General features: G+C 62.9%; 242 protein-coding genes, 5 tRNA genes and 5 pseudogenes (1 of these 252 running past the window's edge). 156 read left to right on the top strand and 96 right to left on the bottom strand.

Translation table 11 applies throughout. The features are described from left to right. Positions 1-436, bottom strand: partial view of a catalase family protein gene (locus tag F2P46_RS03140; protein ID WP_166885119.1) — the beginning only. It extends 662 nt beyond the left edge of the window; the window shows 436 of its 1,098 coding nt (coding positions 1-436); it begins with the start codon at positions 434-436; its stop codon lies beyond the left edge, outside the window. A 296-nt stretch (positions 437-732) separates the two neighbouring features. Here F2P46_RS03140 and F2P46_RS03135 point away from each other — a divergent pair, with 296 nt between their 5' ends. Continuing rightward, positions 733-1,305 carry a hypothetical protein gene (locus F2P46_RS03135; RefSeq protein WP_166885117.1) on the top strand — a complete coding sequence of 191 codons (573 nt, stop codon included), beginning with the start codon at positions 733-735 and terminating at the stop codon, positions 1,303-1,305. 50 nt (positions 1,306-1,355) lie between these two features. On the opposite strand, the gene lysS is transcribed toward F2P46_RS03135, so the two are convergent. The 3 genes from lysS to prfB all read right to left on the bottom strand — a co-directional run bounded on the left by lysS (position 1,356) and on the right by prfB (position 4,725). Next, positions 1,356-2,888 carry a lysine--tRNA ligase gene (lysS, locus tag F2P46_RS03130; protein WP_166885115.1) on the bottom strand — a complete coding sequence of 511 codons (1,533 nt, stop codon included), beginning with the start codon at positions 2,886-2,888 and terminating at the stop codon, positions 1,356-1,358. Positions 2,889-2,951: 63 nt separating this feature from the next. Then, positions 2,952-3,617 carry an HAD family phosphatase gene (locus tag F2P46_RS03125; RefSeq protein WP_166885113.1) on the bottom strand — a complete coding sequence of 222 codons (666 nt, stop codon included), beginning with the start codon at positions 3,615-3,617 and terminating at the stop codon, positions 2,952-2,954. A 3-nt stretch (positions 3,618-3,620) separates the two neighbouring features. After that, positions 3,621-4,725 (bottom strand): peptide chain release factor 2 gene (prfB, locus tag F2P46_RS03120; RefSeq protein WP_166885111.1). Its coding sequence is split into 2 segments (ribosomal slippage): positions 3,621-4,643 and positions 4,645-4,725, totalling 1,104 coding nucleotides; the frame shifts between segments, so codons are not numbered across the junction. Between the two features lie 216 nt (positions 4,726-4,941). On the opposite strand from prfB, the gene F2P46_RS03115 reads away from it, so the two are divergent. Further along, positions 4,942-6,906, top strand: coding sequence for a bifunctional 2',3'-cyclic-nucleotide 2'-phosphodiesterase/3'-nucleotidase (locus F2P46_RS03115; RefSeq protein ID WP_229509025.1), 1,965 nt, complete (start codon positions 4,942-4,944; stop codon positions 6,904-6,906). A 23-nt stretch (positions 6,907-6,929) separates the two neighbouring features. Beyond that, on the top strand, positions 6,930-7,367 hold the full coding sequence (locus F2P46_RS03110; RefSeq protein ID WP_368737871.1) for a tetratricopeptide repeat protein: 438 nt from the start codon (positions 6,930-6,932) through the stop codon (positions 7,365-7,367). Here the strand turns inward: F2P46_RS03110 and F2P46_RS03105 are convergent, their stop codons facing one another. Next, a complete protein-coding gene (locus F2P46_RS03105; RefSeq protein ID WP_166885106.1) occupies positions 7,368-8,009 on the bottom strand; it encodes a VOC family protein in 642 nt (213 codons plus the stop codon). 946 nt (positions 8,010-8,955) lie between these two features. Here F2P46_RS03105 and F2P46_RS03100 point away from each other — a divergent pair. The 5 genes from F2P46_RS03100 (at position 8,956) to prfH (ending at position 16,387) form a co-directional block, all read left to right on the top strand. Beyond that, positions 8,956-12,042: a glycoside hydrolase family 48 protein gene (locus F2P46_RS03100; RefSeq protein WP_166885104.1), complete on the top strand. Its 3,087-nt coding sequence runs from the start codon at positions 8,956-8,958 to the stop codon at positions 12,040-12,042. An 82-nt stretch (positions 12,043-12,124) separates the two neighbouring features. Continuing rightward, positions 12,125-12,682 carry a LemA family protein gene (locus tag F2P46_RS03095; protein WP_166885102.1) on the top strand — a complete coding sequence of 186 codons (558 nt, stop codon included), beginning with the start codon at positions 12,125-12,127 and terminating at the stop codon, positions 12,680-12,682. A gap of 40 nt (positions 12,683-12,722) precedes the next feature. Continuing rightward, positions 12,723-14,180 carry a glycoside hydrolase family 5 protein gene (locus tag F2P46_RS03090; RefSeq protein ID WP_166885100.1) on the top strand — a complete coding sequence of 486 codons (1,458 nt, stop codon included), beginning with the start codon at positions 12,723-12,725 and terminating at the stop codon, positions 14,178-14,180. A 384-nt stretch (positions 14,181-14,564) separates the two neighbouring features. Further along, a complete protein-coding gene (locus F2P46_RS03085) occupies positions 14,565-15,758 on the top strand; it encodes an RNA ligase RtcB family protein (RefSeq protein ID WP_166885098.1) in 1,194 nt (397 codons plus the stop codon). Then, entirely contained in the window at positions 15,758-16,387 is a 630-nt protein-coding gene (gene prfH / locus F2P46_RS03080) for a peptide chain release factor H (RefSeq protein ID WP_166885338.1), read from the top strand. Before F2P46_RS03085 ends, prfH begins: the two co-directional genes overlap by 1 nt. A 258-nt stretch (positions 16,388-16,645) precedes the next feature. Here prfH and F2P46_RS03075 read toward each other — a convergent pair whose 3' ends face one another. From F2P46_RS03075 to F2P46_RS03055, 5 genes are read right to left on the bottom strand one after another with little or no spacing between them, the layout of a single operon-like run. After that, entirely contained in the window at positions 16,646-17,923 is a 1,278-nt protein-coding gene (locus tag F2P46_RS03075) for an AMP-binding protein (RefSeq protein WP_166885096.1), read from the bottom strand. Beyond that, the gene (locus F2P46_RS03070) at positions 17,923-20,454 is read right to left on the bottom strand and encodes an acyl-CoA reductase (protein WP_166885094.1); all 2,532 of its coding nucleotides are present in this window, start codon (positions 20,452-20,454) and stop codon (positions 17,923-17,925) included. Before F2P46_RS03070 ends, F2P46_RS03075 begins: the two co-directional genes overlap by 1 nt. A 2-nt stretch (positions 20,455-20,456) precedes the next feature. Next, on the bottom strand, positions 20,457-21,617 hold the full coding sequence (locus F2P46_RS03065; RefSeq protein ID WP_166885092.1) for an acyl-protein synthase: 1,161 nt from the start codon (positions 21,615-21,617) through the stop codon (positions 20,457-20,459). Beyond that, positions 21,614-22,828, bottom strand: a complete 1,215-nt coding sequence (locus F2P46_RS03060; RefSeq protein ID WP_166885091.1) for an MFS transporter — start codon at positions 22,826-22,828, stop codon at positions 21,614-21,616. Before F2P46_RS03060 ends, F2P46_RS03065 begins: the two co-directional genes overlap by 4 nt. Positions 22,829-22,838: 10 nt before the next feature. Continuing rightward, positions 22,839-23,999 (bottom strand): GNAT family N-acetyltransferase, encoded by a 1,161-nt coding sequence (locus F2P46_RS03055; protein ID WP_166885089.1) that lies wholly within the window; start codon positions 23,997-23,999, stop codon positions 22,839-22,841. 780 nt (positions 24,000-24,779) lie between these two features. On the opposite strand from F2P46_RS03055, the pseudogene F2P46_RS03050 reads away from it, so the two are divergent. The 3 pseudogenes from F2P46_RS03050 to F2P46_RS03040 all read left to right on the top strand — a co-directional run. Next, positions 24,780-24,964, top strand: a pseudogene (locus F2P46_RS03050) (acetyl-CoA C-acyltransferase); the annotation flags it as partial. A 533-nt stretch (positions 24,965-25,497) separates the two neighbouring features. Further along, positions 25,498-25,641, top strand: a pseudogene (locus F2P46_RS03045) (transposase DNA-binding-containing protein); the annotation flags it as partial. 86 nt (positions 25,642-25,727) lie between these two features. Further along, positions 25,728-27,080, top strand: a pseudogene (locus tag F2P46_RS03040) (IS1182 family transposase). Between the two features lie 419 nt (positions 27,081-27,499). On the opposite strand, the gene F2P46_RS03035 reads toward F2P46_RS03040, so the two are convergent. Then, positions 27,500-28,084, bottom strand: a complete 585-nt coding sequence (locus F2P46_RS03035; protein ID WP_166885087.1) for a PEP-CTERM sorting domain-containing protein — start codon at positions 28,082-28,084, stop codon at positions 27,500-27,502. Positions 28,085-28,461: 377 nt separating this feature from the next. On the opposite strand from F2P46_RS03035, the gene F2P46_RS03030 reads away from it, so the two are divergent. Next, the gene (locus tag F2P46_RS03030; protein WP_166885085.1) at positions 28,462-29,997 is read left to right on the top strand and encodes a helicase HerA-like C-terminal domain-containing protein; all 1,536 of its coding nucleotides are present in this window, start codon (positions 28,462-28,464) and stop codon (positions 29,995-29,997) included. 12 nt (positions 29,998-30,009) lie between these two features. Here the strand turns inward: F2P46_RS03030 and F2P46_RS03025 are convergent, their stop codons facing one another. The 3 genes from F2P46_RS03025 to F2P46_RS03015 are packed head-to-tail and all read right to left on the bottom strand — an operon-like array spanning position 30,010 to position 31,500. After that, positions 30,010-30,330, bottom strand: a complete 321-nt coding sequence (locus tag F2P46_RS03025; RefSeq protein WP_166885083.1) for a DUF2288 domain-containing protein — start codon at positions 30,328-30,330, stop codon at positions 30,010-30,012. A gap of 47 nt (positions 30,331-30,377) precedes the next feature. Continuing rightward, positions 30,378-31,061: an RES family NAD+ phosphorylase gene (locus F2P46_RS03020; RefSeq protein WP_166885082.1), complete on the bottom strand. Its 684-nt coding sequence runs from the start codon at positions 31,059-31,061 to the stop codon at positions 30,378-30,380. Position 31,062: 1 nt separating this feature from the next. After that, positions 31,063-31,500 (bottom strand): antitoxin Xre-like helix-turn-helix domain-containing protein, encoded by a 438-nt coding sequence (locus F2P46_RS03015; RefSeq protein ID WP_166885080.1) that lies wholly within the window; start codon positions 31,498-31,500, stop codon positions 31,063-31,065. Between the two features lie 227 nt (positions 31,501-31,727). Between F2P46_RS03015 and F2P46_RS03010 the strand changes: the two genes are divergently transcribed. Both F2P46_RS03010 and F2P46_RS03005 read left to right on the top strand, forming a co-directional pair. Beyond that, positions 31,728-32,354, top strand: coding sequence for a hypothetical protein (locus F2P46_RS03010; protein WP_166885078.1), 627 nt, complete (start codon positions 31,728-31,730; stop codon positions 32,352-32,354). Positions 32,355-32,409: 55 nt separating this feature from the next. Further along, complete coding sequence (locus F2P46_RS03005) at positions 32,410-33,051, top strand: hypothetical protein (RefSeq protein WP_166885076.1); 642 nt, start codon at positions 32,410-32,412, stop codon at positions 33,049-33,051. A 40-nt stretch (positions 33,052-33,091) separates the two neighbouring features. Here the strand turns inward: F2P46_RS03005 and recJ are convergent, their stop codons facing one another. After that, the gene (recJ, locus tag F2P46_RS03000) at positions 33,092-34,786 is read right to left on the bottom strand and encodes a single-stranded-DNA-specific exonuclease RecJ (RefSeq protein WP_166885074.1); all 1,695 of its coding nucleotides are present in this window, start codon (positions 34,784-34,786) and stop codon (positions 33,092-33,094) included. Then, the gene (locus F2P46_RS02995) at positions 34,783-35,805 is read right to left on the bottom strand and encodes a hypothetical protein (RefSeq protein WP_166885072.1); all 1,023 of its coding nucleotides are present in this window, start codon (positions 35,803-35,805) and stop codon (positions 34,783-34,785) included. The genes recJ and F2P46_RS02995 overlap by 4 nt, the downstream gene beginning before the upstream one ends. A 347-nt stretch (positions 35,806-36,152) precedes the next feature. Between F2P46_RS02995 and F2P46_RS02990 the strand changes: the two genes are divergently transcribed. From F2P46_RS02990 to F2P46_RS02980, 3 genes are read left to right on the top strand one after another with little or no spacing between them, the layout of a single operon-like run. After that, the gene (locus tag F2P46_RS02990; RefSeq protein ID WP_166885070.1) at positions 36,153-36,548 is read left to right on the top strand and encodes a DUF3060 domain-containing protein; all 396 of its coding nucleotides are present in this window, start codon (positions 36,153-36,155) and stop codon (positions 36,546-36,548) included. 44 nt (positions 36,549-36,592) lie between these two features. Beyond that, entirely contained in the window at positions 36,593-36,991 is a 399-nt protein-coding gene (locus tag F2P46_RS02985) for a hypothetical protein (RefSeq protein WP_166885068.1), read from the top strand. Then, a complete protein-coding gene (locus F2P46_RS02980) occupies positions 36,984-38,165 on the top strand; it encodes a serine hydrolase domain-containing protein (protein ID WP_166885067.1) in 1,182 nt (393 codons plus the stop codon). The genes F2P46_RS02985 and F2P46_RS02980 overlap by 8 nt, the downstream gene beginning before the upstream one ends. Positions 38,166-38,312: 147 nt before the next feature. Here the strand turns inward: F2P46_RS02980 and F2P46_RS02975 are convergent, their stop codons facing one another. Together F2P46_RS02975 and F2P46_RS02970 are read right to left on the bottom strand one after the other, a co-directional pair. Further along, positions 38,313-39,089, bottom strand: coding sequence for a ferritin-like domain-containing protein (locus F2P46_RS02975; protein WP_229508999.1), 777 nt, complete (start codon positions 39,087-39,089; stop codon positions 38,313-38,315). A gap of 26 nt (positions 39,090-39,115) precedes the next feature. Next, positions 39,116-40,306 (bottom strand): hypothetical protein, encoded by a 1,191-nt coding sequence (locus F2P46_RS02970; protein ID WP_166885065.1) that lies wholly within the window; start codon positions 40,304-40,306, stop codon positions 39,116-39,118. A gap of 168 nt (positions 40,307-40,474) precedes the next feature. Between F2P46_RS02970 and F2P46_RS02965 the strand changes: the two genes are divergently transcribed. Genes F2P46_RS02965 through F2P46_RS02955 form a run of 3 tightly spaced genes read left to right on the top strand, consistent with a single transcriptional unit; the run spans position 40,475 to position 43,237 of the window. Next, positions 40,475-41,740 (top strand): lipoprotein-releasing ABC transporter permease subunit, encoded by a 1,266-nt coding sequence (locus F2P46_RS02965; RefSeq protein WP_166885063.1) that lies wholly within the window; start codon positions 40,475-40,477, stop codon positions 41,738-41,740. Then, positions 41,733-42,440, top strand: a complete 708-nt coding sequence (gene lolD, locus F2P46_RS02960; RefSeq protein ID WP_166885061.1) for a lipoprotein-releasing ABC transporter ATP-binding protein LolD — start codon at positions 41,733-41,735, stop codon at positions 42,438-42,440. Before F2P46_RS02965 ends, lolD begins: the two co-directional genes overlap by 8 nt. Before the next feature lie 2 nt (positions 42,441-42,442). Further along, positions 42,443-43,237, top strand: a complete 795-nt coding sequence (locus tag F2P46_RS02955) for a TatD family hydrolase (RefSeq protein WP_166885060.1) — start codon at positions 42,443-42,445, stop codon at positions 43,235-43,237. Positions 43,238-43,244: 7 nt separating this feature from the next. Here F2P46_RS02955 and F2P46_RS02950 read toward each other — a convergent pair whose 3' ends face one another. Beyond that, positions 43,245-44,000: an SDR family oxidoreductase gene (locus F2P46_RS02950; RefSeq protein ID WP_166885059.1), complete on the bottom strand. Its 756-nt coding sequence runs from the start codon at positions 43,998-44,000 to the stop codon at positions 43,245-43,247. A gap of 134 nt (positions 44,001-44,134) precedes the next feature. Here F2P46_RS02950 and F2P46_RS02945 point away from each other — a divergent pair, with 134 nt between their 5' ends. The 4 genes from F2P46_RS02945 to F2P46_RS02930 all read left to right on the top strand — a co-directional run bounded on the left by F2P46_RS02945 (position 44,135) and on the right by F2P46_RS02930 (position 49,023). Beyond that, positions 44,135-45,007 (top strand): AraC family transcriptional regulator, encoded by an 873-nt coding sequence (locus tag F2P46_RS02945; protein ID WP_166885058.1) that lies wholly within the window; start codon positions 44,135-44,137, stop codon positions 45,005-45,007. An 87-nt stretch (positions 45,008-45,094) separates the two neighbouring features. Beyond that, positions 45,095-46,057 (top strand): alpha/beta hydrolase, encoded by a 963-nt coding sequence (locus F2P46_RS02940; RefSeq protein ID WP_166885057.1) that lies wholly within the window; start codon positions 45,095-45,097, stop codon positions 46,055-46,057. Positions 46,058-46,124: 67 nt separating this feature from the next. Beyond that, the gene (locus F2P46_RS02935; RefSeq protein ID WP_166885056.1) at positions 46,125-48,482 is read left to right on the top strand and encodes a DNA internalization-related competence protein ComEC/Rec2; all 2,358 of its coding nucleotides are present in this window, start codon (positions 46,125-46,127) and stop codon (positions 48,480-48,482) included. 28 nt (positions 48,483-48,510) lie between these two features. Further along, positions 48,511-49,023, top strand: a complete 513-nt coding sequence (locus tag F2P46_RS02930) for a hypothetical protein (RefSeq protein ID WP_166885055.1) — start codon at positions 48,511-48,513, stop codon at positions 49,021-49,023. 19 nt (positions 49,024-49,042) lie between these two features. Here the strand turns inward: F2P46_RS02930 and F2P46_RS38770 are convergent, their stop codons facing one another. Beyond that, positions 49,043-49,867 (bottom strand): helix-turn-helix domain-containing protein, encoded by an 825-nt coding sequence (locus F2P46_RS38770; RefSeq protein ID WP_208296482.1) that lies wholly within the window; start codon positions 49,865-49,867, stop codon positions 49,043-49,045. A gap of 31 nt (positions 49,868-49,898) precedes the next feature. Here F2P46_RS38770 and F2P46_RS02920 point away from each other — a divergent pair, with 31 nt between their 5' ends. After that, entirely contained in the window at positions 49,899-50,285 is a 387-nt protein-coding gene (locus F2P46_RS02920) for a phosphopantetheine adenylyltransferase (RefSeq protein WP_166885051.1), read from the top strand. 1 nt (position 50,286) lies between these two features. Here F2P46_RS02920 and F2P46_RS02915 read toward each other — a convergent pair whose 3' ends face one another. Further along, positions 50,287-51,015, bottom strand: coding sequence for an ATP-binding protein (locus F2P46_RS02915; RefSeq protein WP_229508998.1), 729 nt, complete (start codon positions 51,013-51,015; stop codon positions 50,287-50,289). 31 nt (positions 51,016-51,046) lie between these two features. Further along, positions 51,047-51,262 (bottom strand): annotated as a pseudogene (locus F2P46_RS38765) (two-component sensor histidine kinase); the annotation flags it as partial. Between the two features lie 146 nt (positions 51,263-51,408). On the opposite strand from F2P46_RS38765, the gene F2P46_RS02910 reads away from it, so the two are divergent. Beyond that, entirely contained in the window at positions 51,409-52,218 is an 810-nt protein-coding gene (locus tag F2P46_RS02910) for an alpha/beta fold hydrolase (protein WP_166885050.1), read from the top strand. Between the two features lie 41 nt (positions 52,219-52,259). Here F2P46_RS02910 and F2P46_RS02905 read toward each other — a convergent pair whose 3' ends face one another. Continuing rightward, positions 52,260-52,916, bottom strand: coding sequence for a TetR/AcrR family transcriptional regulator (locus tag F2P46_RS02905; RefSeq protein ID WP_229508996.1), 657 nt, complete (start codon positions 52,914-52,916; stop codon positions 52,260-52,262). Between the two features lie 135 nt (positions 52,917-53,051). Between F2P46_RS02905 and F2P46_RS02900 the strand changes: the two genes are divergently transcribed. Together F2P46_RS02900 and dcd are read left to right on the top strand one after the other, a co-directional pair. Then, complete coding sequence (locus tag F2P46_RS02900) at positions 53,052-54,080, top strand: SDR family oxidoreductase (protein WP_166885048.1); 1,029 nt, start codon at positions 53,052-53,054, stop codon at positions 54,078-54,080. A 100-nt stretch (positions 54,081-54,180) separates the two neighbouring features. Continuing rightward, positions 54,181-54,750 carry a dCTP deaminase gene (gene dcd / locus F2P46_RS02895; protein ID WP_166885046.1) on the top strand — a complete coding sequence of 190 codons (570 nt, stop codon included), beginning with the start codon at positions 54,181-54,183 and terminating at the stop codon, positions 54,748-54,750. Positions 54,751-54,844: 94 nt separating this feature from the next. Here the strand turns inward: dcd and F2P46_RS02890 are convergent, their stop codons facing one another. The 3 genes from F2P46_RS02890 to F2P46_RS02880 all read right to left on the bottom strand — a co-directional run bounded on the left by F2P46_RS02890 (position 54,845) and on the right by F2P46_RS02880 (position 58,396). Then, complete coding sequence (locus F2P46_RS02890; protein ID WP_166885044.1) at positions 54,845-57,097, bottom strand: arginine/lysine/ornithine decarboxylase; 2,253 nt, start codon at positions 57,095-57,097, stop codon at positions 54,845-54,847. Between the two features lie 191 nt (positions 57,098-57,288). Beyond that, positions 57,289-57,903 carry a DUF4337 domain-containing protein gene (locus tag F2P46_RS02885; RefSeq protein ID WP_166885042.1) on the bottom strand — a complete coding sequence of 205 codons (615 nt, stop codon included), beginning with the start codon at positions 57,901-57,903 and terminating at the stop codon, positions 57,289-57,291. 4 nt (positions 57,904-57,907) lie between these two features. Next, the gene (locus tag F2P46_RS02880; protein WP_166885040.1) at positions 57,908-58,396 is read right to left on the bottom strand and encodes a dihydrofolate reductase; all 489 of its coding nucleotides are present in this window, start codon (positions 58,394-58,396) and stop codon (positions 57,908-57,910) included. 368 nt (positions 58,397-58,764) lie between these two features. Between F2P46_RS02880 and carA (F2P46_RS02875) the strand changes: the two genes are divergently transcribed. From carA (F2P46_RS02875) to F2P46_RS02850, 6 genes are all read left to right on the top strand, one after another. Next, entirely contained in the window at positions 58,765-59,922 is a 1,158-nt protein-coding gene (carA, locus tag F2P46_RS02875; protein ID WP_166885038.1) for a glutamine-hydrolyzing carbamoyl-phosphate synthase small subunit, read from the top strand. After that, positions 59,915-63,769: a carbamoyl-phosphate synthase large subunit gene (gene carB, locus F2P46_RS02870; RefSeq protein WP_166885036.1), complete on the top strand. Its 3,855-nt coding sequence runs from the start codon at positions 59,915-59,917 to the stop codon at positions 63,767-63,769. Before carA (F2P46_RS02875) ends, carB (F2P46_RS02870) begins: the two co-directional genes overlap by 8 nt. A gap of 3 nt (positions 63,770-63,772) precedes the next feature. Continuing rightward, complete coding sequence (locus F2P46_RS38185; protein ID WP_166885034.1) at positions 63,773-65,515, top strand: methyl-accepting chemotaxis protein; 1,743 nt, start codon at positions 63,773-63,775, stop codon at positions 65,513-65,515. Between the two features lie 262 nt (positions 65,516-65,777). After that, entirely contained in the window at positions 65,778-66,932 is a 1,155-nt protein-coding gene (gene carA, locus F2P46_RS02860) for a glutamine-hydrolyzing carbamoyl-phosphate synthase small subunit (RefSeq protein ID WP_166885032.1), read from the top strand. Then, entirely contained in the window at positions 66,925-70,749 is a 3,825-nt protein-coding gene (gene carB / locus F2P46_RS02855; protein ID WP_166885030.1) for a carbamoyl-phosphate synthase large subunit, read from the top strand. The genes carA (F2P46_RS02860) and carB (F2P46_RS02855) overlap by 8 nt, the downstream gene beginning before the upstream one ends. Positions 70,750-70,821: 72 nt before the next feature. Next, positions 70,822-72,597 (top strand): methyl-accepting chemotaxis protein, encoded by a 1,776-nt coding sequence (locus F2P46_RS02850; protein ID WP_166885028.1) that lies wholly within the window; start codon positions 70,822-70,824, stop codon positions 72,595-72,597. Positions 72,598-72,638: 41 nt separating this feature from the next. Here F2P46_RS02850 and F2P46_RS02845 read toward each other — a convergent pair whose 3' ends face one another. From F2P46_RS02845 to wrbA, 9 genes are all read right to left on the bottom strand, one after another. After that, positions 72,639-73,433: a thymidylate synthase gene (locus F2P46_RS02845; RefSeq protein ID WP_166885026.1), complete on the bottom strand. Its 795-nt coding sequence runs from the start codon at positions 73,431-73,433 to the stop codon at positions 72,639-72,641. A 21-nt stretch (positions 73,434-73,454) separates the two neighbouring features. Continuing rightward, on the bottom strand, positions 73,455-74,543 hold the full coding sequence (locus tag F2P46_RS02840) for a beta-eliminating lyase-related protein (protein WP_166885333.1): 1,089 nt from the start codon (positions 74,541-74,543) through the stop codon (positions 73,455-73,457). Positions 74,544-74,870: 327 nt separating this feature from the next. Next, a complete protein-coding gene (locus F2P46_RS02835; protein ID WP_166885024.1) occupies positions 74,871-76,721 on the bottom strand; it encodes an ABC transporter transmembrane domain-containing protein in 1,851 nt (616 codons plus the stop codon). A 26-nt stretch (positions 76,722-76,747) separates the two neighbouring features. Further along, positions 76,748-77,830 carry a carotenoid 1,2-hydratase gene (locus F2P46_RS02830; protein ID WP_166885023.1) on the bottom strand — a complete coding sequence of 361 codons (1,083 nt, stop codon included), beginning with the start codon at positions 77,828-77,830 and terminating at the stop codon, positions 76,748-76,750. After that, complete coding sequence (locus F2P46_RS02825) at positions 77,827-80,367, bottom strand: FtsX-like permease family protein (protein ID WP_166885021.1); 2,541 nt, start codon at positions 80,365-80,367, stop codon at positions 77,827-77,829. The genes F2P46_RS02830 and F2P46_RS02825 overlap by 4 nt, the downstream gene beginning before the upstream one ends. Next, positions 80,364-80,819 carry a DUF4124 domain-containing protein gene (locus F2P46_RS02820; RefSeq protein WP_166885020.1) on the bottom strand — a complete coding sequence of 152 codons (456 nt, stop codon included), beginning with the start codon at positions 80,817-80,819 and terminating at the stop codon, positions 80,364-80,366. The genes F2P46_RS02825 and F2P46_RS02820 overlap by 4 nt, the downstream gene beginning before the upstream one ends. A 14-nt stretch (positions 80,820-80,833) precedes the next feature. Next, positions 80,834-82,276, bottom strand: a complete 1,443-nt coding sequence (locus F2P46_RS02815; protein ID WP_368737868.1) for an FAD-binding oxidoreductase — start codon at positions 82,274-82,276, stop codon at positions 80,834-80,836. Further along, entirely contained in the window at positions 82,273-82,677 is a 405-nt protein-coding gene (locus tag F2P46_RS02810) for a DUF2069 domain-containing protein (RefSeq protein ID WP_166885019.1), read from the bottom strand. Before F2P46_RS02810 ends, F2P46_RS02815 begins: the two co-directional genes overlap by 4 nt. After that, positions 82,678-83,301 (bottom strand): NAD(P)H:quinone oxidoreductase, encoded by a 624-nt coding sequence (wrbA, locus tag F2P46_RS02805; protein WP_166885017.1) that lies wholly within the window; start codon positions 83,299-83,301, stop codon positions 82,678-82,680. It abuts the gene before it with no gap. Between the two features lie 74 nt (positions 83,302-83,375). On the opposite strand from wrbA, the gene F2P46_RS02800 reads away from it, so the two are divergent. The 3 genes from F2P46_RS02800 (at position 83,376) to F2P46_RS02790 (ending at position 85,602) form a co-directional block, all read left to right on the top strand. Then, positions 83,376-84,776 (top strand): YihY family inner membrane protein, encoded by a 1,401-nt coding sequence (locus tag F2P46_RS02800; protein WP_229508993.1) that lies wholly within the window; start codon positions 83,376-83,378, stop codon positions 84,774-84,776. 243 nt (positions 84,777-85,019) lie between these two features. Next, on the top strand, positions 85,020-85,304 hold the full coding sequence (locus F2P46_RS02795; RefSeq protein ID WP_166885015.1) for a CopG family ribbon-helix-helix protein: 285 nt from the start codon (positions 85,020-85,022) through the stop codon (positions 85,302-85,304). Between the two features lie 49 nt (positions 85,305-85,353). Further along, positions 85,354-85,602 carry a type II toxin-antitoxin system RelE/ParE family toxin gene (locus F2P46_RS02790; protein ID WP_229508984.1) on the top strand — a complete coding sequence of 83 codons (249 nt, stop codon included), beginning with the start codon at positions 85,354-85,356 and terminating at the stop codon, positions 85,600-85,602. A 59-nt stretch (positions 85,603-85,661) separates the two neighbouring features. On the opposite strand, the gene F2P46_RS02785 is transcribed toward F2P46_RS02790, so the two are convergent. The 3 genes from F2P46_RS02785 to F2P46_RS02775 are packed head-to-tail and all read right to left on the bottom strand — an operon-like array spanning position 85,662 to position 88,108. Further along, positions 85,662-85,967 carry a DUF962 domain-containing protein gene (locus tag F2P46_RS02785; RefSeq protein ID WP_166885013.1) on the bottom strand — a complete coding sequence of 102 codons (306 nt, stop codon included), beginning with the start codon at positions 85,965-85,967 and terminating at the stop codon, positions 85,662-85,664. Between the two features lie 19 nt (positions 85,968-85,986). After that, positions 85,987-86,796, bottom strand: coding sequence for an alpha/beta fold hydrolase (locus F2P46_RS02780; protein WP_166885011.1), 810 nt, complete (start codon positions 86,794-86,796; stop codon positions 85,987-85,989). A 1-nt stretch (position 86,797) separates the two neighbouring features. Continuing rightward, positions 86,798-88,108, bottom strand: a complete 1,311-nt coding sequence (locus F2P46_RS02775; protein WP_166885009.1) for an O-acetylhomoserine aminocarboxypropyltransferase — start codon at positions 88,106-88,108, stop codon at positions 86,798-86,800. A 345-nt stretch (positions 88,109-88,453) separates the two neighbouring features. On the opposite strand from F2P46_RS02775, the gene F2P46_RS02770 reads away from it, so the two are divergent. The 4 genes from F2P46_RS02770 to F2P46_RS02755 all read left to right on the top strand — a co-directional run bounded on the left by F2P46_RS02770 (position 88,454) and on the right by F2P46_RS02755 (position 91,717). After that, positions 88,454-88,906 carry a CBS domain-containing protein gene (locus F2P46_RS02770; RefSeq protein ID WP_166874557.1) on the top strand — a complete coding sequence of 151 codons (453 nt, stop codon included), beginning with the start codon at positions 88,454-88,456 and terminating at the stop codon, positions 88,904-88,906. Position 88,907: 1 nt separating this feature from the next. Continuing rightward, positions 88,908-89,798, top strand: coding sequence for a PhzF family phenazine biosynthesis protein (locus tag F2P46_RS02765; RefSeq protein WP_166885007.1), 891 nt, complete (start codon positions 88,908-88,910; stop codon positions 89,796-89,798). Position 89,799: 1 nt separating this feature from the next. Further along, positions 89,800-90,855, top strand: a complete 1,056-nt coding sequence (locus F2P46_RS02760) for a WD40 repeat domain-containing protein (protein WP_166885005.1) — start codon at positions 89,800-89,802, stop codon at positions 90,853-90,855. A gap of 73 nt (positions 90,856-90,928) precedes the next feature. Then, positions 90,929-91,717, top strand: coding sequence for a hypothetical protein (locus F2P46_RS02755; protein WP_166885003.1), 789 nt, complete (start codon positions 90,929-90,931; stop codon positions 91,715-91,717). A 33-nt stretch (positions 91,718-91,750) separates the two neighbouring features. On the opposite strand, the gene F2P46_RS02750 is transcribed toward F2P46_RS02755, so the two are convergent. Then, positions 91,751-92,326 (bottom strand): SMI1/KNR4 family protein, encoded by a 576-nt coding sequence (locus F2P46_RS02750; protein ID WP_166885001.1) that lies wholly within the window; start codon positions 92,324-92,326, stop codon positions 91,751-91,753. A gap of 115 nt (positions 92,327-92,441) precedes the next feature. Beyond that, on the bottom strand, positions 92,442-93,416 hold the full coding sequence (locus F2P46_RS02745) for a GlxA family transcriptional regulator (protein ID WP_166885000.1): 975 nt from the start codon (positions 93,414-93,416) through the stop codon (positions 92,442-92,444). A 120-nt stretch (positions 93,417-93,536) separates the two neighbouring features. Here F2P46_RS02745 and F2P46_RS02740 point away from each other — a divergent pair, with 120 nt between their 5' ends. Further along, positions 93,537-94,427: an MBL fold metallo-hydrolase gene (locus tag F2P46_RS02740; protein WP_166884998.1), complete on the top strand. Its 891-nt coding sequence runs from the start codon at positions 93,537-93,539 to the stop codon at positions 94,425-94,427. Between the two features lie 25 nt (positions 94,428-94,452). Here the strand turns inward: F2P46_RS02740 and F2P46_RS02735 are convergent, their stop codons facing one another. Continuing rightward, on the bottom strand, positions 94,453-97,599 hold the full coding sequence (locus F2P46_RS02735; protein ID WP_166884996.1) for a ligand-binding sensor domain-containing diguanylate cyclase: 3,147 nt from the start codon (positions 97,597-97,599) through the stop codon (positions 94,453-94,455). A gap of 182 nt (positions 97,600-97,781) precedes the next feature. Continuing rightward, positions 97,782-100,043, bottom strand: coding sequence for an EAL domain-containing protein (locus tag F2P46_RS02730; protein WP_166884995.1), 2,262 nt, complete (start codon positions 100,041-100,043; stop codon positions 97,782-97,784). 310 nt (positions 100,044-100,353) lie between these two features. Between F2P46_RS02730 and aroC the strand changes: the two genes are divergently transcribed. Together aroC and F2P46_RS02720 are read left to right on the top strand one after the other, a co-directional pair. Then, positions 100,354-101,448 carry a chorismate synthase gene (aroC, locus tag F2P46_RS02725; RefSeq protein WP_166884993.1) on the top strand — a complete coding sequence of 365 codons (1,095 nt, stop codon included), beginning with the start codon at positions 100,354-100,356 and terminating at the stop codon, positions 101,446-101,448. Continuing rightward, positions 101,441-102,628, top strand: a complete 1,188-nt coding sequence (locus tag F2P46_RS02720; protein WP_229508982.1) for an MFS transporter — start codon at positions 101,441-101,443, stop codon at positions 102,626-102,628. The genes aroC and F2P46_RS02720 overlap by 8 nt, the downstream gene beginning before the upstream one ends. Here the strand turns inward: F2P46_RS02720 and F2P46_RS02715 are convergent, their stop codons facing one another. Continuing rightward, a complete protein-coding gene (locus F2P46_RS02715) occupies positions 102,629-104,140 on the bottom strand; it encodes an HDOD domain-containing protein (protein ID WP_229508980.1) in 1,512 nt (503 codons plus the stop codon). It lies immediately after the preceding gene. Next, complete coding sequence (locus tag F2P46_RS02710; protein ID WP_229508979.1) at positions 104,137-105,852, bottom strand: GGDEF domain-containing phosphodiesterase; 1,716 nt, start codon at positions 105,850-105,852, stop codon at positions 104,137-104,139. Before F2P46_RS02710 ends, F2P46_RS02715 begins: the two co-directional genes overlap by 4 nt. Before the next feature lie 666 nt (positions 105,853-106,518). On the opposite strand from F2P46_RS02710, the gene F2P46_RS02705 reads away from it, so the two are divergent. The 4 genes from F2P46_RS02705 to F2P46_RS02690 all read left to right on the top strand — a co-directional run bounded on the left by F2P46_RS02705 (position 106,519) and on the right by F2P46_RS02690 (position 110,010). Next, positions 106,519-108,204 carry an isovaleryl-CoA dehydrogenase gene (locus tag F2P46_RS02705; RefSeq protein WP_166884989.1) on the top strand — a complete coding sequence of 562 codons (1,686 nt, stop codon included), beginning with the start codon at positions 106,519-106,521 and terminating at the stop codon, positions 108,202-108,204. Positions 108,205-108,432: 228 nt separating this feature from the next. Beyond that, a complete protein-coding gene (gene upp, locus F2P46_RS02700) occupies positions 108,433-109,083 on the top strand; it encodes a uracil phosphoribosyltransferase (RefSeq protein WP_166884987.1) in 651 nt (216 codons plus the stop codon). A gap of 8 nt (positions 109,084-109,091) precedes the next feature. Further along, positions 109,092-109,463: an Hpt domain-containing protein gene (locus tag F2P46_RS02695; RefSeq protein ID WP_166884985.1), complete on the top strand. Its 372-nt coding sequence runs from the start codon at positions 109,092-109,094 to the stop codon at positions 109,461-109,463. A gap of 343 nt (positions 109,464-109,806) precedes the next feature. Beyond that, the gene (locus F2P46_RS02690) at positions 109,807-110,010 is read left to right on the top strand and encodes a cold-shock protein (protein ID WP_010398811.1); all 204 of its coding nucleotides are present in this window, start codon (positions 109,807-109,809) and stop codon (positions 110,008-110,010) included. Between the two features lie 91 nt (positions 110,011-110,101). Here the strand turns inward: F2P46_RS02690 and F2P46_RS02685 are convergent, their stop codons facing one another. Further along, positions 110,102-111,016 carry a LysR family transcriptional regulator gene (locus tag F2P46_RS02685; protein ID WP_166884983.1) on the bottom strand — a complete coding sequence of 305 codons (915 nt, stop codon included), beginning with the start codon at positions 111,014-111,016 and terminating at the stop codon, positions 110,102-110,104. Between the two features lie 133 nt (positions 111,017-111,149). On the opposite strand from F2P46_RS02685, the gene aceB reads away from it, so the two are divergent. Beyond that, on the top strand, positions 111,150-112,739 hold the full coding sequence (gene aceB / locus F2P46_RS02680; protein ID WP_166884981.1) for a malate synthase A: 1,590 nt from the start codon (positions 111,150-111,152) through the stop codon (positions 112,737-112,739). 225 nt (positions 112,740-112,964) lie between these two features. On the opposite strand, the gene F2P46_RS02675 is transcribed toward aceB, so the two are convergent. From F2P46_RS02675 to gloB, 3 genes are all read right to left on the bottom strand, one after another. Continuing rightward, positions 112,965-117,425, bottom strand: coding sequence for an EAL domain-containing protein (locus tag F2P46_RS02675; RefSeq protein WP_166884979.1), 4,461 nt, complete (start codon positions 117,423-117,425; stop codon positions 112,965-112,967). A gap of 4 nt (positions 117,426-117,429) precedes the next feature. Continuing rightward, on the bottom strand, positions 117,430-118,578 hold the full coding sequence (locus tag F2P46_RS02670; RefSeq protein WP_229508977.1) for an ABC transporter substrate binding protein: 1,149 nt from the start codon (positions 118,576-118,578) through the stop codon (positions 117,430-117,432). A 212-nt stretch (positions 118,579-118,790) separates the two neighbouring features. Continuing rightward, positions 118,791-119,603 (bottom strand): hydroxyacylglutathione hydrolase, encoded by an 813-nt coding sequence (gloB, locus tag F2P46_RS02665; protein WP_166884977.1) that lies wholly within the window; start codon positions 119,601-119,603, stop codon positions 118,791-118,793. A gap of 27 nt (positions 119,604-119,630) precedes the next feature. On the opposite strand from gloB, the gene F2P46_RS02660 reads away from it, so the two are divergent. From F2P46_RS02660 to F2P46_RS02645, 4 genes are all read left to right on the top strand, one after another. Beyond that, positions 119,631-120,404, top strand: coding sequence for a class I SAM-dependent methyltransferase (locus tag F2P46_RS02660; protein WP_166884976.1), 774 nt, complete (start codon positions 119,631-119,633; stop codon positions 120,402-120,404). Positions 120,405-120,421: 17 nt separating this feature from the next. Beyond that, on the top strand, positions 120,422-120,859 hold the full coding sequence (gene rnhA / locus F2P46_RS02655; protein WP_099879445.1) for a ribonuclease HI: 438 nt from the start codon (positions 120,422-120,424) through the stop codon (positions 120,857-120,859). Positions 120,860-120,930: 71 nt separating this feature from the next. Further along, entirely contained in the window at positions 120,931-121,635 is a 705-nt protein-coding gene (dnaQ, locus tag F2P46_RS02650; protein WP_166884975.1) for a DNA polymerase III subunit epsilon, read from the top strand. A gap of 37 nt (positions 121,636-121,672) precedes the next feature. Then, positions 121,673-121,747, top strand: a tRNA-Val gene (locus tag F2P46_RS02645). Between the two features lie 87 nt (positions 121,748-121,834). Here the strand turns inward: F2P46_RS02645 and F2P46_RS02640 are convergent. The 24 genes from F2P46_RS02640 to F2P46_RS02530 all read right to left on the bottom strand — a co-directional run bounded on the left by F2P46_RS02640 (position 121,835) and on the right by F2P46_RS02530 (position 132,695). Further along, entirely contained in the window at positions 121,835-122,836 is a 1,002-nt protein-coding gene (locus tag F2P46_RS02640; RefSeq protein WP_166884974.1) for a site-specific integrase, read from the bottom strand. Positions 122,837-123,080: 244 nt separating this feature from the next. Continuing rightward, positions 123,081-123,305 carry a hypothetical protein gene (locus F2P46_RS02635; RefSeq protein WP_166884973.1) on the bottom strand — a complete coding sequence of 75 codons (225 nt, stop codon included), beginning with the start codon at positions 123,303-123,305 and terminating at the stop codon, positions 123,081-123,083. After that, a complete protein-coding gene (locus F2P46_RS02630; protein ID WP_166884972.1) occupies positions 123,302-123,649 on the bottom strand; it encodes a hypothetical protein in 348 nt (115 codons plus the stop codon). The genes F2P46_RS02635 and F2P46_RS02630 overlap by 4 nt, the downstream gene beginning before the upstream one ends. Then, positions 123,646-123,936: a hypothetical protein gene (locus F2P46_RS02625; protein WP_166884971.1), complete on the bottom strand. Its 291-nt coding sequence runs from the start codon at positions 123,934-123,936 to the stop codon at positions 123,646-123,648. Before F2P46_RS02625 ends, F2P46_RS02630 begins: the two co-directional genes overlap by 4 nt. Beyond that, a complete protein-coding gene (locus F2P46_RS02620) occupies positions 123,933-124,586 on the bottom strand; it encodes a hypothetical protein (protein WP_166884970.1) in 654 nt (217 codons plus the stop codon). Before F2P46_RS02620 ends, F2P46_RS02625 begins: the two co-directional genes overlap by 4 nt. After that, entirely contained in the window at positions 124,583-124,849 is a 267-nt protein-coding gene (locus tag F2P46_RS02615) for a hypothetical protein (protein WP_166884969.1), read from the bottom strand. Before F2P46_RS02615 ends, F2P46_RS02620 begins: the two co-directional genes overlap by 4 nt. After that, positions 124,846-125,238, bottom strand: coding sequence for a hypothetical protein (locus tag F2P46_RS02610; RefSeq protein WP_166884968.1), 393 nt, complete (start codon positions 125,236-125,238; stop codon positions 124,846-124,848). Before F2P46_RS02610 ends, F2P46_RS02615 begins: the two co-directional genes overlap by 4 nt. A 3-nt stretch (positions 125,239-125,241) precedes the next feature. Further along, the gene (locus F2P46_RS02605; protein WP_166884965.1) at positions 125,242-126,033 is read right to left on the bottom strand and encodes a hypothetical protein; all 792 of its coding nucleotides are present in this window, start codon (positions 126,031-126,033) and stop codon (positions 125,242-125,244) included. Between the two features lie 32 nt (positions 126,034-126,065). After that, positions 126,066-126,503: a hypothetical protein gene (locus F2P46_RS02600; protein ID WP_166884963.1), complete on the bottom strand. Its 438-nt coding sequence runs from the start codon at positions 126,501-126,503 to the stop codon at positions 126,066-126,068. A gap of 2 nt (positions 126,504-126,505) precedes the next feature. Then, on the bottom strand, positions 126,506-126,787 hold the full coding sequence (locus tag F2P46_RS02595; protein ID WP_166884961.1) for a hypothetical protein: 282 nt from the start codon (positions 126,785-126,787) through the stop codon (positions 126,506-126,508). Positions 126,788-126,789: 2 nt separating this feature from the next. Then, a complete protein-coding gene (locus F2P46_RS02590; protein ID WP_166884959.1) occupies positions 126,790-127,407 on the bottom strand; it encodes a lambda exonuclease family protein in 618 nt (205 codons plus the stop codon). Further along, the gene (gene bet, locus F2P46_RS38510; protein WP_166884956.1) at positions 127,404-128,147 is read right to left on the bottom strand and encodes a phage recombination protein Bet; all 744 of its coding nucleotides are present in this window, start codon (positions 128,145-128,147) and stop codon (positions 127,404-127,406) included. The genes F2P46_RS02590 and bet overlap by 4 nt, the downstream gene beginning before the upstream one ends. A gap of 20 nt (positions 128,148-128,167) precedes the next feature. Then, complete coding sequence (locus tag F2P46_RS38180; protein WP_267875818.1) at positions 128,168-128,290, bottom strand: hypothetical protein; 123 nt, start codon at positions 128,288-128,290, stop codon at positions 128,168-128,170. After that, a complete protein-coding gene (locus F2P46_RS02580; protein WP_166884955.1) occupies positions 128,290-128,649 on the bottom strand; it encodes a hypothetical protein in 360 nt (119 codons plus the stop codon). Before F2P46_RS02580 ends, F2P46_RS38180 begins: the two co-directional genes overlap by 1 nt. Next, positions 128,646-128,885, bottom strand: a complete 240-nt coding sequence (locus tag F2P46_RS02575; RefSeq protein ID WP_166884953.1) for a hypothetical protein — start codon at positions 128,883-128,885, stop codon at positions 128,646-128,648. Before F2P46_RS02575 ends, F2P46_RS02580 begins: the two co-directional genes overlap by 4 nt. Continuing rightward, positions 128,882-129,181 carry a hypothetical protein gene (locus F2P46_RS02570; protein WP_166884951.1) on the bottom strand — a complete coding sequence of 100 codons (300 nt, stop codon included), beginning with the start codon at positions 129,179-129,181 and terminating at the stop codon, positions 128,882-128,884. The genes F2P46_RS02575 and F2P46_RS02570 overlap by 4 nt, the downstream gene beginning before the upstream one ends. Then, complete coding sequence (locus tag F2P46_RS02565) at positions 129,178-129,360, bottom strand: hypothetical protein (RefSeq protein WP_166884949.1); 183 nt, start codon at positions 129,358-129,360, stop codon at positions 129,178-129,180. The genes F2P46_RS02570 and F2P46_RS02565 overlap by 4 nt, the downstream gene beginning before the upstream one ends. Further along, a complete protein-coding gene (locus F2P46_RS02560) occupies positions 129,357-129,596 on the bottom strand; it encodes a hypothetical protein (RefSeq protein WP_166884947.1) in 240 nt (79 codons plus the stop codon). The genes F2P46_RS02565 and F2P46_RS02560 overlap by 4 nt, the downstream gene beginning before the upstream one ends. Next, complete coding sequence (locus F2P46_RS02555) at positions 129,593-130,273, bottom strand: hypothetical protein (RefSeq protein ID WP_166884945.1); 681 nt, start codon at positions 130,271-130,273, stop codon at positions 129,593-129,595. Before F2P46_RS02555 ends, F2P46_RS02560 begins: the two co-directional genes overlap by 4 nt. A 17-nt stretch (positions 130,274-130,290) precedes the next feature. After that, positions 130,291-130,620 (bottom strand): hypothetical protein, encoded by a 330-nt coding sequence (locus tag F2P46_RS02550; protein ID WP_166884943.1) that lies wholly within the window; start codon positions 130,618-130,620, stop codon positions 130,291-130,293. A 380-nt stretch (positions 130,621-131,000) separates the two neighbouring features. Further along, positions 131,001-131,222: a hypothetical protein gene (locus F2P46_RS02545; protein ID WP_166884941.1), complete on the bottom strand. Its 222-nt coding sequence runs from the start codon at positions 131,220-131,222 to the stop codon at positions 131,001-131,003. Positions 131,223-131,719: 497 nt separating this feature from the next. Then, on the bottom strand, positions 131,720-131,947 hold the full coding sequence (locus tag F2P46_RS02540) for a hypothetical protein (RefSeq protein WP_166884939.1): 228 nt from the start codon (positions 131,945-131,947) through the stop codon (positions 131,720-131,722). An 83-nt stretch (positions 131,948-132,030) separates the two neighbouring features. Next, entirely contained in the window at positions 132,031-132,243 is a 213-nt protein-coding gene (locus tag F2P46_RS02535; RefSeq protein ID WP_166884938.1) for a hypothetical protein, read from the bottom strand. Next, a complete protein-coding gene (locus tag F2P46_RS02530; RefSeq protein ID WP_166884936.1) occupies positions 132,240-132,695 on the bottom strand; it encodes a hypothetical protein in 456 nt (151 codons plus the stop codon). Before F2P46_RS02530 ends, F2P46_RS02535 begins: the two co-directional genes overlap by 4 nt. 631 nt (positions 132,696-133,326) lie before the next feature. On the opposite strand from F2P46_RS02530, the gene F2P46_RS02525 reads away from it, so the two are divergent. The 3 genes from F2P46_RS02525 to F2P46_RS02515 all read left to right on the top strand — a co-directional run bounded on the left by F2P46_RS02525 (position 133,327) and on the right by F2P46_RS02515 (position 134,030). Next, on the top strand, positions 133,327-133,572 hold the full coding sequence (locus tag F2P46_RS02525) for a hypothetical protein (RefSeq protein WP_166884935.1): 246 nt from the start codon (positions 133,327-133,329) through the stop codon (positions 133,570-133,572). A gap of 82 nt (positions 133,573-133,654) precedes the next feature. Continuing rightward, a complete protein-coding gene (locus F2P46_RS02520) occupies positions 133,655-133,855 on the top strand; it encodes a hypothetical protein (RefSeq protein ID WP_166884933.1) in 201 nt (66 codons plus the stop codon). Further along, positions 133,845-134,030: a hypothetical protein gene (locus F2P46_RS02515; protein ID WP_166884931.1), complete on the top strand. Its 186-nt coding sequence runs from the start codon at positions 133,845-133,847 to the stop codon at positions 134,028-134,030. The genes F2P46_RS02520 and F2P46_RS02515 overlap by 11 nt, the downstream gene beginning before the upstream one ends. 76 nt (positions 134,031-134,106) lie before the next feature. Here F2P46_RS02515 and F2P46_RS02510 read toward each other — a convergent pair whose 3' ends face one another. The 4 genes from F2P46_RS02510 to F2P46_RS02495 form a co-directional block, all read right to left on the bottom strand. After that, positions 134,107-134,907 carry a hypothetical protein gene (locus tag F2P46_RS02510; RefSeq protein ID WP_166884929.1) on the bottom strand — a complete coding sequence of 267 codons (801 nt, stop codon included), beginning with the start codon at positions 134,905-134,907 and terminating at the stop codon, positions 134,107-134,109. Positions 134,908-135,108: 201 nt separating this feature from the next. Beyond that, positions 135,109-135,426, bottom strand: a complete 318-nt coding sequence (locus F2P46_RS02505; protein ID WP_166884927.1) for a hypothetical protein — start codon at positions 135,424-135,426, stop codon at positions 135,109-135,111. A gap of 87 nt (positions 135,427-135,513) precedes the next feature. Beyond that, a complete protein-coding gene (locus F2P46_RS02500) occupies positions 135,514-135,756 on the bottom strand; it encodes an Arc family DNA-binding protein (protein WP_208296481.1) in 243 nt (80 codons plus the stop codon). A 600-nt stretch (positions 135,757-136,356) separates the two neighbouring features. Next, positions 136,357-136,863 (bottom strand): helix-turn-helix transcriptional regulator, encoded by a 507-nt coding sequence (locus F2P46_RS02495; RefSeq protein WP_166884925.1) that lies wholly within the window; start codon positions 136,861-136,863, stop codon positions 136,357-136,359. A 104-nt stretch (positions 136,864-136,967) separates the two neighbouring features. On the opposite strand from F2P46_RS02495, the gene F2P46_RS02490 reads away from it, so the two are divergent. Further along, positions 136,968-137,291: a helix-turn-helix domain-containing protein gene (locus F2P46_RS02490; RefSeq protein ID WP_166884923.1), complete on the top strand. Its 324-nt coding sequence runs from the start codon at positions 136,968-136,970 to the stop codon at positions 137,289-137,291. Positions 137,292-137,378: 87 nt separating this feature from the next. Here the strand turns inward: F2P46_RS02490 and F2P46_RS02485 are convergent, their stop codons facing one another. Further along, complete coding sequence (locus F2P46_RS02485) at positions 137,379-137,654, bottom strand: hypothetical protein (RefSeq protein WP_166884921.1); 276 nt, start codon at positions 137,652-137,654, stop codon at positions 137,379-137,381. Between the two features lie 102 nt (positions 137,655-137,756). On the opposite strand from F2P46_RS02485, the gene F2P46_RS02480 reads away from it, so the two are divergent. From F2P46_RS02480 to F2P46_RS02390, 19 genes are all read left to right on the top strand, one after another. After that, positions 137,757-138,449 carry a hypothetical protein gene (locus F2P46_RS02480; RefSeq protein WP_166884919.1) on the top strand — a complete coding sequence of 231 codons (693 nt, stop codon included), beginning with the start codon at positions 137,757-137,759 and terminating at the stop codon, positions 138,447-138,449. Positions 138,450-138,618: 169 nt separating this feature from the next. Next, on the top strand, positions 138,619-138,915 hold the full coding sequence (locus F2P46_RS02475) for a hypothetical protein (RefSeq protein ID WP_166884917.1): 297 nt from the start codon (positions 138,619-138,621) through the stop codon (positions 138,913-138,915). A gap of 54 nt (positions 138,916-138,969) precedes the next feature. Next, positions 138,970-139,176 (top strand): hypothetical protein, encoded by a 207-nt coding sequence (locus tag F2P46_RS02470; protein ID WP_166884915.1) that lies wholly within the window; start codon positions 138,970-138,972, stop codon positions 139,174-139,176. A gap of 73 nt (positions 139,177-139,249) precedes the next feature. Further along, positions 139,250-139,504 carry a hypothetical protein gene (locus F2P46_RS02465; RefSeq protein ID WP_166884913.1) on the top strand — a complete coding sequence of 85 codons (255 nt, stop codon included), beginning with the start codon at positions 139,250-139,252 and terminating at the stop codon, positions 139,502-139,504. Next, positions 139,501-139,677, top strand: a complete 177-nt coding sequence (locus F2P46_RS02460; RefSeq protein WP_166884911.1) for a hypothetical protein — start codon at positions 139,501-139,503, stop codon at positions 139,675-139,677. The genes F2P46_RS02465 and F2P46_RS02460 overlap by 4 nt, the downstream gene beginning before the upstream one ends. Then, a complete protein-coding gene (locus tag F2P46_RS36965) occupies positions 139,674-140,234 on the top strand; it encodes a hypothetical protein (RefSeq protein WP_208296480.1) in 561 nt (186 codons plus the stop codon). The genes F2P46_RS02460 and F2P46_RS36965 overlap by 4 nt, the downstream gene beginning before the upstream one ends. Further along, entirely contained in the window at positions 140,231-141,010 is a 780-nt protein-coding gene (locus F2P46_RS02450; RefSeq protein ID WP_166884908.1) for a DUF551 domain-containing protein, read from the top strand. Before F2P46_RS36965 ends, F2P46_RS02450 begins: the two co-directional genes overlap by 4 nt. Then, positions 141,007-141,219, top strand: coding sequence for a hypothetical protein (locus F2P46_RS02445; protein ID WP_166884907.1), 213 nt, complete (start codon positions 141,007-141,009; stop codon positions 141,217-141,219). Before F2P46_RS02450 ends, F2P46_RS02445 begins: the two co-directional genes overlap by 4 nt. After that, positions 141,216-141,461: a hypothetical protein gene (locus F2P46_RS02440; RefSeq protein ID WP_166884905.1), complete on the top strand. Its 246-nt coding sequence runs from the start codon at positions 141,216-141,218 to the stop codon at positions 141,459-141,461. The genes F2P46_RS02445 and F2P46_RS02440 overlap by 4 nt, the downstream gene beginning before the upstream one ends. Further along, positions 141,458-141,787: a hypothetical protein gene (locus F2P46_RS02435; protein ID WP_166884903.1), complete on the top strand. Its 330-nt coding sequence runs from the start codon at positions 141,458-141,460 to the stop codon at positions 141,785-141,787. Before F2P46_RS02440 ends, F2P46_RS02435 begins: the two co-directional genes overlap by 4 nt. Continuing rightward, entirely contained in the window at positions 141,784-142,014 is a 231-nt protein-coding gene (locus F2P46_RS02430) for a hypothetical protein (protein WP_166884902.1), read from the top strand. Before F2P46_RS02435 ends, F2P46_RS02430 begins: the two co-directional genes overlap by 4 nt. After that, positions 142,011-142,514: an HNH endonuclease gene (locus tag F2P46_RS37410; protein WP_166884900.1), complete on the top strand. Its 504-nt coding sequence runs from the start codon at positions 142,011-142,013 to the stop codon at positions 142,512-142,514. Before F2P46_RS02430 ends, F2P46_RS37410 begins: the two co-directional genes overlap by 4 nt. A 57-nt stretch (positions 142,515-142,571) precedes the next feature. After that, positions 142,572-143,309 (top strand): phage antirepressor KilAC domain-containing protein, encoded by a 738-nt coding sequence (locus F2P46_RS02420; RefSeq protein ID WP_166884898.1) that lies wholly within the window; start codon positions 142,572-142,574, stop codon positions 143,307-143,309. Continuing rightward, entirely contained in the window at positions 143,306-144,031 is a 726-nt protein-coding gene (locus tag F2P46_RS02415) for a hypothetical protein (protein WP_166884896.1), read from the top strand. The genes F2P46_RS02420 and F2P46_RS02415 overlap by 4 nt, the downstream gene beginning before the upstream one ends. Then, a complete protein-coding gene (locus tag F2P46_RS02410) occupies positions 144,028-144,264 on the top strand; it encodes a hypothetical protein (RefSeq protein ID WP_166884893.1) in 237 nt (78 codons plus the stop codon). The genes F2P46_RS02415 and F2P46_RS02410 overlap by 4 nt, the downstream gene beginning before the upstream one ends. Further along, positions 144,261-144,788 (top strand): hypothetical protein, encoded by a 528-nt coding sequence (locus F2P46_RS02405; RefSeq protein WP_166884891.1) that lies wholly within the window; start codon positions 144,261-144,263, stop codon positions 144,786-144,788. The genes F2P46_RS02410 and F2P46_RS02405 overlap by 4 nt, the downstream gene beginning before the upstream one ends. Next, complete coding sequence (locus tag F2P46_RS02400) at positions 144,785-145,417, top strand: hypothetical protein (protein ID WP_166884889.1); 633 nt, start codon at positions 144,785-144,787, stop codon at positions 145,415-145,417. Before F2P46_RS02405 ends, F2P46_RS02400 begins: the two co-directional genes overlap by 4 nt. Then, entirely contained in the window at positions 145,414-145,593 is a 180-nt protein-coding gene (locus F2P46_RS02395) for a hypothetical protein (protein WP_166884887.1), read from the top strand. Before F2P46_RS02400 ends, F2P46_RS02395 begins: the two co-directional genes overlap by 4 nt. Then, on the top strand, positions 145,590-146,180 hold the full coding sequence (locus tag F2P46_RS02390) for a hypothetical protein (RefSeq protein WP_166884885.1): 591 nt from the start codon (positions 145,590-145,592) through the stop codon (positions 146,178-146,180). The genes F2P46_RS02395 and F2P46_RS02390 overlap by 4 nt, the downstream gene beginning before the upstream one ends. An 8-nt stretch (positions 146,181-146,188) precedes the next feature. On the opposite strand, the gene F2P46_RS02385 is transcribed toward F2P46_RS02390, so the two are convergent. Further along, positions 146,189-146,800, bottom strand: coding sequence for a hypothetical protein (locus F2P46_RS02385; RefSeq protein ID WP_166884883.1), 612 nt, complete (start codon positions 146,798-146,800; stop codon positions 146,189-146,191). A 14-nt stretch (positions 146,801-146,814) separates the two neighbouring features. On the opposite strand from F2P46_RS02385, the gene F2P46_RS02380 reads away from it, so the two are divergent. The 23 genes from F2P46_RS02380 to F2P46_RS02270 all read left to right on the top strand — a co-directional run bounded on the left by F2P46_RS02380 (position 146,815) and on the right by F2P46_RS02270 (position 157,367). After that, positions 146,815-147,006 carry a hypothetical protein gene (locus F2P46_RS02380; RefSeq protein ID WP_166884881.1) on the top strand — a complete coding sequence of 64 codons (192 nt, stop codon included), beginning with the start codon at positions 146,815-146,817 and terminating at the stop codon, positions 147,004-147,006. After that, positions 147,006-147,188 (top strand): hypothetical protein, encoded by a 183-nt coding sequence (locus F2P46_RS02375; RefSeq protein WP_166884879.1) that lies wholly within the window; start codon positions 147,006-147,008, stop codon positions 147,186-147,188. The genes F2P46_RS02380 and F2P46_RS02375 overlap by 1 nt, the downstream gene beginning before the upstream one ends. Next, positions 147,185-147,502, top strand: a complete 318-nt coding sequence (locus F2P46_RS02370; RefSeq protein WP_166884877.1) for a hypothetical protein — start codon at positions 147,185-147,187, stop codon at positions 147,500-147,502. The genes F2P46_RS02375 and F2P46_RS02370 overlap by 4 nt, the downstream gene beginning before the upstream one ends. Beyond that, positions 147,499-147,816: a KOW motif-containing protein gene (locus tag F2P46_RS02365; protein ID WP_166884875.1), complete on the top strand. Its 318-nt coding sequence runs from the start codon at positions 147,499-147,501 to the stop codon at positions 147,814-147,816. The genes F2P46_RS02370 and F2P46_RS02365 overlap by 4 nt, the downstream gene beginning before the upstream one ends. Continuing rightward, positions 147,813-148,778 carry a phosphoadenosine phosphosulfate reductase family protein gene (locus F2P46_RS02360; protein WP_166884874.1) on the top strand — a complete coding sequence of 322 codons (966 nt, stop codon included), beginning with the start codon at positions 147,813-147,815 and terminating at the stop codon, positions 148,776-148,778. Before F2P46_RS02365 ends, F2P46_RS02360 begins: the two co-directional genes overlap by 4 nt. After that, on the top strand, positions 148,775-149,275 hold the full coding sequence (locus F2P46_RS02355; protein WP_229508975.1) for a nuclease domain-containing protein: 501 nt from the start codon (positions 148,775-148,777) through the stop codon (positions 149,273-149,275). Before F2P46_RS02360 ends, F2P46_RS02355 begins: the two co-directional genes overlap by 4 nt. Before the next feature lie 51 nt (positions 149,276-149,326). Further along, positions 149,327-151,279: a site-specific DNA-methyltransferase gene (locus F2P46_RS38505; RefSeq protein ID WP_208296479.1), complete on the top strand. Its 1,953-nt coding sequence runs from the start codon at positions 149,327-149,329 to the stop codon at positions 151,277-151,279. After that, positions 151,279-151,722 carry a hypothetical protein gene (locus F2P46_RS02345; protein ID WP_166884872.1) on the top strand — a complete coding sequence of 148 codons (444 nt, stop codon included), beginning with the start codon at positions 151,279-151,281 and terminating at the stop codon, positions 151,720-151,722. The genes F2P46_RS38505 and F2P46_RS02345 overlap by 1 nt, the downstream gene beginning before the upstream one ends. After that, the gene (locus tag F2P46_RS02340; protein WP_166884870.1) at positions 151,719-152,162 is read left to right on the top strand and encodes a hypothetical protein; all 444 of its coding nucleotides are present in this window, start codon (positions 151,719-151,721) and stop codon (positions 152,160-152,162) included. Before F2P46_RS02345 ends, F2P46_RS02340 begins: the two co-directional genes overlap by 4 nt. Next, positions 152,149-152,913, top strand: coding sequence for a hypothetical protein (locus tag F2P46_RS02335; protein WP_166884869.1), 765 nt, complete (start codon positions 152,149-152,151; stop codon positions 152,911-152,913). Before F2P46_RS02340 ends, F2P46_RS02335 begins: the two co-directional genes overlap by 14 nt. Continuing rightward, positions 152,910-153,119, top strand: a complete 210-nt coding sequence (locus F2P46_RS02330) for a DUF3310 domain-containing protein (RefSeq protein WP_166884867.1) — start codon at positions 152,910-152,912, stop codon at positions 153,117-153,119. The genes F2P46_RS02335 and F2P46_RS02330 overlap by 4 nt, the downstream gene beginning before the upstream one ends. Further along, positions 153,116-153,463, top strand: coding sequence for a DUF1064 domain-containing protein (locus F2P46_RS02325; protein ID WP_208296478.1), 348 nt, complete (start codon positions 153,116-153,118; stop codon positions 153,461-153,463). Before F2P46_RS02330 ends, F2P46_RS02325 begins: the two co-directional genes overlap by 4 nt. Beyond that, positions 153,463-153,858 carry a hypothetical protein gene (locus F2P46_RS02320; RefSeq protein WP_166884866.1) on the top strand — a complete coding sequence of 132 codons (396 nt, stop codon included), beginning with the start codon at positions 153,463-153,465 and terminating at the stop codon, positions 153,856-153,858. Before F2P46_RS02325 ends, F2P46_RS02320 begins: the two co-directional genes overlap by 1 nt. After that, entirely contained in the window at positions 153,855-154,025 is a 171-nt protein-coding gene (locus F2P46_RS02315) for a hypothetical protein (protein ID WP_166884864.1), read from the top strand. The genes F2P46_RS02320 and F2P46_RS02315 overlap by 4 nt, the downstream gene beginning before the upstream one ends. Positions 154,026-154,066: 41 nt before the next feature. Then, positions 154,067-154,519, top strand: a complete 453-nt coding sequence (gene dut / locus F2P46_RS02310) for a dUTP diphosphatase (RefSeq protein ID WP_166884862.1) — start codon at positions 154,067-154,069, stop codon at positions 154,517-154,519. 117 nt (positions 154,520-154,636) lie between these two features. Then, positions 154,637-155,194, top strand: coding sequence for a hypothetical protein (locus F2P46_RS02305; protein ID WP_166884860.1), 558 nt, complete (start codon positions 154,637-154,639; stop codon positions 155,192-155,194). A gap of 834 nt (positions 155,195-156,028) precedes the next feature. Further along, a tRNA-Ser gene (locus tag F2P46_RS02300) sits at positions 156,029-156,116 on the top strand. Between the two features lie 27 nt (positions 156,117-156,143). Further along, positions 156,144-156,524, top strand: coding sequence for an HNH endonuclease (locus tag F2P46_RS02295; RefSeq protein ID WP_166884858.1), 381 nt, complete (start codon positions 156,144-156,146; stop codon positions 156,522-156,524). An 18-nt stretch (positions 156,525-156,542) separates the two neighbouring features. Then, positions 156,543-156,628: transfer RNA gene (locus tag F2P46_RS02290), tRNA-OTHER, on the top strand. Between the two features lie 6 nt (positions 156,629-156,634). Then, positions 156,635-156,709, top strand: a tRNA-Glu gene (locus tag F2P46_RS02285). 8 nt (positions 156,710-156,717) lie between these two features. Beyond that, positions 156,718-156,793, top strand: a tRNA-Gly gene (locus F2P46_RS02280). An 80-nt stretch (positions 156,794-156,873) separates the two neighbouring features. Next, positions 156,874-157,071, top strand: coding sequence for a hypothetical protein (locus F2P46_RS02275; RefSeq protein ID WP_166884856.1), 198 nt, complete (start codon positions 156,874-156,876; stop codon positions 157,069-157,071). Next, positions 157,068-157,367 (top strand): hypothetical protein, encoded by a 300-nt coding sequence (locus F2P46_RS02270; RefSeq protein WP_166884854.1) that lies wholly within the window; start codon positions 157,068-157,070, stop codon positions 157,365-157,367. Before F2P46_RS02275 ends, F2P46_RS02270 begins: the two co-directional genes overlap by 4 nt. Before the next feature lie 102 nt (positions 157,368-157,469). On the opposite strand, the gene F2P46_RS02265 is transcribed toward F2P46_RS02270, so the two are convergent. Both F2P46_RS02265 and F2P46_RS02260 read right to left on the bottom strand, forming a co-directional pair. Then, complete coding sequence (locus F2P46_RS02265) at positions 157,470-157,790, bottom strand: hypothetical protein (protein ID WP_166884852.1); 321 nt, start codon at positions 157,788-157,790, stop codon at positions 157,470-157,472. Positions 157,791-157,935: 145 nt separating this feature from the next. Further along, positions 157,936-158,211, bottom strand: a complete 276-nt coding sequence (locus tag F2P46_RS02260; protein WP_166884851.1) for a hypothetical protein — start codon at positions 158,209-158,211, stop codon at positions 157,936-157,938. A 62-nt stretch (positions 158,212-158,273) separates the two neighbouring features. Between F2P46_RS02260 and F2P46_RS02255 the strand changes: the two genes are divergently transcribed. From F2P46_RS02255 to F2P46_RS02090, 34 genes and pseudogenes are all read left to right on the top strand, one after another. Beyond that, positions 158,274-158,822: a Hin recombinase gene (locus F2P46_RS02255; RefSeq protein WP_166884849.1), complete on the top strand. Its 549-nt coding sequence runs from the start codon at positions 158,274-158,276 to the stop codon at positions 158,820-158,822. Further along, on the top strand, positions 158,803-160,089 hold the full coding sequence (locus F2P46_RS02250; protein WP_166884847.1) for a terminase family protein: 1,287 nt from the start codon (positions 158,803-158,805) through the stop codon (positions 160,087-160,089). Before F2P46_RS02255 ends, F2P46_RS02250 begins: the two co-directional genes overlap by 20 nt. Positions 160,090-160,103: 14 nt before the next feature. Then, positions 160,104-161,555, top strand: coding sequence for a DUF4055 domain-containing protein (locus F2P46_RS02245; protein WP_166884845.1), 1,452 nt, complete (start codon positions 160,104-160,106; stop codon positions 161,553-161,555). Further along, positions 161,552-163,741 (top strand): Hint domain-containing protein, encoded by a 2,190-nt coding sequence (locus F2P46_RS02240; protein ID WP_166884843.1) that lies wholly within the window; start codon positions 161,552-161,554, stop codon positions 163,739-163,741. The genes F2P46_RS02245 and F2P46_RS02240 overlap by 4 nt, the downstream gene beginning before the upstream one ends. Positions 163,742-163,755: 14 nt before the next feature. Further along, positions 163,756-163,986 (top strand): hypothetical protein, encoded by a 231-nt coding sequence (locus F2P46_RS02235; protein ID WP_166884841.1) that lies wholly within the window; start codon positions 163,756-163,758, stop codon positions 163,984-163,986. 2 nt (positions 163,987-163,988) lie between these two features. Then, positions 163,989-164,141: a hypothetical protein gene (locus F2P46_RS02230; RefSeq protein WP_166884840.1), complete on the top strand. Its 153-nt coding sequence runs from the start codon at positions 163,989-163,991 to the stop codon at positions 164,139-164,141. Between the two features lie 51 nt (positions 164,142-164,192). Next, positions 164,193-164,603 (top strand): M48 family metalloprotease, encoded by a 411-nt coding sequence (locus F2P46_RS02225; protein ID WP_166884838.1) that lies wholly within the window; start codon positions 164,193-164,195, stop codon positions 164,601-164,603. 138 nt (positions 164,604-164,741) lie between these two features. Then, positions 164,742-165,539 (top strand): DUF6651 domain-containing protein, encoded by a 798-nt coding sequence (locus F2P46_RS02220; RefSeq protein WP_166884836.1) that lies wholly within the window; start codon positions 164,742-164,744, stop codon positions 165,537-165,539. Between the two features lie 58 nt (positions 165,540-165,597). Then, positions 165,598-166,767, top strand: a complete 1,170-nt coding sequence (locus tag F2P46_RS02215; RefSeq protein WP_166884834.1) for a P22 phage major capsid protein family protein — start codon at positions 165,598-165,600, stop codon at positions 166,765-166,767. Between the two features lie 61 nt (positions 166,768-166,828). After that, positions 166,829-167,185, top strand: coding sequence for a hypothetical protein (locus F2P46_RS02210; RefSeq protein ID WP_166884833.1), 357 nt, complete (start codon positions 166,829-166,831; stop codon positions 167,183-167,185). 63 nt (positions 167,186-167,248) lie between these two features. Then, the gene (locus F2P46_RS02205) at positions 167,249-169,177 is read left to right on the top strand and encodes an SGNH/GDSL hydrolase family protein (RefSeq protein WP_166884831.1); all 1,929 of its coding nucleotides are present in this window, start codon (positions 167,249-167,251) and stop codon (positions 169,175-169,177) included. A gap of 61 nt (positions 169,178-169,238) precedes the next feature. Continuing rightward, positions 169,239-169,754 carry a DnaT-like ssDNA-binding protein gene (locus F2P46_RS02200; RefSeq protein ID WP_166884829.1) on the top strand — a complete coding sequence of 172 codons (516 nt, stop codon included), beginning with the start codon at positions 169,239-169,241 and terminating at the stop codon, positions 169,752-169,754. After that, positions 169,751-170,128: a hypothetical protein gene (locus tag F2P46_RS02195; protein ID WP_166884827.1), complete on the top strand. Its 378-nt coding sequence runs from the start codon at positions 169,751-169,753 to the stop codon at positions 170,126-170,128. The genes F2P46_RS02200 and F2P46_RS02195 overlap by 4 nt, the downstream gene beginning before the upstream one ends. After that, positions 170,128-170,622: a hypothetical protein gene (locus F2P46_RS02190; protein WP_166884825.1), complete on the top strand. Its 495-nt coding sequence runs from the start codon at positions 170,128-170,130 to the stop codon at positions 170,620-170,622. Before F2P46_RS02195 ends, F2P46_RS02190 begins: the two co-directional genes overlap by 1 nt. Continuing rightward, positions 170,619-171,026, top strand: coding sequence for a phage tail terminator-like protein (locus tag F2P46_RS02185; RefSeq protein WP_166884823.1), 408 nt, complete (start codon positions 170,619-170,621; stop codon positions 171,024-171,026). The genes F2P46_RS02190 and F2P46_RS02185 overlap by 4 nt, the downstream gene beginning before the upstream one ends. A 63-nt stretch (positions 171,027-171,089) precedes the next feature. Then, positions 171,090-172,295, top strand: coding sequence for a phage tail tube protein (locus F2P46_RS02180; protein WP_166884821.1), 1,206 nt, complete (start codon positions 171,090-171,092; stop codon positions 172,293-172,295). A 113-nt stretch (positions 172,296-172,408) separates the two neighbouring features. Continuing rightward, complete coding sequence (locus tag F2P46_RS02175) at positions 172,409-172,924, top strand: hypothetical protein (RefSeq protein ID WP_166884819.1); 516 nt, start codon at positions 172,409-172,411, stop codon at positions 172,922-172,924. 95 nt (positions 172,925-173,019) lie between these two features. Continuing rightward, positions 173,020-173,226, top strand: coding sequence for a hypothetical protein (locus tag F2P46_RS02170; RefSeq protein ID WP_166884818.1), 207 nt, complete (start codon positions 173,020-173,022; stop codon positions 173,224-173,226). Next, complete coding sequence (locus F2P46_RS02165; protein ID WP_166884816.1) at positions 173,227-179,127, top strand: hypothetical protein; 5,901 nt, start codon at positions 173,227-173,229, stop codon at positions 179,125-179,127. Next, the gene (locus tag F2P46_RS02160) at positions 179,124-180,170 is read left to right on the top strand and encodes a hypothetical protein (protein WP_166884814.1); all 1,047 of its coding nucleotides are present in this window, start codon (positions 179,124-179,126) and stop codon (positions 180,168-180,170) included. Before F2P46_RS02165 ends, F2P46_RS02160 begins: the two co-directional genes overlap by 4 nt. Next, positions 180,167-181,135 (top strand): hypothetical protein, encoded by a 969-nt coding sequence (locus tag F2P46_RS02155; protein WP_166884812.1) that lies wholly within the window; start codon positions 180,167-180,169, stop codon positions 181,133-181,135. The genes F2P46_RS02160 and F2P46_RS02155 overlap by 4 nt, the downstream gene beginning before the upstream one ends. Continuing rightward, positions 181,132-181,494, top strand: a complete 363-nt coding sequence (locus tag F2P46_RS02150) for a hypothetical protein (protein WP_166884810.1) — start codon at positions 181,132-181,134, stop codon at positions 181,492-181,494. The genes F2P46_RS02155 and F2P46_RS02150 overlap by 4 nt, the downstream gene beginning before the upstream one ends. Before the next feature lie 112 nt (positions 181,495-181,606). Then, complete coding sequence (locus F2P46_RS02145; protein ID WP_166884809.1) at positions 181,607-181,855, top strand: hypothetical protein; 249 nt, start codon at positions 181,607-181,609, stop codon at positions 181,853-181,855. Then, positions 181,852-182,166, top strand: coding sequence for a collagen-like protein (locus F2P46_RS02140; RefSeq protein ID WP_166884807.1), 315 nt, complete (start codon positions 181,852-181,854; stop codon positions 182,164-182,166). The genes F2P46_RS02145 and F2P46_RS02140 overlap by 4 nt, the downstream gene beginning before the upstream one ends. Beyond that, positions 182,163-182,384 carry a hypothetical protein gene (locus F2P46_RS02135; protein ID WP_166884805.1) on the top strand — a complete coding sequence of 74 codons (222 nt, stop codon included), beginning with the start codon at positions 182,163-182,165 and terminating at the stop codon, positions 182,382-182,384. The genes F2P46_RS02140 and F2P46_RS02135 overlap by 4 nt, the downstream gene beginning before the upstream one ends. Then, positions 182,368-182,910, top strand: coding sequence for a glycoside hydrolase family protein (locus F2P46_RS02130; protein ID WP_166884803.1), 543 nt, complete (start codon positions 182,368-182,370; stop codon positions 182,908-182,910). Before F2P46_RS02135 ends, F2P46_RS02130 begins: the two co-directional genes overlap by 17 nt. Next, positions 182,907-183,302, top strand: a complete 396-nt coding sequence (locus F2P46_RS02125) for a hypothetical protein (RefSeq protein WP_166884801.1) — start codon at positions 182,907-182,909, stop codon at positions 183,300-183,302. The genes F2P46_RS02130 and F2P46_RS02125 overlap by 4 nt, the downstream gene beginning before the upstream one ends. After that, positions 183,299-183,568, top strand: a complete 270-nt coding sequence (locus F2P46_RS02120; RefSeq protein WP_166884799.1) for a hypothetical protein — start codon at positions 183,299-183,301, stop codon at positions 183,566-183,568. Before F2P46_RS02125 ends, F2P46_RS02120 begins: the two co-directional genes overlap by 4 nt. A 75-nt stretch (positions 183,569-183,643) precedes the next feature. Next, positions 183,644-184,555, top strand: coding sequence for a DUF6731 family protein (locus tag F2P46_RS02115; protein ID WP_166884798.1), 912 nt, complete (start codon positions 183,644-183,646; stop codon positions 184,553-184,555). A 4-nt stretch (positions 184,556-184,559) separates the two neighbouring features. Continuing rightward, the gene (locus F2P46_RS02110; protein ID WP_166884796.1) at positions 184,560-184,988 is read left to right on the top strand and encodes a hypothetical protein; all 429 of its coding nucleotides are present in this window, start codon (positions 184,560-184,562) and stop codon (positions 184,986-184,988) included. 158 nt (positions 184,989-185,146) lie between these two features. Continuing rightward, on the top strand, positions 185,147-185,341 hold the full coding sequence (locus F2P46_RS02105; protein WP_166884794.1) for a hypothetical protein: 195 nt from the start codon (positions 185,147-185,149) through the stop codon (positions 185,339-185,341). A 2-nt stretch (positions 185,342-185,343) separates the two neighbouring features. Next, positions 185,344-185,745, top strand: coding sequence for a hypothetical protein (locus tag F2P46_RS02100; protein WP_166884792.1), 402 nt, complete (start codon positions 185,344-185,346; stop codon positions 185,743-185,745). 113 nt (positions 185,746-185,858) lie between these two features. Continuing rightward, positions 185,859-186,128: a hypothetical protein gene (locus tag F2P46_RS02095; RefSeq protein ID WP_166884790.1), complete on the top strand. Its 270-nt coding sequence runs from the start codon at positions 185,859-185,861 to the stop codon at positions 186,126-186,128. 754 nt (positions 186,129-186,882) lie between these two features. Continuing rightward, a pseudogene (locus tag F2P46_RS02090) lies at positions 186,883-187,950 on the top strand (IS66 family transposase); the annotation flags it as partial. Between the two features lie 20 nt (positions 187,951-187,970). Here the strand turns inward: F2P46_RS02090 and F2P46_RS02085 are convergent. From F2P46_RS02085 to F2P46_RS02065, 5 genes are all read right to left on the bottom strand, one after another. Beyond that, on the bottom strand, positions 187,971-188,609 hold the full coding sequence (locus tag F2P46_RS02085) for a PEP-CTERM sorting domain-containing protein (RefSeq protein ID WP_166884786.1): 639 nt from the start codon (positions 188,607-188,609) through the stop codon (positions 187,971-187,973). Positions 188,610-188,764: 155 nt separating this feature from the next. Then, positions 188,765-189,373 carry a PEP-CTERM sorting domain-containing protein gene (locus F2P46_RS02080; RefSeq protein ID WP_166884784.1) on the bottom strand — a complete coding sequence of 203 codons (609 nt, stop codon included), beginning with the start codon at positions 189,371-189,373 and terminating at the stop codon, positions 188,765-188,767. A gap of 71 nt (positions 189,374-189,444) precedes the next feature. Next, complete coding sequence (locus F2P46_RS02075; protein ID WP_166884782.1) at positions 189,445-190,656, bottom strand: hypothetical protein; 1,212 nt, start codon at positions 190,654-190,656, stop codon at positions 189,445-189,447. A gap of 673 nt (positions 190,657-191,329) precedes the next feature. Continuing rightward, positions 191,330-191,830: a CesT family type III secretion system chaperone gene (locus F2P46_RS02070; protein ID WP_166884780.1), complete on the bottom strand. Its 501-nt coding sequence runs from the start codon at positions 191,828-191,830 to the stop codon at positions 191,330-191,332. 26 nt (positions 191,831-191,856) lie between these two features. After that, a complete protein-coding gene (locus tag F2P46_RS02065) occupies positions 191,857-192,996 on the bottom strand; it encodes a hypothetical protein (protein ID WP_166884779.1) in 1,140 nt (379 codons plus the stop codon). A gap of 432 nt (positions 192,997-193,428) precedes the next feature. On the opposite strand from F2P46_RS02065, the gene F2P46_RS02060 reads away from it, so the two are divergent. Genes F2P46_RS02060 through sctV form a run of 7 tightly spaced genes read left to right on the top strand, consistent with a single transcriptional unit; the run spans position 193,429 to position 198,009 of the window. Continuing rightward, entirely contained in the window at positions 193,429-193,614 is a 186-nt protein-coding gene (locus F2P46_RS02060; protein WP_166884777.1) for a hypothetical protein, read from the top strand. Positions 193,615-193,621: 7 nt separating this feature from the next. Continuing rightward, positions 193,622-194,251, top strand: coding sequence for a hypothetical protein (locus F2P46_RS02055; protein WP_166884776.1), 630 nt, complete (start codon positions 193,622-193,624; stop codon positions 194,249-194,251). Positions 194,252-194,269: 18 nt separating this feature from the next. Next, positions 194,270-194,776: a hypothetical protein gene (locus tag F2P46_RS02050; RefSeq protein ID WP_166884775.1), complete on the top strand. Its 507-nt coding sequence runs from the start codon at positions 194,270-194,272 to the stop codon at positions 194,774-194,776. An 11-nt stretch (positions 194,777-194,787) separates the two neighbouring features. After that, entirely contained in the window at positions 194,788-195,147 is a 360-nt protein-coding gene (locus F2P46_RS02045; protein WP_166878761.1) for a hypothetical protein, read from the top strand. Beyond that, positions 195,144-195,593 carry a hypothetical protein gene (locus F2P46_RS02040; RefSeq protein ID WP_166884774.1) on the top strand — a complete coding sequence of 150 codons (450 nt, stop codon included), beginning with the start codon at positions 195,144-195,146 and terminating at the stop codon, positions 195,591-195,593. The genes F2P46_RS02045 and F2P46_RS02040 overlap by 4 nt, the downstream gene beginning before the upstream one ends. Further along, the gene (locus tag F2P46_RS02035; protein WP_166884773.1) at positions 195,590-195,871 is read left to right on the top strand and encodes a hypothetical protein; all 282 of its coding nucleotides are present in this window, start codon (positions 195,590-195,592) and stop codon (positions 195,869-195,871) included. Before F2P46_RS02040 ends, F2P46_RS02035 begins: the two co-directional genes overlap by 4 nt. Positions 195,872-195,915: 44 nt before the next feature. Next, a complete protein-coding gene (sctV, locus tag F2P46_RS02030) occupies positions 195,916-198,009 on the top strand; it encodes a type III secretion system export apparatus subunit SctV (RefSeq protein WP_166884772.1) in 2,094 nt (697 codons plus the stop codon). Positions 198,010-198,235: 226 nt separating this feature from the next. On the opposite strand, the gene F2P46_RS02025 is transcribed toward sctV, so the two are convergent. The 6 genes from F2P46_RS02025 to F2P46_RS37400 all read right to left on the bottom strand — a co-directional run bounded on the left by F2P46_RS02025 (position 198,236) and on the right by F2P46_RS37400 (position 202,601). After that, positions 198,236-198,883 (bottom strand): hypothetical protein, encoded by a 648-nt coding sequence (locus F2P46_RS02025; RefSeq protein ID WP_166884771.1) that lies wholly within the window; start codon positions 198,881-198,883, stop codon positions 198,236-198,238. Positions 198,884-198,930: 47 nt separating this feature from the next. After that, positions 198,931-199,530 (bottom strand): FliH/SctL family protein, encoded by a 600-nt coding sequence (locus F2P46_RS02020; protein ID WP_166884770.1) that lies wholly within the window; start codon positions 199,528-199,530, stop codon positions 198,931-198,933. 46 nt (positions 199,531-199,576) lie between these two features. Beyond that, positions 199,577-200,170 (bottom strand): hypothetical protein, encoded by a 594-nt coding sequence (locus tag F2P46_RS02015; protein ID WP_166884769.1) that lies wholly within the window; start codon positions 200,168-200,170, stop codon positions 199,577-199,579. A gap of 3 nt (positions 200,171-200,173) precedes the next feature. Continuing rightward, entirely contained in the window at positions 200,174-201,007 is an 834-nt protein-coding gene (sctJ, locus tag F2P46_RS02010; RefSeq protein ID WP_166884768.1) for a type III secretion system inner membrane ring lipoprotein SctJ, read from the bottom strand. Continuing rightward, complete coding sequence (locus F2P46_RS02005) at positions 201,004-201,426, bottom strand: EscI/YscI/HrpB family type III secretion system inner rod protein (RefSeq protein ID WP_229508974.1); 423 nt, start codon at positions 201,424-201,426, stop codon at positions 201,004-201,006. Before F2P46_RS02005 ends, sctJ begins: the two co-directional genes overlap by 4 nt. 65 nt (positions 201,427-201,491) lie before the next feature. Beyond that, complete coding sequence (locus F2P46_RS37400) at positions 201,492-202,601, bottom strand: hypothetical protein (RefSeq protein ID WP_229508972.1); 1,110 nt, start codon at positions 202,599-202,601, stop codon at positions 201,492-201,494. 201 nt (positions 202,602-202,802) lie between these two features. Between F2P46_RS37400 and F2P46_RS01990 the strand changes: the two genes are divergently transcribed. From F2P46_RS01990 to F2P46_RS01975, 4 genes are read left to right on the top strand one after another with little or no spacing between them, the layout of a single operon-like run. Beyond that, on the top strand, positions 202,803-203,036 hold the full coding sequence (locus F2P46_RS01990) for a hypothetical protein (protein ID WP_166878733.1): 234 nt from the start codon (positions 202,803-202,805) through the stop codon (positions 203,034-203,036). Positions 203,037-203,039: 3 nt separating this feature from the next. Next, the gene (locus F2P46_RS01985; protein WP_166884765.1) at positions 203,040-203,459 is read left to right on the top strand and encodes a hypothetical protein; all 420 of its coding nucleotides are present in this window, start codon (positions 203,040-203,042) and stop codon (positions 203,457-203,459) included. Continuing rightward, positions 203,456-205,339, top strand: a complete 1,884-nt coding sequence (gene sctC / locus F2P46_RS01980; protein ID WP_229508970.1) for a type III secretion system outer membrane ring subunit SctC — start codon at positions 203,456-203,458, stop codon at positions 205,337-205,339. The genes F2P46_RS01985 and sctC overlap by 4 nt, the downstream gene beginning before the upstream one ends. Then, entirely contained in the window at positions 205,330-205,782 is a 453-nt protein-coding gene (locus F2P46_RS01975; RefSeq protein ID WP_166884764.1) for a hypothetical protein, read from the top strand. The genes sctC and F2P46_RS01975 overlap by 10 nt, the downstream gene beginning before the upstream one ends. Positions 205,783-205,785: 3 nt before the next feature. On the opposite strand, the gene F2P46_RS01970 is transcribed toward F2P46_RS01975, so the two are convergent. Beyond that, entirely contained in the window at positions 205,786-206,487 is a 702-nt protein-coding gene (locus F2P46_RS01970) for a response regulator transcription factor (protein WP_166884763.1), read from the bottom strand. Positions 206,488-206,766: 279 nt separating this feature from the next. Between F2P46_RS01970 and F2P46_RS37395 the strand changes: the two genes are divergently transcribed. The 11 genes from F2P46_RS37395 to F2P46_RS01915 all read left to right on the top strand — a co-directional run bounded on the left by F2P46_RS37395 (position 206,767) and on the right by F2P46_RS01915 (position 217,285). After that, positions 206,767-207,321: a toxin co-regulated pilus biosynthesis Q family protein gene (locus tag F2P46_RS37395; protein WP_229508968.1), complete on the top strand. Its 555-nt coding sequence runs from the start codon at positions 206,767-206,769 to the stop codon at positions 207,319-207,321. Continuing rightward, positions 207,318-209,003: a PilN family type IVB pilus formation outer membrane protein gene (locus F2P46_RS01960; protein ID WP_166884762.1), complete on the top strand. Its 1,686-nt coding sequence runs from the start codon at positions 207,318-207,320 to the stop codon at positions 209,001-209,003. The genes F2P46_RS37395 and F2P46_RS01960 overlap by 4 nt, the downstream gene beginning before the upstream one ends. A 10-nt stretch (positions 209,004-209,013) precedes the next feature. Then, positions 209,014-210,303, top strand: coding sequence for a type 4b pilus protein PilO2 (gene pilO2 / locus F2P46_RS01955; protein ID WP_166884761.1), 1,290 nt, complete (start codon positions 209,014-209,016; stop codon positions 210,301-210,303). Further along, positions 210,293-210,868, top strand: a complete 576-nt coding sequence (gene pilP / locus F2P46_RS01950) for a type IV pilus biogenesis protein PilP (protein WP_166884760.1) — start codon at positions 210,293-210,295, stop codon at positions 210,866-210,868. The genes pilO2 and pilP overlap by 11 nt, the downstream gene beginning before the upstream one ends. Then, a complete protein-coding gene (locus F2P46_RS01945; protein ID WP_166884758.1) occupies positions 210,865-212,469 on the top strand; it encodes a GspE/PulE family protein in 1,605 nt (534 codons plus the stop codon). Before pilP ends, F2P46_RS01945 begins: the two co-directional genes overlap by 4 nt. Next, positions 212,459-213,535 carry a type II secretion system F family protein gene (locus F2P46_RS01940; protein WP_166884756.1) on the top strand — a complete coding sequence of 359 codons (1,077 nt, stop codon included), beginning with the start codon at positions 212,459-212,461 and terminating at the stop codon, positions 213,533-213,535. Before F2P46_RS01945 ends, F2P46_RS01940 begins: the two co-directional genes overlap by 11 nt. A 62-nt stretch (positions 213,536-213,597) precedes the next feature. Beyond that, positions 213,598-214,122 carry a type 4 pilus major pilin gene (locus tag F2P46_RS01935; RefSeq protein WP_166884754.1) on the top strand — a complete coding sequence of 175 codons (525 nt, stop codon included), beginning with the start codon at positions 213,598-213,600 and terminating at the stop codon, positions 214,120-214,122. A 22-nt stretch (positions 214,123-214,144) separates the two neighbouring features. After that, positions 214,145-215,116: an ATPase, T2SS/T4P/T4SS family gene (locus tag F2P46_RS01930; RefSeq protein ID WP_166884752.1), complete on the top strand. Its 972-nt coding sequence runs from the start codon at positions 214,145-214,147 to the stop codon at positions 215,114-215,116. Positions 215,117-215,118: 2 nt separating this feature from the next. After that, positions 215,119-215,544: a hypothetical protein gene (locus F2P46_RS01925; protein ID WP_166884751.1), complete on the top strand. Its 426-nt coding sequence runs from the start codon at positions 215,119-215,121 to the stop codon at positions 215,542-215,544. Between the two features lie 8 nt (positions 215,545-215,552). Next, a complete protein-coding gene (gene pilV / locus F2P46_RS01920) occupies positions 215,553-216,866 on the top strand; it encodes a shufflon system plasmid conjugative transfer pilus tip adhesin PilV (RefSeq protein ID WP_166884749.1) in 1,314 nt (437 codons plus the stop codon). Next, complete coding sequence (locus F2P46_RS01915; protein WP_166884747.1) at positions 216,863-217,285, top strand: lytic transglycosylase domain-containing protein; 423 nt, start codon at positions 216,863-216,865, stop codon at positions 217,283-217,285. The genes pilV and F2P46_RS01915 overlap by 4 nt, the downstream gene beginning before the upstream one ends. Positions 217,286-217,440: 155 nt before the next feature. On the opposite strand, the gene F2P46_RS01910 is transcribed toward F2P46_RS01915, so the two are convergent. The 4 genes from F2P46_RS01910 to F2P46_RS01895 form a co-directional block, all read right to left on the bottom strand. Then, complete coding sequence (locus F2P46_RS01910; protein WP_166884745.1) at positions 217,441-217,872, bottom strand: GNAT family N-acetyltransferase; 432 nt, start codon at positions 217,870-217,872, stop codon at positions 217,441-217,443. A gap of 486 nt (positions 217,873-218,358) precedes the next feature. Continuing rightward, positions 218,359-218,772 carry a hypothetical protein gene (locus F2P46_RS01905; RefSeq protein WP_166884743.1) on the bottom strand — a complete coding sequence of 138 codons (414 nt, stop codon included), beginning with the start codon at positions 218,770-218,772 and terminating at the stop codon, positions 218,359-218,361. 573 nt (positions 218,773-219,345) lie between these two features. Continuing rightward, the gene (locus F2P46_RS01900; RefSeq protein ID WP_166878676.1) at positions 219,346-219,528 is read right to left on the bottom strand and encodes a hypothetical protein; all 183 of its coding nucleotides are present in this window, start codon (positions 219,526-219,528) and stop codon (positions 219,346-219,348) included. Positions 219,529-219,616: 88 nt separating this feature from the next. Further along, complete coding sequence (locus F2P46_RS01895) at positions 219,617-219,766, bottom strand: hypothetical protein (protein ID WP_166878673.1); 150 nt, start codon at positions 219,764-219,766, stop codon at positions 219,617-219,619. 239 nt (positions 219,767-220,005) lie between these two features. On the opposite strand from F2P46_RS01895, the gene F2P46_RS01890 reads away from it, so the two are divergent. Then, positions 220,006-221,100, top strand: coding sequence for a type IV pilus twitching motility protein PilT (locus F2P46_RS01890; RefSeq protein WP_166884741.1), 1,095 nt, complete (start codon positions 220,006-220,008; stop codon positions 221,098-221,100). Positions 221,101-221,240 lie beyond the last annotated feature (140 nt).

Here is a 221,240-nt window from a genome sequence, read left to right as displayed (position 1 = left end):
AAGCGGCGGCGTGGCCGAAGGCGATCACGGGGTGGTTCACCAGCAGCAGGTCTTGCGTCTTGGCGTCCTGGCGGTTGGGCAGGAACTGCGGGCCGTCCACACCGAGCATCTTGATCGCCATGCCGCGCGGGGACGGCAGCTTGTCGCTGTGGATGTCACCGGGCGCGGTGGAGAGGCGAATGACGACCGGGTAGGTGGCCGGGCGGGCGAACACGCCCTGGGCCAGGTGCGCGGGCAGATTGTCATAGACGGTCACGTGGCCGACCAGCACGCCGTGGCACTTGGCGTGGGCGTCGCGCTTGGCGTGGCGATGCTTGTCGAAGACGCGGGTGTTCACGCGCATCATGGATTCAACCACGCTGTCGATGATCTGGTCTTCGTTTTCCTGCTTTTGTTCCAGGTTGTCGTTGTAAGGGACGTAGGTGGTGGCAGACATGGGGTTCCTCGCTTGTTTGTAATATTGCAATGGAATCGAGGAGTGTACCGATAGGGCGGGGGCGTTCGATAGAATGTTTGCTCAAACGGTGGGGTATGGTGGTACAACGCGGACTGACGCGGAAAGGTCGTCAGCGAGGGCGCAGCAAGACGCCAAGCGAGGCCAGAAGCTCTCGGAGTATCATTGCAATAAGACATGGATTAATCCAGGGTCGATGTTTTAAGTGCGCTGCATCGCCCAGCCTCTCACGGCTCGGCGGCGCAAGCCCATCAGACCGGAAACACGAGGAGAATGAATTGAATATAACCGCTATGTTAGCGAAAAAGGCGCTGGTACCTCTATTTGCCGGAGTTTTACTGTTACAAGGATGCGCGGCCACGAACAATAACAGCAACAACAACGTGCTGGCATACTCTACTCACGACCTGGGCCTGCTTTGTTTCGGCGGAGTCAGCAATGTGCGGCTGACCTACGGCGGCGCCCCACACAGATTGTTCGATGATAAAGGCCATGTCGCACCTGAGAAAACACTTGCGGATGCCACGCGCACGCCGCGCGCCCTGTTCGGTACGTACGACACCTTCGCAGGGCCGATGGACATGCAGTGGCGCTCACGCGACGGCACTGAGCTGAGCCACGTCATCGACCTCAATAAGGAAATTGTCGGTCGCCAGATTCCTTATGACCATCCGGAGCGTGTCTACGCCAAGAAACCGTTCGTCGGAAAACCCGTTATCATTGTCGAGTTTAATGATCGTACCGTGAATGTCTACCTTGCCGCGACATTGCAGGTGACTTCACTCGACGCGGCCAAGCCAACCCTCGACGATGTGAAGACCCGGACGCTGGTGTATTCCAGGACCTTGTGATGGCGACTTCGGCCCACTAAAAAAGCGGGCATTGCGCCCGCTTCTGTTGTTTACTCTTCGCGGCGCAAGTGCGGGAAGAGGATGACGTCACGGATGTTCGGCGAATCGGTGATCAGCATGATCAGGCGGTCGATGCCGATCCCGCAGCCACCGGCCGGCGGCATGCCGTATTCCAGCGCGCGGATGTAGTCGGCGTCGTAGAACATCGCCTCGTCGTCGCCCGCATCCTTGGCCTCCACCTGCGCCAGGAAGCGCGCCGCCTGGTCTTCGGAGTCGTTCAACTCCGAGAAGCCGTTGGCCAGCTCGCGCCCGACGATGAACAGCTCGAAACGCTCGGTGATGCCGGCTACCGTGTCCGACGCGCGCGCCAGTGGCGATACTTCGGCCGGGTAGTCGACGATGAAGGTCGGCTCCCACAGCTGCGCTTCGGCGGTTTCTTCGAACAGCGCCAGTTGCAGCGCACCCAGGCCAGCGGTCGAAAACGGCTTGACGCCGAATTTCAACAGTTCGGCCTTGATGAATTCCGCATCCTGCAACTGCTCCGCGGTGTAGTGCGGCGCGTAGGCGTTGATTGCGCCGACGATGGTCATGCGGCGGAATGGCTTGGACAGGTCGAGCGGCTTGCCGCCGTAGGTCAGTTCGGCGGTGCCGTGGGCGTCGATGGCGGCCTGGCGGATCACCGCTTCGGTAAAGTCCATGATCCACTGGTAATCGGTGTAGGCCGCGTAGAATTCCATCATGGTGAATTCAGGATTGTGACGCGGCGAGACGCCTTCGTTGCGGAAGTTGCGGTTCACTTCGAACACGCGATCGAATCCGCCGACCACCAGACGCTTCAAGTACAGCTCCGGCGCGATGCGCAGGAACATTTCCATGTCGAGCGCGTTGTGGTGGGTGACGAACGGCTTGGCGGCGGCGCCACCAGGAATGGCATGGAGCATCGGTGTTTCGACTTCCATGAAGTCGTTCTTTTCCATGAAGCGGCGGATCGACGACATGGCGGCGGTGCGCGCCTTGAAGGTGCGGCGCGTTTGGTCGTTGGTGATCAGGTCCACATAGCGCTGGCGGTATTTGGTTTCCTGGTCCGACAGGCCATGAAAATGGCTCGGCAAAGGACGCAGCGACTTGGTGATCAGGCGCAGGGTCGTTACCTTGACCGTCAGTTCATCGGTCTTGGTCTTGAACAGGGTGCCTTCGATGCCGAGAATGTCGCCCAGGTCGTAGTGGCTCAACGCTTCCATGGCCGCTTCGCCGGTTTTGTCGAGCGTGACGTAGATCTGGATGCGGCCGTCGGCGTGCGGGCCGGACGAATCCTGCAAGGTTGCGAACACGGCTTTTTTACCCGCTTCGCGCTTGAGCATCATGCGCCCGGCCAGGACCACGGGCACCTCGGTCGCTTCGAGTTCTTCGCGCGTCTTCGATGCGTACTCTTCGACCAGCTTCGCCGCCTTGTGCTGCGGACGGAAATCGTTAGGGAAGGCGATGCCGCCTTCGCGCAGCGTGGCCAGCTTGGCGCGGCGTTCGGCGATCAGCCTGTTTTCATCTGCCGGGGCGGGTGCTTGGTCTTGGGTGTCCGTAGTCATGGTAGGTATCGCTATAGAGGTTGTTGCAGGTGTGGGATTGGCTATTAATTAAGACGCAAACAATCAGGACGAAAACAGTTCGTCGATCGTCAGGTCCGAAAAGTCGCTGGCGACGTGGATCACGTTGTCGAATTCGGCAAAGGCGCCGGCGGGCAGGGTGGTGGTGAGCACCACGGCGCGCATGCCGGCGCGGCGCGCCGCTTCCACGCCCAGCGGCGCGTCTTCGAACACGATGCAGTGCTCGGGCGCGACGCCGCAGCGCTCGGCCGCCAGCAAAAACACGTCCGGATGCGGCTTGCCGCGCGCAACATCGGCCGCGCCGACCACGGTGTCGAAATGGCGGCGCAGGTCCAGGCCATCGAGCGTGAACGTGATGTTGGCGTTGGGCGCGGCGGTGGCCACGGCCAGCGCCACGTCATGCTCCTTGGCCAGCGCGATCAGCTGGTCGAAGCCGGTCACCGTTTTGCGGTGCGGCTCGTACAGTTCGCGGTAAACCACTTCCTTTTCGTCGTTCAGGACCCGCACCTCGTCGTCATCGAGGTGCTCGCCCATTTGGGCACGGATGATTTCCTTGCCCTGGCGGCCGGCCGTGGTGCGGAAAAACTCGTCGGCGTCGATGTCCTTGCCGCGCCGCTGGAAGAATGCGATCCAGGAGTCGGTGTGAAAGGACATGTTGTCGACGATCGTGCCGTCCATGTCGAAGATGAATGCGCGTCGGGTAGCGGTCATGAATTACACGCCTTGCTTGAGTGAGGCCGAAATGAAGTCGTCCAGGTCGCCGTCCAGCACGCCCTTGGTGTTGCCGGTTTCGAAGTTGGTCCGCAAATCCTTGATGCGCGACTGATCGAGCACGTAGGAACGAATCTGGTGTCCCCAGCCCACGTCGGTCTTCGAATCTTCAAGCTTTTGCTGTTCGCTCATGCGCTTGCGCAGTTCGTGCTCGTACAGCTTCGCCTTGAGCATTTCCATCGCTTCGGCGCGGTTGCGGTGCTGGCTGCGGTCGTTCTGGCACTGAACCACAATGCCGGTCGGGCCGTGCGTCATGCGGACCGCGGAGTCGGTTTTGTTAATGTGCTGACCACCGGCGCCGGATGCGCGATAGGTATCGACGCGAATGTCGGCCGGGTTGACGTCGATCTCGATCGAGTCATCGACTTCGGGATACACGAACAGGCTGGTGAACGACGTATGGCGCCCGTTGGCCGAGTCGAATGGCGACTTGCGCACCAGGCGGTGTACGCCGGTTTCGGTGCGCAGGTGGCCGTAGGCGTATTCGCCTTCGACTTTGAGGGTGGCGGTCTTGATGCCGGCCACCTCGCCGTCGGACTGCTCCAGGATGTCGACCTTGAAGCCTTTGCGTTCGCAATAGCGCAGGTACTGACGCAGCAGCATCGAGGCCCAGTCCTGGGCTTCGGTGCCGCCGGCGCCGGCCTGGATGTCGATGAAGCAGTTGTTGGCGTCCATCGGATTGCCGAACATGCGGCGGAACTCCATGGCTTCGACCACGGCCTTGATGGCGTCGGTGTCGACGATGACCGCTTCGAGCGTGTCGTCGTCGCTTTCTTCGCGCGCCATGGCAAACAGGTCGTTCGCGTCTTTCAGGTCGGCGTCCGCCTTGATCAGCGTATGGACGACGCCTTCAAGCTCCTTCTTCTCTTTACCGAGAGCCTGGGCGCGTTTCGGATCGTTCCAGACGGTCGGATCTTCTAGTTCTTCGTTGACTTGTTCGAGCTTCTCTGACTTTTTATCGAAGTCAAAGATACCTCCGAAGTTCGGCTTCACGATCCGTCAGGTCGTTGAGCAGGGCGGAGAGGGCGTTAATGCGTTCGGCTTCCATGGCGTTTCCGGTCTATGAATTGGTTAAATCGAACCTTCGATTATACCCCAGCGCGCCGCATTTCCGGTCCCCGCCGCGCACCCTGCTTGATCGGCGTGGCATGGCTGCGTATTATGCTGCGAATTATGTTGCCATCGTCGATGCCAACCTCCCCCGTCCACTCGCCCGAAAGCGCCCGCTATGCGTTATCAAATTTGCATTTCCATCCTGCCCCTGATGTTCTGCGCCAGCGCGGGCGCCGCCACGCCGACGAAGGGTTCCACCGCGGTGGTCGGCGTGATGGAGACGACCGACCTGCATTCGAACGTGCTCGGATACGATTACTTCAAGCTCGCGCCCGAGCCGTCGCTGGGCCTGGACCGTACCGCCGCCCTGATTGCGCAGGCGCGCCAACAGTTCCCGAACAATCTGCTGTTCGATAACGGCGACACCATCCAGGGCAGCGCGCTGGCCGACTACCAGGCGCTGGCCAATCCGCTCAAGTGCGACCAGACGCTGGCGATCTACAAGGTCATGAACAAGCTCGGTTACGACGGCGGCGGGATCGGCAACCACGAATTCAATTACGGCCTCGCTTACCTGAGCCAGGTGACCGGCAACCGCTTCGAGGTCGACGGCGTCGATGCGGCCAGGCCGCGCTGCGCCGGGCCGGCCTTTCCGCAGGTGCTGGCCAACGTCTACAGCCTCAAGACGGGCCAGCCGCTGTTTGCGCCTTACCGCATCATCGACAAGCAGATCACCGCGCAGGGCGCCGACGGCAAGCCGGTGACAGTAACGCTGAAGGTCGGCATCATCGGCTTTGCGCCGCCGACCATCCTGTCGTGGGACAAGCGGTCGCTGGAAGGGAAGGTCTACACCGAAGGCCTGCGCGAAACCGCGTCCAGGTTCATTCCCGAGATGCGCGCGCAAGGGGCGGACCTGGTGGTGGCCATTTCGCACGGCGGTCTGGACGACAGCACCTACCAGCCGTCGATGGAAAACGGGAACTGGCATTTGTCCAAAGTGCCGGGCATCGACGCCATGCTGATCGGGCACTCGCACCTGCCGTTCCCGAACGCGTCCAGCACCGTCCCGCAATTTAACCTGCCGGGCGTGGACAAGGTCAAGGGCCTGGTCAACGGCGTGCCGACCGTGATGGCCAACCTGTGGGGCAAGCACCTTGGCGTGATCGGCCTGCACCTGTCGTACGACGGCCAGCGCTGGGTGGTCGACCGTAGCAAGACCACGGTGGAGGCGCGCGCCGCGCAGCAGGCCGACAAATCGTTCATTGCGCCCGATCCGGCCATTGCGGCGCTGGTCGCGGGCGAGCATGAAGCCACCATCGGCTACGTCAAGACGCCGGTCGGCGGGACCGACTTCCGCATGTCGACCTATTTTGCCGATGTGGGCGATGTGACGGCCATTGCGGTGGTCAACCTGGCGCAGGCCGATTACGTGGCCAGATACGTCAAGGCCAACCTGCCGCAATACGCGGCCTTGCCGGTGCTGTCGATGGCGTCGCCGTTCAAGGGCGGCACCGCCGGCGTGACCGATTACACCGACGTCAAGGCCGGCAGCCTGGCGCTCAACAATGCGGCCGATTTATACCTGTATCCGAATTCGCTGTACGCGGTGAAGGTCAATGGCGGGGAGCTGAAAGCGTGGCTGGAACACGCGGCAGGGCGCTTTAACACCATCGACCCGGAGCTGACGACGCCGCAGGAGCTGGTCAATACCGCGTTCCCGACCTATAACTTCGACGCCATGACGACCAAGGAAGTCAGTTACGAGATCGATGTGACCAAAGTGCCGGGCCAGCGCATCAAGAACCTGCGCTTCCGCGACAAGGCGGTGACTGCCTCGAACGAGTTTTTGGTGGCGACGAATAACTACCGCGCCAGCGGCGGCGGCGGTTTTCCGGGCCTGGACGGCAGCAAGACCGCCGTGGCCGCGCCGGACGCCAACCGCGATGTACTGATCGCCTATATCAAGGAGGTCAAGCAACTGATGGGCGTGCAGCATGGCCGGCAGCGCAGCTGGCGCTTTGCCAAAGTGCGCACCGCCGGCCCGGTGGTGTTCCATTCCAGGCCGGGACTGCTGCCGCTGGCCAGGCAGGCCGGCCTTGCCAATGTGTCGCAACTGCGCGCCGACGATGGCCTGGGCAAGGGCTTTGCCCTGTACGCGGTCGATCTGTCGAAATGATATGGCGCCTGGTTTTGGCAGTCGTGTTTTGCGGCGGCGTGGCACACGCCCAGCCGCTCGACGCGGCCGACGCTGCCGTCATGGCGCGCTTGCGGCAAGCGGCCGCGCAGGACCCGCAGGCCGCGTATGACCTGGGGCGCATGGTCCGCAACGGTATCGGCGTCGCGCGCGAGCCGTTGCGCGCGTTTGCGCTGATCGCGTCGAGCGCGCGGCGCGGCCATGCGCCGGCCATGTTCACCGTGTCGGCCATGCTGGCGGCGGGGGAGGGCTGTGCGGCCGACCTGGCGGCCTCGCGGCGTTGGCTGGAAGCGGCTGCTGAACTGGAGCACCCGGAAGCGCTCCAGCAGATGGCCATGTATGTGCAGGAAGGCGCGCTGGGCTACCCGCGCGACCCAGAGCGCGCCGCCCAGCTGCTGCGCGAAGCGGCGCACGCGATGACGCACCGGGCGCAAGCGCACTAATCAGAGAATGCGTCGGCCGGCTGGCGTGTCGATGTGCGCGCGCAGCCAGGGCCGTGCGCCAGCGTCGATCGGCACCACCGTCACCGGTGCGTGCATGCCGATGGCGTCGAGCAGCGCGCGCACGCGTTGTGGCTCCGGATGAAACAGTTCCAGCTTGTGCAGTGCCAGGCCCACATCGGCCATGCCCGCCGCCGGGTGCGGCCCGGCATCCCATTCGATCAGCGCGGGACCGACGCCGTCCATCGGCACGCCGCCATCGGCGGGAATGGTGATCAGCCAGTTGTGCGCCCCGCGGCTCATGGGCGTGACAGGACCGAGCGGCGCGATGAGGGCCACCGCGCCGGCCATGGCGGCGATATCGCCGGTGCGCGCGACCCAGGCCGACAGCGCCGGTGTCGCATCACTTCCCCGCGTATCGAGCGCAAACCAGCGCGGACGGCCGGGCGCAGGCGCGTCGGGATCGACCGCGATGATCTCCAGGAACAGGGCGTCGCCGAGGCGCAGCAGCAGGTTATGCGTGCCCATGGCGGGATGTTTGCCGCCCGGCGCGGGGCTGACGCCGAGCTTGTCCTCGACCCAGGCGGCGCCTCGGTCGAGGGTGAGTGCGGTGATGGTGATGTGGTCGAGCTGGCAGGCGGGCATGCGGCGTCACTTTCCGGCGTGGTTGGCGATGAAAGACACAAAATGGTAGCACCGCGAGCAGCCCGGACGCCGCATCGAAGCGGGTCGCTCCGCAGAAAATGCATAAGTAAAGCGCTATTTAGCATGAAAGCGATTTCAAGGATATGAAACTTTTTCGGCGTCAGTTTTTCACCACGCGTGTTTAGCAGATAAAAACGCTGTTTGGTTGTCGGCGGCAGTTATGCACACCAAGGAATTTAACATTTCTTTTTCGCAGGTGATCTTGAACAGAAAGCATCATTATTTGATGCGTCTTTTCGACCGTTTTTCTATGAAAGCCGTGAAAGCCCTGTTGTTGAGGGCGATACTTGTTCTTTTTTCTGGAAACGGTTCCGCAAAGCTCCACAATCAACACAGCTGTTTTCACCCAGCAATTGCTATATGTACAATGCAAAAAACCTCATTTTTGCGTTCTTGACATTTAACCTTTGCAAGCGATACATTGCGTCCATACCTAGGCGACAAGCTGTTTTTGTCACCCCATGGTGTGCCTTGGTCCGGACACGTCCGTCGCCACGGTGATTCGACAAAATACGGTCATTTGATCGTTTTTTTTGAAAAAGAGTTGAAAACGTTTTCAAGCCTGCGTAGTGCGGGGACGGCATGGCCGGCCTCACCGAGCAGGCCCTGTGGGCGTCGCAGCCTTGCTCTGGGCAGTGGAAGGTGCGGCGCGTGCAGACAGCGAGGGCATCCACCTGTCTTCGGGCGCAAGTTGTTTCCTGCTCCGGCAGGCGGCGGCTGGCGCAACGTGAACCGCGCCGTGGCCGCCCGCCACGGACCGGAACGCGGGAAACACAATGAAACAAGCGTCATCCGCACCGGTGCATCCGGAACGATGGCGACAACCATGCCGGCGAACGTGATTCACGCACGCCATAAAGTACGACAATTGCGAGGAGACTCCTGAATGAATTCGATGTCCAAGATTAAACTGAACGCCGTCACCGACGCCCTGCGCAACAGCGGCAGCGGCCGGAGCCTGGCGCGCAGCGCGATGCGCGGCCTGCTGGCCCTGTCCATCACGGCGGCAAGCGCCGCGGCGATCAGCCTGCCGATGATGGCAACGGCCCACGCCGCCGCCGATGCGGAATACACGCAGCGCTTCCTGACCCAGTACAAGAAGATGAAGGATCCTGCGAACGGTTACTTCAGCAAAGAAGGCGTGCCGTACCACTCGATCGAAACGCTGATGGTCGAAGCACCGGACCACGGCCACGAAACCACCTCGGAAGCGTACAGCTACTGGCTGTGGATGGAAGCGCAGTACGGCCGCGCCACCGGCGACTGGGGTCCGCTGAACGCGGCCTGGGCCAACATGGAAAAGTACATCATTCCATCGCAGTCGGACCAGCCGACCAACAGCTTCTACAACCCAGGCAAACCGGCGACCTACGCCGCCGAGTACGACCTGCCGAAGCAGTACCCTGCGCCGCTGAACGGCGGCGTGCCGGTCGGCCAGGATCCGATCGCCAACGAACTCAAATCGACCTACGGCACCAGCAATATCTACGGCATGCACTGGCTGCTGGACGTGGATAACTGGTACGGCTACGGCAAATGCGGCGACGGCACCACGCGTCCGGCCTACATCAACACCTTCCAGCGCGGTTCGCAGGAGTCGGTATGGGAAACCGTGCCGCACCCATCGTGCGAAACCTTTAAATGGGGCAAAAACGGCGGCGGCGAAGGCTTCCTCGGCCTGTTCATCGGCGACAACAACCGCGCCAAGCAGTTCCGCTACACCAATGCACCTGACGCCGATGCGCGCGCCGTGCAAGCCGTGTACTGGGCCTCGGTCTGGGCCAAGCAGCAAGGCAAGAGCGCACAAGTGGCCGACCTGGTCACCAAAGCGGCCAAGATGGGCGACTTCTTGCGCTACGCCATGTTCGACAAGTACTTCAAGAAAATCGGCAATTGCACCAATGCGAACTCTTGCCCAGGCGGCAATGGCCAGCCGGATGCAAATGGCGAACGCGACAATCAACATTACCTGATGAGCTGGTACTACGCATGGGGCGGCGCAACCGACTCCAACGCCGGCTGGGCATGGCGCATCGGTTCGAGCCACAACCACTTCGGTTACCAGAATCCGCTGGCTGCATGGGCGCTGTCGACCCAGGCCGACTTCAAGCCGCAGTCGCCAACTGCGGCTGGCGACTGGGGCAAGAGCCTGACTCGCCAGATGGAATTCTACCGCTGGCTGCAATCGGCTGACGGCGCAATCGCCGGCGGCGCGACCAACAGCTGGGGCGGCGATTACCTGACCCCACCGGCAGGCACCCCGACCTTCCACGGCATGTTCTACGATGAAAAACCGGTTTACCACGATCCGGCCTCGAACACCTGGTTCGGCTTCCAGGCCTGGTCGATGCAGCGCGTGGCCGAGTACTACTACGCCAGCGGCGACGTGCGCGCCAAAGCGGTGCTGGACAAATGGGTTGCCTGGGCATCGGCCAACACGGTCCTGAAAGCGGACGGCACCTACACCATCCCGAACACCCTGGCATGGAGCGGCGCGCCTGACACCTGGAACGCGGCAACCCCTGGCGCGAATGCCGGCCTGCGCGTGAAAATCGTCGACAGCACCAACGACGTTGGTATCGCAGCGGCCTTGGCGCGCACCCTGATCTACTACGGCGCCAAAGCCAACAACGAGCCTGCCAAAGCGCTGGCCAAGCAGCTGCTGGACCGCATGTGGGCCAAGCACCAGGATTCGGTTGGCCTGGTGGTCGATGAAACGCGCGCCGACTACAAGCGCTTTACCCAGCCTTACGATCCGGCCACCGGTTCGGGCGTGTACATTCCACAGGGCTGGACCGGCACCAACGCCCAGGGCGCAACGATCGATTCGAGCGCGACGTTCCTGAGCATCCGTCCGAAATACAAGGACGATCCACAGTGGCCTAAACTGAAAGCCTACCTGGACGGCGGCCCGGCACCAACCTGGCGCTACCACCGCTTCTGGGCCCAGGCTGATATCGCCAATGCGCTGGCCGATTACGCCAACATCATCGGCGGCACCGATACGCCGTCGATCGTGGCCAGCACCAGCGCCATCAACGTGCCTGAAGGCGGTTCCGGCAGCGTGGGCATCACCCTGTCGAAAGCGCCTGCCGCCAACGTCACGGTGGCCGTCGCCAAGGCAGCCGGCGGCGACGTCGACCTGACCGCACCACAGACCAGCCTGCTGTTCACGCCGGCCAACTACAACGTGCAGCAAGCCGTGGCGATCAGCGCCGCGGTGGACGCCGATGCGGTCAACGGCAGCGCCAACTTCACCTTCACGGCGCCTGGTTACCTGAGCGCCACGACGGTGGCAACCGAGGCCGACCGCGATGTGGTCGTTCCTGTGTCGCTGGTGGTGACCGGTGCGCCGCTGTCCGTTCCGGAAGGCGCATCGCGCACCTTCCAGGTCCGCCTGGCAGCCGCGCCAAAAGCCAACGTAACGGTGAGCGTTGCCCGCCTGAGCGGTGACACCGACCTCTCGGTCGCCGGTGGTGCAACCCTGACCTTCACGCCAGCAAACTGGAACCTGACCCAGGCCGTGACGATCGCCGCCGCAGTCGATGCGGACACCGTCAACGGCAGCGCCACCTTCGCTGTCAGCGCTCCAACGGCCCCAACGGTCAACGCGGTAGCGACCGAAGCGGACAAGGATGTGCAGACCGGCGGTTGCGCTGTCGACTTTGACACCACCAACGACTGGGGTTCGGGCCAGGTTCCACGGGTCACGCTGCGTAACACCGGCACCACGCCGATTACCGGCTGGGCACTGAACTGGACCGCGTCGAACGATGTGACCCTGAGCAACTCGTGGGGCGCTACCGTGACCCAGAGCGGCCGTGCGTTCAACGCCGTGCCGGCAGCCTGGAACGCGACCATCGCCGCCGGCGGCAACGTCGAGATCGGCATGCAACTGGCTTACAGCGGCGCCAAAGTGCTGCCAACCGGCCTGAGCTGGGCTGGTCGTAGCTGCACTATCGTTGTGAAGTAATTGTCAGTCGTCCGCGCGGGCCTTGTTGGCCCGCGCGGATTTTTGCATTTGAATTTGTATTCCCAAATAGAGGAGGACGACCATGACGATTCGTTCAAGCCACGCTGCCATCGCCGTGCTCGCGGTGGCGGTCGCCGCAGCCGGCGTCGGCGGTACCATCAGTTACGGCAAGCTCAGCGAAGCGCGGGCCGGCGGCGCCGAGGCCTGGCACGACCTGACCCAGATCCACGCGGCGCGTGCGCGCCTGGGCAGCACGGCGCTGGAAGGCGCGGCGCGCGCCGGCGGACTCGATCCGGCCTTCATCGACCAGGCCCGTACCAGCCTGGTGCGTGCAACGGCCTTGCCCACCAACAGCGGCGTGCTGAACGACCCGGAAGCGGTCGACAACTACAAGCGCTACCAGGGAGAACTGACCGGCGTGCTGTACCGCCTGGCGGGCACCCGTGGCGCGCCCGAGCTGGAGACCGTGTCTTCGCTCAAGGAACTACGCGGCAAATTGCCGCAAGACGAGCTTGCGCTGGCCGATGCCCGCAGCCGTTACGGAAAATCGGCCGAGGGCTACAACGCCCTGGTCGGCACCTTCCCGGGTGCCGCGGTCGCAGCGGTGACCGGTTACCGGCCGCTACCAGCCGGGCTTTGACCGGTTCGCTTCAAGTCCTCTCACTTATTGGAGATGCTTCATGATTACCCCTAAATTCGCAAGCAAACTGGCGTTGTCGCTGGCCCTGGCCTTCGCGGCCAGCGCCGGTCACGCGTTTACCGTATCCGGCAACAAGATCCTCGACGATGCCAATCGCCCGGTCACGCTCAAGGGCGTGAACTGGTTCGGCTTCGAGACCTTCGACGGTTCGGTGCACGGCCTGTGGACGCGCAACTGGAAGAGCATGCTCGACCAGGTGCAGGCGGAGGGCTTCAACGCCCTGCGCATTCCTGTCTGCCCGGCCGCGTTCCGCGAAGGCGGCAAGCCGAACATCGACGCGCTGGCCAATCCGGACCTGGTCGGCCTGAACACGCGCCAGTGGCTCGACGTGTTCCTGAAAGAAGTCGACCGCCGCGGCATCTACATCCTGCTGGATCATCACCGTCCGGATTGCCAGGCGATTTCGGAACTGTGGACGACGCCGCAGTACACCGAAGAACAGTGGCTGACCGACCTGGAGTACCTGGCCCAGCATTATTCCGGCCTGCGCAACCTGATTGGCCTGGACATCAAGAACGAGCCGCACGGTCAGGCGACCTGGGGCACGGGCAATGTGCGCACCGACTGGAACCTGGCGGCCGAGCGCGCGTCGAAGCGCATTCTGGCGGTCAATCCGAACCTGCTGATCTTTGTCGAAGGCATCGGCAGCAATTCGGGCGGTTGCCAAGGCCAGTACGGTCACTTCTGGGGCGGCAACCTGGAACCGCTGAACTGCAAAACGCTCGACATCCCGCGCAACAAGCTGGTGCTGTCGCCGCACGTATACGGTCCTGACGTGTTCGAGATGGACTACTTCAAGGCTGCCAACTTCCCGGCCAACATGCCGGCGATCTGGGACCAGCAGTGGGGCAAGTTCGCCAAGGAGTATCCGGTGGTGCTGGGCGAGTGGGGCGGCAAGTACGGCCATGGCGGCGGCAATCCGAAAGACAAGGTCTGGCAGGATGCGCTGGTGAAATACCTGAAAGAACGCGGCATGATCAGCTCGTTCTACTGGACGCTCAATCCGAACAGCGGCGACACCGGCGGTATTTTGCAGGATGACTGGAAAACGGTGTGGCCGGACAAGATGGCTTTGATGAGGAATTTATGGGCGGGTGCGACGCCGACACCAACGCCAACGCCAACGCCGACGCCGACGCCGACGCCGACGCCGACGCCGACGCCGACACCGACGCCGACGCCAACCCCGGCGGTCACGGCGGTGGTCAAGATCAATTCCGACTGGACGGCCGGTTATTGTGCTGAAGTGAACGTGAACAACAGCGGCACCACGCCGGTGGTGTGGAAGATCAGCGTGCCGGTACAGGGCAAGATCAACAACCTGTGGAACGCGGTCTACACCCAGACTGGCGCCACCTTGACCGCATCGGGCCAGGCTTATAACGCGACCGTGCAGCCGAAATCGAGCCAATCGTTCGGCTTCTGCGCCGTTCGCTAAGCTGGCGAAACCACCGTCGCCCCCGCGCAGGCGGGGGCCCAAGTCCGGTCCCAGCCTTCGGCGGTGCAAATGACTTGGACCCCCGCCTTCGCGGGGGCGACGGATCAGCGTCAATCGCTACCAACATTCAACAAGCACTTGCATTAGCGAAAAAAATCGCCTACTATCCCAATCCCAAGCAGGCCAACCATTTTAGAAAAGGAGATCGATCATGCAAAAACTGAACACTACCGCTCCTTTTCTGGGTCTGGCTGGCTAATCTCCTGCACTGAACCGACGGCATTCGCCCGTCTGTCGCACCGTTTAGCCCTCTCTTGACGAGTTCATCGTCAGCGCTCCGCCAGCGCCCAATCCGTATTCGTATTCTTTTTGGATTGGCATCACATGGGCAATTTTGTTCAGCATATTTCTGATCGTATTTCGATCATCGCGTCCGACCGTCTGTGGCTCGAAGACGCTGCAATACAACAAACCAAAACCACGGCCGCACTGGCCGGCATGCAACGCGTGGTCGGCTTGCCCGACCTGCATCCCGGGCGCGGCTACCCTGTCGGGGCCGCTTTCTTTTCCACCGGACGCCTGTATCCGGCGCTGGTTGGCAACGACATCGGCTGCGGCATGGCGCTGTGGCAAACCGACATCTTGGCTGGCAAGGCCAAACTCGACAAGATCGACAAGCAGATCGGCAACCTCGACGATGTGATCGACGAGGAAGAATGGGCCGATCTCGAACGCCGCGATCCTTCCTGGCCGGGGCGCATTGAAACGCTGTCGGCCGCGCTGGCAGCGGTCGGGCTCGACCTGGCGCCGCTGCGCTCGCTCGGCACCATCGGCCGTGGCAACCACTTCGCGGAACTTCAGGTGATCGATGTGGTCGAAGATGAAGAGGTGATCGGACGCACGGCACTGGCGCGCAAATGCCTGCAGTTGCTGGTGCACAGCGGCTCGCGCGGCCTCGGGCAGGTAATTTTGCGCGCGCATGTCGATGCGCACAGTCACGCTGGCCTGCAGGACGGCAGCCCGGAAGCGCTCGCGTATCTGCGCGAGCATGACGCGGCGTTGCAGTACGCGGAAGTGAATCGCTCGCTGATCGCGGCGCGGATTTTTCATCGCCTGCGTTGCGAGGCGGTGCGCGTGCTCGATGTTCACCACAATACGGTGACGCCGGCGCACATTGACGGCCAGGCGGGCTGGCTGCACCGCAAGGGCGCCACGCCGAGCGACCAGGGCTTGGTCATGTTGCCCGGATCGCGCGACGACTATAGTTACCTGATCGAGCCGGTGCTGTCCGCCGGTGAACTGAGCCTGCATTCGCTGGCGCACGGGGCAGGGCGCAAGTGGCAGCGCACCGATTGCAAGGGCCGCCTCGACAAACTGGCGACGCCAGCGCAATTGAGCCGCACGTCGATGGGCGGGCGCGTCATCTGCAATGACCGCGCGCTGATTTACGAGGAAGCGCCGCAAGCGTACAAGAATGTCGATAGCGTGCTCGGCTCGCTGGTGGGCGCGGGACTGGTCAAGGTGGTATCCAGAAGCAAGCCTGTGCTGACCTACAAAACGCGTGGGGAGTGCTGCTGATGATCTGGTTACAAATTACAGCCAATACGGGCCCGGCCGAATGCTGCTTGGCGGTCACAAAAGCGCTCGTGCAACTGGGCCGCGAGGCGCAGAAAGCGGGCGTGACGGTGAGCGTGGTGGAGCAACTCGACGGCCCGGTGGGCGGCACCTTGCGCTCGGTGCTTGTGGAGCTTGATGGCGAGGCGGTGGCAGTCGGAAGCCTGGCCGGTCGCTGGAGTGGCAGCATTCAATGGATCTGCGAAAGTCCTTACCGCAAGCTGCATAAGCGCAAGAACTGGTTTCTCAACGGCGCCGCGTTCGCGCCGCCGGCGGTATCGACCGATTGCGGCGAGATCCGCTACGAGGCAACGCGCGCTTCCGGTCCGGGCGGGCAGCACGTCAACAAGACCGACAGCGCCATCCGGGCAACGCATGTGGCGTCCGGTTTGTCGGTGAAGGTGCAGACGGAACGTAGCCAGCACGCCAACAAGCGGCTGGCCGGGCAGCTGTTGCTCAGCAAATTGGGCGAACTGGCCAAGTCGGAGGAGGGCAAGAACAAGTCCGAGCGGCGCATGCATCATTTCCAGGCTGAGCGCGGCAACGCGGGACGGGTGTTCGTGGGGATGCGCTTCGTGGAAAAGACGAGCTGAGCTGTCACGGGCGTTACTGTGCCTCGATGCAGCATGGCGGCGCTTGGCCCTGGAAGGACTGAGGGCCAGCGTCGTTATGTGGCTAAGTAAGTGTGCAGAAATTATTGTGATTTATAGCGAACAGAAGCGGATGCCTTGCAAGGCGCACGCTGCTAGCACTCATGTAACATTATCCACCTCGTCGCCATTCGTCGCTGCTCCCATCCATGAATCGAGGACGACAGCATACGCTATTGCCGTGCCAAGCTCTACGTGAACTCAGGCAAAGCGACGATCGATCACGCGCTTGAGCTTTCCCGAGCGGGGATTGATTTCCAGCGCCGTCGCATCCACCCATTCTATGTCGATGGGCAGGATCTTGCCTTGCGCCAGCAATTGACCATACATGGGGCGATGCTCGTAGATCGCAGCGATGATCTGCGCGCTGAGCGCCGGATCGGCATTGCGATTGCCGATCCGCAGTATCAACCCATCCTTTCCGTCACGATGGATGGTCAGCAATTGAAAATCGCAGGCGCCCTGGCAAGCCGGAAACGACGCCAGTACCGACCTTACATCTTCCGGATACAGCGTGACCGGGCCGACCCTGGCCGATTCATCGGAACGCCCCCGTAACAGAAACTTGCGATGCGCCGTACCATGGGCATCGACCCACCTGGCCCTGTCACCGACCGGATAGCGCAGGATCGGCATCAAATGGCGCCGCAGGGCCGTGACCACGGCCAGCCCTTCGATGCCCGGCGCGACGATGGGCGAGCCCGTTTCTTCATCGATAATTTCGAACAGCGCATCATCATCGTAGCAGCGAAATTCATTGGGGCCGCATGAAAGATCGGCGAATCCCAGCAATCCGGCATCCGTGCTCGCATAACCGATGGAGCGGATCTCGACGCCTGGAAAGCATGCTTCCAACCTGGCGCGCTGATCGGGATACATGGCTTCGCCGGCAAACAGGATCAATCTGACCGTCGACGCGGCTGGATCGCCCCCCACCTTGTCAATGTGATCTACCAGACTCATCATTGTGGTCGGCACGCCGGCCAAGACCGTGGCCTTGAATTCCGTGATAAAGCGATAGACATCGTCGGGTGTCGTGGCGCCCGCAATCGGGAGTTGCATGACCCGCTTGGGGCACTCTTCGAGCGCCTTGTGGGTAAACAAGAACGATCCATACAACTCGCCGACATAAAACAGATTGGCGACCCGGTCGCCATCCTGCAGACCTCCCAGCGCCAGTCCGCGGGAAAAGGCTGTGACAAACACATTCCAGTCAGTCCGGCTGAACACCGAGAACTTGGGGTTGCCGGTGGTTCCGCCACTCTTCAAGACGATGCCATCGTGCATCGCCCCCGTCAGCAATTGCCCACCCTCCATACGGTTGGCTTCCCAAAACGCTTGCTGGCTCAACACGGGCAACTGTTCGATCGCGTGTATCGTTTCCGGCAATGCGCGGTAAAGATCGCCATAAAATGGCGAATTTTTCCGGGCAAACGCGATCAGTGAGGGAAGTATTTCCCGGCTAGTTTCCATGCTCATCAACGCGCTCTCCGGTCCAGCACCCGAATCAATTTTCCGCTTCCCGCAGTCCTGTGGAATTCATCGATTCCCACCGCTTGCACTTCAAACAGCAGCGTTTCATCGGTCAGCACGGCTTCCTGCAAATCCAGGTAGTTTTCCAGGAAAATCTCTCGGCAACGCAGCGCTGGCAAGCGCTCCGAATCGGAAATCACCAAGATGACCTTTTCCTTGATCTCGGCTTGCGCCAGGATCAGTTGCGCTTCGCCCGCATAGGCGAAGTGCGTCGCCAGGATACGGATGAATTCCTGATAATTGAGGAAAGTGGAACCAATCCGACAAATATCCCCCGTCCGTCCCAGCAGTCGAAAGCGCGGCGCGGCCCTGCCGCAGGCGCAAATGCCATCCGGATCGGCGATCCAGTGGCCGACATCGCCGATTTCGTAGCGCAATGGCTTATTGACCGACAACATGCGCGGCGTGAAAACCAATCGGCCGACTTCCTCGCCTTGCACCGCTCGATCTTCATCCATTTTCAATATTTCGAGGTATTGAAGCTGTTGCTGAAGATGGTGGACGCCCCCATCGCTATGTTCGCACTGGAACCCGATCGGACCGATATCGACGCTGCCATAGGCGGCCGAGCGTATCACATCGACCTGGAAGGACTCGTGCAGATAATTTCGCTGGGCGGGACTGAAATGTTCTCCGCCATAATAGATCTTCTTGACTCCCCGATAGGCGGAGAGAATGTCAGCTTCCTTTTCAAACAGTTGCAGAATATACGATGGCATGCCGAGCAAGACATTCACCTTGTTCTTGACGATTTCCTGGGCGACCATGCGGGTATCGCCATGGGCCGCCATGGGGAACTGGATGGCGCCCAGCTGTTCGAGTGCCGAAAAAAAGCTGATGAAGCCACCGTAGAGTCCCCCGCCAAAGAACAGATTCATCGCCCGGTCGCCGAGCGGATCAAAGCCCGCCGCGTACAAACCCTCGGCACCGAGCCGGATATGCTCATGGTATTGCTGGTAGCTGAACGTCGACAGTTTTGGTTCGCCCGTGCTACCGCCCGACTTGAAGAAAAGATGGGCTTGGGCAGGATCGGCCGGCACCGACTGGAACTGCTCCTTGGCGGTAATGGCCGGAACGGGGTCCCACTGCAGCGGAGGGAATTTTCTCAACTCATCGAAATTGGAAATCCCCTGCGCTTCATGGGCCAACTGCAAGCTCACTCTGCGGCAATAGCGTTGCAACGCATAGACACCGTCATGCGGCTCGCCGGGGTATCCTCCCGTCATTTCGCCAATACGCCGGATACGGATTGCACCCGCACGCAAAAAAGAGCGCGACAGCGGATCAATTTCCGAGAGTTTGCAACAAATCGCCACTGTTTGCAGATAGTTGCGCATGGGCCGCAAGACCCGGATGATGTCGGTGCGCGGCAAGGGCTTGACCCAGATGCTGCGGTACAGCGGCGATGCCGCCAGCGCCGCATGGTCGTCGATGTAAATGCGCCACCCGCCATCTGGTGCTTCGATGAGGCGAGCATTGCCGAGGCACGATTCGAGCCTGTGACACTCGCTGACCAAAGCAATTTCGCCGGCACTGGCGGTATCGGGCAACTGGCGTGGGAGTTCGTGCGCCACCAGCGTCAAGGCATCGGCAAGCCGCTCGCCAAACCGCTGCAATTCATTCCAGTCCGACGTGTCGAGATAGACACATTGCGGACTGGAACAGGCTTGCTGTTCCATCAGGCAGCATTCCATGGCGAGTTGTTTCAGCGTATGGGGATCGTGGGCAGCTTCCATGGAAAGAAATGCCAACGATATCTTGTGTCCCCACTCGACGATGCGCACGCTGGCAGGGGCCATGGCGCGTATCGATTGAATCGACTCCTCACCGCCCCAGGCGGCAATGCCATCGGCCCCGGCAAATACCGGCTCCAACAGATCTTTTCGCTTCGACGAAATGTTCGCCACGATGATGAATTTCTCAAGCTGGGCGCTCGGATCGCACTTGCCCAAGGCATGTAACAAGATCTGGGGGAAGGAACTCTCTTGCGGACTCGTCTTGAGAAAGTTAAAATTTCCAGAAAGCAATCCTTCGAGCACGCTCATCGGCCCGACCGTGAAGGCATTTTGCGGTGAAATGTGGACCAGGAAACCCAACGGCGCCCAAGCTTCGAAGATCGCATCGTCGAATTGGGTGCGGCAAGCGAGCAAGGGATTGCTGGAACCGAGTTCACGGATCAGCTTCTTTTCCAGATTCGCACGGCGCAAGACATCGGCTATTTCAAGCAAGGCCAGACCGATTTCGTCCGACGTAAATTGATCGGTGCCAGACAAGCAGTTCTTCAATTCGGTAAAAATAGCCGATTTTTCCCTGATATTTTTCCCGAGTAAATCCCCGGCCGCCAGCACCGTCTCGATATCGAGTTCGCACGCCATTTGCCGGGCCACCAACGATTGTATATCGCCGATCCTGCTGGCCAGTTCTTGATCGCCGATCCACTCGCCTTGCCAGAGGTGTTGCTTGTTCATATTTTCCATGATTACCGCCTCAACAGTTCAGCCGCCGCAATGGCGCAGCTTTTATTTTTACTTGTTCCAGCCCGTCCGTGAATGACGAAATACGGCCGCTCATTTCCGCAAGCACAGGATTCGCCGGGATACAGTGTCGCCATGTCGCCCATCAAGACACTCTGGGCAGGCACTGAGGTGATGTAGGGCGTGAGAAATTGCAGAAAGCCCGCTTCACCGAATTTCCTTGGTTTCAGGGTACGCACATCGCGGATGATCACCTGCGACCAGACGGGAACATGAAATTGGTGGTGTGCGCACTCCGCGTACGGGACGGCATGCTCGACCGAGCCGAAGCTGTCGCGGATACGCTGGTCGGGAATGCCAAGCTGCTCGTGAATGCGGGCGTACAGATCGTGTTTGGCGATCGCCTGGTCGGCATTGCCTTTCCATCCACCGCCGAGGAATACCAGCGAATCGGCGGAGAGTTTGAGCGGCGGCAAGCCCAGCTCGCGCATCCGCTTCAGTGTAAAAAACAGAAATGCCGGGAAACCGAAAATGCGTACCGGAAGACCTTCTGCGGCGTAGTGTTGCAGCTTTTCGATGCAACCAAAAACATCGAACTCGTGCGACGCGCCGCCCGTCGCCGTTGTTGGCGCGCCGGTCCTGCGCAAAGCATAAAATGCCGATGCAACGGGTGCATACTTGCACAGGAAATTGTCGGTGTGGGCCGTTCCCAGTTGCGAATCCGATGCGGTTTCATACGAATACAGCAGATAGTTGGTCTTGACATCCGGCGTGTTCCAGCCAAAGTGCTCGAAGACCGCGTCGATCATCTTTTGCCCGGCGCTCAATGACCAGGCATCAAACGAGACTTGCGACTTTTGACCGGTCGTTCCGGAAGAAGTCAGGTGCAGCTTGATGTCATCGCGCGCAACCGAAAGAAGTTCGTGCGACTTGAAAAACGTCGCCGGAACAAAGGGGATGCTCGCCAGGTCATCGATCGATGTCAGCGTGGCGGCATCAAATTGTTTCATTTCCAGCAATTTCCGATAAAATGGCGATTGCTCTTGGTGCCAGTTGATATTTTCCTTCATGGCATCGACAAACATCGATTCCTGCGCGGCGGAGGAAGCGAAGGGATGGCGTTGTTCGCAAACGCCCTGGACCGCGTGCATAGTCTTGATATTCATATTTCCCTAAATTCCCGATAAAATGCGGTGGCCAGTGATATCGTCAACAACCCGAGCGCGAGACATATCGTCATTTTTGTCAAATCGATTTTTTCAATCAAGCTTCCCACCATCAACATCGATATTGGCAAGGCGCCAATACTGATCGTATTGACCCAGCTCATGACCACGGGGACATCGGCTGGCGCGGGCCGCGATTGAAACAGCGTCAATAGCGACACATTGACGACGGCCAGTGCCAGCCCCAAGCCAGCCAGTGCCAGGCAAGCCAATACGGGATTGTGGTTCAAGCCAAAGAAAAGGTAGAGCAGGGACACGGCGCTCAAGCCGACGATCGCCCGCTTGCCCCTTTTGAGCGGAAATTCCGCGACCGAAAGCAACAAACTTCCCGCTACCATCCCCATGCCGATCGATACCTCGAAGGCGGCCAGCATGGCAAGATTGCCGGCGAATCGGGTCTGGACAAACAAGGGGAGCAAGGCCATCAAGGGTGTCAGCGCAAGATTCATCAGGAAAAATGCCGACAACATGAAGCGTATCAAGGGATCGGCAAACATCGACCGCCCGGGTATCGCTGGCGCCATGTCGGCATCCGCCGGCTCCGATTCGACCGTTTCCGGATCAGCAGGATCGAGCCGGATTCCCCCTTCCAGCCCTGCCGCCAGCAAATAGCTAAGCCCATTCAATACAAGCAGACCCGACAAACCAAGCCAAGGATAGAGCAGGGCGGAAATCGCTGGCCCAACTACCGTCCCCAGGGAAAAGCAGGAATCGACCATGGCGGTCAACTGTGGGACCAATTCCTTTTTTGGCATGAGCCCGGGCAGCGTAAAGACAGCGATATTGAACAGCGCGCCAAGCAAATTTGAAACAAACGTCAGGATAAATAGCGTGGTCAGCGAATGGTGCTTGAAATAGGCGAGCCACAACAGTCCGACCAGCAAGAAGATGATGCCCCTTAATACGTCGGTGTGTATCAGTGTCCTCAGGACGCCGATTCTTTGCACCAGCTTGCCCCCACTGCTGGCCAGCAACAGATGGGGAAGCGCGCCTATCGCCAGGAACCACGGTATCATTTGTATGGATTGCTCCTGCGAAATAACCCAGACCAGGCCGAGGGTCATCATCTTGTCGCAGATTTGTGAAATGAATTGCCCGACGAAAAGCCGGGATGAATTCTGGTCCTTGAATACTGCTATTGAAAATTTCATGATAATCCTGTCACGCTGCGCACGCCGGTTCCGGCTCCAGTGAATTTTTTTTCCAGAGTTGCAGATACTGGTTCAAATATTCGCGATTAATGCCTTCCAGGCGGATATTTCTGAAATTCAGTATTTCATAAGATCGGCTGAATATGACGAAATCATAGCGCTGCGCGCCAATCAAATGCATGGCGGGGAAATAGGCGCAGGGAATGAAACCGGCTTGCATTGCGATTTCTATTTTCTCCGACTCATCGGCGCGAATAATGAATTCGATATAGCGCACACCCAGGTCTTGCAAGATTACCGATGCCTTTTCCACGATATCGGCGAATCCTGCATTGCACAAATCGTGAATGCCGATCAACACGCAATGTTTGTCCGTCTCTGAAAAGTAACAGAAAACCTCCACGTCCTGATCGGCCGAGCTGATCAGCAGATTGGGTTCTTGAAACGGGAAAAAAGTATGGTGGTCTTGCGCCACCAGCGTGTTCTTGCCCTCGTCAAAACGGCGCTTGGTCAGGCGCGGTGCATGGATCAATTCGAGTTCCAGCGCGGAGCGTGCGCGCGAGAAATTTTCGGCGCTGGTATGGGGAATCCAATCGTCGGGAATCGCGGGCAAGCCGCATTCGCGCCGGACTATTTCAAAAAGGGGACGCAGGCGTGGATGCAGGGCAAAATCGGTAAAGCGCGAATCGAACGCGCTTTTCGTAAATAATGCAGTAAGGCAATGCGTTTCATACCCACTCGTCTTGTGAACATTTGGGAAAATTCCCAGTTTTCGGTAGCCCAGATTCGCCGTCAATTTTTGCGGTGCCGAAGAAACCGTTCTGGTTGTGGCGTAGACGACTTCAACATGTGCGATGGCGCGCAATTGCGCATAGCCGAATTCCATCATCCGTTCCGTCAAATTCTGTCCGCGACAGTCATTTTCAATGACTGCGCCAAAGACTTTGGCTAACCCAGTGAGCGTGTGCTGATAGACAACGGAACCAACAATTCGGTCATCGATGGACGCCACAATCCAGTAATAGTCATCCCGCCCGAGCGCAGCGCGCAGTCGCGCCGTCTCCGACATCATTGGATCACTGTAATCACCTTGGTAGACGCTCTGGTAGAGGTCGACGATCTGAGCGGCATCTCGTGGAATGGCTTTTCTTAAGGTAATATCTTTTATCATAATATTATTTTTTTTGACAGTGTATTATCTTATTGGAATGGCGCCGTTTTATCGGCGTGCAAGTTAATCATGGCGCCGAATTCTATATAAGGCAATATTGAAAGTCAAGCAGGGAAATATAAAAGCTTGGTGACGACGAAGAAAATATGAGGCCGGTGCCAAATGATTAGTCGAGGTGGACAACGAGATCAAGCGGAAAATTGTCGTCAATTTGTAACGCAAATGCAATGAGCATATAATTTTCCACGGATCTGGTCTTTCTTGAAACAGCGAGAGCGACGCGTCGCCTCGCTCTGGCAAACCATTTGATACCTTGCCAGTCGATAAACGCGGCGGTCTCGACATAATGTGACGCTTTCATGACCGACATGCGGCGCTTTGGGCGGCATGCTTTGGAGGCGAAGCGTTCACCTGACAAGGCTCCTGCTGGCGTCGTCGCCGTCGTGTCAATGTTTTACGTCGCGCAGGCGTCTTCGGCACGTCAAATAGATTTGCGAACGACCGTACTAAATTGTGCTATTCTCGTATCGATCCACCCGGCGGCGGGCCAACGCCGCCGGGCACAGACCATTCATCCCATACCAGGAGAGACACATGCTAGCAGCCTGTCGGACTTGGGGAGTCGAAGCGAAAAAATAGCTGGGCGAGGCCAGATTTTGACGATTTCGCAGTGCCAATAGCGAGCTATTGGCCGAGAAAGCGGCGAAATATGGACCGTCCCAGGTATTTTTGCAGCCGACGATCCCAAGTCCGACAGTCTGCTAGACCGCCCGCACGGGCTTGGCCAAATCGTGGAAGGGCACCCTCAACATGATCCCACGGTGCCACGCTGGGGCGGCCATGTGCTGCGGGCGGCCATCGCGCGCGCCAACATCGAGCCGGGTGAAGTTGAGGATGTGCTGATCGGCTGCGCCAACCCGGAGGGCGCGACCGGCGCCAACATCCCGCGTCAGATCGCGCTGCGGCCAGCGCGTCACCTTCATCCCCGAAGTGAAGGCGGAAGATAGGCGATTCAAGCGCATGGACCACCGTATCGCGGCTGCCATTTTGCCGTCGCGCCACGAAACCGGCTCATGGCACGTCGCTGCGACCTGAAAACTTTCCGATGGCACAGAGACATCATGCGGCCGTGCTTGGACAACGTGTCAACACGTCAACCATATGCTCGCAACCCGGCCCTTGGTGGCGCACGTGTCCCGCATGAGCGCCGCTGACGGGTCTTGGCCCACGTCTTGCTGGCCCCACAACGGCGGCCCGCGGGGGCCCAATGCCGTTTCGAGTGGAACTTGACTTCGGCTACAATGTGGCCTACTGCTGTGAATGCCTGATTCCCCCTGATTGTATGATGCAACGGGCCCGGAGCAGGGTCAAGGGCACCTCGTTATAAGTCCGGACGCCGCCGAGCCGGCGTGAAAACACGTTTACATTCAAGTACTTAACGCGCCCCCTTGTAAACTCACTGCGAATCAGGTTTACTCTCGTCTTTTGCGTGGATAAATTGGCGACAGCTCCAGCACCTTGGACCGAGACGGAATTTGGACAACTCGACTTGGGCGATGCGCGCCTGAACAAACGAGCGAGGATCTTGATGGAACGATTTGCGGCTGACCCGACGGCGAGCGTGCCGAAGGCGTGCCAAGGCTAGGAGCCTGTCGGACTTGACTCGATAAAAGCGCGGCACATCGGTAGAATGGCCGCTGATAACAAATTGATGCACGCGAGGCCCGGATGAGCAGATTTATTCCCGTAGACCGCCAGACAAGCTACCTGTTCCCACCTTCGGTTGAGGACTGGTTGCCGGAAGACCACTTGGCGCGTTTCATTGTCGAGGTAATCGAGCGCCTGGATTTGTCGGAGCTGACGCGCCAGTACGCCGGACGGGGCTCAGCGGCGCACCATCCGGCTGTTCTGTTGGGCTTGCTCATTTACGGTTATGCCACCGGTCTGCCGTCCAGCCGCAAGATCGAGCGTGCAAGCTATGACTCCGTGGCATTCCGCTATATCGCGGCCAACACCCACCCGGACCACGATACGCTGGCCGCGTTTCGCCGCCGTTGCGGCACCCAGTTCGAGCAGCTGTTTGTGCAAGTGCTGATGCTGGCGCGCGAGGTCGGCATGCTCAAGCTGGGCAAGATTGCCGTCGACGGCAGCAAGGTCAAGGCCAACGCCAGCCGCCACAGTGCGCTGTCATGGGGCCGCATTAAGAAGATCGAGTCGCAATTGCAGCAGGAGGTCAGGCAACTGATGGCGCTGGCGGAAAGCGAAGACCGCAAACAAGTTCCGGACGGCATGGACGTGCCGCAGGAAATCGCGCGGCGTCCAGAGCGCCTGGCCGCTCTGGACGAGGCCAAGCGCAAACTGGAGGAGCGTGCGCAGGAGCGCGACACACTTGCGCAAGCCGAGTACGAGTCCAAGATGGCCAAGCGTCGAGCAAAGCGCGAAGCCGGTCGCAAGCCCGGCGGAAAGGACCCTGAGCCGCCGACGAGCGGACCGCAGGACAAGGATCAGATCAATTTGACGGATGAAGAATCGCGCATCATGAAAGTGGGCGGTGGCTTCGATCAATGCTATAACGCGCAGGCTGCGGTCGATACGGAAAGCATGCTGATCGTAGGCGGCTTCGTCACGCAAGCGGGTAACGACAGCCAGCAGATTGAACCTATGCTCGACGTACTGGCCCAGCGCCAGGAATAATTGGGGAAAATCAGTCAAGTCCTGGCCGACACTGGCTATTTCAGCGCCGCCAATGTGGCCGCCTGTGAAGAAGCTGGGATCGTGCCGATGATCGCCATGAAACGTGAACAGCACCATCTTCCAGTGCTGGACCGTTTCACGGAACCTCCACCACTACCGCAAGATGCCAGCCTTGTCGAGGCCATGGCCCATCGGCTGAAAACCAAAACGGGCCGCGCCGACTACGCGCTGCGTAAGCAGACTGTCGAGCCGGTGTTCGGCATCATCAAGCATGTGATGAAATTCCGCCAGTTTCTGGTGCGCGGAAAGCAGCAGGTCGCCCATGAATGGAATCTGGTGGCCCTTGCGTGGAATCTCAAACGGATGAACGCGCTGAAAACGGCCTGACCGGGCCGACACGCCCGCAAATCAGGACCGGAAACGGCCGCATCGGAAGCCTGCTGGCACCTCACGACGTTTTTGCGGACAGAACTACGAGAACATGACAGGAAAACCGATTGCCTGGCGCTCAATCGTCGGCTTCAAGAGGCAAGTCCGACAGACTGCTAGTGCAAGCAGGCAGCCGGCGATTTTTCTTAACATTGCTTATTTCCTTAAATTGTTAAATTGACATTTAATGTGACGCAACGAAATTAGAGACATTCAATTATGCGTGCTCATGCATTTATTGCGTCTTTTTAGCGTTTGCGTGATGCCATGCGATCCCACTAAGACATGGCGAACGGCACTCGCTGTCGACGGTAGCGGCCGCCCGATCATCGACACCTGAACATTGGTGGCTGACCGTCCCGCTGCATCCGAATTACTTACACGGCATTTGGAATTGCCGGTGTTGCGCGCCTGGCGCGCCGACGCATCGCACCAATGGCCAGCAAGCCGGCGCCGAGCATCAGGTAGCTGTGCGGTTCGGGCACGGCACTGATCGCGAACTTGGTTTGAGGAGTCATCATATAAATTTCGTAATAACCCTCGCCAGCATCGAAGATATGGCTCCAGGAACTCCACGTGGAGGTGACTGAGATATTTTCGGACGTGCTACCGCCGCCCCCGAACGGAGGGATGCCGCTGCCGAACTGTTCGCTGTGGCGATACTCAAGCGTCAATTTGCTCGATTTGGGATCGAACTTAAACGCGGATAAATCACAGGTCACCCGTGCTTCTCCGCAGCGCTCGATCTCAGGGTATTTGTAGTTGAACGATTTTACTTCTGGCAAGGTGTAGATACCGTCGCCGTTCAGATCATCGACGATAAAGTTGCCGCCGGTGGTGGCGTTGGGTTGCCAGATCCAGTTCAATTCAGCTCCGGTGAAGCTGAATTCGTAAGCCTGTTGGGCCGCCTGGACGTTCAGTGCGCTTAGTGCCAGCAGGCCGGCAGCGATTTTGTTAAACATGATGTCTCCGGAATTTATACAATTAGCATTGTATTCAAAACATCGCAAATTGTCAGATACTGTTACACATTGATCAAGCTTGCGCTGCCTTTTTTCCGGGATGTCGTGCTGGCTGTGCAGTTCCAGCTGGTCCCTCCGTGAACGCGCCGCTTGCCTGGGCCGATGTCCAGCGCGCGGCTACTTCCAGACGCGGACGACCAGATCGCCCATCTTCAACACTCGGCCTGCCGCCCTGGCGGCCTTGGTCCAATCGGCGGGCGAGGGTGGGGATTGTGCTGGCGCGGATGCGCCACCGATGATGGCGACAGCAATGGCAATGGCATTGGCGATGGCATGAGGTACTATTGATTTTCCACCGCCCCGAGGAGATTGCCGCCATGTCCATGCCGCTGCCGATTTCCCGACACATTGCATCCCCAGCCCCGCAAGTACTCGATTTGCTGCCGGGGTTGGTCAACCGGCATGGCTGCATCACCGGCGCCACCGGGACTGGCAAGACGGTGACCTTGCAGGTGATTGCCGAGGCCTTGTCCGGGATCGGGGTGCCGGTGTTCATGGCGGAAGTCAAGGGCGACCTGTCCGGCATGGCCAAGGCCGGGGCCGCGTCGGAGAAGATGAGCAAGCGCCTGGGCACGCTGGGCGTCGAAGCGCCGGCCTGGGCCGCTTGTCCTGTGACGTTCTGGGATGTGTTCGGGGAGGCCGGCCATCCGGTGCGGGCCACGATTTCCGACCTGGGGCCCTTGCTGCTGGCGCGCATGCTGAACCTGAACGACACCCAGGAAGGCGTGCTGCAACTGGTGTTTAAAATCGCCGACGACAATGGCTTGCTGCTGCTCGATACCAAGGACTTGCGCAGCATGCTGCAGCATGTTGGCGACAACGCGGCCGATTTTCGCACCACTTACGGCAATATGTCGGCGGCGAGCATCGGCGCCATCCAGCGCGGCCTGGTGGCGGTCGAGCAGCAGGGCGGCGACCGCTTTTTCGGCGAGCCGATGCTCAATATCGACGACCTGCTGCAAACCGATGCGCACGGCAGGGGCGTGGTCAACATCCTGGCCGCCGACAAGCTGATGAATGCGCCACGCCTGTACGCGGTTTTCCTCCTGTGGCTGCTGTCGGAACTATTTGAAAACCTGCCGGAAGTAGGCGACCTGGACAAGCCGAAGCTGGTGTTTTTCTTCGACGAAGCGCACTTGCTGTTCAGCGAAGCGCCCAAGCCCTTGCTGCAAAAAATCGAGCAGGTGGTGCGGTTGATCAGGTCGAAAGGCGTGGGCGGGTTTTTTATCACCCAGAACCCGCTCGACATTCCCGACACCGTGCTCGGCCAGCTGGGCAATCGCGTGCAGCACGCTTTGCGCGCGTACACGCCACGCGACCAGAAAGCCGTCAAGGCGGCGGCGGAAACGTTCCGGCCCAATCCGGCGCTAGATACCGCCCAGGTGATTACCGAGCTGGAGCTGGGCGAAGCGCTGGTGTCCTTCCTCGATGAGAAAGGACGGCCCAACATGGTCGAACGCGCCTACATCCTGCCGCCGGCGTCGCAGATCGGCCCGATCGACGCGGCCGAGCGCCAGCGTTCCATGGCGCAGTCGGTGGTCGTCGGTGTGTACGAGCAAGCGATCGATCGCGCATCGGCGCACGAGCTGATTGCCGCCCGCGCTGCGACGCAGCAAGAACAGGACGCGCCGGCGCCACGCGGCAGGACGCCGGCTGGCGGCGGGCGCGGCAGTGCGCCCGAGCGCGCGCCCGACACCTCGCTGGGCGGCATGCTCGGGGGCTTGTTCGGCGGTGGCGGCAAGCGCCAGTCGCCGGTCGAGGCGATGATGAAGTCGGCTGCGCGCAGCATCGGCTCGCAAGTCGGGCGCGTAATTATCCGTGGTGTGCTGGGTTCGATCCTGAAACGGCGCTAGGCCGTCCGCGAGTCAGTGCAGCGCGCCTTTGTCCGGCTGCACCAGGATGAAGGGATGCACCACCGAGGTCCACAGCACGGCATCGGCCTCGGTCCAGGCTTGCGCCTGCGCATCCGAGACCTTGCCGAGCTTGCCATCGCCCATCCATGCGGCGATGCTGTCCTTGTCGTCGTGCGAGATGCGCACCGCCACGTCGACCAGGTCGAGCTCGGCGCTGACGAACACCACAGTGCCCTGGGCAAAGTGACGCTGCAATTCGGCCCATGGCAGGCGCGCGGTTTCGAGGTTGATTTTGGCGTGCAGTTCGGTATCGTTTTCAGGCTTGGTTTTCATGCAAATACTCAATAGTTCAGGTGATATGAAGCGTGCAGGACGATCGTTCAGACGATGTCGATGACGGGAGTGAGCGAGCCCGACCAAGTGAGGCGATACACTTGCCCCTTGCGCACATTGCCCACCAGCGCAGGCCGGAAGCAGGCCAGGCAGGTGCCGGCCGGGCGCCGCACGCTGGGGTAGATCACGCCCATCGATCCACTGTCGAGCAGTTGGCTGGCCAGGGTTTGCGACTCGATGTAACTGGTCGGATCGAGATATTTTACAAAAGCATCGACCCCGCGAATATCGTGGAAAGTGCTGGTAAAGTCGGCGATCAGGGCCTGATACGTCACGCTGTCGTCGAAGCGGCCGATTTCCTGGTATTCCACGGTTTTGTGGAAGGTGATTTCGGCCAGGGCCGTTTCGGCCTCGAAAGCGCAATACCACGCGCCGCGTTCGCCATCGTTGAAACGGCTGCCTTCCGGGCGCGGATAGGTGTAAGCGGCGTTGATGATGCGAAAATTCGGCACCCCGAACACCAGCTCGTCGACGCCGATGCCGGGCAGGCTGCCATACTCGCCGCGCAAGCGTTCGTTGGTGGCGTTGTCGATATCGAACAGGTCGCGCAAGACATCCGCATCCTCGGCCAGCGGGCCAAGCACGGAATCTTCCACGTCAGCAAAGCGCGACGGGATCAGGCGGCAGGTATCGAACTGCCGCAGGGTGGTGAGCTTGGGAATGACCGTCAAGTCACAGGCCTCCGCGGCGGGCGTCGAGCAGCTTGCGCACCGTTTGCATCGACAATAGGCCGCCCGCCAGCATTTGCGACAGTGGCGTGCGTCCGGCGAAGATGGGATTGCTGTTGGGGAGGGTGATCCATTCGTCGGCGAGCTTGTCGCCGTAAAGAATATGCAGGGCCTTGTAGATGCCGAGCAGGTAAGAAATGCGGGTGATGCGGTCGACTTCAAGAATGCGGTCGGGGTTCTTTTTCCACTCGTAATAGGTGGAGGATGACATGCCGCCGAGCAGTTCGCGGGCATCTTCGTCGCGCAGCTTCCAGGCGCTCATGAGGGCGAAAAACCCCTTGAGTGCGGACTTGGACAAGCGTTCCCGCTCCGCGCGTGCGTTCAGGTCGATGAGCACCGCCGGCTCGAAGCGACTTTTGGGATAGGCGAAGGCAAGGTTCATAGTGGGCTCCGGTTATGGAGTATTTATACTCTATTTTCATATCGCGTGCAAGCCAATCGCCATCAAAGCGTTGCTGAGCCTGCGCAAACAATCGACCTGGACAGCTTGCGATGCGGCTCCTTGCTCAGCCACGTCTGGCGGCCGATCTTGTGCTGTGCTACTAGTATATGATGCTGCCTTTATATCAACAATGCTCTGCGGGTCATTTTCGCATGCCGGTAAACACAATGAAATCCGTTAGCGCCCATCGGCAGGTCCTGAAGTCAAAAAGCTGGGATGCGCAGGACCGCTCAACCGACGTGTTTGCCAGTGTCGTCGTGTATTCCCTTCTGGCGCTGATTCTTGCGATGATTCCTGTGGGCGTGCTGGGCAAGGTGATCGATGACAAGAGTGTCCTCAAGGCGCTGTATGCGATCTTGGTGATCGGCGCCGCCATCTGGGCATATGTCGCAAGCCGGTTTTACGGGGAGCCACTGTGGGAATCGACGACCTGGCTCGATTTCGACGAACGCAGCTGGAACCATGAGATTCGCTATGCCGAGGCCGGCGCGCCGGCCAGCTTGACCCGTCTACGCTTCGATGACTTGGCGCTGATGTGCCATGACAGCCTGTATGGAGAGGGTATCGACGAAGTCAGGTACTACCACGTTTACCTTTGCAGGCGGTGGGATGCGGAACAACTCCGTGCCGTACATCGACCTGAAGAACTGACTGACCTGCAGTCGGTGACCACGGAAGAGGAAAGCCTGGCCTTCGCCCTCGACACGGCCAGGCGATGGGACTTGCCGTGCTGGCGCCATCAGTGGACAGATCCAGGCAGCGCCGACGGCCGCACCATGACCCGGCTGTGCTGAACCAAACGCCGTTCTCGGTATGCGATGCTGACTTTGCAACAATAATACGATGGGGATGTTTGTCGATATGCCGACACATGAAATTGCACCTGAACGCCTTGATACCGGGGAATGGCCCCTCCACGCTGCCGAGCGTACGCCGAAAGACCGGCGCCATCACGCGTATACAGGCTTGTTCCTGTACGGGCTCGCCGCCATCGCCGTCTCCAAAACCTTGACCGCGCTGCTGGAGTTTGCCATCGGCGAGAACGTGTTCACGCAGGCGATCGATTTCATCGTCATTCCCGCCGGCGGCCTGTGGGGCTTTCTGAAGCACAGGCTGGGGCCGGGCTTGATCTGGACATCGCGCGAGTGGATCGATTTTGGCGACCGGACCTGGAACAAGCGCAAACACTACACCGACGAGAGCAAGCCGGTGGAATTGAAAACGCTGCCCCTCGATGCGCTGGCTGTGGTGTGCCACGCCCACAAAAATGACGAGGATGGCTGCATCAGTTATTCATGCCATTTGAGCGAGCTGGAGTATATCGCCGTCCATCGTTGGGTGATTGACCTCAGGACCTTAAAGCGCTTCGATAGCGAAGACGCCTGTCTCGCGTTCACCCGCGTGGCGGCGGCGCACTGCGCTATTTCTGGCTGGCTGTATCACAACGATGCGCTCGAAGGTGGCACGGCGCGCCTGGAAAAGCTTGCATGACGGCGCGCCTGGATTGACCTGAGGCTTGCCCGGCCAGGCCTTACGCCGGCTCGGCGTGTTCGACCAGCAGCTGGACGCGGGTGACGCCGTTGTACTCGTTGGCGTCGAGCCGGAACGCCACGCGCGCGCGTTCGCCGACCGAGGCGGTGTGGCCGAACCAGATGGCGTCGTAACGCTGGCCGTTGCGTTCCAGTTGCAGCTTCAGATGGCGCTCCTTCAAAATGCGCTGGCTGACCACGCGGAACTCGTCGCAAAACACCGGCGGCGCAAAGCCCTGGCCCCACACCTGGCCATCCATCAGGCCGATGAATTCGGTGGTGTAGTAGGCGTCTTCCAGCGGGCCGTCGGTTTCGATGATGCGTTCGAGCTGCTGGGTGTTGAGCCAGGCGCGCCCGACTTCTTCGAACGCCTTTGAGAACGCTTCGAAGGCGTCGGCGCGGATGGTCAGGCCGGCCGCCATGGCGTGGCCGCCGAATTTGTCGATCAGGCTGGGCGCGCGTTTCGACACCAGGTCGAGCGCGTCGCGCAGGTGAAAGCCGGGGATCGAACGTCCGGACCCCTTGATCCAGCCTTCCGCACCAGGCGCGAAGGTGATCGTCGGGCGGAAGAATTTTTCTTTCAGGCGCGAGGCGACAATCCCGATCACGCCCTGGTGCCAGGATTCGTCGAACACGCTGATGGTGTTGCTGTCGGCCGGCTGGTAGGCGTCCAGGTGCAGCAGGGCCGTGTCCTGCATGTCGGCCTCGATCTCGCGCCGTTTCAGGTTGATTTCGTTGAGCTGCTGGGCGATGGCCCAGGCGCGCCCTTCGTCGTCGGTGACCAGGCACTCGATCCCGAGCGACATGTCTTCCAGGCGGCCGGCGGCGTTCAGGCGCGGACCGAGCGCGAAACCGAGGTCGAACGGCGAGGCGCTGCGCGCTTCGCGCCCGGCCACCCGGAACAGCGCGGCCACGCCGGCGTGCATGCGCCCGGCCCGCATGCGCTTCAAGCCCTGCGCCACCAGGATGCGGTTGTTCGAGTCGAGCCGCACCACGTCGGCCACGGTGCCCAGCGCGACCAGGTCGAGCAGGCTGTCGAGCTTGGGCTGGGTCTGGGCATCGAACACGCCGCGCTTGCGCAGTTCGGCGCGCAGCGCCAGCAGCACGTAGAACACCACGCCGACGCCGGCCAGGTGCTTGCTGGGAAAGCCGCATTCGGGCTGGTTCGGGTTGACGATCACGCGCGCCTCGGGCAGGGTGTCGCCGGGCAGGTGGTGGTCGGTGACGACGACGTCGATGCCGCGCCGCTTCGCTTCGAGCACGCCGTCGATGCTGGCGATGCCGTTGTCGACGGTGATGATGATGTCGGGCGCTTTTTCGCGCGCCGTCAGTTCGACGATTTCGGGCGTGAGGCCGTAGCCGTATTCGAAGCGGTTGGGGACGATGAAGTCGACCGCAGCGCCCATGGCGCGCAAGCCGCGCAGGGCGACCGCGCAGGCGGTGGCGCCGTCGCAATCGTAGTCGGCCACGATGGTCATTTTTTTCCCGGCCTTGATGGCGTCGGCCAAAAACACGGCGGCGGCGTCGATGTGCAGCAGGCCGGCGGGCGCCATCAGGCTGCCCAGTTCACTCGACAGTTCGCGCGCGTCGGTCAGGCCGCGCGCGGCGTACAGGCGCGCGAGCACGGGATGCACGCCGGTCTGGCGCAGCATTTCGGAAGTGCGGAAGGAGCAGGGGCGAGTCGTGATACGGGTCATGGCAGCAGTCTGTCTAGGGTCGGGCGGCGCCAGAAGGCGCGTTGCGAAAAGCGGGTGGTGGTAAAGGCGGCCAGGCGCGTGCGGTCGCCCAGCAGCAGTTGCAGTTGCTGGATGCGGCCGTCCTTGAGCGCGGCCAGCGCCGGCGCGAACAGCGTTTGCTCCAGGCGGTGCATATGCTGCAGCCAGCTCGCCCAATCGGTGGCGAGGGCCGCTTCGGTTAGGGCGTCGCACAGCAGGATCGCGTCGCCGGTCAGCGCGGCCAGCGGCGTGACTGGCTCCGCTTGCGAATGGCCGGCCAGTGCCGCCATCCATGGTAGCGCGTCGCTGGTGACGAGACGGGCGGTGTCCACGCTGGCACCGGCGGGCGCGGCGCCCCAGGGCCAGAACGAGTTGATCGCGGCCAGGTCGCGCGCTTCGCGTTCCGTGTTGGCCGGGTGTTCGAACCACAGCATCTGTACTTCGTTTTGCAGCATGCGAAAGGCGCGCGACGCCGCTCCCTTGGGCATCCAGTCGGTCAGGTTCAGGCCGACCGCCGAATCGGGCGTCGATGTTTCCAGGTCGGCCCAGTCGTCGGCGCGCATGAACCAGGTGCCGGCGTCGCCGTACAGCAGGGTCTTGCCCGATTCGTCGAAGTAGGGCTTGGCGAGATCGAACAGGGCGCGCCCGTGCGCCTCGGACAGGTGCAGGCCGCGCATGTCGGCCATTAACAGGTGGCTGCGCGCGATCTGGGTGTGCGCGGGGTGAACGATGAACCAGGTGCCTTCCTGCTGCGCCAGGCCGTGGCCGCGCATGACGGCGCCGGCCAGGGCCGGCGTGCCGTCGCCCGATGCGCCCAGCGCTTGCGCCAGCCAGGCTTCGTGGGGCAGGGCGCGGATGTGATCGTCGACCGGCAATGGCCGATGCGGGGCGCTGCGGCTGATGAGCGCGGCCAGGGCCGGGGCCTGCAATGCGCGGATCAGATCGGGGGCGAGCTCGGGAGGGGGCAGGGCGAACGGCAGGACAAGCGAAATTTGGGTCATCCAGCATTGTAGGACAAATTGGCAAACCCGAAAACATGCAGCACGCCGGCGAACGGCGCCGCACGACACGCTGTGGCGCCATGCGCCCGGGGCGCCCGGATGCGCCGCGCGGCCAGGCTGCGTGAACTGGATGCCGTGGCTTTAGTGCAGAGGCCGCCAACCGCGTGCGGCGGCATGTCATGCTGATGCCAACATTGGATCAACATGAATGGCCTCATCAGGAGGGTGCGCATGTCGATTCGACCACGTCGGTTGTTCGAGACCGCTATGGTCGATGCATAAAACTTGCCAATTTTCTATTAATGGAATAATATTTCGGCAACTATTCTTTTGATAAAGGGGCTGTTATGTCGTTTCGACCATTTTCCACACTGTGTTTTGCTGTGATCGCGGCTGTCGGCGCGTGCAATGTTGCGCTTGCCAGCGACGACGACACCTCGGGCACGACGTCGTCGGACAAGGACAAGATTGAAGTCAGCGGCAATGGACACCAGCGCTCGTTCCCGTGCGAGGGCCGCCGCGCGGTCATCGAGGGCACGGATAACGTCATCACGTTCACCGGCGTGTGCTCAGGGCTGGAACTCTCCGGCACCGGCAACTCCGTGACGATTCAACTGGCGCCCAAGGCACCGTTGAGCGTGGAAGGCGTGAACAACAGCGTGCGCTGGCAATCGAGCGCCGAGCCGAGAAAGAACATCTCGGGCGTGAACAACCGCGTCGTGAAGATTCCTGGCCGCAGCTGACTTGGCAGCCAGCGCGTGTCGTCCGGTCGTACAAGGACGGCGCGGTGCTGCGCCTCAGTCGCGGCAAGATGCTCTACTACTTCAGCGGACGCTTTTTCATCCGCGGGCGCGACGGCGGCGTGGAAGCGGCCAACCGGTGGCCCGCTGCCTGCTCGCAGTTGATCAGCACGCAGCGCGACGCCGGGGCGCGCTTGCGCCTGTTGCGCGAGAACCGCACGGCCATCAAGTTTGCGTACGACGCTTTCATGCAAGCGCCCGGTGTCATGTTTCGCGACATGGCCGGTGCCGCTCCACTCGCTATCCCCGTCACCGACGGACACGCATTCGAGGACCAGACTATGGGTATCGACAAGGTTGCTATCGACCGTTTTGCTGATTGGCCACGCGACGGCGTCGCGCTCACGCCCGTGATACTGGTCGCGATCGGGGCCATCCATGGATAGGCGCGCCCTGTTCATCGCGGCGCTGGCCACGAGCTTGTTGGCCGCTTGCGGCGGCGGCAGCGGCGGGGGCGGTGCTGCGCCAGCCGGCACTGTCGTGCTGGCGCCGGTGACCACGCTGGCAGCGAGCGTCACGCAAACGGCGCAGCCGGAGGTGGACCAGTACATGCAGGGGCAATTGGTCGAGCAGCGCATTCCCGGCATGACGCTGGTGGTGGTCCGGGACGGCACCGTTGTCTACGGCAAGGGCTACGGCTACGCCGACCGCGAGGCCGCGCGCCCGGTGAAACCGGAGGACCGCTTCGAAATCGGCTCGATCAGCAAGTCGTTCGCCGCCACCGCCATCATGCTGCTGGTAGAGGAGGGCAAGATATCGCTCGACGACAAGCTCGACAAATTCATCGGGGCGGTGCCGCCGCAATGGAGCGGCATCACCATTCGGCACCTGCTGAATCACACTTCCGGCCTGCCCGAATATCCGGACGATCCGACCTTTGCGGACCTGCATGCCAACAAGATCCTGGGAGAAGACGACATGCTGGCCAGGTTCAGGGCGTATTCCCTGAGCTGGGAGCCGGGCACCAGGTACCGGTATTGCAATGTGGGCTACGATATTCTCGGTATCGTCGTGCGCAGGGTCACCGGCAAGGGCTATTTCGATTTCCTGAAAGAGCGGGTGTTCACGCCGCTGGGCATGCACAGCGCGCGCCTCGTCGCGCCGAAGCCGGCGCGCGCGGACAGCGCCATCGGGTACGAGCTCAAAGACGGCAAACATCTCCCGTTTGTCACGACCGACGCGATGTCGGTCTACCTGGGCATGGCAGCGAGCGGGATCGAACTCAGTGCCATGGACATGGCGAAGTGGGATGCTGCGCTGTACACCGACAAGATCCTCAAGCAATCGACCCTGGCCCTGATGTGGACCGACAACGCCCTGGTGCAGGCGGCCAATGCCGACAATCCCGACATCTACTACGGCTTGGGCTGGCAGCTGCGGACCCAGAACGGGAAGCGCTGGGTGTACCACTCCGGCGGCATGCCCGGCTACGTCACCGACTTCATGCGCTACCCGGATCAGAAGCTGACGATCATCGTGTTTACCAACCTGAGTGACCAGCATGCGAATGCCCGCAAGATCGTGCGCGCGGTCGCGCCCATGTTCGGCCAAACGCTCTAGTAGCCGCATGTGACGCGGGGCATTCACGCCTGGAGATCGCCGGATCGTCGTACGGCGGCGCTTCTGTCGCCAAACTTGCTCCGCCCACGACGGTTTTTCGATATCTCCTCCAGGCCACCCAGTTGGGCCGTCCACGCAATCGACGTGTCAGTCCGGCAGCTCCTGCGTGGACGCCATGTCGTCGAGCTCCACATCGCCATACGTCAGGCCGATCGCTTCTTCATACCAGGTCTGCGTCAGCGCCAGGTGCTCGCGCTCTTCGTTCAGGGCCTGGGTGAAGCTGTCGACCATGTCCGCCAGGCCGTGTTCGTCCCCCAGCGCCACCAGTGTTTCCCAGCCCGCCTTGTCGCTCAGTTCGGCGGTGACGATGGCGTGCAGCGACTGTGCGATGCTGGTGCGCGGGTCGTTCAATACCTGCACCAGGCCCATCGACTCCACGCCCACCAGGTCGGCGCTCGGGGTTTGCGAGGTCGGGTCGCCGCCCAGCGATGCGATGGCGTCCGCCAGCATCAGGAAATGGCGCGCCTCGTCGGCCCGGATCTGTTCCAGGTCTTCGATCGTCATGCTGATATCGCCGGCCAGCATGACTTCGCACTTGGTAATGAGCGCGTCGTACAGGCGCGCGCCCGTGCGCTCGAACGCCAGCCGCTCGCCCAGTTTATCGAGCAGGATCTGCGGACTGTGGCCCTTGAGCATCGACATGCCCACATTGACCGCGCCGCTCAGCGTGCCGGGCAGCGGGACCGACCCCAGCGCATCGGCATTGGCGATGTAGTCGCTGCGCAGCTCGGCCAGCGCCGTGTCGCCCACGCCATCATCGGAGGTGACGGTCGGCTCGAGCTCCTGCATCGCCTTGCTGTCGATCGGCGACATCTGGATGCCGGTGCGGTTCATTCCCATGTGTTCTTGTTGAACGGTACTCATCTCGATTCTCCTGTTGCGAAATGCGCTCAGGGCGCGGTGACGCCGGCGGCGGCCAGCATGCCTTTGCGATTGAGCTCGGTTCCCGGCATCCAGACGTAGCCGGAGGCGACCATGTCGCTGGGCGAACCGTCGGCGTTGACCATGCTGCGGTAGCTGAGCGAGAGCGGGCTTTCGAGCGCCCTGGCCACGAAGCGGGCGCCGTCGGTGCGCACGTCGACTTCGTCCATGAGCACCTTGCGCACGAAGTCGCGCTGGCTGCGCAAGGCGAGCGGGCTGGCGAAGTCGCTGGTGACGATTTCCGCCGGGTCGCGCCGCTCGACCTGCTTGAATGCCTCGCACGCCATGTGGAAGTGGCCCAGTTCATAGTCGAGAAAGCGTTCCCAGATGGTGCGCAGGTGATGATTGGTTTCTTGCTCGACGCAGCTGTAATAGTTGTAGCACTCGGCCGCCTCGTGCAGCAGCCATTGCTCGATCCACGATTCGGCCGGGTCGAGCATGGATTCGTACTGGGTCACGTGCTGTTCTTCGACGGAAGCGATTTCGGCATACAGCTGGCGCGCCAGCGGGTCGGAGAACAGCGGGCCGATATTCTGGTAATAGTCGTGCGTCTGGTACTCGCTTGCCACGATCGTCAACGCGTTAACCTTGCTTAAAAACGCGGCAGTACGGGCGTCGTAGGGCTCGCGCAGCTCGTCTTCGGGTGCGCGGTGATGCTCCGACGTTGGCCGTCCGGGCAGGATGTCTGTGTAGCTTTGCAAAATATTGTTGGCGTCCTTGCCCTCCAGCCGGTCGAGCAGGGCCGCATAGCGGTACAGGTGGTCGAAGTCTTCCAGCAGGCCGAAGCGGTAGACCTGCGCCAGGTACGGGTCGGGTTCGCTCTGGGCGATGGCGGCCGTGACCTCGATGGCGACCTGCTCGTAGGCGACCGTGGTTTCAAGCGGGGAGTGGTCGGCCGCGATCAGCCAGTTGACCAGCGTGGCCTGATGCTGCTCGGTACGGCGCACCTTGGCCAGCGGCAGGCGCAGATCGCGGTTGAAGCGGGCTGCCAGGTGCCCGAAACGCAACGCTTCGGTCTCGAGCCCGTTGATAAGGATGACCCGGATGCGCGTAAATGCGTCGTCATCGAGCTTGCTGATCGGTTTTTGCACCATGTCGCGCCAGGTGAACCGCTGCTTGTCGATGTCCGTGCCTTTTGAATCGAAAAGACTGAATGCCATGATTTTCCTCCGTTCTGCGGTATGACGTTGGAGTGCGCGGCGGGCGCCAGGTTCAAAAAATTTTTGTAAAAACCACAGCGGCAACGCGTGATTCAATTGTGACAACCCTGCCCGGGAGCCGCTTTGTGTGGCAAACTGCGCACTTGCAATCAATCACTGCCGGGGCACATGAGCATCATCCACAATTTACCGTACGAATGGCTGGTCGGCCTGCGCTATACACGCGCCGGCAAGCGTAGTGGCCGCAACAGCTTTATCTCGTTCATTTCCCTCATCTCGGTCTCCGGCATCGCCCTCGGCGTGGCAGCGCTGATCGTGGTGCTGTCGGTGATGAACGGCTTTCAGAAAGAGGTCACCGACCGCATGCTCTCGGTGCTGGCCCACATCGAAGTATTCGACCCGCGCGGCACCATGCCCAACTGGCAGGCGGCGATGCAGGACGCGCTCAAGAACCCGGCCGTCAAGGGCGCCGCGCCCTTCGTCGAGACCCAGGGCATGCTGCTGCGCGACGGCGTGATGCGCCCGGCCGTCATCCGCGGCATCTTGCCGGCCGAAGAACACAAGGTGTCGGATGCGGCGCGCCAGGTGCGCCAGGGCAGCCTGGCGGCGCTGGTGCCCGGCCAGTTCAATATCGTGATGGGCTACGCGCTGGCGCGCTCGCTCGGCATCGGCATCGGCGACAAGGTCACCATGCTGCTGGCGCAGGCCCAGACCACGCCGGCCGGCATGCTGCCGCGCACGCGCACCTTCACCCTGGTCGGCATTTTCGAGGCCGGCCATTACGAATATGACGCCAGCTTCGCCTTCGTGCACCTGGAAGACGCGCAGAAGATGGAGCGGCTCGACGCGCCATCGGGCCTGCGCCTGCGCATCGCCGACATGCACGCCGCGCCCGCCGTGGCGCAAGAACTCAAGGCCAGCATGGCGGGCCCCTTGCGCATCCGCGACTGGTCGGAGCAGAATGCCACCTGGTTCGCCGCCGTGCAGACCGAGAAAAAGATGATGTTCGTCGTGCTGACCCTGATCATCGCGGTGGCCGCCTTCAACCTGATCGCCACCCTGGTGATGACGGTGACCGAGAAGCAGGCCGACATTGCGATTTTGCGCACGCTCGGTTCCTCGCCTCGCTCGATCATGAAGATCTTCATGATCCAGGGCGCGCTGGTGGGCATGCTGGGCACCCTGGCCGGCGTTGGCCTGGGCGTGCTGGTCGCGCTGAACATCGATGTCATCGTCCCGTTTATTGAACGTCTATTAGGAGTACAGTTTTTGCCCAAGGATATCTACCTGATCAGCGCCTTGCCATCCGACCTGCGCTGGCCCGACGTGGCCAGGATCGGCGGCGTGGCCGTGCTGCTGGCGTTCGTCGCCACGCTCTACCCGAGCTACACCGCCTCGCGCGTGAAACCTGCGGAGGCGCTGCGCTATGAGTAATGTGAACAACGCCGGCGCCATCCCGGTCCTGGCGTGCCGGGGATTGGGCAAGACCTTCACCCAGGGCGCCTATTCGGTGCCGGTGCTGGCCAATGTGGACTTCAGCATCTATCGCGGCGAACGCGTGGCGATCGTGGGCGCTTCCGGCTCCGGCAAGTCGACCCTGCTGCATTTGCTGGGCGGGCTCGATACGCCGACCACCGGTTCGGTGACCTTGCTGGGCAAGGACTTCGCCAGTTTGTCGGAAACCGCGCGCGGCGACCTGCGCAACGAGGCGCTCGGCTTCGTGTACCAGTTCCACCATTTGCTGCCGGAGTTTTCGGCGCTCGACAACGTCGCCATGCCGCTCTTGATCCGCCGCGAAAAGCGCGCGCTTGCCGTCGACAAGGCGCGCGCCGTGCTCGAACGCGTGGGCCTGGCCAAGCGCGTGGTGCACGTGCCGGGCGAGTTGTCCGGCGGCGAACGCCAGCGCGTGGCCCTGGCGCGCGCGCTGGTCACCCAGCCTGGCTGCGTGCTGGCCGACGAACCGACCGGTAACCTCGATCACGCCACCGCGCAGCAGATTTTCGACCTGATGCTCGAACTGTCCAAGACCCTGGGCACCGCGTTCGTCATCGTTACCCACGATATCGAACTGGCGCGCCGCTGCGACCGCGTGCTGCGCCTGACCGAACACGGACTGCAACCGGCCGAACTGTGACGATGTGGATCGACACCCACTGCCATCTGGATGCCCACGAATTCGGCGCCGAATCGCTGGAGGTGGCGCGCCGCGCCGGTGACGCGGGCGTGGCGATGATCGTCATTCCGGCGGTCGAACGCGGCAATTTCGACACCGTGCGCCAGATGGCCGCCAGCGCGCCGAACGCCAGCTACGCGCTCGGCATCCACCCGATCTATGTGCCCAAGGCCAGCGAGGACGACCTGGTGGCCTTGCGTGCGGCGGTGGAGTTGGCGGTGGGTGACCCGAATTTTGTCGCCATCGGCGAGATCGGGCTCGATTTTTTCATTCCGATGCTGTGCGAACCGGCCATGCGTGACAAACAGGAGCATTTTTTTCGCGAGCAGTTGCGCATCGCGCGCGACGTCGGCCTGCCGGTGCTGATGCACGTGCGCCGCTCGCAGGACCAGGTGCTCAAGCACGTGCGCCAGGTTCGCCCGGCGGGCGGCATCGCGCATGCGTTCAACGGCAGCTTCCAGCAGGCGCAGGTCTACATCGACCTGGGTTTCAAACTGGGCTTCGGCGGCGCCATGACTTTTACGCGCGCCTTGCAGATCCGGCGCCTGGCGGCGACCTTGCCGCTGGAGGCCATCGTGCTCGAAACCGATGCGCCGGATATTTCACCGGCCTGGATTCACCCGGGCCGCAACAGCCCCGAGCAACTGCCGGCCATCGGCGCGGTGCTGGCCGAACTGCGCGCCCTGTCGGTCGACGAGGTGCGCGCGGCTACCTGCGCCAACGCGCGGGCCGCGCTGCCACGCCTGCCGCTGGGGTAGCGGGCCGTCAGATACCCTGGCCGCCCGACACTTCAATGCGCTGGGCGTTCACCCAGCGGTTATTCTCCGACAGCAGGCTGGCGATCATCGGCCCGATATCGTCCGGCAGGCCAACCCGGCCCAGCGCGGTCATCGCGGCGAAGCTCTGGTTGATGTCAGGATTGTCGCGCACCACGCCGCCGCCGAAATCGGTCTCGATCGCGCCCGGCGCCACCGTGTTGACGGCGATGCCGCGGCTGCCCAATTCCTTCGCCATGTAGCGGCTCAATGTCTCGACTGCCGCCTTGACCGCCGCGTAGGCCGCGTAGCCCGGATAGGTCAGGCGCGTCAGGCCCGTCGACAGATTGACGATGCGCCCGCCGTCGGCGATCAGCGGCAGCAGCGCTTGCGTCAGGAAGTACACGCCCTTGAAATGCACGTCCACCAGGCGGTCGAACTGCGCTTCGGTGGTCTCTTCGATCAGCGCAAAGTCGCCATGGCCGGCGTTGTTGACCAGGTGGTCGAAGCTGTCGCGCTGCCAGGTCGCGCGCAGGGCCGTGCGCAGTTGCTCGGCGAAGGCTGCAAAGCCGTTGATGCTGCCCATGTCGAGCTGGAAGGCGACGGCCGTGCGGCCCATCGCCGCGATCTCGGCTACCACGGCGTGCGCTTCATCCGCGCGCGACTGATAAGTGATGATCACGTCACTGCCGCCCCGGGCAATGCTCAATGCGGTGTTGCGTCCGAGCCCGCGGCTCGCACCCGTGACGATGGCAATCTTGGTCATGCTGAACTCCTGTTATGTGGGGGAAGTTCATGATAGGGCGCAGGCTGTGCGCTGGCGTAGCCCGAACCTCGCGCTTGTTTGCCTGATCCTCCACATGCCGGCGGCGGCGCTCGTGAATCGGATACGATTGCGGCATGACCGACACCTTGCTCAATATAGTCCGCCGCCATGTGGAGGCGCATGCCGATGCCGACGGCCTGGCGCAAACGCCCATCGCCGGCCTGACCACGATCCGCTCGAAGCAAGCCACCGGCCTTCAGCACGGGATCGCCCGGCCGCTGGTCTGCCTGGTGCTCGAAGGGGCCAAGCAGGTTGCCATCGGCGCGACCTGCGTCACTTACCGGCCGGGTGACTCGCTCCTCATTACCGCCGATGTGCCGACCGTCAGCCAGATCACGGAGGCGCCGTATATGTCGCTGGTGCTCGACCTGGACCCGGCGGTGCTGGCCGAACTGAGCGCGCAGATCGGCACTTTGCCGGCCGGCGGCGGGCCGGCCGGATCGACCGATGCCGAGGTGGCCGATACGGCGCTGCGGCTGATGCGCCTTCTCGACCGGCCGGCCTCGGTGCCGGTGCTGCACGCGCAGCTGGTACGCGAACTCCATTACTGGCTGCTGACCGGACGCCACGGCGCGGCGATCCGCCGGCTCGGTGGCCCGGATGGACATGCCCGGCGGGTCGCGCGGGCGGTGGCGCTGCTGCGGGCCGAATACGACCGGCCATTGCCGGTCGAGCGGCTGGCGGCGGCGGCCGGGATGAGTGCTTCATCGTTCCACCATCACTTCCGCGTCGCGACCTCGCTCTCGCCGCTGCAATTCCAGAAGCATCTGCGGCTGATCGAGGCGCGCCGCTTGATGATGTCCGACGGCGTCTCGGCCAGCAGTGCGGCGTTCGCGGTCGGTTACGAGAGCGTGTCGCAGTTCACGCGCGAATATGGGCGCATGTTCGGTTTACCGCCGATGAAGGATGCAAGCAGCCAGGCGGACCGGATTGACGCGCCGGGATAGGCAAAGCCGTGCTATGCTAATAGATTATCAATGTTGCAATCGTGTTTCTTTCACAATGTCGCCTGACTTATCCAACAAGGAACCATCATGAGAAAACCCGCATTATGGAAGTGGGGTACCTGCCTGCTGTTGGCTGTGTGCGTGGGCGCAGGCGCGGCGGACAACGAGCAGGCGATCGAACTGCGCGCCGCGAGCGGCGCCATCGCCGGCACCTTGTCGCTGCCCAGAGCCGCCGGACCGGCGCCGGTCGCGCTGATCATCGCAGGCTCGGGCCCGACCGACCGTGATGGCAATCCCCCCGGCATGAAAAATGACAGCCTGCGCCTGCTGGCGCAAGGGTTGGCCGACGCCGGCGTGGCCAGCGTGCGCTTCGACAAGCGTGGCGTTGGCGCCAGCTTGGCGGCCGGCGCCAAAGAGGCGGATCTGCGCTTCGAGACGTATATCGACGACGCCACGGCGTGGATGGCGATGCTCAAGGCCGACAAGCGCTTTTCGCACGTGAGCGTGATCGGTCATAGCGAGGGCGCCCTGATTGGCATGCTGGCGGCCAAAGCCGGCAATGCGAAGGCGTATGTCTCGATTGCCGGCGTGGCGCGCGGCGCTTCCACCGCCCTGCGCGAGCAGCTGGCGACGGCGTTGCCAGCGCCGCTGGCCAAGGAAAGCGAGCGTATCCTGGCGGAGTTGGAGGCCGGACGCACGGTCGCCAATGTGCCGCCGGAACTGGCCGTGCTGTATCGTCCCAGCGTGCAGCCGTACCTGATATCGTGGTTCAGGTACGTCCCTTCGAGCGAGATCAAGAGCCTCAAGATGCCGGTTTTGCTGGTCCAGGGCAGCACCGATCTGCAGGTGCCGCCCGGCGAGGCCGAATTGCTGCGCAAGGCCAGACCGGATGCGCAACTGGTGATGGTGCAGGGCATGAATCACGTCCTGAAAGAAGCGCCGCCGGATAAGGCGCGCCAGACCGACACCTACATCAACCCCAAATATCCATTGGCGCCAACGTTGGTGCCCGCCGTTGCCGGCTTTCTGAACAAGGTCGCCAAAGACTGATACGCGCCAAGGTCCGACGCTGCATCCGCTGGCATGCTGGGGGTTTTGTCCAAGCCACCAGCGAGCCATGCGCGTTGCCATCCTCGGATTTGCCTGTGGTGCCGCCGTGCTGCAAGTGCAGGCGCAACTGCCATCGTCATCAACCATCGCGGCCTTCGCAGTTGTCGCGTTCCTGCTTTGCTTCCTGCGCGGTGTTCCCAGGGTGGCCATGGCCGGCGCGCTTGCCGGTTTCTGCTGGGCGGCCTTGCTCGCGCAGTTGGCGCTGGCGCCCGAACTGGCCAGGGCCGACGAGGGGCGCGACATCACCGTGGTCGGCACCATCGACAGTCTGCCGTACCGCTTCGGGCAGGGGGTGCGTTTCAACTTCAAGGTCGAACGCGTGCTTGGCGAAGCGGTGGCGGTGCCGCCGCGCGTGTCGCTGTCGTGGTATGCAGGCTATGGCGAGGCGCTGCGACCGGTGCCAGACGTGCAGCCCGGCGAGCGCTGGCAACTCGTCGTGCGCCTGCAACGCCCGCACGGCAACGCCAATCCGCACGGTTTCGATTACGAAGCGTGGCTGCTGGAGCAGGGCGTGCGCGCCACCGGTTACGTTCGCGCGGAAGGCGACAGGAACCGTCGTCTCGACAGCTTTGTATTCGGATTTTCCAACGTGGTCGAACATTGCCGCGCCACGCTGCGCGAACGCATTCTGCGCGCGCTGCCGGGCAAGCAATATGCGGGCGTGATCGTGGCGCTGGTGGTCGGCGACCAGCGATCGATCGGCCAGGCCGACTGGAATGTGTTCAATCGTACCGGCGTGGGACATTTGATTTCGATCTCCGGGCTGCACATTACAATGGTCTCCGGGCTGTTTGCCGCGCTCGCGTCGTTACTATGGCGTCGCTCATTCTTCACCGGCGCCCAGCTGTCGCTGTGGATGCCGGCCCCAAAAGTCGCCGCCCTGACCGGGGTCGTGGTGGCGCTGGGGTACGTGCTGCTGGCCGGCTTCGGCGTGCCGGCGCAGCGCACGCTGTACATGCTGGCGATGGTGGCCGCCGCGCTGTGGTTCGGGCGGCTCACGCAGGTCTCGCATGTGCTGTGCGTGGCGCTTGGCGTGGTCGTCCTGATTGACCCGTGGGCAATCGCCGCGCCCGGCTTCTGGCTCTCGTTCGGCGCGGTGGCGGCGATTTTGTTCGCCACCACCGGCCGCACCGCCGTCACCGGGCCGCGCTGGCGCGGCATGCTGCTGGTGGGTGCGCATACCCAGTACGTGGTCACGCTCGCGCTGGTGCCACTGACGATGCTGCTGTTCTCGCAGGTGTCGCTGGTCAGCCCCCTTGCCAATGCGCTGGCGATCCCGGTCGTCAGCTTTATCGTCACGCCGCTCGCGCTGGCCGGCAGCATGCTGCCGGCGCCACTATCGACCTTGCTGCTGAACGTGGCCCACTACGCCGTGCAGGCGCTGGCCTGGGTATTGAGCTGGTGCGCCGGGTCGCGCTTTGCGGTGTGGAGCGCGCCGACCCCGGAGCCTTGGCTGTTCGCGTTCGCCGCCATCGGCACCGTGTGGATGCTCGCTCCGCGCGGCTGGCCGCATCGCTGGACCGGGCTGGCCGCGTGGCTGCCGCTGCTGACCGCCCAGCCAGGCCATCCGCCGCCGGGCGAGGTCGCCGTGACCGCGTTCGATGTGGGGCAGGGCATGGCCCTGCTGATCGAAACCAGCGGGCACCGGCTGCTGTACGATACCGGTCCCGCATATACGCCCGAGTCGAACGGCGCGAACCGGGTGATCCTGCCATATTTGAAGGCGCGCGGCATCGGCTACCTCGATGGCGTCATCGTCAGCCACAGCGACATCGACCACGCCGGCGGCGCTCTGACACTGCTCGACGCGGTCGGCGTTGGCTGGGTGGCGTCATCGCTGTGGTACGACCATCCGATCGTCAAGGCCGCGCCGCATCACGTACGCTGCGCCGGCGGGCAGCAGTGGACATGGGATGGGGTGCGCTTCGAGATGCTGCATCCGACCATGGCAAGTTACGACGATCCCGGCCTGAAACCGAATGCGCGTGGCTGCGTGCTGAGGATCAGCGCCGGCGATCATGCGATCCTGCTGGCGGGCGATATCGAAGCGGCGCAGGAGGCGCAACTGGTGGCCGGCTCGGCGCCGCTGCTGCGCGCCGATGTTTTGCTGGCGCCGCATCACGGCAGCGGAACTTCATCGACCCCGCCTTTTCTTGCGGCCGTGCGGCCACGCCTGGTGCTGTTCCAGGTGGGCTACCGCAATCGCTATCGTCATCCCAAGAAAGAGGTGGTGGAGCGTTACGAAAAACTTGGTATCGAGCGCTTGCGCACCGATGAATCGGGGGCCATCATGCTCGATTCGGCCAATGCTTTCGCACCGGTCGCGTATCGCCGCGCTCATGCGCGTTATTGGTATGGTAATTAGTCAATCGCTTCGGCGAGAAAGGGCGTCAATGAATACGGTCGATCTGCAAGCCGACATCATTCCTGGCGAGGGCGCCGCGGGCTTTCAACTGGGAGTGCACATGACGCAGGCGCGCTCCATTTTTGCACGCGTTCTCCGGTGGGACAGTGCACGGGGGCCGTTGCGCGACGCGATTGCGCAATGCGATGGTTGGCTGATGGCGCCTGCGGCGTCAGCGCACGGCGAGCGCCAGGGGCCGACGTTCTATTATCGGCGCGGCGCGGTCGAACTGCATTTTACCGAGCAGGGGACGCTGGCGACAATTGCGGTCTTCAATGGCTATGCGGGCGCCCTGTTCGGAAAAATTCGCATCGGCGACGAACTGGCCAGCGTGACCCAGTTTTGCGACGTGTTCTTCGACGAAGACGAAGACATGCATTACCCGAAAGACAGCGCCATCGCGGGCCTGGCCTTCGGCGCTGAATTTGAACCTTTGGCACGGGCGTCATCGCAGCGGATTTTCGGCATGTATATCTTTGACGAGATGGCTCGCGGGGCATGACCCTTTTGCCGCACGCCGGTCATCCTGGATCGCGCACAAATTGCATGTCGTCGCTAAGCAGTGCTGTCAGGGGAAGTCCGAACATGGTCTTGAACGCGGCGCTAAGGTGAGCGGAGCTGGAAAAACCCGCTGCATGTGCCGCATGCGTGAGCGTCATACCGTCCATCACGCCCGACATTGTCGCTTGCAGCCGAGCCCATAACCGATAGCGACGCAACGAAACACCCGTCTGCGCCTTGAAAAGATGCTGAAGCCGGGAGGAAGACAGGCCCACCTGGCGCGCATGCTGCGCTGCGTTGGCCTCGTCGGATGGCGATGCCAGTAACGTGCCGGCTACCTTGCGGATGCGCGAATCGGTACATGGGGGCGACAGGGATAGCGCGTCAACGAGCCGCCCGCTTGTGGCACGCCAGCCTTCGGCGCTGCGATTCATCCCGGCCAAGAGGGCGATCAGCGCATCTTCGTCGTCAAGGTCGAAGCCAACCGTCCCGACCCGGCGACGGCAGCGTCCTTGCAGTGTTTTCAGGTCGTCGCTTAGCGCGTCGACATACAAGAAGGCGTACTGTCCCCCTGCCATTGCCAGCAAGTGCAACTGATTCGGTGCGATGAGCGCGGTCCTGCAGTGCGAGAAGCCGCGCCCGGGGTCCGCCGGATCGAGCGCAACGCCCAGCGGCCGATCGAGCCCGATTGCCAGTACTCCCACGGCGTTTCGGTGCGCAGCCAGGTGCATTGCCGGCCCAAGGTAAAGGGCGCGCGCGTTCCAACTCACCAGCAAAGAAGGCGCCAGCTGCCGGCAGCTCGTTTTTGAAAGCGCCGCGAGCGGGCCGTCGTTAGAATCGTTCACGTCGAGAACCCCACCAATCGAGGAAAATACAATGCAACGGTTTATCCCTGCCATGTTGACCGTCGCCGCACTCATTCACCTCATTCCTGTAACGGGCGTGCTGGGCGAATCTTCGCTCGCCCAGCTTTACGGCGTGCGGCTGCACGACCGCAACTTGCTCATCCTGATGCAGCATCGTGCAGTCATGTTCGGGCTAGTCGGATTGCTGCTTATCGCCGCGGCGCTCATTCCCGCATATCGGCCGCTTGCCTATTTCACGGGACTGGTCAGCGTAACATCGTTCCTGATACTTGCGTGGTCGGCGGGAGACTATAATTATTCGATAGGCCGGGTGGTCGGTGCCGACCTCCTCGCGGCGGCATGCCTGCTCATGGCGCTTGCAGTGGACTACTGGCCGACGCTTTTTCCGACCGCTTGACCTAAGCGCGTAGCGGCAGCATGATGTCGACCCGCAGCCCGCCACCTTCGCGGTTGCTGGCCCTGAGCGTGCCTTGATGGGCGTCGATGACCCGCTGCGCAATCGCCAGGCCGAGTCCACGTACGTCGACGTTGTTGCTGGTCGCGTTCGAGCGGAAGAACGGCTGGAAGATCGACGCCAGGTCCGCCTGCGCCACGCCCGGCCCGCGGTCGCACACCGACAAGCGCACCCCGTCGGCGTCGGCGCTGATGCCGATCTCGATCACGCCGCCCTCGCTACTATGCTTGATGGCGTTGCGGATCACGTTCTCGATGGCGCTCCACAGCAGGTCCGGCGCGCCGCGCACCGTCACAATCGCCTGCCCGGACAGGGCAATGCGGCGTGCGCACTGCTCGGCTTCGAAGCGCGCATCGGTCACGATGTCGTCGACCAGGTCCATGAACGCGATATCCTTGTAGCGCGGCAGCGCGCTCGCCACTTCCAGGCGCGACAAGGTCAGCAGCTCGCCGACCAGCTTATCCATGCGCACGCTCTCGCGCTCGATGCGCTCCAACGACGCCCCGATCTTGTCCGGCTGCTGGTGCGCCAGGCCGATGGCCGCCTGCAAGCGCGCCAGCGGCGAGTGCAATTCGTGCGAGACGTCGTGCAGCAGGCGGCGCTGACCGTCCATCAGGGTGCGCAACTGGCCGCTCATGCGGTCGAAATCGCGTCCCCAGGTCATTGACTTCATCGCCGCGCACCCCTTTGACTTCCGTAAAGCGGGGCGACAGGTCGCCGCCGGCGGCCGCTTCGAACGCGCCGCGCAAGGCCCGGATCGGGCGCGAAAAATACCATGCCAGCAGGGCCGCGAAGAGCAGGCTGGCCAGGGTCGCGCCGGCGATGGTGATATACGGTAGCAGTTGGCGGTGTGGCGGCGGCCGGCGCTGCTCGCCCGGCGCTCCGGGACGCGGGCCCGGGCCGACGCCGTCCAGCGGCACCTGGCGCGGCCCCAGACCGACGCCGCCCGGCCCGCGCTGGTCGAGCCAGCGCACAAACACCAGGAAGCCTTACGTGGCCGCGCTGACAGTAGGGGTTTCCCTCTAAACCTGTACGGCCGGCCGGGAAATCGCCTTACAATCGAAAAATGACGACACCGATCCTCCATTTTTCACACGGTAACAGCTTCCCGGCCGGTAGCTACACCAAGTTCTTCGACCAGTTGCGCACGGACTTCGATATCCGCGCGGTCGACATGTACGGCCACGATCCGGCCTATCCGGTCAGCGACGGCTGGCCCAAGCTGGTCGAGCACCTGATCGCCACGCTCGAGAGCTACGGCGAGCCGTCCATCCTGGTCGGTCACTCGCTGGGCGGGATGCTGAGCATGATGGCGGCGCGCAAGCGGCCCGACCTGGTGCGCTGCGTGGTGATGCTCGATTCGCCGGTGGTGGCGGGCTGGCGCGCCATGCTGTGGCGCGTGGTGAAGTCGAAGCAAAGCTGGAGCGATTACCTGTCGCCGGCGCGCCTGTCGCGGCGCCGCCGCACCGTGTGGCCGAGCGTGCAGGCGGCCTACGACCATTTCATTTCCAAGCCGGTGTTCGCCAGCTGGGCGCCCGGCGTGCTGCACGACTACCTGGAACACGGCCTGGAACCGCACCCGGACGGCGTGCAGCTGCGCTTTTCGCGCGAGGTGGAGACCGAGATTTACCGTGGCCTGCCGCACCACCTGGGCAGCGTGATGGACAAGGCCTACCCGGTGCCGATCGGCTTCATCGCCGGCACCGAATCGGTGGAGCTGCGCCAGGCCGGCCTGGACGCCACGCGCAAGCTGGTGGGCGACAATTTTGCCGAGATCCCCGGCGGCGGCCATCTGTTCCCGATGGAGTCGCCCGAGCTGGCGGGGCGCCTGACGCGCGAGATGATCGCCAGATTGCTCGCGCAGCGCCAGGTTTGACGATTCCCCGGCGCGACCAACGGCGCGCCGGGAGGACCGCATCAGCCGCGCGGATAGGGTGGAATCGGTACGGCCTGCTCCGCGTCGGCCCCGGGCGCTGTATCCGGCAAGCCGGCGCTGGCGATCAGTCCACGCAGAAACACCAGGATCAAGCGTCCCGACGGATCGGGCCGTCCCCCCACTCTTTGCAGCGCCAGGCCATGCGTCAGCGCCATGAAGGCCCCCGCGAGCTCCTCCGGTTCGGCTGGCGGCGTGCGTCCGAGCACGGCGAATAATCTGCCGACCACGCGGCCAAGCCCGGCCCGGTGCGCATCCCACACCGTCTGGTACTCAAGCGCGAACGTCGGGCTGCGATTGGCGTGCAGCTGCAGTTCGATCGACAGCATGCACCATTCGGCATCGTTGTTGAGCGTGGCAGCCCAAGACTCCAGCTCGCTCAAAATCTGTTCCGGCGCACGTCCGTCACTGTCGATGACTTTGGACAGTTGCGCGGCTTCGGCCTCCATATGCCCCCGCAGCAACTCCAAAAGAACCTCCTCCTTGCTGGCAAAGTTCGAGTAGAAGGCTCCCTGCGAATACCCCGCCCCGTCGGCGATATCGCGGATCGACGTGCCTCCATAGCCGGTCGTGACAAACAGCTGGCGCGCGGTGTCGATCATGCGCGCGCGCGTCTGGGCCTGGCTTTCCTCGCGGGACAAGCGCTTTCGTGGTGTGGTTGGACTCATACCCATAAAGATATCATATGAACTCTGGATACGGTCTGAAATATTGCTTGACATGCCTGGATGCCTCGCGCACACTAAATATCACTTGAACTTTGAAACTCATCTGATATGAACGCAAACATCCAACTGAGGTCCGCCTTCGTCACCGGTGCGACTGGCCTGCTCGGCAACAACCTGGTGCGCGAGCTGATCGGGCGCGGCGTTTCCGTCAAGGCGCTGGTTCGCTCTCTGGAGAAGGGCCGGCGACAATTCGGGGAACTGGAAGGCATCGAACTGGTGGTGGGCGACATGGCGGACGTGTCCGCCTTCGCCGACAAGCTACGAGGATGCGATGTCGTGTTTCACACGGCGGCCTTCTTCCGGGACAACTACAAGGGCGGCAGCCACTGGCAGGAACTCAAGCGCATCAATGTCGACGGGACCCGCTCGCTCATCGAACACGCTTACGACGGCGGCGCCCGGCGTTTTGTCCAAACCTCATCGATTGCCGTGCTCAATGGCGAACCGGGCGCGCCCATCGACGAATCCTGCTTGCGCGAGCTGGACGATGCGGACGACTACTACCGCAGCAAGATATTGGCCGATCAAGCCGTGCTGCACTTTCTGGAAAGCCACCCTGAGATGCATGCCAGCCTGGTTCTGCCCGGGTGGATGTGGGGACCGGCGGACATCGGTCCCACCTCGTCGGGACAATTTGTCAACGATGTGGTGCTCGGCAAATTGCCGGGGCTGGTGCCAGGCAGTTTTTCCGTGGTCGACGCGCGCGACGTGGCGCAGGCGCACATCGCGGCGGCGCTGCACGGGCAACGCGGCGGACGCTACCTGGCGGCGGGCCGCCACATGACAATGCGGCAACTGGTGCCTATGCTGGGCAAGATCGCCGGCGTCAAGACGCCGGCGCGCGATCTGCCTTTACCCCTCTTGTACGCCTTGGCGGCGGTGCAGGAACTCTACGCGCGCATCACCGGCAAGCCTGTTCTGCTCAGCCTGGCCACGGTGCGCCTGATGGTCAAGGAAGCCGGACGCAGCCACTTCAACCACGCCAAGAGCGAGCGCGAACTCGCACTGAAGTTCAGGCCGCTTGAACAAACCATGGCGGATACCGTCGGGTGGTATCGCAGCCATGGCTGGTTTTGACGCAACGTTTCCCGCGCGGCGGCCCGCCGACTGTCGCTGGCAGGGACTTTTCGCGTAAAATCGCGGGAAAATCCCTATTCTCTCTTCTGGAACGACACGTATGAGCATTAAATCCGATAAATGGATCCGCAAGATGGCGGCCAAAACGGGCATGATCGAGCCTTTCGAACCGGGCCAGGTCAAGGAGCGCGATGGTCAGAGAATCGTTTCATACGGTACCTCGAGCTACGGCTACGATATCCGCTGCGCCGACGAATTCAAGCTGTTCACCAATATTAATACCACCATCGTCGACCCGAAGAATTTTGACGAAAACAATTTCGTCGATGTGTCGGGCAAGGGCTTCTGCATCATTCCGCCCAATTCCTTCGCGCTGGCGCGCACCGTGGAATACTTCCGCATTCCGCGCAATGTGCTGACCATTTGCCTGGGCAAGTCGACCTACGCGCGCTGCGGCATCATCGTCAACGTGACCCCGTTCGAGCCGGAATGGGAAGGGTTCGTGACGCTGGAGTTTTCCAACACCACGCCGCTGCCGGCCAAGATCTACGCCAACGAAGGCGTGGCGCAGGTGCTGTTCTTCGAATCGGACGAAGTGTGCGACGTGTCGTACAAGGATCGCGGCGGCAAGTACCAGGGCCAGGTCGGGGTGACCTTGCCGAAGGCCTGAGCATCGCCCTCGCGTCCGCGCGCATGAAAAAAGGAACCCGAGGGTTCCTTTTTTGTTGTGCCCGGGAGGCGCTGGCGCCTCCCGGCGGTGCCGCTTACTGGCGCACGCAGTCCACGAAGTAGCCGCGCTTGCCGTCCACTTCGCGCTTGACCAGGCCGTGCACGTCGGTCTCGAAGCCGGGGAAGCGCTCGTTAAAGTCGCGTGCGAAGCGCAGGTAGTCGACGATGGTCTTGTTGAAGCGCTCGCCCGGGATCAAGAGCGGAATGCCCGGCGGGTAAGGCGTGAGCAGAATCGCCGTGATGCGGCCTTCCAGCTCCTCGATCGCCACGCGGTCGATTTCGCGGTGCGCCATCTTGGCAAAGGCGTCGGACGGCTTCATTGCCGGGATCATGTCCGACAAATACATCTCGGTGGTCAGGCGCGCCACGTCGTAGGTCTTGTAGAAGTCGTGGATCTGCTGGCACAGGTCGCGCAGGCCCATCGCTTCGTAGCGCGGGTTGGCCGCCGCAAACTCCGGCAGGATGCGCCACATCGGCTGGTTCTTGTCGTAGTCGTCCTTGAACTGCTGCAGCGCCGTGACCAGGGTGTTCCAGCGGCCCTTGGTGATCCCGATCGTAAACATGATGAAGAACGAGTACAGCCCGCACTTCTCGATGATCACGCCGTGTTCGGCCAGGTACTTGGTGACGATCGAGGCCGGAATGCCGGACTCGCCGAACACGCCGTCGAGCGACAGGCCGGGGGTGACCACGGTGGCCTTGATCGGGTCGAGCATGTTGAAGCCGGGGGCGAGGTTGCCGAAACCGTGCCAGTCGTCCTCGGCGCGGATCATCCAGTCGTCCTGGGTGCCGATGCCTTCTTCCGAGAAGGTGTCCGGACCCCACACCTGGAACCACCAGTCGTTGCCGAATTCGGCGTCGACTTTTTTCATGGCGCGGCGGAAGTCGAGCGCTTCGAAAATCGACTCTTCCACCAGCGCGGTGCCGCCCGGCGCTTCCATCATGGCTGCGGCCACGTCGCACGAGGCGATGATCGAATACTGCGGCGAGGTCGAGGTGTGCATCAGGTAGGCTTCGTTGAAGGCATCCTGGTCCAGCTTGACCGTCTCCGACTCGCGCACCAGCACTTGCGAGGCCTGCGACAGACCGGCGAGCAGCTTGTGGGTCGACTGGGTCGAGAAGATCATCGATTCCTTGGCGCGCGGACGGTCCTTGCCGATCGCGTGCATGTTCTTGTAGAAGTCGTGGAAGGTCGCATGCGGCAGCCACGCTTCATCGAAGTGCAGGGTGTCGATCTTACCGTCCAACATTTCGCGCAGCGTTTCGACGTTGTACACCACGCCGTCGTAGGTCGACTGGGTAATGGTCAGGATGCGCGGCTTCTTGTTGACGGCCTGGCGTGCGAACGGATTGGCTTCGATCTTGCGGGCGATCGATTCGGGCGTGAATTCTTCGAGCGGAATCGGGCCGATGATGCCGAGGTGGTTCCGGGTCGGCATCAGGAACACGGGAATCGCGCCGCACATGATGATCGAATGCAGGATCGACTTGTGGCAGTTGCGGTCCACCACGACGATGTCGCCCGGTGCGACGGTCGAGTGCCACACCATCTTGTTCGAGGTCGAGGTGCCGTTGGTGACAAAGTAGCAGTGGTCGGCGTTGAAGATGCGCGCCGCGTTGCGTTCGGACTTGGCGACCGGGCCGGTGTGGTCGAGCAGCTGGCCGAGTTCTTCGACGGCGTTGCAGACGTCGGCGCGCAGCATGTTCTCGCCAAAGAACTGGTGGAACATCTGGCCGATCGGCGACTTCAGGAAGGCCACGCCGCCCGAGTGGCCGGGGCAGTGCCAGGAGTACGAACCGTCGTTGGCGTAGTTGACCAGCGCGCGGAAGAACGGCGGCGCCAGGCCGTCGAGGTAGGACTTGGCTTCGCGGATGATGTGGCGCGCCACGAATTCGGGCGTGTCTTCGAACATGTGGATGAAGCCGTGCAGTTCGCGCAGGATGTCGTTCGGGATGTGGCGCGAGGTGCGCGTTTCGCCGTAGATGTAGATCGGGATGTCCGAGTTCTTGTGGCGGATTTCCTTCACAAACGCGCGCAGCGCGATCAGGGCCGAATCGGTGTCTTCGATCGAGCCGGTGCCGAATTCCTCGTCATCGATCGACAGCACAAAGGCCGAGGCGCGCGACTGCTGCTGGGCGAACTGCGACAGGTCGCCGTAGCTGGTCACGCCAAGCACCTCCATGCCCTCTTTTTCCATCGCCTCGGCGAGCGCGCGGATACCGAGCCCGGAGGTGTTCTCGGAACGAAAATCCTCGTCGATAATGACGATTGGGAAACGAAATTTCATGGACAGCTCCAAAGCGAAGCGCCGTGAGGATGTCCACGCCTGTGCGGGACGCCTCTCACGGCACCGGTCAAAAAAAGAAGAAGCGGATTTTCGCAGAAATGGCGGCAATCCGGTGAAAAACTTTTGCTAGATTAACTACAAGCGGGCCGTAGTGTCGCACACTATGCCCGCCACCGTGAAAGCGTACCGGATCAGTGGTGCGCGAGCGCGCCCGCGCCCATCAGCGCGCCGATCGGATCGACGTGCAGCCAGGCGAACACGCCGAGCAAAATGCCGACCGCGGCGACCGCGTAGGCGCCGATCATCAGCCATTTTTTACGCGTCAGCAGGGTGATCGCCGCCAGCGATATGGCGATCTGTTCGGCCGTGGTGGCCAGCGCCCACTGGTGATGCTGGTGCATCTTGGTGTCGGACTGGTGGTTCCAGTCGTCGGCCTTGGCGTCGAGCGCTTCGGCTTCCTTGCGGATGTCGTCTTTCTCCGCCTTGTAGCGCAGCACGTCGGCCTTGTATTTTTCCGGCTCGACCCCGGGCAGCACCATCGCCAGTTCGGCCAGGTTCTGCTTGTTCGACTTGGCCTGGTAGTAGTTCCAGCTGTTGGCGGCCTTGGTCTTTTCGATGGCGGCGTTGTTCTTGTACAGGGCCGCGTCGTTCTGGGTGGCGCCGCCCTGGTAGCCGAACATGGCGCCGACCGTGGCCAGCACCGCCGTCATGACGGCGATATTGTTCGAAAATGGATCGTTGTTGTGGGCCGCGTGTTCGACCGCATGGTCATGCGGTCCATGTACGTGAAAACCGTGTCCTGACATGTATTCAGCTCGCTTTTTTGGTGTAGGTGACGAAGGCGTAGTCGAAGCCGTTGGCATCGGAGTGGTGCGCCTCGCGCGCGCTCTCGGACCATGCGGGGGCATCGAGCGGCGGGAAAAACGCGTCGCAGGCGAAGGTGTGCGCGATCTCGGTGACGATCACGCACTGCGCCAGCGCCAGGGTTTGCGCGTAAATCTGCGCGCCGCCGATCACAAAGGCCGGCGCCCCGCCCGCCAGCGCAATCGCATGCGGCACCGACAGGGCGCGTTCGACGCCGTCGCGCTGCCAGTCCACATCGGTGGTGACGACGATGTTGCGGCGGTTCGGCAGCGGACGCCCGATCGAGTCGAACGTCTTGCGACCCATGATGATGGGGTGGCCCGTGGTCAGGCGCTTGAAGTGCGCCAGGTCTTCCGGCAGGCGCCAGGGCAGGGTGTTGTCAATGCCGATGCCGCGCATGGCATCCATGGCGACGATGAGAGTCAGTGTGCTCATAAAGCCTTAGTGTTTCGAAACAAATCGGAAGGTCGCCATTATGGTCCAAATCGGCGGCTTCGCAAGATGCCGATCCCCACTACAGTGTGTCAGGATTGTGAATTTTTTGTTTTGGATGGAACCAAATGTCACACATTCTCATCATTGTGTTGCCTGTATATCCTTAATTCCAAAGGGGAAATTGACTAAGTAAAAACTAAGTGTTGGGATAAAACGTCAAATCATAATTTCTGCGTGGCAACTTCGTCGTTTGCTGTATCGTCTTTCAACGCCCGCAGTAACGCACGTGGAATGAGCAGGTTTTCTTATCGATATGAAAAGAAACCTCACCAGAGCCGGCCGAGCTTGCCCTACGTCTTGGAGACCCGATGAAGCACCCACTCAGTAACAGCAGCAGCGCAGGTCCGCGCGCCACCCTGGCCTTGGCGGACGGCACGCTGTTCGAAGGCCGCGCCATCGGCGCCGCCGGCCAGGCCAGCGGCGAAGTTGTGTTCAACACCGCCATGACCGGCTATCAGGAAGTGCTGACCGATCCGAGCTACACGCGCCAGATCGTCACGCTGACCTATCCGCACATCGGCAACACCGGCATCAACAGCGAAGACGGCGAGTCCGCGCGGGTGCAGGCCGCGGGCCTGGTCATCCGCGACCTGCCTTTGCTGGCGTCGAACTTTCGCTCCACCCAAAGCCTGTCGGATTACCTGGTGCGGCAGGGCGTGGTGGCGATTGCCGATATCGACACCCGCAAGCTTACGCGCCTGCTGCGCGAAAAAGGGGCGCAGAACGGCGCCATCGTCGTCGACGCCGCACCGGGCCAGGCGCTGGCGCTGGCGCGCGCCTTTCCCGGCCTCGATGGCATGGACCTGGCGCGCGTGGTCTCGACAGCGGCGCCTTACGAATGGACTGAAGGCCCGTGGAGGCTCGGCGCCGGTTTCGCGCCGCAACCAGGCCCGCACCTGCACGTGGTGGCCTACGACTACGGCGTGAAAACCAATATCCTGCGCATGCTGGCCGGGCGCGGCTGCCGCGTCACCGTGCTGCCCGCGCAAGCGAGCGCGCAGGACGCGCTGGCGCTGGGGCCGGACGGGATCTTTTTGTCGAACGGCCCGGGTGACCCGCAGGCCTGCGACTACGCCATCGAAGCGGCGCGCACCCTGATCGACAGCGGCACGCCGGTGTTCGGCATCTGCCTCGGTCACCAGATCATGGCGCTGGCCTCGGGCGCGCGCACGGTCAAGATGAAATTCGGCCACCGCGGCGCCAATCATCCGGTTCAGGACCTCGATACTGGAAAGGTTTCTATCACCTCCCAGAACCACGGCTTCGCGGTCGATACCGCCACCTTGCCGGCCAATTGCCGGGTTACCCACGTGTCGCTGTTCGACGGCACCTTACAGGGCTTCGAGCGGCTCGACAAGCCCGCTTTCTGCTTCCAGGGCCACCCCGAAGCTTCCCCGGGTCCGCACGACCTGGCCGTGCTGTTCGACCGTTTTGTCACCCTGATGGAAAGTAGCAAACATGCCTAAGCGCGCAGATATCCGCAGCATCCTGATTATTGGCGCCGGCCCGATCGTGATCGGCCAGGCGTGCGAGTTCGATTATTCCGGCGCCCAGGCCTGCAAGGCGCTGCGCGAGGAGGGCTACAAGGTCATCCTCGTCAACAGCAACCCGGCCACCATCATGACCGACCCCGAGATGGCCGACGTCACCTACATCGAGCCGATCGACTGGGAAGTGCTGGCGCGTATTATCGCCAAAGAGCGTCCCGACGCGATTTTGCCGACCATGGGCGGGCAGACCGCCCTCAATTGCGCGCTCGACCTGCACCGCCACGGCGTGCTGGCCGACTTCGGCGTGGAGCTGATCGGCGCCACGCCCGACGCGATCGACAAGGCCGAGGACCGCGCCAGGTTCAAGGCCGCCATGACCAGCATTGGCCTGGCGTCGGCCCGGTCGGGCGTGGCGCACAGCATGGCCGAAGCCTGGGAAGCGCAAGCGGCGCTCGGTTTTCCGGTCGTGATCCGGCCGTCGTTCACCATGGGCGGCAGCGGCGGCGGCATCGCTTACGACGCCGCCCAGTTCCACACCATCTGCCAGCGCGGGCTGGAACTGTCGCCCACCAAGGAGCTGCTGATCGAAGAGTCCCTGCTCGGGTGGAAAGAGTTCGAGATGGAAGTCGTGCGCGACCGGCTTGACAACTGCATCATCGTCTGCTCGATCGAAAACCTGGACCCGATGGGCGTGCACACGGGCGATTCGATCACGGTGGCGCCGGCGCAGACCCTGACCGACAAGGAATACCAGATCATGCGCAACGCCTCGGTGGCGGTGCTGCGCGAAGTGGGCGTGGACACGGGCGGCTCGAACGTGCAGTTCGCGGTCAACCCGCACGACGGGCGCCTGATCGTCATCGAAATGAATCCGCGCGTCTCGCGTTCGTCGGCGCTGGCCAGCAAGGCCACCGGCTTCCCGATCGCGCGCGTGGCGGCCAAGCTGGCGGTCGGTTTTACGCTCGACGAACTGCGCAACGAAATCACCGGCGGCGCCATGCCATCCTCGTTCGAGCCGTCAATCGACTATGTGGTGACCAAGATCCCGCGCTTCGCCTTCGAAAAATTCCCCGGCGCCGACGAGCACCTGACCACCCAGATGAAGTCGGTCGGCGAAGTCATGGCGATCGGGCGCACCTTTCAGGAATCGTTCCAGAAGGCCCTGCGCGGGCTCGATATCGGCGTCGACGGCGTGCGCCGCGACGGCATGCAGACCGGGCGCGCCGTCATCGAAGAGCAATTGAGCAAACCGGGACCGGACCGCATCTGGTATGTGGGCGAAGCGTTCGCCCAGGGCTTCACCCAGGACGAGGTGCATGCCTGCAGCGCCATCGATCCGTGGTTCCTGGCGCAGATCGGCGACCTGGTCGAGATCGAACTGTGGATCGAACAGCAAACCCTGGCCGCGCTGGACAAGCCGGTCATGTATCGCCTCAAGCAGCAGGGCTTCGGCGACCGCCGCCTGGCCGCGCTGCTGGGCGCGAGCGAGCAGGCGGTGCGCGAGGCGCGCCACGCGCTCGGCGTGCGGCCCGTGTACAAACGGGTCGACACCTGCGCGGCCGAATTTGCGACCAGCACCGCCTACCTGTACTCGACCTACGACGAAGAATGCGAAGCGGCGCCTAGCGCGCGCAGCAAGATGATGGTGCTCGGCGGTGGCCCGAACCGCATCGGCCAGGGCATCGAATTCGACTACTGCTGCGTGCACGCGGCGATGGCCCTGCGCGAAGATGGCTACGAAACCATCATGGTCAACTGCAATCCCGAAACCGTCTCCACCGACTTCGACACCTCCGACCGCCTGTATTTCGAGCCGGTGACCTTGGAAGACGTACTGGAAATCGTCGCCCTCGAACAGCCGGCCGGCGTGATCGTGCAGTACGGCGGCCAGACGCCTTTGCGCCTGGCGCTGGCGCTGGAAGCGGCCGGCGTGCCGGTCATCGGCACCTCGCCCGACATGATCGACGCCGCCGAAGACCGCGAGCGCTTCCAGCAATTCCTGCAAAAGCTGGACCTGCGCCAGCCGCGCAACCGCAGCGCGCGCACCGAAGCTGAAGCGGTGCGCCTGGCCGGCGAGATCGGCTACCCGCTGGTGGTGCGCCCCTCGTATGTGCTGGGCGGACGCGCCATGGAAATCGTGCACGAGCAGGCCGACCTGGAACGCTACATGCGCGAAGCGGTCAAGGTATCGCACGATTCGCCGGTGCTGCTGGACCGTTTTTTGAACGACGCCATCGAGGTCGACGTCGATTGCATCTGCGACGGCGAGCGCACGCTCATCGGCGGCGTGATGGAGCATATCGAGCAGGCCGGCATTCACTCGGGCGACTCGGCCTGTTCGCTGCCGCCGCATTCGCTGAGCGAATCGACGGTGCGTGAAATCAAGCGCCAGACGGCGCTGATGGCCAGGGAGTTGAACGTGGTGGGCCTGATGAACGTGCAGTTCGCGGTCCAGCAGAGCCGGATCGATGGACGCGTGCACGATGTGGTGTACGTACTCGAAGTGAACCCGCGCGCCTCGCGCACCGTGCCGTTCGTGTCCAAGGCCACCGGCCTGCAGCTGGCAAAAATCGCCGCGCGCTGCATGGCCGGGCAGTCCCTGGAAAGCCAGGGCGTGCTCGATGAAGCGGTGGCGCCGTGCTTTTCCGTCAAGGAAGCGGTTTTCCCGTTTGCCAAATTCCCCGGCGTGGACACCATCCTCAGTCCCGAAATGAAATCGACCGGGGAAGTAATGGGCGTTGGCGCTACTTTTGGTGAAGCCTACCTCAAGGCCCAGCTGGGCGCCTCGGTCAAGGTGCCGCGCACCGGCCTGGTGTACCTGCGCGTCAAGCGCGGCGACCAGGCGCGCGCGGTCGCGCTGGCGCGCCAGCTGCTTGGCGCCGGCTTTACCCTGTGCGCCAGCCTGGTGACGGCAAGCGTGATCGAGGCCGCCGGCATGGCGGTCGAGGAGATCGACGAAACCGCCATCCTGGAGCGGCTGGCCGCGCGCCAGGTCGCCATGATGGTCCTGACGGTCGACGAAAAGCGCAGCGCCATCGTGGCATCGCGGCCGCTGCGGGTGGCCGCGCTGGCCGCCGGCACGGTGGTGTGCACCACCATCGCCGGCGCCGAATGCATGTTCGAAGCCACCCTGCACGCCGACAGCTACAGCCTGGCGTCTCTGCAGGAATTGCACGGCAAGCGGGGCGCAGCCATGGAGGCGCCAGCGCCGCATGCGCGCCCCTTGCCCGGCCCCGCCGACCTGGCGGCGGCGTCCATCGTCCTGCCCGAACGGCGCGCTCATTCGCGTGAAAGGACGGCCGGCGGCACGCCGCTCAAGCTGTTCATCCGCCAGCCGTTCACCGAATCGGACGCCGAGCAGCAGCGCCTGATCGGCGACATCATGGCGCTGATCGATGGCGCCAACGGCCTGCCGCATCCATTCGACTACCTCACCGGCACCCGCGCCGAAAGCGCGGACACCTTCAAGAAGTCGTTCGAGCGTGATTATCACCTGCCGTTCACGCCCAAGAACTTCCGCGACCACCGCCTGGGCCTGCTCGACCATGCCGATGCGGTGGTCAACATCCGGGTCGGCATGAGCGAGAGCAGCGCTTTCGAACTCGGTTACCACATCTTCAAAGGACGCTGCACGCCCGTGCTGTTCCTTGTGTGGAAGCACGCGCCGATCAAGACCACCCTGATCCGCGAGCTGCAGGACCTGTGCGACGTCACCTACCTCGAATTCGAGCATGTGGACGAACTGCGCAGGGGCATTCACGCATTTTTCGGCACCATCCGGCGCGGCACGAGCAACGCCACAATGAATAGTCAGAAGGAGTAAAACATGTTCGCCAACTTGAAAATCAGGACACTCGTCATTGGTGTCCTATGCTTCCTCATCGTGCTGATGGTCACCATCGGCGCCATGGGCATCTACAGCGGCCGCCATGCGGTCGGCCTGGTGCGCGACGTTACCGTCGAAGACCAGCGCAACACCACCGTGCAAACGTCCATCCGTCTTGAAATGGAACTCAATCGCAGCCAGATCCTGCAAGCGCTCCAGCATAATCCGGTGCTCTCGTGGGCGCAGCTGCACGACCATCCGCTGACGGTCCACTTCGACCAGATCGACGCGATCGCCGGCCGCACCACCAAGCGCTGGGAAGAATACATCGCCGCCATCAAGACGCCCGAAGAGAAACGCCTGGCCGAGGAGTGGTACGCCAAGAGCGACGGACTGGGCATCGAGAACGTGCGCGCCGCCGCCGCCTTCATCAAGGCCGAAAAGTGGGATGACGCCGAAACGGTCCTGATCAAGAAGATCAACCCGGGCTACCGCATCGGCGACGCCACCCTGGCCACCCTCAAGGAGCTGGCCGCCAAGCGCGTCAAGGCCGACGACGAGATGGTCAACGCCAGCCTGGAGCGCATCGCCTACGGCATGGTCGGCATCCTGCTGCTCGGCGTGGGACTGGGCGTCGCGGTCGGCTGGGCGCTGGTGCGCGCCATCTCGGCGCCGCTGCAGGAAGCCATGCGGATCGCCGTGCGCGTCGCCGACGGCGACCTGACCGGGCAAATTGCCTCGCACGGACGCAATGAAATCGGCGCCTTGCTCGGTGCGATGGACAAGATGAAATCGAACCTGGCGGAGATTGTCCTTGAGGTGCGCAACAGCACCGACACCATTTCGAGCGCCTCGAGCGAAATCGCGGCGGGGAACACCGACCTGTCGGACCGCACCAGCTCCCAGGCCAGTTCGCTCGAGCAGACCGCCGCGTCGATGGAAGAACTCACTTCCACCGTGCGCCAGAACGCCGACAATGCGCGCCAGGCCAATGTGCTTGCCATGTCGGCGTCGGAAGTAGCCACCAAGGGCGGCCTGGTGGTGGCGCAGGTGGTCGAGACCATGGGTTCGATCAACGCCTCGTCCAAAAAGATCGTCGACATCATCGCCGTCATCGACGGCATCGCCTTCCAGACCAACATCCTCGCGCTCAACGCGGCGGTGGAAGCGGCGCGCGCCGGCGAACAGGGACGCGGCTTCGCGGTCGTGGCATCCGAAGTGCGCAACCTGGCGCAGCGTTCGGCCGGCGCCGCCAAGGAAATCAAGCAGTTGATTGGCGACTCGGTCGATAAAGTCGACAGCGGCGCCAAGCTGGTCGACCAGGCCGGCCTGACGATGCAGGAAATCGTCACCAGCATCCACCGGGTCACCGACATCATGGGCGAAATCACCACCGCCAGCGCCGAGCAGACCGCCGGCATCGACCAGATCAACGAAGCGGTCGGGCAGATGGATTCGATCACCCAGCAAAACGTGGCCCTGGTCGAAGAAGCCGCGGCGGCGGCCGGCCTGCTGCAAGAGCAAGCCAGCACGCTCACGCAAGTGGTCAGCGTGTTCAAGCTCGATGGCGCGGCCGCGTCGATGGCCGCGGTGCGCCACGCGCCGCAGCGCAAGCTTGCCGCCGTGACGGCGCGCCCGGACGGCAAGCCGGCGCCTGCCGCGCGCAAGCTGGCGGCGCCCAAGCCCGCGCCGCACAAGCGCGCCGCCGCCACGGTCGCCGCATCGGACTGGGAAGAGTTCTGACGCGCGTGCGCGCACAACGATCGGGCAGGGCGCCGGTAGCGCGCCCGCCCGTTTTGTAACAAACTGTCATTGATCCATATCATTGCCGTTTTCCCGTTCGCTGCTGGCGAACAGGCGGCACATACCAAATGTTGGTTTAAGAAGACAAGCGACAAATCTTCGATGTAAGGCTTTATTTCTTTCAGGTATCGTGTTTTTCGACAGGCAGCGTGGGCTCCCAACCGCCACGCGCCGTGCCGAATGCATCTTACTGGGAGACTGTATGAAGCACCCGCTCAGCGGCTCGGGCACTCGCCCCGGCGCCATTCTCGCACTTGCCGATGGCACGCTATTTCACGGCAGCGCCGTCGGCGCGCCAGGCCGGACCAGCGGCGAAATCGTCTTCAACACCGCCATGACCGGGTACCAGGAAATCCTGACCGACCCCAGTTACGCGCGCCAGATCGTCACCCTGACCTATCCGCACATCGGCAACACCGGCGTCAACCCGCAGGACTGCGAATCGACGCGCGTGCATGCGGCGGGGCTGGTGATCCGCGACCTGGCGCTGCTGGCGTCGAACTTCAGGAGCGGCGCCAGCCTGTCCGATTACCTCGCTGCGCACGGCGTGATCGCGATCGCCGGCATCGACACCCGCAAACTGACACGCCTGCTGCGCGACGGAGGCGCCCAGAACGGCGCCATCGTCAGCGGCGACGACCCGCAGCCGGCGCTGGCACTGGCGCGCGCTTTCGGCGGCCTGGCCGGCGCCGACCTGGCGCGCCTGGTCACCACCCAAACAGTGTACGAGTGGGACCAGACGGTGTGGCGGATGGAAACCGGTTTCGGACGCCGGCAAGGGGCGCACCTGCACGTTGCCGCCTTCGACTTCGGGATCAAGTCGAACATCCTGCGCATGCTCGCCGAGCGCGGATGCAGGATCACCGTGCTGCCCGCGACGACGCCCGCGGCCGAGGTGCTGGCGCTCGCCCCGGACGGGATATTTTTGTCCAACGGCCCGGGCGACCCGGCCGCCTGCGGCTACGCGATCGAGGCGGCGCGCATCCTGATGCAGAGCCGCATTCCGATGTTCGGCATCTGTCTCGGGCACCAGATCATGGCGCTCGCGTGCGGCGCCACGACGGTCAAGATGAAGTTCGGCCATCGCGGCGCCAACCACCCGGTGCAGGATCTGGCCAGCGGCAAGGTGTCGATCACGTCGCAGAACCACGGCTTCACGGTCGACGCCGCGACCTTGCCGGCCAATTGCCGGGTCACCCACGTGTCGCTGTTCGACGGCACCTTGCAGGGTTTCGAGCGCGTCGATACACCAGCCTTTTGCTTCCAGGGCCATCCCGAAGCCTCACCTGGCCCGCACGATACGGCCGGCCTGTTCGACCGGTTCGTGACCAGGATGGAGGATTGCAAACATGCCTAAGCGCGCAGATATCCGTAGCATCTTATTGATCGGCGCCGGTCCGATCGTGATCGGCCAGGCGTGCGAGTTCGATTACGCCGGCGCGCAGGCCTGCAAGGCGCTGCGCGAGGAGGGCTACAAGGTCATCCTCGTCAACAGCAACCCGGCCACCATCATGACCGATCCCGAGATGGCCGACGTCACCTACATCGAGCCGATCGCCTGGGAAGTGGTGGCGCGCATCATTGCCAAGGAGCGTCCCGACGCCTTGTTGCCGACCATGGGCGGGCAGACCGCCCTCAATTGCGCGCTCGACCTGCACCGCCATGGCGTGCTGGCCGAATTCGGCGTGGAGCTGATCGGCGCCACGCTTGACGCGATCGACAAGGCCGAGGACCGCGCCAGGTTCAAGGCCGCCATGACCAGCATCGGCTTGGCGTCGGCCCGTTCGGGCGTGGCGCACAGCATGGCCGAAGCCTGGGAAGCGCAGGCGGCGCTCGGTTTCCCGGTCGTGATCCGGCCATCGTTCACCATGGGCGGCAGCGGCGGCGGCATCGCTTACGACGCCGCCCAGTTCCACACCATCTGCCAGCGCGGGCTGGAGCTGTCGCCCACCAAGGAGCTGCTGATCGAAGAGTCCCTGCTCGGGTGGAAAGAGTTCGAGATGGAAGTCGTGCGCGACCGCGTCGACAACTGCATCATCGTCTGCTCGATCGAAAACCTGGACCCGATGGGCGTGCACACGGGCGACTCGATCACGGTGGCGCCGGCGCAGACCCTGACCGACAAGGAATACCAGATCATGCGCAACGCCTCGGTGGCGGTGCTGCGCGAAGTGGGCGTGGACACGGGCGGCTCGAACGTGCAGTTCGCGGTCAACCCGCACGACGGGCGCCTGATCGTCATCGAAATGAATCCGCGCGTCTCGCGTTCGTCGGCGCTGGCCAGCAAGGCCACCGGGTTCCCGATCGCGCGCGTGGCGGCCAAGCTGGCGGTCGGTTTTACGCTCGACGAACTGCGCAACGAAATCACCGGCGGCGCCATGCCGTCCTCGTTCGAGCCGTCGATCGACTATGTGGTGACCAAGATCCCGCGCTTCGCCTTCGAAAAATTCCCCGGCGCCGACGAGCACCTGACTACCCAGATGAAGTCGGTCGGCGAAGTCATGGCGATCGGGCGCACCTTCCAGGAATCGTTCCAGAAGGCCCTGCGCGGGCTCGATATCGGCGTCGACGGCGTGCGCCGCGACGGTATGCAGACCGGGCGCGCGGTGATCGAGGAAGAGCTGCGCAAACCGGGGCCGGACCGCATCTGGTACGTGGGCGCCGCCTTTGCGCAGGGTCACACGCGCGATGAGGTGCACGCCTGCAGCGCCATCGATCCGTGGTTCCTGGCGCAGATCGGCGACCTGGTCGAGATCGAATTGTGGATCGAGCAGCAAACCCTGGCCGCGCTGGACAAACCGGTCATGGTCCGCCTCAAGCAGCAAGGCTTCGGCGACCGCCGCCTGGCCGCGCTGCTGGGCGAGACCGAGCAGGCGGTGCGCGAGGCGCGCCACGCGCTCGGCGTGCGGCCCGTGTACAAGCGGGTCGATACCTGCGCCGGCGAATTCGCCGCCACCACGGCCTACCTGTATTCGACCTACGACGAACAGTGCGAAGCGGCGCCGAGCGCGCGCCGCAAGATGATGGTGCTCGGCGGTGGCCCAAACCGCATCGGCCAGGGCATCGAATTCGACTACTGCTGCGTGCACGCGGCGATGGCCCTGCGCGAGGATGGCTTCGAAACCATCATGGTCAACTGCAATCCCGAAACCGTTTCCACCGACTTCGATACCTCCGACCGCCTGTATTTCGAACCGGTGACCCTGGAAGACGTGCTGGAGATCGTCGCCATCGAACGGCCCGAAGGCGTGATCGTGCAGTTCGGCGGCCAGACCCCACTCAAGCTCGCCCTGGCGCTGGAGGCGGCCGGGGTACCCATCATCGGCACCGCGCCCGACATGATCGACGCTGCCGAGGACCGCGAGCGCTTCCAGCAGATGCTGCAACAGATCGACCTGCGCCAGCCGCGCAACCGCACCGCCCGCTCGGAGCGGGAAGCGGTGCGCATGGCCGACGACATCGGCTACCCGCTGGTGGTGCGGCCCTCGTATGTATTGGGCGGGCGCGCCATGGAAATCGTGCACGAAGCGGCCGACCTGGAACGCTACATGCGCGAAGCGGTCAAGGTCTCGCACGATTCGCCGGTGCTGCTGGACCGTTTTCTGGATGACGCCATCGAGGTCGATGTCGACTGCGTGGCGGACGGCAGCCGGGTCCTGATCGGCGGCGTGATGGAGCATATCGAGCAGGCCGGCATTCATTCGGGCGACTCGGCCTGTTCGCTGCCGCCGCATTCGCTGAGCGAGGCCACGGTGCTCGAAATCAAGCGCCAGACCGCGCGCATGGCGATGCAACTGAACGTGGTCGGCCTGATGAACGTGCAGTTCGCGGTGCAGCAGTTGCGGGTCGACGCGCGTCTGCTTGACTTCATCTACGTACTTGAAGTCAATCCGCGCGCCTCGCGCACCGTGCCGTTCGTGTCCAAGGCCACCGGCCTGCCGCTGGCCAAGATCGCCGCGCGCTGCATGGCCGGGCAGTCGCTCGACCAGCAGGGCGTGCAAGAAGCACTGGCGCCACGTTTCTGCGTCAAGGAAGCGGTTTTCCCATTCGCCAAATTCCCCGGCGTGGACATCATCCTCAGTCCCGAAATGAAGTCGACCGGCGAAGTGATGGGGGTCGGATCGAGCTTCGGCGAAGGCTTCTTCAAGGCCCAGCTGGCGGCATCGGTGAAGGCGCCCACCGGCGGGCGCGTGTACCTGCGCGTGCGGCGAGGCGACCAGGCGCGCGCGGTGGCGCTGGCACGGCGCCTGGCCGGCGCCGGCTTCACCCTGTGCGCCAGCCTGGTGACGGCGACCGTCATCCGCGCCGCCGAAATCGAGGTCGTCGAGATCGACGACGCGGCGGTGCTGGCCGCGCTGGCGGCGCGCGAACTGGCCATGGTGGTGCTGACGGTGGATGAACGGCGCAGCGCGGTGGTCGCCTCGCAGGCGTTGCGGGTGGCCGCGATGGCCGCCGGCACGGTGGTTTGCACCACCATCGCCGGCGCCGAGAGCATGTTCGAGGCGAGCCTGCATGCGGCCAGCTTCGGCCTGGTGTCGCTGCAAGAGCTGCACCGCGCGCCCGCCCTGGCCGCGCCATCGCCCACAGCGCGGCCAAGCCCCACGCCGGCCGACCTGCTGGCGGCCGCCGCCACCTTGCCCGAGCGGCGTCGCCAGGCGCGCCAGCGCACGGTCGGCGCGCCCGCGCTCAAGTTGTTCATCCGCCAGCCCTTCACCGAATCGGACGCCGCCCAGCAGCATCTGATCGGCCAGGTGCTGCACCTGATCGACAGCGTCAACGGCCTGCCGCACCCGTTCGACTACCTGACTGGCGCCAAGGCCGAAAGCGCCGACACCTTCAAGAAGTCGTTCGAGCGCGATACCGGCCTGCCGTTCACGCCCAAGCACTTTCGCGACCACCGGCTTGGATTGCTCGACCAGGCCGACGCGCTGGTCAACATCCGAGTCGGCATGAGCGAGAGCAGCGCTTTCGAACTCGGTTACCACATTTTCAAAGGACGCCGCACGCCGGTGCTGTTTTTGGTGTGGAAGGAGGCGCCGATCAAGACCACCCTGATCCGCGAACTGCAGGACCTGTGCGACGTCACCTACCTCGAATTCGGGCATGTGGACGAACTGCGGGCCGGCATCCAGGCATTTTTCGCGCGCTTGCCGCCTCCCGCCGCAAGCTGGTAACGCACGCCGGCCGCATGGTGCGGCCGGTGCTTCAACGCTTCCCTTAAGAACAGTAATCCAAGGAGTATTCGAATGTTCGACAACATCAGCATCAAAAGCCTCGTCACCGGGGTTCTCGGCTTCCTGATCGCTCTGCTGGTGGCGGTTGGCGCCATGGGCATCTACAGCGCCGCCCATTCGGTCGCCCTGATTCGCGACGTCACGCTCGAAGACTACAAAAACAGCTCGGTGCAGGCGGCCAGCCGGCTCGAGATGGAACTCAATCGCAGCCAGATCCTGCAGGCGCTCCAGCACAATCCGATACTGCCCTCGTCGCAGCTGCACGACCATGCCCTCACCGTGCATTTCGACCAGATCGAGGCGATCGCCGAACGTGCCAGCAAGCGCTGGAAGGAATACATGGCCGCCATCAAATCGCCGGAAGAGAAGCGCCTGGCCGAGGAGTGGTTTGCCAAAAGCGATGGGCTGGGACTGGAACACATCCGCAACACGGCGGCCCTGATCAAGGCTGGCAAATGGGTCGACGCCGAACATGTACTGATCAAAAAGATCAACCCGACCTACCGCGTGGGCGACGCGGCGATGGAGCGCATGAAGGAAGCCATCGCCACGCGCGTCAACAGCGACGAAGTGCGCGTCAAGGAAGAACTCGAGCAAATCGGCTACGTCATGGTGGCGGTGCTGGCCGTCGGCGTGGTGCTCGGGATCGTCGTTGGCTGGGCGCTGCTGCGCGCGATTTCGCTGCCGCTCAAGGAAGCGATGCAGATCGCGGTGCGCGTGGCGGACGGCGACCTGACCGGCAAGATCGGCAAGCACGGACGCAATGAAATCGGCGCCTTGCTCGGGGCGATGGACAAGATGAAATCCAACCTGGCCGGCATCGTCCTTGAGGTGCGCGGCAGCACCGACACCATTTCGAGCGCGGCGGGCGAAATCGCGGCCGGTAACACCGACCTGTCGGACCGCACCAGCTCCCAGGCCAGTTCGCTCGAGCAGACCGCCGCGTCGATGGAAGAATTGACCAGCACCGTGCGCCAGAACGCCGACAATGCGCGCCAGGCCAATGTACTGGCGCTGTCGGCGTCGGAAGTGGCCACCAAGGGCGGCGTGGTGGTGGCGCAGGTGGTCGAGACCATGGGCTCGATCAACGCCTCGTCCAAAAAAATCGTCGACATTATCGCCGTCATCGACGGTATCGCCTTCCAGACCAACATCCTCGCGCTCAACGCGGCGGTGGAAGCGGCGCGCGCCGGCGAACAAGGACGCGGCTTTGCGGTAGTGGCATCCGAAGTGCGCAACCTGGCGCAGCGTTCGGCCGGCGCCGCCAAGGAAATCAAGCAGTTGATTGGCGACTCGGTCGATAAAGTCGACAGCGGCGCCAAGCTGGTCGACCAGGCTGGCGTGACGATGCAGGAAATCGTCACCAGCATCGCCCGCGTGACCGACATCATGGGCGAAATCACCACCGCCAGCGCCGAGCAGACCGCCGGCATCGACCAGATCAACGAAGCGGTCGGGCAGATGGATTCGATCACCCAGCAAAACGTGGGCCTGGTCGAGGAAGCGGCGGCGGCGGCCGGCCTGCTGCGCGAGCAGGCCGGTGCGTTGACGCAGGTGGTCAGCGTGTTCAAGGTCGATGGTGCGGCGGCGCGCACGCCGCAGGAGGTGCGCAAGGCGTCTGCGCGCAAACCCGCGTCGGATGCCCCGCGTCTGACGGGCAAACCGCCAGCGGCGGCGTCCAGGGCCGCCGCACAGAATGCGGGCGCACCCAAGGCGGCCCCACCCAAGGCGGCCGCCGCGAGGCGCGCCGCCAGCACCGCCGTCGAAGCCGATTGGGAAGAGTTCTAAGTCAGGGAGAGCGCCCGCGGCGCCGGGCCGCGGGCGTGTTTTTACACCGCGACCGGCGCCTTGATGTGCGGGTGCGACTGGTAGCCCTCGACCTCGAAGTCCTCGAACTTGTAGTCGAACAGCGAGTCGGGTTTGCGCTTGATGAGCAGGCGCGGGAGCGCGAACGGCTCGCGCGCAAGCTGCAGGTCGACCTGCTCCATGTGGTTCGAATACAGGTGGCAGTCGCCGCCGGTCCAGACGAAGTCGCCCACTTCCAGGCCGGCCTGCTGGGCCATCATGTGGGTCAGGATCGCATACGAGGCGATATTGAATGGCACGCCCAGGAAAATGTCGGCGCTGCGCTGGTACAGCTGGCAGGACAGCTTGCCGTCGGCCACATAGAACTGGAACAGCGCGTGGCACGGGGGCAGCTTCATGTTCGGGATATCGGCCACGTTCCAGGCCGAGACGATCATGCGGCGCGAGTCGGGATTGTTCCTGATCTGCTCCATCACCTGCGCGATCTGGTCGATATGGGCGCCGCCCGGCGTTGGCCAGCTGCGCCACTGGTAGCCGTAGACCGGACCTAGGTCGCCATTGGCGTCGGCCCAGTCATCCCAGATACTGACGCCGTTGTCCTTGAGGTAGCCGATATTGGTGGAGCCGGCCAGGAACCAGATCAATTCATGGATGATGGACTTGAGATGCACTTTCTTGGTGGTCACCAGCGGGAAACCATCCTGCAGGTTGAAGCGCATCTGATGGCCGAAGACGGAGCGCGTACCGGTGCCGGTGCGGTCGGTTTTTTCGGTGCCATGGTCTTTCACATGGCGCATGAAGTCGAGGTATTGGCGCATGGCTAAATAGCTGATTATACCTCACGGGCCGGCCATGGCCCGGGCCAGCAGTTCGACGCTGTCGCGCACGCGCTGGTCGGGCAGGGCGGCGAGGTTCTCGCCGACGTACAGTTCGACCGCGCTGGTGTCGCTCAGCGCGCCGTGGGCGGCGCGGCCGAACAGCCATATCTTGTGCTCGTGCGCGATGCGGTTGCGGATCGCCAAAGCGCGTTCGCGCGCGACCGGCAGGTGCAGGTGCAGCATGTTCGCGTGCGGGCGCGCCGGATTGACGCGGATCGCCGGGAAGTCGCGCAGCACCTCATAGAGCCACTCGGTGCGGCGGAAGTAATGCGGCATGGCGGCCAGGCGCGCGTCGAACTGCATCGCCGCCGCCACCACGTAGGGCGAGCGGTGAATCACATTGCCGCCTTCGCGGCGGAACCACTCGGCGGCGCGTTCGACGAACGCGCGGCGCCCGGCCAGCATGGCGCCACCGAGCCCGCCGATGCCCTTGTACAGCGACACATATACCGAATCGAAGCCGGCGGCGATCTCGCGCAACGGGCGCTTGTAGCCGGCGGCCGCTTCCCACAGGCGCGCGCCATCCATGTGCAGGTGCGCGTTGCGGGTGCGGCAGTGGGCCTTGATCGCTTCGAGTTCCTCCCACGGCGGGTTTTGTCCGCCGATTTCGCGCATGGGGATTTCGACGGCGACGGCGCCGAGTTTATCGGGAATGGCGCGCAAGTCGTCGCTCGACCAGGGGCGGTGCCGGTCGCCCGCCAGCAGCGCGTGGAAGTGGCCGAGCAGCTGGTAGTTCGATTTTTCGTGGACGATGATGTGCGACGTCGGATGGAGCGCCACCAGGCTGCTGGCGCGGTCCTCGCAGGCCAGGCGCAGCGCGGTCACCTGGGCCATGGTGCCGCTGATGCAGAACACGGCCGCCTCGAAGCCGAGCAAGTCGGCGATTTTCTGCTCGAACTCCTCGATCAGGGCGCCGTTGCCGTAGACGTCATGGGCGACGCGATTATCCTCGCACCACGCGGCCATGGCGGCGAACATCTGCGCCGGCGTGCGCGCCCGGTGGCCCGGCAGCACCGTATGACACTGTTGAAACAACTCCGCATCCGTCACCACGATCTCCTTGAGCAACTATCTCCCAACCGGGGTTAGAGCGTTAACTCGAAACTTTGTTGAATCTGAATTTCCAAACCGGGGTCAGAGCTTTAACTCGAAACATTGTTAAATCTGTGGCGTACACCCTTGCGTCAGACTGTTACTGCAATCACCCATCCGAAGGGGTTCGCACTCACTGCCGGGCATGGCGTCATATCGAAGATTCGCACTTGTTGCCCTAACCGGGCCTTAGCTTGGTCAGCGCAACAAAAGTGTAAAGAGTTTCTAGTTAATGCTCTGACCCCGGTTGTGGGAAATTTCTTACCGGGTCGGTATTGCATTTGTTCAGGCCGCTTCGTGGGCGATGTGGATGTTGTGGAACTGCAGGGCGGCGAGGTTGGCGTAGATGCCGCCCAGCGCGACCAGCGAGGCGTGCGTGCCGGTTTCGACGATCCGGCCGTCTTCCATCACGATGATGCGGTCGGCCCGCTGCACCGTCGCCAGCCGGTGCGCGATGATGACCGTGGTGCGCCCGACCATCGCCGCTTCCAGCGCACTTTGCACCAGCCGCTCCGATTCGGCGTCCAGCGCGCTGGTCGCTTCGTCGAGCAGCAGCAGCGGCGGGTTTTTCAGCAGCGCGCGCGCAATCGCAATCCGTTGCCGCTGCCCGCCAGAGAGCCGTACCCCGCGCTCGCCCAGGAACGATTTGTACCCTTGCGGCAGGCGTTCGATGAATTCGTGGGCGGCCGCCATGCGCGCGGCGGCGATCACTTCGGCGTCGCTGGCGCCGGCGCGCCCGTAGCGGATGTTTTCCATGGCGTCGGCCGAGAAAATCACGGTGTCTTGCGGGACGATGCCGATGGCGTCGCGCAGGGTGTGCAGGTCGAGCCGCTTAATGTCGACGCCATCCAAGGTGATGGTGCCGCTTTGCGGGTCGTAAAAGCGCAGGAACAGCTGGAACAGGGTGGTCTTGCCGGCACCCGAGGGGCCGACCACGGCCACCGTTTCGCCAGGCGCGATCGACAGTGTCAGGTGCCCCAGCGCCGCCGTCTCAAGCCGCGATGGGTACGAGAAGGTGACGTCGTTTAAGGCCAGCGCAGCCCCGGTGGCGGTGCGCGCGGGCAGGGCGACCGGCTTGGCCGGGTTCTGGATCGACGATTGCACCGACAGCAGTTCGAGCAGGCGTTCGGTGGCGCCGGCGGCGCGCTGGGCTTCGCCCATCACTTCCGACAGCGCGCCGATCGAGCCGGCCACGATCGAGGCGTACAAAATGAACTGGCCAAGGTCGCCGCCGGTCATGGTCCCTTCCAATACGGCGTGCGCGCCCAGCCACAGCACGAACACGATGGTGCCGAACACCAGCACGATGGCGAGCATCGTCAGCAGCGCGCGCGCGCGGATGCGCCGCATCGCGGTCGCAAAGGCGCCTTCGACCGACTTGCCGAAACGCGCCGATTCGATTTTTTCGTGCGTGAAGGCTTGCACGGTCGGCATGGCGTTGAGGATTTCGCCGGCCATGGCGGAGGCGTCGGCGATGCGGTCCTGCGAATCGCGCGAGAGCTTGCGCACGCGCCGCCCGAACAGCACGATCGGTACGATCACCGCCACCAGCAGCGCCAGGATGATGGAGGAGAGCTTGACGCTGGTGACGAACAGCATCACCAGGCCGCCCAAGAACAGCAGCACGTTACGCAGCGCCATCGAGATGCTGGTGCCGACCACTGCCTGGATCAGGGTGGTGTCGGTGGTGATGCGCGAGAGGACTTCGCCGGTTTGCGTGGTTTCGAAAAACTCGGGGCTCTGGTCCACCACGTGCTTGTAGACGGCGCTGCGGATGTCGGCGGTGACGCGCTCGCCCAGCCAGCTGACGGTGAAAAAGCGCGCGGCGGTGGCCACGGCCAGCAGCGAGGCGACGCCGAACAGGGCGAGAAAGGTGGCGTCGACATGGCGGATGCTCTTGGCCCCGGCCGAGGCGCCGAAACCGAGGTCGATCATTTGCTTGAAGGCGGCCGGAATCGCCAGCGTGGCGCCGGCGGCGACCACCAGCGCGATGCCGGCCATCAGGAACTGGCGGCGGTACGGCCGCAGGAACGGGAACAGGCCCTTGAATGCGGCGAGACTTCCTTTGCGGTTGGTGTCGGACGCGTTGGTGCTGGAACTGCTGCTTGGGGCGCTGCTGGTGGAGCTGTTGGTCATTGTGTCAGTGCTTCAGTGTTCGTTTTTTAAAATTTCATCGCACGGTCGTAACCGGTCATTTCAAGGTAGCCATGGCCGGCTTGCGCGCCGTCGCGCTTGATCGTCACCGCGCCTTCCCAGTACACGGCGCCGGTCGAGCGCCGCGAATCGAGCTCCTGGTCCGGCTGCAGGGGGGTGATCTGCCATTGCGTGGCGCCGGTGGTGATTGTCGTCGCCACCGGGTAGACGGCCTTCGTGCGCGGCGACGTCCAGTGGACCTGCGGCGTAAATACCACGTCGTCGGGGGCGTATTGGGTCACTTTGCCGGCCGCATCGCGCAGCGACGCGTGCGCCCATAGTTTACCACCTTGTTTGCTGCGGATCTGGAAAGCCATCAGCGACGAGCCGTCATCGAGGTTGGCGCCAACCCAGTTCCAGCCCTGGGTATCGGGCGGCAGCGCTTCGGTCGACCATTCGTGATCGAGCCAGGCGCGCCCTTCGACCGTGCGCGCGGCCCCGTTGCCGGCGGCGGCGCTGCCGCTTACCTTCAGTTGCGGCTCGCTGTAGTAGTAGCTCGCATGCCGGCCTTGCGCGCTTTTCCGCGAGTAGCCGTTCTCGCCTTGCAGCAGAACCGGCTGGGTCGGCGTCAAGGTCAGGTTCAGGCTCAGCTTCGGCGAGACGATGGTAACCTGGTAGGCGCCGTCGGCTCCGCGCACCATGCGCCAGTCGTCCAGTTTGAGGTCGGTGGTGCCGGTTTTGGCGTACGCCAGGCCGAAGCCTTCGCGCACGGTGCGCTGGTCGTGCGCCAGCTTGCCGAGCGCCGGGTCGGACAGCGCGGCGTGCCCGATCACCAGCTGCCTGGGCGCGAACGCGCTCGGATTGGCGCGGTCATGCCCGGTGGCGCGCCTGAAGAAGGTGACCTGGAAGCCGAGCGGCTTGCCGTCGGCGGTGGTGAGCCAGCCCGTGACGTACCACCATTCGGTGAGGTAGTCGGGATGGGCGCCGTAGTCCGCCGGGAACGACAATGCTTTGCCGGGCGCAACCGTGCCGAACACCGGCGGCGCGGCGTGGCCGGCTTGCGCCGCCGCCAGCAGCAGCGCAAGAATGAATTTGAATCCGAATCGTTTCACCAGTCCTCCCTGACTGCTCGAATAGGTCCGCCCGAGAGCGCATAGCGCCCCGACACCAGCGCCGTGGCCACCGACGCGATCAACAGCACGGCGGCCACGCCGGCCACCAGCGGCCAGGGCACGTGCAGCTGCATCGACCAGTGGAACGACTGCGGGTTGACCACGTAGACCAGGATGGTGCTGATGATGAGGCCGAGGACGAAGCCGCAGGCCACGCCGAGCGCGGTCAGGGCGCCGCCTTCGAGCGCGAGGATGCGCAGGATCTGGCCGCGCGTCACGCCCACGTGGCGCAGCATGCCGAATTCCTTGGCGCGCGCCAGGGTCTGGGCCGAGAAGGTCGCCGCCACCCCGGCCAGGCCGATGGCGATGGCGATTGCTTCGAGCACGTAGGTGACAGCGAAGCTGCGGTCGAAAATGGTCATGCTGAGCGCACGGATGTCGCCCGGTTTGGCGAAATAGAGCGTGCGGCCGAAGGGCAGGGCGCGTATCTGCTGTTCCATCTGGTCGGCCGTGACGCCCTGCCTGGCCCACATGGCGGAGTCGTTCACTTGCATGTCGCCGGTGAGGCGCCGGTAGTCCGGCAGGCGCATTTGCACCGAGCCGGCTTGGGTTGCGTAGTCGCGCCACACGCCGGCCACAAAAAAATCGCGCAGCCGGCCGCCGAGCGGCATGCGCAGCGTGCCCCCGGCGCGCACGCCATACAGGTCGACCATCGCTTCCGACACCCAGACCGGCACCGCGCCGGCCGGCGCCGGCACGGTTGCGCCGCGCAGCAGGAGCATGCGGCCAGGATCGGCCTCGTCGATGTTGCGCGCCATGAGCAGCACGTCGGGCCGCGCCGGGTCGAGCGAGATCTGGCGCGAACGCATAAAATCGACCCGCGCCGCGCCCGGCAGGGCGGTCAGCGCGGCCTGCTGCGGGGGGCCGAGGCCGCCGGCGCTGCCGCCGCTGGCGATGCGCACATACAGGTCGGCCGGCAGCAGTTGCACCAGCCAGTCGTCGAGCGAGACGCGAAAGCTCGATACCATGATCGCCATCGCCACCATCAGGCTGAAACTCGACAGCACGCCGCCCAGCGCAATGGCGGCCTGGCCGGAGGCGTTGGCCAGGCGCGCCATGGTCAGCGCGAGCACCGGATGGCGCGTGTTGCGGCGCATCGCCAAGCGGTTGACCAGTCCGAACAACGAGGCGGCCAGGCGCGGCATCAGGCCGATCCCGCCGATCAGCAGCAGGCCGATGGCGACGTAGCCGAACAGCGGCAGTTCGAATACCGGCGGCGCGAACGCCAGCGCGCATGCCGCAACGAGGCACAGCGCCGATGGCCAGACGCGTGCCAGGCGCGCCAACGCGACTTCGTCGGTGCCGGACTTGAGCGCCACGGCCAGTACGGCGCGCGAGGCTTCCCAGGCGGGCGCCAGGCAGCCAAGCAAGGCCACGCCCAGGCCCAGGGTGAAGAAGACCACGGCCGCCACCGGCGTGAAGTGGACCGCCGGGCGCGCGCCGGCAAAGTAGCCGGCCCCCAGGTCACCGCCGAAAAAATGCAGCGCGGCCGCCGCCAGCGCGTAGCCGGCGCCGATGCCGAGCAGGGCGCCGAGCACGCCCAGGCTGGCGCCTTCGAGCATTACCTGGCGCAGCAGCTGGCCGCGTTCGACGCCGAGCACGCGCAGCAGCGCGAACTGGCTGCGGCGCCGGATCACCGACAGCGCTTGGGTCGAAAACACCAGGAAGGCGCCAGTAAACAAGGCCACCAGCGCCAGCACCGTGAGATTGACGCGGTAGGCCCGACTCATGCCCTGGTTGCGGCTTTCGGCGTCTTCGTCATTCGGCTGGCCGACGTTGAAGCGCCCCGGAAAATCGCGTTCGAGTTCCTGCGCCAGCTCGCGCGCAAAGCCGGCGCGGTCGACGCCGTCGCGCAGGCGCAGGTCGATCCGGGTGAGCGTGCCGATTTTGTCGAAGCGCCATTGGGCCGCGCCGATGTCCATCACGCCGATGCGCTGGCCGGGGCGCGCTTGTTGCAGGCCGCCGGCCACGCGCAGGGAAAAGTCGCGCGTGCCCGAGCGCAGTTGCACGGCGCCGCCGCGCTGCGTCTTGAGCCAGCTCATGGCCGCCGGCGACAGGAACACGGCGTCGTCGGCCATCATGTCGAGCATATTGTCGCCGTCGGTGGCGGCCAACAGGCCGGGCGAGACAAAACCGGCGCGAAAGGCGTCCAGGCCGATGATTTTCAGGTGGCCCTGCTCGCCCGGCACGCCGGCGTTGAGGGACAGCACCGGGGAGGCCACCGCCACCGAGCGGTGCTGGGCCAGGCGCGGATAAATCGCTTCGTCGAAGCCGGTGTCGCGCGCCGCCACCTGGATGTCGGCCTGGCCCGACAGGCTCTTGACCGCCGCCGAAAATTCATTGAAGGCGGAGGCGTTGATCAGGTGGATGGCAAAGCCCATCGCCACGCCGACCGCGATTGCGGCCACCGCGAGCAGTGCGCGCACCGGGTGGGCGCGCCATTCGCCGAACAGGAGCCAGCGTGACAGTGTCTTCATCGGCTGCACGCCGCTTCCACCGCCCGCGCCATGACCTCGGCGTCGAGGTCGCGCTCGATCTTGCCTTGTCCGCCGACCTTGGCGGCTTCGGCGGCCAGGCGCTTGTGTTCTTTTTTCTGTCGTTGCTGCATGCGGGCGCAGTCCGCCTGGCGTCCGGCGGAGACGCGGTTGATGTGGGCGGCGTCGTGCGCGGCCTGGGCCTGCCTGGCCGTGCTGGCGCTGCGCTCTTTTTCCCGCGCCGCCAGCACGGCCTTCTGCCGCTCCAGGGTCCTGGCGGCATCGGCTTGGGCGCCCGTCGCTGGCGGCGTGGTTTCGAGCTCGGTGGCGCGGCCGGCGCTGCAGGGCGCGCTGCTGTAGGTGATCTTGCCGCCGACGCTGCATTTGTAGATGCTGTCGGCATGGGCAGCGCCGCACAAGGCCAGCAGGCCCAAGATGGTCAGGTGTCGTAACATGATGGGGCTCCGGGTCAAAGGACTTTTCCTGGATTCATAATGCCGAGCGGGTCCAGCGCCGCTTTGATGGCACGCATCATGTTCAGTTCAACCTCCGGTTTATATCGCTTGAGCTCGTCTCTTTTGAGGGCGCCGATGCCGTGCTCGGCCGAAATCGAGCCGGCATGCGCGGCCACGCTGTCGTGGACGATGCGGTTGATCGCTTCCTGGTTGACCAAAAAATCCTCGTGCGCGGCGCCCGGCGGCGGCGCCACGTTGTAGTGCAGGTTGCCGTCGCCGACATGGCCGAAACAGACCAGCTGGCAGCCGGGGTAGGCCGCCAGCACCAGGGCGTCGGTGCTGTCGATGAAGTCGGCGATGCGCGAGACCGGCAGGGCGATGTCGTGCTTGATGTTCTTGCCGGCCGCCGCCTGCGCCAGCGGAATGTGTTCGCGCAATTGCCACAGGGCCAGCGACTGGCCGACCGAGGTGGCCACGACGGCGTCGTCGGCAATATCCTGGGCAATCGCGTCGGCGATGGTTTGCTCGAGCAAGCCGACCGCGTGCTGTTCCGATTCACTGCTCGACAGTTCCAACAGCACGTACTGGGGATGGCGCGTCACGAAAGGCTGCGCCAGGCTGGGAAAATGCGTGCCCACCAGGCGCAGGCAAAAGTCGGACATCAGCTCGAAGCCGGTCAGGCTGGCGCCGCAGCGGTCCTGGGCCAGGCGCAGCAGTTCGAGCGCCCGGCGTGGCGCGGCGATGGCCACCAGGGCCGTGATCGATGCTTTGGGCTGTGGAAACAGGCGCAGGACCGCACCGGTGATCACGCCAAGCGTGCCTTCGGCGCCGATGAACAGGTCGCGCAGGTCGTAGCCGGTATTGTCCTTGCGCAGGGCGCGCAGGCCGTTCCAGAGTTCGCCCTGGGGCGTGACGACTTCCAGCCCCAGGCAGAGTTCGCGTGTGTTGCCGTAACGCAGCACGGCGGTGCCGCCGGCATTGGTCGACAGGTTGCCGCCGATGCTGCAACTGCCTTCGGCCGCGAGCGACAGGGGAAACAGGCAGCCCTCGGCGGCCGCCGCTTCCTGGATCGTTTGCAAGATGCAGCCGGCGTCGACCGTGATGGTGCGGTTGAGCGCGTCGAGCGCGCGCACCCGGTTCAGGCGCGCCAGCGACAGCACCACGGCGCTGCCGCTCGCGTCCGGCACGCTGCCGAGCACCAGGCCGGTCTTGCCGCCCTGCGGCACCAGCGGCACGTGGTGCGCGGCGCAGGCTCGCACCAGTTGCGCCACCTGCTCCGGGTCGGCCGGGCGCAGCACCGCCAGCGCGCGCCCGGTGAAGCGTCCGCGCCAGTCGGTGAGAAAGGGCGCCATGTCGGCCTCGCCGGTGAGCACGTGGGCCGCGCCGGCGATGGCGCGGCAGCGCTCGAGGAAGCCGGCGCCGGGGGCGGCTTCAGGCAATGCGTTCGGCTCGCTCACTTGGTCGACTTGGTGGAGTTGACTTTCTCCAGCAATTCCTTGGCCATTTTCTTCGCGGCCTTTTTATACGGGCGCAGGTAGAGCAGCGCGCAGGCGAAATAGATGAAGACGAGCGCGATTTCGCCCATTGCCATGAAGCGCGACACTTCCAGCTTGTCGCTCCAGGCGCGCACCACGCCTTCGGTGAAGTACAGCAAGATCACCATCGACGACCATTGCAGGGTATAAATGTCGCGCTTGATCACTCCGCCCAGGGGGATCAGCAGGGGCAAGACCTTGAGCGAGAGGATCCAGCTGCCGGGGCGCAATGGCGCGACCACGGTTTCCCAGGCCAGCAGCCAGGCGATCAGGATCACCAGGCTGGCGATGGCGCCGATGTGAAAGTACTTTGGTGGCTGCATTTAGTTAGCTCCCTGCCGCGGGCCGTGCAGGCGCGCGGCGGTTTCCGCCAGGCGCCGGCCCATGGCCACGGCCAGGCGTTTTTCATCGTCGCTGACCGGCTTGTCGCCGTCCACGCCGGCCCAGTGGGTCGGGCCGTAAGGCGTGCCGCCGCTGGTGGTGGTCATCAATTCAGGATTGCTGTAAGGCAGTCCCATGATCATCATGCCGTGGTGCAGCAGCGGGATCATCATTGACAGCAGGGTCGATTCCTGGCCGCCGTGCAGGCTGCCGGTGGACGTGAAGACCACCGCCGGCTTGCCCGACAGGGTGCCGGCCAGCCATTCGGCCGCCGTGCCGTCCAGAAAATATTTGAGGCTGGCAGCCATGTTGCCGAAGCGCGTGGGCGAGCCCAGCGCCAGGCCGGCGCACTCGGCCAGGTCCTGCGCTTCCACGTACGGCGCGCCGGCCGCCGGAATGGCCGGCGCGGTCGCTTCGGCCACGCTGGAGACGGCGGGCACGGTGCGCAGGCGCGCATCGACCCCCGGCACGCTCTCGATGCCCTGGGCAATCAGTTCGGCCAGCTTGCGCGTGGCGCCATGGCGCGAGTAGTACAAAACGAGAATAATCGGATTGGTTTGGTTCATCGTTGGTATTATAGGGCGCTTTACAGGGTTACATCGGCGCAGCCGGCGCGTTTTTCACGCGTTTATCGAGATACATGCTTTCAAAAACAGTCCATTCGATTTCCCGGTCCACCAGCGAAATGATCAATACCAGCGTCGACATGGTACGCGGCCTGACCTGGAGCGAAGCGCGCGACCTGCTGCGCTTCGCCCGGCGCCGCCTGAACGAAGAGAAATTGCCGCAGGTGGCAGGCAGCCTCACGTTCACCAGCACCCTCGCGCTGGTGCCGCTGCTGACCATCGTGCTGGCCATTTTCACGACCTTTCCGGTATTTAGCAATTTTCGGGTTGCATTGGAAGCGTATTTTGTCCAGACCCTGATGCCCAAGGCCATCGCCAACACCATCACCGGCAACCTGACCCAGTTCGCCAGCAAGGCCAAGAGCCTGTCGGCGGTCGGCGCGGTGGCGCTGGTGTTCACCTCGGCGGCGATGATGAACATGATCGAGCGCGCCTTCAATCAGATCTGGCGCGTGCGCGAAGTACGCCCCATCGCCCAGCGCGTGACCATTTACTGGGCGCTGGTCACGCTCGGCCCGCTGCTGTTCGGCCTGTCGCTGACGGCCACCTCGCAACTGTTCAGGGCCACCAGCGCGCTGACCAGCGCTTCGCCGTTCTTCAGTGCCCTGTTTTACACGGCCGCCTCGGTCGGGCTGACCACCGGCGCCTACACGCTGTTATATATGACGGTGCCGAATCGCTTCGTCGACTGGCGCGACGCCGTCTGGGGCGGCCTGGTGGCGGCGGTCGCCTTCGAGGTCGCCAAGCGCCTGTTCGCCATGTTCGTCAGCCAGTTTCCGGCCTACGCGATCATCTACGGGGCGCTGGCGGCGCTGCCGCTGTTTTTGCTGTGGATTTACCTGTCGTGGATGATAACCCTAGTCGGCGCGATCATCACGGCGGCGTTGCCGGTCGTCAAGTACGAACGCTGGTGGTACGAGCCGGCGCCGGGCGGGGAGTTCGTCGACGCCATGGCGATCTTGAAAGTGCTGTACGGACGGGCCCAGTTGAGCGACACGGCGCTGGTGTCGAGCGCGGCGATCCGCGCCCACACCCGCATCGGCTACGATGAAATGACCACCTTGCTCGAACAGATGCTGGCCGTGGGCTGGGTCGGCCGGGTGCAGGCCGACGTGACCACCCGTTCGCGCTGGGGCAAGCGCGCCATCGAAAGCGCCGAGAACTGGGTCTTGCTGGTCAATGTGGACAAGCTCAAACTGTCGGACGTGTACCGTCTGTTCGTGTTCGGGCGCACCGCGATCGACGCGGCCGTGGCCATCGATGTCGATAAAGAATACGAGCTCGACAAGAACTCACCGCTGACGCTCGACGGCAGCGCGCTGGCGCGCCAGGTCGAGTTGGCGGTCGAGGAAGGCTTGAACCAGACCCTGGCGCAGCATTTTGCGGCGCCGCGCTTGCCGGCGGCGCGGGCTTGAAACGGGCGCGCGCCTGGCTTACCTGGCAGCGGCCCTGGCGTCGGCCGCTTGCAGCCGTTCGGCCATGATCTTGCCGAAGCGATCGGCACCTTCGTCGATGCCGCAACTCTTACGCTGTGCGGGGAACTTGTCGCCTTTCGGTCGCTCTAATAGTAGCTTGTCGTTGAAAATGCACGCCAAAGTGATGCAAGCGCCATGCGATAATCCGTTTCATACCGTATTACGTGATTTTTGGAGTCTGCCATGTCCGACCTCACAGCAACGGCGCTTGAACTTGATCGGGAAACCCATCGTCGTCTGACTCGCTTGGCTGAATCACGCCGAGTTACGCCGCGCTTGATCATGAACGAAGCCATTGAACAGTATCTTGAACGCGAGGAAAAGCGCGAAGCATCCCGGCAGGAAACCCTTGATGCATGGAACGAGCATCAGGCAAGTGGGTTGCATGTGACTGGCGAAGAGGTAATAGCATGGCTTGAGACGTGGGGCGAAGAAAACGAGCTACCTGCTCCCGAGTGCCACAAGTGACAATATTTGCACATATCATCAGGCCCAAAAAACTGTTCCGAGCGCTCTTATGCCGCAGGTACGCTTTTCAAGAAGAGCGCTAATCGACCTGAAAAGGTTGCGTGAATTCCTTCGGCCCCAAAGCCAGGCGGCGGCCAAGCGCGCCACGGAAGCGATCGTCAACGCCATCGGGGTGCTGAAACAGCATCCGTGCATTGGGCGTCCGATAAGCGACATGCCGGACGGTTACCATGAGGTACTGATTTTTTCGGCAATACGGGCTACATCGCCCGCTATCGATACAGTAAAGGCGAGGTGACGATTTTGTCGGTGAGCCATCAGAAAGAAGCTGCGTCATAAGAACGGATCGTTGGGCGCCTACCAGCTCAGCTTCCCCGTCAGCATCTGCCAGTACATCACCCAATCGCCCATGAACGAATACAGCGGCTGCGCAAACGAGGCCGGCCGGTTCTTTTCATAGAAAAAGTGCCCGACCCACGCGCCACCGTAGCCCGACACCAGCGCCGCCACGATCCACCAGGCATTCATGCTCACCACAGACTGCGCCAGCGCTGCGAGCGCTGACGTGCTGCCGAAAAAATGCGCCCGCCGGCACAGCATGTTCGCATGCTGCGTCAGGTAGTAAGGATAAAACGCGGCGAAGCTGGCGTGGCGGGTCGACATGCGGCTCTCCTGACGCCCGCTATGCCGGTGCGGTGGCGAACCCGAACAGCGCGTCCAGCACGGCGTCCGGCTGTTCGGCCATCAGCTGGTGCCCGGCATCGACCTGGACGATCTTGCCATGCTTGATGGCCGACGTCAGCACCTTGGTCGAACGCGGCGGCGTCATCATGTCCTTGCCGCCGAAAATGAACAGGGTGGGGCAGCTCACCGCCTCCGCCGCGACCTGGCCGTTGGCGTACGCATTGCAGGCGTAAAAATCGGTGTAGAACAGCTGGTCCGGATTGATGGCCGACATGCGCTGCATCAGCCGGCGCGCGCCGCCCATCGTATAAAACCCCGGCCCAGGGCACGACGGTTTTTGCGCCATCGACGAATGCGAGAAGATGTTGACCATATCGATCGCGGCCTGCTCGTTGTTCTTGGCCGTATCGAGCAGCGCATCGGACACCTTCATCGGATAGGTGGTGCCCAGGAGCGCCAGGTGCGTGACCCGGCGCGGCGCCTGGAACGCCGCTTCGAGCGCGATCAGGGAGCCCATGCTGTGGCCGGCCAGGATGGCGCGCTCGACACCGGCGGCGCCCAGCACCGCCAGCAGCCAGGCGGCCATTTCTTCGACGCTGTGCAGGGCCGCGCCCTTGCTGCGCCCGTGGCCGGGCAGGTCGACCGCCAGCACATTAAAACCGTGGTGGGCAAAATAGCGCGACTGCAAAGCCCACACCGAATGGTCGTTCTGGGCGCCGTGGATGAAGACGATGGTCGGCTGGGCTGTGTCGAAGGCTTTGCCGCCGGTGTAGCAGTAGGCGTCGACGCCGGGCATGTTATACATCATGTCAGGCTCCCTTCTGCGACAGTTTCAGGCCGCGCGCCAGGTCTTCGATCAGGTCGTCCACGTTTTCCAGTCCGATCGACAGGCGCATGGTGCCTTCCTTGATGCCGGACGCGGCCAGCTGTTCGGTCGGCACGCGGAAGTGGGTGGTCGACGCCGGATGAATCACCAGCGACTTGGCGTCGCCCACGTTGGCCAGGTGCGAGAAGATCTTGAGCGCGTCGACAAAGCGCCGCCCGGCGGCGCGGTCGCCCTTGAGGCTGAACGAGAACACCGCGCCGCAACCCTTGGGCAGCAACCGCTTGGCCAGCGCGTAATCGGGATGCGACTCCAGTTCCGGATACGACACCGATTCCACCGCAGGGTTTGACAGCAGGAATTCGACCACCTTGCGCGTGTTGGCCACGTGGCGGTCCATGCGCAGGCTGAGCGTTTCGATGCCCTGCAGGACCGCGAACGCGTTGTGGGGGCTCATCACCGCGCCGAAATCGCGCAGGCCTTCGCGCCGCGCGCGCAGCGAAAACGGCGCCACGGTCGACTCCTCGGCGAACACCATGCCGTGGAAGCCCTCGTACGGCTCGCACAATTCGGCGAAGCGCCCGGTCTTGTCGTACGCGGCCTGCCAGTCGAAGGTGCCGCCGTCGACCAGCAAGCCGCCGATGGCGGTGCCGTGCCCGCACAGGAACTTGGTGGCCGAGTGGAAGACCAGGTCGGCGCCGTGATCGAACGGGCGCAGCAGATACGGCGTGGTGAAGGTCGAATCCATCATCAGCGGCAAGTGATGGTCGTGCGCGATGGCCGAGACGGTGGCGATATCGAGCACGTCGAGCCCCGGATTGCCCAGCGTTTCGGCGAACAGCACCTTGGTGTTGGGGCGGATCGCGGCGCGCCAGGCGTCAATGTCGCGCGGGTCGACGAAGGTCGTTTCAATGCCAAAGCGCTTGAGGGTGTAGGCCAGCAGGTTCTGCGAGCCGCCGTACAGCGCGCGCGAGGCGACGATGTGCGAGCCGGCCCCGGCGATGGTCACCAGGCCGAGGTGCATCGCGGCCTGGCCGCTGGCGGTGGCAATGCCGGCCACGCCGCCTTCGAGCGCGGCGATGCGCTCTTCCAGCACGGCGTTGGTGGGGTTCGAGATGCGCGAGTACACATGGCCGGCGCGCTCCATATTGAACAGCGAGGCCGCGTGGTCCGAGTCCTTGAACGCGAACGAGGAGGTGAAATAGACGGGGGTGGCGCGCGCGCCGGTGGCCGGGTCGGGCGCGGCGCCGGCATGCAGCGACAGGGTGTCGAAGCCGGGATATTGAGGTCCGCTCATGGTGGGCTCATCTCATGGAAAAAGGATGGGCCGAATCGTAGCACGCATGCGTTGCACAAAAGCGTGGTTTGCTCGTTAAAATGGTGCAAATGCCAATCGGGCCCTGTCACCAGTGCCATGATCCATCGCAATGCTGGATTTTTTGCCAAGCTTACGCTACAGTCGGAGCTAGGGCTTATAAAAGACATCCCTTGGGGAACTCGAAAAACCGTAGCGAGCGGTGCAAGTTTAGTCCAAGAAGCGCAGCCGTACGAAGGTACGGTGAGCATCGTAGGGCGAAAATTGCGACGCGCAGTAGGTTTGTCGAGGCGCCCCCTTATAACCTCACCAGATCAGGCGGTCACCATGAAAGTCTCAGAAATCCTTCAAGTGAAGGGCAACATCCTCTATACCGCAACGCCCGAGATGCTGCTCGTCGATGCCGTCAACACCATGGCCGAAAAGGACATCGGTTCGCTGGTGGTCATGGAGTTCGGCGACCTGGTCGGCATGCTGACCTTTCGCGAAGTCATCAAGGTGCTGCACAAGAATAACGGCGCGGTCGGCGCGGGCACGGTGCGCAAGCACATGGACGACCATCCGATCACCGTCACGCCGGACACCGAAGTGAACGAAGTGCGCCGCATGATGCTCGAAAAGCACGCGCGCTACCTGCCGGTGATGAACGCCAAGACCCTGCTCGGCGTCATTTCGTTCTACGACGTCGCGCGCGCGGTGCTGGAAGCGCAAAGCTTCGAGAACCGCATGCTCAAGGCCTACATCCGCGACTGGCCGGCCGAAACCGCACAGGAAGACTGATTTGAGCCCGGCCCCGGGCGCGACGCGCCGCTTCAAGCAGGTGGACGTGTTCACCGGCGTCGCGCTCAAGGGCAATCCCCTGGCCGTGGTGTTAGACGCCGACGGCTTGTCCGACGCCGACATGCAAGCGATGGCGCGCTGGACCAACCTTTCCGAAACCACCTTCGTGCTGACGCCGCGCGATGCGCAGGCCGACTACCGCGTTCGTATTTTTTCTCCCGATACCGAGTTTCCGTTTGCCGGCCATCCCACGCTGGGAACGGCGCATGCCTTGCTTGAAGCGGGCCTGGTCCCGCGCCGCGCCGGCACGCTGGTGCAGGAATGCGGCGTGGGGCTGGTGCCGATCGACGTCGGCGCCGGTGGCATGCTGGCGTTTCGCGCACCGGTGGCCAGCCTGGCGCCGCTGGCGCTCCAGCACCAGCCATTGCTGGCGCGCGTCTTGCCGGACACTGAGCTCGATGCCGGATGCACGCCGCTGATCGCCACCATGGGCATCGCCTGGCTGGTGGTGCGCCTGGCGAGCGCGCAAGCCTGTCTTGATGCGCGCGTCGACGGCGCCGCGCTGCAGGAACTGACGCGCCTCGGCGTGACCGGCGTGGCGATCTACGGCCCGCATGACGCCGACGGGCCGGCCGATTACGAGGTCAGGGCGCTGTTTACCAAGCACGGATCGCTGGTCGAGGACCCCGTTACCGGCAGCGCCAACGCCTGCATCGCGCGCGTGCTCCAGGCGCAGGGCTTTCCCGACGGCGGCGAGACCGGCCGCGCTTACAGCGCGCGCCAGGGCATCTGTTTGCAGTGCGACGGCCGCATCGCGGTCACCTATGTCGATGGGCAGCCGTGGATCGGCGGCCAGTCGGTCACGGTGATCGATGGCGTGGTGCGCATCTAAGATGTGGCATCGCTATGCATGCCTGATCGTCGCAGCCAATGTGGCCGGCGCCGCGACGGCGTCGGCGGCAAGCCCGGACACACCTTGTGGCAAGCATGATGCCGGGGCGGCCGGCAACGTGGCATTGCCGGCGATGAGCATCAAGACGGCGCTGTATGGGGTGGCTGTGTCGGGCCGCTTACTCAAAGTCGACCTCGATGGCGGCAAGACGACCATTCTGTCCGACCACGGTTTCGAATCGATGCCCTCCTTGCGCGCCTCAGCCGACGGCAGATGGCTCAGTTATAGCGGCGTGCTCAAAACGGGTAACAAGACGCAGTACTGGCTCTACGACCGGCGTCGTCATTCAGAACAGCTGGTGTATGAACACCCTGCATGGGGTGGTGGCATTCCCGCATTTTCGCCGGACAGCCGCTACCTCGCCATTGGCGCCGCTTACGACAGCCGCTGGGGCGGCGCCAGCGGCGATGGCCTGTTCCTGTTTGATACCCAAACGTCGCGCTTGTTACCCGTCAAACTGCCACCAGGAATATCCGGGCGGCAGGCATGGCCATCGACCAGCTGGTCGCGCGACGGCACGCTGCTATTGCTGGCGCGCGGGTTGTTGCCTGATGCCCGTTTCAGCTATGTTGGCTATCATCCCGCGAGTACGAGGAGCAGCATGCTGTCGGGCCAGTACGATGCGCAGGAACATCGTTATACGTTCAAGCGTGGTAACAAGACCATACCCGCCGCCGATGAAGGCGTGCCGCGATCTGACATCGCGCACGAATCGGGCTGGTCGCCGGGCAGGCAGTGGCACGCCTACTTCGACCAGCGACAGGATAGCCGTCCGTATCAGCTGCTTGTTGCAGACAAAGCCGGCGCGATCAGGCCGGTCGCTGTGGGCGGCTATTCCCAATGCGAAGGCTACACGCTCAACATCATTGGCTGGTTTGACGAGCGCCATCTGCTGTACCGAAGCGGCATGACGACGTACCGGGTCTTCGACGCGGAAACGGGGAACACGGCCGATCTTCCGGGCGAAGACGACATGCCGCTGTCATTCACGTGGTAGAGCAGTGCCGGCCTGTCCCGGTCCGTGACCGCTCCCCATGAACGCCTACGCGCGCGTCTACGATCTGCTCGCCGTGCCCGATGCACTGCGCGCCTGCGCCCTTGGCGCCATCGCACTGCCTGTCGCTGGCGCCGAGGCGCCGGCGTACTGGTATGGCTTCCCGCCCGCGCTCATCCCGCTCTGGAGCGAGCCGTCAGGCCCGTCGTACCATGGCTATTGGAAGCACTGGTTCATCGAGCGTGAACCGACGTATGTGAGGATGTATGTCGAGTGGCCCACCGCGCTGGAGCTTGCCCGCACGCCCGCCCAGCTGTTCGCGCTGGTGGCCATCAGGGCGATTGTGGAAAGTGACGCGGTGACGCCGCAAGTGGCGGCGTTCGCCACGGCGGTCGGCATCGGCAACCTTGACCAGATCGACGCGGTGTCGCTCGACACCGGCGACGATGCGCCAGGTCTGGTCCGGCTCGACCAGTTCGCGGTCGATGCGCCGTTGGCGTGCTGTTCCGACCCCGTTTCGTACGGCGGAAGCTTTCCATTGTCTACCCAGCCACCCGGCGCGCACGCGCTGGCGCGTACCAGCCAGTTCGAGCTCGATGCCGATGTCCTTGCTGGCTGGCTTGGGGACGCGGGGTGTCCGCCGTGGCTCTCCACGCGGGCGCAGTCCCGGCTGGCGCTGTGCCGCAGCTACCTTGCCCAGGGGGCGTTCGGACTGGCCTGGCTCACCATCAATGCGCGCGGATGGTCGATTGCCGACGCCCGTACCGCTGTCGCGGAACTGGCCGTAGCGGCGGGCGACCCACGGTTCGAGGTGCTCGCCTCGGCGTGGCTGGCGGTTGCCAACGACAGCGCCGGCGGGTATTGAGATTGCGCCAGGGCGGCCGGATGGTGCTTTTTGTTAGTGCCCTGAACCGTGCTGCTCGAAGTCGGGTGGCCAGTACTCCCGGTTCGGTGGCCTCACCGAAAAATAGATGCCACGGGGCGTGGTGAATTGCTCAAGGACTAATGCGCCGGCAGCGATACGCGCTACGAATTGCTCCAGGAACTCTACAAGCGTCTCGGCGACAGGCTCGGCCGTCGGAGAGTCGTGCGGGACATAATAAAGCTTGCCGGAATCTTCGTTGTGGCGAACGCAGAGATAGTCGCCGTTGGAGCAGAACAAGGGAACGAGCGTCATTGCTTCGGCTTCGCCGGGGCGGTCCGATTCGAGGGAAATCTGTAGTTCTGTCGAATGGTCGCCGACGAACGCGAGCGATATCCATTCCCAACCACCAAAAATTGCGTCGCCTTGGCTGCAACCATCCGCTTGGCGATACAGCTGGTGAACTGGATCGGGAAGCCGAATGCCAGTTTCCTGCTCAAATGAATCGATTTGCGCTGCGCTTGCCGGCTCGCTCAATCGCTTCGATAAGTCGGGATGAAGCGCTTCAACAGCACGCCGAGCTTCTCCGAATGCATGCTCCACACTTGCCACGATCTGTCTCCCGGTTGCGAACGTGATATCGGCGCCATGCCGATGCTGTTACAAATTTTAGCATGGCGTTTGAACGCGGATAAATACGTGCCGGTCCAGCCCGAATCTGACATCCTCAGTCCGCTGCGGTTGCCATGTTCTGTCCAAACGTCCTGCGCCAGTCCCTCGGGCTGACTTGAAACCGTTTTTTGAAGTGCTGCCGCAACGAAATCGGCGTCTGGAACCCCGCAAGATCGGCAATTTTCTCGACTGACAGCGATGTCGTTTCCAGCAGGTCGCGCGCGCGCTGCAAGCGCTCGTTCACCAGCCAGTCGACCAGCGTCATGCCGGTCGCCTTGATGAAGTGACGGGTGAACGTGCGCCGGCTCATCGACGTTCGCGCCGCCAGTTCATCGATATTGTGCGCGATGGCGAGATGTTCGCGCAAATAGTCGAGAAGACGATTGACCTGGGCGTCCTGCGTCGAAACGGCCATCGGTTGTTCGATGAACTGCGCTTGTCCACCTTCGCGGTGCGGCGGGATGACCATGGTGCGCGCGACCTTGTTGGCGATTTTGGACCCGTAATATTCGCGCACGATGTACAGGCAACAATCGAGCCCGGCGCCAGTACCCGCCGAGGTGATCAGCTTATCCTCCTCGACATACAGCGCATTCATGTCGAGCCGCACGCGCGGAAACCGGGCGCTGAAATCCTTTTCGGCCATCCAGTGCGTCGAGGCGCTTTTGCCGTCGAGCAGGCCTGCATAGGCGAGCGCATACGCGCCATAGCACAGCCCGACGACGTGGGCGCCCCTGGCATGGGCGCGCGCCATCGCCGCCACCAGATCCGCCTCGGGAGGCATGTTCAAGTCGTCCCAGCCCGGCACCACCACGATGTCGGCCGTTTCAACGAGTTCGAGTCCGCCATCGGGATGCATGGTCAAGGCACGTTCCGCCGTCAGGGGCCGGGCGCCCGAGGACACGATCTTCAAGTCGAACAGCCGTCCTTCGGGCAACTGTGCGTTGAAGATCAGGTACGGCACCGCGAAGTGGAACGGGCTGAAGTTGGGATAGACGATCAGGGCGACGACGGGCGTTTTTGTGGTCATGAGGAGCGGAAAAGTGGCATATGGCCCAATCGTGTCGTTAAATGGCTTGCGGGTCAATTTTATACGGAAGGCGATGCGCCCACAATACTGCTACCGAACACAAATCAATGGAGTAGCAAAATGCAACGAGTAAAAACCCTGGTTATCGCCCTCACCCTGGCCCTTGGCACGGTCGGCGTCGGCGCCCACGCAGCGGCCCCTGACGCTGCGGCGACGACCGCGCCAACGGTGCAGATCCAGCAAATCCGTAACGCGACGGCCCGGATCAGCTATGCGGGCAAGACCTTCCTGATCGATCCATTCCTGGCAAAGAAGGGCGCCTATCCGGGCTTTCCGGGAACGTTCAACAGCCAGTTGCGCAATCCCATGGTCGAACTGCCGATGTCGGCGAAAGACGTCATGAAGGGCGTTGACGCGGTGATGGTCACCCATACTCACCTTGACCATTGGGACGGCGGGGCTCACCAGTTCATTCCAAAAGCGATTCCGCTGTTCGTGCAGCATGAAGCCGATGCGACGCTGGTTCGCGGACAGGGCTTCACCAACGTCCGGATCCTCGGGGAAAACACCGTGTTCGAAGGCGTGCAGTTGACCAAGGCCGGCGGCCAGCACGGCACCGATGCCATGTTCGCCACGAAGCCGCTGGCCGAGGCGCTGGGCGAGTCGATGGGCATTGTCTTTCGCGCCCCAGGTGCGAAAACCGTCTACGTCGTCGGCGACACCGTATGGCGTTCCGAGGTTGACCAGACGCTGGAGAAATTCAAACCCGATGTCATCATCCTCAACGCCGGCGACGCGCGCGTGGTCGGCTACACCGGATCGATCATCATGGGCAAGGACGATGTGCTCCACGCCTACCAGGCAATGCCGAACGCGACGATCATCGCCACGCATATGGATGCAATCAACCATACGACCCTGAGCCGCAAGGAACTCAAGGACCACCTCAAGCAACATGGTATCGGCAATCGCGTGCGCGTTCCGGCCGATGGCGAAACGCTGGCATTCTGAGGCCCTGGCGCTCCTCGGGCGAGACTCAGGCCGGGTCGTTCGACAACGCCAGCGCCGCATGCGCTGGCGTCAACTGGTCGCTTGAACTGATCAGGGTCGCGCGCCCGGTATCGATCATCGCCTGCGCGCCCAGGTGCAGTTTTGCGATCAGTTCGGCGTTGTCGCCGCCTGCTTTGGGCCGCAGCGCGCTCCAGCCGTTGCGGCCATTGGCCTTGATCCAGTACAGCGCAGCATCGGCCAGTTCGACCAGGTGCTCCCAGCTCACGCGCTCGGAATCGTCGAGGTACAAGCCGCTTTCGGCCAGCCCCACCGAGCAGGTCAGCGCGACGGTGATGCCGTCGCCCAGGTCGAACACCTGGTTGGCCACCGCGCGCCGGATGCGTTCTCCCAGCACCGGCACGAACTGGCGCGTGCTGGGCCGGCACACCAGCAAGAATTCTTCTCCGCCCCAGCGCACGATGTAGTCGCCCACCCGCACCTGGGCGCGCAGCACGTCGGACACCTGCTGCAGCACGCGGTCGCCCGCGCGGTGGCCGTAGGTGTCGTTGATGCGCTTGAAGTGGTCGATGTCGACCAGCGCAAACAGCAGCGTGTTGTCGCTCGAGCCGGTGCGCTTGTTCTCGCGTTCGTAAAACGCCAGGTCGGCCGGAATCTGGTTGCTCAGGTAGCGCCGGTTGTGCAAACCGGTCAGCGGGTCGGTCTGGCTGGCCAGCTCCAGCGCGCGGTTGGCCACATGCAGCTGCTCGGTGCGCTCGGCCACTTGCAGTTCGAGTGCGGCGCGCTGCTTTTCGTGCGCGCGGCGCTGCAAGCGGTAGCCGCCGTACACGGTGCCGCACAACAGGGCCAGCAGCAGGCCGTAGAACCAGCTCGTTTCGTAAAAGTGCGGGGCGATGGTGAAGTCGAGCCGCGCCGGCAGTTTGTTCCAGACGTCGGCATTGTTGCTGGCCTTGACTTCGAAGGTGTACGAGCCGGCCGGCAGGTTGGTGTAGTTGACCGAGCGCGGCGCCCCGGCCGCCAGTTCGCGCCAGTCCTTGTCGTAGCCGTGCAGGCGGTAGCGCAGCACCACGCTGGCCGGGTCCTGGAAACTGAGGGCGGTAAATTCGAAGGCCATGTCGCGCGCGTCTTCGCGCACGCGCATGCTGCCGGCCTGGCCCTGGCCGATGTCGCGCCAGGTGTCGAGCACGCGCACCCGCTCGATCACGGCCGTCGGCGCGGTCATGTTCTTGGTCAGGCCCATGGTGTCGAGCGTGACCACGCCGTCGCGGCTGGGCAGCCACAGTGTGCCGGCCGGGTCCATGAAGCCCTTGGAGGTGCCGGCGCCGTTGCAGCAGTAACCCTGTTCGCCGCTGCGCCGGTCGCCGCGTTCGTTGAGGATCATCTCGGCATTGACGGTGCGCGACTGGCCGTTCTGCACCTGGCGCATGTCGGCCACCGGCACCCGCAGGATGCCGCGCAGCCCGGCCGACCAGAGGTAGCCGGCCGCGTCTTCGGTCAGGAAGAACGGCGCGTTCGGCGGCAAGCCTTCGGCGGCGGCGAATTTGTGCCAGCGGCGCCCGTTGAACAGGTACAGCTCCTCGGTCAGCGAGCCCAATACCAGCGAGCCGTCGCGCAGTTCGGTGATGGCGGTGATGTCCATGCCCGGTTGCAGGCCGCTGTCGAGGCCAATCTGTTCCATGCGCTCGCCGCGCAGTTCGTACAGCCCGTCCTGGGTGCTCACCAGCAGGCGCCCGTCTTTGAGTTCGCGCACCTGGCGCGCGCGCACGTCGTGCAAACCCTCGTTCTTGCCGAACCTGGTGAGCGCGCCGCCGACCAGGCGGAACACGCCCTCGCTGGTCGGGAACCAGATCACGCCGTTGCGGTCGCGTACGATGCCGTTGATCTGCGCGCTCGCCATCGGCGCGAACATGGCCGGCGCTTCCAGTTTGCCGCCCTGCCACAGCACCAGCCCGCGACGCGTGCCGATCCAGACCCGGTCGGCGTCGGCCAGCAGGTTGTAGGCGTGCGGATGGGGCAACTGGCTGCCGCTGAGCACCTGGCGGAAGCGCCCGTCGCTGTACACGCTCAGGCCATCGCTGGTGCCGACCCAGGTGCGCCCGTCCGGCGCGCGCGCCAGCGACCAGACGATCGGTTCGGTCAGCCCTTCGGCCGCCGCCAGGCGCCGGGTCGAGCCGTTCCACAGGCGCACCAGGCCCTGCCACTGGCTGCCCAGCCACAGGTTGCGCTCGCGGTCTTCGAACGCCGCCAGCACGCCCTTGACTGCGGCCGGGTTCTTTTCGGGGATGATTTCGGTGGCCTTGCCATTGCGGATGCGCCCCATGCCGGCGTTGCTGGCCACCCACAGGTTGCGGTCGCTATCGTGGTACAGCATGGTCGTGGGCGAGCTTTGCAGGAGCGGCTCGCCGGTGGCCGCGACCAGGTCCGCGCCTTCGCGCGTAAACAAGCCGACGCTGGTGCCGATCCAGATTTTTCCTTGCGCTTCCGCCAGCCGGGTGACCACGCCCTGGCGCATCCCGGCCGGCAGGGGAATCAGTTCGGTCTCCTTGCCGCGGCTGTGGAAAATCCCGCCGGCGCCGCCGATATACACGCCGTCGGCGCTTTTCAGCAGGGCGGTGGCCGGGGCCGGGCTGCCCGGACGATGCACCAGCTTGCCGCCGTCGTAGTCGAACACGCCGCTGCTGGTGGCCACCACCAGCCGGCCCTGGTCCTCGACCATGGCGTGGATGTCGAGCACGGGAAACTGCAGCGGGTCGGCCGGCGCAATGGCGCGGAACACGCCGTTCTCGACGACGGTCAATCCCTTGTAGGTGCCGACCCAGACGCGCCCGGCGCTGTCGGCCAGCAGGCTGCGGATCCACACGCCGGCCATGGCCGGCTGGTTTTCAGGCGAATAATTGGTGAAACGTACGCCGTCGAAGCGCGCCAGGCCGGCCTGGGTGGCGATCCAGATGTAGCCTTGCTGGTCCTGGGTGATCGCTTGCACGCTCACCTGCGGCAGGCCGCTCTGGATCGACCAGCTGGTGCGCACGAAATGGCGGAATGCCTTGTCGGGGTCGAGCGCCGCCGCCGGGCGCGCTACCACCAGCGCCGCCAGGCCCGCCAGCAGCAGCAGCGCGCGCACGCGCAATGCGCGCCGCGCCAGGGTGGGGAAGCGCCGCGAAATAATCGTACTCATGCATTCATTCAAGTTGGCGCCCGTCCATTGAAAAGCATGGATACGATATTACGTGAACGCGGGCGCGCACGGGGCGCGCATGCGGCGTTTACGGCGACGGCAGGGGCTGATGTTGCCGACGTGCAACGGTTGCGTGCTGATAGGCTATTTCAGGGCCGTATGGCCGGCGCCGGCCACGGGAATCAGGGCGCGCCGATGCTGCCTTCATCGTTGAGCCACTCGTACAGCGCCGCCGTGGCCATCGGGCGCGCGAACAGGAAGCCTTGCGCCAGCGGGCAGCCGAGCGACTGCAGGATGGCGGCCTGGCGTTCATCCTCGACCCCTTCGGCGATCACCGACAGGCCCAGGTTGCGCCCGAGCTGGATGACCATTTCGGCAATGCTGCTGCCGCGCGCCGAGTGCGTGATTTCGGTCACGAAGGCGCGGTCGATCTTGAGCCGGTCGACCTGCAGCCGCTGCAAATACGACAGCGACGAGAACCCCGTGCCGAAATCGTCGATCGCGATCGACACGCCGGTGTGCTTGATCTGGGCCAGCATCTTGATCAGCAAGTCCGGTTCTTCCATCGCCATCGACTCGGTGATTTCGAGTTCGATGAATTCGGGCGGGGCGCCGGTTTCTTCCAGCGCCGAGCGCAGCATGTCGAGAAAATACGGGTGGCGGAACTGCACCTGCGAGACATTGATCGACATGGTGAACTGGCGGTGCCCGGCATCGCGCAGGCGCACCAGCTCGTGGCAGGCGCTGCGCAGCACCCATTCGCCGATATCGATGATCAGGCCCGAATATTCGGCGATCGGGATGAAGCGGTCCGGCGAAATATAGGTGCCGTCGACGGTCTGCCAGCGCAGCAGGGCTTCGGCGCCGACCGGGCGGCGCGCCGTCAGGTCCATTTGCGGCTGGTACACCACGAACAGTTCGCCCTTGGCAAAGCCGGTGCGCAGCGCGTGCATCATGCGCACGCGCTCGCGGATTTCCACGCCCATGCTGCGCGAAAAATAGAAGTGGCCGGCGCGCTGCTGGCTCTTGGCGCGCTTGAGCGCGATGTCGGCGTCCTTGAGCGCGTCGGCGCCGCTGCCGTCGTGTTCCGACAGGCGCACCAGGCCCAGGGTGGCCGACAGCTGCACATCCTGGCCGTCGATCGAGAAGGGCGTTTCGAACAGCGCCAGGATGCGCACCGGATTGACGGCGGCGGCGTCGCCCAGCACCGAAAAAATATCGCCGCCGATGCGCGCCACCGTCAACTGCTGGCCGAGGCGCTGTTGCAGGCGGCTGGCCACGGCCACCAGCAGCAGGTCGCCGAACTGGTGGCCGAGGGCGTCGTTGGTTTCGGCGAAGTGGTCCAGGTCCACCAGCGACAGGGTGGCGTCGTCGCGCCCCGGCCCGGCCAGGGTGGTGTCGAGGATTTCGACCAGGCGCGTGCGGTTGGGCAGCTTGGAGAGCTGGTCGTAAAAGGCGGCGTTGTGCAGGTGGCTGACCAGCTCCACGTTGTCCAGTCCCACGGCCACATTGCTGCAAAAGACTTCCAGCAGGCGCTGGTCGAGTTCGCCCAAGGTGCGTCCCGGCGCCAGGAAGGCGACGAAATCGCGGCTCGATTTGCCGGCGAAGAACAGGGTCACCGCACCCGGCTCGTAGATGTTGCGGCGCTGCGCCAGGGTGCGCTCCATCGCCGCGGCGACGGCGGCGTCTTCCGAGGCGGTCAGGTTGCCGCTGCCGAGGCGGCGGTAAACGCCGGCCGTGGCCATGATGTGCAACTCGCGGCAGCGCGCGTCTGGGCACTCCTGCACGCACAGCACCCCGTTCGGCTCGACCCCGAGAATGTCGGCGATCTGCGCCAGCACGCCGGCGGCGAAGTTTTGCACGCCGTGCAGCGCCATCAGCTCGGTGCTGGCGCGCACCACCCGATCGAGGCCGTGCCGGTTGGCGCTGATCGCGCGGATTTGCTCGTACGAGCGGATCGCCGCCGTCACCGTCGTAAACAGCTTGATGCGGGTCAGTTCGGACTTGGTCTTGTAATCGTTGATGTCGAAATCGCGGATGGCGTCGATCTCGGGCGCGTAGCCGGGCTGCCCGGTGCGCAGGATGATGCGCACGTCGGCCAGCTTGAGCGTTTCGCGGATGTAGCGCACCAGGTGCAGGCCGGCGTCGTCCTGTTCCATCACCACGTCGAGCAGAATGACGGCGATGTCGTGTTCGTACTTGAGCATTTCGCGCGCCTGGCCGGCCGAATAGGCGTGCACGAATTCGAGCGGGCGCTGTTGCATGTCCAGGTTGCCGAGCGCGAAGGTGGTGGTCGAGTGCACGTCTTCGTCGTCGTCGATGATCATCACGCGCCAGACGCCGCCCGTTCCAACGCTGACAGGCGCACCGGGGTGTTCCTCCAAAAATACCAGGTCGTCGTGGTCGTCCTCAAGGTCGTCCAAGGGCGTGCTCGATGGGGGCATGTGTCGCTTCTCCAGGCGTTTTCCGGTAATGAGGCGTCGCCAATATACGTCCGATTGTAACAATCAACGCAGCTTGGTGCCGACCGGCCGACACCGATTGCAGCGCAATGCCACTGCTTTTCCATAGCATGCCACGAATTTGGCTTACTGTATCTATTGGCAGCGAGAAAAAGAAATTGCACAACAGATCAAGATAGTTGGCAAGATGTTCAGAAGTGCGGGGGGCGCCGTCGGAGCGGTCCTGGCCGTCGGCGCCAGCAAAAGCGCGCGGGCTGGTAGAATTGGCTTTTCCGCCACTCACTTCCCTATCATGTCCGGCAATTCTTTTGGCAAGCTGTTTACCGTTACAACGTTTGGCGAGTCGCATGGCCCGGCCATCGGCTGTGTGATCGACGGCTGCCCGCCGGGCCTGGTGTTGTCGGAAGCCGACATCCAGCCCGACCTCGACCGCCGCAAACCGGGCACCTCGCGCCACGTCACCCAGCGCCAGGAAGCCGACACTGTCGAGATCCTGTCCGGCGTCTACGAGGGCAAGACCACCGGCACGCCGATCATGCTGATCATCCGCAACCAGGACCAGCGCAGCAAGGATTACGGCAACATTGTCGAGAGCTTCCGTCCCGGCCACGCCGACTATACCTACTGGCACAAGTACGGCGTGCGCGATCCGCGCGGCGGCGGGCGTTCCTCGGCGCGCCTCACCGCCCCGGTGGTCGGCGCGGCGGCGGTGGCCAAGAAGTGGCTGCACGAGCAGTACGGCACCGTCTTCATGGGCTGCATGAGCCAGTTGGGTGACATTGCCGTGCCGTTCGAGGGGTGGGAGCACGTGCCGGACAACCCGTTTTTTGCCGCCAGCGGCGACGCCGCCCTGATCGCGCGGATGGAAGCGGCCATGGACGAACTGCGGCGCGACGGCGACTCGATCGGCGCGCGCATCGACGTGGTGGCCAAAAACGTGCCGGTGGGCCTGGGCCAGCCGATCTACGACAAGCTCGATGCCGACATCGCCTACGCCATGATGGGCATTAACGCCGTCAAGGGCGTGGAGATCGGCGCCGGTTTCCGTTCGGTGGCGCAGCGCGGCTCCGAACATGGCGACGAACTGACGCCGGATGGCTTTGTCGGCAACAACGCCGGCGGGGTGCTGGGCGGGATTTCGACCGGCCAGGACATCACGGTGTCGATCGCCATCAAGCCGACGTCCTCGATCCGCACGCCGCGCCGTTCGATCGACAAGGCCGGAGCGTCGGTGATGGTCGAAACGTTCGGGCGCCACGATCCGTGCGTGGGCATTCGCGCCACGCCGATCGCCGAGGCCATGCTGGCGCTGGTGCTGATCGACCACGCCCTGATGCACCGCGCCCAATGCGGCGATGTGCGGGTCGACACGCCGAAAATTGCATAAAACAGCTGCGGGGCCGGACGCTCCGCAGTCCGCTCCCGCTCCCGCTCTCGCGCCGTTCGCGCTGTTCCTGTTCGCGTACTACGCGCAGGTCGGCGCGTTTGCCATTTACGCAACCCTGTTCTTCGCCGCGCGCGGCATGAGCGCCCCGCAAATCGGGGTGCTGATGTCGCTGATCCAGGTGATGCGCATCATCGGCCCGAACCTGTGGGGGTGGCTGGCCGACCATACCGGCCAGCGCGTGCGCGTGCTGCGCCTGACCACGGGCGGCGCGCTGCTCGCCTTTTGCGGCATCTTTTTCGCCGAATCGTACTTCCAGTTCATCGCCGTGATGGTCGCCTTCAACCTGTTTTCGAGCGCCCAGGCGCCCCTTGGCGAAGCGCTGCTGCTGGCGGCCCTGCGCGGCGACGCCAGCAACTATGGGCGCGTGCGCATGTGGGGTTCGGTCGGCTTCATCGTGGCGGTGCTGGCCGCCGGCTGGCTGCTCGAGTCGCTGGGCGTGAACGCCTTGCCGTGGATCGCGCTGTTCCTGCTGGCGTGCGTGGTCGCGGCGGGTTTGTTCATTCGCCAGGCGCCTTTGGTGGCGCATGGCGCGGGCGCGCCGGGCTTGTGGAGCGTGCTGCGGCGGCGCGAGGTGATCGCGTTTTTCGTTTCGGCCGCGCTGATGGCGGGCGTGCACATGTCGCTCAACGCCTTTTACTCGCTGTACCTGGAGCAGGCCGGCTACAGCAAGCCGGTGATCGGCATGATGTGGGCGCTCGGCGTGGTGGCCGAGGTGGCGTTCTTCTATTTCCAGGCGCCGTTGCTGCGCCGCTTCGGCGCGCAGCGGGTGATGATGTGCGCCTTCGCGCTGGCCGCCGTGCGCTTTCCGGTCATCGGCGCCGCCGGCCAACTGCTGGCGGTGCTGGCGCTGGCCCAGTTGCTGCACGCGGCCACGTTCGCGGCGCATCTTTCGAGCTCGGTGATGGTCATGCAGCGCTGGTTCGCCGGCCCCTTGCAGGCGCGCGGGCAGGCGCTGTACATGAGCCTTGCCTACGGCATCGGCGGCACTTGCGGCGGACTGGCGATGTCGCTGTGCTGGGACCGGATCGGCCCGCAGGCGGTGTTTTACCTGGCCGGGGCGCTCGCGCTCGCGGCGGCGGGGAGCGCGGCGCTGTCGTTCCGCTGGCAGCGCCAGGAATGATTAGCGCGGCTTGGCGGCGGCCATCAGTTCCACTTGCTGGCGCCGCACCACGGTCTTGACGATCAGCGAGCGCAGGTCGTTGAGCAACGCGAATTCGGTCTGGCTCAGGTGAATCGCCGGGAAGCTGTCGTCCCAGTCGCCATAAATGAAACCGACCGGCTGGCCGTTGGACGAGAGCGGCAGGATCACGAAGCTGCGCGCGTTCGACAGCGAATCCTTCCACCACTGCGGCAGCTTGGCCGCGAACTTGGCGTCCTGCGCGTTTTCGACAAAAATCACGCGGTCGCTGCCCAGCGAGGCGTGGAACACGTTGGCGCTGTAGGCGTCGTCGAAGCTCAGGGCGCCGATCAGTTCCTTGGCGCCGTCGCCCAGGCCGATCTTGGCGATGTACTTGTTCTCGCGCCGGTTGCGCAGAAAGGCCACGGCGCGCGAGAAGGTCAGTCCCTGGAACACGGTTTCCAGCGCCATCGACATCATCTGGCCCGGAGTTGCCGTGGCGACGACGTCGCGCATGTCGGCTACGCCCGAGAGCAGCACCTTGTTGCCTTCGGCGCGCATGCGGCGCGTGGCGATGTCGGCGGCGCGCTTTTCGGCCGGCTTGGCCAGCGGCGCGATCGACAGGTCGGTGACGGCGGTTTCCTTGGCTTTTTCGATGGCCGTCAAAATATGGTCCGGCTCGACCCCGAGCATCGATGAAAAACTGCTGGCCAGCACGCGCACCTGGGCGGCCCCGGCTTCGTCGTCGTTCCACAGGGAGCTGGCGCACTGCGACGACATGGTCGATACCGCGGCCAGCCAGTCTTCGTGGGTGAACACCTCGCCGCGCGGGGCCGGTTCGACCCTGCGCATGCCGGCGATCAGGTTCTTCGGCAGGCCCCAGTGCTCGGCGGTGGCGCGCCCGATGGCTTCCATCGACAGGCCGAGCAGCGGCGGCGCGGCGGCGTCTTCGCCACCGCTGCCGCCGACCGCCTGCAGCGCGGTCCAGCGTTCGGGCATGTAGAAGGTAATCATCATGCGCCCCAGCGTGTGCAGCATCGAGCACACCACGGCTTCCTCGGCGTCGCGCCCTTTGGCGCTGGCGGCCACCTGTTGCGCCACCATTCCGGCCAGCACCGCTTTTTCCATCTCCACGTGGGCAACGGCCGAATCGGGCGAGGCGCGCGTCAGTTCCTCGATCAGCTTCAGGCCCAGCGCCAGGTGGCCGATGGCCTCCGTGCCGAGCACCAGCACCGCCTTGGTCACCGTGTTGATGCGCTGGCCGAACGCCGAATACATGCCGCTGTTGGCCAGGCGCAGGACCTTTTGCGTCAGGACCGGGTCCGACAGCACCGTTTGCGTCATGCTGAACTGGTGCTCGTCCTCGCCGCGCATGGCGCCGAGGATGGCGCTGATGGCCTTGGCGAAGCCGGGCATGTCACCGCGCCGGCGCACCCGTTCCCACAACTGGGCCAGGGTGGCGTCGGCGCTGGCCGGGGAGGGCGGGGCCGCCTGGAGCAGGGAATTGGCGATCATCGTAGCCCCGCGTGCGGTTCGATCGGCATCAGGGACGCGTACAAGTCTTCCTTGAGGGCGGCCATGGCCGCGTGGGCCGGCATCGGCTTACCGGTCAGGTAACCCTGGATGTACTGGCAGCCGCGCTGGTCGAGGTAATCGAGCTGCGCTTCGGTTTCCACCCCTTCGGCCACCACCGACAGGCCAAGGTGCTTGGCCAGGTCGAGCACCGCGTTGCAGATCGCGCCATCCTTGGGCGAATCGGGCAGGTCCTTGATGAAGGCGCGGTCGATTTTCAGCACCGAGATCGGGAAGCGCTTCAGGTACGCCAGCGAGGAGTAACCGGTGCCGAAATCGTCGATGGCGATGCGCGCCTGTCGCTCGGCCATCTTGAGGAGGATGGATTCTGCGTGCACGGGATCGATCATCAGGGTTCCTTCGGTGATTTCGAGTACCAGCTGGCTGCCGGGCAGGCCGGAAAAGGCCAGCGCGTGGTCCAGCACCTCGAGGAATTTATCGTTGCGAAACTGGCGCGGGCTGATATTGACCGAGATGTACAACGGTCGCTTGGCCACTTCTTCGAAGTGCCTGAGCTGGACGCAGGCCGCTTTCAGGGCCCAGGCCCCGAGCAGGTTGATCAGGCCATTGGTCTCGGCGATGGGAATGAAGCGCACCGGCGGCACCATGCCGAGGGTGGGATGCTTCCAGCGCATCAGGGTCTCGAAACCCTGGATGCGGCGCGTGGCGGCGTCCACGATCGGCTGGTAATAGAGTAGAAATTCGCCTTCGCGCACCGCCAGGAACATGGCCGCTTCGAGCGAGATATCGTGTTCCGGCGGGACGCTGGTGCGCGGGCTGTAGACCAGGCAGCGCGCCTTGCCGCTTTCCTTGGCGCGCGACATGGCGGCGTCGGCCAGCGCGACCAGCTGGACTTCATCCTCGGCGTGCTCGGGAAACAGGGCCAGGCCGATCGAGGCGCCGATGTAGATGGTGTGCTTGTCGACTTCGAACGGGGCCTGCAGGGCCGCCAGCAGGCGCCCGGTGACCAGCTTGATCTGGGCTTCGCTGCAGGTGCCCGGCAGGACCGCGACGAATTCGTCGCCGCCGATGCGCGCCAGGGTGTCGCTGTCGCGCAGGGTCTTGCGCAGGCGCGCTGCGGCGATGCGCAGTACGGCGTCGCCGACCGGGTGGCCGAGGCCGTCGTTGACCTTCTTGAAGCCATCGAGGCCGATGGTGGCCACCGAAAAATTCTGCCCCGAGCGGCGCGCGTGGGCGATCACCATGCGGATCCGGTCCGACAGCAGCAGGCGGTTGGGCAGTTCGGTCAGGCTGTCGTGGGTGGCCAGGTGGCGCAGCCGTTCTTCGGTTTCGCGCTGGGCCGAAATGTCGCGCCCGACCGCCAGCAGAACCGTGTCGCCGCTTTGCTGCAAACGGCACAGGCGCAGGTCGAACCAGAGTTCCTTGTGCGGGGCCTTGAGGCGTATTTCGATGCGCGCCGGGGCGCCGGCGGCGTCGAGCAATGCCGCGCCCAGGCTGGCCTGGTCGGCGTCGGCGACCAGCGTGGCGAGCGGGGCGCCGGCCTCGAAGGCGAACAGGGCGCCGGTGCGCTTGCTGGCGGCCTTGATCCGGCCGGCCGCATCGAGGCGGAACACGATATCGCCGGCCGCTTCCATGAACTGGTCGAGCTCGGTGAGGGTGTCGCCGTGGGGCACTGATGGGGCACTGGTGCGCATTGTAAAAGTCGTTACCTTCGTATTGTGGCTTGCCGCTGGCTGCCAGGCGTCCTAGCAGCCTGTCGGACTTGGGATCGTCGGCTGCAAAAATACCTGGGACGGCCCATATTTCGCCGCTTTCTCGGCCAATAGCTCGCTATTGGCACTGCGAAATCGTCAAAATCTGGCCTCGCCCAGCTATTTTTTCGCTTCGACTCTCCAAGTCCGACAGGCTGCTAGTGTCCCGCGTTAGAAATTCGTTGAATAACTATGGCGACAATCGCACCGATACTGCGTCACAAATGCTCGCCAGGCCTCGGCCTGTCTGCGCTTTGTTCCTTGTCTCGTTACGATTTCACCACATTTAATCATCAACGAATTTCTAACTCGGGACACTAGTTTAGCAAATCGGCATTCACCGTGGCATGGAAAGATTCCAGAATGCATCAAAAACAGCCGGTGCGGTGGGTCATTGGATGTTGCTTGACCGAACGCAAAAAACCGCGTGCCGGACGGGCGGGAAAGCAACTCTTGCTCCGTTTTCGGCTTTGGGCTAGGCTCTGGAAGCCTGTCGGGTCTTCCCCGCCGGTGCGCTATTGTCGCTCACCAGGGCCGTTTCGGGGGCCGGCCGGCCTTGGAAACGCTGCTTTTGTGCAATATTTTTCGGAGTTTGAGACGATTCACACCATGAACCCATTCGATACGCATACGATTTTCAATCAAGCCAGTCAATTCGGCAATACCAACCTGTTCGCTGTCGATCCGGCACTGCGCGAGGCGGTGGTGCGCGAGGGCGCGCCGTGGGCGGTCGATGGCTTGCTGGCGCTCGGCGCAACGCTCGGCCGGGCCGAGGTGCTCGACCTGGCGCGCCTGGCTAATGTAAACAAACCCGTTTTGCATAATTTCGACCGCAATGGACGGCGCGTCGACGAAGTCGAATTCCATCCATCCTGGCACCAGTTGATGGCCTTGATGATCGGCGCCGGCGTGCATGCCTCGCCGTGGGAATCGGGCAAGGGTGGCGCACAGGTGGCGCGCGCGGCCCAGTACCTGCTGTTCGGGCAGGTGGAAAACGGCGCGCAATGCCCGGTCACGATGACCTACGCCTCGGTGCCGGCGCTGCGCCAGGCCGGCGCGATCGGGGCCAAGTGGCTGCCCAAGATCTTGTCGCGCCACTACGATCCGCGCTCGCTGCCGATCGAACAGAAGACCGGTGCGCTGATCGGCATGGGCATGACCGAAAAGCAGGGCGGCACCGACGTGCGGGCCAATACCACGCGGGCGACGGCGATCGAGACCGGCCAGGCGCAGGCGCGCTTTGGCGAGGAGGGCGTGGACGCCTGGCGCATCGTCGGCCACAAATGGTTCTTCTCGGCGCCGCAGTCCGATGCGCACCTGATCCTGGCCCAGACCGACGATGAAGGCAGCGCCGGCCTGTCGTGCTTCTTCGTGCCGCGCTACCTGCCCGACGGCAGCCGCAATGCGATCCGCGTGCAGCGGCTCAAGGATAAACTGGGCAACCGTTCGAACGCCTCGTCCGAAGTGGAGTTTTGCGACGCCGTCGGCTGGCTGGTGGGCAAAGTCGGACGCGGCATTCCCACTATCCTGGAGATGGGCGGGCATACCCGGCTCGATTGCGTGCTCGGTAGCGCCGCCATCATGCGCGCGGCGCTCACGCACGCGCTGCACCACGCGCGCGAACGCGCCGCTTTCGGGCGCGCCCTGGCCGAACAGCCGCTGATGCAAAACGTGCTGGCCGACCTGGCGCTGGAATCGGAAGCGGCCACCGTGTTTGCGCTGCGCCTGGCGCGCTGCTTCGACCAGGGCGCCGACCCGGCCCAGGCGCTGCTTGGCCGCATCCTCACGCCGGCCGGCAAATACTGGCTGTGCAAGCGCGGCCCGGCGTTCGGGGCCGAGGCGATGGAAGTCATGGGTGGCAACGGCTACGTGGAAGACGGTCCGCTGGCGCGCCTGTACCGTGAGGCCCCGGTCAATTCGATCTGGGAAGGTTCCGGCAATGTGATGTGCCTGGACCTGCTGCGCGCCTTCGGCAAGACGCCGGCGGCGTGCGCGGCGCTGGCGGGCGAGCTGGCGCTGGCCGGCGCCGCCAATCCGGCGTTTAACGCGTTCAGCGAAGGGCTGCTGGCCGAGCTGGAAGGGCAGCAGGGCGACGAATACGGCGCGCGCCGGCTGGCCGAACGGATCGTGATCGCGGTGCAGGCGGCGCTGCTGCTGCGCCATGCGCCGGCGTTTGTCAGCGCCGCCTTCATCGCCTCGCGCGTGGCGGCGGGTGTGGGCGGGGCGTTCGGCCGCCTGCCGGCCGGTGTCGATTGCGCGGCGATCCTGGCGCGCGCGCTGCCGCCTGGCGCTTGAACTGGCGTCTGTACTGACTAAATTGGCGCAAAATGCGGACAAGCGCTCGGTTTGCGGGATAATACGGGCACAAGCCACAACCGGGGACCTCGACAAACCTACTGCGCGGCGTCATTTTCGCTTTGCGATGCTCACCGTACCTTCGTACGGCTGCGCTTCTCGAGCGAAAATGACGCCGCTCGCTACGGTTTTTCGAGGCCCCTGACAACAATGATTGAATCGAACTCCATGAAACAAGATCCGCGCTTCCCCAACCTGTTCATCCTCGATCACCCGCTGATCCAGCATAAGCTGAGCCACATGCGCGAACGCGACACGTCCACGCGCACGTTCCGCGAGCTGCTCAAGGAAATCACGCTGCTGATGGGTTACGAAATCACGCGCGACCTGCCGCTCACCACGCGCCAGATCGAAACCCCGCTGGTGACCATCGACGCCCCCGTCATCGCCGGCAAAAAACTGGCCATCGTGCCGATCCTGCGCGCCGGTATCGGCATGAGCGACGGCCTGCTGGAACTGGTGCCGTCGGCGCGCGTGGGCCACGTCGGCGTGTTCCGCGACCCGGAAACCCACAAGCCGGTCGAGTACCTGGTGCGCCTGCCCGATACCACCGACCGCATCTTCATCCTGTGCGATCCGATGGTCGCCACCGGTAACTCGGCGGTGCACGCCATCGACGTGCTCAAAAAGCGCGGCGTGACCGACGAACAGATCATTTTCCTGGCCCTGGTGGCCGCGCCCGAAGGCGTGCAGGTGGTGCAGGACGCGCATCCGAACGTCAAGCTGTACGTGGCCTCGCTCGATTCGCACCTGAACGAGCACGCCTACATCGTGCCGGGCCTGGGCGACGCGGGCGACCGCATCTTCGGCACCAAGTAAGCGGCGCGATGGCCACGCTGATCGACCCGGAGTTTTTCGCGCGCCTGCACGCCTTGAACGAGAAGTTCGCGGCCAGCGTGCCGGCCACCCTGGTGCGCCTGGAAGAGCTGCGCGCGCAGTTCGACCCGGCGGCCGCCGACGCGGCCCTGGTCAAGGAGCTCCATCAGAGCTTGCATACCATCGCCGGCTCGGCGGCGACCTTCGGCTTTCGCGTGTTCGGGGCGCAGGCGCGCCAGCTGGAACAGCGCCTGCGGGTGCTGATGGCGTTCGAGCTGATCGCGGCGAAGGACTGGAATGACTGGCTGCACGCCCTCGACGAGTACATCGCGTGGGCACGGCTGGACCCCAAGGCGGCCGCTTATCCCGGCTCGCCTGACTGAAAACCGCAAGAAAACCACATAGCTCGTTCTTTTTTGCCAATTGTGCGCGCATGCAAGGTCAAGTGGGCGTATCGTTTGATCTAGCGCAAACTTCGGCGGTCTCGATGTTCTATATTTATCGGACTGCCGCTGCAAACCGGGCGCTGTAAAAGTTGATATTCTGAATTTTTACAGCATGCGGGAAGTTTATTTTGCAGAGAACGTGTTTTTTGTGTTTTATTCGGTATAATGCGGGATCGTTGTGATTCGAGGTAGTTGTGCAGTCTGTCTGTCATTTCTTTCTTGCTTCGTCAAACGATCTAAAACGGGCGTAAGCCCAACTTAACTGAAATAGGAAATTGTAATGGCAACTGGCATCGTAAAATGGTTCAATGATTCGAAGGGTTTTGGCTTTATCACTCCTGATGAAGGCGGCGAAGATCTGTTCGCTCACTTCTCGGCGATTCAGTCGAACGGCTTCAAATCTTTGCAAGAGAACCAGCGCGTCTCTTTCGAAGTAACCGCTGGCCCTAAAGGCAAGCAAGCTTCGAACATTCAGCCAATCTAATCGCTGAGTCAACGACAAAAAATCCTCGGTTTCCGGGGATTTTTTTTGTCGTTCTTTTCGTCGGCCCGCCTCGCGCGGGCCGATGGCGTTTTTAGGTTCCGCTGCGCGCGCGCCAGTAATCGGCCTGTGCGTAGGTGCGGCGCAGGAAGTCGACGAAGGCGCGGATGCGCAGCGGCAGGTGGCGGCGCTGCGCGAACACCGCGTGGATGTCGTTGCCCGGCGCGGCAAATGCATCGAGCACGGTACACAGTTTGCCCGCTTCGATCTCGGTTCCCACTTCCCACATTGAGCGCCACGCCAGGCCTTTGCCGGCCAGCGCCCAATCGTGCAGCACTTCGCCGTCGTTGCACACCATGTTGCCCGCCACTTTCAAGGTCACCAGCTTGCCGTTGTCGCGGAAGGTCCAGCCACGCTGGCTGCCTTCGCTGCTGATCGCCAGGCAGTTGTGGCGCGCCAGGTCGGCCAGGGTGTCGGGCACGCCATGGCGTTTCAGGTAGGCGGGCGAGGCCACCAGCACGCGCTGGTTGTCGGCCAGCTTGACGCCGACCAGGCTCGAATCGGACAGGCTGGCGATGCGGATCGCCACATCCACGCCTTCGCCGATCACATCGACCACCCGGTCGTTCAGGTTCAGGTTGACCGTCACATCCTGGTGCTCGGCCAAAAAAGACGGGAGCAGGGGCGCGACATGCTGGCGCCCGAAACCGGCCGGCGCCGACACCAGCAGGTGGCCGCTGGCGCGCGCGCTGCGTTCGGCCACCGCCGATTCGGCTTCTTCGAGCTCGCCCAGGATGCGCTGGCAGTCTTCCAGGAAGGCCGCGCCTTCGTCGGTGAGGGCGAGCTTGCGCGTGGTGCGCTGCAGGAGCTTGACGCCGAGGCGCGCTTCGAGCGCGTCGAGGCGGCGCCCGATCATGGCCGGCGCGATGCCTTCGGCGCGCGCCGCCGCCGACAGGCTGCCGCGCGCGACAACCTCGACGAAAGTGGATATCTGACGGAACTGCCCCACGTGTTACTCCTTTCGTCTGTGACAAAAACGCACAGATGAATGTATTTTTTGTCTCGTTTAGCTACCAGTTAGTGAATATACTGGAAGGCAGACGAAACGCCAATTTGCATTCTTACCTTCTACAGGAGCACGCATGACTATGAATATCCCCGCCGGCATGGAAATCACCGCCGAGATCAAGCCTGGCTACGAGCAGATTCTCACTTCCGAGGCGCTGGCCCTGGTGGCGCGCCTGACGCGCGCGTTCGAACCGCGCCGCCAGGAGCTGCTGGCCACGCGCGTGGAACGCGCCAAACGCCTCGATTGCGGCGAGCGTCCCGACTTTTTGCCGGAAACCGCGCAGATTCGCGCCGGCGACTGGAAAATTGCGCCGATTCCGCAGGCGCTGGAGTGCCGCCGCGTCGAAATTACCGGCCCGGTCGAGCGCAAGATGGTCATCAACGCCTTCAATTCGGGCGCCGACAGCTACATGACCGACTTCGAAGACTCGAATACGCCGAACTGGGACAACCAGATCACGGGCCAGATCAATATGCGCGACGCCGTGCGCCGCACGATTTCGCTCGAACAGAACGGCAAGCTGTACAAGCTGAATGAAAAAATCGCGACCCTGGTCGTGCGTCCGCGCGGCTGGCACCTCGACGAAAAGCACGTGCTGGTCGATGGCAAGCGGGTCTCGGGCGGGATTTTCGACTTCGCGCTGTTCATGATCCACAACGCCAAAGAGCAACTGGCGCGCGGCGCGGGTCCGTATTTTTACCTGCCGAAGATGGAGTCGCACCTCGAGGCGCGCCTGTGGAACGATATTTTCGTCATGACGCAGCAGGAATTGGGCCTGCCGCAGGGGACCATCAAGGCCACGGTGCTGATCGAAACGATCCTGGCCGCGTTCGAGATGGACGAAATCCTGTACGAACTGCGCGAACACAGCGCCGGTTTGAATGCGGGCCGCTGGGACTACATCTTCTCGTGCATCAAAAAATTCAAGCTCGATAAAGACTTCTGCCTGGCCGACCGTCCGAAAGTGACGATGACGTCGCCGTTCATGCGCGCGTATGCCTTGCTGCTGCTGAAAACCTGCCACAAGCGCGGAGCGCCGGCCATCGGCGGCATGGCGGCGCTGATCCCGATCAAGAACGATCCGGAGAAAAACGAGATCGCCATGGGCGGCGTGCGCAATGATAAAGCGCGCGACGCGACCGATGGCTACGACGGCGGCTGGGTTGCGCATCCGGGCCTGGTGGAACTGGCGATGGGCGAATTCAAGAAGGTATTGGGCGACAAGCCGAACCAGATCGACAAGCAGCGTCCCGATATCGAGGTAACGGCGGCCGAACTGCTGGACTTCAAGCCGGAAGCGCCGATCACGGAAGCGGGCCTGCGCTACAACATCAACGTGGGGATTCATTACCTGGGCAGCTGGCTGGCGGGCAATGGCTGCGTGCCGATTCATAATCTGATGGAAGACGCGGCCACGGCGGAAATCAGCCGTTCGCAGGTATGGCAGTGGATTCGCTCGACCAAGGGTGTGCTCGACGATGGCCGCAAGGTCACCGCCGACATGGTGCGCGCGATGATTCCGGAGGAACTGGCCAAGGTGAAGGAAGTCGCACCGAATGGCGAGAACCCGACCTATGCGCGCGCGGCGGTCATTTTCGAAGAGATGTCGACGTCGGAGTCGTTTGCGGAGTTTTTGACCTTGCCGCTGTACGAAGAAATCTGATAGTTAGCCGGTACCGCTAACCCCTCGATCCGTCGTTCCCGGCCTGGGCGGCCCCCTTGGCGGGAATCCAAGTTCGCTGCTATGCCACGGAATGGGATTCCCGCCTGCGCGGGAATGACGGTGCTGGAGGCGGTAGTCATTGAACGCGTCCCTTTTGAGACCGCCTCCTGCGCGGAAATGACGGAATGACGGAGTGCCGGGCGGCGCGACCGGCGGTGGAAGCCATCACGCCCTCAGCACCATCGATTCGCGCTTGATGATCATCTCCGCAAACTGATCGGCCGGCATCGCCGGCGCCAGATACCACCCTTGCAGCAAATCGCAATGCTGCGCGCGAAGGTAGTCGAGCTGCGCTTGCGTCTCCACCCCTTCGGCCACCACTTCCAGCCGCAGGCTGTGCGCCAGCGCGATGATGCCCGCGATGATGGCCGCGTCGTCCGCATCGTGCGGCACATCGGCCACGAAGGAGCGGTCGATCTTGATGATATCGACCGGGAAGCGCTTCAGGTACGAGAGCGACGAGTACCCCGTCCCGAAATCGTCGATCGACAGGCGCACGCCCAATCCGCGCAGGCGGTGCAGGGCCTTGAGCGTATCCTGCGCGTGCTCCATCAGGGTGCTCTCGGTGATTTCGAGTTCCAGCAGGTCCGGTGGCAGGCTTGACTCGATCAGCACCGCTTCCACCGTATCGGCAAAATTCTTTTGCAGCAGCTGGCGCACCGACAGGTTCACCGCCACCCGCATCGGCGGCAGGCCCTGGTCGATCCACGCCTTGAGCTGCGCGCAGGCGGTGCGCAGGACGAATTGGCCGAGTGGATTGATCAAGCCCGTTTCTTCGGCCAGCGGAATGAATTCGACCGGAGGCACCATGCCGCGGGTCGGGTGCTTCCAGCGCACCAGCGCCTCCATGCCGATGATGCGCTGGTTGTCCAGGCGCGCCTGCGGCTGGTAAAACACTTCGAGCTCGTTGCGTTCCAGCGCGCGCCGCAAGTCGCTCTCCAACCGTACATGCTCCGAAATCGCCTGTTCCATCGACGCTTCGTAGAACTGGAAACCGGTGTTGGTCTTCTTGGCGCGGTACATGGCGCTGTCGGCGCGCTTGACCAGGGTCGGCACATCGAGCCCGTCGAACGGATACATGGCGATGCCGACGCTGCTGGTGACAAAAATATCGTGGCCGTCGATCTGGAACGGCGCGGCCAGCACGCGGCCGATGGCCTGGGCGGCGGCTGCTGCCGGCGCCGGGCCGTCGACATCGCCCAGCACCACCGTGAATTCGTCGCCGCCCAGGCGCGCTACCATGTCGATGCTACGCACCGCGCGCCGGATGCGCTGCGCCACCGCCACCAGCAGGCGGTCGCCGACGTCGTGCCCGAGGTTGTCGTTGACGTACTTGAAGCGGTCCAGGTCCAGGAACAGCACCGCCAGTTGGGTCTTGCCGACGCGGGCCTGGTCGACCGCCTGGCCGAGCAGGTCGAAGAACAGGGTGCGGTTCGGCAGCCCGGTCAGCAGGTCGTTAAAGGCCAGGTGGCGGATGCGCTTTTCGGCGCGGTTCGCTTCGATGACGCGGCGCACCCGCTGAGACAAGACGGCGTAATGAATCGGCTTGGGAATATAGTCGCTGGCGCCGGCCGCAAAGGCCCGTTCGACCGAGGAATTGTCTTCCAGGGCGGTGATCATCAGCACCGGAATGCTGCTGCCGCCGGGCAGTTCCTGCATCCGCGCGCAGGCGGTAAAACCATCCATCACCGGCATCACGGCGTCCATCAGCACCACGTCGGGCTGGAAGCGCTTGAGCATCGTCAAAGCCTGGGCGCCGTCGACCGCTTCTTCGACTTTGAAGCCATCGCGCTGCAAGGTGTAGCGCAAGGTGCTGCGGGTGCTGCGGTCGTCGTCGACGATGAGTACTTGCGGCACATCGTCGGCGCCGCCCTGGCCGGCCGGGCCGTCGCCCGTGACTTCCAGCGCGAGCGCACCGGCAACCGCATTGTAGGCCACGCGCAGGCGCGGGAGCAGCGGCACGATCAGTTCCGGCCGGCCGGCAATGGCGTGTTCTTCGGCTTCCTTGGCCAATTGCGCCAGGTGGGTCGCGCCCAGGTTGCCCGAGGAGCCTTTGATGGCATGCGCCTTGGCGCGCGCGGTATCAAAGTCGCCGCCATGGGCCGCCGTTTCCAGGTCGAGCAGGTAGTGCGGCGTGTCTTCGAGGAAGGGGCTGATCGCCTGGGCCAGCGACGGCCCCATGATCTCGCGCAGCTTGACGAACATGGCCTGGTCGATCGGGCTGTCGCCGGTCTCGGGCGCGTACTTTGCGCTGTCGCCATTGTCGCCACCGCGCATGGCGCTGCGCGACTCTTCACCGCGCGGCAGCCAGCGATCGAGCTTCTGGCGCAGTTCGAACAGGGTGATCGGCTTGGCCAGGTAGTCGTCCATGCCGGCGGCCAGGCATTTTTCGGCGTCGCCGCGCTGGGTGTTGGCGGTCATGGCGACCAGCGGCGTGCGCCGCCCGCTGCCGTGCTCGAAGGCGCGGATATGCGCGGTTGCTTCGTAGCCGTCCATCTCGGGCATGCTGCAATCCATCAGGATCAGGTCGAAATTGCCGCTGCGCGCCGCCTCCAGCGCTTCGCGCCCGTTGGCGGCAAATTCGCAGGCGCAGCCGTTCATGGCCAGCATGCCGGCGGCGACCATCTGGTTGGTGCGGTTGTCTTCGGCCACCAGGATGCGGAACGAGGTGCGCGGCGGCGCGGCCAGGGCGCTGGCGATCGCCATGGCCGGCGCTTTGGCCCCGGCCAGCAAGTCCTTCAGGGCCTGCAGCAGGCGCTCTTCGCGCAGCGGCTTGCCGAGCGACGGGTGGCCGTCGACCAGGGTGCCGCCCGAGGGCGTGCCGAAGCGGTCGAGGATCAGCACCAGGGTGCCGGGCGACTCGGCGGCGATTCTGCCGGCCAGGTCGTTGCCGTCGTCGTCGAGGGCGTCGATGTCCATCATGACGATGCTGTACGGGCGCGCCTCGCCGGCGCCGACCTTGAGCTGCAGCAGCGCTTCGCCGCCCCAGCGCGTGCCGTGGCAGTCGATGCCGTGGCGTTGCATGGTCTGGGCTACGAAGCTGCGCACGATCTGGCTGTCGTCGACGACGATCACGCGCAGGCCCGCCAGTTCAAGGTGGGCCGGCTCGGGCAGCTCGCGCAGCGCAGCCTTGCACACGATGTTGAAGGCGAAGGCGGTGCCGTCGCCAAGCGCGCTGTCGACCGTGATGGCGCCTCCCATCAGTTCGACCAACTGCTTGCAGATCGCCAGGCCCAGGCCGGTGCCGCCGTATTTGCGGGTGGTCGACGGGTCGGCCTGGGCAAAGGACTGGAACAGGTGCTCCTGCTGGTCGGCGCTCATGCCGATGCCGGTGTCGCGCACTTCGAAGCGCAGGCCACAGTGTGGAGCGTTGAGCGGGCCGTCGGCAAGCGCAATGCTGACCGCCACTTCGCCATGCTCGGTGAACTTGACCGCGTTGCCGAGCAGGTTGATGAGCACCTGGCGCAGGCGCAGCGAGTCGCCGTTGACGCATTGCGGCACGCCCGGCGCCAGCAGGTAAGCAAGTTCGACATCGCGCACCTGCGCCTGCTTGGCCACCAGTTCGATGACTTCTTCGAGCAGTTTGCGCAGGTCGAAGTCGACTTCTTCGAGCGAGAGCTTGCCCGCTTCCATCTTGGAAAAGTCGAGGATATTGTTAATCAGTTCGATCAGGGTGCGCGAGGAATTCCAGGCCACGTCGACGCATTCGGCCTGGCGCTTGTTCAGGCTCATTTCCTTGAGCATGTCGAGCATGCCGACCACGCCATTGAGCGGGGTGCGCACTTCGTGGCTGACGGTGGCGGCAAACTGCGCCTTCATCAGCGCCATGCTGACGGCGGCGTCGCGCGAGTCTTTCAGTTCCGCTTCGCGCTGTTCGAGTACGTTCATCATCTTGTTGAAGGCGAGCGCCATGTCGATCAGGTCGCGCGGGCCGGCCGGTTCGGCGCGCATGCCCGATTCGCCCGCTTCGGCGCGCCGCATCAGGCGCGACAGGGCGTTGAGCGGGTTGATCATGTGGCGCGTGAGCAGGCGCACCACCGCCAGCAGGATGGCGGCGAACGACAAGGTAACGACCAGGTTTCCGACCAGGAGCGACAGCGTCAGGCGGCTCAAGGTGTCCTTGGCGATGGCCACATGCACGTGCCCGAGCAGTTGCTTGGGTGGCTCCTGCAGGTCGAACGGCGAGGCGATGCCCTGGCCGCCGAACACCGGCGCGGTGAAGCGCCAGGCTTGCCCGGTTTCGCTGGCGAGCCGCGCTTGGGTGGTGGGCGGGACCGGCTTGAAGTCGGCTGCGGCCGCGGGCGCGGCGCCAGGCTGGCTTTTCGAGAGCAGCGCGACGCCGCGCGTATCGGTGATTTGCACGCTCAGCACGTCGGGGAAGGTGAGGGTGGTGGCAACGACGTCCTGGGCGTTTTCGGGCGAGTGGTACAGCAGCGCGAGGGTGCTCTGGCGCGCCAGGTTCTCGGCGATGCGTTCGCCCTGTTCCAGGAAATACTCGCGCATGCGGGTGCGCGCTTCCCAGGAATTCATCAGGGAGGAAAACAGCGCCAGGCCGACAATGGCGGCGGAAACGATGACGGTCAGTTGACGGCGGAACCCGGTGCGGCGAAGGAAGTCATGGAACATCTACTCAGGGCTCCGGATAGATAAGGTCGAAAGTGCGCTGCTGCTGCTGGCCGATGGTCAGGCCCATGTGGCTGGCGGTACGCAGGTTGATGGCGGTGTGCAGTTCGCGCAGTGGCTGCACGCCTTTTTTGAGTTCGCCCGCGATTGCGCCCTCGGCGGAACTGGCCAGCGAGCGGCCCAGCTCCACGTTGTTGGGGCTCATGGCGAACAGCGCGCCTTTTTTCACGTGCAGCACATTGCTGGAAAAGATAGGCACGCCGCTGTCCCAGGCTTGCTTGAGGATCAGCGGCAGCAGGGTGCGTTCTTCGACGGTGGTGGTGTCGTGGGGCAGCCAGACGGCGTCGCGCCGGCTGTCGGCGGCCGCAAACTGCGCCATGTAGACCTGGGCCGCCTGGGCCAGGTCGCGCGCTTCGTACGACACCAGTTCCAGCCCCTGTTCGCGCGCCGCCTCGCGCGCGATGCGCAGCAGCCATTCGGTTTTTTTGGGATCGTAGACCACGATCACGCGTTTGATCTCGGGCAGCAGCGCGCGCAGGCGGGCAAACAGCAGCGCCGGATCGGGCGTGAGGCTGATGCCGTTCAAATTGACGATTTCGGCGTCCGACAGCAGCAGGGCGCCGCCGACCAGGACGACGATGTCGCGATCGAGCGCCGCCGCCGCGTTCAGGCCCTGGCGCCCGAGCGCGATGACGACCCGGGCGCCGCTGCGTTTGAGCTGTGCGTTGAGTTCAAGCGCATCGAAGCGGGCGTCCACCGCATAGCTGCGCACGCGCAGGCGGGTGCGTTCTTCGATCCCCTGGATCATGCCGATGAAGGCGCTGCGAAACGGTTCGGACACGTTCGGATAGAGCACCGCGATGGTTCCCTTGCCGACCGAGGCCTGCAGGTCGGGGCGGCGCAGCTGGTCTTCCAGCTGGAAGAGCGTCATCGGCTTCATTTCGTATTGATCGCCGCTGTCGTAGCGCTCGAGCAGGCCGGCCGCCGCCGCCGATTCGGCCGCCATCCCGGGCGCGAGGTCGTCGGCGAGGGCGCGCGCCGCCGGCGCCATCGACAGCAGTAAAGACAGCAGTAAAGACAGCAGTAAAGACAGCAGAGCGGGCACGCAGCGCGCTGCGCACGGCCAGCGGCAGGCGTTGAAAAAGAGAGTAGTCATTGCGTACAGCGGGGACGCCTGGTCCGGTTAATTTGCAAGCAGCCACGCATGTGGGCAGACACCAGTGAGCAGTATACGTTACCGAAGTAGCTCGGAAGAAAGAATTTTGGCGATTCGATTAAAATTCCCGTTCAGGGTACGGGGAGCGCAATGGGCAGGTGCGTCCGGCAGCCGGAGAGGCAAGCGTCGCCTGCGTGCGACGCCAGGCGCCGCTAAAAGGTGTTTTTCCAGGTGCGCAGGGCGGCGAAGGCGGCGCCGGGCGGGGCGTGCGGGTCGAGTTTGCCGAGGGCCAGGAGGTTGGCGACGATGCCGGGCTGCTCGTCGCGCAGGAAAGGATTGGTGGCTTTTTCCAGCCCGATGGTCGAGGGCAGGGTGGGGACGCCACGCGCGCGTTTGGCGGTTTCGGCGGCGATGCGCTCGGCGATGAGTTCGTTGTCCGGCTCGGCGGCGGCGGCGAAACGCAGGTTGGCGAGCGTATATTCGTGCGCGCAATACACGGCGGTGTCGCTTGGCAAGACCAGAAAGCGGGCCAGCGAGGCGCGCATTTGCGCGGGCGTGCCTTCGAACAAGCGCCCGCAGCCGCCGGCGAACAGGGTGTCGCCGCAGAACAGCCAGTGCCCGGCGGCCTGTTCGCGCAGGAAGGCGATATGGCCCAGGGTGTGGCCGGGCACGGACAGCACGCGCAGGGCCAGCGCCAGGCCGGGCACGTCGACCAGGTCGCCATCGTCGAGCGGCACGGTGACCGTGGCGATGGCTTCGGCGCGCGGGCCGTACACGGCAATGGCGGCCGAACCGGAAGCGTGCGCGAGCAGGCTCGGTACGCCGCCAATGTGGTCAGCATGGTGATGGGTGAGTAAAATGGCGGTGAGCGTGAGATGATGCGCGGCCAGGGCCGCGATGACGGGCGCGGCGTCGCCGGGGTCGATCACGGCGGCGTGGACGCCATCATGGATCAGCCACAGGTAATTGTCCTTGAACGCGGGAACGGCGAGCACGCTCAAGGGGCGCGGCGTCGGATTGGTCATAGTGAAGGTGTCGGCAAAGGGGGTGGCATGGATAGCGCGGCATCCGAAAAGTCCATTATAGCGCTCGACGGCTGGCTGAAGACGCCGGCGGGCGCCTACGTGCGCGCGTGGGAGCAGGCTTGCCTGGACCAGTTGACGGCCGATATTTTCGGCTACAACGCCGTGCAGATCGGCTTGCCGCAGATCGATGCGCTGGCGGCCAACCGCATGCCCAACAAGTGGCAGGCGGCCACCCGCACCTCGTCGCGCGAGCAGGTGGCGCTGGGGTCGGGCAAGCGCCAGATCGCGGTGGCGCTCGATTTTGCCGAGTTGCCATTCGCTTCGCAAAGCCTGGACCTGGTGGTGATGCCGCATGTGCTCGAATTCGCGGCCGAGCCGCACCAGGTGCTGCGCGAGGTCGAACGGGTGCTCATTCCCGAAGGCCAGTTGATTATTTGCGGCTTCAATCCGGCCAGCTTGTGGGGGCTGCGCCAGGGTTTGCGGCGGGTGACGCGCTCGCCTTACCTGCCGGTGGCGGGGGAATTCATTTCTATGCCGCGTATGAAAGACTGGTTAAAATTGCTGAACCTGGGCGTGAGCCGCAGCCATTTTGGTTGCTATGCGCCGCCTTGCCGCACCGCGCAATGGCTGGAGCGCTATGCGTTCATGGAGCCGGCCGGGCAGCGCTGGTGGCCGTATCTGGGTGCGGTGTACATGGTGCATGCGATCAAGCGGGTCAAGGGCATGACCATGATCGGTCCGGTCTGGAACAAAAAATCGGCATCGGCCGCGCAAGCGGTGCCTGCCACCAATCGGAAGTAAAGACAGAGAAAGCCAGGATGAGTAAAGTAGAGATTTTTACGGACGGTGCATGCAAGGGCAATCCGGGTACCGGCGGCTGGGGCGCCTTGCTAGTGGCCGATGGCCACGAGAAGGAAATCTGCGGCGGCGAATTGAACACCACCAATAACCGCATGGAGTTGCGCGCCGTGATCGAGGCGCTGAGTATTCTCACGCGGCCGTGCGAGGTGGTGTTGCACACCGACAGCCAGTATGTCCAGAAGGGCATTTCGGAATGGATCCACGGCTGGAAGGCGCGCGGCTGGAAAACTGCGGCGAAGGAGCCGGTCAAGAACGAAGACTTGTGGAAGGCGCTCGACCTGGCCCAGGCGCAGCACGCGGTGGAGTGGAAGTGGGTGCGCGGACACAATGGGCATCCGGGCAACGAGCGCGCCGATGTGCTGGCCAACCGCGGCGTGGAGACGGTCCGCCGCTGAGCGGGCCACGGCGGGGGCGCGTGCGCTTTTGCTATACTGCGCGCCTTGTTTCATTTCATTTCCAGACTGCCATGCGCCAAATTGTCCTCGATACCGAAACCACCGGCCTGAATCCTCGCACGGGCGACCGCGTCGTCGAGGTGGGCTGCGTCGAACTGCATAATCGTATGCTCACGGGGAATAACTTCCACCGTTACATCAACCCGGAGCGCGATTCGGACGAGGGCGCGCTGGCGGTGCACGGCTTGACCACGGAATTCTTGCGCGACAAGCCCAAGTTCGCCGAGATCGCCCAGGAATTGCGCGAGTACATCCAGGGCGCCGAAGTCATCATCCATAACGCGCCCTTCGATCTGGGGTTCTTGAACAACGAGTTCAAGTTGCTCGGGCTGCCGACCTTCACCGAGCATTGCAGCGGGGTGATCGATACCCTGGTCAACGCCAAGGAAATGCATCCAGGCAAGCGCAACTCGCTCGATGCGCTGTGCGACCGCTATGGCGTGTCGAACGCGCACCGCAAGCTGCACGGGGCCTTGCTCGATGCCGAGTTGCTGGCCGATGTGTACCTGTCGATGACGCGCGGGCAGAACAGCCTGTCGATGGATGTCGAGGAAGAGGCGGGCGAGGGCGGCGGCTTGCTGGAGGCGGTGGCGCTGGCCGAGGTGATCGTGCTGGCCGCCAGCGCGGACGAGCTGGCCGAGCACGAAAGCGTGCTGGGCGGGCTGGACAAGGCGGTCAAGGGAAACTGTATTTGGAGAAATTACGCAGAAGCGTGACGTTTTGCGAAACGTATGTCATAATACGCCCCGCTTCGGGAGGTTAGCTCAGGGGTAGAGCACTGCATTCACACTGCAGGGGTCGCAAGTTCGAAACTTGCACTTCCCACCAAGAATACGCAGTAAAATCAGCAAGTTAGAAGAACGCCGACACTCTGGATTGTCGGCTTTTTTTTGCCTGTGTAATTTGCTGGTGTAATTATCCTTTGTTCTGTACCAGGCTCGACAGCTTATCAAGCGCCGCGCGCTGGGCGTCCACCTGCAGGTGGGCGTAGCGCTGCGTGGTCTGGACATTGCTGTGGCCAAGAATCTTGCTGATCGTGTACAGGTCGACACCGAGGCTCAGCATGATGCTCGCGCACGAGTGCCGCAGGTCGTGAAAGTTGACGTGCTCCATGTGCGCCTTTAGCCGGGCGCGCCGCCAGGATGATTTCATGCCGTCGACGCTAATCGTAAGCGGAAAATACTCCAGCCAAGGCCGCAGCGCCGGGATGATCGGGATCACGCGCATGCGCAGCGTTTTCGTATGGCTTGCGGGAAGGGTGATTGTGTCCACGCCAATATGCTCACGCCGGATTTGAAAAATCTCGCCGCGACGCGCCCCCGTCAATAATGCCGCCCAAATAGCCGCCTGCGCCTGCTCGGTGCAATGTTGTGCAATTTGGCGTACCTCCTCGACATTGAGAAATACCTCGCGTTTATTGTTCACCGAGACGGTCTGGATTCGCAAGCCATAGTTTTCAGGAATTAGGCGCTGGCGCCAAGCGATAGCCAAGCCCTTCTTCGCGCAAGCCAGGGATCGGTTGATGGTTGCCGGTGCGTAGGCCGGCTTCAGCTTTTTCGTCTTCGGGTGCTCTACTAGTTGCCGCATGTCCTTAATTACGTGGTCTGCGAACTCCTGCGCCTGGCTGGCCTTGTATTTGCCCACCCAGGGCCCAAGGCGCTTCGCGTGATATTCCGATGTCTCCGCGCTACGCAGTGTTTTCGAATGCTCGACGTAGAGCGCCATGACGACGCTCATTGGCGGGTCCCCGGGAATGTTGACCTCTTTCGGCGCGCGCGCCACCGCGCTCCGAATCTCCGCTTCTACGAGCTTGGCATCACGCGTAGTTGCACCTTCCGGCAAGACTCGGTGAACTCTTTTCCCGCCGACCATAACGCCGACGTGTTTCCTACCTTTTGCATCGTCCCAGATGGACATTGATAATTCTCCTTTAACCACATTTTGCATTCGTTCATGTCGTATCGTTTCGACCGTTTGCCTACCGGAGTGAACGGCAGCCCGGCATACTCGAGCCGGCGAATGGTCGACTCGCTGACCCCGAGTGCCGCGCATATCTGTTGTCTGTTCATTTCACTGGTCGTGCTCGCAGGCTTCTTGCTTGGGGCGGAGTCCATCGTGGACACCAGCTCGGCGATCCGCCGCATTTCCGCTTCGCTCATGTTCATTGGTCATCTCCTCTTTTTAACGGCACGATCGGTTCGTCCGCCTTGATCATTTCGACCCTCTTGTGCAGCGCTGCGGAGAGAGCAGGCCCGCAGTGCTTCGCCGGCTCGCCGGTCGGGATCGGCCGCGACGACTTTTCTGCTAGAGAAGAGGCGTAGCAGAGCGAACCCTCTCGGAGGTTTTCGCCAGCCAGGTCGGCGCCTGTCAGTTCAGATACTTTCATACCGCACCCTCCTGTTTGACCGCCTCAATTGCCGCCGCCCACACGCGATCCCCGTCCTGGTGCGTCATTTCGCGAGGTTTGATACCAGATGCTTCCAATTGATCATCGATTACGTCCTCGATGGCGCTGACAATAGCGGCTGTGGCCGCGACCGGCACGAGCGCCATCCCGGCCGGCGCGCCGCGTGCTGCCTCGGCGGTCAAGCGATCGATCACCTTCGCTAGTTCCTCGGCGTGTTTGGCGGCGTACAAATGCAGGTGCGTGCTATCGAACAGTGGCCCCAGGTTCGGGTGGTTGATCAGCGGGGCGGGTAAATCCGGCAGGGTCAGGTCGTGGGTGGTCATGCTGCACCGTCCTTTCCTGACAACGCTTGCGCAAGGTGGGCGGCCCCGGCACTAGTCAGCTCAAAGTCCCCACGGCACCCACAGGTACAGCCATCGATCAAGCCGCGTCGCAACAGCATGTTCATTTTGGAGAGCACCAGCTTTCTCGGCGTTCCGGGCGGCATAGCTTTGACAACGGTGTTGTCACAATCGAGGTTAAACCAAGTGCCGTTCCGCTCGCGTAGCGCCGCTAGGAATAGCAGCACGGGCACGCCCGGGATGTCCTTGCATTGCTTGTTGCCGATCATGACGCACCGTCCTTTCCTGCCATACCTAAAACGGTAACGGGCCATTCTCTTGGTTCTGGATCAAGAAAATTCCAAACCTTTAGCCCTTTATCGTCGTACCCAGCAAAGCGTGCTGGCATTGGTTTGCACTCCCAATCCGTAGTTGTATCGGGGTCATTTGTAATGACTACCATGTAAAATTTACCAACGATTAATTGTCTTTCAATCATGGAGTCGCCAAAAATCACTACGCGCTTACTTGGCTTTGCGAGGTCCGGCGCTTCGACTGCTGGCTCTGCTGCTACAGGGGCGGCGAACAGGGGCGTGATCTTCCGACCCTTGCGCTTCCAGTAATTAGCGAGCACTGGGTCGTTGGTAAGCTCTTGATCATGAGGCTCCAGCAGGCCCCACGCCACCGGCTCCGCATGCCCTGCTGGCCGGGGAGCGCGGCGGGCGGCTTGCGCGTACTCCCGCATGTGGTCGGCGGTGAACACGGGCTCGGTCGCCGACCCCTCGCTGTGTCCGCAGTCAAGAAACACTGTTGCCTTTATGTTGTAATTGCGGCCACGATACTGCGCCGTGCGCGAGCGGATATACTCAACATCGCCCGGCGACATGTAACCCAGCGGCGCCGGCAGCTCGCGCTCTTGCGCGTTAATGGTGGCGGTCATGCTGGCTCCTCTGTTATCAATAATTCCAAGCCTTTCCTGCTGATTGAGTAGCCTTTGTACGATTCAATCAGCCCACGCTCGCGGAGGCGATACAGGAATTTACCAGCGAACAGTGCCATGCCCTGCTGCGAAGGGCGCGCCTTCCGATTCTCGCTGGGGATTGCCTCTAACAAGAGGTGACCGACAGCAGACGGGTAGTTGATTTTCCCTTTGTCGCGCAGAATTTCAAGGGTCTTGCGTTCGTACGGACTCAAGGTGATCATCCCTCGCCCCCGTTCTCTGGCTGCGCTGGGGGTGGCGGAATTTCAAGCCCGCCAACGGTGTATCCGCGCTTCACGCACGCCGCCTGCGCAGCTTCCATCAGCGGCGAAAACTCAGACAGCGGCGATGGGTAGTGCTTGCGCTTCTCATCGCTCATACTTGCCATGTACTCGGACATGGAGCAAAGAGCGCGCACGACGTCGAGCAAGTCGTCGCTTTCATCGATTCCCGGTTGCGCGGGAATGTCCTCCGCAGCCGCCACCAGTGCCGCAGCAGCGTGGCGCGCATCGCGGTGGCCGAGCTTGTAGGCGTTCATGCATTCGCCCGTTTTGCGTGGGCACAGGTCCATGTCGCACGACAGGCTCATAATTTCATCGTGTAATTTGCTCACGGCTCACCCCTTGTTGTTGAGACTGCGGATAGCGGCGGCAACAGCAGTTTCCGGGCTTTCGCCTTTGATCAGATGGCCGTTTGGAAGGCGCGCCCACCACCCTGACGAGAGAAGCTGCGGGAAGCCATGCGTGATGCAGTATTGCCAGTACTCGCCGTCCACCGCAGCCTTGCGCACGTCCGCTGCGCCCGGGCCGTTGTGGTCTTGGTAATCCGTGAGGCGATCATTGGCGACGTCAAGTTGCCTGCGCAAACGAGCGATCAAATCCGCTTGCTCTGCCGCTTTAGCTGCGGTGCTGGCGGGCTGGGCGGCTTGATCCAGAAGGAAATCCCCCGAATCTTGTCCGGTTACTTCGGCCAGCGCGGCAATGACGCTCTCGATATGTGATTGGCGTCCATACCCACGTGGAAGGCGTCGATACAGCCAGCCGATTGCGCTCAGAGTATCCGTCAGCGCCGCGCCACTTGCTACGGGCTGGGCTGCTAGGACGGCACGATCTAACACGCAGTCGATGATTGCACGCACTGTCAGTCCGTGTACGTTGGAAGGGAACAGCCCCTCAACATACTGCCTGTCCTTATCCGTCAGCGCCGCGCCACTTGCCGCAGGCGCATCCGGCACCACGCGCTGCTGCTCGCACGCCGGGCAATACCGGGTGCTGCTGCCGGTGCGCGGGGCCGGTGTGCCGTCCAGCGCGTGGCCGATGATATCCAGCACCTGCACCTTCGTAGGCAGCGCCTCGCCCTTGATATACAGGCGGGCGGCTTTCAATGCGTCTATCAATTCGTTGTTCATGGTCATCCTCATTGTTGTTGTGCGTGGGGTGCTCATGCTGTAGCGCCCTTGTATTTCATATATGGCTCGCGGATCAGGCTGTGAAAGCGCATTGCAGCCGCCTTATCGGTGTCCAGCTTCTTGCGAGAGTCGATACCGCACGTGCTCAGCACAAACGCCTTGGCATCGTCCGCATTTCCTGTTACTCCAATCGCCCAGTCGATGAAGTCGGGTGCCGCGCAGAAGTTGCAGGCCATGATGCAGAGCATGCCGGGGCGCTGTTTTTCCTCGGGCGGCTGCTCAACATCATCCGTAACCTGCGCCATGATCGCGGCGATGCGCTGGCCGGCCATGCCCTTTTTCGCCAGTGTCAAGTCTTTGAACGCATCTAAGTCGGCCACATCCGCGAGTTGGAATGTCACGGTAGCGCCGCCTGTAGAGGTATCGGACCAGCGCAGCAACTGCAATTCACCTCGGAAGATCGTGCTCATGATCAGAAAGGCGGCAGATCGTCGTCAATCGAGCCAGCGGGCGGTTGGTAGCCCTTCGGCGCTGGCTTGTCGTGCCCTGTCGGCGCGGCCGATTCCTGCGTATCCATCCGCTTGAACGAAACCGACTGGTATCGGCCCTTTGAGCTTTCCTTAGTCCAGGCGTCGAAGAAGTACATCACGCCGTCGATCATGGCCTTGCCGGTCATATTCGGCTTGTTGTCGCCCTTAACCTTACGTTCGTTCTTGAAGAGGCTGCCGGAGTTGTCTCGCTGTTCGTATGCCATGATTAAGCTGCTTTCGTAGTAATGGTGATGATTTGTGCTTCGACATCTGCCAGGAATTTGATGACTTCTGCTTCAAGCGTGGCGATGTACTTCTCGTTTCGCGCGATGCGCTCGATATACAGCCGGAAGTCAGGCGTAGCGCGTGGGTCGTAAGAGACAAAATCCCACCATTCACGGCCAACCACCCACATACAGCCCTGCACCTGGGCGACATGCGCCTTTGGCATGCCGTCGCGCCATGTGGCCATGTGGACCGCGCTGTTGGCTGGGCACTTGCTTTCGTAACCGCCCTTGGTGCCAATAAGCCCATCTGGCGAACAGCCCACGAAAGGAATCGTCGGGTGCTTGACGAAATCTGACTCGATCACGATCACGCCGGTTTCTACTTCATATGCCGTGCGCGCCAGTGGCTCGGATTCTTTGCCCCACTGCATGGCCTGGCTCGATGCACTCTCGGTCGGGCGCTTGTAAAGCCGCTCTGTGACCAGCTGCATGAGGTAGTCTTCGCGCGACTTGAGCGGCACGCCCTTGGCACTTACCGCGAGAATATCTGCGAAGCGCGATGCCGAAGCATGGCCCAATCGTTCAAGTAGCCATTCGGCTGTCCCTTGGTTGCTCATTCTTCCACCTCGATAACTTTGTCAGTGCGGGCCTTGAACGACTGAATCTGTTCGCTCGTGAATGAGGTGCGCTCATCCTTCGTTAGTTTTGCCCATGCCTCGGAAAACGCGGTGTAGCCGCGATCAGCTTCTGCTTCAATTCTTGCCACCAGCTCGGCACTGGCTGGGGTCCGCGTCGCCTCAGATTCCACAACAATGTCGGCAGGCCGCGCCTTGGCCTGCTGCATTGGGCTTTCAACGATGCGCTCGGCTTCGTCTAGGTCATAAATGCCAACGTAGCCAAACGCCAGCCTGGCGCACTGGATCAGCGCCTTGTGCCGCAGCATCCGCTTCGGGTGGCTCTGCCATGGTTTTACAGGCCTTTTGCATTCCGATAGCCATTCGGTGACCTTGACCGGGTGCGAACGGTCCTTGCGATGAATGATGCAGGTGCACGATTCCTCATCCTGCATGAAGTCCATGCCGTCGAATTGAGGGTGGCTGTTGATGATGCGCGACCAGCCGTCAACGCCAACGACCGGGACGATGCCGTTGTTTTGGTCGGGGAAGGCGTAGATTTCCTTCGTCCAGGGGTTCAGGCCGTACTGACTGGCGACGATCAGCAGTGCGGACATCTGCGCATCGCTGACCTGGCCCTTGAACGCCGTTGCCTTGAGCACGGTGGTGAGGTCGTCCGAATCAGGAATCGAAAATTGTGCCGCGAGCTGTGAGACTTGCTTTACGACGAGTGCGTTTGACATCTGTTGCCTTTCTGCCGGGACTATGCCGGCGTGGGATTGACTGCTTGCTCCTGTTGTTGTTCAATCTGCCCGTGCTCGTCGGCTTCTGCCGCTACCAGCAGCAGGCCCAGCACGATCACGAGGGCGGTGAAGAAGTCGCGCATTACATTGCCTCCCCGATGGCGGCAGCGGCGCGGACGATGGCGCGGCGGGTAGCGGCGCAAGGGTCGGTGCCAAATGGCTCGCGCGAAAATTCCATGTCATCCTGTTCCGGCAAGGCGCTGGCGCGAGTGTTTGGACGGTCGATTTCGAGGTAGAGGCCCAGCTTCACAGCCAGTCTGAGCGCGTCGCCGTCGTCGGTGAGCGGGTTCCACGGGAAAGACCGCTGTCCATAGTTGCGCGGGCTGCTGCCATTCATCAGAAAGTCGCGATTTATCGGGTCTTCGAAACGGCTGCGCTGCACTTCCATGCCCGCCGCCTTCGCGGCCAGCTCCAACAGCTCGGGGTCGGTCAGCGCGCTCACAGCACCACTCCCAGCTCATCGCACACGTACGCCTTGACCAGCTCCGTGGCGCGCTCGGTCAGGCCGAACTTGAGCGCGTAGTAGATTTCGTGCAGCGGGTGGTGCTCTTCGCCGCCGAGCGGTGGCACCGGGCTTATGGCACCGCGAATGGCCAGCTCGTTGCGCAGCTCTTGCGTGGAGAAGTCGGAAATATCTGCATCCTCAATTTCGACTTCGACTTCGATCATTTTTCTCATGGTGCGACTCCGGTTGCCTTGGCAATGGCGGCTTCTGCTGTTCGCCACGCCGATGGGAGCATTCCCTTGCTATCAATAAGCGCCGCCAGTGCCTCAAGAAGCTCCGGTGCGGCGGCGATCAGTCGAGCGTTGGCCTCAAAGTTTTCCCAATTCAGTCCGGCACGCGCAACTGCGTCATCCCATTCGACAGCATCAATCCGCCCCTTTCCCAGTTGGCACTCTGCAAAAACCGTATGCGCCATGTCATCGCCATCCTGAACGCAAACAATCCACGGCCCCGGTGTATGCGCGCTCATGCAGCCCTCTCAATCGCGCGGCGACGCTCGGCCAGGCGCAACTGGCGCCGGAACGTCTGGCTCTCCAGTTCGTGCAGGTACACGCGCTCCATCTGGATATCGGTGATGGCGCTGTGCAGGCGTTCAATCTTGCGGGTCAGGTAGCGCACGCGTGCGGCGCGGATCAGGCGGGCGATCACAGGACACCTATTGCGGTCAGGGCGTTGCGGGCGGCGGTTTCAGCGTTTTCGTGAGCCTCCCAATTTTTCGCGAGGTCAAGAACTGGGTTGCTGTTCGACAGAGCGATGCGAGCCAGTTTCAGTGCCGCCGCCAGTTGCGCAATCTCGGCATTCGCCTGCGTCAGCGCTGCCGCCAGCATCTTGCGGTGGTTGCGCTCGGCTTCCAAGTCGGCCACCAGTTTGTCGCAGGCGATCATGGCGCTTCCTTGGCTGCGAGAATCTCGTCGTCGATCCTGCGGCGCACCCATGCCACGAAGTTCGCCACAGGGCCGTAATATTCGAATGACGTTGCGATGACCGGGTTTCCCTCGGAGCAATCGAAAAACTCGATGTTGAAGTTTACCGATTCCAGCCAGCGATACCTCGCCGCATCGAGCTTTTCCTGCTCGCTCAGGCCGGCCGGCGATGCCGCAAGAATGGTGCGGGCAAAACGCAGGCAGTAGTCGTCTGGGTCAAGCTCGTAGCGCGTCGTGCCCATGCCGATCTTGCTGGCGATCTGGCCGATACGCTCATCGCTCAGGCCGGCCGGTTGGGCGGTGGCGGCGGCGCGGGCGGCGTAGTTGCGGACGCGCGCATCAATCGTGTCGTAGATCGCACGGCGGATGACTCGCGCTTGCTTCTTGCTCAGGCCCGGCTCCGACAGGCGTTCAAGGTCTTCGCGGAAGTTTGCGTAATCGCGGACGCTGCCGATAGACTCGCTCGGCGCTGCCTGCTGCACCGGGGCGGGGGCGGCTTCGAGCATGCGCGACCAGATTTCCCGGTGAATGCGCGCAACCTGGCCGTCGGTGCGCAACGCGCCGGGCGCCATTACCATTTCTTCGGTCGGCTCGACCGGAACCATCTTCCAGTCACTCGGCAATTTCGTATCTTCCATCGCTGCTCTCCCTGTGGTTATTTCGTTGGTGCGGTGCCAGACAGCCATTCGCCGTGCGCCTTGAGAACTCTGGCTGGCTGCCACTTCGACCAGTCGGTCAAGATGTCCGCCAGGTCGCGCGGCGTGGTGCCGATACGCTCAGCTTTCGCCGCGATCAGATCGGTGTTGGCCAGGAGCTCGGCCAGCGCGACCTTTGCGGCGGCCTTTGCCGTGCGGTGGGCCTTGGCGACCGACTTGCGTTCAGCAGCCGCCGCTTTTGCCGCAGTGGCCTTGTAGGCATCGAGCTGGGCGTCGATGTCGCCGCGCTTGGCAAGCGGCACGTTCAAAATTCCGTGATCCAGTGACATGCTGCTCTCCCTGTTATTTGCGCCGGCATCCCGGCAAGTGGAAACTGCTTCTTCTACTGCCGCTGCCGGCTCGGAGCAGGCTTACATTAAAGCTGTTACGGGGTGGCCCCGCCGTATGGCGCATCGGGGAGGCGCACAGAATCTTTGAGAAGTTGCTGGAGGTAGACAGTCATGAACCGAGGCTTCCCTTCCTGCTGCATATCCGTGTGGCCGCCAGGACGGCGATCAACAACGACCCAAACTTTTTTTGAGGTAACGTGCTCCCAACGGCTGTGAATCGGCGCTTGTGCTGGCTTACCCATAATCTTCTCCAAATAGCCCCTTGCGGGACGATCCCGGCAAGTGGAAACTGTGTAGTGGCCGCTCGGTGGCCAGAAAATCTATTCTTCGACTAACAACAACGATGAACCGTCGACCTTGAACTCGACCGCAATTCCTGAGTTGCTTTCCCATTTGCTGATCGTCAACGAGCCTGTTTTCCTGACGTCCTCAATTGCGTTTTTGATGACTAATTCGCCGTATTCGACCCCACGCTCAAACAAGCGCTCTGGTTTGTAGTTACCTATGAGCGCTGAGCGCACTTGGAAAGCGAGGAAGTCCATCACTCAGCAGCGGCCAAGATGGCAGCATGTACTGCGATTGACGGAGCGCCTGGAAGCGCATCCTTCGCCAAGTTTGCATAGGTCCAACCATCAACGTAACCAGCCAAGAGGGCCGCAGTTTCAGTCTCGTTTTGACTACAGGCTGCGACGATGAAAGCGTTGTTCAAAGCAGGTGCGCACGCCCTGCCTGCGCTGAATGCTTTTACTCCTTCAATTCTTGCTGCGGCTACCTTCATGATCTGCTTTCAGTAAGTGCGCCAGGCGGCGCTGTTATTTGAAGTGGTGTCCGGTGCTGATCTCCGGCTCAGGTCGTTAAGGCGTCATAGACCACCCGCCAAGTGCGCATCAGCCTGCGCATTCACCACAGAGCAAGGGGCTGGTCACAATCTCCAGCTGCTTCAAGGCCAGTCTCCGCTTTGGCTGCGCGAAGATTGAGGCGAAGTTCACGCCCGTCCCTTGCTCTCTGGCAGCTGGTTACGCCAGCCAGGCGGTGGCGCTTAGGCCGACAGAGATGCGCGCATCCGCGCCGTACGCTGGAGTCGCTTCAATGCGGCCTTGGCGAAGTGATCGGAGAGCGCGCGAGCAAACATGCCCTTGCCAGGACGGCTGGCCCGGACGTTGGTCGTGTCGCCCTTCGATTCCCAATTCAGGCGCTTGACCGCCAGGTTCGCGGCAGCGCGACGGATTTTGTAGGCGGCGAAGGATTCGTTTTCTTTGCGTTGCATGGTTAGCTCCAGTTGTGTTTGTGGTTTCCTGCACCCTCAAAGCCACCTCAAGGGTGGCGATGGATCGGCGGGGTGGGATGGGCTCATTGGCCGTTGCGCACCTGGCGCTTGATCATCTCGTCGATCGCGCGGCGGGCCTTCTCAAGCAAGGCAGGGTCCGGGTCCATGTAGTCCGCAATGACATTGATTTCGCCACGGTGGTACGCACACTCCCAGCCGTCCGGGGCAGTCACTTTTTCAACGGCGCGGATCAGGTTGTCCAGGGCGATGTTGCCCATTTCGTTGATGGTGCTCATGCCATTGCCCGGTCGTGTGCAGCGCGGTCGGCGCGGGCTTCGGCGAAGGAGGTGCGGTGCGCGGCTTCCTGGCGCTCGATTTCTTTGGTGGCGGTTTTCTCGGCGTCGTCGGCGATGCATGCGCGCACCAGGTCGGCGTACATCCGGCCGGTCGTCGGGTCGCCGCACGACATCGCGGTGCGCAACAGGTTTTCGCCGACGCCGGCCTCGCTCAGCTTGTCGCCGATAACGTTGGCGAAGTCGCGGAGCGTCTTGACGTCACCAGCCCGGATCAGTTCGATGGTTTCTTTGGCGATCCGCGTGGCTTGCTTGGCGATCGCGGCGTTGCGCTGCTCTTCGGCGCTCATGCGGCTCACACGGCCGAAGGCCGCCTGCGCTGGGGCAAATGCGTGTACCGCGCCGTTGTGCAGATTGCCTACCGCGGCGATTGCGTCAAATTCTGCTTTACCCATTTCGCTCTCCTATCGTGCGCGCTCGGCGCTTTGGTTGTCCCGGACCAGCTCCCACCCAAGTTCCCGCCTGATCTCCTCCGGCGTCGGCGGCGGCTTTTGCTCCGCTTGCCTCTGCTTCATCCAATCCCTGACTTGCTGCGGCGAGGGGTGAGTGACCGGTGTCATGACGCGCTCCTGGTGGGTTGCTGCTGTCGATGTACAAAGTATAGAACACCTATACATTCAATGTAAAGTAAAACTATACAAATTTTTCAGAGATGGGTAGAATGCTTCTGTCGGCTGAGAATCGCTGACCGCTGACCTTGCACAAAGCAACAGGGGGTTGGGGAAAGGCAGAACTGCTACCTGGTAATTCGGGGGGGCGAAGTTTGAGATCTGCACGCGGTGGCGAAGAGAGAGCCGCGAACTGAATGTCTGTCGGATGGTGCCTCGCGTACGTATGTACGAGTCGAGCTAACGCCTGAAGGATGCAGTGGCTACACGCGTGTACTCGCGCTATAAGCTCCGCTTGGGGCTAAGGGGGCAAGAGGAAAAGAAAACGATAATGCTGAAAAAAACTCCTACGAACCGACGGGTTCGTAGCTTTGCGAAGCAAAGCGGAAATACTGGCTTATGATTGATTCGTTAACCTATGAACAGCCTTTTACTGCTGAGCATGATTTATCTAATACGCGAGGCGCGAAAAAAAGCCCCGGCATGCGGGGCGAATGGTTGGCTAAACGAGATCGCCGTCAACGTACACCACAGCCTCAAGGTGATCGTTGGGTATCACAACCCGAACTTCCTTCCCGGAAGCCGTCGTAATTTCGATGACGACGTGTCGAATTCGCGCGCCAGTATCGTCGCCAAAGAAGGATTCGACTATTTTTTCGCTTGAATCGTCCGCAGTGAAGAGCGTCGCTTGCGATGAGTTGACGAGCGGCGCGTAAATTAATACATTACCCATGAGGTTCTCCGAGATGAATACACAGAATGATCTAGCTAACGCGGCCCTGGTGAAAGTCCGTGACTACAAACTGCACTCGGCGCTTTACCAGGCGAACGGCTTTCTCTCCTACCCGCAATACCAGCAGTTTGTACGGGGCGTGCTTGATGAGTACTTCGCAAACACTCCATCTATTGAACAATTGACAACAGTGACGCCAAAAAATGAACAATGAAAAACACCCTGCGGAAGTCGCCCTAGAGCTTCTGCGAGACTTTCCTGAAATTGATGAGGCACGTATGGCTGCTGAAGGAATAGATCGACCCCAGCAGTTTCGCAAATATGCGCGCCCGATCATCGATGCCTACTTCGCGCCACTCGGTCAGAAGGTTTGCCGTGCGCTGTGCTAGAGCACAGATGAGCAGATAGCAACGGGAGCTTGGCACTGACCAGGGCATGGCGGGAGGCGGCGTGCCTTACGCCAGGTTACTTTTGCGGGTTGGTGCGCAACTCTTTGCTTACTTGTGGCTGTTGCGGCGCGATGGCAGCAGGCGCAGGTTGCGCGTAGATAATGATCGGCGCCGGCGGTGTGGATGAAGCTTTTGGGACGACGTTATTGAGCAAGAATGTCATCAGCGAAATCCCGATCACACCCAGACCCATAACAACCCCGGCCACCCACTTCACCGTATCGGCCGTGCTTTTTTGAAGCGTGGCGTCGAAGCGCGCAAAGTTAGCATCCATCTTCGACTCGATGGAGGCGATGCGGCCGTCCATCCTCGCGTCGATTGTAGCAAGCCTGCCATCTGAGGCGGCATTGGCCGCCTTGATGTCGCCGATCATCTGATTTGTGGCGGCCAGCAGTTTGGCGTCGATGTTGTCTTTGTCGGTTGTAGCGTTCATGGTCCCATCTTCTTCTTTTGCGGGTGGGGTGTCAACCGCATCAGGGGTTAGGATCGCGACTTCCTCAATCGGAGGTGTGAGCGACGCAAAATCTTTGGCCAGCGTCAATAGCTCAACGAATCGCTCCGCGCCATCCTTAGTGGTTAGATCGTTCCCCCTTACAGCATCCTTAAATTGCTCCCTTGTCGTTATTCCTTCGAGGCCAAGGTCGCGCAAACGAGCATGCAGTTCCATGGCGCGCTTGTTCTCCTGATGCGCGCCCTGGATGAACTTTTCGAAATTCTTGCCAGCACTCTCAAATTCGACCGGGCTCAACTTTGGTTGGCTATCCCGCTGTACTTCGGACCCTCGTGCGGCAGCTATCTTTTCTTTCAGCGATGCCATGATTTCCTATTAGCATTAATTAAAAATACGGGCGCCGCTGCCCATATTTGGTCCCATCTGCTCGTCTCTCACACCTAGCACAGCATCGAGTTCTTGAAACCATCGGGTTCTACAGCCACATCACCTACCGCGAATTGCCAGTCGCGCACCCGAATGCCTTCGGGGTTCCTGGCCTGCGCACTGGATGGTGCGCAGACATTTTTACTTGACGAGCCGTATGCCGCTTGTGGGCGATGCAACGCCAACCAACTTGGACTTGCGGTAGAAGTGGATCTCGCGCGCCTCACCTGACAAGCAGGCGTCCATGTCTGCATAGCCTTTTGTCATCGCCAGAAGTTTTTCCTCGGACTGTTTGTCCATCTTAGACGTCCAGGTTACGGTGACGGTATCGCGGCCGACTTGAGTCTTCGCAAACTCGCTAATCATGACCTGTACCTCTAGGGCGGCCATCTTGTTGCATGGGGCAGCAACAACGTGCCCCGCGAATAGCATGCATGCCAGGGTAGTGAGAAGTTTCATTTGAATCCTTTTGCTCGGCATGGAGGCGTGCCGATTGCGCAATCCGATCATACAGAGCGCGGTTGCCAGAATGCTCTCGAATTGTAACTATGCGATCTTATCAAGCACCCTTTGCAACATTTCTTTGATCTCAGTGAGTTCGGCCGGCAGTTGGCCAGGCGCACCAGCGCGCAGCCTAAGCAAAATTTCGGTGTTCATCGAGTGCCCGTTGCGCTCGGCTTCGGCTTGGATCTCGGCGTGAAGGTCTGGAGGTAGGCGCAAGGCTGTTTTATGTACTCGGCTTGTGTTGTTTTTTTGGTGGGCAGTGTGGTCATCGCCCAATTTTTTCACATGCAAACTCAAAGAAGTTGTGAGTGCCTTCACCCGTGAAGGCACTAAACGTTACGGTTTGTGATGATCCATGCTCACTTGCAGTACGATTTTTGTGAAATTTTATGCAGCGTGGATAAGTAGGGCGCTACCACAGTTTGATGATGTGAGAATGTGAAATAATATGCGGGAAGGATTTTTTGGAAAAAGCAAATATAACCGATGTACACGTTTTTGTTGTAACTTGCAAGAACAAAAAAAGCTGATACACTTTAATAATTGGGTAACAAAAATTGCCTTGTGTCATCTTCTTGGCGGGCTTAATCTGTATTTGCGCCCCAAACCATGTCGCTGACAGTCTCAGACCCTAGCACCCGCTCTGAGATGTCAAATTTCAACCGCCAGATGTGTTGCGGGTAGGATAACCAGAAGTCCCGGTCTACTCGCGCCCAACACATGCTCGGAAGAAATTTAATGCAAAGCTCAGAAAAGACTGTATCTCTCACAGCAAGCGAACAGATTTTGCTTGATAATTTCCGCCACATCCGGCCCGACAAGCGTGACATGTTCATCAACATGTCGCAAAGCTATCGTCGCAACTACCCTATAGAGCCACCTCGGTTACAACTTGTTCCTGCGAAATAGGAGATTCGCAACGTTTTTGGCTGCGGGGAGTTCGTTCGCTTGGTCGAGTAGGGTTTCTCGATCTGAGCGCTCTGATTCTCGGTATATGGCGATGATAGTTGCCTCAGTCTCATTAAGCCGGTCAAGCCAGGTCAAGGCGCTCTGTGCGGTGCTGCGCTCCTTGGGGGCCACTTCCAAATCGGGTTTCTTGATGTCCACCGAGGCGGCCTCAAGGGGTGGTGCCAATGTAGCTACTTGCCGCTGCCTGCCGGCGAGCGCTGCGATTACGTCATCCGGCAACCCGTGCCCTGTGATCTTCACTATGGCAACGATCTGCTGCAGACTCGGCTGATGCTTCGCAGTCTCCCAGTGGGAAATGTTGGCACGAGTATTCCCCCGCTCGCCCAACTCTAGCGAAAGCTGCGCGCCCAGGCCGGCACCAGAGAGATGCGCGGCTGTCCGGGCCTCTCTGATCCACTCCGCAATTCTGTCTTTTAGCTCCATAAACAAATCGTATAGCCATTCTAAACAAAAAAGGGATAGAAAAACTTGACATCTGCGTATAGGATTTCTATACTTGGTCAAGTTCAATAAGTTACGGCCAAAAAATGACCCCCGAAGAAGCCCTTGATAAAGCAGTTTCGTACGTTGGAACTGTGCAGAACATGGCAGACCACTTGGGTGTAACCAAGGGGGCCATCAGCCAGTGGAAGCAAGAAAAGCGTCGCATCCCCGCCGAGCACTGCCCTGCGATCGAACGCCTTACCAACCGCACTGTGCGCTGCGAGACTCTGCGTCCAGATGTCGACTGGGAATATCTGCGTCTCGTCGTTGCGGCCAAGCCCTCGCGCCGCCCAGTCCACCACCCTGACACATCGCCGCGCCGGCCCGTTGACCCATCTCAAAGCACGCTAACCCAGGACTTGCCATGAACACTGCACCACAAGACGCCGCACTGACACCTGAAGCCGTCCAGCTGGCGACGCCGGTCGAGCGACCTGGTCTTCGTCTCGTGGGGACTAACGGTCCCGAGCTTGAATTACTCGGTTCTCCACGTCAGCGAAAAAAGCGCCGAGTTGCTGAACTATTCGCGCTTGCAGTTCGATGCGTTGTTCGTCGTCCGTGACTTGCGCCGGATGTGATTTGAACTTCGCTGCGTCAATCAGCGATTCGGGCAGGGTTTTCATCGATTCCGGGTCAGCAATGAATATCTGCGCGTACAGCTGCCCGAGCAAAAATTTGTGCGTACTCAGTTTTGCCGACAGATCCATAAAGAATTCGTAGTCGTCGTCCATGGAAATACCTTCCGTAGTAATTGTTTTGTGGAAATATCAATTTAACACAATGGCGGCTTCCGCCCTAAATCGCGTTTCTTCAAGTAAAGAGCTGCCACGATCATGAGTAATATCGAAATTCACATCCCCGAGCTGGCTGCCCTCGCGGCTGCCATCGAACAGTTTCGCGCTGCCGCTGCACCGCTGGCTGCCGAGCTTCGCAAGCACACCGAGCTGCTGACCAACCTGTGCCGGCACCAGGACGACGAGGTGCAGCGTCAAGAAATGTGCGGCGCTGCGCTGCCCGGCTCCATGCGTACTGCTGAGCCGATGCCAGATGTGACAAACGTCGTGCGCGCCTCATTTGACCCCGCTTCCGGCTGTGCAGTTCCATCGATGTCCGAGGAATCGCTGAAGGCCGAGTTCTCCGAGAGCGGGCCGGCTGCAACCGACGACACCCTGGCGTTGCTCTTGGCCGAGGTGCGCAGCCTGCGTGCCGATTTCGCTAAATCGTCCAGCGCGCGTCCTATGCGGGCACTCTCATCAATCGCCGAGCGGACCAGCGAAGTCGGTCAGCGCGCAATGTCTCCTATCGACTTCAAGGTTTTCACGTACGTCACGAAGGCAGTTGGCGTTCGTCCGGCAACGTCATTTTCAGTAGTTCGATTGCTCGATTCACAGCCAGCACCTGGGCTTCCTGCATTGACAGTGTCCCTTGAAGCGGAATTAACACCTTCAGAGCAACGCGTTCTTGCTGATCTCCTGCTGTCCGTTGTACGGCGAACTCAACCTGATTCTGATCGCCCAGCGTCGTAATTGTGATGCTGTTGTATGTGAGGTCCTCATCCATGGGTGCTGCCTTTCGCGTTGATTGTTTTGTGGAATTAACAAAGTAACACGTTTGGCAATGCCCGCCCATTTGAAGTTGTAGTCGCATCACCCGCATCACCCTTTCCTTATTTTCACGATTTACAGGAGCCACACCATGACAAAAGTTCGCCGCAAGTGTTTAGAAGTGCCAACCAACGACGCGGAGTCCGCGACGTTCAAAGACTTTGCCAAGCACGTCGGAATGGCCACGGCCGTCTTCGCCCGCTTTGCGATGTTTCACTACATTGATTCGCATGATGCCAAGAACGCGCAGACGGAGGAATCCCGACCGTGTCGGGATGTTGTTGCAGCAAGCCACGCATCGTCGAAGTTTGCGCGTAAGGCCAAGCCGGCGGCGCACGCCAGGCCACGCGGAGGTTTCGGCAGCGCGCCCCGTCCTCTGCGGGTTTAAAGGCGATTTCAAGGCGCGACGCAAGGTCGCACATTTCGAACAAGAGGGAGGCACATGCATGGGCAGCTAAAGACAACCACCCAAGAAATTCTGGATCACTACCTGGCGGCGTTCGTGAAGGCGGTCGGAGATTTAAGGAACGCTACCGACGCGGACCAGAAGAAGAAAGCGCGCAACAAGAAAGCCGAGATCGAGGTCCAGCTGGTCAGGGCCTACAACAAGCACGCGGACAGCATTCTGAAACCGAAGCCGGAGCGCTGACGGTGCCCGACAGATACACGATAAACGCACGCCAATCCACGGGTTTGACGTGCAATAACGAAGGAGTTGCGAAATGTCAGCAAAAGAAGAAGTGAAGTACGACCCGAACGGGCTGCTCAACGCACTGATCAGCGGTCACGGTCTCAAGAACGACGCCGCACTCGCGCGCCTCATCCAGGTCGCGCCTCCGGTCATCAGCAAGATTCGCAGCTTCACCCTGCCGGTGCGCGACTCGTTCGTCGTGCGGCGCCTTGAGATTGGCAAGATGACGCTGGCGGAAGTTCGCGCGTTCGTGCCTTCGCCGTACGTGGCCGGAGGTCAGCCATGACCGCGCCACAAGTCATCATGGTCGCCTGGCTCGCGTTGAGCCTCGGCGTTTCGATGTCCCAGCATGGGAAGCCGCGCACCGGGAAGCATTCCTTCTGGATCTCCTTGACCGTAGTCGCTATCAACGTGGCGGTACTGTACTGGGGCGGCTTCTTCAGTGGCGGTGCAGCATGAACCGCATTGCCAGCCGCCCAGGCGCGGAAGAACGCAACGAGAAGGTCCGCGCCGTGCTGCGCGCCGCAACGGGCCCGATGTCGCCAACGGAGATTGCCCGGACTATCTCGGAAGAGTGGTGCTGCTACGGCGGCAAGCCATCCGGCGCCACCAGCGCGTCGATCTCGCCGGTGCTCAAGCGCATCGGCGCGGTGCGCATTGCTCTCGCCGGCAAGTGGGCATTGCCATGTCTCGCCCTGATCCAGCCTGTCGAGGTGGCTCGCGACGAGTTCGGATTCTGGACGCACCCGGACCTGCCATCGTTCGACGAAGGCGAAGGCGAGAAATACAACGCCTGGCTGGCTGAGCAGGGTATCCGTGTGTCGATGTCTGCGCTCGAGGACGAGCCGGACGACCATCCCGCATACGTGGCGTACTTCGACAATTCCGACGTCGATGTCTCCAACTGGAATCCGGCCCCGCCTTCAGGCGACGGCTGGTTCCCGCTGGCGATTCACGACACCGAAGACGGTCCTGTCTTCTGCTGGGCGACGCGTGCGCCAGGCGGTGCGGCATGAGCGCCCCGGTGCAGGACGTGCCAGTCGGCATCGTGGCGACGTACAACCGTGGCGGCACTGGCGAGCGTAACGGCATCGAACCAATCGGCAAAGCTCATTGCTCGCTGGCCGAAGAGTTGGAAGCCGGCACGCTGCTTTATATCGCCCCGGTGCAGCAGGCAGCGCCGAGCGCCTGGATCAGTGTCGACGATCGCCTGCCGGAACCGGGTACGTCAGTTCTGATCTTCTTTCCCGAAGACCCAGCAGAGCCCTACCGGATCGACATGTGGGACGAAGACGCGGACGGACCAAACGCCGCTAGTTGGGTTGTTTGGTACGACAGCAACATCACCCACTGGATGCCGCTCCCACCAGCACCCACCGCCGCGCCTGCCCAGCCCGCCGGCCGGGTCGAGCTGCCCGAAGCAAAGCTGTGGATGACGCACGAGTCTCGCTACCGCCTTCAAGATGGTGGCAACTGCAAGGGTGCCGTTCCAGTTCATGGCAAGAAAAGCTCGACGGCAAAACTGCCACTCTTTACCGAAGACCAGATGCGCGCGGCCTTGGCGCAGTCCGCCGACCAGGACAAGCTCGATGCGGCGCGGTATCGAGCGCTGCGTGGTGGGAAGACGATCATCCTGCATGAAGGCGTGTATCCGAAGGATGGAAGCATTTGGGCTTCGCGGTATATCCACAACCCTGGGTGCTTTCCTGAAGTCGTATCAGCCGGCTCCGGAAAGGCCTTTGACCACGCCGTCGACGCCGCCATCCTCGCAGCCAAGGCAGGTGCCGCATGAAGGCCGTCATCATCCTGGCCGCCGCGCTGTGCAGCGCCTGCGCTCCTGATGCCCCAGTCAAGGTCGAGTACGTATGCAGTTCTGCGCAGCGCGAGGCCGCCCAGGTTGAAGCTCAACGGGAGATCTCCATCACCAAGGCATGGGACTCGGTGATCCGCAAGGACCTGTATGACCAAGCGCTTGCGCGGAACTGCGTGGTGAAGCCATGAGCATCATCACCAAAGAGGGCATCACCGTCAAAGTCGGCCAGGTCTGGCGCGATCTGGATGTGCGTACGCAAGGTCCGCAGGGCGGGCCGCGCATGTGCACAGTAGTGGGTGTCTACCCGGTTAATGGCTACGCACATATGAGCGTCAACGGCGCCCAGCCTTATCGCACGACGCGCCTTCAGATCGCCCGCATGCACAAGACCACCACTGGCTGGGTGCTGGTATCGGAGCCGGCAGCATGAGCGCGCCCACCGAACGCGAGCTGATGGAGCGGGCCGCGAAGGCTGTGGGCCTTCGGTTTTGGCCGGGGGATGCCTGGCGCGATGAGCCTACGGGCGGCGGCCTGCTGCTGATTAGCGGGCTATGGTTGTGGAACCCGATCACCGATGCCGGCGACCGCTACCGCCTGGCGCAGACACTCGGCATGAACATCGACTTCGCTGACTGCTGTGTCTGGAAGCGCACAGCGACCGACGTGATCCAGGAGTTCTGGGGCGCGCACTACGAGGGCGACGACGATGCGCACGCCATTGTGCGGCTGGCGGCCGTAATCGGGAGCGCGCAATGATCGGCGCACCAGCATTCGCCCTGGGCCGCGAGCGGAAACTACCCCACTCGCTGAACCACGACGCACGCTGCGAGTACTGCGGCTTCGATGCTGCAGAGGGATACCACCAGTTGGTGCAGATAACGCCGGACCACCAGCCAGTTCGCATGCCGGACTACGCCAGGTTCTGCGAGGAGCGCAGGAAGGTGATGCGCGAAGTAATCGGAAAAGGACGGATCAGCAAGTGAACAAGCTACCGAGTCAATCAGAGTTGCATGCGCTTTTTCACTACGACCCAAACAACGGGCTGTTCATCTACCGTGTTTCTCCGAGTCGTCGAGTATCGGTCGGCTCGATCGCTGGATGTCAGCACAACGGGTACATCCGGATATTCATAAATCGGGTGGCATACAAGGCTCATCGACTCGCCTGGATGTACGTGCACGGAAAGGAGCCGAGCAACTTGCTTGACCACATCAATGGCGGGGGTGTCGACAACCGGATTGCAAATTTGCGAGAGGCATCTAACGCCGAGAACATGCAGAACACCAAATTGGCGATCACAAACAAATCTGGCGTCACAGGGGTGCACTGGGTCGATCGCGACAAAAGATGGCGGGTACGAATTGGGCTTGATGGACAGCAAAAAAGTATCGGGAGCTTTAGGAAAAAGGAGGACGCAATTCAAGCATGCGAAAAGGCTAAAAAAACGCTCCACCCGTTCCAAACAGTTTTCGCAAAAAAGTAAAGCCCGCGTTCGAGGCGGGCTTAGTAAAACGAAGTGCTTTTTACAACAGAGGACCAAATGTTACCACAAAAATTTACGGGCGCTGTACCGGCGATGTCCAGCATTGAGCTGGTCGACGTCATCAACTCGGCGCGGGAGCCCGGGAAGCCGAAAATTCGACACGACCGATTGATGGTCAAAGTCGCCAAGGTGCTGGGCGTCACCGCTCCATCGTTCTATGGAACGGTGAGTAGACCGCAGCCAGCCGGCGGAACGCGCGAATATCCATGTTACTACCTGCCGAAACGTGAGGCAGAGCTAGTGGTGATGTCGGAATCCTACGAGGTCCAAGCGAAAGTTTATGACCGCATGACGGCGCTCGAAGTTGGGCGCGCCACGCCGCCGGCCCCAATCCTCATCCCGACAAGCTTCGCCGCAGCGCTGCGCCTGGCAGCCGATCTGCAGGAGCAGAAGGATCATCTCGAGACCAAGATTGCCAGTGACGCCCCGAAGGTCGCCTTCGCCGAAACGATCCGCGCGATGGAGGGTGTCTGCCACGTCGAAAAGGTAGCCAAGACCCTCGGCTACGGGCGGAACAAGTTTTTCAGGATGATGCGTGCTGACGGCATCCTCATGAATAGCAACCTCCCTTATCAGAAGTACATCGACCGCGACTATTTCACGGTGATCGAGCAAGACCCATACACCGACAGCAAAGGTGTCTCTCATCCCACGTTCACGGCAATGGTGACCGGCGCCGGGCAAGTCTTCCTGGCCAAGAAATACGCAACCCCTGAAATGGAGACCGCATTATGAATCGCGACACAAGCAATAGCCAGGGCGCGCGCCCGGTAATTTCCAATCTGCGGCTGACGGCGAAGCTGATTCCGATCATCGCGCCATTCATCGCAAAGAACGATATCCGCTACTACCTTTCGGGCGTCAACGTTCGCCCGCATAAGAGCGGCGGCGCCATCATCTGTGCGACCAATGGCCATGCACTCGGCGCGATCCACGACCGGGAAGCCATTTGCGATGAAGAAGTAACGCTTCGCCTGGACGCCCGCATGCTCCAGTCCTGCGCCGGCAACATCCACGGCAACCGGATTATCAAGGTGCTGAACGACCGCCTGGTTGTTGTAGAGGGTGACAGCGAAGCGGAGGCGTACATTCAGGCTGGCGATCCAGTGATCGATCCAGTGGCGGCGTTTCCGCGCTATGAGCGAGTGATTCCCGAGCTTTCAACCATTCAGCCTGGCTTGCTTGGCAGTTATTCGGCCGACCTGGTCGCCTTGCTCGAGCGGGCAGCGACTGCTGCAGCGAAATCGAATGGGACGTCAAAAATCAAGTTCAACGGCATCCAGTTCTTCAACGTGAATGGCAACGCCTGCGGCAGCGCAGTTGCTCGAATTCCTGCGGCAGAGGACTTCATCGGCGTCATCATGCCGATGCGCGCCGATGCAGTAGTGGGCGTCCCTTCATGGTGCGGACAAATGGCTAAGGTCGACGATCTCGCCGGAATGGGGGTCGCGGCATGAATCACTCAAGCATTCATCACCAAGGCAAGGTACTCGTCCGCGAGATTTCTCACGCGTTTGCGCAAGAGCACTCCGGGCGGGACAGGAAGCTGATCGCATGGCGCTTGGCGGACCTGGCCAAGATTAAGAAAGCGCCGGGCACCAGATTCCAGGACCTGGTCAACGACGAGCTCGAGGCGCGCTATGCACTGCGCGAGGTTGCTGATTCCCTGATTGCTAAGGGGCATCCATGACCAAGGCCAAAAACGCCGTTGCCCGCCCATCGCGCAGCGAGAACCTGAAGCGCCTCATCGTGGCGTTGCGCAATGGGAATAGGAGCCGGGTTCAAGTATCCGAAATTCTGAACGTTTCGCCGGCAAATGCGGGTAAATACCTCGGCGAACTTAAGTGCGAAGGAGTTATAGCCTTTGCCCCAAATGACGTTTTGAATAGGGACGGCTACAAGCGCCCGTCGTATGCTCTGGTCGCCAACGAGCAAGCGATCCAGGACTACCTCTCCGGCCTGGACGCCCCTGTTCCGCCGACAGTTCGCCAAGCGCGTTTGATCGCCGCGCGGGTTCGCCGGGAAGCGAAAGCCACACCGCCGCGCATCGAAACGGTGAAAGTCGATCCGCTCGCGCTGCCGGGCAAGTTCTTCAACCCGCCAGCGGCGCCGGCAGAACCGGCGGATCGCATCGAGCGCGCGCCGGCCAAGCCGACCGGCTTCGCGGCCCTGGCTACCGTTCGCTTCCAGCTGGCCAGCGAGGTGTGCGCATGAAAGAGCGTCCAATCCTCATGAACGCGCCGATGGTGCGTGCGCTGCTCGACGGCAGCAAAACACAAACACGCCGAATTATGAAGCCGCAGCTGGTTTATGGCGACGTGTGCGGGCTGTTCCCGTCGTGGTATTTGCCGAACAAAGCGCGCACTGGCGGCACGCTATACCCGAATGGGAAAGACACAATTCTCGCAATGTGCCCATACGGCGATCCAGGCGACCAACTTTGGGTGCGTGAAACCTTCCAGCCGCTGTTCGCCGATGGACGCGAACATGGCGCCGATGCGCCCGACTGGGAAACAGGCGAAGGGTACACGGTTACATACCCGGCTACCGATGCCGTCGTCGAATGGATTGATGGCGACGACAACATCACGTCGGGCTGCAAGCCTTCCATTCACATGCCGCGCTGGGCCAGCCGCATCCAGCTCGAAATCGTCTCGGTGCGCGTCGAGCGGCTGAACGATTGCAGCGAAGCGGACGCCAAGGAAGAAGGCATTAACCCAGCGACCTGTGTCCACGAATACTACGACGGCTATGCCAAGTTGTGGAACGAAATCAACGGCGCTGGGAGCTGGGAATCCAATCCGTGGGTCTGGGTTATCGAGTTACAGAGGATCAAGCCATGATCGCCGCCACCAACCAAATTGGATTCGTCGTGCAGCGCTTCGACGGCCCGGACATCGGCTGGTTCGCCATCACCGAACCGGTCACGCGCGACGAGGCCAAGCAGCAGCTCGCCAACCTGGTGCGCACGCCGGGCGCCGAGTACCGCGTCTATGCAGCGCTGGAGACGAGATCATGAGCGGCAAACCAAGTCATGGGCTTTCCTACACGCCCGAATACAAAGCATGGCAGACGCTGCGCCTTCGCTGCACGGTGCCGACCAACCCGGCCTACAAAGACTATGGCGCGCGCGGCATCACTGTCTGCGATCGCTGGGTTGATTCAGTTGAGAACTTCCTAGCCGATATGGGCGCGAAGCCGTCGCCGGCGCACGAACTGGATCGCGAAAACAACGACAAAGGCTACTCACCGGAAAATTGCCGGTGGGTGACGCGCAAGGTCAATGATCGCAATCGTCGATCGAATCGCATGGTCGAGTACAAGGGCGAGACTCAAGCGCTGGTGCATTGGTGCGAGCGCTTCGGCATCCGCCAAGATACGGCCAAAAAGCGCCTCGACGCGGGATGGACTCCGGAAAAATGCTTCGGCACCGCTGCTAGAGAGAAGGCGGCGAACGGTCAAGCAAAGCCGCTGACGCATCCATGCGCTACGTGCGACGCGCCAACCAGGGGCGCGCTGTGCCGAGTCTGTGAAAACAAGGCCCGGCCAGCCCGCGTCAACTCCGCGCACGAGCGCGAGATCGTCGCGAGGGCGGCGTCAAGGTGACTATGGCTTTATATCCCAATCTGAGCCATGCCCGTGCGGAAGAAGGCAATTGCCTTGTTCGCCTTCGTGTGCAACTCAGGAGCAATCTGCTGGACGTTTGGCATGGTTGGCAGTGGACCCGCACACAAGGCCAGGATGATATCTGCGGTCGAATCAATGTGTATTACGCCCGTGGCCATGTCGGCCGATCCAAGATCATGAATGGGGATGTTGGTCAAACTACTCCGAATCACCTCGCAAACATGCTTACTCGAGGAAAGGGAGATTTGAAGGTCCGCGACATCATTATTCGCTGCAGCGACCTGCATATGGTTGATGCAGGCATGTATTTGCCAATACGCGCTCTCGACTACGACCGAGACGGTGTTTGCACGGCGTGTGAGCGCGACGCTATCCGCTTGGGCAATCAATCGTGCTGCGTGAGCATTTTGCCGACTCATCACATAAATAGCGACGACCAATGCCGCAATGGAACCCACTGCCTGTACCCACGATGCCCAATGCTCCCGGGTGAGGTTCATGTCGAGACCAATGTTCACCAGGTTCATAACGGCAACAAAGAGAAGCAGCCAAAAACGCGACTTTTTCCAAAGAACTCTTATGAGTGGATAAATTTTCATAGAGGAATCCTACCATGTCACTAGGCCACGCATCTAACGACCGCTACCGCGCGGCGACGCAGCAGATCATCCCGGTCAGCCCATCGAAGCGCATGACGTGCTCGTGCTGCAAGAACCACAAGAGCATCGGCCAGTTCCCTGTGGGGCAGGACGTGTGCGTGAAGTGCAACCCGCAGCCCGCAGGCTGGCGCCGAGGAGGTATCTGATGAACATCACTGCAATCTCGATCGCCGTCCAGATCGACGGCAAGGCCTACTTCGTCGCGCTGCCACACGAGCGCCTGGTGCTGCTGATGAAGCTGGCCGAGGGCCTTTCCGATTCCGGTCAGCTGCCAGTCGTCGCAGCACCGGCGAGCTACAAATTTATGCCAGTGAAGGAAATGCGATGAGCACCGAAAGCAAAGTCCAAAGGCTCTACGCCGTCAACATGGTAGTGACCGCGGTTGTCGTCGCCACTAGCGAGATCGATGCCGAGCGGGTGTTCCGCGCCCACAAAAGCGCGATCATTTCCGACGGCGACTACGATCCGGAATGCGACTACGAAGTCAAGCAAGGGAGCCCATTACCGCACGGCTGGAAAGAAGATTGCCTCCCCTACGGGAACCTGGTCGATCAGACCATCGGCCAATGGCTCGACCTGGCGCCGCCTGAAGTAGTGCGCGACACCAAGACCATCGACATGTTTGTCGAGGTGGCGCCATGAACTGCAAGCCAGGAGACATGGCGATTTGTGTAGAAGGCCGCCACAAAGGGCGTATTGGCACCGTCGTCGAATTGTTTGCCGGTGGGAAATGCGGCGGAGTGGATTTCTTCAACATCCCGGCTGGGCTTGGCCCTATATGGGTTTTTGAAGCCCCTGGCGGCTTCACGCTTGACGGAAAAACCATCACGGAGGGGCCATTTCCAGATGCGTGGTTGAGACCCATAGCTGGGCCGTTGCCATCCGATGCCGCGGCGCGCCAGGCCATGCTGGATTGCATTGAGCGGGCGAAGCAGCCGATGGAGGTCGAATCATGAGCATCATTCACGTCGTTTCGGTATCCGGTGGCAAGGACAGCGCCGCGACCCTGCTGCTGGCTATCGAGCGCTTCGGTGCGGAGAACGTGCGCGGCATCTTCTGCGACACGGGGAACGAGCACGAGGAGGTCTACAAATACCTCGAATACCTGGAACTTGCCACCGGTGTTGTCATTGCGACGTTGAGGGCGGACTTCACCGGCGAGATCGCCCGCAAGCGCATGTTCATCGCGCGCGACCAGCGCACGCGGCGCGGTGCCGATGGCCGCAAGGTCCGCTGGACGAACAAAGCCAAGCGCCGGGCCCTGGCTGTGCTGCACCCCAGCGGCAACCCGTTTCTTGACCTGTGCCTCTGGAAGGGGCGCTTCCCTTCGCGCAAAGCGCAGTTTTGCACCGAGGAGCTCAAGCGCAACATGGCCGTCGAGTACCAGCTTGGGCTAATGGAGCAAGGGTACACCGTAGTGAGTTGGCAAGGTGTGCGCCGCGACGAGTCGCAAAACCGGCGCAACGCGAAGAAGTTCGAGCGCGTCGGCGGCGGCCTGTATATCTTCCGGCCGCTAGTCGAATGGTCTGCAATGGACGTGTTCGCATACTGCGCATCGAAGGGCGTGCAACCAAACCCCCTTTATAAGCAGGGAATGGGGCGCGTCGGCTGCATGCCGTGCATCAATGCCAACAAGGCCGAGCTCAAGCAGATTGCGCTTCGCTTCCCGGAGCACCCCGAGCGGATTTCGCAGTGGGAGTGGAAGGTGCTCAACGCCAGCAAGCGCGGCGGCGCCACGTTCATCCCGGCCGAGAACGGCGGTAAGTTCGTCCAGAACAGCCTGGCTCACGCGAAGGAGAATGATATTTACGCGGTGATCGAGTGGGCGCAAACCTCGCGCGGCGGCAAACAATTCTCGCTGCTGACGGCCCTGGACGATGGCACGGCATGCGCTTCGGCGTACGGGTTGTGCGAATGATGCGCCGCTCGCAACTGAAACAAGGCGCCGGCCTGAAGCACACCGCGTTCAAGCAGAAGGTGCCGTCGACGAGCACCGGGATCCTGCGCGTGGCTGCGGCCGAGAGAAAGGCTCCGGCGCGCAAGGCGGCGATGAAGAAAAGTCGCCCGAAGATGATGCCCATCCGCAAGTCAGCCGAAGGCGAGGCATGCACCCTGCGGTTCCCCTGCTGCTGCGGCGACCCGGCCACAACTGTCTGGGCGCATTCGAACAGCCACAAGGACGGCAAGGGCATGGGCATCAAGGCCAGGGACGAGGAAGGATGCTACGCCTGCGTGACTTGCCACAGTTGGCTCGATGGCGGCTACGCCGGCAGCATGCCACGTTCGCTGGTCGACCGCTACTTCGACCTGGCGCGCCACGAAAGCCAGGGAGTATTACGGTCCAAGGGCCTTATGAAAAGCGAGTCCGCATCGGTTGCACCCGGCACGGACTCTGATCAAAAAACCACCTACTAGGGGATTTATCTTGACTAAGCGAATTGTAGCAGTCATGGAATGGGCGTACTCATGAAGCCCTACACCATTATTCACGGCGATTGCATCACCGAGATGAGCAAGCTGCCGGAGAGCAGCGTGGACGCGATCGTTTGCGATCCGCCGTATGAGTTATCGAACGACGGTAAGCAAAGCGCCAGTCGGGTCTTTTTTGAATTCGCTTTCCCAGAGAATGCGAAGATCAAATCCCATCTCGCGGGCGGCAACGCACTTCCGCTGTTCATAGACAAGGTTCTTGGCTTGGGAGTGGCCGGCGACCTCCCACGTCCATCTTCCCCCATGCCAATAATTCCCGTGGCACTCAATGATGAGGCGGCGCTCGGGAAGGATGATGTCAAACACACATCCGAAAGTGCCGTTTTGGTTTCGTCCGACAGCGCTGTCGCCAACATTGAAGCCGAGCCGGCGCAGCACCTCGGCTGCTTTGCGCTCAAACTTGCTGACCCCACCAAGTTGTTTCAAATTTTGAATGGCGTTGGTGCGGGCTTTGTTTCTAGCGGAATCGGGATAGGGCTTTCCGGATTTTCGTCGAGTCTCCCATGCTTTAATTCCGGCAGCGGTCCGATCGTACTGGCTGACGAGAACGTAGGGTGCGTTGACGGTGCGCTGACGGATCTTGTACGCGCATTCACTGGAGCAGGATGTAGCCCCGTACTTGGTTTTGATCTGGGACGGGGAGCGGTAGAAGTATTTTCCGCAAACGGTGCACGACTGTTCGCTGCCATTTTGCTTTTGAGTGGCGCGCAGCTGGTAAGAGCAAGCCCGACCGCAAGTCGTTTGCCGGCCATGCTTGAGGCGCGTCGCGTCAGCGTTATAGATGATCTTGCAAACCGGGCATTCACGTTTGATCTCATTGTCCATGAGCAAAGTATAGCGTCTTCGGGCTTTATGGGGAAACAGTGGGACGGATCGAAAATCGCCTACAACATCGAGGTGTGGGCCGAGGCCCTGCGCGTGCTCAAGCCGGGCGGCCACCTGCTAGCGTTCAGCGGCACGCGCACGCAGCACCGCATGGTGTGCGCAATCGAGGACGCGGGCTTCGAGGTGCGCGATCAGATTGGCTGGTTGTATGGATCGGGCTTCCCCAAGTCGCGCAATTTGGACGGCGACTGGCAGGGCTGGGGCACTGCGCTCAAACCGGCCTGGGAGCCGATCTGCGTGGCGCGCAAGCCGCTGGCCAAGGGCTGCACCGTGTCCGCCAACGTGCTGGCGTTCGGTACCGGCGCATTCAACATCGACGACTGCCGGGTCGGGTGGCCTGGCGGCGCAGCCCCCGAAATTGGCACTCCGGCCTGGGGCGGTCCTGCCAAAAAACTGACTGCAGTACCGGGGCAAGAGGGTGAAACGGTTGAGCGGGCCGCGCCTTCGCAGCTCGGCCGCTGGCCGGCCAACCTCATTCACGACGGCAGCGCCGAGGTGGTGGCGCTGTTCCCGACCGCGCCGGGGCAACAAGGCCGCGCCCGCACGGACGGCGGAGCGCAAGGGAATAGCGTTTTCGGCGCGCTGCGCCACGTCACGAACAACCCCGAGCCACGTAGCGACACCGGAAGCGCCGCCCGCTTCTTCTACTGCGCCAAGACCAGCCCGGCCGACCGGCACGAGGGCCTGGACGCACCAGGTCCGCAGTTCAAGAAGGGCAGCACGCTTCGCGACGCCGAGAACCTGGGCAGCGATCGCAAGGGCAACCATCACCCGACCGTCAAGCCGACCGAACTGATGCTGTACCTCGTGCGCCTGATCACGCCGCCCGGCGGCAAGGTGCTTGACATGTTCATGGGCAGCGGCAGCACGGGCAAGGGATGCATGCGCGGCGGCTTCGAGTTCGTCGGCATCGACATGACCGCCGAGTATATTCCGATCGCCACCGCGCGCATCGAGTTCGAGCACGCAAAGGTGACGGCTGCAGCAGAGCTGGCCGCCATCCCTGCGCCGCAGTTGGATATGTTCGCCAGGGAGGTCGCATAATGCCCGCCCCAACTAACGGTCGCCCGCGCGCGGCAAACAAGCGCCCGGATTCACGGCGCGCAGCGTCGATCGCTTTGATCCTTGGATCGCTGCCTGGAACAAAGACGCAGCTTGTTGAGCGCACCGGTATCTGCCGGGATGTCGTCTACTCGGCGGTGAATCAGCTGCACTCAGAGCCAGGTCGACAGATTCGCATTTGCAAGTGGTTGCCGCATCCGCTGGGCGGGCCGTCGATGGCGGTCTACGAAGTCGGTACAGAGCCGGATGCGAAGGACACGCTTCGCCGCCTTACCAAAGCGCAGATCAGCGCGCGCTACTACGCCAACTTGAAAAAGACAGATCGCTACGATCAGATGAAGGCGAAGTGGCGTAGCAAGCACTGGGAAAAGAAGGCCGCCAAAGTGCCGAACAACTGGCTGAACATCCTCGGGGGTGCCGCATGAATTCGACATACGAGGAACTTCAGATCGAAGCCGAAGCACTTCGCGCCGAGGTCATCGCCCTGCGTGCGCTGGTCAACGTTAAGCCGGCGAAACGGAATGACTATCCGGACGAGTTCGAAGAAGTATGGGCCGCCTATCCAGCGCGCTCTGGCGCCAACAAGGTTAGCTCGTTCAAGGCCTGGGGTACACGGGTCAAGGCGGGCACCAAGCCGGCTGACATCCTGGCCGGCGTCAAGCGCTATGCCGAATACGTGAAAAGCGAGCGCACCGAGGATCGCTACATCAAGCAGCCGGCAACGTTCTTCGGACCCGACGAGCACTTCTTGCTGCCTTGGGCATCCAAGCGCGGCGGGGCAGGGCGACAGTCGTTGAATGAGGAAGCCAAGCGCCGCCTGTTCGGGGGCTACGACGAGTTCGGAGGTCTGGATGCGCCAAGGTGACTACGACGCCTTTGCCAAGCTGTTGGACGACGCCTACGACATGATCAGCTGCGGCACCAAGGTGCTGAGCGCTGACGCCAGGGCGATGTTCTTCCGCGCCGTGGCCAAGTATCCGCTTGATGTTTTTCGCGGTGCGCTGCATGCCCACATTATGGGCAAAGACGGGAAGTTCGTCCCGCAGCCGGCGCACATCAATGAGCAGATTGCGCTGATGGCCGAGGGTGACGGCCGGCCCGGCGCCGAGGAAGCCTGGGCGATCGCGCTCACTGGGCGCGACGAAGAATCGACGGTCGTGTGGACGGCAGAGACGGCGGCCGCGCTGTTCATCTGCCGCCCGGTCCTGGACTCGAGCGGGGCGATCAGCGCGCGGAAGTCGTTCCTTGAAGCGTACACCCGACTGGTGGCGGAAGCGCGCGCCGCGCACCAGCCGGCGCAATGGGTGGCGTCGATTGGCTGGGACAAACGGCAGCACGCCACGGCTATCAGGGGTGCGGTCAACGCCGGTCGACTGCCGGCGCCGGCCGCCGCGGCGCTGCTTGAAGGCCCGGCTGGCGATCCAACGCCAGACTCCGAGGCGCGGGCGCAGCTGGCCAGGGTGAAGCAGATGATCAAGGACGGAGCCGAAGAACGGGAGCTCAAGCGCCTGGCCGAAGTGGAGCGCGTGCGCTTGGCCGACGAGGAATATAAGCGCACAACGAATGCCCAGGTGCAGCAGCGCCTGGCGGAAACCCAACTGGAAAGAATGCAATGACTGACAACATCAATAATCCTAAGCATTACACGAGCCATCCGTCGGGCGTGGAATGCATCCAGATCACCGAGCACATGAGCTTCAACCTTGGCAACGCGATCAAGTACCTGTGGCGCGCGGACGAGAAGGGCGCTCCACTGGACGACCTGAAGAAGGCTGCCTGGTATATCACGCGCGAAATTGCAAAGCGCGAGGCTGCGAAATGATCGGCCGCCAACTACAGGCGCTCGGCCGGCTCAAGGTCGGTGCCATGAATAAGACCGAGGTCGCCTATGCCGCCACGCTCGAGCAGCGAAAGCAGGCCGGGGAGGTGGCCTGGTACAAGTTCGAAGGACTCAAGTTCCGCCTGGCCGACAACACGTTCTACACGCCTGATTTTGTGGTGATGCTTGCCGACGGTGCGTTGGAAGCGCACGAGGTTAAAGGCTTCTGGCAGGACGACGCGCGCGCCAAGATCAAGATCGTCGCAGACCTGTACCCGATTCGATTCATCGCCATCCAGGCCCGCCCGAAGAAAGACGGCGGCGGCTGGAAAGTGGAGGACTTCTGATGACGACCATCTACAACCCGCTCGACATCTTCGCGCGCAAGCAGAAGGTCGGCGCGGACGATACGCGACTGATCGCCATGCCGGCGATGATCCACCTGGACGCTGCCAAGCGCGGGCAGTGCACTGCATCCGGCGCCAACTTCCTGACCCAGCACCTGATCATTGCCAGCTTCATCGCCGCGCGCACGAAGTCCAAGGCATTTCATGGCCAGGTCACGAAGGCGTACGCCGCGCTTCAGAAGGCAAGCGCCAGGCCGACGAAGCTGCTCGATCTGACCACCGGCGAGCACAAGGCCATCGCTGCAGCAATTAAGACGTACCTGTGCGCCATGCCGAACGTCGAGGTGGGCGTGATGAATGATGCGTGCAAAGTCGCCGAGCGGGCGATGCAATGAGCGATCGCCCACTTACTCGCGCCGAGCTGGCCGAAGTCTACCGGATGCGTGAGAACAAGCCGGCGACCAAGGTGGCCGGCGTGGACGGCTGGCGCGACCCGGCCTGCTGCGTCAAGTACCTGCGCGAGCGGATCGAGCGCGAGCAGCGGAAGCGCTGGAAGAAATGACGGGCAGCTGCCCACCGAGCCGGGCAGCACTTGAAAGGACGATGATGAAATTGAAAGTGAAGAAGCTGCACCCGGATGCAATCCTACCAACCTACGCAACCGATGGTGCGGGCTGCTTTGACCTACATGCCCTCGATGGTGATGACTTCAAGCCGCACCCGCGTGATCAGCACGCTGCTATATTCCGCACCGGCCTGGCGTTCGAGATCCCGCCCGGATGGGTCATGGAGATCCACAGCCGCAGCGGGCAGGGCTTCAAGGACGCCATTCGCTTGTCGAACTGCACGGGCCAGATCGACTCGGACTACCGCGGCGAGGTGATGGTTGCGCTGCGCTTCGACGGCGATGACGATGCCCGATGCCCCAAGGTCCGAACGGGCGATAGGATCGCACAGGCGAAGCTGGTAGCGTCGCCGCGCGTCGAATTCGATCTGGTCGACGAGCTGGGCGATACGGCGCGGGAAGGCGGGGGATTCGGCAGCACCGGCGCATAAAGCAGCTCTGCCGAGTCAAGCGATTTGGGTGTTTCGACGAAGAAAAATATTTCCCATTGGACTCTTGTAAACTTGCAGCAATATGGTAAGGTGGGAAGGTCTTCTTGTGGGGAAACTATGGGATTTGCTGAAAAACACCTTCAATCGCTCGGCTCATCCAATCTCATGGATGACTGCTTTCACCACCAGACCGACGCACTTCAGGCTGCCGCACGTGCTGATAAGTCCGCGCGCAACATCGGTTCGTTGCTGTCGCGCGTCAAATACGCGGATGGCACGTTGGGCAAGAAGTTCGAGGGCAATGCGCAGAACTTGGCCGGCTTGTTGCGCGAATGGCTCGCCATCGTGACCGAGAAGGGCACCGCGCGGCGTTGGGTGAAGCCCGAGGACATTGCCATTGCGCCGATCACGTTTCGACGGGTGGCCAACGCCTCGCTTGCCCACTTTTTGGACGGCAAGTGCGCCCAGTGCCACGGCACCGGTGTCGCCGAGAGCAAGCGCGCCTGCATTCCATGCAAGGGATCGGGCAAGATCGAATTGACGGGCCTGAGCGGCTACGAGGCCAAGCTGGTGCTCGACATGGTGTCGGAGTTGGGCGCCATCGAATCGACACACGCAGCCATCGCAAGCGCACTGTTGCGCAAGCATGACCTGGTGACCGAAGAAATTTCCTGAAACTGTGTATACAAACAGTGGTTTCGTGTAGAATTGCAATTCTCGATGTGATGTAAATTTCTCCCAGGCTTGTGCTAGACGCGAAAGCGACAACGACCCCTGGGATTTCATATAGTGCAAGCCTACCGATGGTTTCGCTCGCACTGAAATTTACGCAGCACAGTCGCACGTAGTACCCAGCAGATAGCTGGGACGAACCCGAAAGCCCGCCTTGAGCGGGTTTTTTGCTTTCCGCTCCCAGCGAGGCAGATATGGTGAACGTGACACACCCCGACAAAGAACTCGTTCGCGCGTACATGAGTGCGCCCGAACGCAAAGAAAGCCCGCCGCCGTCGCCTGACCAGATCAAGCGACAGCTCGGGTGGGGCCTGATCCCGGAAAGCGGGCAGGCTCCGGAGGTGTCCGAATAGAGTTCCCGCTCTGCGAAAGCATCGGGCTGAAACCCTGCTATTACGAGGGGTCGCCCGGGTTGATCGCCAGGCGTTGTTCTTTGAAGGTGAAGCGCTACACACGGCGCTATATAAGCTGACTGCAAGACAATATGTCCTCGTCCTCTGCATTCTGCACGGCAAGGATCTCTCTTGGTGCGCACCAGCTGCGCCGGCCGCATCACGAAACGATGTCACTCCATGGTAGTACGGGCAAAATAGGCCGCCAGATGCGCCCCGTCATCGATTAGGCCGACATTCACGTGACTATACCAAGACCTGCCAACAACTGGTGCAGCCAGTAGCCAGCGGTAACGCCGAGCAGGGTGCAAACAACAGTCGAGCCGCCGCGCGCGGTGCTGGCGCAAGCCGAACGACCCGGAACGCTGAACTCCGGACGATTATAGGTAGCATGGCTGAGAGGCCGAAAGCAACGGCTTGCTAAGCCGTAGAGTGGAAACGCTCCGCGCGTTCGAATCGCGCTGCTACCGCCAATTTTCTATCAACCTCATCGGAGAGTTATGGATAAGAAGACGCTGCAGCTGGGTATGAACCCCAGTACCGCAGCCAATCGACTCAAGGTCGATCTGCTGTTTTCGTTCGCGATCAAGTTAGGCCACAAGTGCCATCGCTGTAACGCCGAACTCGTGCGAGATAACTTTAGTGTTGAGCACATGACGCCTTGGTTGGATAGTGCCGATCCAAAGGGCGCGTTTTTTGATCTGGAAAACATTGCGTTCAGCCACCTATCCTGCAATTCGCGGGTGAAGCGAGACCCGCGTCAGGTCTACTTTACGGTGGAAGAGCGTCGCATAGGCAGGACGGCGCAGATTAAGCAGTGGAAACAGAGCAATTATTCGCCAAAGAAAAGGGCGGAGAAGTTTCAGCGGACCGGCACCTGAGGTGCTACCGCCAGTTTTGGAAGATGCCGCGCAGGGCGCAAAGCGGTCTTGAAAACCGTGGCAGTCAGGGATGGCTGATGGTTCGATTCCTTCATCTTCCGCCAATGTATGAACCGTTCGACTTCAGGTGAGGTCATCGCCCTTTCAAGGCGCTCAGATGGGTTCGATTCCCATACGGTTTGCCAGATTCAGAGCGGGATTAGCTCAGAAGGCAGAGCGCATTCCTTCCAAGTATGAGGTCGACGGTTCGAGCCCGTCATCCCGCTCCACAATCTCCCTCGGGCGCTTCCCAGCGCTCTTTCGCCGCCAGGTGCAACGCGCCCGCGGCTCTTCTTATTCAAGGCCCGCAATGATTCCCCGCCACTGGTACAGCCTGATCGTCCGCGCCGTAGAGGCCAAGGACGAGACCACGATCACTTCCCTGGCGCAGCACCTCGCCGAGTGCGAGACGGCCAAGCAGATCCTTCAGGCTAAGGGATACGGCGCGCAAGGGCAGGGCATTGCAGCTGTTGCAGCCCAGGTGCCGCACATGATGGGCCGGGAATGAACGGCACCGAAAACCGCGACGGGCTGCCCTGGGTCGACATGGCGTACGCAGCCGGCGACAAGCCCGTGGCGATCAGCCAGACCAAGCGGGCGGTTAGCGATATCGCCAGGCTGCGCCGAGACCTGGAGCGGCGCCTGCAAACGGCGATCAACGCCGAGCTCAACGCCTTCATTGACGCGACGGGCATGGCGGTCGACTCGCTCACAGTGAACATTCTGCGCCCGGGCTCGATCGAAGCGACGCGCCAGATCGGACGTATCCAGTCGATCGTGCTCGATATCTCGGTGCGCCGGTAAGCCGTGTCGCAATATGCCAGGGCGCAGGTGGCCATCAAATGGCTTCTGGCCTGTCCTGTACCGTTGATCCGCACGTAGTTTGTGCCAACGGACGGAAGCGACTTATCCGATGTACCGTGTAATCGTCCGGCCATTCTGAGTGGCCCACTCGCGTACGAGCGAATTGAACACGGAGTTCATATGGGCCTCATCGTCTGCAGCTTCTTGACCAACATACCCATTGCCTTGATGGTAAGTTTCGAAACGGAGCAATGTCGTCGGAAATTTTCTCTCGAAGCCGGATGGGGTTATGTCGTCGGGCAACGGTGTGACGCGAACCTCACCAGTATTATCCACCCAAAGAATATGATGAGTTTCTTCATCGTCACATGCGGCAACGATTACTTTTAGTTGGTCAACTGTGGGATTTTGGTTCAAGTTCATTGAAGGCCTCGGGTTGAAGTTATAGCTCTACTAAGCGATAGTGTATGTGGGGACAATTCAGTCGATTTTCAAGCAAGCAATCTCGGTATCTATTCGACGTTAGTACTGAGCCTACCGTGGTTTTGGTATGGGGCGGGCGGAGATTCTATTTGTCAGGACGGAGCGCATAAAGCACTACGCTGCCTGGATTTTTCAATTGCCAGCAGAGTTCTTCGTAGTCGACCTCGGAACTTTGGTTGCCGCCAGGCGAACGAAGCGAGAAGTTCATGTCGCCGTACTTGTCCAGCATTGCAGTGCCGTCGTCGAGCTGGATATCTTCGTCGAGTTTCGCGGAGAGCAACACGTCGCGCTCCGCACCAGAGAACGTGTAAGTGAATCCAAGGGGCATTCCTGTCTGCTGTAGCGATACCAAATATTTCATCCGTTCCTCCGCTGTTGTCGTTCCAATCGGCCCGTAGTCAACAATATTAACAGAGGGCAAGAATGGGCCGCAAATCATCGCTTACGGAGAAGCAGTGGGCGGAGATCGGTCAGCGGCTCCTAAAGGGGGAGGCGGGACGGGTGCTCGCCCGTGAACACGGGGTATCCGAAGCAGCGATCAGAAAACGCTTTGGTGCGCAGACGAAACAAATAAAAGACGTTGCAAATCAATTGGTTGCAGCAGAGACAGCTTTTGGTGCGCTGCCGATTGGTGCGCAGATTAGTGCGCGCACTTTGGCCGACGAGCTCAAGCAAATCTCGATGCACCTGGCTGGCGCCGCACGATACGGCGCTGCCACCGCGCACAGGTTGGCTGGCATCGCGCACGCCAAGGTTGAAGAGATCGACGACGCCGGGCCGTTGGATGATAAGAGTCGGATTGCACTGGGCGACATCGCCGTGCTGACCAAGATGGCGAATGGCGCCGCCGAGATCGGCATGGAGCTGATGAAGGCCACCAAGGACGTGAAGCCGGACGACGATAAGCCGACACCGGTTGCCATCACGTTCGGCGTGAAAGACGCCAAGCGCTATGACGACAATCCAGCTTGACCTGAACGTTCCGCAAGCCGCTTTCCTCCAGCTCCCCCACAAGTTCAAAGCGTACGTCGCCGGCTTCGGCTCGGGCAAGACATACGTGGGCTGTGCAGGCATCTGCGCTCACTTTTGGCAATGGCCTGGCATCAACCAAGGCTACTTCGCGCCGACCTACCCGCAGATTCGCGACATCTTCTATCCCACGATGGAGGAGGTGGCCTTTGCGATGGGTCTGCGCATCAAGGTAAAGATTGCCGACCACGAGGTCGAGGTGTACGAGGGCCGACGCTATCGCGGCACCGTAATCTGCCGCTCGATGGAGAAGCCGGAGACAATCGTCGGGTTCAAGATCGGCCACTCGCTGATCGACGAGCTGGACGTCATGCCGTTGAAAAAAGCCGAGATGGCCTGGCGCAAGATCATCGCCCGAATGCGATACAAGGTGCCGGGACTGCTGAACGGTATCGACGTTACGACGACGCCGGAGGGTTTCAAGTTCGTCTACCAGCAGTTCGTGAAGGCGATCCGGGATAAGCCGGCGCTGGCCGGCCTGTACGGGTTGATTCAGGCAAGCACGTTCGACAACGAGTTGAACCTGCCGGACGACTATATTCCATCGCTGTTCGCCTCGTATCCGCCGGCACTGATTGACGCATACCTGCGCGGCAAGTTCACCAACTTGACCAGCGGGAGCGTGTATGCCGACTTTGACCGACGGCTGAACCACACGGACGCGATCATCCTGCCTGGCGAGCCGCTACAGATCGGCCTGGACTTCAACGTCCAGAACATGACTGCCTGCATCAACGTGGTGCGCGACGGCCTGCCGATGACGCTTGCCGAGCGCGTCCAGGTGCGCGACACGCCGGCGATGGCCAAGATTTTGAAGGAAGACTTCAAGGACAAAGGCCACCAGATCAAGATTTTCCCAGATGCGTCCGGGCAGAACACCAGCAGCAAGAACGCCAGCGAGTCGGACCTTTCGATTCTGCGCACGGCGGGCTTTCAGATCGAGGTCAACGGCGCCAACCCAGCGGTGCGGGATCGGGTCAACGCTTACAACGCGATGATCCTGAACGCCCAGGGTGAGCGCCAGTGGAAGATCAACACCGACCTGTGCCCGACGACCACCGAGGCGTTGGAACAGCAGGTATGGGGAGCTGATGGCACGCCGGATAAGAAATCCGGGCACGACCACCCCAATGACGCGAACGGCTACTTCCTCGTGAAGCGGTACCCGATCGTGAAGCGAATCGCCACCGCAGGCCCTCTGCGCTGGTAGAAATAAAGGAAATCATGAGCGCTGTACGCAAACAATCAGACGAAGCTGCGGCGCTGAACGCGAATTCCCTGCTGATCGACGCGCTGCTGGGCGGCACCGTAGCAATGCGGGCCGCCGGCGCCACCTACATGCCAAAGCAGCCAAACGAAGACGAGGAAGACTGGAAATACCGCCTGGCCAATGCTGTGCTTTACCCAGCTTTCGAGCGGACGGTTGAAGTCTTGGCGGGCAAGCCATTCTCGAAGAAGCTGGATCTGGGTGCTGACGTGCCAGCGCGTATCGCTGCGTGGCAGGACAACATCGACCTGCAGGGCAACAGTCTGCACACCTTCGCGGCGAGCATTTGCGAGGAAACGATATCGCATGGGTTCTCTGGGATTCTGGTCGACTTCCCCAAGGCGGTCGGACTCAAGACCAAGGCCGACGAAAAGGCCGCTGGCGTGCGCCCCTACTTCGTCCACATCCATCCGCAAAACGTGCTGGGCTGGGAATCGGAGGTCATCAACGGCGTCGAGGAATTCACGCAGCTGCGCCTGCTGGAGTCCGCGAAGGAGAAGACCGACGAATTCACCCAGACGACCGTTCCTCAAGTGCGCGTTCTTTATCGCGGAAAATGGCAGACCTGGCGCAAGTCGAAGGTGATGGCGACGCGTGACGAATGGGCCCTGCACGAAGAGGGGGGCTCGCTCCCACGCATCCCTTTTGTCGCATCCTACGGGAAGCGCAAAGGATTCATGTGCTCGAAGCCGCCGCTGATGGCCCTGGCCGAGCAGAACAGCAAACACTGGCGCGAATCGAGTGACCAGGACGATAGCGTCCGGTTTGCCCGCAAGCGCATGCTCGTCCTCATCGGACTCGACAACAGCGATCCACTGACGATCAGCTCAAACGCAGCTGTGAAGCTTCCGACGGGTGCTGACGCCAAGGTGGTCCAAGGATCGGCCGAGGCGGTCAAGATCGGCCGCGACGAGCTGAACACGCTCGAAGAGCAGATGCGCCAGTCCGGCGCCGAGATGATGGTTATCCGGCCAGGCAAGATCACGGCGACGCAAACCGCTTCCGAGGGCGAGGGTAACATGTGCGCGCTCCAGCGCATCGCCAACGACCTCGACAAATGCATCGAGCAGGCCTTGCAGTTCATGGCCGACTGGATTGTCGAGCCGAAGGGCGGCACGGTCACGATCTTCAAGGATTTTGGCGCCGCGACCCTTGACGAGGTCAGCGCCGACCTGTTGTTCAAGGCGACCGTAGCCGGCAAGATGTCGAACGAGTCGCTGCACGAAGAATTCCAGCGCCGCGGCATCCGGTCGGCTGACGTCGACTGGGAGGCCGAGAAGAAGCGCATCGAGAGTGACCGCGCGAGCGACGAGCCGCCGACGTTCGACGTCCCGATGCCGAAGACGCCGCCGAAGCCTGGCCCACCGCCTGGCACCAAGCCTGAGCCTGAACCGGTACCGCCAGCATGAGCGCGCTCGAGCAGTGGCTGATGGACCTGCTCATCGAGCACAACGTCCTGATGCTGCGGGCCGAGGCCGAAGTCAAGGCCAAGGTGCTCGCGCTGCTGATCCTGCTGCAGAAGGATGTAGTGGGCGTGCTGGCCAATGCGCCGGCGCTGTCCGAGCTGGGCAAGGCAGGCAAGAATGCGCTTCTGCGCGAATCGAACGAGCTGATCGCCGATTACTACGGCCGCGCCCAGCTGGTGGTTGACCTGGGCGCAGTTGCAGAGGTCGAGGCCCTGGGCGTACGCTCTGCGCTGTCAACCGTCATCGAAGCCCGCCTGGGTGTGGGCATGCCGACCGAGAACTACCTGCGCACGCTGGTCAGCGACACCCTAGTGCAGGGCTCGCCGGCGCGGGCATGGTGGCTGCGCCAGGAGCAGGACACGGCGTTCAAGCTGGCGACCCAGATCCGCATCGGTGCCGCCCAAGGCGAGACGAACGCGCAGATCGTGGCGCGCGTGATCGGTACCGACGAAATCCCGGGCGTCATGCCGATGGCGCGCAAGAATGCCCTGTCGATCGTGCAGACCAGCATGGCCACCGTCGCCGCCGAGGCGCGCCGCGCAACGTTCGAGATGAACTCGGACTTGATGACCGGCATCGAGCAGGTTTCGACGCTGGACGGCCACACCAGCCTGATGTGCATTGCCTACAGCGGCGCGCAGTGGGATCTGGACTACGAGCCGATGGGCGAGAACGATTTACCCTACAACGGCGGCGTGCCACGGCACTTCAACTGCTTACCTGGAGATGCGCTTGTATTGCCCCGAAGTGGCATCACGGGCGTTAGTAAAAGGTGGTTTGATGGAGAAGTTATTGTCATCCGCACCGCCAGCGGTAGAGAACTCACCAGCACCCCAAATCACCCGATACTCACGAGCGGCGGATGGGTTGCGGCGCGCCTCATTAATGTAGGCAGCAACGTAGTCTGCGACGGCGGGAGTGAGTGGAAAGGAATCGGTAACGGCGACCATCAAAACATTCCAACCCGCATTGAGGATGAATTTGGTTCGTTTTTCGCAGCGCGCAAGGTGCATCCCGTACCAGTGCCACTTTCCACCGAAGACTTCCACGGCGACGGGGGCGGCAGCAAGATCGCTGTTATATGGACCGAAAGCTTTTTGCGGGACCGTGTCAACCCCGCGCTGCAACAACATTGCGGCCAGGGCGTCTTCGTAGACGGAACGACGGCGATTACCTCGCCTCTCGTAAGTGGCGGCGCCGGCGATCAACCGGGATTGCTTTGCGGGGACGCCCCTCAAGGAAGCGTTCGCTGCTGCGGCGAGCGCGATGCGATCGGCGGGCGAGGTTCGAGCCATCCGGGCCGATTGTTGGGCGCTGCGGTCTCGTGTATCAACACCGTTGCGTTGCAGGATTTCGGTGACAACACGGATCGAAATCCCAAGCTTGTCGTGGATGCCTTGCACGCCAATGCCGGACTGGAAAACTTGAACCACGTCGGCGTCAGTAGCGCCGGTGGCGACGAGATCGCGAACAACAGCGCTCTGAAGCTTGGATCGAGACTCGGTGATGCCGGCCTTGCGAAGAATAGTCGTGATGACCTTATTGTCAACGAGGTACTTGGTAGCAAGTTCTCCAGGGGTGGCGCCATCGGTGAAGGCTGTGACAATATCGCTGGCGGGCAATGTCGCCCCGACCTTGCCACGCAGGGGGATGTTGGCGCGCTTCAGAATATTGAAGACGGTGACATTGCTGACGCCGAACTCGGTCGTAATATCCTTGATGGCGGCGCCGGCGCTGTATTTCTCGATGATGTTATTTCTGTGAACGTCAGGCAATTTAGCGGGCATGTCTATAACCTCGAAACGGTGGGCGGGTGGTACTCTGCAAATGGCATTGTAACTCACAATTGCAGATCAACCGAGATCGCGGTGATGAAAACCTTCCGTGAGATGGGCATCGACCTGGACGAGCCGGAGCCGGGCACGCGCGCATCGTCGAGCGGGCCGATATCGGCCAAGACGACGTTCGCCGACTACCTGACCATGAAGGGCGCCGACTACCAGAACGAGGTGCTGGGGCCGGGCCGCGCTGCGCTGTTCCGCGAGGGGAAGCTAGCGCCGCGCGACCTGGTCAACATGTCAGGCCGGCCGCTGAAGCTGTCGGCCCTCAAGGAGATGTATTCGCAGTAGGGTAGAATCGCCGCATGACCTTCGATCCTAACTCCCTGCTGAAGTCGCCTGTGCCGACCGCGCCGCCGGCGCCACCCAAGCCCATGACCGTCGACGACCTGGCGGCCAAGCTGGCCAAGATTTCCGCGACTGGCATGGGCGGCGCGCTGGTCGCGCTGCCTGACGGGCAGCCGGTGACAGCCGTCGACCTGGCGGCGTATGGCGAGACGCCGGCGCACTTCGTGCTGACCAACAGGGAAGCGTAACAATGATCAAACTCAAGGTGCTGTGGGGCTCGTTTGGCATGGACGGCACATGGATTCCGAACAGGTTGCTGGAGATGACAGCGGCCGAGCAGCATCGCCAGAATGTGCTGACGGATCCCGAGCGCATGCGACGATATCGATGGGTACTTAAATGACAGAAAAGCAAGCTCGCTCCGGCGGGCTTTTTTTACGTCCGGAGTATTTGAATGATCCATGCATTGACAGTTCTCGTCGCCCTGTGGGCAGCCTGGGCGGGCGCCAATTTGGCCGCCTTGATCTTGGCTGCGCTACTCGTCCGCCCGAACCAGCCATGCTTCAACGGTTTTCGGATCGTGATTCCGGCCTGGCTGGGCCAAGTGCTCACGCCGGCGGAGGTCGCTGCGGTGCTTGAGCACGAGCGCGGGCACCGGCGCCACATGCACATCTGGAGCAACCTGGCGCTGACCTGCTGCTTCGTCTCGATCAGCGCCGCACGCCGCCGGCGGCTGGAGTTTGAGGCCGACGACTACGCCGCGCGCGGTGGCCACGCCCAGGCGCTCGCATCCGCGCTCGACAAGATGTCGGCGCATCCCTTCGACATCGAGCGCGCTGCACGGCTGCGCACGCTATACCCCTGACCCGGAACGCCGGGCAATAATTTCACGAGGCCGCCCGGGCAACTTGGCGGCCTTTTTCATTGCCGCGCGCAGAGCAGCAAGCCGAGCGCCGGCCATTTCGGGCAGCAAGCCCACAACCTCCTGAACAGAAAGTTCAACATGAAACTCCTCCTCGATGACAAGGGCGGCGCAGTGCTGCGCGATGGCAAACCAGTGTACGTGCACGACGACGGCCGCGAGATCGTCTTTGACGGCGCCCAGGCATTCGCCAAGATCGGTCAGCTGACCGGTGAGAACACGGACTACAAGCGCCGCTTCACCGAAGCTGAAGGCAAGATCAAGGCGTTCGAAGGATTGGACGATCCTGAAGCTGCACGCACCGCACTGGAAACCGTTCGCAACCTCGACGTGGGCCAGCTTAAGACTGCTGCCCAGGTCGCGGAAATCAAGGAAGCCGCCGCCCGCACCGCGCAGGAGCAGGTCGCTGCTGCTGCCAAGGCAAGCGCCACGCGCGAGCAGGAACTGGCCGCCCAACTGGAGAAGCGCACCGGTGAGCTGAATGCTCACATGATCGGTGGCGGCTTCGCCAGCTCGAAGCTGCTGACCGACGACAAGCATCCAAGCCGCCTGGTCATTCCGCCTGAAATGGCAAAAGCGTACTTCGGTTCGAACTTCAAGGTCGAGGACGGCAAGATGGTCCCGTACGACGCCAGCGGCAACAAGATCTATTCGCCTAACCGCCCTGGTGAAGTGGCCGACTTCGACGAAGGCCTGGAAGCCTTGGTACGCGCTTGCCCATTCAAGGACCAGATCATCAAGGCATCCGGCGCGTCCGGGGGCGGCGCCCAGCCGGGCGGCGGTAGCGCAGGCAAGAAGCAAATTCCACGCGCTCAGTTTGAGCAACTGGCCCCCCAAGAACGTGCGTCCTACATCAAGGACGGCGGCACAGTCGCCTGATCAACCGTTCTGGTCGGCAGGCAGTACACCAATTTTTCCACTCTGAAAGAAATAACACATGGGCACTCTTACCCTGACCGGTCTCCTGCCGACCATCTACAACGCGATGGAAGTGATCTCGCGCGAACAGATCGGCATGATCCCCGCAGTATCCCGCGATTCCAGCGCCGAACGCGCTGCGATCAACGAGACCGTGCGCTCGCCGTCGGTCGGCCCTATGGTGGCTGAAGACCTGACTCCGGGCGCCTACGCTGCCGATACCCCGAACCAGACCATCAACTTCGTCGACATGACGATCCAGAAGGCGCGCTCGGTGCCGTTCGGCATCACCGGCGAAGAAGCCAAGGGCCTGAACAACGCCGGCACGCTGGGCAACATCAACGCACAGCGCATCACCCAAGCGCTGCGCACCCTCGGTAACGAAGTCGAGGCCGATCTGACCGCGCTGCACATCGCTGCATCGCGTGCGTACGGCACTTTCAACGTGACGCCGTTCGGCACTGCTGCCGACTTCACCGACTTCTCGAACTCGCTCCGCATTCTGGATGACAACGGCGCGCCGCTCACCGACCGCCAGATGGTCCTGGGCTCTTCGGCGATCTCGAACATCCGCGGTAAGCAGTCGGGACTGTTCAAGGCGAACGAAGCGAACAGCGACGACCTGCTGCGTCGCGGCATCATCGGCCAGGTGGAAGGCTGGGACATCCACAACTCCGGACAGATCCGTTCGCTGGTCACAGCTGGCACTGGCGCGGGCGCGACCACCAACGCCGCCGGCTACGCGGCAGGGGCAACGGTCATCACCCTGGCAGCGGCCGGTACCGGCACTGTTCTCGCCGGCGATATCGTGACCTTCGCGGGCGATGCTGAGAACAAGTACATGGTGGCAGTCGGCGACAGCGACACTTCCAATGGCGGCGCCATCGTGCTCGCCGAGCCGGGCCTGCGCAAGGCAATCGTCGGCGCCACCGCGATCACCGTCATCGCAGCCACCACCCGCAATATGTTCTTCCACCGCTCGGCGATCCAGCTGGCCACCCGTGCGCCAGCTATGCCCGACGAAGGCGATTCGGCCGACGACGTGATGATGGTGACCGATCCGATTTCGGGCCTGACCTACGAGTTCTGCATCTACAAGCAGAAGCGCCAGGTTCGTTACGAGGTCAATCTGGCCTGGGGCGTCAAGGCCGTAGCACCGCGCCATATCGGCGTTTTGATCGGCGCGTAAGCACCGACGTTATCCACCGGCCCGGCCGCCTAGTCGGCGCCGGGTGTCACCTGGGATCACCATGACATTCAAAATCAAATCGACCGACCCGCGCAGCCAAGGCGCGTTCGTCATCATCAACCGCACTGACTTCAACCCGCAGATGCACGAGCTGTACGGCGCCGACAACGACCGCGCCGCGCTGGCCGAGCGCGTCCCGACCAAGGACGAGTTGCTGGCCGCGCACGAAGAGCTGGAACGTCGCGCCGCCGCCGATGCGCGCAATGTCGCAGACCAGTTGGCCCAGATCCAGAAAATGCGAGCTGACCTCGATGCCCAGGCCGCAGCCCAAGAAGCCGAAGCGCTGCGCCTGCGCGTCGAAGCTACCAAGCTGGCCGAAACAGCGCCTGCCAAGGGCAAGACCAGCAAGCCCGAGTAATACCGTCCCTCTCTGCATCAGCCCGCCGCGCGCGGGTTTTTTTACGTCCATACAAGGTTACCCATGCCCACTATCAGCGCCGGCCAGCAGCAGACAGTCTCTGTACAGCAGGACCAAATTGTCGCCTTTTCGGGTTCCGTCGGAACTGTCGGGGTGGCATATCGGCTCGATCCAGTCTTGGGCGGGACGAACGCGGTCCAGTCCTGGGCGATCGGCGCTGGGTCAGGCGTGCCGATCGGGCCATTGACAGGAACCCAAAGATATCTTGTAACTTGCGCTGCCGGCGAAGTGACGATCACGGTGGATCTGGCCGTCCTGAGCGGCCCGCAGTATGCATACGACTCAAAGGGCAAGCTCAAAGGCTTGAGTCTGCTCGACGGCAGTCAAGTGCCCTTACCACTGTCCGGTCCACGTCAGCGCATGGTCTTCATCGGTGATTCGCTGACTTACGGCGGCGCACCTGGGCGCGCACCCGGCATTTTCGACGGCCGCCCGTGGTACGGCAGCAGCACGATCACCACGCCAGCCAATATGGGCAACGGTGCGTGGCTGGTCTACTGCATGGTGGACGGCCGCGCCGGAACGCTGGGCGGGACGGTGGAAACGGACGCCGCCAACCGCGTGCGCTGGACCTACACCGGCGACCCTGTTCCCGGCCCGTGGGTCGATGTATCCGAAGGCGGCTGGAAGTATCTGCCAAGCGGCTCGTTTCCAAATTCAGGCGTGCTGGTTGCCATTCGTGGAGCCACGGCGGCGCCGATCAATAAAAGCAGCACGGTCACAACTGCTGGGCTGGCCACCATCTCCGACTATAACTTCATCGGGTACGTGCCTTGGGTAGCTGGCGCACTTGGCGAGACTTTTACCGATTACCAAGCGTTCGGGATCACAGGCGCGACCACCGCCGACATTCTGAAATACACCCCGCAAGCGCTGGCCACCGACGTGGAAGCCGTTTGCATCCTCGCAGGTGTCAACGACGCCCCAGGGGACGCCACCGCGGCAAAAGTAACAATAGCAAACCTGATAGCAATCATCGACCTCGCGCGGGCAAAAGCGCGCCGGGTCTACGTCAACGAAACGGCGCCGAACCCATCCGCCACGGTTGCTGTGAACCAATGGCTGGGCCGGGTGTCCGAATCGATCCGTGCATATTGCCGCACGCTGCGGAACGTGCGTTTTGTTAGCGCATTCGACAAGTTGGTGAGCGCAAATGCGATAGCGCTGGGCGGGCCGACACCACTTAGTAATCCGGGCGGTCGTGCTGGCATGTACAACCCTGCGGATAACTTGCACTGGATGCCGCTTGGTGCCTACACGGCTTCCATTCCGCTCGTAGCAGCGCTACTGCAGGACTACCCGAAAGAGCAGGTGCGCAACAATACTGTTGCTACTTGGGACTCGGAGTTGAAGGTCGGCACTCTCAACCTCAACCCCGCTTTGCGCGGCACCGCTGGGGGCTACGGTGCCGGAGGTGCGGCGGCGCATGGAATCACTGGGACCGTGCCCGACAGCTACACATTGTCGCGCTCTGGCGCAACGCAGACATGCACGCCGACCTTTGAACCTGCAACGGACGGCGGCCTCGACTGGTGGTGCGTGGACGTGACCGGCTCGACAGCCGGCGACTATCACGAGCTGTTCCAGCAATTTACATTGCCGCCCAATTTCGTAGTGGGCGACTATTTCCAGATTTCGCTGGACAAGCGGATTTTCGGCACAACCGGCACAGGCTTGGCAATTCTTCAAGCGCAAGCCACAAGCGGATCGAACATTCAATCGTCTTATCTCATCCAGGCGGGACGCGACTTGGCCGGGTTTGGTTCTGATATGCCGCCAATGCCGCTCCGCAGTGAGCCGCAAAAGGTGCTGCCCGGATACACACTTTTCACGATGCGTATCCGCGTCGGTGCGCGTACTGGTGGCGGCGGCGGGAAAGTTGGCTTTCGCAGGTTCAGCTTCGAGAAGTGCGCCGGGCCTATCTACCCATAACGTGGTGGCCGCTTGCTTGATCGCGGCGGCACTACGAACCCAGACATAGAGGGAAAGCGAAATGGCATTGATCGTTGAAGACGGTAGCGGCCTGGCCGGCGCCGAGTCGTACGCCAGTGTGGCGGCGGCGGATGCGCGGTGCTCGAGCCTGGGCGTCGCCTCATGGGCGGCGCTGGCCGAGGCCGCCAAAGAGATCGCGCTGCGGAAGGCGACGATTTTTATGGCCGCCTATCGCACGCGCTGGGCCGGCCGCCGCGTGTACCGGCACCAAGCGCTGGACTGGCCGCGCTACGACGTCATGGTCGACAAATTCCTGATCGCAAGCACGATTGTGCCCGCTGAAGTTGTCGCCGCTTGCATCGACCTGTCCGTCCGCTCTGGCAATGGCGAAGACCTGATGCCGGACCTCGACACCGGGTCGAACGTCCTCAAGCGTACCAAGGTCGGGCCGCTGGAAGACGAGTACTTCCAGAACACAGTGGACGCGCGCGAGCGCTTCACCGCCGTCGATACCCTGCTGACTCCGTATTTCGGCACGGCCGGCGGCTCGAACTCGATCAGGTTGGTACGGGGATGACGGACTACGCCAAGACCGCCGCACGCGCCGACCAGTCGCTGCGCCGGAAGGGCGGCACCGTGGTGCTGCGCCGGACAGTGCCTGGCACCTACGACACTGGCACCGGCACCGGGACTCCGGCCGGAACCGCAGATTTCCCCGGTACCGGTGTAAAGATCGCCTATAGCGCCGAGGACATCGACGGCACGCTGATCCTGAAAGGCGACCAGCAGTTGCTGCTTTCGCCGCTACGGCGCGACGGCGCGCCGATGCCAGCGCCGAACACCGCCGACCTGGTGCTGATCGGCGCCGCGTTGTTCACCATCGCTGCGGTCGACACGGTTGAGCCGACCAGTATCCCGGTGCTGTTCACGCTCCAGCTGCGAGGCGTGTGATGACGGGAAAATCCTTCTCGCTCCAGATCGCGGCGTTCATTGCGAAGACCAAGGCGAATCAGGACCTGGCCGTGCGCGCGATCCTGATGAAGATCGACGGCCGACTGGTCCAGCGTTCGCCGGTCGGTGACGGGTCGTACTGGCAGCACCCGCCGCCGAAGGGTTATAGCGGAGGCCGTTTTCGTGGAAATTGGCAACTTTCTATCGGTTCGCCTGCTTCCGGGCCTGTTGATTTGGTGGACAAGACCGGCAGCGCGACATTGGCCGCGCACGCCGGCACGATCGGCACTGCCAAAGCCGGCCAGACATTTTTCCTCGTGAACAACCTCCCGTACGCCAAGCGCATCGAGGAGGGCTGGTCCCGCCAGGCGCCCGTCGGGCTGGTCGCGCTGACCGTGGTCGAGTTCAGGACCATTGTTGACGATGCGGTCAACGGGATCCGCGCCGGTACCAGCGCCCAGGACTTCTCACAGGGATTCTCTACCTACTCATGAGCCAGATAAAAATTCGGGCCGCGCTGGAAACGGCGCTGGCCAGCATCGCGCCACCGATCGACACCGCATACCAAGGCTTTGGTTACACGCCGGTGACCGGGCAGCCGTACCAAGCGGTCTACCTGCTGCCCGCCGAGCCTAACAACTGGGCCATGGGCGACGCGTCGCGGCAAGAGAGCGGCATCATCCAGATTAACCTGCAATACCCAACAGGCCAGGGGCAGGGGTCGGCGCCAGCCGGCGCGCGCGCCGAACTGATCCGGGCGCTTTTCCACCGCGGCGCCAGCTTCACGAAGGACGGCATCACGGTGCAGATCGAGCGCACGCCAGAGATTGGCGGCGGCCGCGAAGACAACGGCAGGTGGTTTTTGCCCGTGAAAGTCCGCTGGTTCTGCAACCTGTAAAGCGCACCACCCACACAGATCGCCTCGGCGGTCTTTTTTTCGACCAAAGAAAGGCAATCCCCCATGAGCACCACAGCAAACGGCATTGACACCCTGCTCGTCATCGGCAAGCAGTCGGCAGAGGGTATCAAGGCCCTGGCCGCCAACGGGCGCTTCTACCCGCGCGTTACCGGCACCTTCGATACCGACGCCGACAAGTACAGTTCGAACGAAATCGATCCGAGCCAGCAAATGACCGACACCCGCCTGGGCAACTTCCGCGTCACGGGCGACATCAAGGGCGAAGCCTCTTGCGGCACCTATTCGCTGCTGATGGCCGCGCTACTGCGCCGCGACTTCACCGCCGGCGGCGTCACCACCGCGCAGATCACCGTATCCTCGGGCGCGGGCGGCCTGGCCCGCTCGGCTGGCTCTTGGCTGACGGACGGCCATCGCGCCGGCACCGTCGTGCGCATCACCGGCTTCGCCACCACCGGCGCGGCGAACAACGCGAAAAACTTCTTCGTCACCGGTGTCACTGCCTTGGTGCTGACCGGCCAGTTCATGGACGGATCGGCGATGACCGTCAAGGCAGCCGGCGACAGTGTCACTGTGACCGCACCAGGCAAGCGCACCTTCACCCCGCTGACCGGGCACACGAAGGACTGGTTCACCGTCGAAGTGCAAGACCCAACGATTTCGGTCAACCGCACGTTCATCGACCTTATGGTCAGCAAGATGGACATGGCGGTGCAGCCGAACGGCATGACCAGCTGCGATATTTCGTTCATGGGCAAGCTGGAAGGCCCGACGACGCCGGCGGCGTATTTCACCACCCCGGCGGCCGCGCCAACGAACGGCAAGTTTTCCGGCGCCACCGCGCTGCTGTCCGTCAACGGCATCCCAAGCCAGATCTGCACAGGCATGTCACTGTCGATCGACGGCCAGGTGAAGATCGATCCCGTCATCGGCAACAAGTACGCCACCGCCGCCTCGCGCGGCAAGGTGATGGGCACCGGCCAGTTCACGGTTCTCATGCAGGACTCGGTCTATATCGACTATTTCAAGGCCGAGACCGAAGTGTCCGTTGCCTACGGAATGGCCTCCGACAGTTCGCCGCTGGCCAACGTCCTGACCCTGGCGATGGGCCGCATCAAGATCACATCGGCGAAGGTCTCCGACGGCGAGACGAACAAGATTATTACGTGTGCTTTTGACATCCTCCGCTACGTCGGCGCCGACGCGCAGCACGAAGGCACCACGCTGGCGATCTCCGACTCCACGCTGTAACCAACTCGCCCGGCCTCGTGCCGGGCAATCGATCAGGGCTGCGTGCCCTGTGCTTCGGCTGGCGCCTAAGAAACGCCAGCCTTTTTTATTCCCAAAACAGAAGGCAAAAAATCATGACTACCGCACAAAACACCGCACTGAACACCGCTCAAACCATCGCATCGGTCGGCTTCGATATCTCGAACTTCACCGCCCCGGCCGAGCAAGTAACCTTCAAGGTGCCAGTCCTGTTCGACGACGACGGCGAACCTACCCACGGCTTCATCATCGTCGGCAAGAACAGCGACGAGCACCGCGAAGAGTGGGCCAAGATCCGCGCCGAAGGTCGGCAGCGGTCCGCAAACCGTCGTACCGCGATCGATGAAAGCAAGATCGAAGGTGCCGAAAAGGTCGTGGGCCTGATCGACGACAACAACAAGCGCCTGGCCATCGCCGTCACCGTCGGCTGGTATGGCTTCACCAGCGCCGGCGCGCCAGCACCGTTCAACAAGGCCTTGGCCAAAGCCGCATTCGACAAATACCCAACTTGGCAGGACCGCGTGTCCTACGCGATGGACGAGGACGCCAATTTTTTGAAACTCTCGTCGCAAGCCTCCTCGACTACGCCGGCCACCAGTTCGGCCGACTAAAGAAGGCGGCGGACGGTAGCGCAAAAGGCGATCACCTCGACGCCGCGCGCGCCCACCCGCTCTTCAAGGCGGCAGCCGCGCCACCGGTACCGCAGTTGCCGATCGAGCTCGAATACATCTGGACTTGGTTCACGCGCTTGAACAAGCGGCGCCAAAACGGCATGGACGTCAATCCGCTGTCGAGCCAGGAGATTCTGGCTTGGCAGGTTCGGCACCAGGTCCAGATGGACCCGTTTGAGCAAGACGTGATTGACCGCTTGGACGACCTGTTCCTGTATCACCACCACAAGAAAGAAGACTAAATGGCCGACCTCGTTGAACTGGGAATTGTCGTCAACACCGCCCCGATGGTCGAGGGTGCTAAGGCCATGGATGCAATGGGCGAGGCCAGCGTCCGGGTGGAAACCAAGGTCGCCGGCGCCACGAAGGCGGTTGACGGCATGACCACGTCCAGCGCGAACGTGTGGCGCCGCGGCACCGAAGCTGCCAAGAGCATGGATTCGCTTGGCGAGTCCACTCAGCGCACAGGCCAGCGCGCTGCGGTCAGCAATGGCCAGATGAACGACACGGCCAAGATCCTGGCGTACCAGGCCGAGCAGGCGCGCCAGACCGCCCAGGCGAATGCCGCTCTGGGCCAGTCGACAGACCGGATGACTTTGGGGCAGCAGTTGTTCATCGAAAAGCTGCGCGACCAGGTCGCCGTGCTGGGCATGAGCCGCACGCAGCTGCTTGCCTACCAGGCGGCCGAGCTCGGGGTGACCACGCAGACTCAGGACCTCATCGCCAAGATGAAGCAGTTCGAGGATGCTACGAAAGCAGCAACCGAGGCAAGCAAGGCCGCTGCGGCTGCAAAGGGGCAGCAGGCTCAGGCAGGGATCACACTGCATAACTCCTTGGAACTGCTTGCGAAGGGATATGCCGCCTTAAAAGTGGCGGAGTACGTCAAGGACTCGGCCATGCTCGCGGCCCGGTACGAGACACTGGGCGTAGTCATGGAAGTGGTTGGTCGGAACGCTGGCTACACGAAGACCCAGATGATGACAGCGACCCAGGCGATCGCGGCGCAGGGTATCACCATGGTCGAGTCACGCGAGTCTGCCGTGAAATTGGTGCAGGCGCACGTGGATCTGAAATATGCCACTCAGTTGGCGCGTGGCGCACAAGATGCCGCCGTAATTGGACACATCAATTCCTCGGAAGCGTTTGATCGCATGGTGAATGGTATCGCTCGGGGTAACGTGCTGATCCTCCGTAACATCGGTATCAATGTGAATTTTCAAAGTGCCTACCGGGAGATGGCGGAACAGTTAGGTAAGACGACTAAAGAACTGACGGAGAACGAACGTGTCCAGGCTCGTACCGGAGCTGTGATCGAACGGCTAACCGATATCCATGGCACCTATACGGCAGCCATGGACACGGCAAGTAAGCAGATTACGTCCATGCAACGTTATGTAATGGATCTGAAAACGACACTGGGAGAGGTTGGCCTTGACGTGTTGACCGTAACAGTCATGGCCGTGACGAAAGGATTCAAGGATGCGAACAGCGAGGTCACAGAGCTTTCGAAAAACGGCCAGCTTCACGAATGGGGTCGCAGCCTGTCCGGGATATTCGTTTCGCTGGCCAACACCGTGTCGAATGCATACACGGCCATGCAGAAAGTCAAAACTTGGGCGGACCACAAGACCGAGCGCGACCATATCAACACCGAATTCGATGGCAAGGCAAGCAAGGCTGATACTGGCCTGAGCTTCTGGGATCTACCTGGTCAGATCGCCGCTCGCCGGCGAATCGAATCACAGCGTCAGGCTGCACTTGCCCAAGAAAATGCCGACTACGAGGCGCAGCAACTTGACCTGAGCGGCAAGTTTGACCGGTTCGCGAAGGCGCAGGAAGTGCGCAATGCTGCAGTCACAGCAAAACGTAAGGCGGAAGCCGACGAGAATCTAAAGGTTGATGCCACCTATGCGAAAGCATCGGCCGCTATCTTGCTGAAAGCGTCGACTGAGGGCGCTGCTGCGCAGGCATTGGCACGTAAGAAAGTCGGGGAGTTGTACCGGGAAACCTACGAAGGCACGCCCACCTTTCGCGATACTGAAGGTCGGGAGCCGAAGCCCAAGGCCGAAAAGGTCGACAAGGTCGCGAGCACCGTGCTGGCCGACAAGAAGGCACAGTTCGAAGCGGAGGCGGCCTTCACGAAGGATCACCTCGCCCACATGCAGCGCATGGACGAGATGAACCACAAGGCCGGCGAAATGAGCGACGGCGAGTTCTTCGACCGCAAGCGAAAGAATGCGGACGACATGGCTGCCGCGCAGATCGCTGCCTTCGACAAGCAGATTGCGGCACTCGGCGGCTACCACAATGCGACGGCAGCGGAGGCGGCTAAAAACGCAAAAGAGTTAAACGCAATCGGGGCAAAGCGAGCAGCCCAACTGGCTTCGAACGCGGATGCCAAGGCTGAGCTTGACAATGCCGAGCGCCTGCGCGTGAAGAGCATTGCATCCGATTCCGACAATGCGACGAACGCGTTTCTTTCGAATCTGGATCGGGAGGCTGAAAAGCTGGAGGCATCAAACCTCGGGTATGAAACATCGCGAGCCGCTATCGAACGGAAGGAAATTGCGAGTTTGAATTTGGCGATCGCATCGCAGCAACAGCTGATGGCCGAGCAGGCCTTGGGCGGTGCCACTGCCGAGGAGTTGGCCCAAGCCCCGGCAATCCTGAAGTACTTGGAAGACCTGCGTGCGAAGCGTGAGCGAATCGCCCTGGGTCTTGAGCAAAAAGACGCGGACCAGTACCAGAAGAAAGCGGCCGACCGCGCGATTCAGGATTGGGAGCGCGCTGGCAACAGCATCGCCGACAGTCTGTCGAACGCATTTGGCAAGGGCGGTAAAGCCATTGGCGCGATGTTCAAGGCGTATTCGACCGGCATGGCTGGCCAGCTTCGCGCTGAGAAAGAACTCGCATTAGCGAAAGCAAAGCGCGACGACGATCCAGAGAAAATCCAAGCGATCGATCGCGCGCACTTGGCTGGCGCCCAGGCGCAGCTCAAAAGCTACGGCGACATGACCGAGGCGGCGCAGACTTTCTTCAGTGAAGGCTCGCGCGGCTACCAAGCTATGACGGCTGCGGCCGGCGTGATGCGTGCGGCCGAGGTCGCGCTGAGCGTGGTGAAGGGCGTCAATGCAGTTCTGACGCAAGGTAGTGGCGATCCGTACACGGCCTTTGCACGCATGGCCGCAATGGCGGCTGTTGTGGTCGGCTTGGGCGTCGCTCTTACCTCAGGAGGCAGCGCCGGCGGCAAGAGCGCAGCCGAGGTGCAGAAAAAGCAGGGTACCGGCAGCGTGTTTGGCGATGCCGATGCGAAGTCGGAATCTATCACCCGGTCGCTGGCAATGCTGGAGGAGAATTCTGGCGCGCTTGTCCCGATTAACCGCGGCATGCTCACCGCACTGCGCGCGATCCAGACCGCAATGTCAGGCCTTACGAATCAGATCATTCGCACGCCGGGCTTGACCGATGGCTCGAACATGGGGATCACTACGGGTCGCGATGGGCGCCAGTCCGGAACTGGCATCCTGAACATCCCTAGCTTGCTGACGGGCGGCCTGTTCGCGTCGTCGATCGATCCGCTTGGGAAAATGCTGTCGAATCTGTGGGGCAAGACCACCAAGACTATCGTTGATGCCGGCATTCAGTTTGGCGGCAGCGTTCGCGGGCTCCAGGACGGTAAGGGGTACAACCAGTACGCGAGCGTCGACACGAAGAAAACGAGCTTTTTCGGCGCGAGCAAGAAAGTTACCAACAGCGTTGAGACCGCAGCGCTTAATTCAGACCTGTCGGCACAGCTCGGTCTCGTGTTCAAGGGCGTCGAAAATGCTCTCTCGGAGGCCGCAACGGTGCTCGGTGTTGGGGCGGACCACGTCAAGAAGTCGCTCGACGCGCTGACCATCGACGTGACAGAGATTTCGCTCAAGGGCCTGAAGGGGGATGATCTTACTGCGGAGCTCAACGCTGTGCTGTCGCGGACGATGGACGGCATGGCTGAAGCTGTGCTTCCGGATATGGACGGGTTCCGCAAGGCAGGCGAGGGCTACACCGAGACCGTCGTCCGCCTGGCATCGAACTACGCGACGCTTGACCAGTCGCTCACGTCGATCGGCCTGACCTTCGGCGCGACGGGTACCAGCAGCCTGCGCGCGCGGGAGAATATGATCGCGGCGGCGGGAGGCATCGATAAATTCGCTGAGCAGGCGAGTAGCTTCGCTGACAACTTCATGACCGAGGCTGAACGCTTGGCTCCGGTGCAGAAGTATGTGAACGAGGAGTTGGCGCGCCTGGGCCAGACCGGCATCAAGACCCGCGATGATTTCAAGGCTGCGGTGCTCGGCCTGTCTCAAGGCGGCAAGCTGGCCACCACGGCGGGCGCTGAACTCTTCACCGGGCTGATGGCGCTGGAGACTGCGTTTGCTGCTGTGGTGCCATCGCTGGACAAGACAAAGACGGCGGCCGAGAAGCTGAGCGAGCGCGAAGGTCTGATCGACCATCGCGACGAGCTCAAGATGAACCCGAAGGATCTGGCAACCAAGAAGCGGAACAGCGTGGACGAGTCGAACTGGGATGTTTATGACGAAGTCACCAAACTCGATCTGGCCAACAAGCACCGTGCGCTGGAAATCCAGAATATGGAATTGGCTGGTGACAAGGTCCGCTCCTTAGCTGCAACACGCGCCGACGAAGCCAAAGGCCTCGATGCGGCGACCGCAGAGCTCGTCAAGCGGCGCAATGCATTGGAGGATGCAAATACGGCCGCAGCCCTGGCGACTAAAAATCGCGGTGTCGAGATCCAGATGATGGAACTCGCAGGGAACAAGACCGGCGCCCTCGCAGCATCCCGGGCGGAGGAACTGGTAGGCCTTGAAGCATCGACGGCGGCGCTCATCAAAAACCGCAACGCCCTCCAGGACCAAGCATCGGCGGCAGCTCTGGCTGTAGGCGGCGCGAATACCTCGCTCACCGGGCTGAAAAATTCGGTGGGTGCTGAGAAGGACGCGCTCACGAAGGCGTACGACGCCCAGGTCAAAGCGATCAAGGATGCTGCGCCGGGCGCGGACAGTTACAAAGGCCAGATTGACGCGGCGAAGAAACTGACGGATGCCGTGAAGTCGGTGTTTGACAAGCTTACCTCTGCGCTCCAATCGACGGAAATTCAGTCGACCGCGATGGATGCGGCGCGCCGGCGTGCTGCCCAGGAGCTGCTGGCCCAGGCTGCGGTCTTCACCCGTGGTGGCGGCACCGGCAATATCGCCGGCCTGGAGGATGCGCTCGACGCGATCTCGAAGCCTTCGGAGGAGATGTTCGCGACCTTCGAGGACTACGCCCGGGACCAGAATCGCGCCAAGGCCTCACTCGAGGCGCTGCAGGCGAATGCCAAGAAGGAACTCGACTTTGGGCAACTGACCGTCGACGGGCTGGAAGCAAATTCCAAAACGATTGACGCAGCTTCAAACGCGCAGATCAAAGTTCTCAGCGAAAGCCATACCGCCGAACTGGCCCGACTGGACGCCATGATCGCGGCCGGACAGAAGGAGCTCGACGCTGTTACCGGCGTTGATACCTCCGTGAAGAGCCTGGCCGACGCGATCAAGGAATTCACTGCCGCGATCACGGGTGTCAAGCAGGCGCCGAGCGGGCTGTCGGTGGAAGGCCTGTATCAGCAGGTTCTCGGCCGAGACGGCGAGAAGGCCGGCGTCGATTTTTGGAAGAAGGCGTACGGCGAGACAGTCGATGGTGCCGAGAAAGCCGACTTCATCAAAAACGCGCAGCCCGAGCTTGAGGCGAAGAAAAGCGGGAAATGGGCCGAATTCCTTCGGTCCCATGGCGTGCCCGGCTATGCCACAGGCGGCGACTTCGGCGGCGGGCTGCGCCTGGTCGGTGAGAACGGTCCAGAGCTTGAGGCGACCGGGCCGGCGCGGATATTCAACGCTGGACAGGCGCGCTCGATGCTGAGTGGCGGTAGCCCGGAACTGCTGGAAGAGGTTCGCAGGCTTACGGCGACGGTCGCTCTGTTGAAGTCTGCGCTTGATCTCCAACTCGATCCGCTGAACAAGTCTGCCACGAACACGAAGCGGCTGGCCGACGCCTTTGAAACTGTAACCGATGGGAATAATGCGATGCGCACGAAGGAAACAGCATGAGCGCGGATTTCCGCATGATCCGACCGGTTGCGATTACAGATGTGAGGCTGCTCAGCAGCACCGTGCCTGAGGCGATGGAGGCAGAGTATGCCTCAGGCACCGCTTACGCCCTGGGTGCAAAGATCGGCGTCACAGCCGGCACGGCCCAGCTCGTCTACCAGTCCCTTCAGGCGGGCAATACGGGTCACGCGCCCGCGAGTTCGCCGACCTGGTGGAAGCCGCTTGGTACGGTGTACGCGCCGTACTCGGGCGGGGCGACGTACCCCATGGGGGCGATCGTGTCGAACATCGGGAGCGACGTTCACGAGCTGTACGAGTCGCAGATCGCGGGCAACCTTGGCCAGCCTCTGGCGGGCAACCCGACCAAATGGCTTCGTCGGAGCGCGACCAACAAGTGGAATATGTTCGACAAGGCGATCAATTCACAAACCATCGCTCCGAACTCCGTCACAGTCGTCATCCGGCCGGGCCTAGTCAATACGATCACGCTGCTCAACGTCGAGGGCGCCCAGGCGACCGTGTCGCAGACGATAAGCGGCTATTCGGTGACGAAGAGCCTGGTGCGGCACGAGGTGCTGTCCTGGTACGACTTTTACTACGAGGAGCCGATACGGTCCGGTGACGTCGTCTTCGACGGCATTCCGCCATACGCTGCGGCCGACATTACCGTCACGGTCGACAACGCCGGGCTGGATGCGGCAATAGGCGGCTGCTTCGTTGGCAAGTCCCGGACCATCGGGCTGACGCAATGGGAGCTGACGGCCGGGGTGCTCAGCTACTCCACCACCACCACCGACACCTTCGGGAACACGACGATGGTCAAGCGCGCGAACGCGAAGCGCATGAACTTCGATGTGTTGATCCCGGATGGCTTCGAGTCCGAGGCGTTCCGACTGCTCACCGAATACACCGACGTGGAAATGGTCTTCATCGCCTCGTCCGACTATTCCATGACGATCGCGTATGGCTATCTCGGCCAGTGGGAAGTTCCAATCTCAATCAGCGGCCGGCCCGCACCAATCGAAGTACGAGGACTGATATGACAATTACGCAAGTGATCACCCCGTTGCCGGCGGCGCCAAACCCGGCCACCGACACGCCGGAAAACTTTAGCGAAAAGGCGGCCGCATCGGTGTTGGCACAGATGGCGCTTCCAACCGAAATCAACGCTTGGCGTGTCCAAGCAAACGCGTTGGAAGCGAACGTCAACGCAAAGGAAATCGCCAGCAACGCCGACGCGATTGCCACCGCAGCGGACCGCGTGCAAACCGGCCTCGACCGCGTGCAGACCGGGCAGGATCGCGCGGCAGCGGCGGCCAGCGCGGCCACCATCGGCACCACAGCGGCATTCTCGGATGCGAATCCGATGGTAAAGAATGCTGCTGATAATACGAAGCAAGGCAAATTCAAGGCTGATCTGATTAGCCCCGGCACCATACGCGAATACCAAATGCCAAATAGAAGTGGCCCGCTCGCATTGCTCGACGATACGGCTATGGTATTGCTTGCGTCAGTTGTGCCCGTCGATAATGCGCTGACGGTGGATTTTCTAAATGTGTTCAGCTCTACTTATGACAACTACAAAGTAATAATTCGGACGATGGAGGGGTCTTTGGCAGGCGGTGAGAATATAAACTTGCGGTTTGCGGTCGCTGGCGTTGTGGATGCAAACAGTAGATACAACTCAATACTCGTAACCCCGACCAATACATCACCTGCCGCTACAAACCTCGGTAGTTCTGGATATGGTTTTGGTTATCTTCAGAATGCATCCATGAGTGGGGTAATCGAAATTTTCAATGCAAACGGGACCAACACTACCAAAGCGTGGAAAGGTGAATCTCAAGTAAATTCGAGCGCGGGTGGGAACGTTTTTATTCAAACACTTGCCGGTTTTTATATTGGCTCCAGCGCCGTCAGTGGTTTCCGCTTGTTTGTAAGCGGTAGCGCTGCAAAGTTTCTGGCTAAGGGCAGTATTGAAGTCTACGGATTTAAGAAGGCGACATGATGGACGAATATATTGTTTGCGGTTGGGATAAAGACATTGGCGCGTTCAGCCGCCCGATGACCGACGAAGAAATCGCGCAGGTCCATGCGGACCGGGCCGCCGCCGCTGTGCCGGTTGTGCCGGTATCCGTGCCGATGCTGAACGCACGCCTTGCGCTGGGCGCCGCTGGCCACATGGCTGCCGTGAAGGCTTTCGTCGATGCGATGCCGGGCGTTGATGGCGATCAGGCGCGCGCATACCTCGAATATGCGCAGAACGTGCGCCGCGACCACTGGCTGGTCGAAGGCATCCGGCAGGTGCTGGAGCTGGCCCCCGCTGACATCGACGCCCTGTTCATTACCGCCGCGACCATCGACTGATCGATCGCACGCGCCCCACCACAGGCCACCTTCGGGTGGCTTTTTTATTGCCGCTCGCCGGCATCAACGCGCTACCCATCGGTCCGTCGCGCAAGGCCATTCAGAGAATCCAATGACGCAAACAATATCGACCGAAACACAAATTGCGTTGCTGACGGCCGGACTGGCCGCAATGCAGCGCGAAGTTGACGAAAACAAGGAGGAGGCGGACGCCAAGCTCAATACGGCGACGAAGCAGATCGCGGCGCTTGAGGATGAGCGCAACAAGGCGCTGAAGTGGGGCGTGATGACGCTGGGCAGCGCGGTTCTGGGGATGGCCTACTGGATCGTTGAAAAAATCGCGGGAGGGCACATCAAGTGAATGCGAAAAAGTGGTCGACCTCATTTTACTGGGTGCTCCGTATTTTCCTCTGCGTTGCCGCCGCGCTGATCCTGGTGGCGGCGCTTTATCCGACGAAAGCCGTTCAAGGGCCGCCCGGCAAGACTGGCGCCCAAGGCATCGAAGGCCCGGCCGGCGCTGATGGCGTGGGCGAGAAGGGCGAAACCGGCGACCGTGGGCGCGCTGGCAGCGACGGCGATGCTGGCAAGCGCGGCGCGGCCGGCAGCACAGGAAAGCAGGGCGAAACCGGCGCTACCGGTGCGAAGGGAAGCGGATTTTGGAGCGGCAAATGAAATTAATCGAAGACTGGCGCGCGGTGCTCGCCAAGGCCTGGAGCCTGAAATTCAACGCCGCTGCGGGCCTGCTGGGCGCCGCCGAGGTGTATATCGCGCTGGTGCAGCCTGCCGGCATCCCCAATGGCGTATTCGCCGGCATCGCGGCTGCGGTCTCGACGCTGGCATTTGGCGCGCGCTTGCTCGCGCAGAAGGAATTGCATGGCACTGACAAATAAGGCCCGCGTGGGCATCGCCGGCTTGGTGCTGAGCGCCGGCGCGTTCGTTGGACTCCTCACGCGCGAGGGCTACACAGAGGGCGTGGTCATCCCGACGAAGGGCGACGTGCCCACCATCGGCTTCGGCACCACCGGCGGCGTCAAGGCCGGCGACCGCACCACGCCGGTGAAGGCGGCCCAGCGCGCGCTGCTCGACGTCCGGACCTACGAGGGCGCCGTCAAGGAATGCGTGCGCGCGCCGCTGAGCCAGGCGGAATACGATGTGTACGTCGATCTGGCCTACAACATCGGTCCGACGAACTTCTGCTATTCGCTGGACAAGGCCGGCCGGATCACCGGTCCTTCGACGCTGACTCGCCGCCTCGCCGCTGGCGATTACCGGGCCGCGTGCGACGCCATCCTGCTGTACCGGTTCGCCGCTGGCTACGATTGCTCGTCGCTGATCGAGGGGCACCCGAACAAGCGCTGCTACGGTCTGTGGGCGGATCGCAAGCGCTCGCATGCGCAGTGCGTGGCGGCCCAATGAGCGCCCTGGGCACGCTGGCCGCTGGCGTCACGGGCGGCATCTGGAAGGTCATCGCTGTGATCCTGCTGGCCGCCCTGCTGGTGGTGGGCGCGTGGGCTGGTGGCGGCTGGTTCCTGGCGGCGCGCGACCGTGACGCCGCCCGGGTGGAGCTGGCCGACGAGCGCAGCGCGAACGCGGAACTGCGCGGCGCCATCCAGGCGCAGAACGCCGCAGTCGAGGCGGCCGGCGCGGCCAAGTTGGTGGCCGACGCACGCGGCCAGGTCGCCCAGCAGCAGGCCGCTGTCGCCGGCAAGCGCTTCGATGCCGCGCTGGCCAAGGTCGCCGGCGTGCGCGCCACCACGTGCGACGAGGCCATGCCGGCCGTGAACGTCATCCTGGAGTCCGTGCGATGAGCGCCCGCCGCATACTGTGGGCGTGCGCGCTGCTGGTGGTGCTGCTGTTGGCAGCCTGCGCCGGCCCGACACCGGTCGTGCAAGAGGTCAAGGTGCCAGTCTACCGCCCGTGCGTGACAGCGGCGCTCGAGCGGCCGACGTTCGCCACACGCACCCTGGCGCCCGATGCCAGCGACGGCGAGAAGGTGCTCGCCCTGGCGCGCGATCTGCCGCTGCACCTCAAGTACGAGACGCAGCTCGAAGCCGTGATCGCGGGGTGCTTGTAGCAGCAACAAGAATTTTCTTGCAGTTAACAAAATGTTCCTCGACAATGCATTTTTACAATCTTTGTTGAGCGCGTCATGACCGGTAAGATGAGTGTTAATCTATTCAAGGTGAGAGCCGATACAGGCGCCCTTCCATTGGAGTCTGTGCTTGGCTCAACGGCGGCGTTAGGCTTGCAAGAGAGAACGTGTCGTATTGGCTACTACGACGTCCGACTGGAAGTTGCTGCGCCTCCCAACAGCCCTTCCCAAGGAAATACTTCTGATTGGTGGATGCTAGATTTCACAAAATTGCAGTTTGAATTAGGCCCCGGAAAAGTCGGGAAGGCTGCTGCCATCAGCGGTTTCGGGCTTGCGGATGATGAGGGTTTTGGCGACACCACCTCGGCATTGTATGATCCTGTGAATAAGTATTTGCTGATCCAATATAACCACTCTGGAGTGCGGTCCGCTGGGATACAGGAGTATTTAAACAGGATTGCGCAAGTGCCGCCTGGGGCGCGGCATTATCACCTTGATGTCCGAATTGATGATAGTTCAGCGGTTCGCTTGGCGAAAGCTGATTTCATTACCAAAATTCATTATAAGGTTGACGTCGGTGGAATATCTGATGCTCACCGTCAAGGCGATATTAGTTTGGCCCGTGCACTTGAATTTAGCGCTCTGCAAAACGGCGAAATACTTGAGATGACCGTCACTTCTAAGCGGGGTGGGCATTTGAAAGATGCATCAGCCCGGTCATTGATTAAAAAGCTCACGAACATTTTAAAAGCAGATCGGGAAGATGAAACGCGTACTATTCGTGCATTTGAGATAGAGGGAATATTGGAAAATGGTGAAAAATTGGATGCTATTAATATGCTGACGCCAAAGCTGCAAATGATTGTTGATGGGCTTACTCTGGGTGGTGATAGACAGTATACTCAAGTATCTCGCTGGATTGCATTGCAGAGAGCGAGAGCAGGGTGGCAAGCATTAATTACAGGATAAGAAAATGAGCCTCAAGGTCGAGCGTTATATTCCTGCCGTCGTGGCGCTGGCGGTCATGGGTTTATGGTGGTTGTGCGATGCGCATCTCCCTAACGGTGAGAAAGAATTTTTGGCGGCAGCCTTGAGTGTTGGTGCGATATTTACCGGCTTCATTGCAACCGCTCAAGCAATTTTAATGGCGTTGCCAACGGACAGCGTTATGGGGAGATTGCGTTCTTCAAACTATATTAGTGATTTGATCGATTATATTAGTTCCGCACTGCGCAGTGGCATATTATTTTGCATATCTTGCTTGGCTGGATTTTATTTTGTTGAGTCAAGCACTGCTACCAAATTTTGGTTCGGCCTGTGGTGGTGCTTTTGGGGTGTATATACGCTACTAACCTTCCATCGCGTCACGAACATCATGATGAAAATAATGAGGATTCCGTAGGTTCTGACTAGTACGGTGTTTTCTGGGAGCCTGGATGACCCGGCGCCGCCGCTCCAAGTGCAAGAGTGGTCGGTCCAGACGACGGTCGTGTCGGCATATGAGAGTGGACGAACCCGCACAGGTCTGTTGGCTGCGAGTGATCGTATAGGCGCGGGCATGTGCTAGATTCCACCGGCCCGCTCATCCTGGAGATGCACCGGATCGACGGTCCGGACAAGTCGCCCATGCAGATGATCGGCGCCGACCTCCTGGCGCACTACCGGCGCTGCGGGGCCGAGCGTTTCGCTGTCGAGCATTTTGTGTGCGGCGCCATCGCTTCTAGCGGTATCATTGCGGAAAAAATCAGCGAGTAACGATGGAAAAGAAGACACCTGGCGAAATTTGTCGAACCGGCTTTGCGGAACGTCTGCGTACTATAGCCGCGTTTGAACCCTACGGTCGTAGCGCCACAGCCCTTTCCAAAGCGTTTAACCTGCGCTTTCCACGGATGGCAATCACCTCGCACGCGGCAAGAAAGTGGCTGATTGGCGAGGCGATTCCGACACAAGCAAAGCTGGTTGCGCTTGCTGAATGGCTGGACGTCGACCCTACGTGGCTACGTTTTGGGGGCTCACCAGGCTCGTCGGAATTATCTCCTTCACAAAAATACTCTGATCGCATCGAGTTTGACCTACGTCTCCTGACTCCGGTCGAGCGAAAGGTCATTCGTGCTGCCTTGGACGCGGTATTTTCCGCTCGCGAGCTTATGGCGAAATGAGGGTTGCTTTCCTAAATCGTAGCGTCGCTGGTCTAAGTGTCGTTGGTGTATGCTGTTAGTCCTGTTGCACTGTATGTACGGCGCCAAGCGGTAGAGGGACTTTTGAGTGAAATATGGCAACTAAAACTGGCATCGAATATCGTGGGTACTTCATCTATGCGGATGCTATGCCAACTGCCGATGCCCACTTCTCAGCCGAGGCACAGGTTGCCGGCCCCTCCGGCTTCATCAACTTTGCCGCTCTTGGGACCTTCAAAACCGATGCGGAGGCAACAGATCATGCAACGCGCTGGGTGCAGGAATGGATCGATAGCGGCATCGCTGAGCAGGCTCTTGCGGAGGCCTTTAATAAATACACCCCTATTCAGATGAAAAAGTGGTAATGCGGAGGTCAAGTCGTTACACATCTTTCAGAATTGACGCCAGATGTGATCCGAGCCTCCCCCACGCATCCCGCTTCTCATCAGCATAGTCGTGGTGCAAGTAATGTCGGCGCACTTTGCTTCCAGGCAGAACGTGGTTCTGACACCGGTCGATGATGTCGAGCGACACGCCCAGGCGCTTCATCAGCGTGGCGCTGGTGCGGAGCAGGTGGTGCGGCGTCCATGGGCCTGTCCCGTCTGCGCCGAGTATCGGTGTCGTCTTGGCGTCGGACGGGCATGGGCATATTCTCCTGCTGCGACTTTACACGTTGACATCTCGGTCATTTTTGCGCAACCTCATTGAGGATGCTATTTTCTCAATTGCCGACCGTGAAAAGGGCGGGCAGGGCTGGTGTAATTCTTGGTGTAATAAAGTGAAAATCACCAGCGACTCTTGATGCTCTGGACAATTTTTCTCCTAGGCGAGCCCTGTAGAAATGGTTGTTCACTGGCATTCACACTGCAGGGGTCGCAAGTTCGAAACTTGCACTTCCAACCAAAATTGTGTTTGAAATCAGGGGCTTGCAACTTATGTTGCCGGCCCTTTTTTATCGAGTACGGAAAAAGTATGAAAAACGATTCTGGACGATATGGGACAAGGCCGGACGGTGAGTGCTTGTCGCCGTCGCAAAATAGGGGCAACTTTGCTTGATCATTTTGCCATTGATTGGCCCCGATGGACAAGGGATGAATTCGCTACGGCATGCATCTGAGCTCCCTTGCCGACGTCAGCTTCATCGCCGGCATGATCATCGACAAGTTCGCCTACCACCAGCCGCTGTACCGTCAGCACGTCAAACTGCAGGATTCCGGCATCAATGTCAGCCGCGCCTGGATCACGAAGCTGATGCCGGCCGCGGTATCGCTGATCGAGCCGATCTTCAATGCCCAGCTGGAGTCGGCGTGGCGCTCACGCGTAATCGCAATGGACGAAACGCCGATCAAGGCGGGGCGTGCTGGACCGGCCAAGATGAAGGTCGCCTACTTGTGGCCGGTCGTGGGAGAACAGGATGAAATCTGCTTCCGGTACTACCCCAGCCGGGCGGCCAAGCACGTTGAGACCGCGCTTGGCCTGCACAGGCCGGATGGCGCCGTCTTGCAGAGCGACGGCTACAGCGCCCATGCGCGTTACGCGAAGAAGACGGGGATCACGCACGCGCAATGCTGGGCACGCGCGCGCCGTAAAATCTTTGATGCCAGGGATATCGAGCCGGCGCAAGCCGATCAGGCACTGCACGCGATCGCCGCTCTGTACGAGGCCGAGCAGCAGATTCGCGACGATGGCCTGACGGGCCAGGCCAAGCACGCACGCCGTCAGGAACAATCGAAACCTGTCCTCGAGCGCTTCTTCAGCTGGATCGACGAACAGTTCGAAAAGCGGGGATTCCTGCCGAGCAGTCCCTTCCTTGGTGCGCTGGCGTATATTCGCGAGCGCCGGGCCGGCCTGTCGGTCTACCTGGATGACCCGGAGGTATCGATCGACACGAAACACCTAGAGCGCGCCCTGCGGGTCATCCCAATGGGTAAAAAGAAATGGCTGTTTAGCTGGACCGAGCTGGGCGCCAAACATATCGGCATTGTGCAAAGCCTGCTGGCGACCTGTCGGCTACACGACATCAATCCGTACGACGACTTCGTGGACGTGCTGCAGCGTGTCGGCCAGCATCCGGCGTCACTCGTGCATCAGCTCACGCCACGGATCTGGAAGGAGATGTTTGCCGCCCATCCGCTACGCTCGCACTTGCATGACCTTGGCGGCCGACTTACATGCGCCGCCGCGTGATCGCTTACGCCGATAGCGCGTTACGGCGCCGCTTTGCGGCGGCGAGTCATACCCGCCAGGCCGAGCGCACCGATGGCAAACAGGGCCAGGCTTGCTGGCTCGGGTACATTGTTAGCATGTCCGACATAGTTCGGGACAATGCGGGGAACGCCGGGATGGTAGCCATTGTTGGCATCCAAATAGGCCGCCAGTTCGGGATCGATGCTGGTTCCCTCGAGGATCCCGGTGTACGTATCCGAATAGACGATCGTATCAAGATCCTCGCTACGGGTGAACGAGTTGGTTGCGGTGTAGATGAACATGCCGGTGGGGTGCTCGATAAAGCTGATGTTGAACTCTGCTCTACGGTGTCCGTCGTAGTCATCGCGGATAGAGAAGTTACTCGGCCCAAGATCGAAGCCGGTATTGGTGAAATTGGTGCTTGCACTTGTCAGGCAGACACAGCCCGTGCCGGTGAAGGGGTAAAAGTGCGTTGCTATGTCAGGGTCGTCATCTTTCAGCTTGAAATCAAACATGGCGATCGACCCGTCATCGTGTTGAATGATGTACCCGAAGATGTTCCCCCAGCTTGTTGCTTCGAAGTTATATTGCGTGTAACCGGCCCATGCGTTGAACGAGCACAGTACCGTGGCGGCGAGGACGAACAGTTTCTTGATCATGGCGGGTCACAGCAAGTGGTTGGAATGCTTACAACTTGAGCAATTTCCATGCCGCATCAAAACAAACTATATATATCAATCGCTTAACCGGGATTGCAATCATTGATGTTGCGTCTTGTGTAAGGTTTCCCGACATGAAACCGCGTGATAGCGCGTTACGGCGCCGCTTTGCGGCGGCGAGTCACACCCGCCAGGCCGGGCGCACCGATGGCAAACAGGGCCAGGCTCGCTGGCTCGGGTGCATCGTTAGCACGTCCGACATAGTCCGGAACGTGGCGGTCGAACCGTCCGCGCAGTTGCGTCGCCATCGCCGGCTGCCGATGGCGTGGTTTCGCTGCCGATTGATCCGGCATGCCGCGACCTGCGGGCATGACGCCTTCCAGCAAGGTCTGCGTTTTGCCCAGCCTGTCGAGAAAGCGCGCGGGCAGTGCGCTCAGATGATCGGAAGGCAAGGTCAGCAGCGAAAACTCGCACCACAGAAGGACTTCTTCGGCGCTTCCGCTGGCGCTGTGGATCAATACCGGGGGCGGTTGACCGAAGGTATTCTGATTCAATATCTGCCAGCCTGAATCGTCTTGCCCGTCCGTCCTGCTTCGCCTCAGCGGCACCACCAGCAGCGTCTGCCCACTCGGCTCGACCGTGACGAACATCGTGTGCAAGCCGATCTTGAATGCGTAGCTTGGCGCCGCAGTGACGCCTCGCGGGTTGATGCCGAAACCATGAAGCAGCGGCGACAGTTTGGGGAAGAGTTTTTCCGGTTCCATTGTTTGGTCCTGTCAGCAGGTTAGACCCACTGTCCGTAGCGGCTGGACACGGATGAGTGTGACGACGCATTCTATGAGCTCGACGACGCATTCGATGAGCTCGACGACGCATTCGATGAGCTCGAAGATACATTCGATGAAGAGCCCCACGAGCCGTCCGAGCCGTCCGAGTCGTCAGCTTCAACGTCGGATGCGTCCGAAGAGTCCGACGAGTCCGACGAGACATCGTTCGCGGTCGGGCGCATGGACTCGATAGTTTCCGTCGGCGCGCCGAAGAATTGGTGGGGTACGAGAATCTGGGGCCGTAACAAGCCGTTCATCAGCGTATTGATGTCCCTGTTTTGCAGCAGGTCGTCGCGCAGCTTGTCGGGCAGAACCCGGCAGCGCTCGATAATCAACAGACCCAAACCCTTCATGAGGTGCGGGCCGTGCATCAGCGTGTTCGCGGCGTTAAGTGTCTTGCCATGATTATCCAGATTAGCCTGGATTTTCTCGCGGTCCGGTTTCGACAGTGCCTTGAATGCCGGAACGTCCTTGAGCCAGGGTTCTACAGGCGAGAACTCACCCGTTAACACGTCGTACGGGTGTAGCAAGCCGTGCTGCTTGACGGCGGGTTGATCGAACGGAAACCTGTGCAATTTGCTGCCGAACCGGCTGTCATCCTTCTGGTTGGGTCCGGCCCCCAGGGAGAAGAAAACATTGTCATCCGTCGCGAGCTGGAGAATATCGTTAACATCGGTATTTGTATCATCAAACTTTATTAGCGATTCCTCGGCCTCCCTTTTTTCTTCCGTACCGTCGTCCAGCAACGCGATTCGTTCTTCTATCTTCTCGTTGATAGACTCCAGTTTTTGGCGCGAAAAAAGCACAGCGTTTCCGTTGGCGTTCAGTCCATGATTCGTGGCATGTGTGATCTGCAAATCCGCTTCCTCAAAACGCTTCCTGAACACGATTTCGGGCTCGGTCAGTTTCCCAACTCTGACGATCAGATTCCTCAAATTGAGATGCGAGATCTGTTGCGTCGTGCGGTTTATGCCGTTTGCACCCCTGTGTTCCTTCCATCTCGCACCCTGGTCAATCATTTGACTGTGAGCTTTGACAGCCTGGCCGGTGCGATATGCCCTCACGATTGTCTGTGCTTCCACTTTTCCGCGCGGGCCGATCATGCCCATTTGCCACTTCCCCGACATGTCACCGATATTCTTGGCCGCAGCGGCCTGCTCTGTTGCTTGCGGCGCTGAACGGGGGCTGTGGACTGAGAGCGTGGAACTACTTGACTTCATAAGATATTCTCCTGGTTGCTTCAGGCAGACGAACCGGCCAGTCGCCCGGCATGGCCCGCACGGCCCAAATGTGCTTGTTGAGGTGCTGCTCGATTCCTGCTCGTTGCGTCTGGCGGCGGTGGGCCGCGCAGGGCACATGGAAACAACGCCGTGCAAAGGCTGTCAGCCTGGTTTCCCCCGTCACGGCAGCCGTGTTCGGTAGTGGGTCGCTCGAAGGGGGCCGCCGGTTCCATTGCCGCGCGTGGAGATGGCGGCCCGCAGCGAGGCCGGATCGAACGCGGCGCCGCGCGAACATCGCCGGCATCACCGCTTGCTTAACAGGGAGGGCATGCCGAACGCCGGTGCGGATCAGTCCGCCGGAAGGAGGCGGGCGCAAGGACACGATGGCACCGACACAATCATCGCAACGCTGTTTACCGATTACCGCATGTTCCATCCCGCAACCTGACGAACCCTGCGCCCACGCCGCTGTGCGCCAGCGTCGCGGCCTGGGCGGCAAGGAAGACGCAGGCCGTTGGCCGCTGTAGCTCCGGCATGGCGACCCAATCGATTTCCTCCCTGCAAGCGGCGCTGCCCCTGCACACTGTCCACCCGCCGGGGCACCACATCGCCTCGACCGGGCTGCCGATGGCTGGCGCAGGACAGCGCATCGGCGGCCGCAGTGGCTCAGTTTCTACGCGGCGTGCCGGTCGAGCCGTTCGCGCAGTTGCGTCGCTGTCGCCGGTTGCCGGCGCGGTGGTTTTGCCGCTGTTTGCTCCGCCATGCCGGGGCCGTTCGGTTCGACGCCCTCCAGCAAGGACTGGGTGTTGAGCAGCCTGGCGAGAAAACGCTCTGGCAGTGCCCTCAGCTGATCTGAAGGCAGCGTCAGCAGCGAAAACTCGCACCACAGCAGGACTTCTTCGGCATTCCCGCTGGCGCTGTGGATCAGGATCGGCGCTGGCTGACCGAAGGTATTCTGATTCAGGATCCGCCAGCCCACATCGTCGTGCGCGCTTGTCGTGCCCCGGCTGAGCGGCGTCACCAGCAATACCTGCCCGCTCGCCTCGACCGCGACGAACAGCGTGTGGCCGCCGATCTCGAATTCATAATTTGGTGCCGGAGCGAGGCCTCGCGGGTTGATGCCGAAGCCATGAAGTAACGGCCACAGTGCCGGCAAGAGTTTATCTGGTCCCATTGCTTTCTCCTGGACTGACACTAGACTCATCCCCCACTCTCGCTGGAGGCAGAATGCAACGATGGGAGGGAGGGTGGCGCCGCGCTGCCATGATGTAAGTTTGTATTGTAAAACTCCTCGTCGCCACTGGAAACCTCCGAGTCGCTAGAAAACTCCGACGAATCGTCCAATTCGTTAAGGGCGTTCATGTCCAGCTGCTCGCTCGTTCTCGATTGCGTCGGCGTCCCATAAAATTGTCGTGGGACGAGAATCTGCGGCCGGAACAAGACATTCACGATCGTATTGAGCTCACCATGCTGCAGCAGGTCGTCGCGCAATGTCTGCGGCAAAGCGCGGCAGCGTTCGATAACCGACAGCGTCAATGCCTGCATGATGTGCGGGCCATGAAATAGCGTGTTCGTCGCTTTGAGCTTCTTTGCCTGCTCTGCCAGCTTGTCCACTACATCCGTACGCTGATCGTCCGACATTGCCTCGACCGCTGGAATGCTCTCGAACTGCGACGCCAGTCTCGGAGGTTTGTCGATTAAAGCGTCGAACAAGTGCATCATGCCCTGCTGCTTCACGGCGGGTTGATCGAACGGAAACCGATGGATGGTGCCGCCGAATCGGCTTGCGGGCTTCTGGCAATCACCCACTTCCAAGGCGAAAAAGACGTGGTCGTCTGTTGCAAGCTGGTCAATATCATTGGCATTGGTGTTCTCTGTAGGGAAGACGACCCCTTCTTCTTGAAGCTTTATGCGGGAAAAGAGTACCGCCCTGTTACCGGTGAGTGCATGATTGGTTGCATGCGTGATATGCAAGGTTTCGGTTTCAAGGCGGTTTTTGAAATACATTTCGTGCCCGGTAAGGTCTCCCACTCTAAATTTAAGCAATGTCAGGTTGATATGGGAGATGTTTCTTGCCGACTGGCCTACTTGATGCTGAGGGCGCCATCTCGTCCCTGTTGCGATCATCGGACCTTGGGCTTTGCTGCCGATCTTTGCGCGGATGCACGCCGTAAGGGCCGCCGCTGCTGCATCTCCGACATTACTGTTCCAGTCTTTGCTCCACCTCGGACCTGTCCTATCAGCGACCTCAGCGTCCGTCAATCTCGGCACTGGTTTGTATTGGTCCCCGTTCAATTTGGGCCGCTCGCGGAACGCGGGTGAGAGAGGGTTTGTTGCCATAATATATGCTCCTGGTGGCTTCAGGTAGCGGACCCGCCAGTCACCTGGCATCACCGCATTTACCCGAACTTGCTGGTTAGAGTGTGGTTGGTGTTTTGCTCGTTACGTATTCCCGCGATGACCCGCGTCGAGCGCTTGAAACCACGGCCGTGCAAGGGATTTCAAGGTAGCCGCCCCTGTCGTAGCAGTAGTGTCCGGTAGTAGGTCGCTCAGATGCAGTCGATGGTTCCATTGCCGCGCGCAGACATTTCTCCTTACGGCGGAGCGGGGGGGGACCTCGCCCGTCTATCAATGGCGACAAGCGCTTCGGCTGGCACGCGCCGCCCATGGAACCAAGCGCCCCTCTCTGCGCACCCATGGGGGCAAGGGCGTCGTCACGCGGATGGCGCCGGCATCACCGCCTACTTACCAGGGAGGGCACGCCGAAAGCCGATGCGGAACAGTCCGCCGGGGGGAGGCGTGCGCAACGACACCATGCTACCGACACCAGGCGCGCCGCGCCGCTTACCGATCCCCGCCAGCCCCATCCTGCAGCCGCACGAACCAGGCGCCGACGCCGATCTTCGCCGGCGCCGCGGCTTGGGCCGCAAGGACGACGCCGTCCGCTGGCCGCTGTAGGTCCGCCATGGCGACCCAATCGATTTCTTCCCTGCAAGCGGCGCTGCCCGTGCACAGCGTGTCCGCGACGGCGCCAGCGCGTCCTGCGGATTCCAGCGAGGCCATGGGCAAGGCCGGCTTCGACCACTTGGCCGGCGCCGGCGCCTTGAAGGCGCACTTGCCCGCGGTACGCCTGCCGCTGGCGCGGCGCCTGTCGCGTACGCTCACCAGCCCGCTCCCCTCTGCCCAGGACGAGCCCGACACGCCCTTGAACACGGCCGCCGCCCGGCTGGTCGCGAAGCTGGAGGGCAAGGCTGACGACGGCGGCGATCCGTGGCAGGGCCTCGACGATCCGCTTCAGCAACAGACGCTGTTGGACCAGGCGCGCCAGCTGCTCGACCAGCAAGGCGGCGATGGCGCCCGGCGCCCGGCTGGCAGGGACCGGCTCGATGCCATGCAGGCCGAACTCGCTGCGCACCATGGCGCCGCCATCGCCCAGGGCCAGCGCGCTGCCGATGCCCTTGAAGGCGCGCTGGCCACGCTCGATGCCGCTCCCGCCACGCTGTCGGCCTTGCGCCAGCAGTTCGGCGCCCCGGCCAGCGGCCGCCGCGATGCGCCCATGGCGCCCGCCGCGCTGCTCGACATCCTGCTCGCTTAAGCCGGACCGTCCGGCGAGGTGCTGGGCCGTCCGCCGGCGCAACTGCACGCGGAACTGCGCCGCCGCGGCCGTTCTGGTCCGCGCCTGTGGCTGTCCATGCAGGACGCCGCCTGCTTCCAGCTGGTCAACACCAGCGTTGCGCTGGCCGGCGAGCTGCGCCGCGAACTGTCGGAACAGGCGCACACCACGCCGCTGGCCGGGCAGGGCGCGCTGGCCAGGCTGTTGCTGGGCCTGGGCGATCCCGGTGCCGGCCAGGCCGGCCCCTTGCTGCGCCAGCTGGTCGACGTCGAGCGCCTTGGTCCGCGCCAGCGCGGCGCCGCCTGCCTCGTGCTGCGCGCCACCCTCGCGCGCTGTCCGGAGGCCATGTGGAGCGGCGCGCCGCCGTCCCAGCGCCCCGGCCTGCTGGACCAACTGCAAGAGATGACCATCGAACAGCATGCCGCCTTGCCGGCGCTGGCACCGGCGCCCGGCGACGTGCTGCAGGCGCGGCTGCGCCAGGACCACCACAGCACCAGAAACAATTGATGGAGAAGACCATGGAAAGCACCCCCGACAACACAATCGAGAACATCGCCGCACGCCTGCTGCGCCAGGCCCGCGAAGAGCAGGTCGTGATGCAGCAGCCGTACGGCGACGGCTTGCAGCTGCTGGCCTATCCTTTGGCGGATGGTGCGCTGGTCGCGCTCGGCTTCGCGCGCGACAGCGCGCACCGCGTGCAGCCCGACAGCGTCCTGCGGCGCCGCGCGCTGCAACCGGCGCGCTACGCCGGCTGGCTGCCGGCCATGCTGGGCGACGGCAGCTGGTATGTGGTGCGGCGCCTGCGCCTCGATGCCGGCGGCCAGCCGTGCCTGCCCGACAGCGCCGCATGGCAGGCGGCGCGCGAGCTGCTGGCATGAGCGGCATCGCCTCCGTCGGCGGCATCGGCGCCGGCCGCGCCGGTGGCGCTGGCGGCGACGCCCACTTCGGCATCGCCGGACCGGCGGCGCCGCAGCAGATCGTCCCGGTCCAGCGCGCCGACCTGACGCACTGGGAAGAATCGGCCTCGCTGGCGCCGGACGCAACGGCCGCCCAGGCAACGCTGGCCCCGCTGACGCGCTTTCTGGGCGCCGCGCTGACGGTCGCCAATCCTGCCTGGTCGCGCGACCCCTTGCCGGGCCTGCGCGCACTGCAAAAGCGCCTGGTCGACCATGCGCTGGCGCTCGACCTTGCAGAACGCGCCGACAGCATGGCCGCCATCCTGGTGGTCGAAGAGGCGGTGCGCCTGCGCCTGCGCCTGCAGCAAATGGAGCTGTTGGCGCGCGCGGGCGCCGACCCGGCCACGCCGGCGCGGGCGGCGGCATGAAGCTGCGCCCGCGCCACGCCCCCATCGCACTCGATCTTGCGGTGGCCATCGGCCTGCTGTGGGGCCTGCTCAATACCGGCCAGTTCGAGCAGGCCTACCGGCTCGGCCGCGCTTGCCGGCACATCTGGCCGGACGAGGAGCGCGTCGCGCTGCTGCTCGCTTTTGCCCAGGTCGAGCTGTTCGACGGCCCCGATCCCGACACCGCCGCCGTGCTGGCGCGCAGCAGCGCTTGCCCGTCCTGGAACGCGCTGCTGGCGCGCCGCAGCGGCGCCGCCTGATTCCTCCGTCCGTTCCACTTTCTTCACCGCGCAAGGAAACCCGCATGCTGAACAATATTGTCATGGCCGTCAATACGCTCGCCGCCCGCATGGCAAAGCGCGCCGAACTGGGCGCCGCCGGGCTGGTCATTGCCATCGTCTTCATGCTGGTACTGCCGATGCCGGTCTGGCTGCTCGACATCCTGATCGCGATCAACCTGTGCGCCGCCGGCCTGATGGTGGTGGTGTCGATGTACATGGCCGGCCCGACCGCGTTCTCCACCTTTCCCACCGTGCTGCTGCTGACCACCTTGTTCCGCCTGGCGCTGGAAGTCGCCACCACGCGCCTGATCCTGCTCGAAGGCAATGCCGGCCACATCGTCGAGACCTTCGGCAATTTTGTTGTGGGCGGCAACCTGGTGGTGGGCCTGGTGATTTTCCTGATCCTGACCGTGGTGCAGTTCCTCGTCATCACCAAGGGCTCCGAGCGCGTCTCCGAAGTATCGGCGCGCTTTTCCCTCGATGCCATGCCGGGCAAGCAGATGTCGATCGACAGCGACCTGCGTTCGGGCCTCTTGACTGCCGACGAGGCCAAGAAGAAGCGCGCGCTGCTGGGCCAGGAAAGCCAGCTGCACGGCGCCATGGACGGCGCCATGAAGTTCGTCAAGGGCGATTCGATCGCCGGCATCTTCATCGTGGTGGTCAACCTGGTGGGCGGCATCGCCATCGGCATGTTGCAGCACAACCTGGCGGCCGGCGACGCGGTGCGCCTGTACGCCATCCTGTCGATCGGCGACGCCCTGATCGCGCAGATCCCGGCGCTGCTCATTTCGCTGGCGGCCGGCATGATCACCACCCGCGTGCCGGCCGGCGACGAGAAGCCGGGCGAGGAGGCGAGCAATATCGGCCAGGACATCGCCAGGCAGCTGTTCGGCGAGCCGCGCGCCTTGCTCACGGCGGCCGCCATCATGCTGCTGTTCGGCCTGATTCCCGGCATGCCGACGGCGGTGTTCCTGATCCTGGCCCTGCTGCTCGGCGGCGGCGGCGCGGCCGGCCTGCTCAAGCCACGCGCGCTGGCCGCCAGCGCGCGCCAGAGCGCCGAGGCGGAGCGCCAGAACGCCGGCATCGTCGACCTGACCACGTTTACCGCCACCCGGCCGTTCGCGGTGCGCATGCCCGCCGCGCTGGCGGGCACGGCGGCGGCCGAGAGCGTGATCCGCGCGGTGCGCATCATGCGCAACAATGTGCTGGACCAGAAGGGTATTCCGGACCTGCAGCCGATCGATTTCGAATTCCAGGCCAGCGTGCCGCCCGGACGCATTCATTTCCTGATGGCTGAGATTCCCCTGATCGACGTCGAGATGCGCAGTGGCTGGGGCGCCAGCACCGAATCGGCCGAGCGCCTGGAGGAACTCGGTTTTACCGCGCAGGAAGATGGCCTGGCCGGCACCCGCCGGCGCCGCGTCTGGGTCGAACTGGCCGGCGAGGATGGCCTGCGCGAGGCCGGGGTCACCTACCTGGCCTGGGAACAGGTGTTCGCGGCCGACGTCCAGGTCGAGATGCTGCGCAACTGCCAGATGTTCATCGGGGTGCACGAGGTGCAGCGCTTCACCGCCTGGGCCGACCGCCGCTTCCCGGAACTGGGCAAGGAACTGGCCAGGAGCGTGACCTTGCCGCGCCTGACGGAGGTAATCCAGCGCCTGGCGCGCGAGGGCATTTCGCTGCGCAATGCGCGCCTGCTGCTGGAAACCACCCTCGAATGGGCGCCCAAGGAGCGCGATCCGGACGTCATCGCCGACTATGTGCGGCTGGCCTTCAAGCGCCAGCTGTGCCACGAGGTGGCGCGCGACGGCCTGATCGAAGTGGTCCTGCTCTCGCCCGAACTGGAAGACCAGCTGCGTGCCGCGCTGCGCCAGACCAGCCAGGGCGCCTACCTGGAACTCGATCCCGAACTGGAGCAGGGCATCCTCGACCGCCTGGGACAGTTGGCCGGCACCGGCGGCACGCCGGCCGCCCCGCCGGTGCTGGTGACGGCGGCCGACATCCGGCGCGCCGTGCGCAACCTGATCGAGGAAGAGTTCTTCTCGGTGCCCGTGTTCGCCTTCGCCGAACTGACCCAGCACAGCCGGGTGCAGCCGGTCGGCATGATCGAACTGTAAGCCCGGCCTGCGACGGAGGAACGAAAAGAAGCGGCCTGCGGGCTAATGGCGTTAACTTAAGGTCCGTCATTCCCGCGCAGGCGGGAATCTAAGGCATCTTAGCTGAGCGACGGTGCCTTGGATTCCCGCCTGCGCGGGAATGACGGTTTTTAGCTTAGTGGCAAACAATCCGCTTAACTTAACGGCATTAGCCTGCGGGCCGCTTTTGCGTTGTTGCGCCGGCGCCTCAGATGGCGGCGACGGCGATCTGGTTGGCGCGATTGTGCAGTTCGGCGATCGTTTTCAACAATGTCGTGATCTCTTCCAGGGCGGCCATGCGCTTCTCGATTTCACTGGCCCTGTGCTTGGCCGCCGGGCTGTCCATGTCGGCGTGGCTGGCGACGGCGTCTGCGTGTTCCTTTTCGAGCGCTGCCAGTTCGTGCAGTTGCTGTTCGATGCTTGCCACAGGCTGGCCCGTGCCGCTGCGATGCTCGTCGATCTGCGCACGGGCGGGGTTCGGCAGCGATCCGAGGAAGCGGGCAATCGCGCGGTGCAGTGCATGCTGGCCGGCGATATCGGGCGTGTGGTGCAGCCCCTGCTGGCCGGTGGTAGCGGGCGCGTGGTGCTGCTCGATCTGATCCAGCAGCCACTGCGCCTGTCGCTGCTGCACCGCGCTGATATGCTTCTCGACCCAGCCGGATACGCAGCCTTTGATTTGGGCATGCAGCCGGCTTGAGAGGCGCGTGCCGCGCGCTTGCATGGCTGCCCGCGGCGGCCCCGCATCGCGCGTGGCGGGCGCGGGCGCCGGCCGGGATGCCTCATTCGTTTGCTGCGGTTCGGTGGGTGCGACGTGGCTTGCGCGCGTGGTGGATGTGATGTTGCCTGTTGTGGCCATGCTGACTCCAGCGAGTGGGGAATGGGAAGTGGGAGGTCGGTGACGATTCAGTCGTGCGCCTGCGCGGCTGCTTGCTCGAAGGCGGTCCTGAGCGCGCTGGCGCCGGCCGCGAAGTCGGCGCGCCATTCGCCGCCGCCCGCTTCCAGGCGGCAGGCGCCGCGCGCCAGGGTGGCGTCGCTGCGCAGCTCCCACGCCGCGCCGGGCGGGGCCAGCTCGCTGTCGTCGGGATGCAGGTACAGCAGCGGCTGCGCCAGGGTGCGCGGGGCCTCCCGCAGCAGGAGGCGGCAGCTCGCCTCCAGCCGTTCTCGCGGCGTGGTCCCGGCCAGCGCGCGCTCGAACAGGGCCAGCGCCAGGTCGACGGCCAGCGCCTGCGCGCCGTCCAGCAGTTGCGCATGGCACTGTTCGAGCTGGCGCAGCAGCACGGCGCCGCGTTCCAGCGCACCGCGTTCGGCCTCGGCCACCGCCTCGCGCGCGTCGGCGCTGGCGCGCAGTTGCAGTTGTTCGGCCTCGACGCGCGCCTGGTCGAGAATATGCGCGGCGGCGGCGCCGGCGTCATGGGTCAACGCCAGCGCCTGGGCGCGCCATACGCCATGCTCGGCGCGCAGCAGGGAATCGGTGCAGATCGTGGCGACACAGAAGTCGTTCATGGGAGTGCCTTTCAAACTTGGAAAATCGGCCGGCGCTGTATGCGCCTCATGCGCCTTGCATGGCGCGCGCGCGGCAGCGCAGCCAGCAGCGCCGCGCGCGCGTGGCGGCGGCGCCATCCAAGGCGTGCGGCATGGCAGCGAGCAGGGTGGCGATGCGCGCGCCGCTGGCGGCGTCGATGCCGCCGCGCAGGCGCGGCCACAGGCCGGGAAAGCCCGCCTGCAGATGGCAGGCCAGTTCGCACAGGCCGCGCAGTGCGAGGCTGTCGCTGGGCAGATAGGCGTCGCCGCCATGGCTGTGCAGCGGCTGGGTGGCGGCCAGGCGCAGGCACCAGTCGCGTTCGGCGGCGGACAGGGTGGCCAGCGCCGCCGTATCCTGCGCGCGCGCCGCCAGCAGGCCGCCGTACAGCTGCGCGGTGGGGCCGAGCGCGGAGCCATCGGTGCCGCTTGCCTCGGCCCAGGCGGGATCGAAACTGGGCGGCAGTTGCGGCGCCAGCTGCGCGTGCGCGCACCATACGCGGTAGCCGTCGCGCAGCGCGAGCACGCCCGCCATGGGGGCGTGCGGGGACGGCTGCGCGGCTGCGTCCCACGGCGCGAACCACCAGTCCAGGAAGGCATCGGGCAGGGAAGTGGCGGGAGTCACGCCCTATTCCCGCGCGGGGGCGCCATCGGCGCTGAAGGCCGGCGGCTTGCCGAAGTGGCTCCTGAACCACGCCGCCAGGCCGGGATGGTAGCGGCACAGCGCGAACAGCATGCCGACCAGCATCACGGCGCACAGGAGCGACATGCCGAGCAGGGTCAGCCCGAGTGCCATGGCCGACCCGGCCTGCACCCGGAACGGCCCGACATTGGTCCATTCGATGACCGGCGCGGTGTACCTGCTTGCCGTCATCACCACCGACACCTTGGCGCGCCCGCCTTCGCCCGACAGGCCGGGGATGCTGGACGCTACCAGCTGGCGGATGCGCGGCAGCAGCGTATCTTCGTCGACGGTGCCGTGGTATTTGACCAGCACGGCAGCCGAGGATGGCTGGATCGGCTCGCCCGGCGCAATCCGCTCGGGCAGGACCACGTGCACGCGCGCCGCGATCACGTTGTCGAATTGCTGCAAGGTCGATTCGAGTTCGGCCGACAGCGCATGGATGTAGCGCGCGCGCTCTTCCAGCGGGGTCGAAATCATGCTGTCCTTCTTGAATACCTGGCCCAGGTCGGACAGCGCACGGCGCGGCAGGCCGGCCGCCTGCATGGCGGTGGTGGCGCGCGCGATGTCGGCGGCGTCGACGGTCAGGGTCACGCCCTCCTTGGTGGGGGCCTTGTGCGCCTCGATTCCGTAGCGGCTGAGCAGGGTGACGATTTCGTTGGCGTCGGCATCGTTCAGGCCGACCTGCAGATTGGCGCGGTTGCCGCAGCCGGCCAGCAGCGCGCACAGGGCCACCGCCAGGAGCGGCGCCAGCAGGCGCTTCGGGGGCGGCTTGCTCATTGCAGCTTGGTCAGCTGGTCGAGCGCCGAGGCGGCCTTGGCGGCGGCCTTGGACACGAACTGCACCCGGGTCTGGTAGTCGCTCAGGGCCAGCGTGGCTTTCATCAGCTGCATCGAGTCGCCCGAGCGGGCCGCCTGCTCGAGGTTGCGCGAGATCAATTGCTGGTCCTTCTGCAGCTCGCCCGACAGGGCGCTGGCGCGCTGCATCACGCGTTCGCCGAGCGAGCCCTGGCCGGCGCCCGGGACGGCGGCGGCTGTCGCGGGTACGGCGCCACCGCCGTGGTCGGCGTGGCGCGCCATGATGTCGCGGAATTCGGCGTCGCTGACGGGACTGAGGTGCAGCGCGTCCTTGCCGGCGCCGCCTGCCGCATCGGCGCCGGAAGCAGCCATGTTGCCGTTGACAATATTCGAGATCTGCATGTCTGTACTCGCATTGGGTGGAGGATGGGGAGGCGCGCCCGAGCGCTGCCGGACGCGCCGACCGTTTACTTGCCCGAGGGTTTTGTTGCGCCTGCCAGCACGGCCGCGTAGGCATCCGGACTGATATCCTTGAGGATGATCTTGCGATACCCATCCTTGGTTTCGTAGGCGACGACGCCGGCGTCTTCCATCTCCGGCGTAGAGAAGGCGCGGTGAACAACTGGCACTTTATTGTCGCGGTATATACTGTAGTTGCCGTCGCCGTTGTCGTTCGCACCCGGTTTGGCGACTGCCTTGTCATTGTCGACGCGCTTGCCGCCCACCGGCCCCCACTTGTCGGCCTGTTTGTCATCGAGCTTCCATGTGCTGGAGTCGTTGGCCACGTCCCAGGTGTGCTTGCTCATCATGGTGGCTTTGAAACCTGCCTCATTTTCGTGGGCGCTGATGATTTTGTTGCCGACCCGGATGACGGTATTGTTCGTGCCCTCGACAAAGCCGTAACTTCCGCCCTGGAAATCCTTGACCGGGATGCCGGCGGCACTCGTTATCTCGGGATTGTAGCCGCGGCTTCCATTATCTTTCTTGCAATCTTTTATTTCTTCTTTGTATTTCAAGCCGGCATAGTGCTCTGTGTCCTTGTCGGTTGCGGGTTCTGGTGGTGTGTAAGGGATATGCTTCGCTGCCGGTTTGGGGGCAGCTGGTTTGGTGTCGGCTGGTTTGGTATCAGCTGGCTTGGTGTCGACTGGTTTGGGGGCAGCTGGTTTGGTATCGGCTGGTTTGGTGTCAGCTGGCTTGGTGTCCGCTGGTTTGGTATCGGCTGGCTTGGTATCCGCTGGTTTGGTGTCCGCTGGTTTGGTATCGGCTGGTTTAGGGTCGGCCTGTTTAGCGGCCGGCGCCATGCCGGCCCATTTCATAAAGGCCGCGTACAGTCCCCGTTCACGACCCTTCTCTGCGCTACCGGGGTCGGAATACTGTGAGCTGATCATGTCCTCGGTCGCCAGTGCCTCCTGCGCCGCGCCAATCACGTTGTTGCCTTTTTGCTGGTAAAAACCGATGCTGTTGCCGTCCTGGATCAGCGTCTCGGTCGTCACGTCGAGGTCCTTGTCATAGGTGATGCTGAGCTGGACGTTGTTGTTGCTGCCAGCAGACAGCGTCATCTGGTTGGAAATGGTCATTGTCGTTCTCTCATGAATAGGGTTGAGCGGGAAATGTTCGAACTGCACCGATAGGTGTTGCCGCCGCCACGAAGGTTCCGCTGGCGCCATCGGGAAATATATTTCCGTTTCGGGCGAACTAAATCGGAGCGCGCTGCCACTCACCAGCATTGCCGGGCTGTCGCCGCTACCGTTCATCATCCGCCATGAGGAAGAAACAGCATGTCCCACGATAACAATCCGATTACCCGGGCGCTGCGGCGCCTCGAAACCCGCTTCGACGACAGCGACCTGCGCATGCGCGATTTTCTGGCTGCCGAGGCGGCCGGCGAGAAGCCCGACCCGGACAGCTTCCTGCGCATGCTCGAGCAGCGTTCGGTGACGCGGCGCGCCATGGAGTCGCAAGCGAAGCTGCACGAAAAGCCGCTCAAGACCGTCCTCAGCGAGGCCAAATAGACCATGGACGATCACGATCAACTGGCCCGCTGGCTGCGCGCCCAGCCGCTCGGGGCACGTGTCGCCATCGACGGCGAATCGGTCTGGCTGCGCCCGGGCGAGGGCGGCGCGGAACTGTCGGCCTGCCTGTGGCCCGATCCCAGCGGCGAGCAGGTGCAGGCGGCCCTGCGTCACGGCTTCGCCGGTGCGCTCGCGTTCGACGCCGGCCTGGGCTTGTCTGGCGACGGCCTGGTCCTGAGCTGCTGGCTGCCTTCCTGCGCCGGCTGGCGCGACGCGGCGCCCGCGCTGGAACAACTGCTCGACCAGCTGGCCGCCTGGCGCGCCGCGCTGGCCCCGCCGTCCGCGAAGCCGCGCCTGGCCGCCGGCGGCGCCGCGCGCCACGAACAGCGCATGCGCCAGATGCTCGGCGGAGCGCGGCCATGATGCGCCTTGCATTAAATGCTACACGGGTGGCGCGTGGCGTCCTGCTGGCAGCGTGCCTGGCGCAGGCGGCACCGGCCGCCGCCGTGGCTCCCGCCAGCTGGAACGAGACCGGTTTCGCCGTCGATGCCAGGGGCTTGCGCCTGGCGCGCGTGCTGGAGCAGTTCGGCACGGCCTACGGGGTCCAGGTCGACAGCCGAGTGCCCGACGCGCTGCTGGCGCCGACCCGGATCAAGGCCGCCAGCGGCACCGAGTTCCTCGACCGCCTGGCCGCCAGCGCCGGCTTTCGCTGGTTCGTCTACAACGAGACTGTCTATATAGTCCCGCGCGGCGAGCAGATCTCGGTACGCCTGCAGATCGGCGAAGACGCGGTGCAGGACGCCAAGGCCGCCCTCACCGGCGTGGGCCTGTTCGACGCCCGCTTCGGCTGGGGCGAACTGCCGGACGAGGGCGTGATCATCGTCAGCGGCCCGCGCGTCTATGTCGACCTGGTGCGCTCGCTGCTGCTGCCCGACCGCAAAGCGGACGAGACTCCCGCCAGCGGCAGGCAGGTGATGGTGTTCCGGCTCAAGTACGCCAGCGCCGCCGACCGCACCATCACCACACGCGGCCAGAAGGAGCTGGTGCCCGGCATCAAAAGCATCCTGGCCCGCCTGCTCGACAGCGACCCGGCGCCCAGGTCCGGCGCGCCGTCGCCCGGCGAATTCGATGTCGCCAGCAGCAAGCCGTCGCGCCGCGGACCGGTCGGCAAGGGCGGCGACACGCCCGCCGAGGCGCCAGAGGATAAACGCGGTGCCCGCGCGGCCAGCGCCACGCGTGCGGAGCGGGTGCGCATCGACGCCGATCCCTCGCTCAACGCCATCATCATCTACGACGATGTGGCAAGGCGTGCCACCTACCAGTCCCTGATCGCGCAGCTGGACGTGGAACCGCGCCAGGTCGAGATCGAGGCGCTGATCGTCGATATCGACCGCAGCAAACTGAGCGAACTGGGAGTGGAGTGGGGCGTGCGCAGCGGCAGCACCAGCGCCACCATCAACGCCGGCGGCGCCGAGTCGCAGGGCATCGAGCTGCCCTTGCCTGGTTCCACCCTCTTGATTAACAACGCCGGCCGCTTCTACGCGCGCCTCAAAGCCATGGAAGGCAGCGGCGACGCCCGCGTGCTGGCCAAGCCGACCGTGCTCACGCTCGACAACGTGGCGGCGGTGCTGGACCTGAGCCAGACCGCCTATGTGCCGCTGGTCGGCGAACGGGTAGCCGACCTGGCCGACATCACTGTCGGCACCATGCTGCGGGTGGTGCCGCGCATCGTGCAGGAGGGCGCGTCGCTGCGGGTGCGCCTGGAGATCGATATCGAAGACGGCGCCATGGACAAAAACACCGGCAAGGATGGCGGCAGGAGCAGCGTGACCCGTTCCACCATCAGCAGCCAGGCGATCGTCGACGCCCAGCAGACCTTGATGATCGGCGGCTACCACGCCGAGTCGGTGTCGCGCCAGAACCAGAAGGTGCCCGTGCTGGGCGACGTGCCGCTGCTCGGCGGCTTGTTCCGCAGTGCCAGCGAAACCCACAACACGCGCGAGCGCCTGTTCCTGATCACGCCGCGCATCATGAGCAGCGCGGGCATGCTGGCGGCCGAACAGTCGAAGGCCAACAAGGCGGCGCGACGGCTGGCGGCGGCCGAACAGCGGCAGCAGGCGCGCAGCGTCGAGACGCCGGCGCCGGCGCCGGCGCTTGCAGCGCCGGCTGCCGCGCCGGCAGCAGCCGCACCCACGGTCGCCGCAGTTGCGTCACCGCTGCGCCGTAGCGCGCTGGCCGATGTCATGTGGCCGAAAAAGCCGCGTTCGGTGCTATGCAGACGGCAGGTGCCGCCATGGCGCTGAGCGGCGCCGTGTTGCGCCTGCCCTGCCTGGGCTGCCTGCTGCTGGCCGGCGCCGTGCCGGCGGCGCAGGCGGCGCTGTTCAAGTACGTCGATCCCGAGACGCACATTGCCAGCTACACCAACTACCGGCCCGCCCAGCCGGGCGCGCGCGAACTGGCGCTGCGGCTCGATCCGCCGCGCCGCCGCCCGGCTGCCGCCCGCGCGCCCGCCATGGCCGTCGCGGCGGTGGGCAGGGCGACACTCGGGCCGGCCGATTTTCCGCGCATAGACCCGGCGCGCCAGCAGGAACTCGATCGCGGCCGGCGCCACATCATCGGCACCGAACTGCAAACGGCGGAGGCGGAACTGGCGCAGCTGCTTGCCGCAGGCGGCGCACCGGCGCACATCGGGCGGCGGCGCGGCGACGTGGCCGCGCTGCGGCGCGAGCTCGAACGGCTGGAGTGAGCGTCAGGGTTCCGGCGTGTATTCGAGCCGGTAGCCCTGGCTGTACGAGGTGCGGATGATGACGCGCCGCTCCGGCCCGAACTGGAGCTTCTTGCGCAGCTTGTAGACGTGCTGCTCGATGGTGCGTCCCGCCACGTCGCTGTCGGCGCTCCAGATCGACGCGCCGATGGTTCCGCGCGAGATGAACACCCCCGGCGACGAAAAGAACAGCCAGGCCATGGTGAACTCGCGCGGCGTCAATTCGACCGCCACGCCATCGTAGGCGGCGCTGGCCGCCTCGCGGTCGAGCGTGAATTTGCCCAGGGCGATGGTGCGGCGCATGCTGTTCGGGTGATGGCGCCGGATCACGGCCCGGATCCGCGCGATCGCCTCCACCGCCTCGAAATGCGCGCCGATGAAGTCGTCGGCGCCGGCGTTGAGCGCCAGCGCCGCCATCTCGGGCGTGCCCTGCGACAGGGCGATCACCGGCGTGCTGTTGCCGGTGCGGCAGTTAAGCCAGGAGACGAAATCCTCGCTGTCGTCGCGGTGGTTGCCGATGTCGATCATCAGCAGCGCGAAGCCGCGCCGGCTCAGCATGCGCGAGAGACTGTTCTCCGTCGCAAAGGGTTCGCAGCCGAAACCGGACTGCTGCAGCAAAGCCTGCAGCCTGGCGAACAGGCTGTCGCTACGCACGTAGCAGCCGATGTTCTCGGAATTATTCAGCATGCTGTCGATCCCCGGAAAAAGCCTTGATGTAGTGGTAAATGGTGCGACCGCAGTTGTATCAGCAAATCCCATTGCGCTGCAAGGAATTTTTGCGTGGAGCCAATAACGGCGGCCTGTCTGCCACATTCGAAAGAATATTTTCAGAATTATGGAACCGCTTCGATCCCGGCGACACTCATCGTCACTGGAGGCGCGCAAGCTGCGCTTTCACGTTGGCGAGGCCGGGTTCATTTTTTCGGGTTCAATTTTTTCATCGGATGCTTCTGATTGATGCCGCTTATGCTCAAGTCCCTGTTTTCTCCTCCCCGTGCCGGCCTGCTGTTGTGGGCGTGCGCCGGCCTGCCGCTCGCTGCCGCCGCTGCGCCGGCGCCGCTTCCGCAGCCCTTGCTGGTGCCGTCCTACGGCTACTGGATCGACGACGCCGACTGCGTGGAAGAGGCGCCCGCCGTGCGCCCGCCGCCGTCAGTGCTGGCGATGATGGCGCCAGCGCCGGGCACGCCGCCGGCCCAGATGGCGATGACGTCGGCGCCACCGCCGCCGGTACCGCCTCCACCTCCGGCACCGCCTCCGCCTCCGCCGGCCTGGCAGCTCAAGGCCGCCGACCAGACCCTCAAGACGGCGCTGGCACGCTGGGCCTCCAGCGAAGGCTGGCAGCTGGTGTGGGAAGCGCCGGTCGACTACGCGGTCGAACGCGACACCAGCGTCGGCGGCAGTTTCGAACAGGCGATAGAAGCGGTCGCGCACAGCATGGCGGGCGCCGAAACGCCGCTGCAGGCGATTTTCTACAAGAGTAACCGTGTCATCCGCATCGTCGCCAAGGGAGCGCAATCATGAAGGCAAGCCCGATGACCAAGCCGGTCCTGATCGCCCTGTGCGCCAGCCTGGCGGCGTGCTCCGACATCGCACAGCGCGACCCGCGCACCTTCGGCGACCCGGGCGACAAGATCGCCGGCATGGCGCGCCAGGTCGGCACGGCCAGGCCGCTGCCGGCACCCGCCGTGGTGCATGCCGAAGGCATCTGGCTCGGCCACAAGGCGATCAAGGTGGCCAGCGCGCCGGTGCTGCCGCCGGTGTTCCGCGAGCCGGCCAATTTCGACCGCACCGTCTCGTCGCTGGCGGAACTGGCCGAACGGATCACCATGCGCTCGGGGATTCCGACCAAGGTCAGTCCCGGCGCGCTGGCGGTGGCCAGCGGTGCGCCGGCGCCGTCGACCGCCGCTGCCATCGCCGGCACGGCGGGCGTGGGCACGGTCAACCCGATCGTGCCGCCGCTGAACCCCGCGCCGGCAAAAAGCGCCATTCCGAAGGCCGAGCCGGTGCACATCTCCTACCGCAACGGCAGCTTCCAGAACTTCCTCGACACCGTGGCCGCGCGCTACGGCGTCTACTGGAAGTACGCCAACGGCACCATCCAGTTCTTCCATACCGAAGCGCGTTCGTTCCAGGTCAACGCGCTGCCGGGCGACGCCACCTTCAGCGCCACCGTCAGCAGCGGCGCGACCTCCAGCGGCGGCGTATCTGGCGGCGGCAGCGGTGGCGGCAGCGGCAGTGGCAACAACGGCGTCAGCGCCAGCAATAACCAGAACACCGCCGTCAGCTCGCAGCTGTCGGTCTACTCGAACCTGCAAAAATCGATCGGCGTCATGCTCTCCGCATACGGGCAGGTGGTGGCATCGCCGGCCACCGGCAGCATCACCGTGGTCGATACGCCCGACGCCCTGGAACGCATCGCCGCTTTTGTCGAAAGCGAAAACCGGGCCATGGCGCGCCAGATCGCGATCAATGTGACGGTGCTGTCGGTCACGCTCAGCGACGCCGACGAATATGGCATCAACTGGCACCTTGTATACAGCAACCTGCTCAACACCTACGGCATCCGCAACACCATCGCCGGCACGCCCGGCAGCAGCCCGGCTGCATTTTCAGCCGGCGTGCTGGCCTCCTCGAACAGCAAGTTCGCGGGCAGTTCGCTGATGATCCAGGCGCTGTCGCAGCAGGGCAAGGTGCGGCGCCAGACCAGTGCCAGCGTGGTCACCCTGAACAACCAGCCGGTCCCGGTGCAGGTGGCCAAGCAGACCAGCTACCTCAAGTCGTCGGAAACCACCGTCTCGCCGCTGGCCGGGTCGACCACCTCGCTCACGCCCGGTGTGGTCACCTCGGGCTTTAACATGAGCATCCTGCCGCACCTGCTCGACGATGGCACGGTGATGCTGCAGTTCTCGACCGATATCTCGGCCCTGCGCCAGATCCGCCGCGTCAACAGCGGCAACGCCGGCAGCAGCACCAACACCAGCATCGAGTCGCCCGAACTCGACACTCGCAACTTCCTGCAGCGGGTGGCGATGAAGTCGAACGAGACCCTGATCATCAGCGGTTTCGAGCAGACCGACGACGACATCGACCGCCAGGGCGTGGGCCATCCGTCCAACTTCCTGCTGGGCGGCGCACTGGCGCGCAAGGCCAACAAGGAAGTGATCGTGATCCTGGTCACGCCGACCACCATGGCCGGCAGTTGAGGCGCGCGCGATGAGTAATCCCGTCATCCAGCTGGGGCGCCACAAGTTCGTCTGCGGGCTGTTCTGGCAATCGCTGTCGCGCCCGCGCGAACTGGCGCGCGAGGCGGCCGACCTGGCGCGCAAGATCGATTGCGACCTGGCCGTGCTGCGGCGCGAGTATTCGACCGCGCAGGCGGGCTTCGCGCACAGCGGCGCCGGTCCGCGCCAGGCCCTGTATTCGCTGGCGGCCGCGGTGGCCAGCCGGCTGGCGCGCGACGGCGCCCACTACGATGGCGAAAACCAGCCGGTGCACAACTGGCTGGCGGCGTTCCGCCTGCCGGACGGCCACTGGGCCTACTTCGCCGTGCGCGACGCGAACTTCCTGCCCAACGGCGACTTCGCCGGCACGCGCGAGGAAGTGTTCGAACGCCTGCACGGCGACTATGGCCTCGGTGGCTGGAACCTGGTCATCGGCGACGCCGAGCTGGAACACTACGGCTTTCACAATTTTCGCGAGCGCAGCATCGAGGAAGTGCTGGGCGATGCGGGGGACGGGCGCATCAAGGTCAGCAAATCGTGGCTGCTGCGCCCGACCACGCCGCGCATCGCGCCGCGCCTGCTGGCGGCGGGTGTGGCGGTGTGCGCCTTGCTGGTGCTCGGCGCCGCGTTGGGATGGCGCCAGTACCAGGCGCGCCAGCAGGCGCAGCGCGCCGCCGCCGACGCTGCGCTGGCCGCGCGCGCAGGCTTGGCGCCTCCCAAGGCGGCGCTGATGCCGGCCCCGCATCCATGGATCAACAGCGCGGCCCCGAGCAGCGTGGCGCGTGCCTGCATGGCGGGGCTGGGGCAGCTCACGCCCGGCGGCTGGGCCTTGTCCGAATACAGCTGCGGCGCACCGGAGCAGCGCTTCACCTGGATGCGCCAGGAATCGACAATCGACCTGCTGCTGGCCCAGGTGCCGGACGCCCAGGTCGACATCGGCGGCGACACCGCGACCCTGGCGCGCCCGTTCGCGCCGGCGCCCGGCGCCGACGATGTGCTGCTGCCGCGCCAGCAGCTGGTGGCGGGCATCCAGTCGCGCCTGCAGCTGATGAACCTGGGCCTGCACCTGGCCCTGCGGCCACCGCCGCCAGCGCCGCCGGCGGGAAGCAAACCGGATGGAACCATGCCCCCCGATTGGCACACGTATACATATGCGATCGGCCCGGTCGCCGTGTCGCCGCTGGAAGTGGCCGCGATGCTCGACATGCCGGGCATCCGCATCGAAAGAATGCGCTACCGCGCCGGCATCTGGTCTTTAGAAGGAGTCATTTATGCGAAATAGCCTGAGCCTGTTGTTCCTGGCGGCGGTGGCGGCCGGTCCGTCTGCCGCCACCGCCGCTGCCGCCGTTCCGGTGCCGGCCGCCGCCAGCGCCTCCGACACGCTCACCCGCATCGAGTCCGAGACCCTGGTGCTCAAAGCGCGCGAGCGCCAGCTGGCGGTGCGGGCGGCGATCGCGCAGCGCCAGAACGAGATCGCCGGACGCCAGGACGAGGCGGCGCGCCTGGGCAGCCCGGCGCCGGCGGCCAGCCCGGTGGTGCAGTCGCTCGAAGGGATCGGCCAGCACCAGTATGCGACCTTGCGCTTCGACAGCGGCGCCGTGGTCGAGGTGCGCGCCGGCGATATGCTGGCCGGCGGCCTGCGCGTGCTGAGCGTGGAGTCGAATGGCGTGATCGTCGAAACGGCGCGCAAAAAGCGCGTGCGCCTGCCGCTGGCCGGCAACGCGGCCGTATCGGCTCCCGCATCGGCTCCCGTGCCCGCGTTTGCACCTTCGCTTTCGCCTGCGCCGGCGCGCGCGGCAGTCGCCCTGCCGCCGCTGTTCCCCGGCGCCACCGGGAGCGAGCGATGATGCCCTTTGCCAGCTTGCGCGGCGCGACGCCGGCCAAGGCCGCGCCGCCGGCAGCGCGCAGCGGTGGCGCGCCGCAGGTACTGAGCAGCGCCGGCGACTTCGAGGGCAGCGCCGAGGAGCGCAAGCTGCTTTGCCTGCTGTCGGACGGGCGCCTGCTGATCGCCCAGGGCCAGGAATCGAATCCGCACGTGCTGTCGTACCGCGCGCGCCTGCAGAAGATGGCGCGCCAGTGCACCGTTGAGGTGGTCGACATCGAAACCATCGCCGCCCTGTACAACAATGGCGCGGGCGAGCAGGGCGGGCGCCGCCACGAGCACTCGATGATGCAGGTGACGGCCAAGGAGTTGCTTAACCGCGCCTGCCGCGAACGCGCCTCGGACATCCACATCCGCGTGCGCCGCTGCAGCACCGAGACCTATTTCCGCGTCCATAACGACCTGCTGCGGGTCGGCAGCCAGACCTCGGAATACGGCGAGCGCCTGCTGGCTACCCTGTACGGCGCCATGACGTCGGTGTCGGACAGCTCATACAAGCCGACCGAACGCCAGGATGCCAGCATCGCCGACCGCGACAAGCTGCCGCCGCAGCTGTACGGCGTGCGCATCGCCACCGCGCCCACCAGCGAAGGCACGCTGATGGTGCTGCGGCTCCTGTACAACGACGCCGGGGACACGGTCGACCTGCGTCCGCTCGGCTTTTCCGAGCTGCACGCGTGCCAGATGCAGCGCCTCAAGGAGCAGCCGACCGGGATGAACATCATCAGCGGCCCGACCGGCTCGGGCAAGTCGACCACCCTGCAGCGGGTGCTGAGCGGCGCCCTCCAGGAAGCCGGCAACAAGCTGCACGTGCTGACTGTGGAAGACCCTGTCGAGTATCCGATCGACGGCGCGGTGCAGACCTCGGTCACCAATGCCGGCAGCGAGGAAGAGCGTTCGCGCCTGTTCTCGGCGGCGATCAGCAACGCCATGCGGCTCGATCCGGACACCATCATGATCGGCGAAATGCGCGACGAGGCCTCGGCCCAGAGCGCGCTGCGGGCCTCGATGACCGGGCACCAGGTCTGGACCACGGTGCACGCCAACAGCGCCATCGCGATCGTCGACCGCCTGCTCGACCTGGGGCTGCCGATGAACATGGTGGCCGACCACTTGGTGGTGACCGGCTTGATCAGCCAGCGCCTGGTCAAGCTGCTGTGCCCCCATTGCAAGGTGAGGCTGGGCGATGCGCCCGAAGTGCTGGCCGCGCCGCTGCTGGCGCGCGTGCGCCAGGCCTGCGGCGCCGCCTTCGACCAGGTGTGCGTGGCGGGACCGGGCTGCCCCGAGTGCCGCGAGCAGGGTACGGCGGGGCGCACCGTGGTGGCCGAAGTCATCACGCCGGACGCGCGCTTTTTCGATCTGGTCCGCAGCGGCGCCAAGGGGCAGGCACTGGACTACTGGCGGCGCGAACTGGGCGGCCAGACCCTGCTCGAACACGCGCTGGCCAAGGTGGCGGCCGGCCTGGTCGATCCGCGCATGGCCGAAAAAGTGGTAGGGCACCTGGTAATCGACACAACGCGCGCCGAGCGCCACCTGAACGTGGTGGAGGCGCTGCATGCAGGTTGACCTGCAGCGCTGGTGGGCGCGTACCCAGTTCGGCGAGGCCGTGCGCCTGCGTGTGTACCGCAAGATCGCGGCGATGCTGGGCAATGGCGTGCCGCTGCTGAAAATCCTCGACGAGCTGTGGGAGCGCGCCTCCGCCCAGGGACGCAAGCCGAACGAACCGCTCGCCATCGTGCTGGCCGACTGCCGCCGCACGGTGCAGAACGGGCGCTTCCTGGGCGATGGGCTGGAATGGTGGGTCCCGAGCACCGAACGCATGATCATCCTGGCCGGCGAGCAGTCCGGGCGCCTGGAAGTGACCTTGCAGGTGCTGGCTGGCGTGGTCAGGTCGCAAAAGGAAATCAAGCGCGTGATCGTCGGCGGGCTGTCCTATCCGCTGGCGATCCTGGCGATGGTGCTGGCCTATCTGTATGTGTTCGGGGTGACCGTGGTGCCGCAGTTCGCGCGCATGGTCGACCCGGAAAAATGGCGCGGGTCGGCGCGCTCGCTGTATGTCATGTCGCAGCTGGTGCAGCAGTGGATGCTGCCGATCGTCGGCGCGCTGCTGGTGGTGCTGGTGGCGATTGCCGTGTCCATGCCGCGCTGGCGCGGCAACCTGCGCGTGGTGCTGGACCGCTACGCCCCCTATTCGATTTACCGGCTGCAGGTCGGCAGTGGCTTCCTGATGGCGTTTTCGGCCTTGCAGTTCGCCGGAATCACGGTCGAAAAATCGCTCCAGCGCCTTTCGGGCCAAGCCCCGCCGTGGCTGCGCGAACGGCTCGATGGCGCGCTGCTGGGGGTCAAGTCCGGCCTCAATTGCGGCGAAGCGCTGCGCAACGCCGGCTACGGCTTTCCGTCGCCCGAGGTGGTCGACGACCTGTGCGTGTATGCCGAATACAAGGGCTTTGCCGACGCGCTCAAGATCCTGGCCGACGAATGGATGGCCGATGGCGTGGAAACGGTGAGCGCCCAGATGAAGGTGCTCAACGGCTTTTCCGTGATTGCGCTGGCCGTGGTCATCGCCTGGCTGGTGACCGGCTTTTTCGGCATCCAGCAGGAGATCGCCAGCATGACGCGCAGCATGCGCTGAACCCACTACCTCATTTCTTAACCTGTAGTTTTTTTTCACTTGCCCACCGACTGGAGAACACCATGAAACAAGCCCGCTACCCACGCCGCCAAGCCGGCGCCTCGCTGCTCGAAGCCATCGCCTACCTCGGGATTGCCGCCATCGTCATCCTGGGCGCGGTGTCGCTGCTGACCGGCGCGTTCAGCAGCGCCCAATCGAACCAGGCCGGCGAGGAAGTCACCGCCATCCGCACCGCCGTGCGCAAGCTGTACATGGGGCAGGGCTACGGCACCGGTGCGCTCAATGGCACGCTGAAAACCGCCGGCGCCTTTCCGGGCACGCTGTCGGTCGCGGCCGACGGCAAAGCGACCAACGTCTGGGGCGGCAACGTGGTCGTCACGGGCACCACCGGCAGCTTTACCATCGCCTACCCGGCCCTGCCGCAGGACGTCTGCCTGGCCACCCTGGTGGCGGCCAGCGGCTGGCAGTCGATCGCCGCGCCGGGCACGGCCTCGATCACGACTTTCCCGATCACGCCGGCCGCCGCCGCCACCGCCTGCAGCGTGACCGCTGCCGCCGGCAACGCGCTGACCTTCACCTCCAACTGAACCCGACCCGATTGACCTTCGTATGCTCGACGCTACCGCAGTCCGCCAACTGGTGTTTTCCGACCTTTACCTTGGCCATCCGACCCTGGAGGACCGCTTTTGCGACGTCCCCGGCGCCAGTGCCAATCCGCTGCGTGCGAGCGCCGCGCTGCGCGGCGACCTCGATCTGCTGATCGATGTCTGCAAGGCGGCGCTGGCCGGGCCGCGCGCGCCGGCGCGCTGCAAGGTGGCGCACGACGGCGTCGATTACCACATGACGACCATGCTGACGGCCGGCGGCCAGGTGTTCGTGCTGCGCCGCATCGCCGCGGCCATCCGCTCGCTGGCCGAACTCGGGATGCCGAATGCGTTCATCCCGGCGCTGCTGGCGCGCGGCCTGTCCGGCCTGTTCCTGGTGGCCGGCCCGGCCAAGTCGGGCAAGACCAGCACCGCCTGCGCCATGGTCAAGGAACGGCTGGCGGCGCATGGCGGCGTGGCCGTTACCGGCGAAGCGCTGATCGAACTGCCGCTCGAAGGCAGCTACGGCGACGGCGTCTGCTACCAGACCGGCACCGGCGCCGATTCCAGCTGCGCCGAAGCGCTGCGGCGGGTGCTGGGGAGCGGCGCGCACATTATCCTGCTCGACGAGATCCGCGACCAGGAAGCCGCCGTGGCCGCGCTGCGCGCCAGTATCGACGGCTACCTCCTGATCAGCACCATGCGCGCCGACAGCGCGACCCAGGCCATCGGCAAGCTTGAATCGCTGGCGGCCGAACGCCTCGGCGCCGAGCACGCGCGCGCGCTGATGGCCGAGGGCGTGGCCGGGGTGCTGTGCCAGCAGCTCGGTACCAGCGTCAAGACGACGCTCAAGGCCGACATGCTGCTGCTGAAAGACGCTCCGTCGGCGCGCAGCCATGTGCGCAACGGCCAGTACGATCTGCTGGCGGGCATCGCACGGCAGCAGATGGCGGCGCTGATCGCCTCCAGCGCGGCCCATCCGCTGGCGCAGCGCTAGCCATGTTCAACGCCATGATCGTCGCCGTGCTGCTGGCGCTCACCACCTGGTATTGCGCCGGCCAGGGCGACCCCGGGGTACTGGCGGCGCGCACCGCGCAGCGCGGCCAGGCCAGCGCGATGGCCCAGTACCGCCAGACGGTGGTGGGGTACTTTACCGTCCATCCGGAGCAGTTCCAGGCCGCCCCCGTGAACCGGGCCGGCTTTGCCAACTACCGCCTCGCCGACGGCACCATTTTGGTGTATGCGCTGGCGCCGCAACCGGGGCTGACCGCCGAATTGCTGGCGCTCTCGCAGCGCTCGCACATGGTCGGGCGCTTCAGCGACGGCTTTTTCCGGCCGGCGCTCGGCGCCGCGCCGAGTTCCATCGCCACGCCGGCGCTGGCGATTCCGGACGGCGGGCCGGTGTGGCTGGCCGCCGCCAACTGAGGACAAGCATGCACTACAAACAGCACGGCATTGCCATGATCGAGATTCTCGGCGCGCTCCTGATCGCCGCGATGCTGGTGGCGGGCCTGGCGTCGATGATCGACACCGGCCTCGAAGACGCCAAGGCGCAGCGCAGCGCGCAATACCAGTCGGCCATGACGGCGGCCGCCAGCACCTACCTGGCCGACCAGTACGGCGCGCTGGCGCAGCCGGCCAAGGTCGGTCAGACCCTGGTCGTCACGCCGGACATGCTGCGCGCGGCCGGCATGCTGCCGCCCGGGATGGCCGCGACCAACCCCTACGGCCAGAGCGCCTGCTTGCTGGTGCGCCCGCGCGTCAAGTCGGCGGCGGCCCCAGGCACCATCGTGCTCGATGCGCTGCTGGTGAACGAAGGCGCGCCGATCCCGGACCGGGTGCTGGCCTTCGCCGCCGCCAGCGCCGGCGCGGGCTTCATCAGCAGCCGCGAGCCGGGGCGGGCCCGCAGCGCGGCCGGCGCCTGGGCGCTCGACGCGACCACCGCGCCAACCCTGGCCAGCTTCATCGGCGCCAGTTGCAGCGGCACGGCGGCCGGCGGCGGCAGCCTGGTGTCGGCCCTGCTATTCGACGGCGCCGGCCAATCGGCCGATTTTTTGTACCGCAACAAGGTGCCGGGAATGCCCGAGCTGAACCAGATGAACGCGCCGATCGGGATGGGCGCGGCGGCGCTGGTCACGCTCGACGCGCCGTGCGGCGGCGCCGCCATCGCGGTCGACGCCGCGCGCAACCTGATGCACTGCAGCGGCGAGAACCGCTGGACCAGGGTCGCTGCCACCTCGTCCTGGAAGGAACCGGTGGCCGGCTACGCCGACCTGGCGCTGCAGGCGGACAGCAAGGATGGCGACGTCCGCCTGGTCGCTACGCTCGGCCTGGCCTTCAGCTACCACCAGGCCAGCGGGGCATGGCGGCCGCTGGCGGCCGACCAGGACGGCAACCTGGCGATCGCGGGCAGCCTGACGGCCGGCGCCGACATCAAGGCCGGGCGCGACCTCGTCGCCGCCAGGAACGGCGAGATCAAGGGCGACCTGGACGTGTACGACCACGTGCACGCGTACACCATCACCGCCGACGACTACATCTGGGCGGCGACCTATTCGATCGGCAGCCACTATGGGCCGGGGTGGGGATGCAACAAGTGGCTGGAAGGCGCCAACCCGCCGGTGCGCGTCAATATCATCGGCACCATTGTGCTCGATTCGGACTCGCCGCCGTTGCCGCTGATCTGCACCGGCACCGACCCGGACAATGCCGTGTGGCGCTACATGAATGGCTCGCTGACGCGATGAGGGCGGCATGCGCACTGGCGCTGGCACTGTTGTGCGGGCGCGCCGGCGCCTGCTGGCAGGATGCCGCCGAGCGCCATGGCGTCAACGCCAGCCTGCTGTACGCCATCGCGCGCACCGAATCCGGGCTCAATCCGCTGGCGCGCGGCCGGCCCAACGCCAACGGTTCCTACGATATCGGCCTGATGCAGATCAACAGCAGCTGGCTGCCGGCATTGCGCCGCCATGGGCTGGAGGAGCGCCAGCTGTATGACGCCTGCACCAGCATCCACGTCGGTGCGTGGATTCTGGCGCAGAACATGCGCCGGCTCGGCAATTCGTGGGATGCGGTGGGGGCCTACAATGCCGCCGATCCGAAGAAGCGGCTGGCGTATGCGCTCAAGGTGTACCGCAACCTGCCGCGCGAAGCGGCAGGGGGTTAAGTAAGTGCGCATAAATTCTTGCAATTTCTAGCTTCCACAAGCGGCGCCTTGCTGCGTTGCCCACCGCTAGCAGTGCTCGCACTGCGTCGCGGCGTGCGCCTTGCAAGGCATCCGCTTCTGTTCGCTATAAATCACAATAATTTCTGCACACTTACTTAGCGCGCGCGGCGGCGCCGGAACACGTGCGGCGTGGTGCTGCTGAGCAGATAGGTGATGTATTGACGGTCTTCGGCGACGCGCTCCCAGCCGCCGCTGTCCATGAAGCGGATGCAGCGCGCGTTATCGTGCTCGATGCGCACCCGCACCGGATCGCATAGCGCGAACAGCCAGTCCAAGGTGGGTTTCAGCAGCCACGCCCAGCGCCCGTGGAATTGCGGCAGCACCGCCAGGTGCAGTTCGCGGCCGTCGAACACGGCGCCGCCGGCCGCCACGCCATCGATCTCGTAGCCGACCGAGGGACACCCAATGTAGTGGGCAACGGTGCGCTCGCGCGTGGCAATGGCGGTCAGCGCGCTCGGGTAGCGGCTTTGTTCGATGTCGTACATCAGACCGACATCGGCGCAGTCGGTAAGGCGCAGCTCGGCCATGGGGACTCCGTGCGGATAGGGTGGGTAAGGTGGGAATGAGGCAGGGGAAGCTGCGCAGGCAACCAGGGTGCGGGACCGCGTCGGCAGCCCCGCACCGGGGACGCGCTTAAGTACTCGCCCGGAAATAGATGTGTTTTTGGCTGCCAGAACCGGCGCGTTGCTGCGTTGGCTCCTGCTTGCAGTGCTCGCACTGCCGCGCACTCGCCGCCTTGCACCGCATCCGGTTCTGTTCGCCAAAACTCATTTTTTTCCGGTCAAGTACTTAGACGATGGCGGCGCTGTCAGGTTTTGGCGCAGGTGGTGGCGGTGGCGGCACCATTGCGGCGAGGGTGGAGGCGGCGCTCAGGACAGGGGCGAGGACTGGCATGGTGATTCCTTTCAAAGTGTCGTTTGCAACTCCGGTTGGAGTACCTATGAGTGGCGCGCGGGCGGCCAGGGTTCCATCGGCGCGCGCCAATGCCGCATTGCCGATCGGGCCGGAGCGGCCTATGACACCGAGAGCAGCCAGGCGCCGGCCTTGTCCCTGGCGTCCATGATCGCGTCGAGCAGGCCGGTCTCGTCGGCCAGCTGCTCGATGCCGATGTGGTGCAGGATGATGTAACGCCCTTCGCTGGCGTCCCACAGCCATTCGCCGCCGGGATAGCCGGGGCTGGCCAATGGCGGGGCCGCCGCTGCCGCCAGCGTACGGCGCGGCAAGTATACCGACACGCACAGGAAAGGCTGCGCGGCGTCGGCCGCCAGCGAGGTCAGCGTGACGATCTCGTCGAACTGCAGCTCCAGCACCGGTGGGCCGCCGGCGCTCTGCTGGCCCGTCAGCTCGACCAGCTCGCGCAGGCAGCGCAGGACGGCAGCGGCCGAGCCACCGAACTGCTCTGGTGGGACATAGTCGTGTTGCTGCATAGAACCTTATAGGAAAAGTAAGCGGTCGGAGCAATGCAAAATGGGTAAGTGCATGCTACGCGTTCCGGTGCGCATCGCCAAGATCAAACAATGCGCACGAGCCTGCCGCGATCCGCCCCAGGTGTTCGATCATACTGATTTTCCGCGCCGGCTTCAGTGGTCCAAAAGTGTTGCGCCGTTCCCTGTCGTTCGGGTGTTGTATGACCATCGATTTCATGCCAGGCCGTGCGGGTCGGGCAGGTGCGGCCGGTGGAACCGGGGCTGGCGGCGCCGCCACACAGAGTCCGACTTCTCCACGTCCCCGGAGCCCCCCCATCATGCAATCAGAGGGGTCGAAGGAAGGTCGCTCGTTTAGTTTCCAGTAGCAGAGCAGCGTGGCAGGGGTCGATCCGGCCCGGCGCTGCGCCGGGCTCCGAGCGCAGAAAATGCGCGGACATAGAGGGAAGAAGGGGAGAATGAAAGAAGGGGGAGAACGCGGGGGAGCGGGAGAACCTCGGGAGCGAGCGCAGACAGCGGGACCGTTACGCGCCGCTGCCGGGGAGAAAACAGCGCCGCCCGATGGCGGCGCCGCAACTACTGCTGCTCGTTGACCTGCTTGGCCATGGTACTGAAGATCTGCAGCTTGGACAGGGCCTGGCCCTGCGCCGCCGCCCAGCGGATCAAGTCGGCGTCGCCGCCCGCGGCGCTGGACCATTCGCCAGCGCCGCTGCGGGGCGGTGCCGGCAAATGCTGGCTACGGTTGTTCAGATAGGTCATCGCTGCCTCCTGTCGTGGTATGTCTGTTGAGGATGGGATGCGCAAAAAGCCGCGCGCCGCAGCACGCCGGAGCGCGGCCATGCGCTCATCAGATGGCGTTCACCGCAGCGGTGTTCGCCTTCTTCTGGATCGCCGCCGCCATCTCGGCTGCGGTCAGCACCTCGTTGGCCGCCATACCTGCTGCGATGTTTCCCAGACCTGATGCCGTAGTGGCTGCCGTTGTAGCGATACCAAACATGATGTTCTCCTTAAATGGTTGATTGAAAGTGCCGCCTTGGCCATCGTCTGCCGCAGCGGTCCAACATGAGTAGCTGCGCGCAGGCCATTGGTTCCGCCGCCGCCCCGCACTTTTTCGCTGCCGCCGCGCCGCTGAGATTTGTTGAGAAATCGCCGGCCCGGGCCAAGTATCATTTGACTTGCATACGCCACAGGGCAAGAGGCAGCGGCGCCGCCGGGGCGCCATTTTCCGGGATACATATGAGCGATGAATTTTTGGCGGAACGCGATTTGCTGTCCGAGCTGATTGCACTGGTCAACCAGGGCGAGGTGTTCTCGGACATCCATATCGAGCAGGACGCGCGCATCATGATCAAGACGCCGCGCGGCTGGACCGCAGCGGGCGACGAAGCGGTGACCCTGGCCGACATGAAGCCGCTGCTGGCCGCCATCGACGAGGATTGGGAAGACAAGATCCTCAGCGCCGCCATCGACCGGTCCTTCATGCTCACCAACTGCCGCCTGCGCTGCAATCTGTACCGCATGTCGGGCGGACGCACCATCGGCATCGCGATCCGGCGCCTGCCGATGGAGCCGCTGCCGATCGAGAAAACCGGCCTGCCGGCCTACGTGCGCACCATGCTGGAAGCGACCAAGGGCGTGATCCTGGTGACCGGCCCGACCGGTTCCGGCAAGACCACCACCATGGCCGCGCTGCTCGAGCACATCAACCACACCCGCAGCGCCCACATCGTGACCATCGAAGAACCGATCGAATACTACCTGCGGCGCGACCAGGCCATCATTTCGCAAAAGGAGGTGCCGACCGACACGGCCAGCTTCTCGAGCGGCCTGCGCGAGGCGATGCGGCAAAAGCCGGATGTGCTGATGGTGGGCGAGATCCGCGACTTCGATACCGCCGACACGGTATTGCATGCGGGGGAATCGGGCCACCTGGTGCTGGCCACCATGCACACCAACAGCGCGCTGGGCGCGATCGGCAAGCTGCTCGGCTATTTTCCGGCCGAGCAGCAGGCGCAGCGCGCCGCCGCCCTGGCCAACTCGCTGGTCGGCGTGATCTACCAGAACCTGCTGCCGAGCGAGGACGGCCAGAGCTTCGTGCTGGCCAGCGAGATGATCTTCAACCACAACCAGCAGGTTGCGCCGTTGATCAGCGATCCGTCCAAGACGCACCTGATCGCCGATTTCCTCAAACGCAAGGAAGACAATATGTCGCGCAGCCTGAACGACGTGCTGGCGCAGCTGGTCGCTAAAAAGATGATCGGCACCAAGGATGCGATGCGTTCGGCCTACAACCGGCTCGAACTGCATGAAATGCTGAGCAACAAGCGCTAGCAGCCTGTCGGAGTTGGGGAGTCGAAGCGAAAAAATAGCTGGGCGAGGCCAGATTTTGACGATTTCGCAGTGCCAATAGCGAGCTATTGGCCGAGAAAGCGGCGAAATATGGGCCGTCCCAGGTATTTTTGCAGCCGACG

Origin of the sequence: Massilia sp. CCM 8734 (assembly GCF_011682155.1) — a bacterium.
GTDB classification, from domain to species: domain Bacteria; phylum Pseudomonadota; class Gammaproteobacteria; order Burkholderiales; family Burkholderiaceae_D; genus Telluria_A; species Telluria_A rubra.
Note: the sequence above shows the minus strand (reverse complement) of the source record. Positions and strands in the feature narration are given on the sequence as shown.

Coding starts and splice junctions, on each gene's coding strand:
- lysS (WP_166885115.1), bottom strand. CDS start 2,888: ATGACTACGGACACCCAAGACCAAGCACCCGCCCCGGCAGATGAAAAC.
- F2P46_RS03125 (WP_166885113.1), bottom strand. CDS start 3,617: ATGACCGCTACCCGACGCGCATTCATCTTCGACATGGACGGCACGATC.
- F2P46_RS03115 (WP_229509025.1), top strand. CDS start 4,942: ATGTTCTGCGCCAGCGCGGGCGCCGCCACGCCGACGAAGGGTTCCACC.
- F2P46_RS03105 (WP_166885106.1), bottom strand. CDS start 8,009: ATGCCCGCCTGCCAGCTCGACCACATCACCATCACCGCACTCACCCTC.
- F2P46_RS03100 (WP_166885104.1), top strand. CDS start 8,956: ATGAATTCGATGTCCAAGATTAAACTGAACGCCGTCACCGACGCCCTG.
- F2P46_RS03095 (WP_166885102.1), top strand. CDS start 12,125: ATGACGATTCGTTCAAGCCACGCTGCCATCGCCGTGCTCGCGGTGGCG.
- F2P46_RS03090 (WP_166885100.1), top strand. CDS start 12,723: ATGATTACCCCTAAATTCGCAAGCAAACTGGCGTTGTCGCTGGCCCTG.
- F2P46_RS03085 (WP_166885098.1), top strand. CDS start 14,565: ATGGGCAATTTTGTTCAGCATATTTCTGATCGTATTTCGATCATCGCG.
- prfH (WP_166885338.1), top strand. CDS start 15,758: ATGATCTGGTTACAAATTACAGCCAATACGGGCCCGGCCGAATGCTGC.
- F2P46_RS03075 (WP_166885096.1), bottom strand. CDS start 17,923: ATGAGCATGGAAACTAGCCGGGAAATACTTCCCTCACTGATCGCGTTT.
- F2P46_RS03070 (WP_166885094.1), bottom strand. CDS start 20,454: ATGGAAAATATGAACAAGCAACACCTCTGGCAAGGCGAGTGGATCGGC.
- F2P46_RS03065 (WP_166885092.1), bottom strand. CDS start 21,617: ATGAATATCAAGACTATGCACGCGGTCCAGGGCGTTTGCGAACAACGC.
- F2P46_RS03060 (WP_166885091.1), bottom strand. CDS start 22,828: ATGAAATTTTCAATAGCAGTATTCAAGGACCAGAATTCATCCCGGCTT.
- F2P46_RS03055 (WP_166885089.1), bottom strand. CDS start 23,999: ATGATAAAAGATATTACCTTAAGAAAAGCCATTCCACGAGATGCCGCT.
- F2P46_RS03035 (WP_166885087.1), bottom strand. CDS start 28,084: ATGTTTAACAAAATCGCTGCCGGCCTGCTGGCACTAAGCGCACTGAAC.
- F2P46_RS03030 (WP_166885085.1), top strand. CDS start 28,462: ATGTCCATGCCGCTGCCGATTTCCCGACACATTGCATCCCCAGCCCCG.
- F2P46_RS03025 (WP_166885083.1), bottom strand. CDS start 30,330: ATGAAAACCAAGCCTGAAAACGATACCGAACTGCACGCCAAAATCAAC.
- F2P46_RS03015 (WP_166885080.1), bottom strand. CDS start 31,500: ATGAACCTTGCCTTCGCCTATCCCAAAAGTCGCTTCGAGCCGGCGGTG.
- F2P46_RS03010 (WP_166885078.1), top strand. CDS start 31,728: ATGAAATCCGTTAGCGCCCATCGGCAGGTCCTGAAGTCAAAAAGCTGG.
- F2P46_RS03005 (WP_166885076.1), top strand. CDS start 32,410: ATGTTTGTCGATATGCCGACACATGAAATTGCACCTGAACGCCTTGAT.
- recJ (WP_166885074.1), bottom strand. CDS start 34,786: ATGACCCGTATCACGACTCGCCCCTGCTCCTTCCGCACTTCCGAAATG.
- F2P46_RS02995 (WP_166885072.1), bottom strand. CDS start 35,805: ATGACCCAAATTTCGCTTGTCCTGCCGTTCGCCCTGCCCCCTCCCGAG.
- F2P46_RS02990 (WP_166885070.1), top strand. CDS start 36,153: ATGTCGTTTCGACCATTTTCCACACTGTGTTTTGCTGTGATCGCGGCT.
- F2P46_RS02980 (WP_166885067.1), top strand. CDS start 36,984: ATGGATAGGCGCGCCCTGTTCATCGCGGCGCTGGCCACGAGCTTGTTG.
- F2P46_RS02975 (WP_229508999.1), bottom strand. CDS start 39,089: ATGAGTACCGTTCAACAAGAACACATGGGAATGAACCGCACCGGCATC.
- F2P46_RS02970 (WP_166885065.1), bottom strand. CDS start 40,306: ATGGCATTCAGTCTTTTCGATTCAAAAGGCACGGACATCGACAAGCAG.
- F2P46_RS02965 (WP_166885063.1), top strand. CDS start 40,475: ATGAGCATCATCCACAATTTACCGTACGAATGGCTGGTCGGCCTGCGC.
- lolD (WP_166885061.1), top strand. CDS start 41,733: ATGAGTAATGTGAACAACGCCGGCGCCATCCCGGTCCTGGCGTGCCGG.
- F2P46_RS02955 (WP_166885060.1), top strand. CDS start 42,443: ATGTGGATCGACACCCACTGCCATCTGGATGCCCACGAATTCGGCGCC.
- F2P46_RS02950 (WP_166885059.1), bottom strand. CDS start 44,000: ATGACCAAGATTGCCATCGTCACGGGTGCGAGCCGCGGGCTCGGACGC.
- F2P46_RS02945 (WP_166885058.1), top strand. CDS start 44,135: ATGACCGACACCTTGCTCAATATAGTCCGCCGCCATGTGGAGGCGCAT.
- F2P46_RS02940 (WP_166885057.1), top strand. CDS start 45,095: ATGAGAAAACCCGCATTATGGAAGTGGGGTACCTGCCTGCTGTTGGCT.
- F2P46_RS02935 (WP_166885056.1), top strand. CDS start 46,125: ATGCGCGTTGCCATCCTCGGATTTGCCTGTGGTGCCGCCGTGCTGCAA.
- F2P46_RS02930 (WP_166885055.1), top strand. CDS start 48,511: ATGAATACGGTCGATCTGCAAGCCGACATCATTCCTGGCGAGGGCGCC.
- F2P46_RS02920 (WP_166885051.1), top strand. CDS start 49,899: ATGCAACGGTTTATCCCTGCCATGTTGACCGTCGCCGCACTCATTCAC.
- F2P46_RS02915 (WP_229508998.1), bottom strand. CDS start 51,015: ATGAAGTCAATGACCTGGGGACGCGATTTCGACCGCATGAGCGGCCAG.
- F2P46_RS02910 (WP_166885050.1), top strand. CDS start 51,409: ATGACGACACCGATCCTCCATTTTTCACACGGTAACAGCTTCCCGGCC.
- F2P46_RS02900 (WP_166885048.1), top strand. CDS start 53,052: ATGAACGCAAACATCCAACTGAGGTCCGCCTTCGTCACCGGTGCGACT.
- dcd (WP_166885046.1), top strand. CDS start 54,181: ATGAGCATTAAATCCGATAAATGGATCCGCAAGATGGCGGCCAAAACG.
- F2P46_RS02890 (WP_166885044.1), bottom strand. CDS start 57,097: ATGAAATTTCGTTTCCCAATCGTCATTATCGACGAGGATTTTCGTTCC.
- F2P46_RS02885 (WP_166885042.1), bottom strand. CDS start 57,903: ATGTCAGGACACGGTTTTCACGTACATGGACCGCATGACCATGCGGTC.
- F2P46_RS02880 (WP_166885040.1), bottom strand. CDS start 58,396: ATGAGCACACTGACTCTCATCGTCGCCATGGATGCCATGCGCGGCATC.
- carA (WP_166885038.1), top strand. CDS start 58,765: ATGAAGCACCCACTCAGTAACAGCAGCAGCGCAGGTCCGCGCGCCACC.
- carB (WP_166885036.1), top strand. CDS start 59,915: ATGCCTAAGCGCGCAGATATCCGCAGCATCCTGATTATTGGCGCCGGC.
- F2P46_RS38185 (WP_166885034.1), top strand. CDS start 63,773: ATGTTCGCCAACTTGAAAATCAGGACACTCGTCATTGGTGTCCTATGC.
- carA (WP_166885032.1), top strand. CDS start 65,778: ATGAAGCACCCGCTCAGCGGCTCGGGCACTCGCCCCGGCGCCATTCTC.
- carB (WP_166885030.1), top strand. CDS start 66,925: ATGCCTAAGCGCGCAGATATCCGTAGCATCTTATTGATCGGCGCCGGT.
- F2P46_RS02850 (WP_166885028.1), top strand. CDS start 70,822: ATGTTCGACAACATCAGCATCAAAAGCCTCGTCACCGGGGTTCTCGGC.
- F2P46_RS02845 (WP_166885026.1), bottom strand. CDS start 73,433: ATGCGCCAATACCTCGACTTCATGCGCCATGTGAAAGACCATGGCACC.
- F2P46_RS02835 (WP_166885024.1), bottom strand. CDS start 76,721: ATGACCAACAGCTCCACCAGCAGCGCCCCAAGCAGCAGTTCCAGCACC.
- F2P46_RS02825 (WP_166885021.1), bottom strand. CDS start 80,367: ATGAAGACACTGTCACGCTGGCTCCTGTTCGGCGAATGGCGCGCCCAC.
- F2P46_RS02820 (WP_166885020.1), bottom strand. CDS start 80,819: ATGTTACGACACCTGACCATCTTGGGCCTGCTGGCCTTGTGCGGCGCT.
- F2P46_RS02810 (WP_166885019.1), bottom strand. CDS start 82,677: ATGCAGCCACCAAAGTACTTTCACATCGGCGCCATCGCCAGCCTGGTG.
- wrbA (WP_166885017.1), bottom strand. CDS start 83,301: ATGAACCAAACCAATCCGATTATTCTCGTTTTGTACTACTCGCGCCAT.
- F2P46_RS02800 (WP_229508993.1), top strand. CDS start 83,376: ATGCTTTCAAAAACAGTCCATTCGATTTCCCGGTCCACCAGCGAAATG.
- F2P46_RS02795 (WP_166885015.1), top strand. CDS start 85,020: ATGTCCGACCTCACAGCAACGGCGCTTGAACTTGATCGGGAAACCCAT.
- F2P46_RS02790 (WP_229508984.1), top strand. CDS start 85,354: ATGCCGCAGGTACGCTTTTCAAGAAGAGCGCTAATCGACCTGAAAAGG.
- F2P46_RS02785 (WP_166885013.1), bottom strand. CDS start 85,967: ATGTCGACCCGCCACGCCAGCTTCGCCGCGTTTTATCCTTACTACCTG.
- F2P46_RS02780 (WP_166885011.1), bottom strand. CDS start 86,796: ATGATGTATAACATGCCCGGCGTCGACGCCTACTGCTACACCGGCGGC.
- F2P46_RS02775 (WP_166885009.1), bottom strand. CDS start 88,108: ATGAGCGGACCTCAATATCCCGGCTTCGACACCCTGTCGCTGCATGCC.
- F2P46_RS02770 (WP_166874557.1), top strand. CDS start 88,454: ATGAAAGTCTCAGAAATCCTTCAAGTGAAGGGCAACATCCTCTATACC.
- F2P46_RS02760 (WP_166885005.1), top strand. CDS start 89,800: ATGTGGCATCGCTATGCATGCCTGATCGTCGCAGCCAATGTGGCCGGC.
- F2P46_RS02745 (WP_166885000.1), bottom strand. CDS start 93,416: ATGACCACAAAAACGCCCGTCGTCGCCCTGATCGTCTATCCCAACTTC.
- F2P46_RS02740 (WP_166884998.1), top strand. CDS start 93,537: ATGCAACGAGTAAAAACCCTGGTTATCGCCCTCACCCTGGCCCTTGGC.
- F2P46_RS02735 (WP_166884996.1), bottom strand. CDS start 97,599: ATGAGTACGATTATTTCGCGGCGCTTCCCCACCCTGGCGCGGCGCGCA.
- F2P46_RS02730 (WP_166884995.1), bottom strand. CDS start 100,043: ATGCCCCCATCGAGCACGCCCTTGGACGACCTTGAGGACGACCACGAC.
- aroC (WP_166884993.1), top strand. CDS start 100,354: ATGTCCGGCAATTCTTTTGGCAAGCTGTTTACCGTTACAACGTTTGGC.
- F2P46_RS02715 (WP_229508980.1), bottom strand. CDS start 104,140: ATGATCGCCAATTCCCTGCTCCAGGCGGCCCCGCCCTCCCCGGCCAGC.
- F2P46_RS02710 (WP_229508979.1), bottom strand. CDS start 105,852: ATGCGCACCAGTGCCCCATCAGTGCCCCACGGCGACACCCTCACCGAG.
- F2P46_RS02705 (WP_166884989.1), top strand. CDS start 106,519: ATGAACCCATTCGATACGCATACGATTTTCAATCAAGCCAGTCAATTC.
- upp (WP_166884987.1), top strand. CDS start 108,433: ATGAAACAAGATCCGCGCTTCCCCAACCTGTTCATCCTCGATCACCCG.
- F2P46_RS02695 (WP_166884985.1), top strand. CDS start 109,092: ATGGCCACGCTGATCGACCCGGAGTTTTTCGCGCGCCTGCACGCCTTG.
- F2P46_RS02690 (WP_010398811.1), top strand. CDS start 109,807: ATGGCAACTGGCATCGTAAAATGGTTCAATGATTCGAAGGGTTTTGGC.
- aceB (WP_166884981.1), top strand. CDS start 111,150: ATGACTATGAATATCCCCGCCGGCATGGAAATCACCGCCGAGATCAAG.
- F2P46_RS02675 (WP_166884979.1), bottom strand. CDS start 117,425: ATGTTCCATGACTTCCTTCGCCGCACCGGGTTCCGCCGTCAACTGACC.
- F2P46_RS02670 (WP_229508977.1), bottom strand. CDS start 118,578: ATGACTACTCTCTTTTTCAACGCCTGCCGCTGGCCGTGCGCAGCGCGC.
- gloB (WP_166884977.1), bottom strand. CDS start 119,603: ATGACCAATCCGACGCCGCGCCCCTTGAGCGTGCTCGCCGTTCCCGCG.
- F2P46_RS02660 (WP_166884976.1), top strand. CDS start 119,631: ATGGATAGCGCGGCATCCGAAAAGTCCATTATAGCGCTCGACGGCTGG.
- rnhA (WP_099879445.1), top strand. CDS start 120,422: ATGAGTAAAGTAGAGATTTTTACGGACGGTGCATGCAAGGGCAATCCG.
- dnaQ (WP_166884975.1), top strand. CDS start 120,931: ATGCGCCAAATTGTCCTCGATACCGAAACCACCGGCCTGAATCCTCGC.
- F2P46_RS02640 (WP_166884974.1), bottom strand. CDS start 122,836: ATGTCCATCTGGGACGATGCAAAAGGTAGGAAACACGTCGGCGTTATG.
- F2P46_RS02635 (WP_166884973.1), bottom strand. CDS start 123,305: ATGAAAGTATCTGAACTGACAGGCGCCGACCTGGCTGGCGAAAACCTC.
- F2P46_RS02630 (WP_166884972.1), bottom strand. CDS start 123,649: ATGACCACCCACGACCTGACCCTGCCGGATTTACCCGCCCCGCTGATC.
- F2P46_RS02625 (WP_166884971.1), bottom strand. CDS start 123,936: ATGATCGGCAACAAGCAATGCAAGGACATCCCGGGCGTGCCCGTGCTG.
- F2P46_RS02620 (WP_166884970.1), bottom strand. CDS start 124,586: ATGACCGCCACCATTAACGCGCAAGAGCGCGAGCTGCCGGCGCCGCTG.
- F2P46_RS02615 (WP_166884969.1), bottom strand. CDS start 124,849: ATGATCACCTTGAGTCCGTACGAACGCAAGACCCTTGAAATTCTGCGC.
- F2P46_RS02605 (WP_166884965.1), bottom strand. CDS start 126,033: ATGAACAACGAATTGATAGACGCATTGAAAGCCGCCCGCCTGTATATC.
- F2P46_RS02600 (WP_166884963.1), bottom strand. CDS start 126,503: ATGAGCACGATCTTCCGAGGTGAATTGCAGTTGCTGCGCTGGTCCGAT.
- F2P46_RS02595 (WP_166884961.1), bottom strand. CDS start 126,787: ATGGCATACGAACAGCGAGACAACTCCGGCAGCCTCTTCAAGAACGAA.
- F2P46_RS02590 (WP_166884959.1), bottom strand. CDS start 127,407: ATGAGCAACCAAGGGACAGCCGAATGGCTACTTGAACGATTGGGCCAT.
- bet (WP_166884956.1), bottom strand. CDS start 128,147: ATGTCAAACGCACTCGTCGTAAAGCAAGTCTCACAGCTCGCGGCACAA.
- F2P46_RS38180 (WP_267875818.1), bottom strand. CDS start 128,290: ATGCGCGACTTCTTCACCGCCCTCGTGATCGTGCTGGGCCTGCTGCTG.
- F2P46_RS02575 (WP_166884953.1), bottom strand. CDS start 128,885: ATGAGAAAAATGATCGAAGTCGAAGTCGAAATTGAGGATGCAGATATT.
- F2P46_RS02570 (WP_166884951.1), bottom strand. CDS start 129,181: ATGAGCGCGCATACACCGGGGCCGTGGATTGTTTGCGTTCAGGATGGC.
- F2P46_RS02560 (WP_166884947.1), bottom strand. CDS start 129,596: ATGATCGCCTGCGACAAACTGGTGGCCGACTTGGAAGCCGAGCGCAAC.
- F2P46_RS02555 (WP_166884945.1), bottom strand. CDS start 130,273: ATGGAAGATACGAAATTGCCGAGTGACTGGAAGATGGTTCCGGTCGAG.
- F2P46_RS02550 (WP_166884943.1), bottom strand. CDS start 130,620: ATGTCACTGGATCACGGAATTTTGAACGTGCCGCTTGCCAAGCGCGGC.
- F2P46_RS02545 (WP_166884941.1), bottom strand. CDS start 131,222: ATGGACTTCCTCGCTTTCCAAGTGCGCTCAGCGCTCATAGGTAACTAC.
- F2P46_RS02540 (WP_166884939.1), bottom strand. CDS start 131,947: ATGCAACGCAAAGAAAACGAATCCTTCGCCGCCTACAAAATCCGTCGC.
- F2P46_RS02535 (WP_166884938.1), bottom strand. CDS start 132,243: ATGAGCACCATCAACGAAATGGGCAACATCGCCCTGGACAACCTGATC.
- F2P46_RS02530 (WP_166884936.1), bottom strand. CDS start 132,695: ATGGGTAAAGCAGAATTTGACGCAATCGCCGCGGTAGGCAATCTGCAC.
- F2P46_RS02525 (WP_166884935.1), top strand. CDS start 133,327: ATGAACAGCCTTTTACTGCTGAGCATGATTTATCTAATACGCGAGGCG.
- F2P46_RS02520 (WP_166884933.1), top strand. CDS start 133,655: ATGAATACACAGAATGATCTAGCTAACGCGGCCCTGGTGAAAGTCCGT.
- F2P46_RS02515 (WP_166884931.1), top strand. CDS start 133,845: ATGAACAATGAAAAACACCCTGCGGAAGTCGCCCTAGAGCTTCTGCGA.
- F2P46_RS02510 (WP_166884929.1), bottom strand. CDS start 134,907: ATGGCATCGCTGAAAGAAAAGATAGCTGCCGCACGAGGGTCCGAAGTA.
- F2P46_RS02505 (WP_166884927.1), bottom strand. CDS start 135,426: ATGAAACTTCTCACTACCCTGGCATGCATGCTATTCGCGGGGCACGTT.
- F2P46_RS02495 (WP_166884925.1), bottom strand. CDS start 136,863: ATGGAGCTAAAAGACAGAATTGCGGAGTGGATCAGAGAGGCCCGGACA.
- F2P46_RS02490 (WP_166884923.1), top strand. CDS start 136,968: ATGACCCCCGAAGAAGCCCTTGATAAAGCAGTTTCGTACGTTGGAACT.
- F2P46_RS02485 (WP_166884921.1), bottom strand. CDS start 137,654: ATGGACGACGACTACGAATTCTTTATGGATCTGTCGGCAAAACTGAGT.
- F2P46_RS02480 (WP_166884919.1), top strand. CDS start 137,757: ATGAGTAATATCGAAATTCACATCCCCGAGCTGGCTGCCCTCGCGGCT.
- F2P46_RS02475 (WP_166884917.1), top strand. CDS start 138,619: ATGACAAAAGTTCGCCGCAAGTGTTTAGAAGTGCCAACCAACGACGCG.
- F2P46_RS02470 (WP_166884915.1), top strand. CDS start 138,970: ATGCATGGGCAGCTAAAGACAACCACCCAAGAAATTCTGGATCACTAC.
- F2P46_RS02465 (WP_166884913.1), top strand. CDS start 139,250: ATGTCAGCAAAAGAAGAAGTGAAGTACGACCCGAACGGGCTGCTCAAC.
- F2P46_RS02460 (WP_166884911.1), top strand. CDS start 139,501: ATGACCGCGCCACAAGTCATCATGGTCGCCTGGCTCGCGTTGAGCCTC.
- F2P46_RS36965 (WP_208296480.1), top strand. CDS start 139,674: ATGAACCGCATTGCCAGCCGCCCAGGCGCGGAAGAACGCAACGAGAAG.
- F2P46_RS02450 (WP_166884908.1), top strand. CDS start 140,231: ATGAGCGCCCCGGTGCAGGACGTGCCAGTCGGCATCGTGGCGACGTAC.
- F2P46_RS02445 (WP_166884907.1), top strand. CDS start 141,007: ATGAAGGCCGTCATCATCCTGGCCGCCGCGCTGTGCAGCGCCTGCGCT.
- F2P46_RS02440 (WP_166884905.1), top strand. CDS start 141,216: ATGAGCATCATCACCAAAGAGGGCATCACCGTCAAAGTCGGCCAGGTC.
- F2P46_RS02435 (WP_166884903.1), top strand. CDS start 141,458: ATGAGCGCGCCCACCGAACGCGAGCTGATGGAGCGGGCCGCGAAGGCT.
- F2P46_RS02430 (WP_166884902.1), top strand. CDS start 141,784: ATGATCGGCGCACCAGCATTCGCCCTGGGCCGCGAGCGGAAACTACCC.
- F2P46_RS02420 (WP_166884898.1), top strand. CDS start 142,572: ATGTTACCACAAAAATTTACGGGCGCTGTACCGGCGATGTCCAGCATT.
- F2P46_RS02415 (WP_166884896.1), top strand. CDS start 143,306: ATGAATCGCGACACAAGCAATAGCCAGGGCGCGCGCCCGGTAATTTCC.
- F2P46_RS02410 (WP_166884893.1), top strand. CDS start 144,028: ATGAATCACTCAAGCATTCATCACCAAGGCAAGGTACTCGTCCGCGAG.
- F2P46_RS02405 (WP_166884891.1), top strand. CDS start 144,261: ATGACCAAGGCCAAAAACGCCGTTGCCCGCCCATCGCGCAGCGAGAAC.
- F2P46_RS02400 (WP_166884889.1), top strand. CDS start 144,785: ATGAAAGAGCGTCCAATCCTCATGAACGCGCCGATGGTGCGTGCGCTG.
- F2P46_RS02395 (WP_166884887.1), top strand. CDS start 145,414: ATGATCGCCGCCACCAACCAAATTGGATTCGTCGTGCAGCGCTTCGAC.
- F2P46_RS02390 (WP_166884885.1), top strand. CDS start 145,590: ATGAGCGGCAAACCAAGTCATGGGCTTTCCTACACGCCCGAATACAAA.
- F2P46_RS02385 (WP_166884883.1), bottom strand. CDS start 146,800: ATGAAAATTTATCCACTCATAAGAGTTCTTTGGAAAAAGTCGCGTTTT.
- F2P46_RS02380 (WP_166884881.1), top strand. CDS start 146,815: ATGTCACTAGGCCACGCATCTAACGACCGCTACCGCGCGGCGACGCAG.
- F2P46_RS02375 (WP_166884879.1), top strand. CDS start 147,006: ATGAACATCACTGCAATCTCGATCGCCGTCCAGATCGACGGCAAGGCC.
- F2P46_RS02370 (WP_166884877.1), top strand. CDS start 147,185: ATGAGCACCGAAAGCAAAGTCCAAAGGCTCTACGCCGTCAACATGGTA.
- F2P46_RS02365 (WP_166884875.1), top strand. CDS start 147,499: ATGAACTGCAAGCCAGGAGACATGGCGATTTGTGTAGAAGGCCGCCAC.
- F2P46_RS02360 (WP_166884874.1), top strand. CDS start 147,813: ATGAGCATCATTCACGTCGTTTCGGTATCCGGTGGCAAGGACAGCGCC.
- F2P46_RS02355 (WP_229508975.1), top strand. CDS start 148,775: ATGATGCGCCGCTCGCAACTGAAACAAGGCGCCGGCCTGAAGCACACC.
- F2P46_RS38505 (WP_208296479.1), top strand. CDS start 149,327: ATGAAGCCCTACACCATTATTCACGGCGATTGCATCACCGAGATGAGC.
- F2P46_RS02345 (WP_166884872.1), top strand. CDS start 151,279: ATGCCCGCCCCAACTAACGGTCGCCCGCGCGCGGCAAACAAGCGCCCG.
- F2P46_RS02340 (WP_166884870.1), top strand. CDS start 151,719: ATGAATTCGACATACGAGGAACTTCAGATCGAAGCCGAAGCACTTCGC.
- F2P46_RS02335 (WP_166884869.1), top strand. CDS start 152,149: ATGCGCCAAGGTGACTACGACGCCTTTGCCAAGCTGTTGGACGACGCC.
- F2P46_RS02330 (WP_166884867.1), top strand. CDS start 152,910: ATGACTGACAACATCAATAATCCTAAGCATTACACGAGCCATCCGTCG.
- F2P46_RS02325 (WP_208296478.1), top strand. CDS start 153,116: ATGATCGGCCGCCAACTACAGGCGCTCGGCCGGCTCAAGGTCGGTGCC.
- F2P46_RS02320 (WP_166884866.1), top strand. CDS start 153,463: ATGACGACCATCTACAACCCGCTCGACATCTTCGCGCGCAAGCAGAAG.
- F2P46_RS02315 (WP_166884864.1), top strand. CDS start 153,855: ATGAGCGATCGCCCACTTACTCGCGCCGAGCTGGCCGAAGTCTACCGG.
- dut (WP_166884862.1), top strand. CDS start 154,067: ATGATGAAATTGAAAGTGAAGAAGCTGCACCCGGATGCAATCCTACCA.
- F2P46_RS02305 (WP_166884860.1), top strand. CDS start 154,637: ATGGGATTTGCTGAAAAACACCTTCAATCGCTCGGCTCATCCAATCTC.
- F2P46_RS02295 (WP_166884858.1), top strand. CDS start 156,144: ATGGATAAGAAGACGCTGCAGCTGGGTATGAACCCCAGTACCGCAGCC.
- F2P46_RS02275 (WP_166884856.1), top strand. CDS start 156,874: ATGATTCCCCGCCACTGGTACAGCCTGATCGTCCGCGCCGTAGAGGCC.
- F2P46_RS02270 (WP_166884854.1), top strand. CDS start 157,068: ATGAACGGCACCGAAAACCGCGACGGGCTGCCCTGGGTCGACATGGCG.
- F2P46_RS02265 (WP_166884852.1), bottom strand. CDS start 157,790: ATGAACTTGAACCAAAATCCCACAGTTGACCAACTAAAAGTAATCGTT.
- F2P46_RS02260 (WP_166884851.1), bottom strand. CDS start 158,211: ATGAAATATTTGGTATCGCTACAGCAGACAGGAATGCCCCTTGGATTC.
- F2P46_RS02255 (WP_166884849.1), top strand. CDS start 158,274: ATGGGCCGCAAATCATCGCTTACGGAGAAGCAGTGGGCGGAGATCGGT.
- F2P46_RS02250 (WP_166884847.1), top strand. CDS start 158,803: ATGACGACAATCCAGCTTGACCTGAACGTTCCGCAAGCCGCTTTCCTC.
- F2P46_RS02245 (WP_166884845.1), top strand. CDS start 160,104: ATGAGCGCTGTACGCAAACAATCAGACGAAGCTGCGGCGCTGAACGCG.
- F2P46_RS02240 (WP_166884843.1), top strand. CDS start 161,552: ATGAGCGCGCTCGAGCAGTGGCTGATGGACCTGCTCATCGAGCACAAC.
- F2P46_RS02235 (WP_166884841.1), top strand. CDS start 163,756: ATGACCTTCGATCCTAACTCCCTGCTGAAGTCGCCTGTGCCGACCGCG.
- F2P46_RS02230 (WP_166884840.1), top strand. CDS start 163,989: ATGATCAAACTCAAGGTGCTGTGGGGCTCGTTTGGCATGGACGGCACA.
- F2P46_RS02225 (WP_166884838.1), top strand. CDS start 164,193: ATGATCCATGCATTGACAGTTCTCGTCGCCCTGTGGGCAGCCTGGGCG.
- F2P46_RS02220 (WP_166884836.1), top strand. CDS start 164,742: ATGAAACTCCTCCTCGATGACAAGGGCGGCGCAGTGCTGCGCGATGGC.
- F2P46_RS02215 (WP_166884834.1), top strand. CDS start 165,598: ATGGGCACTCTTACCCTGACCGGTCTCCTGCCGACCATCTACAACGCG.
- F2P46_RS02210 (WP_166884833.1), top strand. CDS start 166,829: ATGACATTCAAAATCAAATCGACCGACCCGCGCAGCCAAGGCGCGTTC.
- F2P46_RS02205 (WP_166884831.1), top strand. CDS start 167,249: ATGCCCACTATCAGCGCCGGCCAGCAGCAGACAGTCTCTGTACAGCAG.
- F2P46_RS02200 (WP_166884829.1), top strand. CDS start 169,239: ATGGCATTGATCGTTGAAGACGGTAGCGGCCTGGCCGGCGCCGAGTCG.
- F2P46_RS02195 (WP_166884827.1), top strand. CDS start 169,751: ATGACGGACTACGCCAAGACCGCCGCACGCGCCGACCAGTCGCTGCGC.
- F2P46_RS02190 (WP_166884825.1), top strand. CDS start 170,128: ATGACGGGAAAATCCTTCTCGCTCCAGATCGCGGCGTTCATTGCGAAG.
- F2P46_RS02185 (WP_166884823.1), top strand. CDS start 170,619: ATGAGCCAGATAAAAATTCGGGCCGCGCTGGAAACGGCGCTGGCCAGC.
- F2P46_RS02180 (WP_166884821.1), top strand. CDS start 171,090: ATGAGCACCACAGCAAACGGCATTGACACCCTGCTCGTCATCGGCAAG.
- F2P46_RS02175 (WP_166884819.1), top strand. CDS start 172,409: ATGACTACCGCACAAAACACCGCACTGAACACCGCTCAAACCATCGCA.
- F2P46_RS02165 (WP_166884816.1), top strand. CDS start 173,227: ATGGCCGACCTCGTTGAACTGGGAATTGTCGTCAACACCGCCCCGATG.
- F2P46_RS02160 (WP_166884814.1), top strand. CDS start 179,124: ATGAGCGCGGATTTCCGCATGATCCGACCGGTTGCGATTACAGATGTG.
- F2P46_RS02155 (WP_166884812.1), top strand. CDS start 180,167: ATGACAATTACGCAAGTGATCACCCCGTTGCCGGCGGCGCCAAACCCG.
- F2P46_RS02150 (WP_166884810.1), top strand. CDS start 181,132: ATGATGGACGAATATATTGTTTGCGGTTGGGATAAAGACATTGGCGCG.
- F2P46_RS02145 (WP_166884809.1), top strand. CDS start 181,607: ATGACGCAAACAATATCGACCGAAACACAAATTGCGTTGCTGACGGCC.
- F2P46_RS02135 (WP_166884805.1), top strand. CDS start 182,163: ATGAAATTAATCGAAGACTGGCGCGCGGTGCTCGCCAAGGCCTGGAGC.
- F2P46_RS02130 (WP_166884803.1), top strand. CDS start 182,368: ATGGCACTGACAAATAAGGCCCGCGTGGGCATCGCCGGCTTGGTGCTG.
- F2P46_RS02125 (WP_166884801.1), top strand. CDS start 182,907: ATGAGCGCCCTGGGCACGCTGGCCGCTGGCGTCACGGGCGGCATCTGG.
- F2P46_RS02120 (WP_166884799.1), top strand. CDS start 183,299: ATGAGCGCCCGCCGCATACTGTGGGCGTGCGCGCTGCTGGTGGTGCTG.
- F2P46_RS02115 (WP_166884798.1), top strand. CDS start 183,644: ATGACCGGTAAGATGAGTGTTAATCTATTCAAGGTGAGAGCCGATACA.
- F2P46_RS02110 (WP_166884796.1), top strand. CDS start 184,560: ATGAGCCTCAAGGTCGAGCGTTATATTCCTGCCGTCGTGGCGCTGGCG.
- F2P46_RS02100 (WP_166884792.1), top strand. CDS start 185,344: ATGGAAAAGAAGACACCTGGCGAAATTTGTCGAACCGGCTTTGCGGAA.
- F2P46_RS02095 (WP_166884790.1), top strand. CDS start 185,859: ATGGCAACTAAAACTGGCATCGAATATCGTGGGTACTTCATCTATGCG.
- F2P46_RS02085 (WP_166884786.1), bottom strand. CDS start 188,609: ATGATCAAGAAACTGTTCGTCCTCGCCGCCACGGTACTGTGCTCGTTC.
- F2P46_RS02080 (WP_166884784.1), bottom strand. CDS start 189,373: ATGGAACCGGAAAAACTCTTCCCCAAACTGTCGCCGCTGCTTCATGGT.
- F2P46_RS02075 (WP_166884782.1), bottom strand. CDS start 190,656: ATGAAGTCAAGTAGTTCCACGCTCTCAGTCCACAGCCCCCGTTCAGCG.
- F2P46_RS02070 (WP_166884780.1), bottom strand. CDS start 191,830: ATGGGACCAGATAAACTCTTGCCGGCACTGTGGCCGTTACTTCATGGC.
- F2P46_RS02065 (WP_166884779.1), bottom strand. CDS start 192,996: ATGGCAACAAACCCTCTCTCACCCGCGTTCCGCGAGCGGCCCAAATTG.
- F2P46_RS02060 (WP_166884777.1), top strand. CDS start 193,429: ATGCGGAACAGTCCGCCGGGGGGAGGCGTGCGCAACGACACCATGCTA.
- F2P46_RS02055 (WP_166884776.1), top strand. CDS start 193,622: ATGGCGACCCAATCGATTTCTTCCCTGCAAGCGGCGCTGCCCGTGCAC.
- F2P46_RS02045 (WP_166878761.1), top strand. CDS start 194,788: ATGGAAAGCACCCCCGACAACACAATCGAGAACATCGCCGCACGCCTG.
- F2P46_RS02040 (WP_166884774.1), top strand. CDS start 195,144: ATGAGCGGCATCGCCTCCGTCGGCGGCATCGGCGCCGGCCGCGCCGGT.
- F2P46_RS02035 (WP_166884773.1), top strand. CDS start 195,590: ATGAAGCTGCGCCCGCGCCACGCCCCCATCGCACTCGATCTTGCGGTG.
- sctV (WP_166884772.1), top strand. CDS start 195,916: ATGCTGAACAATATTGTCATGGCCGTCAATACGCTCGCCGCCCGCATG.
- F2P46_RS02025 (WP_166884771.1), bottom strand. CDS start 198,883: ATGGCCACAACAGGCAACATCACATCCACCACGCGCGCAAGCCACGTC.
- F2P46_RS02020 (WP_166884770.1), bottom strand. CDS start 199,530: ATGAACGACTTCTGTGTCGCCACGATCTGCACCGATTCCCTGCTGCGC.
- sctJ (WP_166884768.1), bottom strand. CDS start 201,007: ATGAGCAAGCCGCCCCCGAAGCGCCTGCTGGCGCCGCTCCTGGCGGTG.
- F2P46_RS02005 (WP_229508974.1), bottom strand. CDS start 201,426: ATGCAGATCTCGAATATTGTCAACGGCAACATGGCTGCTTCCGGCGCC.
- F2P46_RS37400 (WP_229508972.1), bottom strand. CDS start 202,601: ATGACCATTTCCAACCAGATGACGCTGTCTGCTGGCAGCAACAACAAC.
- F2P46_RS01990 (WP_166878733.1), top strand. CDS start 202,803: ATGTCCCACGATAACAATCCGATTACCCGGGCGCTGCGGCGCCTCGAA.
- F2P46_RS01985 (WP_166884765.1), top strand. CDS start 203,040: ATGGACGATCACGATCAACTGGCCCGCTGGCTGCGCGCCCAGCCGCTC.
- sctC (WP_229508970.1), top strand. CDS start 203,456: ATGATGCGCCTTGCATTAAATGCTACACGGGTGGCGCGTGGCGTCCTG.
- F2P46_RS01975 (WP_166884764.1), top strand. CDS start 205,330: ATGGCGCTGAGCGGCGCCGTGTTGCGCCTGCCCTGCCTGGGCTGCCTG.
- F2P46_RS01970 (WP_166884763.1), bottom strand. CDS start 206,487: ATGCTGAATAATTCCGAGAACATCGGCTGCTACGTGCGTAGCGACAGC.
- F2P46_RS37395 (WP_229508968.1), top strand. CDS start 206,767: ATGCTCAAGTCCCTGTTTTCTCCTCCCCGTGCCGGCCTGCTGTTGTGG.
- F2P46_RS01960 (WP_166884762.1), top strand. CDS start 207,318: ATGAAGGCAAGCCCGATGACCAAGCCGGTCCTGATCGCCCTGTGCGCC.
- pilO2 (WP_166884761.1), top strand. CDS start 209,014: ATGAGTAATCCCGTCATCCAGCTGGGGCGCCACAAGTTCGTCTGCGGG.
- pilP (WP_166884760.1), top strand. CDS start 210,293: ATGCGAAATAGCCTGAGCCTGTTGTTCCTGGCGGCGGTGGCGGCCGGT.
- F2P46_RS01945 (WP_166884758.1), top strand. CDS start 210,865: ATGATGCCCTTTGCCAGCTTGCGCGGCGCGACGCCGGCCAAGGCCGCG.
- F2P46_RS01940 (WP_166884756.1), top strand. CDS start 212,459: ATGCAGGTTGACCTGCAGCGCTGGTGGGCGCGTACCCAGTTCGGCGAG.
- F2P46_RS01935 (WP_166884754.1), top strand. CDS start 213,598: ATGAAACAAGCCCGCTACCCACGCCGCCAAGCCGGCGCCTCGCTGCTC.
- F2P46_RS01930 (WP_166884752.1), top strand. CDS start 214,145: ATGCTCGACGCTACCGCAGTCCGCCAACTGGTGTTTTCCGACCTTTAC.
- F2P46_RS01925 (WP_166884751.1), top strand. CDS start 215,119: ATGTTCAACGCCATGATCGTCGCCGTGCTGCTGGCGCTCACCACCTGG.
- pilV (WP_166884749.1), top strand. CDS start 215,553: ATGCACTACAAACAGCACGGCATTGCCATGATCGAGATTCTCGGCGCG.
- F2P46_RS01915 (WP_166884747.1), top strand. CDS start 216,863: ATGAGGGCGGCATGCGCACTGGCGCTGGCACTGTTGTGCGGGCGCGCC.
- F2P46_RS01910 (WP_166884745.1), bottom strand. CDS start 217,872: ATGGCCGAGCTGCGCCTTACCGACTGCGCCGATGTCGGTCTGATGTAC.
- F2P46_RS01905 (WP_166884743.1), bottom strand. CDS start 218,772: ATGCAGCAACACGACTATGTCCCACCAGAGCAGTTCGGTGGCTCGGCC.
- F2P46_RS01900 (WP_166878676.1), bottom strand. CDS start 219,528: ATGACCTATCTGAACAACCGTAGCCAGCATTTGCCGGCACCGCCCCGC.
- F2P46_RS01895 (WP_166878673.1), bottom strand. CDS start 219,766: ATGTTTGGTATCGCTACAACGGCAGCCACTACGGCATCAGGTCTGGGA.
- F2P46_RS01890 (WP_166884741.1), top strand. CDS start 220,006: ATGAGCGATGAATTTTTGGCGGAACGCGATTTGCTGTCCGAGCTGATT.